General features: G+C 54.7%; 227 protein-coding genes, 4 tRNA genes and 1 other RNA gene (2 of these 232 cut by a window edge). 100 read left to right on the forward strand and 132 right to left on the reverse strand.

Annotation, left to right across the window (positions count from 1 at the left end):
* The 3 genes in view from AC0L7R_RS09200 to AC0L7R_RS09210 are tightly spaced (at most 51 nt apart) and all read right to left on the reverse strand, a layout consistent with a single transcriptional unit that may run on beyond the window.
* Nucleotides 1–639: the 5' portion of an MFS transporter gene (locus AC0L7R_RS09200; protein WP_473656560.1), read on the reverse strand. It extends 570 nt beyond the left edge of the window; 639 of the gene's 1,209 nt are visible here — the first part of the coding sequence; it begins with the start codon at nt 637–639; the stop codon falls past the left edge of the window.
* Between the two features lie 51 nt (nt 640–690).
* On the reverse strand, nt 691–1,335 hold the full coding sequence (locus AC0L7R_RS09205; RefSeq protein ID WP_473656562.1) for a DsbA family protein: 645 nt from the start codon (nt 1,333–1,335) through the stop codon (nt 691–693).
* A complete protein-coding gene (locus AC0L7R_RS09210) occupies nt 1,322–2,839 on the reverse strand; it encodes an AMP-binding protein (protein ID WP_473656563.1) in 1,518 nt (505 codons plus the stop codon). Before AC0L7R_RS09210 ends, AC0L7R_RS09205 begins: the two co-directional genes overlap by 14 nt.
* Before the next feature lie 64 nt (nt 2,840–2,903).
* On the opposite strand from AC0L7R_RS09210, the gene AC0L7R_RS09215 reads away from it, so the two are divergent.
* Nucleotides 2,904–3,527 (forward strand): helix-turn-helix domain-containing protein, encoded by a 624-nt coding sequence (locus AC0L7R_RS09215; RefSeq protein ID WP_473656564.1) that lies wholly within the window; start codon nt 2,904–2,906, stop codon nt 3,525–3,527.
* Here AC0L7R_RS09215 and AC0L7R_RS09220 read toward each other — a convergent pair.
* The 3 genes from AC0L7R_RS09220 to AC0L7R_RS09230 form a co-directional block, all read right to left on the reverse strand.
* Entirely contained in the window at nt 3,524–3,868 is a 345-nt protein-coding gene (locus AC0L7R_RS09220) for a hypothetical protein (protein WP_473656565.1), read from the reverse strand. The two genes, AC0L7R_RS09215 and AC0L7R_RS09220, sit on opposite strands and share 4 nt — an antisense overlap.
* Nucleotides 3,869–3,935: 67 nt before the next feature.
* Nucleotides 3,936–4,064, reverse strand: a complete 129-nt coding sequence (locus AC0L7R_RS09225; protein WP_281502263.1) for a hypothetical protein — start codon at nt 4,062–4,064, stop codon at nt 3,936–3,938.
* Between the two features lie 74 nt (nt 4,065–4,138).
* Nucleotides 4,139–5,956 carry an ABC transporter substrate-binding protein gene (locus AC0L7R_RS09230; protein ID WP_473656567.1) on the reverse strand — a complete coding sequence of 606 codons (1,818 nt, stop codon included), beginning with the start codon at nt 5,954–5,956 and terminating at the stop codon, nt 4,139–4,141.
* Between the two features lie 331 nt (nt 5,957–6,287).
* On the opposite strand from AC0L7R_RS09230, the gene AC0L7R_RS09235 reads away from it, so the two are divergent.
* Entirely contained in the window at nt 6,288–7,061 is a 774-nt protein-coding gene (locus AC0L7R_RS09235; protein WP_247130023.1) for a 3-hydroxybutyrate dehydrogenase, read from the forward strand.
* On the forward strand, nt 7,061–8,098 hold the full coding sequence (locus AC0L7R_RS09240; RefSeq protein WP_473656568.1) for a patatin-like phospholipase family protein: 1,038 nt from the start codon (nt 7,061–7,063) through the stop codon (nt 8,096–8,098). Before AC0L7R_RS09235 ends, AC0L7R_RS09240 begins: the two co-directional genes overlap by 1 nt.
* On the opposite strand, the gene AC0L7R_RS09245 is transcribed toward AC0L7R_RS09240, so the two are convergent.
* The 5 genes from AC0L7R_RS09245 to AC0L7R_RS09265 form a co-directional block, all read right to left on the reverse strand.
* Nucleotides 8,091–8,693, reverse strand: a complete 603-nt coding sequence (locus AC0L7R_RS09245; protein ID WP_473656570.1) for a LysE family transporter — start codon at nt 8,691–8,693, stop codon at nt 8,091–8,093. The genes AC0L7R_RS09240 and AC0L7R_RS09245 overlap by 8 nt on opposite strands.
* Entirely contained in the window at nt 8,690–9,412 is a 723-nt protein-coding gene (locus AC0L7R_RS09250; RefSeq protein ID WP_247130020.1) for a DUF502 domain-containing protein, read from the reverse strand. The genes AC0L7R_RS09245 and AC0L7R_RS09250 overlap by 4 nt, the downstream gene beginning before the upstream one ends.
* 81 nt (nt 9,413–9,493) lie before the next feature.
* Nucleotides 9,494–10,402, reverse strand: coding sequence for a pseudouridine-5'-phosphate glycosidase (locus tag AC0L7R_RS09255; protein WP_473656571.1), 909 nt, complete (start codon nt 10,400–10,402; stop codon nt 9,494–9,496).
* Nucleotides 10,399–11,292 carry a PfkB family carbohydrate kinase gene (locus tag AC0L7R_RS09260; RefSeq protein ID WP_473656573.1) on the reverse strand — a complete coding sequence of 298 codons (894 nt, stop codon included), beginning with the start codon at nt 11,290–11,292 and terminating at the stop codon, nt 10,399–10,401. The genes AC0L7R_RS09255 and AC0L7R_RS09260 overlap by 4 nt, the downstream gene beginning before the upstream one ends.
* 42 nt (nt 11,293–11,334) lie before the next feature.
* The gene (locus tag AC0L7R_RS09265; protein WP_473656574.1) at nt 11,335–12,144 is read right to left on the reverse strand and encodes a DUF4198 domain-containing protein; all 810 of its coding nucleotides are present in this window, start codon (nt 12,142–12,144) and stop codon (nt 11,335–11,337) included.
* Here AC0L7R_RS09265 and AC0L7R_RS09270 point away from each other — a divergent pair.
* From AC0L7R_RS09270 to AC0L7R_RS09295, 6 genes are all read left to right on the forward strand, one after another.
* Nucleotides 12,137–13,489, forward strand: a complete 1,353-nt coding sequence (locus AC0L7R_RS09270) for a HupE/UreJ family protein (RefSeq protein ID WP_473656575.1) — start codon at nt 12,137–12,139, stop codon at nt 13,487–13,489. The two genes, AC0L7R_RS09265 and AC0L7R_RS09270, sit on opposite strands and share 8 nt — an antisense overlap.
* A gap of 43 nt (nt 13,490–13,532) precedes the next feature.
* On the forward strand, nt 13,533–13,937 hold the full coding sequence (locus AC0L7R_RS09275; RefSeq protein WP_473656576.1) for a hypothetical protein: 405 nt from the start codon (nt 13,533–13,535) through the stop codon (nt 13,935–13,937).
* A gap of 8 nt (nt 13,938–13,945) precedes the next feature.
* Nucleotides 13,946–14,632, forward strand: coding sequence for an HTTM domain-containing protein (locus AC0L7R_RS09280; protein WP_473656578.1), 687 nt, complete (start codon nt 13,946–13,948; stop codon nt 14,630–14,632).
* Between the two features lie 202 nt (nt 14,633–14,834).
* Nucleotides 14,835–15,602, forward strand: a complete 768-nt coding sequence (gene rpsB, locus AC0L7R_RS09285) for a 30S ribosomal protein S2 (RefSeq protein ID WP_247130013.1) — start codon at nt 14,835–14,837, stop codon at nt 15,600–15,602.
* 77 nt (nt 15,603–15,679) lie between these two features.
* Nucleotides 15,680–16,552 (forward strand): translation elongation factor Ts, encoded by an 873-nt coding sequence (gene tsf, locus AC0L7R_RS09290; protein ID WP_247130012.1) that lies wholly within the window; start codon nt 15,680–15,682, stop codon nt 16,550–16,552.
* 143 nt (nt 16,553–16,695) lie between these two features.
* Nucleotides 16,696–18,750, forward strand: coding sequence for a hypothetical protein (locus AC0L7R_RS09295; RefSeq protein WP_473656580.1), 2,055 nt, complete (start codon nt 16,696–16,698; stop codon nt 18,748–18,750).
* 359 nt (nt 18,751–19,109) lie between these two features.
* Here AC0L7R_RS09295 and AC0L7R_RS09300 read toward each other — a convergent pair whose 3' ends face one another.
* The 9 genes from AC0L7R_RS09300 to AC0L7R_RS09340 form a co-directional block, all read right to left on the reverse strand.
* The gene (locus tag AC0L7R_RS09300; RefSeq protein WP_348106828.1) at nt 19,110–19,874 is read right to left on the reverse strand and encodes an autoinducer binding domain-containing protein; all 765 of its coding nucleotides are present in this window, start codon (nt 19,872–19,874) and stop codon (nt 19,110–19,112) included.
* Entirely contained in the window at nt 19,871–20,320 is a 450-nt protein-coding gene (gene aroQ, locus AC0L7R_RS09305; RefSeq protein WP_473656581.1) for a type II 3-dehydroquinate dehydratase, read from the reverse strand. Before aroQ ends, AC0L7R_RS09300 begins: the two co-directional genes overlap by 4 nt.
* Before the next feature lie 197 nt (nt 20,321–20,517).
* Nucleotides 20,518–21,204, reverse strand: a complete 687-nt coding sequence (phoB, locus tag AC0L7R_RS09310; protein ID WP_247127182.1) for a phosphate regulon transcriptional regulator PhoB — start codon at nt 21,202–21,204, stop codon at nt 20,518–20,520.
* Nucleotides 21,205–21,209: 5 nt separating this feature from the next.
* Nucleotides 21,210–21,917, reverse strand: a complete 708-nt coding sequence (gene phoU, locus AC0L7R_RS09315; RefSeq protein WP_348106826.1) for a phosphate signaling complex protein PhoU — start codon at nt 21,915–21,917, stop codon at nt 21,210–21,212.
* 12 nt (nt 21,918–21,929) lie between these two features.
* The gene (gene pstB / locus AC0L7R_RS09320; protein ID WP_281501940.1) at nt 21,930–22,730 is read right to left on the reverse strand and encodes a phosphate ABC transporter ATP-binding protein PstB; all 801 of its coding nucleotides are present in this window, start codon (nt 22,728–22,730) and stop codon (nt 21,930–21,932) included.
* A gap of 17 nt (nt 22,731–22,747) precedes the next feature.
* Nucleotides 22,748–24,097: a phosphate ABC transporter permease PstA gene (pstA, locus tag AC0L7R_RS09325; RefSeq protein WP_473656582.1), complete on the reverse strand. Its 1,350-nt coding sequence runs from the start codon at nt 24,095–24,097 to the stop codon at nt 22,748–22,750.
* Nucleotides 24,097–25,578: a phosphate ABC transporter permease subunit PstC gene (pstC, locus tag AC0L7R_RS09330; protein WP_473656584.1), complete on the reverse strand. Its 1,482-nt coding sequence runs from the start codon at nt 25,576–25,578 to the stop codon at nt 24,097–24,099. Before pstC ends, pstA begins: the two co-directional genes overlap by 1 nt.
* A 103-nt stretch (nt 25,579–25,681) precedes the next feature.
* Nucleotides 25,682–26,710, reverse strand: a complete 1,029-nt coding sequence (locus tag AC0L7R_RS09335) for a substrate-binding domain-containing protein (protein WP_348106823.1) — start codon at nt 26,708–26,710, stop codon at nt 25,682–25,684.
* 151 nt (nt 26,711–26,861) lie between these two features.
* Nucleotides 26,862–27,923, reverse strand: coding sequence for an ATP-binding protein (locus AC0L7R_RS09340; protein WP_473656586.1), 1,062 nt, complete (start codon nt 27,921–27,923; stop codon nt 26,862–26,864).
* Nucleotides 27,924–28,060: 137 nt separating this feature from the next.
* On the opposite strand from AC0L7R_RS09340, the gene AC0L7R_RS09345 reads away from it, so the two are divergent.
* Nucleotides 28,061–28,471 carry a hypothetical protein gene (locus tag AC0L7R_RS09345; RefSeq protein ID WP_473656587.1) on the forward strand — a complete coding sequence of 137 codons (411 nt, stop codon included), beginning with the start codon at nt 28,061–28,063 and terminating at the stop codon, nt 28,469–28,471.
* Here the strand turns inward: AC0L7R_RS09345 and AC0L7R_RS09350 are convergent.
* Genes AC0L7R_RS09350 through AC0L7R_RS09360 form a run of 3 tightly spaced genes read right to left on the reverse strand, consistent with a single transcriptional unit; the run spans nt 28,468 to nt 30,530 of the window.
* Nucleotides 28,468–28,992, reverse strand: coding sequence for a DapH/DapD/GlmU-related protein (locus AC0L7R_RS09350; RefSeq protein ID WP_473656589.1), 525 nt, complete (start codon nt 28,990–28,992; stop codon nt 28,468–28,470). The genes AC0L7R_RS09345 and AC0L7R_RS09350 overlap by 4 nt on opposite strands.
* On the reverse strand, nt 28,992–29,627 hold the full coding sequence (gmk, locus tag AC0L7R_RS09355) for a guanylate kinase (protein ID WP_473656591.1): 636 nt from the start codon (nt 29,625–29,627) through the stop codon (nt 28,992–28,994). Before gmk ends, AC0L7R_RS09350 begins: the two co-directional genes overlap by 1 nt.
* A 3-nt stretch (nt 29,628–29,630) precedes the next feature.
* Nucleotides 29,631–30,530, reverse strand: a complete 900-nt coding sequence (locus AC0L7R_RS09360) for a YicC/YloC family endoribonuclease (protein ID WP_473656592.1) — start codon at nt 30,528–30,530, stop codon at nt 29,631–29,633.
* A gap of 190 nt (nt 30,531–30,720) precedes the next feature.
* Here AC0L7R_RS09360 and AC0L7R_RS09365 point away from each other — a divergent pair, with 190 nt between their 5' ends.
* Nucleotides 30,721–31,422: a PAS domain-containing protein gene (locus tag AC0L7R_RS09365; RefSeq protein WP_473656593.1), complete on the forward strand. Its 702-nt coding sequence runs from the start codon at nt 30,721–30,723 to the stop codon at nt 31,420–31,422.
* Nucleotides 31,423–31,481: 59 nt separating this feature from the next.
* Here AC0L7R_RS09365 and AC0L7R_RS09370 read toward each other — a convergent pair whose 3' ends face one another.
* Nucleotides 31,482–32,852 (reverse strand): class II 3-deoxy-7-phosphoheptulonate synthase, encoded by a 1,371-nt coding sequence (locus AC0L7R_RS09370; RefSeq protein ID WP_473656595.1) that lies wholly within the window; start codon nt 32,850–32,852, stop codon nt 31,482–31,484.
* A gap of 198 nt (nt 32,853–33,050) precedes the next feature.
* On the opposite strand from AC0L7R_RS09370, the gene AC0L7R_RS09375 reads away from it, so the two are divergent.
* From AC0L7R_RS09375 to AC0L7R_RS09420, 10 genes are all read left to right on the forward strand, one after another.
* Nucleotides 33,051–34,049: a GlxA family transcriptional regulator gene (locus AC0L7R_RS09375; protein ID WP_247127168.1), complete on the forward strand. Its 999-nt coding sequence runs from the start codon at nt 33,051–33,053 to the stop codon at nt 34,047–34,049.
* Between the two features lie 91 nt (nt 34,050–34,140).
* Entirely contained in the window at nt 34,141–35,055 is a 915-nt protein-coding gene (locus tag AC0L7R_RS09380) for a peptidoglycan-binding protein (RefSeq protein ID WP_473656596.1), read from the forward strand.
* Between the two features lie 173 nt (nt 35,056–35,228).
* Nucleotides 35,229–36,413 carry an ABC transporter substrate-binding protein gene (locus tag AC0L7R_RS09385; protein ID WP_348106814.1) on the forward strand — a complete coding sequence of 395 codons (1,185 nt, stop codon included), beginning with the start codon at nt 35,229–35,231 and terminating at the stop codon, nt 36,411–36,413.
* A gap of 87 nt (nt 36,414–36,500) precedes the next feature.
* A complete protein-coding gene (locus AC0L7R_RS09390) occupies nt 36,501–37,286 on the forward strand; it encodes an ATP-binding cassette domain-containing protein (protein ID WP_473656597.1) in 786 nt (261 codons plus the stop codon).
* A 48-nt stretch (nt 37,287–37,334) separates the two neighbouring features.
* Nucleotides 37,335–38,048 carry an ATP-binding cassette domain-containing protein gene (locus AC0L7R_RS09395; RefSeq protein ID WP_473656599.1) on the forward strand — a complete coding sequence of 238 codons (714 nt, stop codon included), beginning with the start codon at nt 37,335–37,337 and terminating at the stop codon, nt 38,046–38,048.
* Between the two features lie 20 nt (nt 38,049–38,068).
* Nucleotides 38,069–38,401 (forward strand): hypothetical protein, encoded by a 333-nt coding sequence (locus AC0L7R_RS09400; RefSeq protein WP_473656600.1) that lies wholly within the window; start codon nt 38,069–38,071, stop codon nt 38,399–38,401.
* A gap of 19 nt (nt 38,402–38,420) precedes the next feature.
* Nucleotides 38,421–39,431 (forward strand): branched-chain amino acid ABC transporter permease, encoded by a 1,011-nt coding sequence (locus AC0L7R_RS09405; RefSeq protein WP_247127162.1) that lies wholly within the window; start codon nt 38,421–38,423, stop codon nt 39,429–39,431.
* Nucleotides 39,428–40,780 (forward strand): ABC transporter permease subunit, encoded by a 1,353-nt coding sequence (locus AC0L7R_RS09410; RefSeq protein ID WP_473656601.1) that lies wholly within the window; start codon nt 39,428–39,430, stop codon nt 40,778–40,780. The genes AC0L7R_RS09405 and AC0L7R_RS09410 overlap by 4 nt, the downstream gene beginning before the upstream one ends.
* Nucleotides 40,781–40,853: 73 nt before the next feature.
* Nucleotides 40,854–43,319 (forward strand): penicillin acylase family protein, encoded by a 2,466-nt coding sequence (locus AC0L7R_RS09415; protein ID WP_473656602.1) that lies wholly within the window; start codon nt 40,854–40,856, stop codon nt 43,317–43,319.
* Between the two features lie 40 nt (nt 43,320–43,359).
* The gene (locus AC0L7R_RS09420; protein WP_473656603.1) at nt 43,360–44,142 is read left to right on the forward strand and encodes a diguanylate cyclase domain-containing protein; all 783 of its coding nucleotides are present in this window, start codon (nt 43,360–43,362) and stop codon (nt 44,140–44,142) included.
* Here AC0L7R_RS09420 and hflX read toward each other — a convergent pair whose 3' ends face one another.
* The 9 genes from hflX to dusB all read right to left on the reverse strand — a co-directional run bounded on the left by hflX (nt 44,143) and on the right by dusB (nt 55,872).
* Nucleotides 44,143–45,417, reverse strand: a complete 1,275-nt coding sequence (gene hflX, locus AC0L7R_RS09425; protein WP_473656604.1) for a GTPase HflX — start codon at nt 45,415–45,417, stop codon at nt 44,143–44,145. It lies immediately after the preceding gene.
* A 2-nt stretch (nt 45,418–45,419) separates the two neighbouring features.
* Nucleotides 45,420–45,653, reverse strand: coding sequence for an RNA chaperone Hfq (hfq, locus tag AC0L7R_RS09430; protein ID WP_183527674.1), 234 nt, complete (start codon nt 45,651–45,653; stop codon nt 45,420–45,422).
* A 114-nt stretch (nt 45,654–45,767) separates the two neighbouring features.
* Nucleotides 45,768–47,288: a potassium transporter TrkG gene (locus tag AC0L7R_RS09435; RefSeq protein WP_473660388.1), complete on the reverse strand. Its 1,521-nt coding sequence runs from the start codon at nt 47,286–47,288 to the stop codon at nt 45,768–45,770.
* 2 nt (nt 47,289–47,290) lie between these two features.
* Nucleotides 47,291–48,667 carry a Trk system potassium transporter TrkA gene (gene trkA / locus AC0L7R_RS09440; RefSeq protein ID WP_473656605.1) on the reverse strand — a complete coding sequence of 459 codons (1,377 nt, stop codon included), beginning with the start codon at nt 48,665–48,667 and terminating at the stop codon, nt 47,291–47,293.
* Nucleotides 48,664–50,067: a nitrogen assimilation response regulator NtrX gene (gene ntrX, locus AC0L7R_RS09445; RefSeq protein WP_247127224.1), complete on the reverse strand. Its 1,404-nt coding sequence runs from the start codon at nt 50,065–50,067 to the stop codon at nt 48,664–48,666. Before ntrX ends, trkA begins: the two co-directional genes overlap by 4 nt.
* 8 nt (nt 50,068–50,075) lie before the next feature.
* The gene (locus AC0L7R_RS09450) at nt 50,076–52,325 is read right to left on the reverse strand and encodes an ATP-binding protein (RefSeq protein ID WP_473656607.1); all 2,250 of its coding nucleotides are present in this window, start codon (nt 52,323–52,325) and stop codon (nt 50,076–50,078) included.
* A 105-nt stretch (nt 52,326–52,430) separates the two neighbouring features.
* Nucleotides 52,431–53,798, reverse strand: coding sequence for a response regulator (locus AC0L7R_RS09455; RefSeq protein ID WP_473656608.1), 1,368 nt, complete (start codon nt 53,796–53,798; stop codon nt 52,431–52,433).
* Entirely contained in the window at nt 53,798–54,880 is a 1,083-nt protein-coding gene (locus AC0L7R_RS09460) for a two-component system sensor histidine kinase NtrB (protein ID WP_348106998.1), read from the reverse strand. The genes AC0L7R_RS09455 and AC0L7R_RS09460 overlap by 1 nt, the downstream gene beginning before the upstream one ends.
* Complete coding sequence (dusB, locus tag AC0L7R_RS09465; protein ID WP_473656610.1) at nt 54,877–55,872, reverse strand: tRNA dihydrouridine synthase DusB; 996 nt, start codon at nt 55,870–55,872, stop codon at nt 54,877–54,879. Before dusB ends, AC0L7R_RS09460 begins: the two co-directional genes overlap by 4 nt.
* A 190-nt stretch (nt 55,873–56,062) precedes the next feature.
* Between dusB and AC0L7R_RS09470 the strand changes: the two genes are divergently transcribed.
* The 4 genes from AC0L7R_RS09470 to AC0L7R_RS09485 all read left to right on the forward strand — a co-directional run bounded on the left by AC0L7R_RS09470 (nt 56,063) and on the right by AC0L7R_RS09485 (nt 59,491).
* A complete protein-coding gene (locus AC0L7R_RS09470) occupies nt 56,063–57,193 on the forward strand; it encodes a bifunctional 2-C-methyl-D-erythritol 4-phosphate cytidylyltransferase/2-C-methyl-D-erythritol 2,4-cyclodiphosphate synthase (protein WP_473656611.1) in 1,131 nt (376 codons plus the stop codon).
* A complete protein-coding gene (locus tag AC0L7R_RS09475; protein ID WP_473656613.1) occupies nt 57,190–57,678 on the forward strand; it encodes a phosphatidylglycerophosphatase A in 489 nt (162 codons plus the stop codon). Before AC0L7R_RS09470 ends, AC0L7R_RS09475 begins: the two co-directional genes overlap by 4 nt.
* A complete protein-coding gene (locus tag AC0L7R_RS09480; protein WP_473656614.1) occupies nt 57,675–58,151 on the forward strand; it encodes a nicotinamide-nucleotide amidohydrolase family protein in 477 nt (158 codons plus the stop codon). The genes AC0L7R_RS09475 and AC0L7R_RS09480 overlap by 4 nt, the downstream gene beginning before the upstream one ends.
* A gap of 161 nt (nt 58,152–58,312) precedes the next feature.
* Complete coding sequence (locus tag AC0L7R_RS09485; RefSeq protein ID WP_348107003.1) at nt 58,313–59,491, forward strand: ammonium transporter; 1,179 nt, start codon at nt 58,313–58,315, stop codon at nt 59,489–59,491.
* A 71-nt stretch (nt 59,492–59,562) separates the two neighbouring features.
* On the opposite strand, the gene AC0L7R_RS09490 is transcribed toward AC0L7R_RS09485, so the two are convergent.
* Both AC0L7R_RS09490 and AC0L7R_RS09495 read right to left on the reverse strand, forming a co-directional pair.
* Nucleotides 59,563–60,813, reverse strand: a complete 1,251-nt coding sequence (locus tag AC0L7R_RS09490) for an MmgE/PrpD family protein (protein ID WP_473656615.1) — start codon at nt 60,811–60,813, stop codon at nt 59,563–59,565.
* The gene (locus tag AC0L7R_RS09495) at nt 60,810–61,253 is read right to left on the reverse strand and encodes a type II toxin-antitoxin system RatA family toxin (protein WP_348107005.1); all 444 of its coding nucleotides are present in this window, start codon (nt 61,251–61,253) and stop codon (nt 60,810–60,812) included. Before AC0L7R_RS09495 ends, AC0L7R_RS09490 begins: the two co-directional genes overlap by 4 nt.
* A gap of 74 nt (nt 61,254–61,327) precedes the next feature.
* Between AC0L7R_RS09495 and hpt the strand changes: the two genes are divergently transcribed.
* Together hpt and AC0L7R_RS09505 are read left to right on the forward strand one after the other, a co-directional pair.
* Complete coding sequence (gene hpt / locus AC0L7R_RS09500) at nt 61,328–61,876, forward strand: hypoxanthine phosphoribosyltransferase (RefSeq protein ID WP_247127145.1); 549 nt, start codon at nt 61,328–61,330, stop codon at nt 61,874–61,876.
* Between the two features lie 248 nt (nt 61,877–62,124).
* On the forward strand, nt 62,125–63,360 hold the full coding sequence (locus AC0L7R_RS09505) for an EAL domain-containing protein (protein WP_473656616.1): 1,236 nt from the start codon (nt 62,125–62,127) through the stop codon (nt 63,358–63,360).
* On the opposite strand, the gene lipA is transcribed toward AC0L7R_RS09505, so the two are convergent.
* Together lipA and AC0L7R_RS09515 are read right to left on the reverse strand one after the other, a co-directional pair.
* Nucleotides 63,338–64,297 (reverse strand): lipoyl synthase, encoded by a 960-nt coding sequence (lipA, locus tag AC0L7R_RS09510; RefSeq protein ID WP_473656617.1) that lies wholly within the window; start codon nt 64,295–64,297, stop codon nt 63,338–63,340. The two genes, AC0L7R_RS09505 and lipA, sit on opposite strands and share 23 nt — an antisense overlap.
* A gap of 100 nt (nt 64,298–64,397) precedes the next feature.
* Complete coding sequence (locus tag AC0L7R_RS09515) at nt 64,398–65,501, reverse strand: DUF6456 domain-containing protein (RefSeq protein WP_473656619.1); 1,104 nt, start codon at nt 65,499–65,501, stop codon at nt 64,398–64,400.
* A gap of 242 nt (nt 65,502–65,743) precedes the next feature.
* Here AC0L7R_RS09515 and AC0L7R_RS09520 point away from each other — a divergent pair, with 242 nt between their 5' ends.
* Complete coding sequence (locus tag AC0L7R_RS09520) at nt 65,744–66,049, forward strand: DUF6477 family protein (RefSeq protein WP_473656620.1); 306 nt, start codon at nt 65,744–65,746, stop codon at nt 66,047–66,049.
* 8 nt (nt 66,050–66,057) lie between these two features.
* Here AC0L7R_RS09520 and AC0L7R_RS09525 read toward each other — a convergent pair whose 3' ends face one another.
* Together AC0L7R_RS09525 and AC0L7R_RS09530 are read right to left on the reverse strand one after the other, a co-directional pair.
* Nucleotides 66,058–67,614 (reverse strand): trimethylamine methyltransferase family protein, encoded by a 1,557-nt coding sequence (locus AC0L7R_RS09525; protein ID WP_473656621.1) that lies wholly within the window; start codon nt 67,612–67,614, stop codon nt 66,058–66,060.
* A gap of 101 nt (nt 67,615–67,715) precedes the next feature.
* The gene (locus AC0L7R_RS09530) at nt 67,716–68,516 is read right to left on the reverse strand and encodes a GMP synthase (RefSeq protein ID WP_473656622.1); all 801 of its coding nucleotides are present in this window, start codon (nt 68,514–68,516) and stop codon (nt 67,716–67,718) included.
* A 107-nt stretch (nt 68,517–68,623) separates the two neighbouring features.
* Here AC0L7R_RS09530 and guaA point away from each other — a divergent pair, with 107 nt between their 5' ends.
* A complete protein-coding gene (gene guaA, locus AC0L7R_RS09535; RefSeq protein WP_348106893.1) occupies nt 68,624–70,183 on the forward strand; it encodes a glutamine-hydrolyzing GMP synthase in 1,560 nt (519 codons plus the stop codon).
* A 22-nt stretch (nt 70,184–70,205) separates the two neighbouring features.
* Here the strand turns inward: guaA and AC0L7R_RS09540 are convergent, their stop codons facing one another.
* Nucleotides 70,206–70,820, reverse strand: coding sequence for a neutral zinc metallopeptidase (locus AC0L7R_RS09540; protein WP_473656623.1), 615 nt, complete (start codon nt 70,818–70,820; stop codon nt 70,206–70,208).
* Nucleotides 70,821–70,905: 85 nt separating this feature from the next.
* On the opposite strand from AC0L7R_RS09540, the gene AC0L7R_RS09545 reads away from it, so the two are divergent.
* The 3 genes from AC0L7R_RS09545 (at nt 70,906) to AC0L7R_RS09555 (ending at nt 74,090) form a co-directional block, all read left to right on the forward strand.
* Nucleotides 70,906–71,778, forward strand: coding sequence for an EamA family transporter (locus AC0L7R_RS09545; protein WP_473656625.1), 873 nt, complete (start codon nt 70,906–70,908; stop codon nt 71,776–71,778).
* A gap of 111 nt (nt 71,779–71,889) precedes the next feature.
* On the forward strand, nt 71,890–73,056 hold the full coding sequence (locus AC0L7R_RS09550) for an OmpP1/FadL family transporter (protein ID WP_247127135.1): 1,167 nt from the start codon (nt 71,890–71,892) through the stop codon (nt 73,054–73,056).
* 113 nt (nt 73,057–73,169) lie between these two features.
* Nucleotides 73,170–74,090: an EamA family transporter gene (locus tag AC0L7R_RS09555; RefSeq protein WP_473656626.1), complete on the forward strand. Its 921-nt coding sequence runs from the start codon at nt 73,170–73,172 to the stop codon at nt 74,088–74,090.
* Here the strand turns inward: AC0L7R_RS09555 and lpxB are convergent.
* The 13 genes from lpxB to pyrH all read right to left on the reverse strand — a co-directional run bounded on the left by lpxB (nt 74,052) and on the right by pyrH (nt 86,214).
* Nucleotides 74,052–75,182, reverse strand: a complete 1,131-nt coding sequence (gene lpxB, locus AC0L7R_RS09560) for a lipid-A-disaccharide synthase (protein WP_473656628.1) — start codon at nt 75,180–75,182, stop codon at nt 74,052–74,054. The genes AC0L7R_RS09555 and lpxB overlap by 39 nt on opposite strands.
* Entirely contained in the window at nt 75,179–76,081 is a 903-nt protein-coding gene (locus AC0L7R_RS09565) for a UDP-2,3-diacylglucosamine diphosphatase LpxI domain-containing protein (RefSeq protein ID WP_473656630.1), read from the reverse strand. The genes lpxB and AC0L7R_RS09565 overlap by 4 nt, the downstream gene beginning before the upstream one ends.
* The gene (lpxA, locus tag AC0L7R_RS09570) at nt 76,081–76,863 is read right to left on the reverse strand and encodes an acyl-ACP--UDP-N-acetylglucosamine O-acyltransferase (RefSeq protein WP_473656632.1); all 783 of its coding nucleotides are present in this window, start codon (nt 76,861–76,863) and stop codon (nt 76,081–76,083) included. The genes AC0L7R_RS09565 and lpxA overlap by 1 nt, the downstream gene beginning before the upstream one ends.
* Nucleotides 76,863–77,324 (reverse strand): 3-hydroxyacyl-ACP dehydratase FabZ, encoded by a 462-nt coding sequence (gene fabZ, locus AC0L7R_RS09575; RefSeq protein ID WP_247127130.1) that lies wholly within the window; start codon nt 77,322–77,324, stop codon nt 76,863–76,865. The genes lpxA and fabZ overlap by 1 nt, the downstream gene beginning before the upstream one ends.
* A 70-nt stretch (nt 77,325–77,394) precedes the next feature.
* The gene (locus AC0L7R_RS09580; RefSeq protein ID WP_473656633.1) at nt 77,395–78,063 is read right to left on the reverse strand and encodes an OmpH family outer membrane protein; all 669 of its coding nucleotides are present in this window, start codon (nt 78,061–78,063) and stop codon (nt 77,395–77,397) included.
* On the reverse strand, nt 78,063–80,375 hold the full coding sequence (gene bamA, locus AC0L7R_RS09585; protein WP_473656634.1) for an outer membrane protein assembly factor BamA: 2,313 nt from the start codon (nt 80,373–80,375) through the stop codon (nt 78,063–78,065). The genes AC0L7R_RS09580 and bamA overlap by 1 nt, the downstream gene beginning before the upstream one ends.
* Before the next feature lie 125 nt (nt 80,376–80,500).
* On the reverse strand, nt 80,501–80,626 hold the full coding sequence (locus AC0L7R_RS09590) for a hypothetical protein (RefSeq protein ID WP_281501939.1): 126 nt from the start codon (nt 80,624–80,626) through the stop codon (nt 80,501–80,503).
* Between the two features lie 73 nt (nt 80,627–80,699).
* Nucleotides 80,700–82,034 (reverse strand): RIP metalloprotease RseP, encoded by a 1,335-nt coding sequence (gene rseP / locus AC0L7R_RS09595; protein ID WP_473656636.1) that lies wholly within the window; start codon nt 82,032–82,034, stop codon nt 80,700–80,702.
* Between the two features lie 4 nt (nt 82,035–82,038).
* On the reverse strand, nt 82,039–83,208 hold the full coding sequence (gene dxr / locus AC0L7R_RS09600; protein WP_473656638.1) for a 1-deoxy-D-xylulose-5-phosphate reductoisomerase: 1,170 nt from the start codon (nt 83,206–83,208) through the stop codon (nt 82,039–82,041).
* Entirely contained in the window at nt 83,205–84,032 is an 828-nt protein-coding gene (locus tag AC0L7R_RS09605) for a phosphatidate cytidylyltransferase (protein ID WP_473656639.1), read from the reverse strand. Before AC0L7R_RS09605 ends, dxr begins: the two co-directional genes overlap by 4 nt.
* A complete protein-coding gene (gene uppS / locus AC0L7R_RS09610) occupies nt 84,013–84,741 on the reverse strand; it encodes a polyprenyl diphosphate synthase (protein WP_473656641.1) in 729 nt (242 codons plus the stop codon). The genes AC0L7R_RS09605 and uppS overlap by 20 nt, the downstream gene beginning before the upstream one ends.
* Nucleotides 84,742–84,791: 50 nt before the next feature.
* Nucleotides 84,792–85,355 carry a ribosome recycling factor gene (gene frr / locus AC0L7R_RS09615; RefSeq protein ID WP_247127125.1) on the reverse strand — a complete coding sequence of 188 codons (564 nt, stop codon included), beginning with the start codon at nt 85,353–85,355 and terminating at the stop codon, nt 84,792–84,794.
* 133 nt (nt 85,356–85,488) lie between these two features.
* Complete coding sequence (gene pyrH, locus AC0L7R_RS09620; RefSeq protein ID WP_247127124.1) at nt 85,489–86,214, reverse strand: UMP kinase; 726 nt, start codon at nt 86,212–86,214, stop codon at nt 85,489–85,491.
* 158 nt (nt 86,215–86,372) lie between these two features.
* Between pyrH and miaA the strand changes: the two genes are divergently transcribed.
* Together miaA and AC0L7R_RS09630 are read left to right on the forward strand one after the other, a co-directional pair.
* Entirely contained in the window at nt 86,373–87,260 is an 888-nt protein-coding gene (gene miaA / locus AC0L7R_RS09625) for a tRNA (adenosine(37)-N6)-dimethylallyltransferase MiaA (RefSeq protein WP_473656643.1), read from the forward strand.
* Nucleotides 87,261–87,324: 64 nt separating this feature from the next.
* Nucleotides 87,325–88,179 carry a helix-turn-helix domain-containing protein gene (locus AC0L7R_RS09630; protein WP_473656644.1) on the forward strand — a complete coding sequence of 285 codons (855 nt, stop codon included), beginning with the start codon at nt 87,325–87,327 and terminating at the stop codon, nt 88,177–88,179.
* On the opposite strand, the gene AC0L7R_RS09635 is transcribed toward AC0L7R_RS09630, so the two are convergent.
* Nucleotides 88,180–88,767, reverse strand: a complete 588-nt coding sequence (locus AC0L7R_RS09635) for a lytic transglycosylase domain-containing protein (RefSeq protein WP_348106909.1) — start codon at nt 88,765–88,767, stop codon at nt 88,180–88,182.
* Nucleotides 88,768–88,916: 149 nt separating this feature from the next.
* Between AC0L7R_RS09635 and AC0L7R_RS09640 the strand changes: the two genes are divergently transcribed.
* Nucleotides 88,917–89,432 (forward strand): single-stranded DNA-binding protein, encoded by a 516-nt coding sequence (locus AC0L7R_RS09640; RefSeq protein ID WP_247127120.1) that lies wholly within the window; start codon nt 88,917–88,919, stop codon nt 89,430–89,432.
* Between the two features lie 173 nt (nt 89,433–89,605).
* Here the strand turns inward: AC0L7R_RS09640 and AC0L7R_RS09645 are convergent, their stop codons facing one another.
* Nucleotides 89,606–90,580 carry a hypothetical protein gene (locus AC0L7R_RS09645; RefSeq protein WP_473656645.1) on the reverse strand — a complete coding sequence of 325 codons (975 nt, stop codon included), beginning with the start codon at nt 90,578–90,580 and terminating at the stop codon, nt 89,606–89,608.
* Nucleotides 90,581–90,744: 164 nt separating this feature from the next.
* Nucleotides 90,745–90,834: transfer RNA gene (locus AC0L7R_RS09650), tRNA-Ser, on the reverse strand.
* Between the two features lie 140 nt (nt 90,835–90,974).
* On the opposite strand from AC0L7R_RS09650, the gene AC0L7R_RS09655 reads away from it, so the two are divergent.
* On the forward strand, nt 90,975–92,117 hold the full coding sequence (locus tag AC0L7R_RS09655; protein ID WP_473656647.1) for an AI-2E family transporter: 1,143 nt from the start codon (nt 90,975–90,977) through the stop codon (nt 92,115–92,117).
* On the opposite strand, the gene AC0L7R_RS09660 is transcribed toward AC0L7R_RS09655, so the two are convergent.
* The 15 genes from AC0L7R_RS09660 to AC0L7R_RS09730 all read right to left on the reverse strand — a co-directional run bounded on the left by AC0L7R_RS09660 (nt 92,114) and on the right by AC0L7R_RS09730 (nt 108,099).
* Nucleotides 92,114–92,482, reverse strand: a complete 369-nt coding sequence (locus tag AC0L7R_RS09660; protein ID WP_473656649.1) for a hypothetical protein — start codon at nt 92,480–92,482, stop codon at nt 92,114–92,116. The genes AC0L7R_RS09655 and AC0L7R_RS09660 overlap by 4 nt on opposite strands.
* On the reverse strand, nt 92,479–93,099 hold the full coding sequence (locus tag AC0L7R_RS09665) for a M35 family metallo-endopeptidase (protein WP_473656651.1): 621 nt from the start codon (nt 93,097–93,099) through the stop codon (nt 92,479–92,481). Before AC0L7R_RS09665 ends, AC0L7R_RS09660 begins: the two co-directional genes overlap by 4 nt.
* Complete coding sequence (locus AC0L7R_RS09670; RefSeq protein WP_473656652.1) at nt 93,096–93,830, reverse strand: alanyl-tRNA editing protein; 735 nt, start codon at nt 93,828–93,830, stop codon at nt 93,096–93,098. The genes AC0L7R_RS09665 and AC0L7R_RS09670 overlap by 4 nt, the downstream gene beginning before the upstream one ends.
* Nucleotides 93,827–96,301, reverse strand: a complete 2,475-nt coding sequence (locus tag AC0L7R_RS09675; protein ID WP_473656653.1) for a DUF3772 domain-containing protein — start codon at nt 96,299–96,301, stop codon at nt 93,827–93,829. The genes AC0L7R_RS09670 and AC0L7R_RS09675 overlap by 4 nt, the downstream gene beginning before the upstream one ends.
* Complete coding sequence (locus AC0L7R_RS09680; protein WP_473656654.1) at nt 96,298–97,347, reverse strand: cysteine synthase A; 1,050 nt, start codon at nt 97,345–97,347, stop codon at nt 96,298–96,300. Before AC0L7R_RS09680 ends, AC0L7R_RS09675 begins: the two co-directional genes overlap by 4 nt.
* A 52-nt stretch (nt 97,348–97,399) precedes the next feature.
* Complete coding sequence (locus AC0L7R_RS09685; RefSeq protein WP_473656655.1) at nt 97,400–98,518, reverse strand: NUDIX domain-containing protein; 1,119 nt, start codon at nt 98,516–98,518, stop codon at nt 97,400–97,402.
* A gap of 1 nt (nt 98,519) precedes the next feature.
* Complete coding sequence (locus AC0L7R_RS09690; RefSeq protein WP_473656656.1) at nt 98,520–98,960, reverse strand: TrgA family protein; 441 nt, start codon at nt 98,958–98,960, stop codon at nt 98,520–98,522.
* A gap of 42 nt (nt 98,961–99,002) precedes the next feature.
* Nucleotides 99,003–100,214 (reverse strand): class I SAM-dependent methyltransferase, encoded by a 1,212-nt coding sequence (locus tag AC0L7R_RS09695; RefSeq protein ID WP_473656657.1) that lies wholly within the window; start codon nt 100,212–100,214, stop codon nt 99,003–99,005.
* 190 nt (nt 100,215–100,404) lie between these two features.
* A complete protein-coding gene (locus AC0L7R_RS09700) occupies nt 100,405–101,826 on the reverse strand; it encodes an FAD-binding domain-containing protein (RefSeq protein WP_473656658.1) in 1,422 nt (473 codons plus the stop codon).
* A gap of 166 nt (nt 101,827–101,992) precedes the next feature.
* Nucleotides 101,993–103,672 (reverse strand): BCCT family transporter, encoded by a 1,680-nt coding sequence (locus AC0L7R_RS09705; RefSeq protein ID WP_473656659.1) that lies wholly within the window; start codon nt 103,670–103,672, stop codon nt 101,993–101,995.
* 280 nt (nt 103,673–103,952) lie between these two features.
* Entirely contained in the window at nt 103,953–104,936 is a 984-nt protein-coding gene (gene acuI / locus AC0L7R_RS09710; RefSeq protein WP_473656661.1) for an acryloyl-CoA reductase, read from the reverse strand.
* A gap of 87 nt (nt 104,937–105,023) precedes the next feature.
* Nucleotides 105,024–106,124 carry a dimethylsulfoniopropionate demethylase gene (locus AC0L7R_RS09715; RefSeq protein ID WP_473656662.1) on the reverse strand — a complete coding sequence of 367 codons (1,101 nt, stop codon included), beginning with the start codon at nt 106,122–106,124 and terminating at the stop codon, nt 105,024–105,026.
* A gap of 4 nt (nt 106,125–106,128) precedes the next feature.
* Nucleotides 106,129–106,632 carry a DinB family protein gene (locus AC0L7R_RS09720; RefSeq protein ID WP_473656664.1) on the reverse strand — a complete coding sequence of 168 codons (504 nt, stop codon included), beginning with the start codon at nt 106,630–106,632 and terminating at the stop codon, nt 106,129–106,131.
* Entirely contained in the window at nt 106,629–107,336 is a 708-nt protein-coding gene (locus AC0L7R_RS09725; RefSeq protein WP_247127103.1) for a DUF1326 domain-containing protein, read from the reverse strand. The genes AC0L7R_RS09720 and AC0L7R_RS09725 overlap by 4 nt, the downstream gene beginning before the upstream one ends.
* Before the next feature lie 13 nt (nt 107,337–107,349).
* Entirely contained in the window at nt 107,350–108,099 is a 750-nt protein-coding gene (locus tag AC0L7R_RS09730) for a copper chaperone (protein ID WP_473656666.1), read from the reverse strand.
* Between the two features lie 63 nt (nt 108,100–108,162).
* On the opposite strand from AC0L7R_RS09730, the gene AC0L7R_RS09735 reads away from it, so the two are divergent.
* Both AC0L7R_RS09735 and AC0L7R_RS09740 read left to right on the forward strand, forming a co-directional pair.
* Entirely contained in the window at nt 108,163–108,915 is a 753-nt protein-coding gene (locus AC0L7R_RS09735) for an FCD domain-containing protein (RefSeq protein WP_473656667.1), read from the forward strand.
* A gap of 51 nt (nt 108,916–108,966) precedes the next feature.
* The gene (locus AC0L7R_RS09740) at nt 108,967–109,311 is read left to right on the forward strand and encodes a DUF4345 family protein (protein ID WP_473656668.1); all 345 of its coding nucleotides are present in this window, start codon (nt 108,967–108,969) and stop codon (nt 109,309–109,311) included.
* A gap of 6 nt (nt 109,312–109,317) precedes the next feature.
* Here AC0L7R_RS09740 and ssrA read toward each other — a convergent pair.
* Nucleotides 109,318–109,671, reverse strand: a transfer-messenger RNA (tmRNA) gene (gene ssrA / locus AC0L7R_RS09745).
* 279 nt (nt 109,672–109,950) lie between these two features.
* On the opposite strand from ssrA, the gene AC0L7R_RS09750 reads away from it, so the two are divergent.
* Nucleotides 109,951–110,634 carry a cyclic nucleotide-binding domain-containing protein gene (locus tag AC0L7R_RS09750; protein ID WP_473656670.1) on the forward strand — a complete coding sequence of 228 codons (684 nt, stop codon included), beginning with the start codon at nt 109,951–109,953 and terminating at the stop codon, nt 110,632–110,634.
* A 14-nt stretch (nt 110,635–110,648) separates the two neighbouring features.
* Here AC0L7R_RS09750 and AC0L7R_RS09755 read toward each other — a convergent pair.
* From AC0L7R_RS09755 to iscR, 10 genes are all read right to left on the reverse strand, one after another.
* Nucleotides 110,649–110,725: transfer RNA gene (locus AC0L7R_RS09755), tRNA-Arg, on the reverse strand.
* 82 nt (nt 110,726–110,807) lie between these two features.
* Nucleotides 110,808–112,031 (reverse strand): SufS family cysteine desulfurase, encoded by a 1,224-nt coding sequence (locus AC0L7R_RS09760; RefSeq protein ID WP_473656671.1) that lies wholly within the window; start codon nt 112,029–112,031, stop codon nt 110,808–110,810.
* A complete protein-coding gene (locus AC0L7R_RS09765) occupies nt 112,028–112,621 on the reverse strand; it encodes a YIP1 family protein (RefSeq protein WP_473656673.1) in 594 nt (197 codons plus the stop codon). The genes AC0L7R_RS09760 and AC0L7R_RS09765 overlap by 4 nt, the downstream gene beginning before the upstream one ends.
* Nucleotides 112,611–113,120, reverse strand: coding sequence for a YIP1 family protein (locus AC0L7R_RS09770; protein ID WP_473656675.1), 510 nt, complete (start codon nt 113,118–113,120; stop codon nt 112,611–112,613). The genes AC0L7R_RS09765 and AC0L7R_RS09770 overlap by 11 nt, the downstream gene beginning before the upstream one ends.
* The gene (locus tag AC0L7R_RS09775; RefSeq protein WP_473656676.1) at nt 113,120–114,409 is read right to left on the reverse strand and encodes a SufD family Fe-S cluster assembly protein; all 1,290 of its coding nucleotides are present in this window, start codon (nt 114,407–114,409) and stop codon (nt 113,120–113,122) included. The genes AC0L7R_RS09770 and AC0L7R_RS09775 overlap by 1 nt, the downstream gene beginning before the upstream one ends.
* The gene (sufC, locus tag AC0L7R_RS09780) at nt 114,409–115,164 is read right to left on the reverse strand and encodes a Fe-S cluster assembly ATPase SufC (RefSeq protein WP_348106933.1); all 756 of its coding nucleotides are present in this window, start codon (nt 115,162–115,164) and stop codon (nt 114,409–114,411) included. The genes AC0L7R_RS09775 and sufC overlap by 1 nt, the downstream gene beginning before the upstream one ends.
* 90 nt (nt 115,165–115,254) lie before the next feature.
* On the reverse strand, nt 115,255–115,767 hold the full coding sequence (locus AC0L7R_RS09785; RefSeq protein ID WP_473656677.1) for a hypothetical protein: 513 nt from the start codon (nt 115,765–115,767) through the stop codon (nt 115,255–115,257).
* 118 nt (nt 115,768–115,885) lie between these two features.
* Nucleotides 115,886–117,409 (reverse strand): Fe-S cluster assembly protein SufB, encoded by a 1,524-nt coding sequence (gene sufB / locus AC0L7R_RS09790; RefSeq protein WP_473656679.1) that lies wholly within the window; start codon nt 117,407–117,409, stop codon nt 115,886–115,888.
* A gap of 14 nt (nt 117,410–117,423) precedes the next feature.
* Nucleotides 117,424–118,464, reverse strand: a complete 1,041-nt coding sequence (locus AC0L7R_RS09795) for an aminotransferase class V-fold PLP-dependent enzyme (RefSeq protein ID WP_473656680.1) — start codon at nt 118,462–118,464, stop codon at nt 117,424–117,426.
* Nucleotides 118,465–118,558: 94 nt separating this feature from the next.
* Nucleotides 118,559–119,017, reverse strand: coding sequence for a Fe-S cluster assembly transcriptional regulator IscR (iscR, locus tag AC0L7R_RS09800; RefSeq protein ID WP_348106937.1), 459 nt, complete (start codon nt 119,015–119,017; stop codon nt 118,559–118,561).
* Between the two features lie 176 nt (nt 119,018–119,193).
* On the opposite strand from iscR, the gene AC0L7R_RS09805 reads away from it, so the two are divergent.
* From AC0L7R_RS09805 to AC0L7R_RS09840, 8 genes are all read left to right on the forward strand, one after another.
* The gene (locus AC0L7R_RS09805) at nt 119,194–119,847 is read left to right on the forward strand and encodes an alpha/beta hydrolase (protein ID WP_247127089.1); all 654 of its coding nucleotides are present in this window, start codon (nt 119,194–119,196) and stop codon (nt 119,845–119,847) included.
* A gap of 3 nt (nt 119,848–119,850) precedes the next feature.
* Entirely contained in the window at nt 119,851–120,126 is a 276-nt protein-coding gene (locus tag AC0L7R_RS09810; protein ID WP_473656681.1) for a hypothetical protein, read from the forward strand.
* Nucleotides 120,123–120,557: a hypothetical protein gene (locus AC0L7R_RS09815; protein WP_473656682.1), complete on the forward strand. Its 435-nt coding sequence runs from the start codon at nt 120,123–120,125 to the stop codon at nt 120,555–120,557. The genes AC0L7R_RS09810 and AC0L7R_RS09815 overlap by 4 nt, the downstream gene beginning before the upstream one ends.
* A gap of 9 nt (nt 120,558–120,566) precedes the next feature.
* Nucleotides 120,567–121,163, forward strand: a complete 597-nt coding sequence (locus AC0L7R_RS09820) for an HD domain-containing protein (RefSeq protein ID WP_473656684.1) — start codon at nt 120,567–120,569, stop codon at nt 121,161–121,163.
* Nucleotides 121,160–121,969, forward strand: coding sequence for a hypothetical protein (locus tag AC0L7R_RS09825; RefSeq protein WP_473656685.1), 810 nt, complete (start codon nt 121,160–121,162; stop codon nt 121,967–121,969). The genes AC0L7R_RS09820 and AC0L7R_RS09825 overlap by 4 nt, the downstream gene beginning before the upstream one ends.
* Nucleotides 121,970–121,999: 30 nt before the next feature.
* Nucleotides 122,000–122,860: a CPBP family glutamic-type intramembrane protease gene (locus AC0L7R_RS09830; protein ID WP_473656686.1), complete on the forward strand. Its 861-nt coding sequence runs from the start codon at nt 122,000–122,002 to the stop codon at nt 122,858–122,860.
* Nucleotides 122,861–122,945: 85 nt separating this feature from the next.
* Entirely contained in the window at nt 122,946–125,120 is a 2,175-nt protein-coding gene (locus tag AC0L7R_RS09835) for a DEAD/DEAH box helicase (protein ID WP_473656687.1), read from the forward strand.
* A gap of 426 nt (nt 125,121–125,546) precedes the next feature.
* Nucleotides 125,547–125,870, forward strand: a complete 324-nt coding sequence (locus tag AC0L7R_RS09840; protein WP_473656688.1) for a TfoX/Sxy family DNA transformation protein — start codon at nt 125,547–125,549, stop codon at nt 125,868–125,870.
* Here the strand turns inward: AC0L7R_RS09840 and AC0L7R_RS09845 are convergent.
* Nucleotides 125,846–126,433 (reverse strand): hypothetical protein, encoded by a 588-nt coding sequence (locus tag AC0L7R_RS09845; RefSeq protein WP_473656689.1) that lies wholly within the window; start codon nt 126,431–126,433, stop codon nt 125,846–125,848. The genes AC0L7R_RS09840 and AC0L7R_RS09845 overlap by 25 nt on opposite strands.
* 89 nt (nt 126,434–126,522) lie before the next feature.
* On the opposite strand from AC0L7R_RS09845, the gene AC0L7R_RS09850 reads away from it, so the two are divergent.
* Together AC0L7R_RS09850 and AC0L7R_RS09855 are read left to right on the forward strand one after the other, a co-directional pair.
* Nucleotides 126,523–126,930: a DUF4112 domain-containing protein gene (locus tag AC0L7R_RS09850; protein ID WP_281501937.1), complete on the forward strand. Its 408-nt coding sequence runs from the start codon at nt 126,523–126,525 to the stop codon at nt 126,928–126,930.
* Nucleotides 126,931–127,107: a YqaE/Pmp3 family membrane protein gene (locus AC0L7R_RS09855; protein ID WP_473656690.1), complete on the forward strand. Its 177-nt coding sequence runs from the start codon at nt 126,931–126,933 to the stop codon at nt 127,105–127,107. It abuts the gene before it with no gap.
* Nucleotides 127,108–127,157: 50 nt separating this feature from the next.
* On the opposite strand, the gene ndk is transcribed toward AC0L7R_RS09855, so the two are convergent.
* Nucleotides 127,158–127,580 (reverse strand): nucleoside-diphosphate kinase, encoded by a 423-nt coding sequence (ndk, locus tag AC0L7R_RS09860; RefSeq protein WP_073141126.1) that lies wholly within the window; start codon nt 127,578–127,580, stop codon nt 127,158–127,160.
* Nucleotides 127,581–127,706: 126 nt separating this feature from the next.
* Here ndk and abc-f point away from each other — a divergent pair, with 126 nt between their 5' ends.
* The 3 genes from abc-f to AC0L7R_RS09875 all read left to right on the forward strand — a co-directional run bounded on the left by abc-f (nt 127,707) and on the right by AC0L7R_RS09875 (nt 130,853).
* The gene (gene abc-f, locus AC0L7R_RS09865) at nt 127,707–129,554 is read left to right on the forward strand and encodes a ribosomal protection-like ABC-F family protein (RefSeq protein ID WP_473656691.1); all 1,848 of its coding nucleotides are present in this window, start codon (nt 127,707–127,709) and stop codon (nt 129,552–129,554) included.
* 74 nt (nt 129,555–129,628) lie between these two features.
* The gene (locus AC0L7R_RS09870) at nt 129,629–130,261 is read left to right on the forward strand and encodes a MarC family protein (RefSeq protein ID WP_473656692.1); all 633 of its coding nucleotides are present in this window, start codon (nt 129,629–129,631) and stop codon (nt 130,259–130,261) included.
* A 16-nt stretch (nt 130,262–130,277) separates the two neighbouring features.
* On the forward strand, nt 130,278–130,853 hold the full coding sequence (locus AC0L7R_RS09875; RefSeq protein ID WP_473656693.1) for a TIGR02281 family clan AA aspartic protease: 576 nt from the start codon (nt 130,278–130,280) through the stop codon (nt 130,851–130,853).
* Between the two features lie 104 nt (nt 130,854–130,957).
* Here the strand turns inward: AC0L7R_RS09875 and AC0L7R_RS09880 are convergent, their stop codons facing one another.
* Nucleotides 130,958–131,722 (reverse strand): aldolase/citrate lyase family protein, encoded by a 765-nt coding sequence (locus AC0L7R_RS09880; RefSeq protein WP_473656694.1) that lies wholly within the window; start codon nt 131,720–131,722, stop codon nt 130,958–130,960.
* Nucleotides 131,723–131,895: 173 nt separating this feature from the next.
* Here AC0L7R_RS09880 and AC0L7R_RS09885 point away from each other — a divergent pair, with 173 nt between their 5' ends.
* Both AC0L7R_RS09885 and AC0L7R_RS09890 read left to right on the forward strand, forming a co-directional pair.
* Nucleotides 131,896–133,227 (forward strand): GH1 family beta-glucosidase, encoded by a 1,332-nt coding sequence (locus tag AC0L7R_RS09885; RefSeq protein ID WP_473656695.1) that lies wholly within the window; start codon nt 131,896–131,898, stop codon nt 133,225–133,227.
* 8 nt (nt 133,228–133,235) lie between these two features.
* Nucleotides 133,236–134,207: a glucokinase gene (locus tag AC0L7R_RS09890; protein ID WP_473656696.1), complete on the forward strand. Its 972-nt coding sequence runs from the start codon at nt 133,236–133,238 to the stop codon at nt 134,205–134,207.
* Here the strand turns inward: AC0L7R_RS09890 and AC0L7R_RS09895 are convergent.
* From AC0L7R_RS09895 to guaB, 4 genes are all read right to left on the reverse strand, one after another.
* A complete protein-coding gene (locus AC0L7R_RS09895; RefSeq protein ID WP_473656697.1) occupies nt 134,204–136,531 on the reverse strand; it encodes an ATP-binding protein in 2,328 nt (775 codons plus the stop codon). The two genes, AC0L7R_RS09890 and AC0L7R_RS09895, sit on opposite strands and share 4 nt — an antisense overlap.
* A gap of 83 nt (nt 136,532–136,614) precedes the next feature.
* Entirely contained in the window at nt 136,615–137,790 is a 1,176-nt protein-coding gene (locus AC0L7R_RS09900) for an RsmB/NOP family class I SAM-dependent RNA methyltransferase (protein ID WP_473656698.1), read from the reverse strand.
* The gene (locus tag AC0L7R_RS09905; protein ID WP_473656699.1) at nt 137,787–138,578 is read right to left on the reverse strand and encodes an MBL fold metallo-hydrolase; all 792 of its coding nucleotides are present in this window, start codon (nt 138,576–138,578) and stop codon (nt 137,787–137,789) included. The genes AC0L7R_RS09900 and AC0L7R_RS09905 overlap by 4 nt, the downstream gene beginning before the upstream one ends.
* Nucleotides 138,578–140,026: an IMP dehydrogenase gene (gene guaB / locus AC0L7R_RS09910; RefSeq protein ID WP_473656700.1), complete on the reverse strand. Its 1,449-nt coding sequence runs from the start codon at nt 140,024–140,026 to the stop codon at nt 138,578–138,580. Before guaB ends, AC0L7R_RS09905 begins: the two co-directional genes overlap by 1 nt.
* A gap of 80 nt (nt 140,027–140,106) precedes the next feature.
* Here guaB and AC0L7R_RS09915 point away from each other — a divergent pair, with 80 nt between their 5' ends.
* The 5 genes from AC0L7R_RS09915 to AC0L7R_RS09935 all read left to right on the forward strand — a co-directional run bounded on the left by AC0L7R_RS09915 (nt 140,107) and on the right by AC0L7R_RS09935 (nt 144,067).
* The gene (locus tag AC0L7R_RS09915; RefSeq protein WP_473656701.1) at nt 140,107–140,844 is read left to right on the forward strand and encodes a hypothetical protein; all 738 of its coding nucleotides are present in this window, start codon (nt 140,107–140,109) and stop codon (nt 140,842–140,844) included.
* A gap of 104 nt (nt 140,845–140,948) precedes the next feature.
* The gene (locus AC0L7R_RS09920) at nt 140,949–142,988 is read left to right on the forward strand and encodes an ASKHA domain-containing protein (RefSeq protein WP_473656702.1); all 2,040 of its coding nucleotides are present in this window, start codon (nt 140,949–140,951) and stop codon (nt 142,986–142,988) included.
* Between the two features lie 141 nt (nt 142,989–143,129).
* A tRNA-Gly gene (locus AC0L7R_RS09925) sits at nt 143,130–143,203 on the forward strand.
* Nucleotides 143,204–143,241: 38 nt separating this feature from the next.
* On the forward strand, nt 143,242–143,595 hold the full coding sequence (locus tag AC0L7R_RS09930) for a Rid family hydrolase (protein WP_473656703.1): 354 nt from the start codon (nt 143,242–143,244) through the stop codon (nt 143,593–143,595).
* Nucleotide 143,596: 1 nt separating this feature from the next.
* Nucleotides 143,597–144,067 carry a thioesterase family protein gene (locus tag AC0L7R_RS09935; RefSeq protein ID WP_473656704.1) on the forward strand — a complete coding sequence of 157 codons (471 nt, stop codon included), beginning with the start codon at nt 143,597–143,599 and terminating at the stop codon, nt 144,065–144,067.
* On the opposite strand, the gene pgi is transcribed toward AC0L7R_RS09935, so the two are convergent.
* The 9 genes from pgi to AC0L7R_RS09980 all read right to left on the reverse strand — a co-directional run bounded on the left by pgi (nt 144,068) and on the right by AC0L7R_RS09980 (nt 152,510).
* Nucleotides 144,068–145,666: a glucose-6-phosphate isomerase gene (gene pgi, locus AC0L7R_RS09940; RefSeq protein ID WP_473656705.1), complete on the reverse strand. Its 1,599-nt coding sequence runs from the start codon at nt 145,664–145,666 to the stop codon at nt 144,068–144,070.
* A gap of 4 nt (nt 145,667–145,670) precedes the next feature.
* On the reverse strand, nt 145,671–146,342 hold the full coding sequence (gene pgl, locus AC0L7R_RS09945; protein ID WP_473656706.1) for a 6-phosphogluconolactonase: 672 nt from the start codon (nt 146,340–146,342) through the stop codon (nt 145,671–145,673).
* 4 nt (nt 146,343–146,346) lie between these two features.
* Nucleotides 146,347–147,798 carry a glucose-6-phosphate dehydrogenase gene (zwf, locus tag AC0L7R_RS09950; RefSeq protein ID WP_473656707.1) on the reverse strand — a complete coding sequence of 484 codons (1,452 nt, stop codon included), beginning with the start codon at nt 147,796–147,798 and terminating at the stop codon, nt 146,347–146,349.
* A gap of 91 nt (nt 147,799–147,889) precedes the next feature.
* Nucleotides 147,890–148,474 carry an HNH endonuclease gene (locus AC0L7R_RS09955; protein ID WP_348108278.1) on the reverse strand — a complete coding sequence of 195 codons (585 nt, stop codon included), beginning with the start codon at nt 148,472–148,474 and terminating at the stop codon, nt 147,890–147,892.
* 162 nt (nt 148,475–148,636) lie between these two features.
* Nucleotides 148,637–149,356 carry a diguanylate cyclase domain-containing protein gene (locus AC0L7R_RS09960; RefSeq protein ID WP_473656708.1) on the reverse strand — a complete coding sequence of 240 codons (720 nt, stop codon included), beginning with the start codon at nt 149,354–149,356 and terminating at the stop codon, nt 148,637–148,639.
* Between the two features lie 98 nt (nt 149,357–149,454).
* Nucleotides 149,455–150,123: an alpha/beta fold hydrolase gene (locus AC0L7R_RS09965; RefSeq protein ID WP_473656710.1), complete on the reverse strand. Its 669-nt coding sequence runs from the start codon at nt 150,121–150,123 to the stop codon at nt 149,455–149,457.
* A complete protein-coding gene (locus AC0L7R_RS09970; RefSeq protein ID WP_473656711.1) occupies nt 150,120–150,746 on the reverse strand; it encodes a DNA-3-methyladenine glycosylase family protein in 627 nt (208 codons plus the stop codon). The genes AC0L7R_RS09965 and AC0L7R_RS09970 overlap by 4 nt, the downstream gene beginning before the upstream one ends.
* A complete protein-coding gene (locus tag AC0L7R_RS09975; RefSeq protein WP_473656712.1) occupies nt 150,739–151,470 on the reverse strand; it encodes a cobalt-precorrin-6A reductase in 732 nt (243 codons plus the stop codon). The genes AC0L7R_RS09970 and AC0L7R_RS09975 overlap by 8 nt, the downstream gene beginning before the upstream one ends.
* Nucleotides 151,467–152,510 carry a cobalt-precorrin-5B (C(1))-methyltransferase gene (locus AC0L7R_RS09980; protein ID WP_473656713.1) on the reverse strand — a complete coding sequence of 348 codons (1,044 nt, stop codon included), beginning with the start codon at nt 152,508–152,510 and terminating at the stop codon, nt 151,467–151,469. Before AC0L7R_RS09980 ends, AC0L7R_RS09975 begins: the two co-directional genes overlap by 4 nt.
* A 97-nt stretch (nt 152,511–152,607) precedes the next feature.
* Between AC0L7R_RS09980 and cobA the strand changes: the two genes are divergently transcribed.
* The 3 genes from cobA to AC0L7R_RS09995 are packed head-to-tail and all read left to right on the forward strand — an operon-like array spanning nt 152,608 to nt 156,041.
* Nucleotides 152,608–153,459 (forward strand): uroporphyrinogen-III C-methyltransferase, encoded by an 852-nt coding sequence (cobA, locus tag AC0L7R_RS09985; RefSeq protein ID WP_473656714.1) that lies wholly within the window; start codon nt 152,608–152,610, stop codon nt 153,457–153,459.
* Between the two features lie 42 nt (nt 153,460–153,501).
* On the forward strand, nt 153,502–154,758 hold the full coding sequence (locus AC0L7R_RS09990; protein ID WP_473656715.1) for a cobyrinate a,c-diamide synthase: 1,257 nt from the start codon (nt 153,502–153,504) through the stop codon (nt 154,756–154,758).
* Nucleotides 154,759–154,802: 44 nt separating this feature from the next.
* Entirely contained in the window at nt 154,803–156,041 is a 1,239-nt protein-coding gene (locus AC0L7R_RS09995; RefSeq protein WP_473656716.1) for an MFS transporter, read from the forward strand.
* Here AC0L7R_RS09995 and AC0L7R_RS10000 read toward each other — a convergent pair whose 3' ends face one another.
* The 3 genes from AC0L7R_RS10000 to cysS are packed head-to-tail and all read right to left on the reverse strand — an operon-like array spanning nt 156,042 to nt 159,886.
* Complete coding sequence (locus tag AC0L7R_RS10000) at nt 156,042–156,812, reverse strand: squalene/phytoene synthase family protein (protein ID WP_473656718.1); 771 nt, start codon at nt 156,810–156,812, stop codon at nt 156,042–156,044.
* Nucleotides 156,813–156,847: 35 nt separating this feature from the next.
* Entirely contained in the window at nt 156,848–158,464 is a 1,617-nt protein-coding gene (gene cimA / locus AC0L7R_RS10005; protein WP_473656719.1) for a citramalate synthase, read from the reverse strand.
* 39 nt (nt 158,465–158,503) lie between these two features.
* Entirely contained in the window at nt 158,504–159,886 is a 1,383-nt protein-coding gene (gene cysS / locus AC0L7R_RS10010; RefSeq protein WP_473656720.1) for a cysteine--tRNA ligase, read from the reverse strand.
* A gap of 228 nt (nt 159,887–160,114) precedes the next feature.
* On the opposite strand from cysS, the gene AC0L7R_RS10015 reads away from it, so the two are divergent.
* On the forward strand, nt 160,115–160,444 hold the full coding sequence (locus AC0L7R_RS10015; protein WP_473656721.1) for an MmcQ/YjbR family DNA-binding protein: 330 nt from the start codon (nt 160,115–160,117) through the stop codon (nt 160,442–160,444).
* 46 nt (nt 160,445–160,490) lie between these two features.
* Here AC0L7R_RS10015 and AC0L7R_RS10020 read toward each other — a convergent pair whose 3' ends face one another.
* The 4 genes from AC0L7R_RS10020 to AC0L7R_RS10035 form a co-directional block, all read right to left on the reverse strand.
* Complete coding sequence (locus AC0L7R_RS10020) at nt 160,491–161,732, reverse strand: saccharopine dehydrogenase NADP-binding domain-containing protein (protein WP_473656723.1); 1,242 nt, start codon at nt 161,730–161,732, stop codon at nt 160,491–160,493.
* Between the two features lie 29 nt (nt 161,733–161,761).
* The gene (locus AC0L7R_RS10025; RefSeq protein WP_473660390.1) at nt 161,762–162,856 is read right to left on the reverse strand and encodes a carboxynorspermidine decarboxylase; all 1,095 of its coding nucleotides are present in this window, start codon (nt 162,854–162,856) and stop codon (nt 161,762–161,764) included.
* Between the two features lie 202 nt (nt 162,857–163,058).
* Entirely contained in the window at nt 163,059–163,448 is a 390-nt protein-coding gene (locus AC0L7R_RS10030) for a VOC family protein (protein ID WP_473656724.1), read from the reverse strand.
* Nucleotides 163,445–163,600, reverse strand: a complete 156-nt coding sequence (locus AC0L7R_RS10035) for a hypothetical protein (protein WP_247127048.1) — start codon at nt 163,598–163,600, stop codon at nt 163,445–163,447. The genes AC0L7R_RS10030 and AC0L7R_RS10035 overlap by 4 nt, the downstream gene beginning before the upstream one ends.
* A gap of 74 nt (nt 163,601–163,674) precedes the next feature.
* Here AC0L7R_RS10035 and soxR point away from each other — a divergent pair, with 74 nt between their 5' ends.
* Genes soxR through AC0L7R_RS10055 form a run of 4 tightly spaced genes read left to right on the forward strand, consistent with a single transcriptional unit; the run spans nt 163,675 to nt 166,382 of the window.
* A complete protein-coding gene (gene soxR, locus AC0L7R_RS10040; protein ID WP_473656726.1) occupies nt 163,675–164,130 on the forward strand; it encodes a redox-sensitive transcriptional activator SoxR in 456 nt (151 codons plus the stop codon).
* A gap of 32 nt (nt 164,131–164,162) precedes the next feature.
* Nucleotides 164,163–165,341 carry an aminotransferase class I/II-fold pyridoxal phosphate-dependent enzyme gene (locus AC0L7R_RS10045; RefSeq protein ID WP_473656727.1) on the forward strand — a complete coding sequence of 393 codons (1,179 nt, stop codon included), beginning with the start codon at nt 164,163–164,165 and terminating at the stop codon, nt 165,339–165,341.
* A gap of 57 nt (nt 165,342–165,398) precedes the next feature.
* Nucleotides 165,399–166,214, forward strand: coding sequence for an isocitrate lyase/phosphoenolpyruvate mutase family protein (locus AC0L7R_RS10050; RefSeq protein ID WP_473656729.1), 816 nt, complete (start codon nt 165,399–165,401; stop codon nt 166,212–166,214).
* Between the two features lie 3 nt (nt 166,215–166,217).
* The gene (locus tag AC0L7R_RS10055; RefSeq protein WP_473656730.1) at nt 166,218–166,382 is read left to right on the forward strand and encodes a hypothetical protein; all 165 of its coding nucleotides are present in this window, start codon (nt 166,218–166,220) and stop codon (nt 166,380–166,382) included.
* Here AC0L7R_RS10055 and AC0L7R_RS10060 read toward each other — a convergent pair.
* The gene (locus AC0L7R_RS10060) at nt 166,368–166,967 is read right to left on the reverse strand and encodes an outer membrane beta-barrel protein (protein ID WP_473656732.1); all 600 of its coding nucleotides are present in this window, start codon (nt 166,965–166,967) and stop codon (nt 166,368–166,370) included. The two genes, AC0L7R_RS10055 and AC0L7R_RS10060, sit on opposite strands and share 15 nt — an antisense overlap.
* Nucleotides 166,968–167,332: 365 nt before the next feature.
* Between AC0L7R_RS10060 and AC0L7R_RS10065 the strand changes: the two genes are divergently transcribed.
* Entirely contained in the window at nt 167,333–168,898 is a 1,566-nt protein-coding gene (locus tag AC0L7R_RS10065; protein WP_473656734.1) for a trimethylamine methyltransferase family protein, read from the forward strand.
* A 48-nt stretch (nt 168,899–168,946) separates the two neighbouring features.
* Here AC0L7R_RS10065 and AC0L7R_RS10070 read toward each other — a convergent pair whose 3' ends face one another.
* Nucleotides 168,947–170,050 carry an anhydro-N-acetylmuramic acid kinase gene (locus AC0L7R_RS10070; protein WP_473656736.1) on the reverse strand — a complete coding sequence of 368 codons (1,104 nt, stop codon included), beginning with the start codon at nt 170,048–170,050 and terminating at the stop codon, nt 168,947–168,949.
* 62 nt (nt 170,051–170,112) lie between these two features.
* Here AC0L7R_RS10070 and tyrS point away from each other — a divergent pair, with 62 nt between their 5' ends.
* On the forward strand, nt 170,113–171,363 hold the full coding sequence (gene tyrS, locus AC0L7R_RS10075) for a tyrosine--tRNA ligase (RefSeq protein WP_473656738.1): 1,251 nt from the start codon (nt 170,113–170,115) through the stop codon (nt 171,361–171,363).
* On the opposite strand, the gene AC0L7R_RS10080 is transcribed toward tyrS, so the two are convergent.
* On the reverse strand, nt 171,360–171,515 hold the full coding sequence (locus AC0L7R_RS10080; protein ID WP_348108257.1) for a hypothetical protein: 156 nt from the start codon (nt 171,513–171,515) through the stop codon (nt 171,360–171,362). The two genes, tyrS and AC0L7R_RS10080, sit on opposite strands and share 4 nt — an antisense overlap.
* A 48-nt stretch (nt 171,516–171,563) precedes the next feature.
* On the opposite strand from AC0L7R_RS10080, the gene AC0L7R_RS10085 reads away from it, so the two are divergent.
* The 7 genes from AC0L7R_RS10085 to AC0L7R_RS10115 all read left to right on the forward strand — a co-directional run bounded on the left by AC0L7R_RS10085 (nt 171,564) and on the right by AC0L7R_RS10115 (nt 177,672).
* A complete protein-coding gene (locus tag AC0L7R_RS10085) occupies nt 171,564–172,457 on the forward strand; it encodes a GNAT family N-acetyltransferase (RefSeq protein ID WP_473656740.1) in 894 nt (297 codons plus the stop codon).
* Between the two features lie 71 nt (nt 172,458–172,528).
* Nucleotides 172,529–173,380, forward strand: a complete 852-nt coding sequence (locus tag AC0L7R_RS10090; protein WP_473656742.1) for a PhzF family phenazine biosynthesis isomerase — start codon at nt 172,529–172,531, stop codon at nt 173,378–173,380.
* Entirely contained in the window at nt 173,370–174,332 is a 963-nt protein-coding gene (locus tag AC0L7R_RS10095) for a CorA family divalent cation transporter (protein ID WP_473656743.1), read from the forward strand. Before AC0L7R_RS10090 ends, AC0L7R_RS10095 begins: the two co-directional genes overlap by 11 nt.
* A gap of 58 nt (nt 174,333–174,390) precedes the next feature.
* The gene (locus AC0L7R_RS10100) at nt 174,391–174,804 is read left to right on the forward strand and encodes a Fur family transcriptional regulator (protein WP_348108261.1); all 414 of its coding nucleotides are present in this window, start codon (nt 174,391–174,393) and stop codon (nt 174,802–174,804) included.
* Between the two features lie 230 nt (nt 174,805–175,034).
* Nucleotides 175,035–175,931: an EamA family transporter gene (locus AC0L7R_RS10105; protein ID WP_473656745.1), complete on the forward strand. Its 897-nt coding sequence runs from the start codon at nt 175,035–175,037 to the stop codon at nt 175,929–175,931.
* 39 nt (nt 175,932–175,970) lie between these two features.
* Nucleotides 175,971–177,248, forward strand: a complete 1,278-nt coding sequence (gene eno, locus AC0L7R_RS10110; RefSeq protein WP_473656747.1) for a phosphopyruvate hydratase — start codon at nt 175,971–175,973, stop codon at nt 177,246–177,248.
* Nucleotide 177,249: 1 nt separating this feature from the next.
* Nucleotides 177,250–177,672 (forward strand): cupin domain-containing protein, encoded by a 423-nt coding sequence (locus tag AC0L7R_RS10115; protein WP_473656748.1) that lies wholly within the window; start codon nt 177,250–177,252, stop codon nt 177,670–177,672.
* 56 nt (nt 177,673–177,728) lie between these two features.
* Here AC0L7R_RS10115 and AC0L7R_RS10120 read toward each other — a convergent pair whose 3' ends face one another.
* From AC0L7R_RS10120 to AC0L7R_RS10160, 9 genes are all read right to left on the reverse strand, one after another.
* Entirely contained in the window at nt 177,729–178,514 is a 786-nt protein-coding gene (locus AC0L7R_RS10120) for a TIGR00266 family protein (RefSeq protein WP_247127032.1), read from the reverse strand.
* 83 nt (nt 178,515–178,597) lie between these two features.
* Nucleotides 178,598–179,989: an exonuclease domain-containing protein gene (locus AC0L7R_RS10125; protein WP_473656749.1), complete on the reverse strand. Its 1,392-nt coding sequence runs from the start codon at nt 179,987–179,989 to the stop codon at nt 178,598–178,600.
* A 1-nt stretch (nt 179,990) separates the two neighbouring features.
* Nucleotides 179,991–180,512 carry a hypothetical protein gene (locus tag AC0L7R_RS10130; protein WP_473656750.1) on the reverse strand — a complete coding sequence of 174 codons (522 nt, stop codon included), beginning with the start codon at nt 180,510–180,512 and terminating at the stop codon, nt 179,991–179,993.
* A 17-nt stretch (nt 180,513–180,529) separates the two neighbouring features.
* Entirely contained in the window at nt 180,530–182,356 is a 1,827-nt protein-coding gene (locus AC0L7R_RS10135) for a DUF294 nucleotidyltransferase-like domain-containing protein (RefSeq protein ID WP_473660391.1), read from the reverse strand.
* 58 nt (nt 182,357–182,414) lie between these two features.
* Complete coding sequence (locus AC0L7R_RS10140) at nt 182,415–184,211, reverse strand: sodium:solute symporter family protein (protein WP_348108268.1); 1,797 nt, start codon at nt 184,209–184,211, stop codon at nt 182,415–182,417.
* A gap of 3 nt (nt 184,212–184,214) precedes the next feature.
* Nucleotides 184,215–184,475, reverse strand: coding sequence for a DUF4212 domain-containing protein (locus AC0L7R_RS10145; RefSeq protein ID WP_247127027.1), 261 nt, complete (start codon nt 184,473–184,475; stop codon nt 184,215–184,217).
* Nucleotides 184,472–185,230: an adenylate kinase gene (locus tag AC0L7R_RS10150; protein WP_473656751.1), complete on the reverse strand. Its 759-nt coding sequence runs from the start codon at nt 185,228–185,230 to the stop codon at nt 184,472–184,474. The genes AC0L7R_RS10145 and AC0L7R_RS10150 overlap by 4 nt, the downstream gene beginning before the upstream one ends.
* 3 nt (nt 185,231–185,233) lie before the next feature.
* Complete coding sequence (gene acs / locus AC0L7R_RS10155) at nt 185,234–187,195, reverse strand: acetate--CoA ligase (RefSeq protein ID WP_473656752.1); 1,962 nt, start codon at nt 187,193–187,195, stop codon at nt 185,234–185,236.
* Nucleotides 187,196–187,242: 47 nt separating this feature from the next.
* Nucleotides 187,243–189,138, reverse strand: a complete 1,896-nt coding sequence (locus tag AC0L7R_RS10160) for an AMP-binding protein (protein WP_473656753.1) — start codon at nt 189,136–189,138, stop codon at nt 187,243–187,245.
* Nucleotides 189,139–189,422: 284 nt separating this feature from the next.
* Here AC0L7R_RS10160 and AC0L7R_RS10165 point away from each other — a divergent pair, with 284 nt between their 5' ends.
* On the forward strand, nt 189,423–190,844 hold the full coding sequence (locus AC0L7R_RS10165; protein ID WP_473656754.1) for a short-chain fatty acyl-CoA regulator family protein: 1,422 nt from the start codon (nt 189,423–189,425) through the stop codon (nt 190,842–190,844).
* Here AC0L7R_RS10165 and AC0L7R_RS10170 read toward each other — a convergent pair.
* The 3 genes from AC0L7R_RS10170 to AC0L7R_RS10180 form a co-directional block, all read right to left on the reverse strand.
* A complete protein-coding gene (locus AC0L7R_RS10170; RefSeq protein ID WP_348108274.1) occupies nt 190,841–192,121 on the reverse strand; it encodes a TRAP transporter large permease in 1,281 nt (426 codons plus the stop codon). The two genes, AC0L7R_RS10165 and AC0L7R_RS10170, sit on opposite strands and share 4 nt — an antisense overlap.
* A gap of 3 nt (nt 192,122–192,124) precedes the next feature.
* Nucleotides 192,125–192,655 carry a TRAP transporter small permease gene (locus AC0L7R_RS10175; RefSeq protein WP_247127021.1) on the reverse strand — a complete coding sequence of 177 codons (531 nt, stop codon included), beginning with the start codon at nt 192,653–192,655 and terminating at the stop codon, nt 192,125–192,127.
* A 102-nt stretch (nt 192,656–192,757) separates the two neighbouring features.
* Nucleotides 192,758–193,750, reverse strand: coding sequence for a TRAP transporter substrate-binding protein DctP (locus AC0L7R_RS10180; protein ID WP_473656755.1), 993 nt, complete (start codon nt 193,748–193,750; stop codon nt 192,758–192,760).
* 505 nt (nt 193,751–194,255) lie between these two features.
* Here AC0L7R_RS10180 and AC0L7R_RS10185 point away from each other — a divergent pair.
* On the forward strand, nt 194,256–195,389 hold the full coding sequence (locus tag AC0L7R_RS10185) for a lytic murein transglycosylase (RefSeq protein ID WP_473656756.1): 1,134 nt from the start codon (nt 194,256–194,258) through the stop codon (nt 195,387–195,389).
* 64 nt (nt 195,390–195,453) lie between these two features.
* Here the strand turns inward: AC0L7R_RS10185 and AC0L7R_RS10190 are convergent, their stop codons facing one another.
* A complete protein-coding gene (locus tag AC0L7R_RS10190; RefSeq protein ID WP_473656757.1) occupies nt 195,454–197,643 on the reverse strand; it encodes an NADP-dependent isocitrate dehydrogenase in 2,190 nt (729 codons plus the stop codon).
* A 137-nt stretch (nt 197,644–197,780) separates the two neighbouring features.
* Nucleotides 197,781–198,215, reverse strand: a complete 435-nt coding sequence (locus tag AC0L7R_RS10195; protein ID WP_473656759.1) for a hypothetical protein — start codon at nt 198,213–198,215, stop codon at nt 197,781–197,783.
* Between the two features lie 178 nt (nt 198,216–198,393).
* On the opposite strand from AC0L7R_RS10195, the gene AC0L7R_RS10200 reads away from it, so the two are divergent.
* A complete protein-coding gene (locus tag AC0L7R_RS10200) occupies nt 198,394–199,332 on the forward strand; it encodes an aldo/keto reductase (RefSeq protein WP_473656761.1) in 939 nt (312 codons plus the stop codon).
* Here the strand turns inward: AC0L7R_RS10200 and AC0L7R_RS10205 are convergent.
* A complete protein-coding gene (locus AC0L7R_RS10205) occupies nt 199,329–199,622 on the reverse strand; it encodes a hypothetical protein (protein WP_473656762.1) in 294 nt (97 codons plus the stop codon). The two genes, AC0L7R_RS10200 and AC0L7R_RS10205, sit on opposite strands and share 4 nt — an antisense overlap.
* A gap of 238 nt (nt 199,623–199,860) precedes the next feature.
* Here AC0L7R_RS10205 and phnC point away from each other — a divergent pair, with 238 nt between their 5' ends.
* The 6 genes from phnC to AC0L7R_RS10235 all read left to right on the forward strand — a co-directional run bounded on the left by phnC (nt 199,861) and on the right by AC0L7R_RS10235 (nt 205,159).
* Nucleotides 199,861–200,676, forward strand: coding sequence for a phosphonate ABC transporter ATP-binding protein (gene phnC / locus AC0L7R_RS10210; RefSeq protein ID WP_247127014.1), 816 nt, complete (start codon nt 199,861–199,863; stop codon nt 200,674–200,676).
* A 57-nt stretch (nt 200,677–200,733) separates the two neighbouring features.
* The gene (gene phnD / locus AC0L7R_RS10215) at nt 200,734–201,645 is read left to right on the forward strand and encodes a phosphonate ABC transporter substrate-binding protein (protein ID WP_473656764.1); all 912 of its coding nucleotides are present in this window, start codon (nt 200,734–200,736) and stop codon (nt 201,643–201,645) included.
* A 61-nt stretch (nt 201,646–201,706) separates the two neighbouring features.
* On the forward strand, nt 201,707–202,582 hold the full coding sequence (gene phnE / locus AC0L7R_RS10220) for a phosphonate ABC transporter, permease protein PhnE (protein ID WP_473656765.1): 876 nt from the start codon (nt 201,707–201,709) through the stop codon (nt 202,580–202,582).
* Entirely contained in the window at nt 202,579–203,892 is a 1,314-nt protein-coding gene (gene phnE, locus AC0L7R_RS10225; RefSeq protein ID WP_473656766.1) for a phosphonate ABC transporter, permease protein PhnE, read from the forward strand. The genes phnE (AC0L7R_RS10220) and phnE (AC0L7R_RS10225) overlap by 4 nt, the downstream gene beginning before the upstream one ends.
* Nucleotides 203,892–204,539, forward strand: coding sequence for an SDR family NAD(P)-dependent oxidoreductase (locus AC0L7R_RS10230; RefSeq protein WP_473656767.1), 648 nt, complete (start codon nt 203,892–203,894; stop codon nt 204,537–204,539). The genes phnE (AC0L7R_RS10225) and AC0L7R_RS10230 overlap by 1 nt, the downstream gene beginning before the upstream one ends.
* Nucleotides 204,539–205,159 carry a DapH/DapD/GlmU-related protein gene (locus AC0L7R_RS10235; RefSeq protein WP_348108533.1) on the forward strand — a complete coding sequence of 207 codons (621 nt, stop codon included), beginning with the start codon at nt 204,539–204,541 and terminating at the stop codon, nt 205,157–205,159. The genes AC0L7R_RS10230 and AC0L7R_RS10235 overlap by 1 nt, the downstream gene beginning before the upstream one ends.
* Before the next feature lie 27 nt (nt 205,160–205,186).
* Here the strand turns inward: AC0L7R_RS10235 and phnF are convergent, their stop codons facing one another.
* Nucleotides 205,187–205,906 (reverse strand): phosphonate metabolism transcriptional regulator PhnF, encoded by a 720-nt coding sequence (gene phnF, locus AC0L7R_RS10240; protein ID WP_473656769.1) that lies wholly within the window; start codon nt 205,904–205,906, stop codon nt 205,187–205,189.
* Between the two features lie 81 nt (nt 205,907–205,987).
* Here phnF and phnG point away from each other — a divergent pair, with 81 nt between their 5' ends.
* Genes phnG through AC0L7R_RS10255 form a run of 3 tightly spaced genes read left to right on the forward strand, consistent with a single transcriptional unit; the run spans nt 205,988 to nt 208,091 of the window.
* Entirely contained in the window at nt 205,988–206,443 is a 456-nt protein-coding gene (gene phnG, locus AC0L7R_RS10245; RefSeq protein ID WP_473656770.1) for a phosphonate C-P lyase system protein PhnG, read from the forward strand.
* Nucleotides 206,443–207,012, forward strand: a complete 570-nt coding sequence (gene phnH / locus AC0L7R_RS10250; protein ID WP_473656771.1) for a phosphonate C-P lyase system protein PhnH — start codon at nt 206,443–206,445, stop codon at nt 207,010–207,012. Before phnG ends, phnH begins: the two co-directional genes overlap by 1 nt.
* Entirely contained in the window at nt 207,003–208,091 is a 1,089-nt protein-coding gene (locus AC0L7R_RS10255) for a carbon-phosphorus lyase complex subunit PhnI (protein ID WP_473656772.1), read from the forward strand. The genes phnH and AC0L7R_RS10255 overlap by 10 nt, the downstream gene beginning before the upstream one ends.
* A 2-nt stretch (nt 208,092–208,093) precedes the next feature.
* Here the strand turns inward: AC0L7R_RS10255 and AC0L7R_RS10260 are convergent, their stop codons facing one another.
* Nucleotides 208,094–208,357, reverse strand: coding sequence for a hypothetical protein (locus AC0L7R_RS10260; protein WP_473656773.1), 264 nt, complete (start codon nt 208,355–208,357; stop codon nt 208,094–208,096).
* A 22-nt stretch (nt 208,358–208,379) separates the two neighbouring features.
* Between AC0L7R_RS10260 and AC0L7R_RS10265 the strand changes: the two genes are divergently transcribed.
* Genes AC0L7R_RS10265 through phnN form a run of 4 tightly spaced genes read left to right on the forward strand, consistent with a single transcriptional unit; the run spans nt 208,380 to nt 211,245 of the window.
* A complete protein-coding gene (locus AC0L7R_RS10265) occupies nt 208,380–209,249 on the forward strand; it encodes an alpha-D-ribose 1-methylphosphonate 5-phosphate C-P-lyase PhnJ (RefSeq protein WP_473656774.1) in 870 nt (289 codons plus the stop codon).
* Nucleotides 209,246–210,016, forward strand: coding sequence for a phosphonate C-P lyase system protein PhnK (gene phnK / locus AC0L7R_RS10270; RefSeq protein WP_473656775.1), 771 nt, complete (start codon nt 209,246–209,248; stop codon nt 210,014–210,016). Before AC0L7R_RS10265 ends, phnK begins: the two co-directional genes overlap by 4 nt.
* A gap of 3 nt (nt 210,017–210,019) precedes the next feature.
* Entirely contained in the window at nt 210,020–210,703 is a 684-nt protein-coding gene (gene phnL / locus AC0L7R_RS10275) for a phosphonate C-P lyase system protein PhnL (protein WP_473656776.1), read from the forward strand.
* The gene (gene phnN, locus AC0L7R_RS10280; protein WP_473656778.1) at nt 210,700–211,245 is read left to right on the forward strand and encodes a phosphonate metabolism protein/1,5-bisphosphokinase (PRPP-forming) PhnN; all 546 of its coding nucleotides are present in this window, start codon (nt 210,700–210,702) and stop codon (nt 211,243–211,245) included. Before phnL ends, phnN begins: the two co-directional genes overlap by 4 nt.
* On the opposite strand, the gene AC0L7R_RS10285 is transcribed toward phnN, so the two are convergent.
* On the reverse strand, nt 211,227–211,898 hold the full coding sequence (locus tag AC0L7R_RS10285; protein ID WP_473656779.1) for a DUF1045 domain-containing protein: 672 nt from the start codon (nt 211,896–211,898) through the stop codon (nt 211,227–211,229). The two genes, phnN and AC0L7R_RS10285, sit on opposite strands and share 19 nt — an antisense overlap.
* Between AC0L7R_RS10285 and AC0L7R_RS10290 the strand changes: the two genes are divergently transcribed.
* Nucleotides 211,897–213,093 carry an alpha-D-ribose 1-methylphosphonate 5-triphosphate diphosphatase gene (locus tag AC0L7R_RS10290; protein ID WP_473656781.1) on the forward strand — a complete coding sequence of 399 codons (1,197 nt, stop codon included), beginning with the start codon at nt 211,897–211,899 and terminating at the stop codon, nt 213,091–213,093. The two genes, AC0L7R_RS10285 and AC0L7R_RS10290, sit on opposite strands and share 2 nt — an antisense overlap.
* A 265-nt stretch (nt 213,094–213,358) precedes the next feature.
* Here the strand turns inward: AC0L7R_RS10290 and AC0L7R_RS10295 are convergent, their stop codons facing one another.
* The 5 genes from AC0L7R_RS10295 to pdxH form a co-directional block, all read right to left on the reverse strand.
* A complete protein-coding gene (locus AC0L7R_RS10295; protein ID WP_473660393.1) occupies nt 213,359–216,997 on the reverse strand; it encodes a vitamin B12-dependent ribonucleotide reductase in 3,639 nt (1,212 codons plus the stop codon).
* A gap of 576 nt (nt 216,998–217,573) precedes the next feature.
* Nucleotides 217,574–217,650 (reverse strand) — tRNA-Pro (locus AC0L7R_RS10300).
* Between the two features lie 67 nt (nt 217,651–217,717).
* On the reverse strand, nt 217,718–218,107 hold the full coding sequence (locus AC0L7R_RS10305; protein ID WP_473656782.1) for a DUF192 domain-containing protein: 390 nt from the start codon (nt 218,105–218,107) through the stop codon (nt 217,718–217,720).
* A gap of 77 nt (nt 218,108–218,184) precedes the next feature.
* Nucleotides 218,185–218,700 (reverse strand): cold shock domain-containing protein, encoded by a 516-nt coding sequence (locus AC0L7R_RS10310; protein WP_473656783.1) that lies wholly within the window; start codon nt 218,698–218,700, stop codon nt 218,185–218,187.
* 113 nt (nt 218,701–218,813) lie between these two features.
* Nucleotides 218,814–219,419 (reverse strand): pyridoxamine 5'-phosphate oxidase, encoded by a 606-nt coding sequence (gene pdxH / locus AC0L7R_RS10315; protein ID WP_473656785.1) that lies wholly within the window; start codon nt 219,417–219,419, stop codon nt 218,814–218,816.
* A gap of 139 nt (nt 219,420–219,558) precedes the next feature.
* Here pdxH and fabI point away from each other — a divergent pair, with 139 nt between their 5' ends.
* The 5 genes from fabI to trpE all read left to right on the forward strand — a co-directional run bounded on the left by fabI (nt 219,559) and on the right by trpE (nt 225,710).
* On the forward strand, nt 219,559–220,365 hold the full coding sequence (gene fabI / locus AC0L7R_RS10320; RefSeq protein ID WP_473656786.1) for an enoyl-ACP reductase FabI: 807 nt from the start codon (nt 219,559–219,561) through the stop codon (nt 220,363–220,365).
* Between the two features lie 58 nt (nt 220,366–220,423).
* Nucleotides 220,424–220,942 (forward strand): xanthine phosphoribosyltransferase, encoded by a 519-nt coding sequence (gene gpt, locus AC0L7R_RS10325; RefSeq protein ID WP_473656787.1) that lies wholly within the window; start codon nt 220,424–220,426, stop codon nt 220,940–220,942.
* Nucleotides 220,943–221,081: 139 nt separating this feature from the next.
* Nucleotides 221,082–222,257, forward strand: a complete 1,176-nt coding sequence (locus AC0L7R_RS10330; RefSeq protein WP_473656789.1) for an aminotransferase — start codon at nt 221,082–221,084, stop codon at nt 222,255–222,257.
* A gap of 60 nt (nt 222,258–222,317) precedes the next feature.
* A complete protein-coding gene (locus AC0L7R_RS10335) occupies nt 222,318–224,159 on the forward strand; it encodes a SurA N-terminal domain-containing protein (RefSeq protein ID WP_473656790.1) in 1,842 nt (613 codons plus the stop codon).
* A gap of 39 nt (nt 224,160–224,198) precedes the next feature.
* Nucleotides 224,199–225,710 (forward strand): anthranilate synthase component I, encoded by a 1,512-nt coding sequence (gene trpE, locus AC0L7R_RS10340; RefSeq protein ID WP_473656791.1) that lies wholly within the window; start codon nt 224,199–224,201, stop codon nt 225,708–225,710.
* Nucleotides 225,711–225,814: 104 nt separating this feature from the next.
* On the opposite strand, the gene AC0L7R_RS10345 is transcribed toward trpE, so the two are convergent.
* Complete coding sequence (locus AC0L7R_RS10345; protein ID WP_473656792.1) at nt 225,815–227,365, reverse strand: divergent polysaccharide deacetylase family protein; 1,551 nt, start codon at nt 227,363–227,365, stop codon at nt 225,815–225,817.
* 138 nt (nt 227,366–227,503) lie between these two features.
* On the opposite strand from AC0L7R_RS10345, the gene AC0L7R_RS10350 reads away from it, so the two are divergent.
* Nucleotides 227,504–228,085 carry an anthranilate synthase component II gene (locus AC0L7R_RS10350; RefSeq protein WP_473656793.1) on the forward strand — a complete coding sequence of 194 codons (582 nt, stop codon included), beginning with the start codon at nt 227,504–227,506 and terminating at the stop codon, nt 228,083–228,085.
* A protein-coding gene (trpD, locus tag AC0L7R_RS10355) for an anthranilate phosphoribosyltransferase (protein ID WP_473656794.1) crosses the window boundary here: on the forward strand, nt 228,082–228,378 show its beginning. 723 nt of this gene lie beyond the right edge of the window; only the first 297 of its 1,020 coding nucleotides appear in the window; the start codon lies at nt 228,082–228,084; the stop codon falls past the right edge of the window. The genes AC0L7R_RS10350 and trpD overlap by 4 nt, the downstream gene beginning before the upstream one ends.

The following is a 228,378-nucleotide window of genomic DNA, read 5'->3' on the forward strand; positions in this document are numbered from 1 at the left end:
GAACATCTGTTTTGTAGCGGCAAGCATCGATTCCAACCGGACAGGGCGACGGTTCTTGGGATCAAGCGACTCGGGCTGTCTAAGATAGAGCCAGAGCGCTGGCACGGCCGCAAAGATGCCGAAAGCGATAAAGATGCTGCGCCAGCCTGCACCAAGAATGATGTAATGCCCAATCGTTGGTGCCAATGCAGGGGCGAGCGAAAACACCACCATGATGAACGACATGATCCGTGCCATGTCGCGGCCGTCATATAGATCGCGGGTCATTGCCACAGCGGCGACCCGTGGACCTGCGGCCCCAAGTCCCATGATGACACGGCCTAACAGAACGAATTCTAACGTGTTGGAAAGCCACGCAATTGTGGTGCCAATGATGAACAGAAAAACGCCACCGATGACGACTTTGCGGCGGCCGATTGAATCCGACAAGGGACCCGTAAAGAACGTGCCAAGACCTAATCCAAGAACAAAGCTCGTGATGATCAGCTGTACCTGATTGGGGTTTTCGGGCGACAGGTCTTCTGCGATTTCGGGCAATGCAGGCAACATCGCATCAATCGAAAACGCGGTCGTGGCCAAGGTCATTGCCATCAGCCCGATAAATTCGGGCTGCGACAATCTAATTTTAGGAGCAACCATTTAGCGGACTTTCTTCATGTAATTTGCCGTGTCTTTGCAGCGATCCGTGAGCTATTCGGCCACGTCGAGTTGGCTTTGAATGTCTTTGATGACTTGGACCCAGGTTTCAGGCGGCTGTGCGCCGGGGACTGCATGTTGATTGGCCACAATAAACGTAGGCACCGAATTCACGCCCATCTCACGTGAATGCGCATCGCGTTTGCGGATATCGTCGATGTCGTTGTCTGTTTTCAGCAGTTTGGTGACAAGTGCGGCGTCCATTTCTGCGGTGTCCGCGATGTCTGCGAGAACTTCATGATCGCCGATGTCGCGGCCTTCGATGAAGTAGGCTTTGAACAACAGATCCACCACAAAGCTTTGACGTTGCTCGATGCCCGCCCAATGGATCAGACGATGTGCGTCGATAGTATTGGGCGTCTTTTTCATCGCCTCAAAATTGATCCCCAAGCCGATCTTTTCCGACATTTCCACGATTGGGGCGTAGGCGCGCACGGCACCTTCTTTGCCGCCGAACTTGCGTTCAAGATATTCACGCCGGTCCATTCCGCCTGCGGGCATGTCGGGGTTCAGCTGGAACGGGTGCCATTCGATCACAAAGGGGTGGTCGGGGAAATCCAATAGGGCTTTGTCCAGATTGGCCTTACCGATGTAGCACCACGGGCAGATCGGATCGGAAATGATATCAAGCTTGACCATGTGCGGTCTCCCAGTTTTGCCGCAGCTGGCGGCGGAGTATCTTGTTGTTTGCCCCAAGCGGCAAAGCATCAATTCGGATGAATTGACGTGGCACCTTGTAACGCGCGAGGTGTTTGGCCGCGAAACCGGCCAGTTGTGCATCATCTATCACGTCTGCGCTGACATAAAAGGCCGTGATGATACTTGTGTCCGTTGACACACGAATTTCGCAGGCCGCGATGTCTTCGATATCGGGATGGGTGGCCAGCGCGTTTTCGACTTCGATCGGGCTGACACGGTAGCCACCGGCATTCATCATGTCATCGTCACGTCCGGCGTAGTGGATCGCGCCGTCAGGGCCTTTGCAGCCGATGTCGCCAGTCAGGAACCAGTCGCCGTCAAATCGCGCGGCGGTTTCAGTTTTTGCGTTGTAATATCCCAGCATAAGGCCGGGGTCGTCTTTGTGGACGGCAATGGTTCCGTTTTGGCCTTCAGCCACTGGCCTTCCATCTTTGAGCAACGCGATGGATCGGCCTTTTTGCGGCCAGCCAAGTGCATTTGTCTGCGCACCGGGATGGGCTGAAATGAAGGTTGAACATTCAGACATGCCGTAGGCTTCGAAAATCGGTGTTCCGGTTGCGGTCTGCCATGCCTTTGCGGTGGTGTTGGGTAACTTTTCACCTGCTGATAGTCCGTGGCGCAGGGACGGTAGTTTCGGGATGTCTGACCTGAGAAGCCTGCGGTAAACCCCCGGTGCAGCTGCAAAAATCGTCGCATTGTGCTTGGCTAAAAGTGCGGGCAATTGATCCGCTGGTGTCCCGTCCTTTGGGATCAATGCGGTCGCCCCAATTGCCCATGGATCCATCAGGCCGGTGCCCAGTGTATAGGTCCAATTGAACGCGCCTGCGTGCAGCATCACGTCATCGGATCGCAAACCATACCAGCCGTCCCACATCATACGCCGCGCCCAAATCGCGCGGTGTGCATGAACCACGGGGCGTGGTTTACCAGACGTGCCAGAGGTGTAAATGATATAGGCCGGACGGTTCGGATCACCCATGTGTGGATCGGCAGGCGCAAGGCTGCTAAACCCCACTAGCGCGCTTTGTTCCAGCGTTTTCCATGCGCCGTCTGGTCGGCTGATACTTTCATCGGCTACCACAAGGACCGGCTGGGTTTCATGCGCTATGGCCGTGATTTCGGGCGTAGTCAGCTGAGTTGAAGTAGGAATAGGAACCGCACCAAGCAAGATCGTGGCGAGGTAGACAATCGGAAAATATGGCGTATTGCCCAATCGCATCAAAACATGATCACCTGTCTGCACGCCGTGTGCGGCCAACCCCGTTGCCGTTGTGCGTACCGCCGTGGCGATGTCGTGAAAAGTCCACGCGTCAGCGGATGCCGCATCAATCACTTTCAATGCAATCTTTGTCGGCGTTTCACCCGCTTTCCCAAGAACATAGCTTGCCATGTTAAAGTGATCGGGAACGGTGCCAATTGCTGCGTGATAAGGGTGTTGATCCATAGGAATTTGCTATCCACTGCGGTGCTGCATTGCAAGCCTATGCGCGTTTCGGATACAAGGACGTATGACTGACCTTGATCCCAAAAGCCTTATCCAAATTGCCCGTGAAAACGGAGCGAACGACGAAGGGCAGCCGCTTGATCTAGGGGCGCGGGTGCGTGAACTGCGCAAGGCTCGCGACTGGACGTTGGAACAAGCGGCGAACCAAGCAGGATTGGCACGATCTACATTGTCGAAGATCGAGAACGGTCAGATGTCGCCGACCTACGAGGCTTTGAAAAAACTGGCCGTGGGTCTTGAGATTTCCGTGCCGCAATTGTTCACGCCGCCGTCTAAGGGGCAAGTGAACGGACGCATGGCGCTGACCAAATCTGGCGAAGGAACGCATCAGATCACTACGACCTATGAGCATGATCTGCTGGCTGAAACCTTAACCCAAAAGGCAATGCTGCCGTATCGCGCCCAAATCCGCGCGCGCAGTATGGATGAATTTGACGGATGGGTGCGTCACGACGGGGAAGAATTCCTGTATGTTCTGACGGGTGCGATCAAGCTCTACACCGAATTCTACGAACCGGTAGAGATGAAACGTGGTGACAGCGCCTATTATGACGCTGCCATGGGACACAACGTGGTGTCCGTAAGTGTAGAGGATGCCACCATCCTCTGGGTGACATCGCTGTCTTAATTGCGGCCCATTGGTGTATCCGCCACATTGTCATCACCGAATTTCGCATCGTCTGAATAGACGTCTTCACCATCAGACACGTCGGCATTGGTGCTGAGAATACGTGCGTTATCACGGGTTTCGTCCATGACCGCGTCTGCCGGTTCAGCACCCATCATCCATTCTTTCAGCATGTCGCGCGCAACAACTGTGTCGGCCTGTTCTACCGCGCCGATGTGCTTCACCACTTCGGGCATACGTCCGTCTGTGGCCAGCAGCGTGTTTTCGTTCAGATCAGGCCAGCGCGTCAGCAGGCGGGGTACATAGGCGGTCCAGTTGGTTTCAATCGTTGTCCACTGCATGGGAAACTCCTTTTGCGTTTGGAAGCGTAACCACCGGACGCAGAATTCGTTCCGCCATGGCGTGGACTTACAGGACGAGGTCGGCTGCGCCCAATGCGACTTGGCCTGCGCCGACAGCAACGTTGCCGACGGTGCGGACTGGGGTACAGGCGGCCAGTGCGGCGCCGATAACTGCAATCAAAACGAGCTTTTTCATGTTCTATCCTTCGTAAACAAAGCCCGGCAACAAACGCTGCCGGGCCCTAAAATCGTGATCAAAACGTTGATCGTTTATTCGTCATACCACCAAACGTCAGGCTGCCAACCGGGCCAATCGCCGAAGATCGGCAAGTTTTCAGGGTAATGCAGTTCTTTGGCATGAGCGATACGGCTGATATTCCACTGATAGATCGGGATTACATAGCGGCCAGCGGTCAGAACGCGGTCCAGTGCCTTCACAGCCGCGACAAAGTCGTCTTGGCTTTCCGATGTCAGCAAACGCCCAATCATCGCATCCACCGCTTCGGAACTCACTCCCATCAGGTTGCGACCACCGACAGTGTCCACGGAATCCATTCCGTAGTAGCTGTACTGTTCGTTGCCCGGCGACAAGGACACTCCGCGACGGTAGTACGTCATGTCGAAATCAAAGGCGTCAGTGCGTTCTTTGAACTGGGCACTGTCAGCCGTGGCCAATGTTGGCGTGATACCAACCCGCGATAGGGCTTCGACATACATGTCGATGATCGCTTGCGGTTCAGTAGCACCCACCTGCAAAAGGATTTCAAACGTGAAGTCGTTCCCGTCCGCATCCTTCAAGGCACCGTCTTGCACGGTCCAGCCAGCAGCTTCGAACTGTGCGAGTGCGGCACCAATGTTTGCGCGGTTCCGTTCGGATCCGTCAGAGGCGGGCAGGGTGTAGCCTTCCAATGTGCCAGGTGTCAGATCATCCGCGAATGGTGCGAGGAATTCAGCGACGCGCCCCGTTGCCGGACCTTCGTCCATCGCGAGTGGCGAATTGGACCAGTAGGACGTGATCCGTGGCTGTGCTGAGCCGGTCATTGATTCATTGATGAATTCAAAGTTGAACGCATGGATCAACGCATCACGCACCCGCCAGTCTTTGAACTGATCGCGGCGTGTGTTCATCACAAAGCCGGTCATGCCTGACGGGCGTTCATGTGGCAGGACCGATTTCACAACGTCACCGGATTCGATGGACGGGAAGTTGTATGTCGTATCCCAACGCGCAACGTTGAATTCGCGGTTTGTGTTCACTTCGCCGACTTTGAAGGCCTCGAAAGCGGCTGTTTCATCGCCAAAGAATTCAAGACGGACTTCGTCGATATTGTGGACACCGTTCATAAACGGAACGACGTCGCGGCCCCAGTAATCGGGATTCCGCTTCAACGAGATAAAACGACCCGCATCAAAATCGTCGATCACGTAAGGACCGGATGTGATCGGCAGGATGTCGACACCGGATTCGGCGAAATCAACGCCTTCCCACTGGGCTTTTTGCAGAATCGGGCGCAGGCCTGCGAGCAGTGCCAATTCACGGTCTTCGGTGTTGAACGTGAACTTCACGGACCGTTCGCCCGTTTGTTCAAGCGTGTCGATCTTGCCGTAGAACCCGTGATAGCGCGGGTGGCCAACGGTCCCGAGAGTTTCAAAAGACCAGATCACATCTTCGACGGTCACGGGGCTGCCGTCAGAGAATTTGGCTTCCGGACGCAGCACAAATTCAACCCATTCGCGATTCGGTCCGGTTTCGATCGTTTCGGCCAGAACGCCGTAAAGGGAGAATGGTTCGTCCAAAGAACGGCCCATCAGGCTTTCACCGATCAAGTAACGCATCTGCCAATGAACAGAGCCTTTCAGGATGTACGGGTTAAGGCTGTCGAAGCTACCGACGTTGGCCGTGACGATTTTGCCGCCAGTCGGCGCGTCAGGGTTTGCGTAGGGCAGAGACACGAAATCTGGTGGAAGTGCAGGTTCACCATACATAGCGATGCCATGCTGCGGTTCGGCATGGCCGATTCCCGCAGTCAGAATCAGTGCCGTTGCGGCGCCGATCTTGGAAAGTGGCTTGAAAAACTCTGTTATCATTTTGGTGACAATCCCCCTGGTCCCAATGTGTGTTGATCCTCAGCGTAAACAGGGTTGTCAGGGTTTTCAAACTTTTAGCTTGGACTCGTGCAAGTCATTGCTTATAAAGAAGTCACTGCTCGATAGGTTTCTTGCCTGTATGAAACCTGCCTCAATGACTTACGCCCGCCTTGTGCGGGCGTTTTTTTTGGCTGGGTGGTATTTGAATTTTCACATTCCCGTCATGCGCCCATTGATTGACCGATGGGTACGGAACGTTTGGTGTCTTTCGCAGTTGCAGCATGTATAAGCAACACCAAAGATACCCATTGTTTCGTATTCAGGAGCTCCCATGTCCCTTCAAGGTAAGACAGCCGTCATCACAGGTTCAAATTCAGGCATCGGCCTTGGCGTCGCGCGCGAATTGGCAAAGCAGGGGGCGAATGTTGTTTTGAATTCATTTACTGACCGTGACGAAGATCATGCGCTTGCCGCCGAGATCGCCACGAATTTTGGCGTTGAGGCGAAATACGTTGCCGCCGATATGTCCAAAGGCGATGACTGCCGCAGGTTGATCGTCGAATCAGGTGGCTGCGATATCCTGATCAACAATGCTGGTATTCAGCACGTGGCTCCGATTGAAGAATTTCCCGCAGCTAAGTGGGACGCGATCATTGCGATCAACATGTCCTCTGCGTTTCATACCACTGCCGCTGCTCTGACAGGTATGCGCGAAAAAGGCTGGGGGCGGGTGATCAACATTGCGTCCGCGCACGGTTTGACAGCGTCCCCTTATAAATCCGCTTATGTCGCAGCGAAGCACGGGATCGTTGGCATGACCAAAGTGGTGGCCCTTGAGACCGCACAGGAACCGATTACCGCCAATGCCATCTGTCCTGGCTACGTGCTGACGCCGCTGGTGGATGCGCAAATTCCTGAGACGATGAAGGAATACGGCATGGACCGCGAAACCGTCATCAAAGAGGTTCTGTTGGAACGTCAGCCGTCCAAGGAATTTGCAACCACTGAACAGCTGGGCGGCACTGCCGCGTTTTTGTGTTCGGATGCAGCGGCGCAGATCACCGGCACAACGATTAGCGTCGATGGCGGCTGGACGGCGCTGTAATGGCACCGAAGAAAATCAATCTGGCCCTGCAAGGTGGCGGGGCCCATGGGGCGTTCACGTGGGGTGTGCTTGATGTCATCCTACAAGACGAAGACATCGAAATTGCAGGCATTTCTGGTACGTCTGCGGGGGCGTTGAATGCTGCCGCCCTTAAGGCCGGTATGGTCGCGGGGGGACGCCAAGGTGCCCGCGACAACCTTCGTTGGTTCTGGGAACAGGTCGGTGCGGTCACGGACGACCGCTGGACCGGTTGGATCAGCGGATTGACACCGAATGCTGCGGCTATGGCCAAGGTGCTGGAGATGTCACCTGCGTATCAAGCCTTTGATCTGACGACAAAACTGATGTCTCCGTACCTGTATGGGCCTGCACTGCAGAACCCGTTGGAAAAGATCGTCCGCGATTTCCATTTCGACGAGGTGTGCAATCCCGAAGGGCCGGAAATCAACATCTGCGCCACCAACGTGCGTACAGGGAAGATCCGCGTGTTCACGGGGGAAGATGTGTCGCCCGAGGCGCTTATGGCATCGGCTTGTCTGCCAAGTCTGTTCCAAGCTGTCGAATTTGTTGACCCCGCTACGGGCAAAATGGAAGCCTATTGGGACGGTGGTTATACCGGAAACCCTGCGCTTTTTCCTTTGTTTGAACCGCATTTGCCCGACGACGTCTTGGTCATCAATATCAACCCGCTGTGTCGTCATGAGCTGCCGATGAATTCCCAGGCCATTCATAACCGGATCAACGAAATCAGCTTTAACACGTCATTGTTGCGCGAACTGCGGGCGATTGCGTTTGTAAAGCGACTGTTGGTTGATCACAAACTGCCTGAAGGCAGCATGAAAAACGTGCTCGTTCACATGATCGCGGACGATGAATTGATGAACGAATTGAACGTGGCGACGAAGACGATTCCGACTCCGGTTATTCTAGCACGCTTGTTTGAAGCCGGGGAGGCGGCGGCGACGGTCTTCTTGGAAAATCACAAGGCTGATCTGAACAAACGCAGCACCGTCGATCTGGAAGAAATGTTCAGCTAAACAATAGCTTGAACGCCAAAGCCCACATGACGATGCCGATAAGGACGTCCAAGACCCGCCATGCTTTCGCGGATCGCATGAGCGGTGCCAGCAGGCGCGCGCCGTAGGCGAGGCTGAAGAAGAACACGAAGGACGATGTGACCGCACCGATACCGAAGCCAAGCTTTTCGGTGCCTTGGAACTGCGTTGAAATCGCGCCGATAAGCCCGAGCGTGTCGAGGTAGACATGCGGGTTCAACCATGTGAAGGCAGCCGCCGTTGCGATGGTCGCGGCCAACGTCCCTGACTGACCCGCAAGCTGCATGTCATAATCACCAATGTAAGCGGCCCAAAACCGCATCAAACCATAACAGAACAAGAACGCAGCACCCGCGTAGGCCATGATCGTCGGAAGCGCTGGCCAAAGGGCTACGATGGCCCCAAACCCCCAGACACCAGCGATAATCAGCGCGGCGTCGGACAGCGCGCAAAACAACGCGAGTGGAAACACATGCGTTTTCAGCAATCCTTGCCGCAGGACAAAGGCGTTTTGTGCGCCGATGGCGAGGATTAATGCAAAACTTGTGGCAAACCCTGTAATGGAGGCTGTGATCATGGTGCTGGCGGCTTTGTTGGATCGGTTGTGTTCGGATAAACGAGACCCGCGGAAATCACCAGCTTCGCTGCGTCTTCGACGGTCATGTCGAGTTCTTTGACATCTCTGCGCGGTAGGAACAGCAAAAAGCCGGATGTCGGGTTCGGCGTCGTTGGCAAGAATACGGTCGCGATGTCGTCGCCATCCGATAGTTTGGTGTGGATTTCACCTTTCGCGTTGGTCGAAATGAACGCAATCGCCCAAATGCCACGGCGCGGGTATTCGATCAGGCAGGCTTTATCAAACGACGTATCTCGTTGGGAAAAAACGGTTTCTGCGATCTGTTTCACACCGTTGTAGATCGAACGCACGACGGGCATCCGTTCGACAAAGCGTTCGCCAAACCGGATCAGCGACCGCCCCATCAACCCTTTGCCGATCCAACCAACAAGGATTGTGAACAGCAGGAAGATAACAACGCCGATCCCGCGCACGTTCACGCTAATCGGGTTTTCCGGATTGCCAAAAAAGCGGTTGATCAGCGCTTCGGGGTGGTAGGCGGTTGGCACAAACGGCCAGACCCAGCCATCGACCCAGCCAACGATGGTCCATATGAAATAGAACGTCAGCCCGATGGGGGCGACGATGATCAAACCGGCCAGAAAATTACCCCGTACACCGGCAAAAAAACCGTGCTTGCGCGGGGGCGGAGGCGTTTGTGGAATTTGATCGTTTTTCATAAGAGGTCCAGTTGCTTATCCATCGATGTAGGGATTTGCAGTGAAAGCCACAAGGCCAGACCGAAGTGATGGACGGGCGGGTTAGGTTTTGCTGAGTGCGACCGCGATTTCTGCGGCGACCCGCGCGTTGTTGCGTACCAGTGCGATGTTTGCAGTTAGCGATCGGCCCTCTGTCAGTTCGAAAATGCGCCCCAACAAGAACGGCGTGACCGCTTTCGCGTTGATGTTTTGCGCGTCAGCTTCGGCGAGCGCCTGTGCGATGACGGGTGCCAAAACCTCTGCTGGGATTTGGGCGTCTTGGGGAATTGGGTTGCAGACAAGCTGTCCTCCAGACAGGCCCATTTCACCGCGCATCGCGTGTGATTTCGCGATATCGCTTGCATTGTCCATGCGCAGTGGTGACGCCAAATCGGATGTGGCGGACCAGAATGCAGGCAGCATGTCTTGCCCAAGCGTGATCACGGGAACACCAAGGGTTTCAAGGACTTCGTAGGTTTTGTTTAAGTCGAGGATCGCTTTCGCACCTGCTGCAACCACAGTGACGGGTGTCAGCGCCAATTCCTGCAAATCGGCAGAGATATCAAAGGTTTCTTCCGCCCCCTTATGGACCCCGCCGATTCCGCCTGTCGCAAAGACCGAAATGCCCGCTTGGGCCGCGCCGATCATCGTGGCGGCAACGGTTGTTGCACCTGTGCCACCTGTTGCGATACAGGCGGCGATATCCGCGCGCGATAGTTTTGCGACGTTTTCGGATTTGCCAAGTGCTTCCAGTTCGTCGTCGGACAGTCCGATGTGCAGAACGCCGTTCATGACTGCAATTGTGGCCGGTACTGCGTTGTTATCGCGCACATCTTGTTCGACTAGCCGTGCTGTTTCCACGTTCTGCGGATACGGCATGCCGTGGGTGATAATCGTGCTTTCAAGCGCCACGATAGGTGTGCCGTTTTCGCGGGCTGTGGCGACTTCGGCGCTATAGCTGATAGGGATCATAGGGGTGTTTCTCCGGATACGTAGGTCGCGGCGGCGTTCAGCGCGCGCGTCAGGGCTGCGGTGCGGTCCATGCCTTGCACTTCGGATGCAATATGGGCCGCCATAAATGTGTCGCCGGCACCGGTCACGCGTGTGACCATGACCGCGGGTGGGGTGGCTTCGATCACGTCGCCAGCGGTGCCTTCGGCTGCAGTTTTACCGCCATCAGTGACCAGCACACGGTGTGCACCACGCGTGCACAAGGCGTGCACTGCGTCGTTTGCGTTTTCAAAGGTCGTTTGGCACAAAAGACCCGCTTCTTCGAGGTTCACGTAAAGCGTCGCTGATGGATGACCGAGCAGGGCAAGAAGGCGGTTGGCTTTGCCCGGTGATGCGGGTGCCACACGTAGATCAGCCTTCGCGAACAGAGGGGATGTCGCGATCTGTTGCAGCAGTTCTTCCGTCAGATTGCCGTCCAGTGCCACGGGTCCGTCGAATGGCGCATTTGGCGTGCCGAGCTGGCCGTCCTCCATGGCGCGCAGGATCTTCGCGCCTGCCGCTTCGAGCGAATGTGCATCGGCGATTGCTGCGATCAGCCCGTTCGCACCCTCAATGGCCATATATACGTCAGTTGGTAAATCGTCGGACCGATACACATAGTCGGTGATCATGCCCATTCGAATGGCTTCGGCGATGAGTTCGTCACCTTCGGCGTCTTTACCGATTGCGGTCAGAAGGGCAGGTGTCAGCCCGAACCGCGACAACGTCATTGCGATGTTCATCGCCACACCGCCGGGTAAACGTGTAATCCGCCCCGGCACATCGCTGCCGACCCGCATATGGCTGGCTGCGCGTCCGATCACGTCCCACAGGACCGATCCAATACAAAGGATATCTGTTTGTTGTGTCATGTCCCGACTTCTGACCTAGGGCAGACGAAAGGACAAGCGCCATCAGGGGGCCATAAACGTCATATTTGCCCACAACGTTTCGTAAGCCGAACCGCTGGCTTCGGCCTGACCAGTTGCAGCGCGTAAAACGACTGCGTCCAGTTGGTAAGCTGTGCCGGACGTCACTGGAACGGTGGCAATACCATCTGCATCGGTCCGCACGAGGCTGACAGTCACCGTGTCATCTGGTGCTTTGGCAAAGACTTCAATTTGTTCATTTGCACGGACGTCTGCGCCGTAAAACAACTGAACTTTGAAACCTTCGGACAAGTCATCGGTGTATGGATTGGTCAGTGCGACCATTTCAGTTTCCAACCCAACCCGTTGATCCGCACCCGTGCTGTCGCCAACGCCGATGAGTGATTTGGAATAGCGCACGTATGTTTCTGTAAAATCTGATTCCGGCAGGCCGCGCGCGTCATGCTCGGGCCGCACATCGCCGAAATCTTTGTGATCGACGAACTTCTGAAACTTTTCCCAGCTTTCGTAGGTGATCGTGGCTGGCGTTGACTGGTAGGCCAACACGTTAAGCCCGTTGCGGCTGGCAGCCATGTTCAGCGCAGGAATATCGCCATTGCGCCCTGTCACTTTGATACCGCTGCCATCGTTGAAGGTGATGAAGTGGCGGAAACGGCGGTCGAGATAGGGCAGGGTTGTCCCTGCAAAGTCTTCGCCGTTTTTGATCTGCGCTTGCAATTGACCATCGCGCTCTACCTGATAGGCAAGTGGCTCTAACCAAAGCTCATGCGCCGATGAAACGGCTGGAGCAACGGTGAGAGACGACAGTGCAAAAACGAGGGCAGAGATGCGCATTTTAAAATCCTTTAACTTGGTCAACAACCTGTGGCATCTGGCCGCCGTGTCAACCATGATTGCGATCTGGCTCGCGTCAGCGTTACCGGCGCGGGCGCATGAAGTTCTGCCTGCCATCGCGGATATGGAGCAGGTTGATGATAGTCTAGAGTTCAATGTTCGCTTGAACGTTGAAAGCTTTATCGCCGGAATCGATCTGACGGAAACCGCAGACACAAATGATGCGCCACAAGCCGCCGACTACGACGCATTGCGGGCGTTGTCCGCCGAAGAATTGGGCGCACGGTTTGAAGCGTTCTGGCCTGAAATGGCGGATCGTGTCACGATTTTGATGGACGGCACAGCGGTTACGCCGGAGTTGTCCGGTTTCACAATCGCCGAAACGGGCGATGTTGAAACGATCCGTGAAACTTACGTTTCTTTCATCGCGCCATTCCCGGATGGGACTGCGCCTGAGACTGTACAGGTCGGTTGGGCCAAAGAGTTTGGCGCGCTTGTGCTGCGTCAGCAAGGCGTGGATGCGCCCTATGACGGTTTCCTCGAAGCTGGTGCTTTGACGGATCCGATTGCATTGGCCGGTGGCAATCAGGCCGGCGGATGGGAAACCTTTGTGAACTACATTCCGGTTGGTTTTGATCACATTGTGCCAAAGGGCTTGGACCACATCCTGTTTGTCCTCGGGTTGTTCTTCTTGTCGACACGGATGCGTCCACTGCTGACACAGGTGACATTGTTCACATTGGCCCACACGATCACACTGGCTGCTGCGGCACTTGGGTACGTTAGGATTTCGGGCGCAATTGTTGAGCCGTTGATTGCAGCGTCCATCGCGTATGTCGCGATTGAAAACATCTTTATGCGTAATCTTAGCCCATGGCGGCCAATCGTAATCTTTGGATTTGGTCTGCTGCACGGTCTGGGCTTTGCGTCTGTTCTGGCCGAATTCGGTTTGCCGGATGGAACGTTTGTCCCCGCATTGATTGGTTTCAACGTCGGCGTCGAAGTCGGCCAGTTGGCTGTGATCGCGATGATGTTCTTGGCTGTTTGGCAGGCGATCCGTATCGACCGTGGTGCCAATGAGGCAAATCAGGGTATGGCTGTCTACGCCGTCCTGATTGCAGCGACGATTGCGTTGTTGGTCTGGTCGCCTTCCGGCATGGCCGAGGTGCTCGAGAACCCGCCATATGTGTTCCTGGCCCCAATGCTGATGATCTTCGTCCTGTGCTTCGGTTCAGTGGTCATGCGTGATCATGTGGATGCGTATCGCCGGATCGTGACGATCCCTGCGTCCGTGTTTATTGCGGTCATCGGTATCTACTGGGTCATCGAACGGGTGTTCCTCTAAGCGCTTAACGGCTTGGTAAATGCGTGGGGTGTAGGCCTATGTCATGGCCCACGTATTGTCCTTGCTGCTTCCCGCGTTGATCCCGTCTTGGCGGTTCTTCAAGACGGTTGAACCGTCACCGCGACTGGAATGGATGATAAATAAGGGGACGTGGCGGGAATACCGGCCGCGTCCTTTTTCCGTTTCGGGGTGGCAGTTTGCCCGACGGTTGATCTGGAACCCGCAGTGGAATGATACGCTTTATATGGTCAGTTTGGCGGAGAGGCTGACGGTTGCGCCGGATGATCAGACACTGAACGAGATTTGGAACCGGTTGGGACGTGATCTGGCGGGGCAGGGTGTGAAGCCTGCGCATCAGGTCCAGTTTCGGCTGGTCTTTGTTAGTCGGGCAGCGCCGGAGGTGACTTATCTCTCCGAAATGATGTTGTTCTCCGAGATAGCGTCATGACGTTTGATGTGGCGTTGCGCCTGACTGAGATCATGATGGCATTGGCTTTCGTCCAGCAGTGCGCCGAACATCTGGCCGTCGGTACGCGCAGTGATCGGTTGTGGTTTGGGGGCCGTGCTGTCGCCTGTGTCGGGTTGCTTTTTAGTATAGCTACGCTGTTTTGTCTGGTGGTGCTTTGTGCTATCAGCCTGCGCAATTTGTCACGTTTTGGCGGGCCATATAATGGCGGCAGCGATAAGATGAGTCTGCTGATTCTGTGGTGTGTCACGGCCGCACATATTTTGCCCGTGCGATTATGGCAGGAAATGGCATTGGCTTATCTCGCGGTGCAGATGGTTCTGTCTTACTTCATTTCCGGACAGATCAAGATCGTTAATCCGGCGTGGCGTCGTGGTCAGGCGCTGGTCGATGTCTTTGCTTTTTCGGCCTATCCGGTCAGTGAACAACTACGCCGTCTTGCGCAGCATAGATCGCTGCTGTTCGTGATGTCTTGGGCGGTGATGTTGTTCGAGGTTCTGTTCCCATTGACCTTGTTAGACAGTACGGCGCTGATCATAGGACTGGGAATTGGTGCCAGTTTTCACCTCGCAAACGCCTGCCTGTTCGGGCTGAACCGATTCTTCTGGATATGGCTCGCCGCATACCCATCCTTGATCTGGTTTCAGGGTCGATTATCAACAATTTTGACGTTCTAGCGCGACGCGGGCTTCTTTTGGCCCTAAATATCCCCGCTGGAGGCATCCGACGCTTGCAATACCCACCAACCACCGCTAATTGACCGCTACGAAATCCCCAGACGGGGCGGGTTGAATGGGGAGAAATCCCAGGCAATCCACCGGTTGATGCACCCGCATTGATACCCCCGTCCTAGGTTAGAAACCGGAAAAGGAATAAGACATGGCTCTTCCTGAGTTCACCATGCGTCAGCTGCTCGAAGCAGGCGTTCACTTTGGCCACCAGACAGCGCGCTGGAACCCAAAGATGGGCCCATACATTTATGGTTCCCGTAACGGCATTCACATCATGGACCTGACACAGACAGTTCCAATGCTTGACCAAGCGTTGAACGTGATCCGTGATACAGTCGCTAAAGGCGGCCGCGTTCTTTTCGTTGGTACAAAGCGTCAGGCTGCTAAGCCAATCGCTGATGCTGCTGAAAAGTCTGCTCAGTTCTACATGAACCACCGTTGGTTGGGCGGCACACTGACAAACTGGCAGACTGTTTCCCAGTCGATCAACCGTCTGAAGTCCATCGACGAAGCATCCGAGAACGGCTTTGCTGGTCTGACCAAGAAAGAACGTCTTGGCATGGAACGTGAGCAGGGCAAACTGCAGGCGTCTTTGGGCGGCATCCGCGAAATGGGCGGTGTTCCTGATCTTCTGTTCGTCATCGACGTGAACAAAGAAGACCTGGCCATCGCAGAAGCACAGAAACTGGGCATCCCTGTTGTAGCTGTTGTTGATACCAACTGTTCCCCAGCTGGCGTTGACTACGTGATCCCAGGCAACGATGACGCGGCACGCGCAATCGCATTGTACACAGACCTCGCAGCACGTGCAGCACTTGACGGTATGTCCGCTCAATTGGGCGCGGCTGGCGTTGATCTTGGCGCAATGGAAGAGTTCGCTGAAGAAGTTGTTGCTGAAGAAGCTGCTGCTGAATAAGCACTGCGTTTCGCAAAATTGTAACCGGGCAGGGGTATCTCCTGTCCGGACCCGAAATTCCATTTAGGAGACACCAGATGGCAATCACTGCTGCAATGGTAAAAGAACTGCGCGACAGCACTGGCGCAGGCATGATGGACGCCAAAAAGGCGCTGACAGAAAACGACGGTGACATGGAAGCGGCTGTTGACTGGCTGCGCACCAAAGGCCTTGCAAAAGCTGCGAAGAAATCCGGCCGTACGGCTGCTGAAGGTCTCGTTGCTGTTGCTGTTTCCGGCAACAAAGGTGTTGCTGTTGAAGTGAACTCTGAAACAGACTTCGTTGGTAAGAACGCTGATTTCCAGAAAATGGTTGGCGGTATCGCGGCTGTTGCACTGGGCGTGAACACAACAGAAGAACTGAAAGCAGCTGACATGAACGGCAAGTCCGTTGAGCAGACTGTGACGGATGCTGTTGCTGTGATCGGCGAAAACATGGGCGTTCGCCGCATGGAAGCGCTGGAAGGCGACAACGTGGTTTCCTACGTCCACAACGCTGCTGCTACAGACATGGGCAACATCGGCGTTCTGGTTGCTATGAAAGGCGACAACGCTGCATTCGGTCGTCAGGTTGCGATGCACATTGCTGCGACGAACCCTGCTGCGCTGGACGAAGCATCCCTCGACACAGCTGTTGTTGAGAAAGAAAAGCAAGTTCAGATGGACATCGCTCGCGAGTCCGGCAAGCCAGAAGCTGTGATCGAAAAAATGATCGTTGGCCGTATGAAGAAATACATGGCTGAAGTGACACTGCTGAACCAACAGTTCGTTGTGAATCCAGATCACACAGTTGCAGAAGCTGCCAAAGAAGCTGGTGTTGAAATCACTGGTTACGTCCGTCTTGAAAAAGGCGAAGGCATCGAAGTTGTTGCTGAAGACTTTGCCGCTGAAGTTGCAAAAATGAACAGCTAAGCTGTCATTTTCCAAGCTTTTGAAACGGCGCGTATGTTTGACATACGCGCCGTTTTTTATGGTGTTTCATAAGTTTAGTTTGCCACATTCGTACCGCATTTCGGTTCTACCTCTGGAAGAGTTAACCTTTTGGAGACTAACGAATGCCAACGACTGAGACCCGCACCGACCCGGACGATATTTATGGTTGGACCACAATTGAAAGCACGTTTGATGACGGTGGTTTGCTGACATCAAAATTGACCACTTATGATAATGGAACGACCCGACAGGATGACTTTCATCCCGATGGCTATGTCGATCCGCTGAACATCGTATCCGAGACAATTGGCCAAGTGACGTTGATGTCGGATCTGCCGATCGGGGCAGGGAGCCTGCATAGCTGGGACAGCATTCTTACCTACTATTCAGAAACCAACCCTGGCCAACGTCTATTCCAACAGACAATCGACGACACCGGACTTGAAAAGAACACGACCTATGGTGAAGACGGCGCAATCACGGGTGTCGCGCAATATGATTTGGGGGAGGTGAAGTCATGGGACAGCTATGTCCGGACGTATGACCAAGACCCTCGAATTTCATCGACACGGATCGTTTATGATGATGGAGATGTATACGAAAAGACGTCTCAGATTTCTTCACTATTTGACGATCCGACGTGGCGTGATGAAACTGTTACTCGGGAAGACGTTAGCGGCAGCCAAGACTATGTTTATCAAACCGAGGTCCACCTAATTGTTGACCTGAGCCTCACTGATCCACTGGCAGAAGACGTCACCCATCTGATTGAAGCCGAAACGCTTTATGATGACGGTGTTCTCGTCGAATATTCGTCTGATGATCTGGGAGGGTATGGCTATTATCAAGTCAGCACGGACCAAAATGATGCCCATGATTGGGAAACGATAACAGCGGACTTCGCCACGGATTACTCTGGGTCAATCAAAACGATCTATGATGACGGAAGCATGAAACATGAAAATTTCGTGTCGGGTTCTTCGGCCATATGGATCACGAATGCCGCCGGCATAAACATCTACAGCGAAGGCCGTTTCTATGATGACAACGGCAATCTTACTGAAATTTCGGCTTCTGGGTTAGGTACCACTTGGAAGGTCGAGCGTTTTGAGGATGGAATCCGTACATTAACAATGGAATTTGATAGTAGCTACGATGTTGAGTCGTTTTCAGAGCGACACACAAACTACGATGAAAACGGCGTTATCAGCACCCGCGAAACGTATTTCGACAACGGGCAAGAACAGACAGAGCTCTTCTACAGTTCGGGCGTACGGCAAAATACAATTGTCGTTGATGCGCCGGACATCGCTAACTATGCGCTAAAGGCTGATGCATTCGACGAAACTGGCGCGTTAACTGAACGCCGTACGCACTATGATGACGGCCGTGAAGTCGTGGACAGTTATACCAACGGCACACGTGACAGCCGTGTCACGACCGATCAACAGGACGCGTATGACTTTGTGCTGAAGGCAGATGTGTTTGATGCGAATGGCGGTTTGGTTAATCGATACGTTCAGTACGATAACGGACGCTACGATACCGAGTACTTTGAAGATAATGTGCGGACCGCCAGGGTGACAGAGGATCAGGCAGACGCCTACAATTACATCCAGAAGGCAGCCGTTTACGGCGCTGATGGCGTGCTAACTGAGCGGAACGTCTCATATGATGATGGAAGGACGCTGAACAGTTATTACGACGAGGGCCGTTTGGCGCACACAGTCATCGAAGATACGGCGGACACCTTCAATTACGAAGCGATGCATGTTTTCTATAATCAGGCAGCTGGAATCGAAATCCGTGAAACGACCTACGATGATGGACGCGTTCGGACACAGGCAAAAGAAGACGGCGTCGTCTTGTTTGTGACGGACGAAGACAAATCCGCGGATGGTCTTGCCTACAATTATTCGGAACGGGCCACTGTGTATGATGCCGATGGCACACGACTGCAGACGCGGACTGAACTCGATTCCGGCGATCAATTCGTTTTTAACTATGCCGACGGCGCTAAAGAGCAGCGTCTGGATTATGATGGGAACGACTCTGAAACCTGGTTGTTTAAGGTCACAGATTATGCGCCCGATGAAACACCGGTTGTAACGTACTACGATACCTTCGCAGAAACACCGACGGACATCATAGACGATTTTAACTTCTTAATGGTCTAACAAACGCCGATGGTCGCCCGGGGGCGACCATCGTTCTACTCGTTAAGAAACCAAAACTACACAGCGTCGGGAGAACGCAGTGTTTACCGATGATACCTTGCGCGTCCATTGGGACGGGGACATTGCGCAAAAGATCGGGTTGCCGGCGTCCGAAGGCAAACCCCCAAACCACCGACGCGTAAATCACCCTATCCCCGAAATAACGGGGGGTATGACCCACAGTTCCCAGGCCTTAGGCCACCACTCACGGAACTCCTTCACAATGGACGTTAACCTTGCGTAAGGAAAGTAAGGGAAACCTGACCTTTTTGCCGAAAATTGGAAAAATTTCCCCGCAAGGTCAGGCTTTTATCTGGAAATCAATTATCGAGGACGAACATCTGGTTGTAAAAGGCGGCCTTTAGTACCGCTTGAGCTGTGGTCTCTACATCAAGAGACTCACGTGCAAGACGCAGATGTTTCTCTACGGTTGCCGCGGTGAGGCCAAGAAGGATCGCAATATCTTGCGTCGTTTTGCCATCACCAACCCATTGCAACACCTCGCGCTGGCGTGTCGTCAGCTTGCGAGATCCGGAATGGGGCAGGGCGAGGATTTTAAGGTGCATGACGTTGTTCAGCACCATCAATTCATCGCCATGTTGCGCCCAGATTTGATCAACCTTATCTTGCGACATGCCTTCATCACCGATCAGCGCAATGGCACCTTTGCTGCGCTGCGAAACAGACCGGAAACTGAGTGTGTAGCCCGTTGCGATCCCATAAGATTTATTGAATTCAATGACTTCGTGTTCTTTCTGGCTTTCCAGATCGGTTCCGATCATTTCCTTCATCCAGCGCCAGCTACACGCGCCATCGTTGCGCAAGGCCCATTGAATCATGGGGCCGTGGAAGTAGTGACCATCTTCGACGAACTTATCGACGTAACTGGAGGATAAATTAGTCAGCAAAACCCAGTCCTGAGGGTCTCCGATCGCGACCTTGGCGGAAGATGAATAGTAACGCGTAAACGCGTATATCAGCCGTTTGAACCCATAGGCTGCCATGTGTTTTGTGTGGATTTCCCACAGTTCTTCAACAGTCTTTGCATTCGTTAGCTCGTACAATTTCGCAATTGTCTGGCTCATGTTTCAGTTGTCCCTAAGTATCCGGCAAGCGCGTCCATGGCCAACGGATAACCCGCTGCGCCAAAGCCGCAAATCTGGCCGACGGCCACTTTTGAAATATAGGACAGGTGTCGAAATTCTTCGCGTTGGTGGATGTTTGAGAGGTGAAGTTCAACCACCGGAAGGCTAACGGATTTAATCGCGTCCATGATCGCAATCGACGTGTGAGTGTAGGCGCCGGCGTTCAGAATGATCCCGTCATGAACGCCACGCGCCGCATGGATTGCATCGATCAGAATGCCTTCGTGATTGGATTGCAGGAAGCTGACGGCAACGTTCATTTGCGTGGCTTTGGCTGTGCAAGTGTCTTCGATATCAGCGAGTGTCGTTGACCCGTAAACCTCGGGTTGACGCGTCCCAAGCAAATTTAAGTTTGGTCCGTTAAGTACTAAGAAAGAGTGTCCCATAAATGGGTAGTAACAGTCTGTTAGCGTTTAGCAAAATGAAAATGCGATTTTTGAGCTGTGAGAGGTCATTATCAATCTCTGGTAGAAAACCCGGTAATGCATACGCTTTAGTTGACGTCGGGTCATGCTGGGAGGCCGCAATCAGCCAGCCTTCCAACCCAAATATATTACATAATACTGATTATACGATTACTGGATTAACCGAGCGCGTAGCCTGCTCCGCGTACTGTCCGTAGCGGATCTTGCCCACCAGAGACTGTCAGCGCTTTGCGTAATCGTCCGACGTGTACGTCGACTGTCCGGGTGTCCACGTAGACGTCACGCCCCCAGACACGGTCCAGCAATTGATCGCGCGACCAGACGCGTCCCGGTTTTTCCATGAACGTGCTGAGCAACCTGAATTCTGTCGGTCCAAGTTTTAGCGCATCGTCGCCACGTGTCACGCGGTGCGTTTCTGCGTCCAGTGTGATGTCGTCGTATGTCAGCGTCTGTCCGACTGTCGCTGGTCGCGCGCGCCGCAGCTGTGCGCGTACACGTGCCATCAGTTCGGTCACAGAATACGGTTTCTCGACGTAGTCGTCGGCGCCGGTTTCCAGACCCCGCACTTTGTCTGTTTCTTCAGTCCGCGCTGACAGCATGATCACTGGGATCGTGCGTGTGTCTGACCGTACCTTCAGTTGGCGGCACACTTCGATGCCGGACAGCTTTGGCATCATCCAGTCCAGAATGATTACGTCAGGCGGATCTTCTGCGACGCTGAGTAATGCGTCTTCGCCATTGCTGGCTTTGGTCGTGCGGTAGCCTTCGGCTTCGATATTGTAGATCAGCATTTCACGCTGAGACGCTTCATCATCTACCACAAGTACATGCGGAATCTGCGACATCTGATTTACTCCGGTGTCCGAACAAAGGATGTTTCATCGCCCTTGGGCCGTGCTTCTTCGGGCATTTCACCGGTGACCAGATAGATCACCTGTTCGGCCATATTGGTTGCCAAATCACCCATCCGTTCGACGTTTTTCGCCATGAAATGCAAGTGCATACAGGCTGTGATGTTGCGTGGGTCTTCCATCATGAAGGTCAGGAATTCACGGAACAGTGCGTTGTACATCTGGTCGACTTCATGGTCGCGCTGACGCACTTCTTCGGCCAAATCAGCATCACGACGCACGTAGGAATCCAGCACATCTTTCAGCATAAGCTGGACTTCGCGGGCCATACGACGGAGCGCTTTGTCTGATCCGTTAATCGCGGCCATATCGACCAATGTACCGGTCCGTTTCGCCATGTTTTTCGCGTAATCGCCGATCCGTTCAAGCGATGCTGCGATGCGAAGAACTGTAAGAATGCTACGTAAGTCCTTGGAAACAGGCGCACGTAAGGCAATGGTGCGTGCCGCTTCGTCGTTGATCTGGATTTCTAGGGCGTCGATGACCTTATCCCCTGCCCGCACGTTTTCGGCCAGTTCAAGGTCGCGGTTTGCCAAGGCTTCTGCAGCTGACAGAATGGCCTGTTCGACAAGCCCGCCCATACGCATAACCAGCGCTTGGATTTCTTCGAGATCGCGGTCGTAGGCGGATGAAATATGGTTGTCCATGATGCCTGCTCCTTACCCGATCCGGCCAGAGATGTAGCTCTCGGTCCGTGGGTCTTCTGGGTTCGTGAAAATCTTGTCGGTGTCGGAATATTCAACCAAGTTACCGAGGTGGAAAAACGCCGTCTTCTGCGACACACGTGCAGCCTGCTGCATAGAGTGTGTGACGATGACCACCGCGTAGTTCTGGCGCAATTCGTCGATCAGTTCTTCGACCTGAGCCGTAGCAATCGGGTCCAGCGCCGAACATGGTTCATCCATCAGCAGAACCTCAGGTTCGGTCGCTACAGCCCGTGCGATGCACAGACGTTGCTGCTGACCGCCTGACAGGCCGGTGCCTGGTGCGTGAAGTCTGTCTTTGACTTCGTCCCAGATCGCACCGCGGCGCAGTGCCTTTTCGACGATGTCGTCCAGATCAGCCTTGTTACGTGCAAGGCCGTGGATTTTGGGACCATATGCTACGTTGTCGTAGATCGATTTCGGGAACGGGTTCGGTTTTTGAAACACCATGCCGACTTTAGCCCGCAATTGGACCGGATCAACGCGGCTGTCATAGATGTCTTCACCGTCGATCAGGATGTCACCTTGAACGCGGCAGATATCAATTGTGTCGTTCATCCGGTTGATACAACGCAGAAAAGTAGACTTGCCGCAGCCAGATGGCCCGATAAAGGCCGTCACGGTTTTATCGCCGATCTCGACATTTACATCCTTGATCGCATGTGTGTCACCGTAGTGAACCTGAACGCCTTTGGCGCTGATTTTGACGTCCTGTTGCGTGCTCATAGCGCGATCCATTCGATACATATCTTCCATTGTTCTATCTCCTGCCCTTACCAGCGGCGCTCAAAGCGGCGGCGCAGGATGATTGCGATCAGGTTCATCGTCATCAAGAAGACTAGCAAGATGATGATGCCACCCCATGCGCGTTCATAATAAGCGGGGTCTGCCCGTTTTGCCCATTCGTAGATTTGGGCGGGCATAGCAGAGTTCGGGTCCAAGAAACCGGATGCCACGCCGTCGGGGTAGTTTGATGCGATGTAGCCGACCATACCGATCAGCAGCAGCGGTGCGGTTTCACCAAGCGCCTGTGCCAGACCGATGATTGTCCCTGTCAGGATACCCGGCATGGCCAGTGGTAGCACATGGTGGAACACCGACTGCATTTTGCTGGCCCCGACACCCAGTGCCGCGTCGCGGATGGATGGTGGGACTGATTTCAGTGATGCCCGTGTTGAGATCACGATGGTTGGCAGAGTCATCAGCGTCAGGGTCAGGCCACCAACCAGCGGGGCTGATTGCGGTAGATGTGCGACTTGAATAAACGCTGCCAAGCCAAGGATACCAAACACAATAGACGGCACAGCGGCGAGGTTTGAAATGTTCACCTCGATCAAGTCTGTGAACCAGTTTTGCGGGGCGAATTCTTCGAGGTAGATGGACGCGGCCACACCAATCGGCAATGCCAAGACCAGCACAACGATCATCATAAAGAACGATCCGAGCATCGACACACCGATCCCTGCTTGTTCTGGTCGGCTTTCGGATGCGTCGGCACCTGTGATGAAGGACCAGTTAAACACGCGTTCGACCGACCCTTGTTCCACCATCACGTCGATCAGATCGAGGTGTGCTGCATCAAGGTTTTTGTCCCGCGCAAGATCTTCGCGTTGCACGCGGCCTTTCATATAGCCATCGACCCGTGATGATGTCAGCACACGGAACGCGACGGTTTCACCGATCGTGGCAGGGTTAGCTAGGACGTGATCGCGAATAACGGCCGCTGCACCCGATGACAGGATTTTAGCAAGGTCGCCGTCGTCAACTTCTGTTTCGATATTACTGGTCGCATTGATCAGCGCCGTTTCGATCAACGGTTTGTAGCCAAAAGTTGACGTCTTTTTCAGTTCTTCAATGTCGCGATTGCCGTTCGGATCGAGCCGTTCTTCGAGCAGTTCAACTTCGAGCGTCACGTAGGTTTGCGTGAAGGCAGGTGTTCCGTTCTGAATAATCGCCCATAACAGGGCAACGAGGAACAAAACCCCAACCATGATGGCCGCGATGCCGTAGGCTTTGAACCGTTTTTCGGCCGCGTCCCGCTTTTTGGTGCGCGCATCTTTCACAAGAAGCGATTTGCCCTTTTTGTGCGGATCGGCGGATGGTGTCACAGTGGCGTCAGACATTAGTCGTACTGCTCCCGATATTTACGAACGATGATCAGGGCGACAACGTTCAGCCCCAGTGTGATAACGAAAAGAGTGATCCCAAGCGCGAAGGCCACCAGCGTTTCAGGGCTGTTGAATTCCCCGTCACCTGTCAGCTGTGCGACGATCTTGGCGGTCACGGTCGTCATGGCCTCGAATGGGTTCATGGACAGCGATGCCGCAGCCCCTGCCCCAAGGACCACGATCATGGTCTCACCAATCGCGCGTGATGCGGCCAACAGGATCGCGCCAACGATGCCCGGCAATGCGGCTGGCAAGACGACTTGGCGGACGGTTTCGGAATGGGTCGCACCAAGGCCAAAGGACCCGTCACGCAGGGATTGTGGCACTGCGTTGATGATGTCGTCGGACAATGAGCTGACAAAGGGGATCAACATGATGCCCATGACCAGACCCGCCGTCATGGCAGCCGTCCCGCCAGTCATCCAATCCACGCCGAACCAACCGCCATCGCCGAAGGCATCCAGCAACAATGGACCGACTGTCAGCAAGGCAAACAAACCGTAAACGATGGTCGGGATACCTGCGAGCAGTTCCAACATTGGCTTGGCCACAGATCGTACAGAGTTTGACGCATATTCGGACAGATAGATCGCCGCAAACAGCCCGATTGGCACGGCCACGATCAGCGCGATCAGTGAAATGAACAGCGTACCCCAGATCAGCGGCAAGAAACCCAGATCAGATTGACCGCCACGACCGGAAAAACTCGGTTCCCATTTGGTGCCAAACAAGAAGTCCAAGAACGGGTAGCGTCCGAGAAAGTCGATGGTGTTGGTGATCAGCGACAGGAAAATGCCGATCGTTGTCAGAACCGCGACGCTGGCCGCTGCAATCAGCACGACCATCACGGCGCGTTCGACATAGTTGCGCGCCCGAAAATCTTTGTTGGTCATCATGTAGGCGGCAAGCCCGCAGGCAAGCGCGATCAGTACGACAACAATGGTGCGTAACGTGTCGCCAGTGGCCGACAGGCTGCGATACTGTTGCGCCATATCCAGCGTGTTTTGTTCGACATCAGACCCGAGTGCGACGCCGACGCTGCCCAAGGTTCCTCGAATGTCGTCCGTTTCCACATTCAGCGATGCGGCTTGGTCGGCCGTTAATGCGCCCTGCTCTACCGCGAGGGATAGACCATCTGCGACGCGGCGCACATCAGCTAAGGCCAATGACCGTTCGCCCGCATCTGTTGCAACAGCGGGATCAAGATCACCACTGATCATCGAATTGATCGCCATGGGCTGCGTAATCAACCAGAGCATCAAGACAGCGATGGCTGGGACCGCAGCCGCGAGCGCCGTGTTCGCGCCGTAATAACTAGGAAGAGAGTGAAGATTGCGACGGTCACCGCCGCCCGAGGTCATAGCGCGTGATTTTGCGGCGTAATAGCCGAAAACCGCCAGCACCAGTAACACACCAAAAAGCCAAGTTGCAGGCATCAGGACCCCCCGTCCCTTTTAAGTATGATGCGCCACGCTGTCGTTTTGTCAGCGTGGCGCGGTCTTTTCAGCGACCTAATTCAAGGCCAAGTTCATGTACACCTTACAGTGTGTCTTCGTTCGCTACAGCGTCCTGTGTCGCGGACAGTTCTGGATCGGATACCAGACCGTAGTCGGACAATGGGCCTGATGGACCAGCGATGTCGTTAGAGATGAAGAATTCAGCGAATTCTTTCAGACCTGGGATCACGCCGATGTGGGCTTTCTTGATGAAGAAGAACAACGGACGGGATACTGGGTATTCGCCGGACGCGATGGTTTCTGTCTTTGGCTCAACGCCGCCGATTGTCGCCACTTTCAGTGAGTCTGTGTTGTTCTCGTAGAACGCCAGACCAAACACGCCGATGCCGTTCGGGTTGCTATCTACACGTGCGAGTGTCTCTGTGTAGTCGCCGTCGATGTCGACTGTGATGCCGTTGCCGCGTACGGAGATACATGCGTCTTCAGCGTCGTCTTCGGACATGCCGCCAGCCATCATAGCTTCCATTGCGCCTGTGTCTTCACAGCCTTGCAGCAGAACCTTGTCTTCGAACACTTCACGTGTGCCGTGCTTTGTGCCCGGGATGAACGCAAGGATGTCAGCCGCTGGCAATTCAGCGTTGAAGTCAGCCCATTGTGTGTGCGGGTTTTCTACGATTGCACCGTCTACCAAGACTTTTTCGCCAAGTGCGTTGAAGATGTCGGATGCTTCAAATGCAGTGAATGCAGGACCGTCGATTTGGGATGCAAATACGATGCCGTCATAACCGATGCGAACTTCGATGATGTCGTTCACGCCGTTTTCTGTGCAAAGCGCGATGTCGCTTTCGCGGATTGGGCGGGAAGAGTTTGCGATGTCGATGGTGTTTTCGCCAACACCTTCACAGAAACGCTTCAGGCCAGCAGATGATCCACCGGATTCAACAACTGGTGTTGGGAAGTCGAAGTTTTCGCCGAATGCTTCAGCAACGATGGATGCGTATGGCAAAACAGTAGAAGAACCAGCAACCTGAACGTTGTCACGTGCAACAGCAGCAGTTGCAGAAATGGCCGTGATGGCCAGAACGGAAGCAGAAATTTTCAAAGACGACATTTGTATCTCCAAGTCAGTCATTTGTTAGGTAGGCGCGTATCGCCTGACCCTTGGGCACCGTTTAGGACCCGTTTCAAAAGCTTTTGTGACACTAATGTAAAAGTTTTATGACAGTCGGGAAGTGCGACGCAACTTATTGACAAACAAGGATTTAATCGTCGTATATTTGCTGGGCGACCTGTTTGGCGTTCACTGGAAGGAGAATCGTGACAGTTGTTCCTTGGCCTTCGACGCTTTCAAACACCAACCGGCCGCGATGACGGTTAAGGATATGTTTCACAATCGCAAGGCCAAGTCCTGTCCCGCCCATTTCGCGGTCGCGGTGATCGTCAACACGGTAAAACCGTTCGGTTAGCCGAAAGAGATGCCGTGCTGGAATGCCGATGCCATGGTCCTGCACAGATATCCGAATGCAATCCTGTTGTAGTGATTTCTCAAACCGTTCGGGGTGGATTGCCACGGTGATTCCACTTTCCGAGGCGCCATATTTGATCGCGTTTTCGATAATGTTGTGAAGCACTTGCTGTAGCTGTGCCGCGTCGCCGGGAACAGTGACTGGGTCCACAGGCAATTCAACCGTGAGGTGCGTGCCCGCGGTTGTGGCGAGCGGGTCAAGTAGGTCGACGGATTGCCCCACGATGGTCGTCAGATCAACGGGATCAGTGGGCCTGCTACGCTCTGTTTCTTCGACACGGGACAGTGACAAAAGGTCATCGACCAAGCGGCGCAATCTGTCCGCTTCAGTCGCCATGATCCCAAGGAACCGTTCCTGCGCTTTGGGGTCGTTTTTCGCCGGTCCTTGCAAGGTTTCAATGAAGCCAAGAAGCGCTGTTAGCGGTGTACGTAGTTCGTGACTGACATTCGCAACAAAGTCGCGCCGGACTGAATTGACGTCTTGTTCTGCGGACTGATCTTCAAGAATTATGAGCGTTTGACCGGTTTCAGGCACGACGATTGCCTCGAACGTTTGATCAGCATTGCCAGAACGGACGATAAATCGCGCGGTCTTTTGCGTGCCATCACGTCGCGCTTGATCAATTGCATCCAATAGCGCCGGTTGTCGCAACGCGGTCACATAATTGCGGCCCGTAAAATCCAGATTGAGCAATTCGGTCGCAGCCGGATTTTGCATGCTGATCCGTTGGTCTGGACCGATAATCACGATGGGCGATTTAATCGCATTCAGCAAAACCGGTAGCGGGTAGTTCGACATGTTGGTGTCACTTTTCTATAGCGATCCATAAATTGTGTGAATCAACTCACACTTGAATGGAACAAACTTAACCACGGTTTCGTTTCAACAATGTAACGATCTACAGTGATCCCACGGATTGAAACGGATTAGATTCCATGTCGGCGCAGCAACTACCACGGAAGAAGTTCCTAGAAAACCTACGTGATCGCGTCATTGGCGAAGATCGGGCGGTGACGCTTGTCGTGGGTGATGTTGTCAGATGGACAACTGAAGGGCGAACAATGCCCTATGTCGAGGATCTGACCTATGTCGATTTCGATCAGTTATCCGTAGACACGATCGCGACAATCCGACCTGATGTGGTCCTGTCACCGCTCGTGACCGATGGGTTTGATGCGTATCAGGTTACACGGTTTTTAGCGTCCGTCGCATACAAGGGACGTTACCGCGCAATTTCCCAAGTGCTGCCAAATCTGCAGATGATACGTAATGAAATCAGGGCGGTGGGACCTGCAATTGATTTCGATATCGTCATCATGCCACCGACATTGGTGTCTGTGAATTAGTCAGCGACTGGTTTCAGCCCATCCCGAAAACGCGCTGCGTTTTGTTGGTAGTGGATTGCAGATAGCGTCAGCCCTTTGATTGCAGCCGCATCAAGGTCCCGCACGATTTTGCCTGGTGATCCCATGACAAGCGACCCATCCGGAATCACCTTGCCTTCGGTCACCAAAGCCCCCGCCCCGATGAGGCAGTTTTTACCGATCACAGCCCCGTTCAGGATGGTAGCGCCCATCCCGACAAGGCTGTTATCGCCAATGGTACAGCCGTGCAGCATCGCTTTGTGACCAATGGTGCAATTGGTCCCGATAGTCAGCGGGCAACCCGGATCGGTATGCAATACGCAGTTTTCCTGCACGTTGCTTCCTTCACCGACCACAATCGGTTCGTTGTCACCACGGATGGTTGTCCCGAACCAGACCGATGAATTGGCCAATAGTGTCGTATTACCAATGACATGCGTACCGGGTGCTATCCATGCGGTTGGATCGACTTGTGGTCTTACATCATCGATTTCATACAACATTAGCGCTCCTCGAATTGATCTTGCAGCGTGCGGACGTGATCCATCAGATCAGGTTGCTGGCTGGCCCTTAGGCGTTCAGCAGAGATGATCGTTTTCAGTCGTTCTTCGGTGGTGGCCAGATCATCGTTCACCAGAACATAGTCATACCCGTCCCAGTGACTGATTTCGTCCCAGCTTTTTTGCATCCGCTTTTCTATTGTCTCATCGTCGTCTTGCCCGCGCGACACAAGGCGGCGGTGCAGTTCTGTGATAGACGGCGGTAGGATGAAGATCGACAGCACGTGATCTTTCAATGCAGATGTGGAAATCTGCTGCGCGCCCTGCCAGTCGATATCGAACAAAACATCACGCCCCGCTTCGATTGCTTCTGACACGGGACCTTGTGGCGATCCGTAGTAATTGCCGAAAACGCGGGCGTGTTCGAGCATTTCTTTGTCTGAAACCTGCCGCTTAAAGGCTTCTTCTGTCACGAAGAAATAATCTTGGCCGTCGACTTCACCCTGACGCGGAGCACGTGTCGTCGCCGAGACGGAAAACCGCAGTGTGTCGTCCCATTTCCGCAATGCGCGCGCCAAAGTCGATTTGCCCGCACCGGATGGAGAAGACAAAATAATTAGTAGTCCACGACGCGCCATTAGTTACTCCACATTCTGAATCTGTTCGCGCATCTGATCGATAAGTGTTTTGAGTTCAAGCCCGATCCCGGTCAGTTTTGTGTGCTGCGCTTTGGAACATAGCGTATTGGCTTCGCGGTTAAATTCCTGTGACAGAAAATCCAGTTTTCGGCCCACGGGGTGATATTCTTTCTGCGCCACTTCCAGCAGTTCAGACGCGGCGGTGACATGTGCCTTCAGGCGGTCGATTTCCTCGGTCACATCGGTTTTGACGGCCAATGCGGCCATTTCCTGTGCCAGCTTGTCTGGATCGAGGTCGGTATTGCCGAGCACACGTTCCATCGCCGCTCGCAGCGCTTTTTCCGCCTCAGGGCGTCGTTCGATGATGGCGGCTTCAGCGTTGGCGATGTTTCCTGCAATATCAGACAATTGTGTTGCGATAATCGCGTTCAGGCTTTGACCTTCGCGTTCCCGCATGTTCACCAGATCATGCAGAAGCGGTCCGATATCTGCTTTGATCGCCGCCACGATTTCAGCACTCGGCCCTTCGTTGCCCGCGTTTTGCACAACGCCCCGTTGGTTCAGGACATCCGCAGTTGTTGGTTGGCCAAGGGTCACACCCATCGTAAATGCGCGTTCCTGAATGACGTCCAGCGCGCCGAGCACGCGGTCCAATTGCGCTTCGTCCAAAGACAGGTTTTGCGCTGTATCATTCATTGTAAGACGTAGTGTCAGGCTGACATTCCCGCGCTTGATCGCCTTGGTGAATGCCGCGCGAATGTCGGCTTCCAGCCCATCAATGCCGTCCGGCAGACGTAGCCGTAGATCCAATCCGCGTGCGTTCACACTCCGCACCTCCCACGCCCAAGTTGCCCCATCCGCGTGGCCTGTCCGGCTGGCAAATGCTGTCATTGATTGGATCATGGTGGTCTCGCTTTGCTGTGTGGCTCAGTTATTCGTACTGCGAAATCAATGAGTCGGCAAACAAGACTCGCTTGCTTTTGCGCTGGGGCGTCGCAGTGGTCCGTTAACCCATTAATCCTTTGTTAAGTGATTTGTGGTAACTTTCTGTTAACTTGTACGCAATTGATGAAGGCCGACGAAGGACAGTCAGATGCCCAATGAGCGTGAGTATACAACCCAACACCGCACCCCGTTTCACGATCAGGCGGGCGAAGACGTTCTAACGCGTGTCGAAGCGCATTGGCACGATATGCGCAAAGGATCGGCCCTGCCAAACCGAGTTGATATGACTCCCGGTCCGTTGTCGGATAGCCTTGCGCATTGTTTTACCTTGGAACGTGTCACCCCGTCCGTCGCGCGTTTTCGCGTTGCTGGTCGCGCTGTTCACCAAATACTGAATCTCGAGCCACGCGGCATGCCGATCAGCGCGCTCTTCACACCAATGGGGCGTGAAATGGTTGCGCCGATTATTTACGACGTTTGTGAAGGGCCGGAAATTGGCGAAATCCCATTGGTCGCGCCGCGTGGTCTTGGCCGCAGCCCATTGCGTGGTCGGATGTTGCTACTGCCCTTGAAGCACGATGGTGAGGCGGTGAACCGTATTTTCGGTGCGATCGTGATTGATGGACGTGCGGGACGGCGTCCGCTTCGGTTTGAATTTGATAGCGAACAGTCGTTGCGCAGCGAACCTGTGCAGCTTGTCATCCGCACGGTCCACGAAATCCTGAAGTATCCGGATGTCGCACCGGTCGCCACGCCGCCGCTCCCTACCCCGCAGATATGGGAACCGCCTGCGTTACAGCCTACCTCGACACCTACGCCAGCTTTGCGTTTGGTCGTCGATAACACCTGAAACGAAAAAGGGCGGACCCATTTGGATCCGCCCTCTTTTATATCGTGTGCGCAGCGCGCTTAGCCTGCTGCAGCTGCTTTCAGCTGTGTGCGACGGTTGGACAGTTCTTCAGACACGAGGAACGCAAGTTCCAAAGACTGAGACGCGTTCAAACGTGGATCGCAAGCAGTGTGATACCGATCGGCTAGGTTTTCGTCCGTCACCGCACGGACACCGCCTGTGCATTCTGTGACGTCGGCGCCGGTCATTTCGAAATGCACACCGCCCGGAATTGTACCTTCTGCGTTATGTACGCCAAAGAATTCCTTCACTTCACGCAACACGCTATCGAACGGACGAGTTTTGTAGCCCGTTGACGATTTGATCGTGTTGCCGTGCATCGCATCACACGTCCAAGTCACGTTCGCGCCTTCTTCCTGCACGGCTTTGATCAAGCGTGGCAGGTGTTCACCAACAGAGCCAGCACCGAAACGCGCGATAAGGGTCAAGCGACCTTCTTCGTTGTGCGGGTTCAGCTTTGCCATCAGTGCCTTCAGGTGCCCTGTTGTCATGGTTGGACCGCATTTCAAACCGATTGGGTTTTGCACGCCAGAACAGAATTCAACATGCGCACCGTCAGGCTGACGTGTCCGGTCACCGATCCAGATCATGTGGCCGGAACCAGCCAGCATTTTGCCAGATGTTGAATCAACACGTGTCAGGGCTTCTTCATATTCCAGAAGCAGGGCTTCGTGGGATGTGTAGAATTCGACAGTGCTCAGCTCGTGGTTTGTTTCTGTTGAGATACCAGCCGCTTCCATGAAGGCCAGCGTATCTGAAATGCGCTCTGCCATATCGCGGTATTTTGCAGCGCCAGCCGCGTCTGTGAAGCCCAATGTCCATTGGTGGACTTTGTGCACGTCAGCGTAGCCGCCAGTTGAGAAAGCGCGCAGAAGGTTCAACGTTGCAGCAGCCTGCATGTAGGCCTGTGTCATGCGTTCTGGATCAGGCACCCGTGCGGCTTCTGTGAAATCAAAACCGTTGATGATGTCGCCACGGTAGCTAGGCAGTTCCACGCCATCGACTGTCTCTGTGTCAGCAGACCGCGGTTTTGCCATTTGGCCGGCCATACGGCCCACTTTTACGACAGGTACTTTTGCGCCGTAGGTCAGAACCATCGCCATTTGCAGCATCACTTTGAAGGTGTCGCGGATGCCGTCGGCTGAGAATTCAGCAAAGCTTTCCGCGCAATCCCCACCTTGCAGCAAAAACGCGTCGCCGCGTCCGCAAGCTGCCAGATGATCGCGCAGACGGCGTGCTTCACCCGCAAATACCAATGGTGGATAAGACGACAACCGCGCTTCGACAGCATTCAAAGCCGCCGCGTCGGTATAGGTTGGCATTTGGATCCGGGGCTTGCTGCGCCAGTCCGTTTTTTGCCATGTCGTCATTGTCTCGCTCCAAATTCTATCAGTTTTTGCTACACGACCAAGATGATCGGTCTCTGCTTATACTGTGTAACGCCAAGGCTTCCAATGCCAAAGTCCCGCAATTGAGGGTGCCAAATGTCATCATCATGACGAAATGACTTGTCAGATGCGCATTTTGTCGCAAAGGATGCCAGAACAACGACGATACAGGCGTGAAATATGAGCGTTTCTGACACCCCCACTTTGACGAATGACTTGGGCAAACCGAAACGGTTTGTGTTTGTTCTGCTCGATCAATTCACGATGCTTTGCTTTGCAAGCGCTGTTGAGAGTTTGCGCATCGCAAACCGGACAGCTGGCCAGCCGCTTTATGACTGGCGGTTTATCGGTGAAGACAGCGGCATGGCGACGTGTTCCAACGGGTGTTCGTTTCAGCTTGATGCTGATCTGGATGAGCTGAACCGCGACGATATCGTCATGATTTGCGGTGGCGTGAACATCCAAGCGGCCACAACGAAAAAGGTTTTGAACTGGGTGCGCCGCGAAGCGCGACGCGGTGTGACGATGGCCGGGTTGTGTACGGCTGGTTATACGTTGGCCAAAGCCGGATTGTTGGATGGTAAGAAAGCGACGATCCATTGGGAAAACCAAGACAGCTTTATCGAAGAATTCGAAGATATTGAACTGACGAAGTCGGTCTACGTGATTGATGGCAACCGGATCACCACGGCAGGTGGCACCGCATCTATTGACCTGATGCTCAAGATCATTGCCCAAGACCACGGCGAAGATTTGGCGAACGCTGTCGCCGATCAGTTGATTTATTCGTCCATCCGCACTGACCAAGACACCCAGCGTCTATCCGTTCCGACACGTATTGGTGTCCGGCATCCCAAGCTAAGCCGTGTTATTCAGATGATGGAAAAGAATATCGAAGAACCGATCAGCCCTGCTGTGCTGGCGAAAGAAGTTGGCATGTCGACGCGTCAGCTTGAACGGTTGTTCCGTCGGTATCTGTCCCGCAGCCCCAAACGGTACTACATGGAGCTACGATTGGGCCGTGCCCGTAACCTGTTGATGCAAACCGATATGACGGTAATTAACGTGGCCTTGGCCTGTGGTTTCGCGTCACCTTCGCATTTCTCGAAATGTTATCGGTCGCATTACAATACGACACCTTACCGCGAACGCGGAACGCAGGCGTCATCGCCCGTCTGATCGTCCGCGGGTCAGTATTTCCTGACCTTTACAGGTGCCCCATAGCGTTGAATGATCTTGGCATACACACTGCCACAGATTGGATTGCTCAATGCTGCGAAGCCGTTTGTTTATCAATAATCAAAGATTGAATGCCGCCGCCAACAATAATCCGGTGATCAGGCGTGGTGAGCCGGATCGCGATGCAGTTCGGTTGCTGCAACAGGCGTTGCGCGACCTGCAAGTCGCGACCATGCGGCGTTCCATCGGGGCCAACGGGATGTTCGACGGGGATTTTGGCGGGGAAACATTCCGCGCACTCAAAAGATTCCAGCACGATAATTCAGCCGGTGGTGCGACGGGCAATGGCACAGGCATTGCGGATCGCGAAACGTTGTTGTTGATGGACAGCCTGCTTGTTCCATTAAACATTGCCCCCTTAACGCCCACAACCGCCGCCGCCGCAGCCCCACCGGTCGAGACACCAGCCACATTGGCCCGCAGCACACCGAGATTGCCGACCGGCACGCAGCTGCGCCAGCAATACGGCGCTTTCACAGCAGTTGGCGGCAAACCCTGCCGACGCGGAATCACCCATCAATGTGCCATCCGCCTGACGATTGCATTGGCACGGTGCAACATCGGCTTTCACCTGTCGCCAAGCCGCGTCGGGGAGCTGTATGTTCATTCCCCTAATTCTACGCTGTGCGGCGGAGGTTTGGAGGCACATGATGCAAGTGCGCGCCGCGTTTTCAATTACATCTCGGGTTTTTGGAATTTCACGGCCTATAGCATTCACCGCAGCATGTCGGGCCGCGATATTTACGCACGTATTCGCGACACACCCGCTATCATCTACTTTCATAGACTTAGTGGCGGCACCAATCACATCGACTTCTTCGATGGGGCGCGGATCATGAATGACGAACTGAATTATGCAGCCCCAGGAGAGCCGCGACGCGGACGTCCCGACGCGACATTTCAAGCAACACGGCGCGCCATCCACGTTTTACCGCTGCTGCGCTAAAGTGTTTTCCGTCCAAAGCATGCGTCGCTTTTAGGAAAATCGGGCAATCTTGGGTGAACCTAACGTCAATCTGCCTTTCTACGGCATATCAGACGCGCTCCCCTTCCCTTTTTGAAATGCTCTGCGTAAACTTTTTGGCAGGATGACAAATACATCCACTAGGGAGACAAAAAATGAAAAATCTTTTGATGGCTTCAACAGCCATTGCAATGACTGCTGGTGCGGCTTTTGCTGAAGACGTAAAAATTGGTGTGATCCTCGGTTTTACCGGTCCACTTGAATCCATCACACCTGCGATGGGTGCTGGTGCTGAACTCGCCATGGCTGAAGTCAGCGAATCCGGCGCATTGCTAGACGGTTCAACCGTCACATCTGTACGCGGCGATTCCACATGCATCGATGCGGGTGCTGCGACAACTGCTGCTGAGCGTTTGATCACAGCCGAAGGCGTGAACGCCATCATGGGCGCTGATTGTTCCGGTGTTACAGGTGCTATCCTGTCCAACGTGGCACTGCCAAACGGCACAGTGATGATTTCGCCATCCGCGACATCACCGGGCCTCTCCACAGCAGAAGACAACGGTCTGTTCTTCCGCACAGCCCCGTCTGACGCACGTCAGGGCGTGATCATCACAGAAATTCTGCAAGATCGCGGCATTTCCGAAGTGGCGCTGACATACACAAACAACGACTACGGCAAGGGTCTTGCTGATGCGTTCCAAGGTGCGTTCGAAGCAGCTGGCGGCACAGTCACAATCTCTGCGGCACACGAAGACGGCAAAGCTGACTACGCGGCTGAAGTCGGTGCATTGGCATCCGCTGGCGGCGAAGTTCTGGTTGTTGCGGGCTACGTTGACCAAGGCGGTTCCGGCGTTGTGCGCGGTGCGCTTGATTCTGGTGCATTCGACACGTTCTACTTCCCAGACGGCATGGTTGGCGCAAAGCTGAACGAAAACTTTGGTGAAGAACTGAACGGTTCTTACGGCGCCTACCCTGGCACAGACAACGCAGGTGCAGGCAAGTTCGTTGAACTGGCTGAAGCTGCTGGCTTTGACGGCACAGGCGCATTCGCACCTGAATCGTACGACGCTGCAGCGCTAATCATGTTGGCGATGCAAGCGGCTGGGTCTTCTGATTCTGCTGACTTCAAAGATCACGTGATGGACGTCGCAAACGCACCGGGCGTTGAGATCATGCCGGGTGAGCTTGCCAAAGGTCTTGAACTGATCGCAGCTGGCGAAGACATCGACTACGTTGGTGCATCCGCTGTTGAACTGATCGGTCCAGGTGAATCTGCTGGTAACTACCAAGAGATCGAATTCGCTGACGGCGAATATTCCACCATCGGTTACCGTTAATCGGACTTGAAACACTGGGACGGTGCGGGTTTATCCCGCGCCGTCCCATACGATAAGACACGCTGATTGCGTGGGTAGGTGGGGATCATGATCGTCGTAGAGAATTTGGTGAAAACCTTTGGTGGTTTTCGCGCTGTTGATGGTGCGTCGTTGGAAATCGGCGAAGGTACAATCACAGGATTGATCGGCCCGAACGGTGCCGGAAAAACCACGCTTTTCAATGTGATCGCAGGCGTACATGAACCAACAGCGGGTCGTGTGACGATGGCGGGTGAAGATATCACAGGCCTGCCACCACATGAATTATTTCACAAAGGGTTGCTGCGGACCTTTCAAATCGCACATGAATTTTCATCCATGACTGTTCGCGAAAACCTGATGATGGTGCCCGGTGCCCAATCAGGTGAAACGCTGTGGAACGCATGGTTTGGTCGCCGCGGAATCGCCGAAGAAGAACGAGCGTTAGGCGCGAAAGCCGATGAAGTTCTGGAATTCCTAACGATTGATCACCTGACCCATGAAAAAGCTGGCAACTTGTCCGGTGGTCAGAAGAAGCTGCTGGAACTTGGCCGCACGATGATGGTCGATGCCAAAATTGTATTCCTCGACGAAGTCGGGGCGGGCGTGAACCGTACCCTACTGAACACCATTGGCGACGCGATCATCCGGTTGAACAAAGAACGCGGCTACACCTTCGTCGTCATCGAACACGACATGGATTTCATCGAACGGCTTTGCGATCCGGTTATTTGTATGGCCGAAGGCAAGGTGCTCGCTGAAGGCACGCTGGCAGAGATCAAAGCAAATGAACAAGTGATCGAGGCCTATTTGGGCACTGGATTGAAGAACAAAGACAAGTTGGCTGCAACGTGATCGGGTGCGCAGTGGATTGTTTTGGACAGATGAAATTGGAAGCACGACATGTCTGAGCCGTTTTTGATTGGCGATACAATGACCGGCGGCTACGGCAAAGGTCCCGATATTCTACACGGCTGCACGATTGCCGTTGAAAAGGGCGAAATTGCCGTGATCGTGGGTCCGAATGGCGCGGGTAAATCCACGGCGATGAAGGCCGTGTTCGGGATGCTGAACGTGCATTCCGGATCTGTGCGTCTGGATGGCGAGGATATCACCGGACTGTCCCCGCAAGACCGTGTGATCAAGGGCATGGGGTTTGTGCCGCAGGTCCGCAATATTTTCCCGTCGATGACTGTCGAAGAAAACCTTGAAATGGGTGGGTTCATTCGCACGGACGATATCAAGCCGACGATGGAACAGATTTATGATCTGTTCCCGATCCTGCGCGATAAACGCGATCAAGCCGCGGGCGAATTGTCTGGTGGTCAGCGTCAGCAGGTTGCTGTTGGTCGGGCGTTGATGACCCAGCCCAAGGTTTTGATGCTGGATGAGCCGACTGCGGGTGTATCACCTATCGTCATGGACGAATTGTTCGACCGGATTATCGAAGTCGCCCGCACAGGTATCCCCATTCTGATGGTGGAGCAGAACGCGCGGCAAGCACTTGAAATCGCGGATAAAGCCTATGTTCTGGTACAGGGCCGTAATGCTCATACCGGCACCGGAAAAGAACTATTGGCCAACCCCGAAGTCCGCGCGAGTTTCTTGGGCGGATGATGATGAAAGCGGTATCAGCAATGGCGATGGCAGCGGGTCCGGTATCGGCCGAGGCTGTGCTGTGTGATATGCAAGGTGCGGCTTTGGAATTCTTCATAGATCGCAACCACTTTGCCGCCCCCGTTGATGCTAATGAACCACCGCGCCGTGCGGCGACTGTGGTGTCATATGGTACGCAGCAATTCCCAGCGACCCCGTTTCTAATCGGGGACACACGCGGGTTTGAGGCCGAGGGACTGGGCGGAACAACCACACTTTTTGTGATGCAACCGAATGGCGATGCTGTTTTCAACGACAGTCTTGCGGGCACGCGGATCACAGGAAAATGCACCATCCGAAAGGATGAGAAATGACGACGAAGGGTCTGATTTAATGGACTATTTAAACGCGCTAGTCGCATTGGCGAATTTTGTGATCGTACCTGGTCTTGCCTATGGTGCCCAGCTTGCGATCGGCGCTTTGGGCGTCACGATGATCTACGGTATTTTGCGGTTTTCGAACTTTGCCCATGGCGACACGATGGCATTTGGGACCGCGATCACCATCCTTTTCACATGGCTGTTTCAGTCTTGGGGCATCTCATTGGGGCCACTGCCGACCGCCCTTCTCGCTTTACCCTTCGGGATCGCGGGTTGCGCGTTGTTGCTGCTTGGCACGGACAAAGTGGTCTACAAGTTCTACCGCGCTCAGAAAGCCAAGCCTGTGATCCTTGTGATCGTGTCGCTTGGTGTCATGTTTGTGATGAACGGCATCGTACGCTTTGTGATCGGCGTCCGCGATATTCGATTTGCAGATGGTGAACGTTTCATCATTTCCGCCCGTGATTTCAAAGAGATGACAGGTCTGCGTGAAGGTTTGGCGATTAAGTCCACGCAAGCCATCACGCTTGTTGTTGCGATCATCGTCATGGCGCTGTTGTTCTACTTCCTCAACAAAACGCGTACAGGCAAATCCATGCGTGCGTTTTCTGATAACGAAGACCTCGCGCTGCTGTCCGGCATCAATCCAGAACGGGTTGTAATGGTCACATGGTTGATCGTTGCCGCCTTGGCCACGACTGCGGGTGTGTTGTACGGTTTGGATAAGTCTTTCAAAGCGTTCACCTATTTCCAACTGCTTCTTCCCATCTTCGCCTCGGCGATTGTCGGCGGGATCGGGAACCCAGTGGGCGCGATCGCGGGTGGTTTCACAATCGCCTTTGCAGAGGTGACGATCACTTACGCTTGGAAAAAGATCCTCGTGTACATCATGCCAGAGAACTTGGAACCCGATGGGCTGGTCCAGCTGATGTCCACCGACTACAAATTTGCCGTCAGCTTTGCGATCCTGATCATCGTGCTGCTGTTCAAACCGACCGGCCTGTTTAAGGGGCAATCGATATGAGCCTTTCATTGCGTAACACATTCCTCGTTCTGTTTGTCGCGGGCCTATACCTGCTGGAAGGCACAACCGAGTTCTGGATTTTCAGTGGATCACCGGACTCCGCGCTCAAGATGCTGAACTTCGCCCTCATCGCTGCGATCATGGCGCTTGGCGTCAACCTGCAGTGGGGTTTTGCTGGTTTGTTCAACGTCGGGATTATGGGCTTTGTGGCCTTGGGTGGCTTGGCGGCCGTTCTGATTTCGATGCCACCAACCGAAGGCGCGATGGCCGCAGGTGGCTGGCGTGTGTTGCTGGGTCTGCTTATGGGCGCTGCGACGATTGTTCTGACCGTTCTTGCCCGCGCAAAAATGGCGCCGGGCCACGTGCGGACACTGACCACACTTGGCATTCTCGTCGTCGGGTTCTTCCTGTTTCGTTGGGTGTTTGACGGCGGTGTTGCGGGTGTTGAGGCGATCAATCCTGCATCGACAGGCAACATCGGTGGTCTGAATTTTGGTGGTGAAAACTACAAAGACTACGGCTGGATGGCGATTGTTGCTTGGCCTGTTGGTGGTCTGTTCGCCGCAGGTGCCGCTTGGGTCATTGGCAAAACAGCGCTTGGGCTACGGTCAGACTATTTGGCGATTGCGACTTTGGGCATTGCCGAGATCATCCTTGCCGTTATCAAGAACGAAGACTGGTTGTCGCGCGGCGTGAAGAACGTCACCGGCCTGCCCCGTCCCGTCCCGTATGAAATTGATCTGCAAAGCGATCCGACCTTTATTGAACGCGCTGCAAGCTGGGGGCTCGATCCAGTCACAGCGTCCACCTTGTGGGTCAAGATAGGATATTCACTGATCTTTACTGTGTTCTTGGTTGTGCTGTTGGTGTTGGCCCAATTGGCGCTGAGTTCACCGTGGGGCCGCATGATGCGCGCTATCCGCGATAATGAAACTGCAGCTGAAGCGATGGGCAAAAACGTCACCGCGCGACATTTGCAGATCTTCATCCTCGGGTCTGCAATTTGCGGCATTGCCGGCGCGATGATGGTCACGATTGATGGTCAGCTGACGCCGACGTCATATCAACCCCTGCGTTTTACGTTCCTGATCTGGGTGATGGTGATCGTTGGTGGTTCCGGTAACAACTTTGGTGCCGTGCTTGGCGGTTTCCTGATCTGGTGGCTTTGGGTCATGGTTGAACCTTTGGGGCTTTGGGTTGCGGAAGTTACCACCGCAGGTCTTGATCCGACAAACTGGTTCGCTGTGCGTATGTCCGAATTCGGGGCGCATATGCGGCTGTTAACGATGGGTGTTGTGATGCTGTTGGTCTTGCGGTTTAGCCCGCGTGGATTGATGCCGGAAAAGTAGTCGAAACCAAGGAGTGGTCCTTGGTTTCACGAGGCGTTACAAGGCCCGAAGCAAATAACGTTAAGGGTTACACATGGCGCTCGTTTTTCGGTGGCTGATGCGGTTCATTACTGGGCTGATTGCGTTGTGCGTGGTCGTTTTTGTCCTCGCCTATTACTTCGCGTCTCGGTCATTGCCGGAATACACAGCTGACGAAGCCGTCTCCGGCATCATCGCGCCGATTGAAATCGTGCGCGATAACGCGAATGTGCCGCATATCTTTGGCGAAAACGACGCGGATGTGTATTTCGCGCTCGGCTATGCCCATGCCCAAGATCGTATGTGGCAGATGACGATGCTGCGCCGCACGGCACAGGGTCGGTTATCCGAATTGTTCGGGGAACGGACGCTGCCGATTGATAAGTTACTGCGTCACCTCGATCTTTACCGGACTGCGATTGATTCCGTTGAAGATCAGGACGACCAGACCCGAGTCGCGCTTGATGCCTATGCTGATGGCGTGAACGCTTGGCTAGGTAAGGTGAGCGAAGGCGCACGTGGTCGCGGTGCCCCCGAGATGTGGATGTTCAACCACGCGATTGCGCCGTGGCAGCCAGCAGACAGCATTGCGGTGATCAAATTGATGGCTTTGCAGCTGTCGTCACATCTTGAGAACGAAGTTTTGCGGGCCCGTACATCGTTGATGTTGCCGCCTGATCGGGTCGTCGACATCTTGCCCGATGATCCCGGGATGGGCATTGCGATGTTGCCAGAGTATGCCTCCCTTGTTCCAAATGTCCCGCGCTATGCCGCGAACACGCGTGCGCCGTTTGATCCATTGTCCCCCGTCAAACCGGCCCCATTGGCTGGGGCGTCGAACGCTTGGGCTGCCGGACCAACACGATCGGCGACGGGCGGTACTTTGCTTGCCAATGACCCGCATCTAGGACTAACCGCACCGACTGTCTGGTATCTGGCGCGGCTTGAGCTCGCGTCGGGCGGTGTGATCGGCGGCACGATCCCGGGGGTTCCTGCTGTGATGACTGGCCGGAGTGATCAAATTGGTTGGGGGATCACGTCCAGCTACCTCGATGATCAGGATTTGTTCATCGAAGAGGTTAACCCCGATGATCGCAGCGAATACCGCACGCCGGGTGGCTGGGCACCATTCACGACACGCGACAGCATCATCAACGTCCGTGAAGGATCGGCTGTCACTGTGCGCTTGCGGGCGACAGAGAACGGGCCGGTTATTCCGGCTGATCAATTCGACCTGTCAACGATCACGCCGCCGGGGCATGTTGTGTCATTGGCGTGGACGGCATTGTCCCGCGATGACACCACGATGTCCGCCGCGATCAGAATGATGCAGGCTAAGAACATAGCGGACGCTTTTGAAGCTGCAGAAGAATACATCGCGCCGTCGCAGAACCTAACGGTCGCAGATCGCACACGGATTGGGCTAAAGACCATTGGCGCGATCCCTGCCCGTACACCCAACCATCAAAGCGAAGGCCGCCTGCCAAGCTTCGGTTATATCGATGCAAACCGCTGGTATGGCCGACTGCCCTATGCCGATAATCCTGAATTCACCGATCCGTCAGGCGATATTTTGGGCAATACAAACAACAAAACTTCGGATGCCCGGTTTCCGAACCATGTGTCCTACGTTTGGGGTGACACACAACGGATCAAACGGTGGCAGCGTCTGATGCAAGCGCGCGAAGTGCATACCCGTGAAAGCTTCATCGAGGCGCAGTTGGATACCGTCAGCTATACCGCGCGATCACTGCTTCCTTTAATGGGCGCTGATCTGTGGTTCACAGGTGAAGCAGCCCCTGATGGCACCCCTGAACGTCGTAGGCAGCAGGCGCTGGAGCTGTTGGCCGCATGGAACGGGGAAATGAACGAACACCTGCCCGAACCATTGATTTACGCCGCTTGGTTGCGGGAATTGCACAAGCGTCTCACGCGCGATGAATTGGGGCCTCTTGCATCTGAGTTCACACATGCAGACCCTGTCTTTATCGAACGCGTTTTCCGCGACATCGACGGCGCATCCGTGTGGTGTGACGTGGTGCAATCTGCACCTGTTGAGACCTGTACGGATATTTCACGCTTAGCCCTTGATGACGCCCTGATCTGGATTGATGAAAACCACGGAACAACGGTTGCCGCGCTACGTTGGGGGGATGCCCACCAAGCCACACACGATCATCCGGTTTTGGGAAATGTGCCGTTGCTCAGCTGGTTCGTGAATATCCGGCAGTCCACCTCTGGAGGTGATAACACGCTGCAACGGGGCAAAACGTCAGGCTCTGGGCCGAACCCGTTCCAGAACATGCATGCGGCTGGATATCGCGGTGTCTATGACTTTGCCGATCCCGATAGTTCGGTCTTTGTCAGCGCCACAGGACAATCAGGGCACCCGCTGTCGCGCTATTACGACAACATGGGTGAACTGTGGCGGCGTGGTGAATACGTGCCAATGTCACTTGATCCGGCACTTGCACGGGCGGCGGCGGTCGGTGTGACGTCTCTGACACCAACGGGGCAGTAGTCTTATCAAGTTGTTAAGAACGCCAAGTTATCTGGAAAGGATGATTTGGTTTGACAAATTGATGCCGCGGCTCGTGGCGGGTTTTGTGATAAAATCCTGGCGGGATCTTGTGCTGAAGGTGATCCTGTTCTTCGTACTTGTGACTGCGGTATCTTATCTGTCCAGTGTCGACCTGTTTTCAAGTGTTGGCGCGTTGAGCTGGGCGTCTGAATTTTGGGTTATCATTCTGGCAGCAGCACCTGTGCTGGTCTTCCAAATGAGCGTCGTGACCTATCTAAGCCATCTGCAACGCCGCCTCGAAGGAGCGGAATTGCGCGACCCGCTGACTGGATTGCCAAACCGTCTTGCGTTCATCAACCGGACCAAAACGATGCGATTGCTACATCCGCAAGGTGCTATCGCGTTGTTTGACGCGGATAATTTCAAACGTATCAACGATGCCTATGGCCATGCATTCGGTGATCGATGTTTGCATCAAATCGCCGAAGTCTTGCGTGAGAATACAACAGATCAAGATGTGATCAGCAGGCTGAGCGGCACAGAGTTCGCGACTTTCATTCCAGTCCAGTCAAAGACCGATGTCAAGGCGCTGTGCGATACGATGTCTGATGAGATATCGCAAAAGGCCCAACAAACGCATGCGATGGGAGGCCGCAGCGTGCGGTTAACGATGTCAGTCGGCGTGGTCCAAGCGGGTCCGCATCATCCCATCGATCTGTTGCTTAGTCGTGCGGATACGGCACTTTATAGCGCAAAAGATGCGGGTCACGGACGTATTGTGCATTGGAAAGACGTGCCGTCCACCATGCGGCAGGCATCATGATCAAAGACGAGAAAACCGTTCTTTTTGCAGCGATGTCCAGAAGACCGTCAGTTTGTACCCATCGTCTGTCTGGATATCATCGGTGACAATCCCCTGATCGAACAACCAAGCCCTTTCGCGTCCCTGTGCAAAGCTGAGTTCAAGCACGGCTTCACTGCGCGGGTCTTTCAGTTTGCTTGCAAGGTCATCCAGCAGCCCCGCCATCCCTTCACCAGTAATCGCGGACACCGCATAGAGATCATCGGTGCGGTCTGCCGTTTTGATCATCGCTTCGCGGGCTTCGTCGTCGACGCGATCAATCTTGTTCCACACTTCGATCAGCGGTGACCCTTCGGCGACGCCAAGTGATTCAAGAATCTGCATGACATCGTGGGATTGTTCTTCGCTTTGCGCATGCGAAATATCACGAACGTGGACAATCAGGTCGGCGTCCAACACTTCTTCCAAGGTGGCGCGGAATGCGGCGACAAGTTCGGTCGGCAAGTCACTGATAAAACCCACGGTATCCGACATGATGACATCGTCACCGGACGGCAAAGTAATTTTGCGCATCGTGGGGTCGAGCGTCGCAAACAACATGTCTTTGGCAAAGACTTCCGCACCGGTCAGTTTGTTGAACAGCGTCGATTTGCCTGCGTTGGTGTAGCCGACAAGCGCTACAATCGGGAATGGCACCTTCGCGCGCCCTGCCCTGTGCAACGTGCGGGTTTTCACAACCTTTTCAAGGTTTTGCCGCAAGGCCTTCAACTGCATATCAATGGCGCGACGGTCGGCTTCGATCTGGGTTTCCCCCGGACCACCGACGAACCCAAGCCCACCACGTTGGCGTTCAAGGTGAGTCCATGCACGGACAAGTCGTGTCCGTTGATACGACAACGCGGCCATTTCGACCTGCAATACACCTTCAGCGGTGCGCGCACGATCGCTAAAGATTTCGAGGATCAGACCTGTGCGGTCCAAGAGTTTTACGTCCCACGCCTTTTCAAGGTTGCGTTGCTGCACGGGGCTAACTGGGCCATCGACAAGAACGAGCTCGACTTCCGCCGCTTTGATCCGCTGCTTCAGTTCTTCGATCTTGCCTTTGCCAAACAGCATACCCGCATGCATTTTTGGCAGGCGCACAACTTCTGATCCGACCACTTGAAGGTCAGGCAAAGCTGCGGCCAAAGACACCGCTTCTTCCAAAGCGGGTTCAGCCAATCGGCGTGACTGGTTTGACTTTACGTCTGGGTGCAGCACCCAAGCCCGCGTAATGGGCCGGTCGTGTTCAAGCAAAGTTACTCTTCGCCTTCATAAAGTGAAATTGGCTGCGCTGGCATAATCGTTGAGATCGCGCTTTTGTAGACCAGTTGTGACTGACCATCACGGCGCAGAAGTACGCAGAAGCTATCGAACCAAGTAATCACGCCCTGAAGCTTGACCCCGTTCACCAGAAATATGGTGACAGGTACTTTCGCCTTACGCACGTTGTTCAGGAAAGCGTCTTGCAGGTTGGCTTTATCTGAGGCCATAGGTGAACCCTTTATTGTTATTATGGCCACGCGTGGCCGTCCTCATCTTCGTTAATGGCAGTATGTCCTGCGCTACGAAATTGTTAAACCCCCGAAATTGAGGGCCGTCTTTGATTAGTTCCGCCAGATTTCTGGATTAAACAATGCAATAATCGCTAACGTTTCCAGCCGACCCAATACCATTGCCATGGCAAGAATGACTTTGGCGAGGTCTGGGATGCCGGAATACGCAATTGGTGTCTCTGCGGCCACAATCGCTAAGGGGCCTGTCGTGGAAAGCGCCGAAACGGCAAGAACCATAGCGGTTTCGAACTGCACGCCGGTCAAGGACAACAAGACCATCACCGCTGCGATGCTGACGCAGAACAGCATGAAGAAGATCCACGAAATATATGCGCCCTTCCGTCTGATACGGCGGGCTTCGCGGCCGCCACCGCCTACGGAAGATGGATGGACCAAACGTTCGAGTTCGCGGCCACTGTGACGATACAACGCATACACACGCAGCAGTTTGATGCCGCCAGCCGTTGTTGCCACGCCGCCGCCGATCAGGGCCAAACCTGCCAGCAGAAGTCCCGGTGTAGGCAAACCCGTCCAGTTGGTTGTTTCGACCCAATCCGCTGATTCAAAGCCAGTGGTCGTCAGAAACGATGCAACGGTAAACAACGCGCCCCAGATCGCCTGAAAGCTATCGCCAAGTTCGGTCTGGGTGGTTTCATCGATGGCCGCAACAAAATGGCGTAGAAACAGGAACGCCGATGCCAGAACAATTAGGGTGATACCGATGCGAAATTCGGGATCATGGAACCAGCCTTCATCGTTTTCACCAGCAAGTCCCTTGCTAAAGACAAGGCGGCTAATTGCGATCACGAAGAAACAAAACACCAGCACTTCGCCCCAGAACCCTGAAGCGGCATAATAGAAACCGCCAATTGGCGTGATTCCTGACGTGGATAGTACCGCCATTGCATGGCAAAGGGCTACGTAGGAATATTCCCCAAGCAGCGTCAGACCGCCCCAAAGTGCCACGGTTAGCAGCACGTAAAGCGGCGTGAGTTGCAACGCATAGCGTGTCAAACGTTCGCCGGCATCAACGGCACGGGCTTCTTGTGCGGCACCATAAGCGGTTCCCCTGCCCGCGACCGACGTCGCACGCACTTCGAAACCGCCAAGGTTCATCGGTGCAAAGATCGAAATCGCCGCGATCCAAACCAGAAGCCCGCCAAGCCAGCCGACCAACGACCGCCAAAGGTGCAGCGCTGGCGTCAGTCGACCCGCGTTATCGTAAAGTGTCGCCCCAGTGGTTGTCAGGCTCGACACCATTTCGAACCACGCATTGAGGATCGTTGTGTTTCCAACAGCCTCGTAGAACGGAATAGCCAACATAAACGGAAGGACCGTGAATGCCGCAAGCAGCGACAAAAGCTGGCTGCGCGCCACGTTCTTTGGTTCATAGCCCGCGGTTGCCAGCCCCATGACAAGCGTCAGGGTGCCGAACAGAATGAAGCCGTAAAAGAAGACCCGCATGGCGACGTAATCCCCCAACGACAGGCCAAAGCCCGCCGGAACGATCATGGCCAGCGACCCGATCCCCATCAGGATGACGAAAAATGGAACGCGGGACAGGCTTTTCATCATTAGAAGAAGTCGATCGTCACTTGCAGCAGGCGTTCGACCTCTGGAACGTCCGCCGACATCGCGAAAATGGAGATCACGTCGGCTTCTTCGATGCGCGTTTCACCGGTTGGTTTCACAAACTTGTCGCCCTTTAGAACGGCGCCGACCAAGACACCTTCCGGGAATGCAACGTCCTTGATCTTTTTACCGGCGATCGACGACGTGCTAAGCACTTGGGCTTCGATGACTTCGGCTTCCGCGTCACCAATCGAATAGACGCCGCGCACGCGTCCATGACGCACGTGGCGCAAGATTGACGATACGGTCGTCGCACGTGGGTTAATGTAAGCATCAACGTCTAGCGGGCCCATCAATGGAATCAGCGTCGGGTCATTGATCAGACAAATCGCCATTTTGCAGCCCATTTCCTTGGCGCGTACGGACGTCAAAAGGTTGGTTTTATCATCATCCGTGACGGCAAGAATTGCGTCAGCATTTGTGATGTTCGCTTCTTCCAGAAGGCTGGAATCGAGCCCGTCGCCGTGCAGCACGATTGTCCGATCCAGCGCATCGGCTGCGTTTTCGGCAATCCTGCGATCCTTTTCGATCACTTTGACCCGAACACGTTCGGTCCGTTCTTCCAGAACTTTGGCGACGCCTAGCCCAACGTTGCCGCCGCCGACGACGACAATGCGTTCTTGCTTGGCATGTGTTTTCCCGAAGATCTCGAGCGTCCGTGTGAGGTCTTTGGTATCTGTGAAAATGTAGCAATCATCTTCTGGAAAGATTTGATCGCCGGGGGCTGGCACGAACAAAACCCCGTCACGTCTGATGCCAACGACAATGGCGCGCAAGGTTGAAAAGAGGTCCGTAAGTTGCCGTAAAGGCGTATTAATTACCGGACAGTCTTCATCGATTGTGATGCCGATCAGCTGAGCGCGGCCTTCCAAGAAGCTTTCCGTGTCGAAGGCTGCTGGTGACGCCAGCCGTTGCAATGCAGCCTCTGCCACTTCCTTTTCCGGCGAAATGACCACGTCGATGGGCAGATGGTCGCGGCGATAGAGATCGGAATAGATGGATTCGAGGTAATTCTGTGCCCGTAGCCGCGCGATCTTACGCTGCACTTTAAACACCGAATGCGCGACCTGACAGGTGACCATGTTCACCTCGTCCGAATAGGTCGCGGCGATGATCATATCCGCATCGCGCGCGCCTGCGCGGTCGAGCACGTCGGGGTAACTGGCAAAGCCCGCAACCCCTTGCACATCAAGCGTATCTGTGGCGCGGCGCACCAGTTCGGGGTTATTATCAACGACGGTTACATCGTTGTTTTCCCCGGACAAATGGCGGGCAATTTGCCAGCCGACCTGTCCCGCGCCGCAGATAATGACCTTCACGCTTCTTCACCTTCCACGTAAGCGACGCGTGCGCCTGCTTTGGATGTTGTTGCCACACCGAGTGACTTCAGCTTGCGGTGCAACGCAGAGCGTTCCATGCCCACAAACGATGCCGTGCGGCTGATGTTGCCGCCAAAACGGTTGATCTGGGTCAGTAAGTATTCACGTTCAAACAATTCGCGGGCTTCGCGCAATGGCAATGTCGCCAAACCACCTGACAACACGATCCGACCTTCGTCAACGGGGCCTTCTTCTGCGGATGGCAGTTCTTTGGCGCTAATGTCGCTGCTGCCTTCGCCAAGGATCAACACGCGTTCGACAACGTTTTTCAACTGACGCACGTTGCCCGGCCATTGCATCGTTTGCAGCAATGCACGGGCGTCATCGGCCAGCGCGCGCAACGGCAGGCCCTGCGCCTTGTTCAGCATGTCGATGAAATATTCGGCCAGCAGCGGAATATCTTCGCGGCGTTCTTCAAGGCTCGGCACTGCAATCGGCACGACGTTGAGACGGTGGTAAAGCTCTTCACGGAACACACCCGCATCAATTTCAGTCGGTAGGTCTTTGTTCGTGCTAGAAATAACCCGCAGATCAACCTGGATCTTTTCAGTCCCACCGACGCGCTGGAACGTTTGATCAACTAAGACCCGCAGGATTTTAGATTGTGTCCCCAGTGGCATATCGGCGATTTCGTCGAAGTAGATGACGCCGCCATTGGCTTGTTCAAGCAGACCTTTTTCGACACCATTTGTTGGCGTCTCGCGTCCAAACAACACTTCTTCCATGCGCTCTGGTTCAACAGAGGCCGAACTAACAGTCACAAACGGTGCATCCGCACGGTTCGAATTTGTGTGGATATAGCGGGCTGCGATTTCCTTGCCTGCGCCAGCCGGACCGGTCAGCATCACGCGGCCATTGGATTTGGTGACTTTATCCAGGTTGGCTTTCAACGTCCGGAACGCCGCACTGTCACCCAGCATATCGGTCGCACCGGAATCGCCGCGCTTGAGCGCCACGTTTTCACGGCGCAGCCGGGATGTTTCCATTGCACGCCGGATGACGACAAGCAGCTGATCGATGTTGAACGGTTTCTCGATGAAATCGTATGCGCCCTGTTTGATCGCAGCGACCGCAATTTCGATATTCCCGTGACCAGAGATGATCACAACAGGCACGCCCGGATGGTCGCGCTTGACGGTCTTGAGGATATCAATCCCGTCCATGTTGCTGTCTTTGAGCCAGATATCGAGGATCATCAGCGCAGGTGTTTCCGCTTCGATCTGCGCCATGCATTCGTCCGACGTGCCCGCAAGCCGCGTTGTAAAGCCTTCGTCGATCAGGATTTCCGAGATCAGTTCCCGAATATCGCGTTCATCATCAGTGATCAGAATATCGCCCATTTTGTCCCTCATGCTGTCATTTTATTGGCCCGCACACCAATTGGTGTCACAGGCAGTGTGATGATGGCGCAGGCACCCGCGTGGGTGTGGCCGTCAAATATTGTGGCGTCCGTCAACGTGAGCGTACCGCCATGTTCTTCGATAATTTTCTTCACGATAGGCAGGCCAAGACCCGTACCCTTGTCGCGTGTCGTCACGTATGGCTCGAACAGCCGCGCCCGATCTTCGGGCAGCCCGATGCCGTTATCTTGGATGGTGATCTGGCACATGTCTTCGGCCACCATCATCATTACGCGGATTTCAGGATGCAGGATCGTAACGTTTCCTTTTTCTTGAGCGCTTTCAATCGCTTCACCCGCGTTCTTGATTAAGTTGGTCAGCGCTTGGCTGATCATTGTGCTATCAATGTCCGCCTTTACAATCTCGTCCGGTAGGTCAGAGATAATCTTAACGTCGGGCTGTCCTGCTTCCTGCAAGGTCACCGCATCGCGGACCAGTGATACAAGATCGTTTTCACGCAGTTCAGGTTCCGGCATCCGTGCGAATTTCGAAAACTCATCAACAATGCGCCGTAAGTCATTGGTTTGCCGCACAATCACGTCGGTCATCTGGTCGAGTTTGTCTTGATCTTCACCGACCTGATTCCGGAATTTACGTTTGATCCGTTCGGCAGACAGTTGGATCGGGGTCAGTGGGTTCTTGATTTCATGCGCAATACGGCGCGCCACATCGCCCCATGCCGCCAAACGCTGTGCGCTGACGAGATCTGTCACATCGTCAAAGGCCACAACGTAGCCTTCCAGATCCCCCTCTTCATTCCGGCGCGGTGCCATGCGCACAAGCAGGCTTTCCTGTTTGCCGTCGCGGATCAAATTGACTTGTTCCTGCACCACCGCGCGTTCGCCAGACACCAATTGACTGAACAGCGGATCGAATTCCGGAACAGTGACGGCGAGCGCGCCGTGTCTTTGGTCAGGGCCAACATTTAGCAGACGCTCGGCTGATTTGTTCACGAATGTAACGTCACCATCGGGACCGAGCCCGACAACGCCGGATGTAACAGAACTAAGTACGGAATCGAACAAACGACGCCGCCGTTCAGTCGCATCATTGGTTTCCAGCAATTCGTCACGCTGGCCCTTCAGCTGCGTCGTCATCTGGTTAAAGTAATGCCCCAACTGCGCAATCTCGTCGTCACCATCATCTTCGATCACGCGCACATCAAGATCACCGGCGCCGACGCGTTGTGACGCCGTGACAAGCCGCCCGACAGGACGTGACAAACGTTCGGCAAACCAAAGACCCAACCAAATGGCCGCAAGGATCAGAATGACCGCAAAGCCAAGGTACAAGAGGCCAAATTGAAACAGCCACCGACCACGTTCGTTTTCTAGCTGATCGTAAAGCGCATAGGTTTCTTTGGTTTCATCCAGCAAGGACAGAACCGATCCGTCGACTTCGCGGGTGATGTAGAGGAACCGATCAACAAAGGCCGCCAATGGGATCAGCGCACGGAATTCGTTGTTTGCCGCGTCCTCGATGATGACAATGCCTGTGTCTAAGGCTTCTTGGTATTGTTCCGCTTCCGGAGCCTCAAAATCGAAAGCGTAAGAATTTTCGTCGCGGGCAACAATTTCGCCGCCGCTGTCGATCACAAATGCCTCGGTCAGACTGCGGTCGATTTGCGATTGTACGGCCCGCAAGGCTTGGATGGTTTCGGCTTTGCTCATAAAGAACGTCGCTGCGCGTTCAGCGTTAAGGTACCGTGCCAGCCCGATGCCATCACGCGTCAATTCACTACGGTGTTCATTTTCGTAAGCCTGCGCAGTTGAAAGCGACGTGCTGACAACATTTCGCACACGGTCCGAGAACCAGCTTTCAAGGCCAAGGTTAATTGAAAGCATCGCAAAAATCGCGACCAGAACCGTCGGGATCAGCGCAAGCAGTCCAAACACACCTGTCAGCCGCAAATGCAGACGCGAACCGGCTGATTTTGCCCGTCGTGCCGCGATCATCTGTGCTACCCGCCGCAGCACCAAAACAGCGACAACAAGAATGTAGACAAGGTCGGCAAGCAGCACCAAGCGCAATGTCGGTGATGATCCGCCCTGTTCTAGCGGCCCCAACACATAAAACGTCAACGCAGCCAAAATCGGGCCAAGCAAAACCAGCCCAAGCGTGAACGCGTTTTGGACCCGCCGTCGACGAGACCAGCGACTGAGTCGCGAGAAATCAATGCCCAAAAGGGTACGCTGCACGCGCATTGCCCTGTCTTCCTACGGGGTTTCCCCCGCATTACCGCCGTTTTTATGTGGTCCTTTCCAAAAGCACTGCGCTTTTGGGGCCACGGTTATGTTGCGGTTTTACATCAACTTGCGGCGGCGTGTCACGCGAATATCGAGGTCTGTGATCTTCTTGCGCAGGGTATTTCGGTTAATTCCCAATAAATCTGCGCATTTCGCTTGGTTTCCTGCCGTGGCGTCAAGCGCGATCTCAATCAACGGACCTTCGACTTCGCGTAAGATTCGGTTGTAAAGGCCGGGTGCTGGCAACTCTCCACCGTGCAAATCGAAGTAGCGGCGGAGATGTTTGGCTACCGATCCGGACAGTTTGTCCGTGTTGTTTGCGGAAATGTGCGGCTCCATGGCAGGTTGATTCCCGAGGACCATTTCGACTTCGGTTCGCGAAATTTCTTCTTCGCTGGCAGTGAACACCAAACGTTTCACGGCATTTTCGAGCTGACGGACGTTGCCCGGCCAGCTGTAGGCACGGATCAATGTCGACGCCCCGTCGCTCAGGCGGCGCAAAGGTGCCCCTTCGCGTTCCGCGCGGTTTAAGAAATGTTCGGCGAGCAGTGGAATATCGTCCACACGTTCACGCATCGGTGGCACTGCGATGGTCACACCGCCTAACCGGTAAAACAAATCTTCGCGGAAGGAACCGCTTTCCATCAAACCGGACAGGTCGGACCGCGATGTTGCCATGATCCGTGGCGCGGTATCGCCGAGGCTGTCCAGCATTCTGACGATCTTTGCCTGTGCGACATTGTCCAGATCACTGACCTCATCGAAAAGGATCGACCCTGCCCGTGCGCGCGCAAGCACAGCACTTGGTCCGTCCATGCCTTCGAGGTCTTCGGCTGAAACCGTGACAAAAGGCAGATTCCGACGATCCGAAAAATCATGGATGGCTTTCGCGATCAGTGACTTCCCTGTCCCGCTCTCGCCTGTGATCAAGACGGGCATCGCCGTGTTCATCACGCGAGCAACAAGGCGGTAAAGCCCCTGCATCGCGGGTGTCCGTCCGACCAACGGTAGATCAGACGCTTCATCTGCGGGCGCTTCAACGCGTTGTTGTGGGACACGCCGTTTGATTTCAAGCGCACGCGCGGCCCGTTTCATCAGGTCCGGCAGATCGAAAGGTTTCGGCAGATAATCGTAGGCTTCGGCTTCGGCGGCTTGGATCGCCGTCATGATCGTGTTCTGGGCCGAAATAACGATGACCGGCAATCCGGGCCGTGCGGCTGCAATCAACGGAAGTTGTTCCAGACCATTTCCATCCGGCATGACAACATCAGAAATCACCAGATCGCCTTTGCCTTCTTCAACCCAGCGCATCAGCGTCACAAGTGACGAAGTCGCGTGCACTTTACAGCCCGCGCGGGTCAATGCCTGGGTCAGGACTGTCCGGATGGTCCGGTCATCATCAGCGACAAGTACGGTTCCGTCCATCAGCTGTCTCCCTCGTTCTCGTTTATGTTATGTTTTGATACTGGCAGCGACACGCGGAACACGGTTCGTCCGGGTACGCTGTCCACTGAAATCCAGCCGCCCTGTTCACCGACGAGCTTCGAAACCAACGCCAGACCCAGTCCGGTTCCGTTTTCACGCCCCGATACAAAGGGTTCGAAGATGTCGTTTGCGATGTCGGCAGGCAGGCCGGGTCCGTCGTCAATAATCTCAATCTGCAATGGCAGCCGCGCAGATGTTCCATCCAGTCGCGACACGCGCAGCGAAGGATCATAGAAGGTGTGCAAAGTGATCTTGCCACCTGGACCACCGGCTTGTGCGGCATTCTTGATCAGATTCAAGAGAACTTGGAGCAGCTGATCACCGTCAGCATAGGTTGACGGCAAAGAAGGGTCGTAGTCCTCGACAAACATCATGTGCGCGGCGACGCCAACTGACGCGGATTGCCGCGCCCGATCTAACACATCGTGAATATTCACCGATGCAAATTTTGGCGGCTGAAGGTTGCCGAACTGTTCGACTTGTTCCAGCAGTTTCACGATCCGACGGCTTTCTTCGACGATCAAATCGGTCATTTCCTGATCTTCGGACGATAACCCCATCGACAAAAGCTGGGCAGCCCCCGTGATACCCGCGAGCGGGTTCTTGATTTCGTGGGCCAACATTTCGGCCATGCCAATGGCTGACTTCGCGGCCTTGGACGAGTTTTCGTTCTGGACCAGACGGCTCGCGATTTCGCGTGGACTGATCATCATGATCATTGCGTCTTCTGTGCCTTGCAGCGGTGCGATCTGCACGTTGCAATGCATTGGTGCCCGCATTCCGGACCCTACATCAACGTCATTCACAAACAGCGAGGTGCGGTTGCGGCGCGCGCGGGCAAAGGCCTGCTCTAACGGCGCATTGATCATGACCTTGTCCCAAAGATTCGCGCCATTCAGCGCTTTTGCTGATAGGTTCAGAAACGTCTCAGCAGCGCCATTGCTGGCGGTGATGACGTCATCACCGTCCAACAGGATTGCCGGTACGGGCAAGGAAGCCCAAAGCGAAGTGTCGGTAATCATGCCGCTTCCTGTCCTTCTCTATCCAACGCGTCGGGCAAAAGCCGCAGTACCGCAGTTGGATCTTTTTCGGTCAGCACCGCCTTGCGCAATCCCGTCGGGGTCGCGGCATCATCCATGTACCAACCCAAATGCTTGCGGGACACTTTGCGCCCCAGCTCTGCCCCGTAGAACGTCAACATCGCCTCGTAATGCTTTGCAACGAGATCAATTAGATCGAAACCAGTCGGTGCGATCGGGCCGCTTCCACCTGCAAGTTCTGCTGAAACCTGCGCCAATTTCCACGGACGCCCCTGTGCACCGCGTCCGATCATAATGCCGTCGGCGGTCGATAGCTTCATCGCCTGCGCCCCAGTTTCCGCATCAACAATATCGCCGTTCGCGATAACTGGGATCGAAACGGCGTCTTTAATGTCTTTAATCGCAGCCCAATCCGCTGCCCCTTTGTAGAATTGGCAGCGGGTCCGACCGTGGATCGTCACTAGCTTGATCCCTGCGTCTTCCGCGCGTTTCGCGACAGATGCTGCGTTCAGATAGTCATGATCCCATCCCAGTCGCGTTTTCAACGTGACCGGCACGTCTACTGCGTTCACGACGGCCTCGATCAGCGTTAGCGCGTGATCTGGGTCTTTCAGCAAGGCTGAGCCGGAATAGCCTGTCGTGACTTTCTTCGCGGGGCACCCCATGTTGATATCGATGATTGCAGCACCGTTGTCTGCGACCATCTTGGCCGCCTCAGCCATCCATTGTGCGTCGCGCCCGGCAAGCTGAACGGCAGTGCCGTCTTGATCAAAGCCCAATTCGGCCCGTTCGCGCACGCCGGGCTTGGCTTGCACCATTTCCTGCGACGCGACCATTTCACTGACGACCCAAGACGCACCAAAGGACGCGACTAACTGCCGAAATGGCAGGTCCGTGATACCAGCGAGCGGCGCAAGAACGACAGGCGTTGATGCGGCCTGACCGTTCAGGATATTAAGGAAATCGTTACTCACAGTGTGGGTGGCCTTCGTTTTAGTCGTGATCAAAAATTAGCCGCGCGGTTCGGGGGCGACAATGCGATGCGCCCAAAAATAGTGCGCCATACACAGGTTGCACAATTTTTAATCGCAAGTAAGGCCCAATTGTTGGAATTGCGCCTTCGGCGTGCAGGTCGTACACCTTGATCTGCGAAAAGGAGACGACATGACCACCACTGCCATACTTGTAGCGGCCGGCCGCGGAACCCGTGCGGGGGGCGATATTCCTAAGCAATGGCAAAGGCTTGGCGACCGCAGTGTGGCCGATCATGCGATCACGACCTTTGCCGATCACCCTGATGTCGCCCATGTCGTGCTGGTTGTGCATCCTGATGACGCGGAAAGTGATCACTGGAATGACTTTGAAGGCCTTGTCGTGGTGCACGGCGGGGCCACGAGAAGCGAATCCGTGCAAAATGGACTGAATGCGGCACCCAGCGGAACAAAGTCCGTGTTGATCCATGATGCCGCACGCCCACATATTCGTCACGGTGTGATTGATGATGTGCTTTCAGCACTGAAAACGCATCCCGCGGCCGCGCCCGCCCTTGCCGTTACGGATACGCTTTGGCGTGGTGATGGCGGTAAAGTTGCCGGGACCGTGCCGCGCGATGATCTGTATCGTGCGCAGACCCCGCAAGGGTTTCATCTTGATGCGCTTTTGGACGCCTATGCCAAACACCCCGAAGCAACGGACGACGTGACAATCGCGCGCCTTGCAGGGCTGGACGTTGCCATCGTGAACGGCGATGAGGATAACATGAAAATCACCGGCCCGGACGATCACGCCCGCGCCGCCCGCATATTGGGGACCCAGATGGACGTCAGGCTTGGCAACGGATACGATGTGCACCGCTTTGGTGACGGAGATCATGTGTGGCTTTGCGGGGTGAAAGTCCCGCACACGCGCAGCCTACAGGGGCATTCTGACGCCGATGTTGGCATGCATGCCGTCACCGACGCGATCTATGGCGCGTTGGGGCAAGGCGATATCGGTCAGCACTTTCCACCCAGCGACCCACAATGGAAAGGTGCGGACAGCCGGATTTTCCTAGAGCACGCCGTAGCCCTTGCGCGATCGCAGGGGTTTGAGATTTCCAATATCGACTGCACATTGGTGTGCGAATACCCGAAGATCGGCCCGCACCAATCTGTAATGAAAGACAAAATGGCGGAAATCATGGGGCTTGATCCATCAAGGATCAGCGTCAAAGCCACAACATCCGAACGCCTTGGCTTTACGGGACGTTCAGAAGGGATCGCGAGCCTGGCAACAGCCGCGTTAATCAAACAATGACCAATTTGATCGCAACGTTCTTTTATATCGGGCACCTACGGCCTGCGCCCGGCACGTGGGGATCATTCGCCGCCCTGCCCGCCGCCATGGTTCTTTATGCGCTTGGCGGGCCTTGGTTGGTCGTCACTGGTGTTTTTGCATCCTACGGCTTGGGGCTTTGGGCGACGATCGAAGAAACGCGAGGCAAAGCAAATCACGACCCGTCCGAGATCGTCATTGATGAAGTTTGCGGCCAATGGATCGCACTTCTGCCTGTTCTATTTGGTGCCGCGAACAATGGCGTCGCGGTATTGGACCTTTGGCCCGGTTGGATCGCGGCATTTGTTTTGTTTCGCCTTTTTGACATCACAAAGATCGGACCAATTGGGTGGGCAGACCGCAAGGACAATGCAACCGGCGTGATGTTGGATGACGTGATAGCAGGGGTTTTCGCGGCGATTGGCGTGATGTTCCTTGCGGCACTTTATCATGTGGTCTTGGTGTGACCGTCTCTGCGACGGACGTTCTGGACCTTGCCAAGCAGCGGGGCGTGATGATCGCGACGGCTGAAAGCTGTACGGGCGGGCTGATCGCTGGCGCGTTGACGGATATTCCCGGTAGTTCCGCTGTCTTTGATCGGGGCTTTGTGACCTATAGCAATGAAGCCAAAGCGGAAATGCTGGGCGTTGATATGGCGCTGATTGAGACACACGGCGCCGTTTCACGATCTGTCGCAGAGGCGATGGCTGCCGGCGCGCTTGATAAGTCAAACGCAGCGATCACCGTGTCTGTGACAGGTGTCGCGGGACCGGGCGGGGCTGCCGCAAAGCCCGAAGGTATGGTGTGTTTCGGAATTGCGACGGCCAATGGCGTCCGGTCAGAAACCCAGCGGTTTGGGGCTATCGGGCGGCATCAAGTCCGTGCTGAAACGGTGAACCATGCGCTGAAACTTCTGCTGAACGGCATGGCCAACTTGTGATCAATGTTTAATCACCAGTGCAATATATTGCCCAATTATTAATCATTCCGCCAACTGCACAACAATTGCGCAGCACAAAACCCAGACGCTTCTTTTCCTGGCGCTCCGAATCCAGCACTGCCCCGCGTTAACGGGGAAACCCCATTACCGGAGGGATGGATATGAACGGAGCGGATACCGCTTGGATGATCGTGGCAACAGCACTGGTGCTGTTTATGACTTTGCCCGGTCTTGCCTTATTTTATGGTGGCCTTGTGCGGTCACGCAACGTGCTAAGCGTGTTTATGCATTGCTACGCCATCGCCTGTTTGATGAGCATCCTGTGGTTCGCTTTTGGCTATTCAATTGCGTTCGGCAGCGGAACCAGCGGGTATTGGGGCGGTCTGGACAAGATGTTCTTGAATGGCGTCGATCTGGAAAGCCTTTCTGGCACGTTGCCTGAGATCCTTTTCTTCGCCTTCCAGATGACATTTGCGATCATCACACCTGCGCTGATCGTTGGTGCCTATGTGGAACGGATCGGCTTTGGCTTTGTGTTGCTGTTCTCATCTTTGTGGATGCTTTTGTGCTACGCACCGGTTGTTCACTGGGTCTGGGGCGGCGGCATGCTGGCCAACGGAATGTTCTTTGAAACAGCCGTAATGGACTTCGCAGGCGGTATCGTGGTGCACGAAACAGCTGGTCTCGCAGCCTTGATTTTGGCCGTGTTCCTTGGCGCACGTAAGGTGGACAACAAACCACCCCACAATCCGGGCATGGTAATGATCGGTGCTGCGATGCTTTGGGTTGGTTGGTTCGGCTTTAACGGCGGATCACAACTGGCTGCTGATGCAGGTGCTGCTATGGCACTGACCGTGACGCATTTGTCCGCTGCTGCTGCGTCCCTGACTTGGGCGCTGTGGGAAAAGATCAAGTTCGGCAAAGCGTCATTGGTTGGTATCGTGACAGGTACAATCGCAGGTCTCGCGTCTGTGACTCCAGCATCCGGTTTCATTAACCCGATCCAAGCGCTGATCATCGGTGCCGTTGCTGGTATCCTGTGTCAGGAAGCTGTGAACCTGATCCGCAACAAGGTGAAAATCGACGATACGCTGGACGTTTTCGCGGTGCACGGTGTCGGCGGTATCTTCGGAACAATCATGATCGCGGTCTTCGGGATCGGATCATGGGCATCCCAATTGGGTGCCTTGGCGATCGTTGGCATCTTCACGACTGTTGTCACGGTTGCGCTGATCTACATCTGTAAAGCCATCACGCCGCTGCGCGTCGACGAAGAAACTGAAGTCGGTGGTCTGGATCTGGCAGTGCATGGTGAACGTGCCTACGACATCACAAGCTAATCGACCCAACAGGTCAGACGATTGGGGCGCCTTCGGGCGCCCTTTTCTGTTTTTAGGTATGGTTTTTGGCTTTAAACGACGTCAAAGATCGCGTTGGTGTCATGCGTGGCAAGCGCGTCCCACAGTGCAGATGCTTTCGTGGACCCAAGTAATGCCCCCGCTTTATCGCGCAGACGTACCTCGCGGGCTTCCAGCGTCATCGGCGTGTTGAGGTCATGGCTTTCGGTCAGGCCGCTGCCATCTTTCAGCGTCACTTGCACGCGTGCTTGCATTTCGCTCAGACTTTCATCCGCTACGACGGTCACTTTATCGCGGAATGCGACGAGCAGTGGATCGTGCGCTGTCGCATCGCTGTAGCTCGCAATGTTTGCTGTAGAAATCCCGTGGACCGCCATTGCTGCCGTATGCCGATACGAAAACTTCACCCCGAGCCCGGTGTCTGGTGACGGCTGATTGCAGACGCTCATCCAGCGTGGATGGGTGGTAATCGTCATGTCCGCGATATCATCGCCGTCGACGCGCATATCGCCTATAGCTTCTAGTGCTGCATGTAGACCATGACAGCAGGCGTGGAATTTGTGGCTAATCCGGCTGATCATCCATGGGTCTTCGTCGGTCCATGCGGCTTCATCGCGCATACCGTGGTGTGTGGCTGCAAAACTTTCCAACCCTTCAGGGTCAGACGTCATGCCCGCCTTTGCCCATGTGACCGCTTCGATTGCGGTACGCGCTGCGAGTCCTGCGTTGAGTGGTTTACCCATGGTCCCGAACTGCCCCTTCAGGCCGGATGCCATCGTCGCCGTCAATCCAAGTGCATCGTGGATTTGGGGGCGTTTGAGTTGCATCAACCGAGACAGCGCAACAGTCGCGCCAAAAGCACCCGCGGTCGCTGTTTGGTGATACCCAATTTGGTAATGATCGCGACCCAGCCATTTTCCGACGCGCACTGCGGCCTCGGACCCGACCAAAGCTGCATCCAACACACGACTTGTGCCATCCAACATTTGATCCTGCGCCATAGCCAAGACAGCGGGCATGATCACAGCTGATGTGTGACCAATGTGGTCGAAGTGCGTGTCGTCGTAGTCAAGCGCATGTCCCATTGTCCCGTTAATCAACGCGGCATTCGGGGCGGACATCGGAAAACGTCCAAAGACTTGCGCAGCCCCTTCGCCTTCGGGCTGCAACAGCTTCGCGGCAGGTTCATCCATGCCAGCTATGGCACAGGCAATCCAATCATACAGACACAAATACATCAGGCGCGACGGACCATTGCCAAGCCAGCCTTGGGCCAGCCGGATAAGTTGGTCCTGCGCGCTCATCCGTAAAGCTCTGCGGCGCGGCGTTCAAATGATCTGACAACCATGTTCATGGCTTCATTAAAGAACATTCCAGCGGCACCTTGCAACAACCGGTTCTTGAATTCGAAATCGACCTCAAATGCGACTTCGCAACCGTCGTCCAAGTCTTTGAAAGTCCAAGTGCTTTCCAGATGCTTGAAGGGCCCGTCAATATAAGCCGTGTCGATCTGTTTGCGGTCAGGCCATAGCGTGACGCGGCTGCCAAACTTTTCGCGGAACACTTTGAACGAAATGACGAGGTCCGCCAGCATGACCTGATGATCCCCTTCATCGGTGGTCGATCTGATCCGCGCCGCGGCCGTCCAAGGCAAAAACTTAGGATAATTTGCGACATCAGCGACAAGGTCATACATTTGATCTGCAGTGTACGGCAGAACTTTTGTTTCGGAATGAGCGGGCATTAGCGGCTTTCGGTCGTGTACTTCACCTGATGATGTCGTAGAGTTGGGCCGAAATTGCAAGACTTGGGGACCTCATGTCACATCGCCCTTACGTGATTGATCAGATGATCAGTGCGAAATCTATCGCGGCTCGGATTGAAGAGCTATCAACCGAAATCGAAACCGACTTCAAAGACACCGACAAGCTGGTAGTTGTCGGCCTGCTGCGTGGATCGTTTGTATTCATCGCCGATCTGGTGCGTGAATTAGACCTGCCAGTCGAGGTCGATTTCATCGAAGCATCGTCTTACGGCGACGCGATGGAAAGTAGCCGCGAGGTGCGTATTTTCAAAGATCTGCGTGGCCGGATTGAAGGGCGCGATGTACTTGTCGTTGAGGACATCATTGATACGGGTCACACCCTTCATCACGTGATGGAGTTCTTGGAGGCCAAGCACCCTGCCCGTCTGAAATCTATCGCTTTGCTCGACAAACCCGCGCGTCGCGAAGTGGATTACAAACCCAATTGGATTGGCTTTGAGATTCCGGATGAATTTGTCGTGGGCTACGGGATCGATTTTGCGCAACGCAACCGCAACTTACCCTACATCGGCAAGGTCCGCTTCACGGATGACGCTTCGTGAACCCGATGTGGCTATTGCGGGCAAAGCGGTGGGCGCAAAACCCGCCGCCTTTGTCGCGAGTCCTGTTGGTATTTGGGATCATTGCCGTCTGCGGTGTGCTTTATGCCATTGAAGCGATCTGGGGATGGCCCGACGCGCTGACGGTAACGCCGCTTCGGCGATAATCACGCCAGACACATTTTAGATTTTACGCGTTGTTAATTTCTGTTCCGGTACACCTGCTGAGGTAATTGTTCTGCCGGTGAAACATGTTTCTTCACGATCCTGCTCAAGAACTGCCCGACGACGTTATCGATGATGCGCTTGAAGCGGTGCGGCTACATCTAGGGATGGATGTAGCTTACGTGTCAGAGGCCTATCCCGACAGCGTCGTTTTCCGGCACGTGTCGGGTATCGACACAAACAATTACGTGCAGGTCGGTCGAAAAATCCCTGCAAATCATATCTTTTGCAACAAGATCGCTGTGGGTGACGTGCCTTGCGTCATCAACGATACCGCCGATATCCCACAGATTAGTGATCTCCCTTTTGTCCGCGAAGCTGATGTTGGGTCTTTTGTTGCTGTTCCGATTGGACAAAGCCGAAGCGGTTATTTCGGGATGTTCTGTTGTTACGCACATGCGCCCCGCGATGACATCAGCGAACGTGACATCGCCACGGTATCGATGTTCGCCAAACTGACAACGCGGTCGCTAAAACAACACTTTGACGCGCAACATGAGATTAATGCGCTCAAGAAACAATTGTCCCGCGTCATCCAAGATGATTCCTTATCCATCCATCTGCAGCCCATCGTGTCGCTTAGCGATGGTCGTCCAATGGCTGCTGAGGCCTTGTCCCGTTTTTCTGTTCATCCGGGACTTGGGCCGGAATGGTGGTTCGCACAGGCCCAACGCAGCGATATGCAAATCGAGCTGGAGGTGAAAGCGATCCAACTGGCGCTGACACATCTGCAAGAAATGCCAGCGAAGGCCTACCTGAGCGTGAATGCGTCACCGCTGACGGTTGCGTCCCCGCTGTTCATGGATGCGATGCAAGGCGTGCCGACCGACCGGTTATTGGTTGAACTAACCGAGCGGGAAATCATTGTCGAAACCCCGCAATTGATGCAAGCGCTGACCGTTTTGCGCGACAAACGGATCGGTATTGCGATTGATGACGTGGGCGCGGGATACGCTGGGTTGAATACAATCGTCAGCCTTAAGCCCGACGTGATCAAGCTTGACCGATCACTCGTTTCCGCGATTCACGGCTGTACTGTCAAACAATCCTTAACGAAAGCGATGGTGCATTTTGCCAATGAAATGAACGCATTTCTTGTCGCGGAGGGCGTCGAGACCGAAGCTGAACACGTTTCGCTCAAAGCGCTCGGTGTGCGCCTTGGCCAAGGTTTCCATTATGCCCGCCCCGCAGAAGCCGTGATCATCGCACGGCAAATGCGGGACTATAGTAAATCGAACCCTACTTTGCGCTCAGTTTCTTGAGCCGCGCAGCCCGCAATTGCGCAAAATCGTCACCGGCATGGTAGCTCGACCGTGTCAAAGGTGTCGCTGAAACCATCAAGAACCCTTTGCCATAGGCCGCTTTTTCGTAAGCTGCGAATTCTTCTGGTGTTACGAAACGATCAACAGCGTGGTGTTTCGGCGTAGGCTGTAGATACTGACCAATCGTCAAGAAATCGATGTCAGCGGCACGCATGTCTTCCATGACCTGCACAACAGCTTGGCGGTCTTCGCCCAAGCCGACCATGATGCCGGACTTCGTAAACATTGACGGATCAATTTCTTTGACCCGCTGCAACAAACGCAAAGAATGGAAGTAACGCGCGCCGGGCCGGACTTCTGGATACAGGCCAGGCACTGTTTCAAGGTTGTGATTGAACACATCAGGCTTCGCATCAACAACGATTTTCAAGACACTTTCGTCACAACGAATAAAGTCGGGCGTCAGGATTTCGATGGTTGTGCCGGGCGATTGACGACGCACTGCGCGGATTGTCTGTGCGAAATGTTCTGCGCCGCCGTCTTCCACATCGTCGCGGTCAACTGATGTGATGACGACGTGGTTCAACCCTAGCTTTTTCACGGCATCAGCGACCCGACCCGGTTCAAAAACATCTAGCGCCTCTGGCGGTTTGCCCGTTGCGATGTTGCAGAATGTGCAAGACCGAGTGCAAACCTCGCCCATGATCATCATGGTTGCGTGTCCTTGGCTCCAGCATTCGCCAACGTTGGGACAGCCTGCTTCTTCGCAGACTGTCACAAGTTTGTTTTCACGCATGATATCGCGGGTTTGTTTATAGCCTTCAGACGTAGGTGCCTTGACCCTGATCCAATCCGGCTTCTTCGGCTGAGGCGCATCTGCGCGCCGCTGTTTTTCCGGATGCCGTTGGGCAGGTATTTTGAGGTCACGCGTAGCCATAGGATATCCCCTTTTGTCACATGTTACCTAGTGTCATGCGGTGACAATGTCCAACAGTCCGATGCGGTTGCATGTCAGAACTGCGCGGCACGCATAGTGGCTAGCCAATCATCGGACCAAACTTGCCTTGCGTGGTTTCGTAATGCACCTTGAGACGTTGCAAGGCGATGCGCAAAACGATCTTGCCGGACCGTGCCGACCAACCGAGATTGCGTTCTGTCACTTCAAGACCTTCAAGCAGGCAGCAACACCGCAGTACCACATCGCCAAGCCCCAGACCCAAGTCCTGCATGGCAGCCTGTACGCGTTCACGCGCTTTTATCGCACCTTCCGGGATCATGCTGTCTTTTGGCACCTCAAACGTTTCCATGAAACCATCATAGGTCCGCACACCCGGACCACCAATCTGCGACAATTCAAAGTCTTCGCGTAGACGTTCGCCGGCTTTCACAAGATCGTTTGTCAAAAATGGTGATCCATCGCGGTCCTTGCGTCGCGCCAGTCCCAGAAGCGGACTTTCTGTCGCGTAGTATCGAGACCGACTGCGCATGCCGTCGGTTTCTTTCGGGAACGTCCAGCCGTCCAGATCAGGATCAAAAGTACCGCGCTGTTCTGCAAACCCATGCGCTTTGTTTTCGTCTGCTGCCGTCAGGCGTCGCAATGCAGCGCGCCCGGAATTGGTGATGAAGTACCGTCGAATGCGGCTGCCATCATCTGGACAATTGATCCATCCCTTCAATGCCATTGCCTGCGCAATTTCGCGGTCCACAATGGCGGTGCGTAAGCTTTCGCCTTCGTCATTCTCGCGGGCGACAACGGCCGTTTCCATTTCGCGAGCGACCGCCAAAACAGCGCGAGGTTCACACATACGCCGCAGGATACGTTTTGCTTCGCTGTCGATACGTTCTTGCGTCAGCGCTTGATCAAATCCACCGGACATTTTCATCTGTTTGGTCTCTTGTTTTACATTTTTTCCGTCTGTTTGTTCTGCAAGCGATTTAAGCGCCGCGTCGATCAACGGGTCGTCCCGTCGCCCTTCGAAACGGCGGACTTGTCGCAGAATTGTGGATGGATGGCAGTCAGTGGCCCGAGCAAGGGCGCGTATGGAAAGCCCGTCTTCTGTATGTGCTAGGTAATGTCGGGCGGCTGTTGGCACCCACTTTGGTAAGTTGCGACACGATTCAACATTCGTCATGTTACGCATTCGTTTCCCTTCCCACACTTCGCTTGCTTCGCCAAAAGAACAGGCGGAATCCCCAAGCGTACAACTTAAACGTGTATTGTTACTCAATGGTTAATAGTTTGTTCACACCACAACCATTGTTTCGAAAAGGTAAAACTTTCTGAGACCATCGTTCTACAAAAACCACGATTGCGCAACACCCTATGATGTCATGCGAAGACAATCTGGACCTGTTGAAATTAATATCAAGTAAGGACCAGAAAATGAAAGACATTAATAGCTACATCAATGACTTAAGGCGCCCCAAACTATTGGTCCACGCAGCGCGTCACGGTCTGGCCGGATACGATAGACCGACACATCTGGCCCGATACATGCCGATCGATCCGGTACCGGGGCCCGGTGTTGCATTAATGAAATTGTTCGATTTGGAACGAGAAATGAATGATACGCGCTTGGCAAAGACGGGCACATACATGCCGTCTCGCCATATCGATATCCTTGTCGCGATCATGTCTGAATCGCAACTGTTGCGTGCGACAAGCCAGCCGCGGCTGGTGTTTGGCTAGGCCGCAGGTCAGGAAAATGCGTCTGGCATCGACGCCTTTTTAGCCGCGACGTAGGCGCGCAAATTCGCTTCGATTTCGGGATCAAGTGCCGGCTGTTGGTAAGTATCCAGCATCTTTTTGACACGCGCAGTTGCGAGCGTTTGGGTGTCTCGTGCGCCTTCTTCGTCCCACGTCTCAAACGGTTTGTAGTCCAATAGATCGGACCGCCAGAACGCGTCTTTGAAGTTGGCTTGCGTATGTTCACAACCAAGGTAGTGACCACCCGGCCCAACCTCTGCGATGGCCCCCATGGCTTGACCGTTGTCTGACATATCCACGCCCTTCGCAAAGTGATGCAATGTGCCCAGTTGATCCGCGTCCATCACGAATTTTTCGAATGACGCGACAAGTCCGCCTTCAAGCCAACCGCAAGAATGCAGCATGAAGTTTACACCGGACAACAAGCCCATTTGTAGGCTGTTTGCAGTCTCGTATGCCGCCTGCGCATCCGGCAGTTTCGATCCGCAGAACGATCCCGCTGACCGGTATGGTAAGCCTAAGCGCCGTGCCAATTGCCCTGCCCCATATGTGATATGTGACGCCTCTGGTGTTCCGAATGTCGGTGCGCCAGAGTTCATATCAATAGACGTCACAAATGTCCCCATGATCACGGGCGCGCCCGGCCGTATGATTTGGGAATATGCGACGCCGGCCAGTACCTCGGCCAAGACTTGCGTTAATGTCCCAGCAATCGAAACCGGTGCCATTGCCCCGCCGACAATGAACGGGCTGATGATGCTGGCTTGGTTGTTCTTGGCAAAAACCTCTAGCGCGCCCATCATGATGCTGTCGAATGTCAGGGGCGAGTTGATATTAATCAGCGACGTCATCACTGTGTTGTTCTGAACAAAATCTTCGCCGAACAGAATGTTACACATGTCCACCGAATCTTGCGCCCGCGATGGTTCGGTGACGGACCCCATAAATGGCTTATCGCTATAGACCATATGGGCCAGCAACATATCGAGGTGGCGCTTGTTCACGGCGACATCTGTCGGTTCGCAAACCGTCCCGCCGGAATGGTGCAGCCATTTGGACATGTAGCCCAACTTCACGAACTTTTCGAAATCATCCATAGTGGCGTAGCGACGCCCGCCTTCGGCGTCCCGTACAAACGGAGGTCCATAAACAGGTGCCAGAACAAGGTTCTTGCCACCGATCTCGACATTGCGTTCAGGATTGCGAGCGCATTGCGTAAATTGGCTTGGGGCTGTTGCGCATAGTTTACGGGCCAGACCACGTGGAATCCGCACGCGTTCGCCTTCAACTGTAGCCCCGACGGATTTCCACCGCTCAAGCGCTTCGGGGTTATCGACAAAGTTCACGCCAATTTCGGCCAGTACCGTTTCAGCGTTGGCTTCGATCACATCCAGCGCTTCTTCGGTCAGTACTTCGTAGTTGGGTACATTGCGTTCAATATATTTGGCAGTCTCGACGCTCACCGCAGTCCGTGCGGCGCGACGGGCGGCACCCCCGCCTCCTCTGGCGCGGCGTGTTGGGGCTGCTGGGGCTGTGGTGTCAGACATAACGGCATCCTTAAGACTTTTGTGTTGGCCCCGTGATACCGATCTGACCGTTCAATCCCTGACGTTTTTGCGTCCTATAAAGGGCAAAACCGACATTTTGGTCAGAAGACTTTAAAGCTTGCGACAAATGGCAGGTGATCCGACACCTCATCTTTGAACCGCTCTCGGCCCATGTCCATTGTCCAATGCATCGGAAACAGGCGTAAAGAACCGCGCACGTAGTCTTTGGAATACGCCCGAGAAACAGCGAACCCGTCCAACAGATTCGCGCGTCCTTTGTCCAGAATGTGACTAAAGCGGTCCTGAAGGTCCCAGCACGAAACAAAATCCATCACGTCATCACCACCGAGATGATGGAAATTGCTGACGTCTTGACCGGGAATCATGTTGAAATCGCCCATCAAGAGGATGGTGTCGCGCTTGTATCCGGGAGTGTCGCGCAGATCATCAATCCACTTCCCGATGACCTTGCACTGACTATCACGCAATCTTTGATCCGCTTTGTCGCGTCCGGCTTTCAGGTGAACACCGATGAGGGTGGCGGCGAATTTGCCGATTTTGACATCAATCGCAACAGCACGCCGTCCGCGGGCGTAATCCCCTTGGGACCCGTCAATCATACGCAAATGGCTGACGTCTACGCCTTTCTTGAAAAGAAATCCGGTGTGCAGATTGCCCGGTTGTTCGATGATCGCGACGTCGTATTCGATACCATATTGCGCGATTTCGGCGGCGAGTGCGTAGATATGACTGACCGGATTGACCTCGACCAATGTCACCAGTTCCGCATCCAGTAACGCCAAGCCTAAGGCTTGTTGTTTCATTCGTGGTTCTTTGATCCCGCCAAACCCCGCGAGGTTCCAGACTGCGACGCGTGCCAAAGCATGTTGAAAGACTTGCATGGGTTCATCCTCCGATGGGGCAATCATACCCGAAAATACTTTGGTCGTTAGTCAGGGTTTCCACACTGCCCCTTGCGCAAAGGCCCGCGTGGTTTTACGAGACGATCATGGAAAATATGCATCATGAACGCCTGCTGATCATTGATTTCGGTAGCCAAGTCACCCAGCTGATTGCCCGCCGCCTCCGCGAGCTGAATGTCTACTGCGAAATCCACCCTTACCAGAACGTCGATGATGCGTTTTTGGCCGCATTCGAACCAAAGGCCGTGATCTTGTCCGGCGGACCGGATTCAGTGACCCGCGAAGGATCGCCGCGCGCACCGGAAAGCCTTTGGGGTATGGGCCTGCCCGTTCTTGGGATTTGCTACGGTCAGCAGACGATGATGACGCAATTGGGCGGCAAAGTCGAAAGCGGTCACGGCACCGCAGAGTTTGGACGCGCCTTTGTGACGCCCGAAGGTAAGTTATCGTTGTTGGACGGTTGGTTTGCAGCTGACAAAGAACAAGTTTGGATGAGCCACGGCGATCATGTCTCTGAAATTGCACCCGGATTTGCGGTTTATGGCACGTCGCCAAATGCACCGTTCGCGGTGACCGCAGATGTGGCCCGCAATTTCTATGCGGTCCAGTTCCATCCAGAAGTTCACCACACGCCGAATGGTGCCAAGTTGTACGAAAACTTCGTCCGCATCGCAGGTTTCACGGGCGATTGGACGATGGGCGCATACCGCGAACAGGCCATCGCTGCGATCCGCGAACAGGTTGGCGACAAGCAGGTAATCTGTGGTTTGTCCGGTGGCGTCGATTCGTCGGTGGCTGCCGTATTGATCCACGAAGCGATTGGCGATCAGCTGACCTGTGTGTTCGTTGACCACGGGTTGCTGCGCCAAGGTGAAGCTGAAGAAGTCGTCACCATGTTCCGTGACCACTACAATATGCCGTTGATCCATGCCGACGAGCAGGAATTGTTCTTGGGCGAGCTTGACGGTCAATCCGACCCCGAAACCAAGCGCAAGATCATTGGTAAGCTGTTCATTGACGTATTCCAGAAGTACGCAAATGGTATCGAAGGCGCAGAGTTCCTCGCGCAGGGTACATTGTACCCAGACGTGATTGAATCCGTTTCGTTTTCTGGTGGCCCGTCAGTGACGATCAAAAGCCACCACAACGTTGGCGGCCTGCCCGAAAAGATGGGTCTGAAACTGGTCGAACCACTGCGCGAATTGTTCAAAGACGAAGTGCGTGCGCTAGGTCGCGAGCTTGGTTTGCCTGCGTCGTTCATCGGTCGCCACCCGTTCCCCGGACCGGGTCTTGCGATCCGCTGTCCCGGTGAGATTACCCGCGAAAAGCTGGAAATCCTCCGCAAAGCCGATGCGGTCTATATCGACCAAATCCGTAAACACGGTTTGTACGACGATATCTGGCAGGCGTTTGTCGCCATTCTTCCTGTTCGTACCGTAGGTGTGATGGGTGATGGCCGGACTTATGATTTCGCCTGCGCGCTTCGTGCTGTGACATCGGTGGACGGTATGACAGCCGATTACTATCCGTTCAGCCACGAATTCTTGGGTGAAACTGCGACGCGGATCATCAACGAAGTCCAAGGCATCAACCGTGTGACTTACGACATCACATCGAAACCTCCGGGAACGATTGAGTGGGAGTAATCAGGCGCTTACGGCCTGATATTCATCCTTTATAGGCGCGGAGCAACAGCTCTGCGCCGAATTCACCGGCCGCACAATCCTGCAAAGTTTTGGCCGCTTGGCCCCGCAGGAACCACGCGTTGCGACCGTCCAATCCAATCGCCACCTGCGGCCCGACACGAAGCGGATCACGCCCCCAATGGGTGCCGGTGAAAGGTTCCGCGTTAAACCAATCGGTCAAAGAGGCACCTTGTTGCCCTGCCCGCGTCATCAAAAAACCAGCGATACATTCGACCTGACTGGCAACATACCCACGTAGGGTCGGCTCTTCGGCGCGGCGTGCTCTGATCTCGCGAAGCGCTATGTCTGCAATCCCGTGCTGAACCTGTACCGCGTGCCCTATTACGTGGGCGACCAAATAAGGTGCTTCCGGCCGCGACGCTGCGGTTTCGCTCAGCAAAACAACGTTGCGGGTCGTACAATATGCGACGTCTTGGTTCACGTGACTATCTGCGCCACATGCGCCTTCGATCCGCGCGACACGTTCTAGCCGCGGCATTCTGTCAAAGCTATTCGCCGCAGCCTGCATCACGTCGTCCACGGCATCCGCCGATGCGGCAGTTCCGAACATCAAAATTGGTAGCAACCATCGCAACATCTGACGTTTCCTTTTGCTTTACTTGAGATACCGTAGCGGTGTTCGGGGACAAAGGTCCACGCAGTCGTGTGAAGGATTATCAGACATGTCAGCCACGCTTCGCGCCGCATTTTGGATGATCGGGTCCATCGTGTCGTTCACTTTGATGGCCGTCGCTGGCCGTGAAGTCAGCAATAGCTTGGATACGTTTGAGATCATGTTCTTCCGCAGCCTGACCGGACTTTGCATTATGGTCGTCGTGATCACGGCAACGGGCGCTTGGTCAAACATCACCACTAAACACTGGAAGCTGCACGGCGTCCGAAACCTCGCCCATTTTACCGGACAAAACCTGTGGTTCTATGCCATCACAGTCCTACCGCTGGCCCAAGTCTTCGCGTTTGAATTCACCACACCGATCTGGGTGATTCTCTTGTCGCCGCTCCTTCTCGGCGAACGAATCACACGCGTTGGGATCGCTGCAGCGGTATTAGGCTTTTTTGGCGTTTTGATCGTCGCCCGTCCCGACCCAACGGAAATAAGTCCAGGTTTGGTGGCCGCCGCAAGTTGCGCGATTGCATTTGCGCTGACGGCGATCCTCACGCGAAAGCTGACCCAAACCGAAACCATTGTGACAATTCTGTTTTACCTGACGGTCACACAATTGGTGTTTGGCCTGATCAGCGCGGGCTTCGATGGAGACATCGCAATCCCGAAAGGAATCGCTGTCTTTTGGGTCGTTGGGATAGGCTGCGCAGGGCTTTTGGCGCACTTCTGCCTAACAACGGCCCTATCGCTCGCGCCCGCAAACATCGTTATGCCGATCGATTTCGCGCGGCTGCCCACGATCGCGATTGTGGGCATGGTTCTGTATCGTGAAACCATCGACATCTGGGTGTTTGTCGGGGCGATCATCATTTTTGGGGCGAACTATATGAACATCACGCTACAAAACCGAAATCGGACAGCTAGTGCTTAATTGCACCGATTTCACGGCTGGAAATCTCTGACGCGGCGTCATTAATTGACGCATGCGGCATTACGTCCCTAGGCTGACTTAGGGAGACACTTTCATGACAGGGACGGAGACATGAAGAATACACTTAAATTGACAGCGGCTTTGATGCTGACAACCACAGCAGCAACTGCCGGTGGTATCGAGCGCGGCGGCAACAACTATTCAGTATTGTTTGAGGAAGGCAACTACGTTGCTTTGTCATTCTCATCAGTACGTCCAGACGTATCTGGCGATTACCCTGCCACTTTGGGCGGCGGTTCCACGGACAACATGTCTGAAGACTACACCAACCTTGGTGTGGCGCTGAAATATGAACTCAATGAGCAGTTCGATGTGGGCCTGTTCTTGAACCAGCCATATGGTGCAAACGCAGACTACACAGCTGGCGCATATACTGGTCTGGGTGCTGATTGGGATAGTAACCAAGTTGCCTTGGTTCTGAAGTATCAGGCAACGCCAAATATCTCCGTCTACGGGGGTGTTCGCAGCGTCGAATCCGAAGCTAACATCGCAATTCCAGATGCATTGGTCCGTGGTGGTCTTGCCGCTGCAGCTGCTGCCGGAAACGCGCAAGCGGGCGCTTTGGCTGCTGGGGCCCCTGCTGGAACACTTGGTTATACTGCTGAAACAGATGCGAACCGTGAAACAAGCTATATTGTTGGTGCTGCATATGAGCGTCCAGAAATCGCACTGCGCGTCGCACTGACATATGAAACAGGTTACACGCACACATTCGCTGGAACAGAATCCGTTCCAGCCGTGCCAACTGTCAGCGGTACATCTGATTTCGAAATCGAGATGCCGCAATCTGTGACACTTGATTTCCAATCCGGCGTTGCTGCCGACACATTGGTCTTCGGTTCGATCCGTTGGGCTGAATGGTCTGTTTGGGAAGTACGCCCGAATGGTTACGAAGCATTGACTGGTGGCGGTCGCGTTACTGGTATCGACGACGACGTGACAACTCTGCGTTTGGGTGTTGGTCGTAAGATCAATGATGATCTGTCAGTATTTGCACGCGTCACATACGAAGACGGCAACGGCGGTGAAGCCTCCCGTTTGTCACCAACAGACGGTTCAACCGCATTTGGTTTCGGTGGGTCGTACACGTACAACAACGTCAAATTCACTGGCGGTCTTGAGTATGTCAAATTGGGTGACGCAACGGACGCATCCGGTGTTGAATTCGCTGACAACTCTGCAATCGCAGTGGGTCTGACAGTCGGCTATCAGTTCTAAGAACACCGACGATTAGAAACAATGGCCCCGTCGCATCACGCGGCGGGGCTTTTTCGTGGGCGTTCCGCATCTTTCGGGTTGCGTAGAAAGACCCACGCTTCCCATATGTTGGCATGATCAAACAACAAACCATGTCCGCGCGTGCCTGGATTGAACTTTGTCTGCTGTCGCTTATCTGGGGCGCATCATTTCTTTCCATCCGCATCGCGCTTGATGAAATAGGCCCTTTGACTGCTGTGGCGCACCGCACAGTTTGGGCAATGCTGGTCTTATGGATTGTTGTCTATTTCAAAGGATTTACAGTTCCTCGGGATCCACGCGTTTGGTTTGCATTCCTGGTTATGGGGCTGTTCAACAATGTGATTCCGTTTTCATTGATGGCGTGGGGCCAGTTGCATATCGAAACTGGACTGACGTCGATCCTGAATGCCGCGACTGCCGTTTTTGGAGTGCTAGCGGCGTCTATGTTCTTTTCAGATGAAAAACTAACTCTCAGACGAGGGATCGGCGTGACTGTTGGCTTCTTTGGCGTCGCAACTGCGATTGGCTTCGACGCCTTTTTGTCGTTTGACCTTAGGTCGCTTGGCCAGCTTGCGGTTATCGGCGGCACGATCAGTTATGCCCTAGCCGGTGTTTGGGCCAAGAAACGGTTGGTTGGGCTATCACCCCATGTAGCGGCCGCAGGCATGTTAACCGGATCGAGCGTCATCATATTGCCAATTGCGTTGATCTACGAAGGGCCGATACGCTTTGATCTGCAACCTGTCACTTGGGCTGCAATCGGGTATTACGCGTTGATCGCCACGGCATTGGCGTATCTGTTGTATTACAGGGTCCTGAAGATGGCCGGCGCCGGCAACCTGATGCTTTGTACGTTATTGGTAGCCCCGGTTGCCATCATTTTAGGAGCGATCGTTCTAGGTGAAGAACTGCCGATAAGGTCATATTTTGGCTTTGTAATTCTGGCTGCAGGCCTGATCATTCTAGATGGTCGTCTATTGCAACACGGCAAGGACCGAACGGGCTGCCCGTAGTCCGGGAGCTTCGCCGCCTTGTCCTAGCCGTTCCATGGTCAACTGCATGGCATCTAGCTGTGCGGACGGATCATCAAGAACTTTTAGAAGCGCCGCCGCCATCTGATTTGGCTGACAGGCTTTGCCAACAAACTCCGGTACGACCCGCGTGTCGGACACTAGGTTGACCAATGTGACCGTGTCGACCTTCAGCATCCGCCCGATAATGATCCGCGATAACCACGCCATGTCGTAACCGATGACCATAGGCGTCTGATTGGCCGCCAGTTCTAACGATACGGTGCCTGATGCCGCCAATGCAACGTCTGCCGCACGGAATGCAGCGCGTTTCGTCGCTGTCGCTTGGGCTGGGATCAAAAGCGGGGTCACTGGCCAGCTCTGCGTCAGTTCGCGCACCAATGTCGTTACAGGCGCCGCACAAGGAACCACCACCGTCGCGTCGGGATGCACTTGCGCCACCTGCCCCAATGTTTCGCCGAAGCGTTCGGCGAGGCGTGTCACTTCACCCTTCCGCGACCCCGGCAATGCAAGGATCAACGGTCCGGTGACATCGTGTTTGTCGCGAAATGCGCGCGCTTCGGCATCAGTGGCAATTTGCTCCGCCACAACCGGATGCCCAACAAAATCGCAAGTCATGCCAGCGGCTTGCATCAGCGGCGGTTCAAACGGAAATAAAGCGAGAACATGGTCAATGTGATGGGCCATCTTGGCCGCACGGCCTGACCGCCATGCCCACACGGTCGGTGCCACGTAGTGGATCGTTGGGATGTTCGTCGCGGCCTTCACTAGCTTTGCCACGCGCAGGCAAAAATCAGGACTGTCGATCGTGATCAGAACATCGGGTTTCGTGTCGATCACGGCCTGTGCCATTTGATGAACACGTGCTTTCAAAACTTTGTATTTCGGCAGTATTTCGGCCAAGCCCATGACGCTGAGTTCTTCCATCCCGAAACGGCTTTGCAAGCCCTGCGCCTGCATCAAGTCACCACCAACCCCGTCGAAACTGACATCCGTCAAGCTGTCCAAGCCCGCCATCAACGCGCCACCTAACTTATCGCCTGATACCTCGCCCGCGATGATAAAGACCTTCATGCCGCCCCCTTAGGACGCACCCAAAGAAACATGCCATGTAGATCGAGCGTTTCCACAACACTTGGCAAATCGACCACCATCACACCGCCCGCTTCAATCACGATCCCTGCAAGTCCTGCTTCTGCCGCACCTTTGACGGTTTCGAAACCAATGACTGGCAAATCTGCACGCCGATCTTGGTCTGGTTTCGGGGCTTTGAAAAGGATGCCATCGTCGGCCGTCACGGCTTCGGGCGGCGTGCCTTTTATCTTGTCCAGTATGAGCTTAACAGCCTCCCCGACATAATCTGTGAGATCGTCAAAGAGGCCAGCGGGTTCATCATCGTCGCGGTATTCCTCATGAAATTTCGCCAGCATCGCATCTGTGCCATCGGCGTCTTCTTTTGCCGCGACTTGCCCCATCCGAATGATGCAGGCTTGTCCGATGTCCCCTTGGCCCATGGTCGCGACAGTCGCCTGACCGACCATTGCGTCGGCTTTGTGCCAGTCAGACGGCTGAACCTGCGTGGGAACGCCTTCAGACGGCAACAGATCAGGTGCAATGTCATGTGCGGCGACAATCGTGAACCCATGTTCTTCGAAGATCGCAATGACTTCGCGCAATGCTCCGTCATCGCCTTTTGCGATTGCCGCTTGAATACGTGGCACCAATGGCATGGTCGCGGCATCGACGGCAGACGGATCAACAGGTGGCCTTTTGATCGCGCCTGCCATGCAAATCTTTGTGATGCCACGCTCATGCAAAGCCTGAAGAAAACTCCCTAAGTGTTCGATGCGAAACGATATATCGGTGTCGATAGATGAGGTGAATCCATCCAATGCACAGACCAAAACAGGTTCCTGTACACGATGCAAAATCGCAGCCGGCAAATCACCCGTTCCTGCAATCAGCGCGATCATTACTTCGGCGTCAGAAAGCCGCGGTCGCTGGTGCCAAGGATAAAGCGGACCATATCCTGCACAAAAGCGCTGTCGCTTTCCTCTTTCAGCTTTTCGGCGCGATCGTGGAACGTGCCTTCGCCGTCTTTGAGCATCTGGAACGCCGCGCGGAGTGCCGTGATGTCGCCGCGGGCCACGCCTTTGCGTTTCAGGCCAACAAGGTTCAACCCATCCAATTCGCCGCGCTGCCCCATCACAAGCCCATGCGGAATAACGTCAGACGTGACCATCGACAAAGCCCCGATAATCGCACCTCTGCCGATCCGGACAAACTGGTGAACGCCGCAAAGCCCGCCGACAATCACATCGTCTTCGAGCACGCAGTGGCCTGCAATCGCGCTGTTATTCACCACGATGACACGGTTTCCGATCTGCGCGTCATGCGCGACGTGGCAGCCTGCCATGAACAGGTTGTCATCTCCCACTTGCGTCATGCCACCGCCACCCGTGGTGCCAGTATTCATGGTGACATGTTCGCGAATACGGTTCCGTGCCCCAATGCGCAGTTTCGTTTTTTCGCCGTCGAACTTCAAATCCTGTGGGATCTCGCCAAGTACCGCAAACGAAAACACAGTTGTTTCATCGCCAATATGCGTATCGCCATCGACAACAACATGGCTTTTCAGCGTAACACCGCGCCCGAGCACAACGTCGGGTCCAACAACGCAAAACGGTCCAATCTCGCAATCAGGCCCAATGCTGGCACCTTCGGCGATCACAGCACTGGGATGAATACCGGCCATTAGCCTTGCATGTCCATCATCGCGGTAAATTCAGCCTCAGCTGCCATTTCACCATCAACAGTTGCCACGCCTTTGAATTTCCAGACTTTCCCGCCCGCCTTGCCGCGTGTTGTTTCGATCTTCATTTCAAGAATATCGCCGGGAATGACTTTGCGGCGGAACTTACAACCATCGATGCCCATGAAGTACACCAGCAAATTGCCTTCGGTCAGGCCCATGGTCGTGCCGACCATCACTGCGGCTGTCTGCGCCATCGCCTCAACAATCGTCACACCAGGCATAATCGGTGTGCCCGGGAAATGGCCCTGAAAATGCGGCTCGTTCATCGTGACGTTCTTGATGCCAACAGCAGAAGACGTCCCGTCGATGTCACGCACCTTATCAACCAACAAGAACGGATACCGGTGCGGTAGAATAGCCTGAATCAGGTGAATATCGGCAAATGTTGGTGTCTCGGACATCGGGAACTCTTTCTTGGTCTTTTGGGCCGCACGACTTGCACCACCCACTGCTTTAGACTTGTTTACCTAGTCACTCAGATTGCGGCAAGTCGTCTTGCGGCAATGGCAGCTCTAGAGCGTCATCAGCAATAATCGGCGCCACCTCTGGCAGGCTGTCTGTTTCGTCGATCGGTCGCAAGGCTGGTCGTTCGCTTGGATCACGTGAACCGTCGCCGAGGGTTGTATCAATCAAGCTTACCGCATCTTCCGTCGCGTTTGCGCTGCCGATCGCCTGAATGACAGCGCGGCGATCCATAGACACCACCGCCCCACGTTCCAACATCAACGCCAAAATGATCGGGCGAATCCGTTCGAGAAATTGCGACCGTTCCGTATCACGCAATTGGACCAACTTGGCCTGTTCAGCCTCACGGTCCAATCGGACCGCCTGTGCGCGTTCGTTGAACGCCCGCGCTTCATCACGAAATGCGGCAGGGTCCATCGTGGCCCGCGCTTCAGTCAGCGCTGTTTCTTCGGCCAAAAGTTCAGCGGCGATACGGTCATTGTCCGCCTGTACACGTGCCCGTTCTTCAGACACCATCTCAGCAATGCGCTGACCATACAGCGTTTCAACAAAAATCCGTTCAAAGTCGACGACCATGATGGGCGACGGCAATACGACCGTCTGATCTTGAGCCATCGCAGGCGAACCAAGGAACGCCGCGATGGTGAAAGAACAGATGCGCACAAATCGCAGCATTAGAAGTTTGTCGAAATAGTCACGTCGAACGATTTCGTCTCGTCTTCAGTTTGTGCATCAAGTGCTTCTGTAAAGTTGAAGCGCAGCGGGCCGATTGGCGTTGTCCAGAAGATCGTCGCACCAACAACTGTCCGCGCCGTGTAGTCGTTGTACAGAACATCAGCGTCAAAGGTATTGCCAACGTCCCAGACTGACCCGTGATCGACGAACAAACCGCCTGAGATCCCGTATTCTTCTGGCAAACCAAGCGGGAATTCCGCCTCCAGACGCGCGACCGCGAATTTGTTACCGCCCAATGCGTCACCGGTATCCGCGTCACGTGGGCCGATACCGCCGGCATCAAAACCACGCATCAATCGCGAACCAAGGAAGAAACGGTCTGTGACACGGCTGTTGTTGTTCGCGTAGTCCAAGCTACCGCCTTCGATCGTGGCCCGCAGTGTCAGTTCTTCGCTCAGAACCTTTGTCTCCACAGCAGCCAGTGCAGTCGTCTGGATATAATCCGCGTCGCCAATCCCAAATTCCTGACCAAAGCGGAACACGAAACTTGTCAGCGGATCGATCCCGCCGCGACGGCTGTCGTAGCTGTATGTGTAACCCAAGGAATTCGTGGAGATGGCGCCAGAAGCCGCCTCTTCTTGGATGACCTGACTGACGGTATCGGATACGTCCGTCAAATCTTCGTAGCTGAACGCATAGAATGTTGTCAGACGACCATTGTCGCTGACCGGGAAGTTCAACGATGGTCTTAGCGTGAACCGTTCCGTATCAAAGTTTGCGTTTTCGTTGTCGGTCGTCTGGTAATCGATCCCGATCCCGGCACGCAAATCACGCCCCAAGAAGTTTGGTTCGGAGAAGTCAAAGTTGAAGACACGGTTTGTCTCAGCTGTTGAAATTTGGAAATCCAAACGCTGACCGCGACCGAGGAAGTTTTGCTGTTTGTAGCTGGCCAAAAGCCCGAGACCGACGTCCGTGTTAAAATTGGCACCAAAGGACAACGAACCTGTCGGCCCTTCTTCAACGTCCACGTCTACGATCACCTGACTTGCAGACGACCCTTCGCGCGCATTCACGGCAGCATTCTGGAAGAAACCCAAGGCGCGGATACGTTCTGCGGCTTCGCGGACTTCACGCGGGTTAAATGGATCGCCTTCGACCACGCGGAACTGGTTGCGTATCACGCGATCCAACGTCGTGGAATTCCCTTCGATGTCGATGCGTTCGACAAAGATGCGTTCCCCACGCACAAGCGCGAATTCGACGTTCAGGCGCAGATTGCGGTCGTCGCGGGTAATACGCGGTTCGACCTGCAAGAAGTTGATACCCATGCGCGTCGCCAAAAGCTCTAACCGCGAAATATCGCTGTCGAGCATTTCTGGGGAATAAGTGGCACCAGACCGCGTTTTCAGTGCATTGCGGAAGACGGCGGCATCGGCCTCAGGGATTGCGCTACTGACGGACACGTCACCAAATTTGAACTGCTGCCCTTCTTGTACGTTAAACGTCACAAGATATGCGTCGCGTTCACGTGTCAGCGCCACATCAACATTCTGGACGCGGAAATCTGCGTAGCCGCGCGATTGGTAGAAATCAGTCAGGACACGGCGGTCAACCGCAATCCGGTCAGCCGCAAAAGTATCGCGTGAAATAACGCTGCGCAGGATACCCGCCTGTTTCGTTTCAAGCACACGGCGCAAACGGCCTTCCGAGTAAGTACGGTTCCCAACGAACGAAATGCGTTCGACTTCGGTCAGGCCTGCTTCGACAACTTCGAACACCAAATCAACGCGGTTATCGGACAGCGGAATGATGCGCGGTGTCACCACGGCATTGATCCGACCAAGACTTGCGTACACTTCGGTAATTGCTGCGGTATCGGCTTCTGCTTGCGTTGGCGTGTAGACGCGACGCGGTTCGGACCGCACCACCTCAAGCAGCTGCGCATCGCGGACTTGGCTGTTGCCTTCAATGTTGATGCGGTTGACTGTCGGGAATTCAACGACGTCAATGACAAGTGTGTTGCCCTGCGTGCGCACATTCACTTCTGAAAACAGGCCAGATCCGCGAATACGTTGGCTGGCATCGTTCACTGTCGCCGCAGTCACCTGTTCGCCCCGCGCGATTCCCGCAAAAGTCAGAATGGTTCCGTCGGCGACTCGTTGGTTGCCGCTGATTGTCACAGCATTGAATGCAAAGTTTTGCGCAAGAGCCGGATCAGCTACGCCACTGAACGCCCCAACTAAACCAACAATCGCGACAGTCCGCATAAAAGAGTTAAAACGCCCAGAGGCATACCGCGATTTGAGGTGCATTCGATCGTCCGCTTTGACTGTGTTTATTGCCCGAAGGCGTACCCTGTCCGAACAGGGTTGTCAAAAGCACAAAACGCACCCGTTGGGGTGCGTTCGATCATCGTCCACATCATTTGGTGAATGAATTAGCCAAGCATAATGTAGGCGCCAGCATACAGCGACCCAATCACTGTCGCGGTCGTCAAAATACGATCCCAGTTGAGTTCAACAAGAAGGGAAACGCTTTTGTAGCCTTGTGCAATCGTCTGCATTGGTCACTCCTGTGCATTGCTGAGCACACTGTGACCGCGAATTAAGGCAACATCTGGGCAGCCCTGTGACCGATCAAGGGCAAAGGATCAGATCATTCAGCAATGCAAAGATCATCAGTGTCGCAATGATAGCCAGCCCACCGGACATCAGAACGCGCAATGCAAATTCGGACGGTTTCCGGCGTGTGACGGCCTCGTAGGCATGGAAAACAAGGTGCCCGCCGTCCAATACGGGAATCGGGAACAGGTTCAAAAGACCCACGGCGGCGGACAGAATGCCGATAAAGAGCACAAAGCTCCCTGCCCCTTGCTGTGCCATAGAACCGGACGTTTGCGCGATCCCTACGGGTCCCGACAAGTTACAGCTGGAAATTGCGCCCGTCATAAGATGCCATAATCCTGACAACGACGTTGTAATCCGCCACCACAACTGCTGGGTTCCGGATTTCAAAGCGGTCCACAGCCCGACAGAATCGCGTTCTGCTTCGAAGAAGATGCCACCGTTGATGCCGATCAAGAACCGTTGTTCGAACCCGCCTTCGGGCAATGGCAGATCGACCGCGCGTGCAGCCATGGACAGCGTCAGCGTTTCGTCGCCACGCAGGACCGTCAATTCCAGCGGTTTTTCGCCTGCTGCATCCTTCGCCGCAACTAGGTCACGGAACGCAATGATGGGTTCACCGTCTGCGGCAAGAATAAAATCGCCGATCCGCACACCTGCATCATCAGCGGCAGACCGTGGCGCAATGCCACTAACCAATGGTAAAATCGGGAACGGCCCCTGAACAGTCATGTCCACGCCATCGCGACGGATGTCGTAATCAACTGTCGGCGAAACTGGAATGTCATCCAACGTGCCCGTTGAGGCATCGTTGTCGTTCATTGGTATGCCACCGATTGCGATGATCTCGTCGCCGCGTTGCAGCTCTGATTGGTAGATCGCCGGCAATTCGGGGGCTGACCCGTACGTCAGCGGCGTTTTGTCCGCTCCTTGCCACATCAAATAGCCAGCAAAGATGGCAATCGCGAGAATGAAGTTAAAGATTGGACCCGCGGCAACCGTCGCAGCCCTTGCCCACAAGGGTGCACCGGTCATTGTCCGGCGCATATCAGCTTCCGAGACTGTGCCGTCCGATCCGACACTCGCGGCATTCGCATCACCAAGAAATTTCACATATCCGCCGAATGGTAAGGCAGCGATTTGCCAAACGGTTCCGTGTTTATCCGTACGCGCAAAGATAACCGGCCCAAACCCGAGGCTGAATACCTCTGCGTGGATTCCAGACCAACGACCAACGATGTAATGACCGTATTCATGGATCGCGACGATCACCGAAAGGGCGATCACAAAGAAGATCAATGTCCACGCCGTGCCACCAAGGGCAGGCAAGATTTGTGTCAGGTCCAAAGGTCTACCTCAGCGTTTTTGTGATCTCGGTTGCACGCACGCGCGCAAGTTGGTCTATTTCATTGACCGTATCTAATGTCATTTTGACATTTTTCAGCCCGTCGCGCGACGTCATGGTGTCCAAAGTTTTCGCCACAACCGGCGCCATGTCCATGAAACCGATATCGCCGGCGATGAAACTATCAAGTGCTTGTTCCTTAGCGGCCGTAAACGCAGCGCCCATAAGACCGCCTTCGTCCATCACGTCACGCGCGATTTGCAAGGCGGGATAGCGCGCATCTTCGGGCGCTTTGAAATTTAGCGATCCTATTGCGGCAAGGTCCAAACGTTGGACGGGCAAATCTTTACGCACCGGCCAGTTCAGCGCGAACCCAATCGCGTGCCGCATATCGTGCGGACCGACGTGCGCCATCAGCGCCCCGTCGTTGAAACCCACAAGTGCATGGATCAAGCTTTCGGGGTGGATAATCGTTTCTATCTGATCAGGACGGACACCGAAAAACTCTTTAGTTTCTATCAGTTCCATCGCTTTGTTAAACATCGACGCGCTGTCAATCGTGATGCGCTGGCCCATGTCCCAATTCGGGTGGCTTGATGCTTCGGCTAAGGACGCGTTCGGTAAATCCTCGAGCGGCCAATCACGGAACGCACCGCCTGACGCCGTGATGATGATCCGCTCGACTGCTGCGATGTCTTCGCCGATCAACGCCTGAAAGACGGCAGAATGTTCACTATCGACGGGAAGCACCGTGGCCCCGTGCTGGTTCGCGTGATCCATGAGTATGGGGCCAGCCGTCACAAGCGATTCCTTGTTCGCAAGCGCCAGCGTTTTACCTTGCTCTAGTGCCGCCCAACCTGGTGCCAAACCTGCAGCACCGACAATCGCCGACATTGTCCAATCGCATGGCCGCGTCGCCGCTTCCACGATTGAAGCGCTGCCAGACGCAGCTTCGACATCGCTCCCCCACAGAAGGTTCTTCAGGTCAGTGTAACAATCTGGATCGTCGATGACTGCAATGTCGGCCTTCAACGCAATCGCATCTGCAGCCAGTTGCGCCACATTGCGACCACCGGTTAAGGCAACAACATCATAGGCTTGTGGATCACGCTTAATCAGGTCGAGCGTATTTTGACCAATTGATCCTGTCGCTCCAAAAACGCTGACAGTCTTCAAAAGGCCACTCCGGGAACATTGAAGACGTAAGCGACGAGCAGCATGAACAGCGCCGCGCCAAGCAATGCATCAAACCGGTCAAACAGGCCACCGTGACCGGGGACCAGGGTCGAACTGTCCTTAACCCGCATCCGCCGCTTCAGCGCGCTTTCCGCGATATCACCCATTTGGCTGGCAAAGCTGAGCACCATTGAAATCCAAACGATTGACCAGCCCGCATTGGTAAACAGCGTGAAAATGAACCCGACAAGACCAGCAGCAATCCAGCCTGCGGATGTCCCGCTCCATGTTTTCTTGGGGCTAATTGATGGCCAAAACTTCGGTCCACCAAGCGTACGGCCTGCGAAGTAGCCAAAAACGTCCGTCGCGATCACGACAGTCATTAACCATAAAATCCAAGTGAACCCGTAATCGCTGCGAAAACTGACCAGTCCCCAACCTGCAACTTGGATGCCAAGCGCGAAGAAGAAAAACGTGACCTTTTCCTTGCGCAAATAAAATGCGCCGACGCTTGGCACCACGAGAAATAATGCAAGACCAAGCCATGTTTCGTCCAGTAATTGCCCAGACATCACCGATGCAACCAATGCAGCTAACAACATACCCGACGTTGCAGATTCGGGGCGGATCATCATCCACAGTTCCCAGACCATCACTGCCGTCACAAAGACGACCATCATCTGGAACCAATGCCCGCCGAGGATCACGCCGACCGCGCCGACAAATGTCATTATGACAGCGGATGTAATCCGAACGGTCAGATCATCCCATTTTGCCGCTTGGGCAGGCGTTTCTTCCGACATCTTAGGCAGAAACCGCGCCATAACGGCGTTCACGGCTGCCAAAATTGCCTACAACTTTACCAAATTCCTCTGCGGAGAAGTCCGGCCAAAGCGTGTCGACAAATTCGTATTCAGCGTAAGCAGATTGCCACAGCAAGAAATTCGAAATCCGTGCTTCACCGCTTGTACGGATCACAAGATCTGGATCAGGCAGGAACTGCGTATCGAGGAATTTCGCAAGGGTTTCCGCATCGACATCTTTATGTGTCAAACGGCCCTGTTCGATCTCAAAGGCCATCTTCTTGGCAGCGCGCGTCACTTCATCACGACCACCGTAGTTCAGTGCAATCGTCAAATGGACGCGGTCATTGTTTGACGTGAGCAATTCGAGATTATCCATCAAAGTCACAAGCTTCGCATCCAACTTCATACGATCCCCGATGAAACGGACGCGCACACCCTCTTCCAGCAAATCACGTGCTTCGCGTTCAATATAACGACGGAACAAACGCATCAGGCCCGAAACTTCGGTCTGGGTCCGTTTCCAGTTCTCAGTCGAAAAAGCAAAGATCGTCAGGTATTTGACGCCGATGTCTGGGCAAGCATTCACGATTTCACGAACGCGTTTTGCGCCAGCGTGGTGACCGAACAAACGCGGTCGATTCCGCTGTTGCGCCCAACGTCCGTTGCCATCCATGATGATCGCAACGTGGCCGGGGCCGGCTTGTTCGGGGTTCAGGTCTTTGGCCATCTTGTGGCCTCCTTCCAGTGAATGCTCGGTTCGGATCAGCTAAAGTCGACTTAAACCTGCATGATCTCTTCTTGTTTACTTTCAACCGTTTGATCAACGATCTTGATGTATTTATCAGTCAGATCTTGGACTTCTTGTTCCCAGAACTTCTGATCGTCCTCGGACATCCCGTCGGCCTTGGCTTTTTTGATCTGGTCCATACCGTCACGGCGCAGGTTCCGCACGGAAACACGCGCGTTTTCCGCATAACCACCAGCAACTTTGCCCAGCTCGCGACGACGTTCTTCGTTCAACTCGGGAATTGGCAACATAATGATCGTGCCGTTCAGCTGTGGATTAATACCCAAACCGCTTTCGCGGATCGCTTTTTCGACTTTGCCTACAAGGCCTTTGTCCCAAACGTTGATCGTCACCATCCGTGGTTCAGGCACGTTCACTGTTCCGACTTGGTTGATTGGGGTCATTGACCCGTATGCGTCAACCATAACAGGTTCCAACATAGAGCCGGACGCGCGGCCTGTCCGCAAGGACGCAAGTTCGACGCGCAGGTTTGCAATTGCACCATCCATACGGCGGCCAAGGTCGTCGGTATCAAGTTCAAAATCGTCTGACATGTGTTCTGCTCTTACTTCTGGGGCTTCTGCCCCGCATGATTTCCGTCGCTATACGTTAAAAAACGTCATCTGTATAGGATGCAACAATCGGCACCCTATAAGAGTTACGCAAGATTTGGCCTAAAGTTGCACGTTAGTCGTGCACAACCGTCGAAGTACCCGTTCCCGCAAGGATACCGCGGAAGCCACCCGGTTCATCCAAGCTGAAAACAACAATCGGAAGGTGGTTGTCGCGGGCAAGCGCGATTGCGGATGCGTCCATCACGCCAAGGTGCTTTTGCAGGACTTCGTCATAGCTGACTTTGTCATAGCGTTCTGCATCATCGTGCTTGGCTGGATCTTTGTCGTAGACGCCATCGACCTTCGTCCCCTTAAAGATCGCTTCGCAGTTCATTTCATTGGCACGCAGGGTCGCCGCAGTGTCTGTCGTGAAGTACGGGTTGCCCGTCCCGGCCGCAAAGATGCAAACACGTTTCTTTTCGAGGTGGCGCACGGCACGGCGGCGGATGTAGGGCTCCGCCACTTCGTTCATTGTAATCGCCGAAATGACGCGTGTGTGGATGTTGAGTTCTTCCAAGGCGGATTGCATCGCAAGCGCGTTCATCACAGTGGCGAGCATCCCCATGTAGTCAGCAGTGGTGCGTTCCATCCCTTGGGCAGACCCTTGAAGTCCGCGGAAGATATTGCCGCCACCGATCACCATGCAAATTTCAACGCCCATGTCGTGGACAGTTTTCACTTCTTTGGCGATCCGCTGGACTGTTGGCGGATGCAGACCAAAGGCGGTGTCGCCCATCAAAGCCTCGCCCGAGATCTTCAACATCACCCGTTTGTATGTTGCTTTTTCGGTGTCCGCCATGATGTGTGCCCCTATAATCAATGCGTGTCTTCCAACTTCGCGCAAAATGTCGCAAAAACGGCTTGGGTACAATGGCAGAGTGACGGAAATCCCTATTGATCGCGATTGATACGACGACGCCACACGACGAACCGCCACAGAAGGCCTAATCCACTGACATGATTACAATTTCGAAAGACAGGCCAGTTGTGATCGCAGGGCCGACGGCGTCAGGTAAGTCCGCCCTTGCGCTACATATCGCCGAGACTCAAGGCGGGGTGATCGTAAATGCTGATGCATTACAGGTATTTGACGGCTGGCGCATTGTGACAGCACGACCAGACGATGCGGATCTCGCGCGTGCCCCACATGCGTTGTATGGACATGTCCCGTTCGATGGCAGCTATTCGGTCGGACATTGGCTGCGTGACGTGGCCAAGCTGTTAGACGGTGAACGCCCAATCATTGTGGGCGGCACGGGTCTGTACCTGACGGCATTGACCGAAGGTCTGGCAGATATTCCGCCGACACCAGCCGACGTACGCGTACAAGCAGATGCCAAAGACTACCGAGACATGTTGGCTCAACTTGACCCCGAAACAACAGCGCGGATCGACACAAAGAACCCGGTCCGTGTGCAGCGTGCTTGGGAAGTTCTGACGACCACCGGACGGTCATTGGCAGACTGGCAAGACAATACCCCTGCCCCTTTACTGCCATTGGTTGACGTTACAGCCATTGTTCTGGAGGCACCGAAAGAATGGCTAACACCAAGGATCGAACAGCGCTTTGATTTGATGCTGGATGCGGGTGCTCTTGCCGAAGCAGAGGCGATGTTACCCACTTGGCATCCCGATCATTTGTCGTCGAAAGCAATCGGTGCCCCGGAGCTGATAGCGCACCTGAAAGGTAAGATGTCGCTCGCCCAAGCACGTGAAGCCGCTATCATTGCCTCGCGCCGATACGCAAAACGTCAAAGAACGTGGTTCCGGGCGCGAATGAAGGATTGGGCAACAATACCGATTTCATCCACAGATTTGTCCACAGATTTCACATTTCAAACATGAATTCCCCATTGTTTTAAGGGTTTTTGCTTGGCAGACTTGTACATAGCTGCTGTGGGGACATGCAATGACACTGCCAAGATCACAACCGTCGGTTAAGACGATGCAATCGACTTCGCTTTCCATGACGCCTATTGCGTACAACCAATTGGCTGGCAACTGGCGCACCGAAGCCATGCGGAGTCACGCGTCACCCCGTCTTTTGTTCATCACCAAAGGACAGGGCCGCATCACGGTCGCCGGCATGACGCACGGCTATGGGCCAAACAACCTGATCTATCTGCCCGCAAATGTGATGTATGGATATGAGGCAGGTCCAACCGTTTTTGGCACCATGCTCACCATTCCAAACGCAATGGCGGGCGAATGGCCTGATGAACCGGTTCATCTGCGGCTCCGCGACGTTCAAGGTCAAAAACAGGCCGCAACGATGTTCGAAGCAATCGAACAAGAACTCACCGCTACGCAACAGACGCATTCCCGCGCCGCACATTACCACTTGGGACTGCTGTCTGTTTTCTTCGAACGTCAAATGGCGCTCACCCAAGTGCGGGCCGTTGATGATCGTACTGAAGGCACAGCTGCGCGACTGGTTGCGGCTTATACGGACCTGATCGAACGAGATTACAAAACGGCACAGGGTGTCGCGGATTTTGCAGCTGCACTGGGCGTAACACCAACCCACCTGACCCGCTGCTGCAATCAAACATGCGGCAGATCGGCACTGGCACTGCTGCGCGACCGGATCACCTATGAGGCTTGCCTGCTTCTGCGCGAAACGGAGACGCCTGTCGCTGACATTGCCAAAGACCTTGGTTTTCGATCCGCTGCTTACTTTACCCGCAGCTTCCAGGCCAAAATGGGCCACACACCATCGCATTTCCGTAAGAACGGCGCTGGTAAAGGGTTGCGGCCTGTTTAATCAGCTACCGAAAATGACGCGCACATAGTTCTGGGTTTCATTGTACGGCGGAATGCCGTTGTAACGCTCAACGGCACCCGGCCCAGCATTGTAGGCTGCAAGTGCGAGACGCCAGTCACCAAATTTGTCGTATTGCGCCTTCAGGTAGCGTGCGCCGCCTTCAAGATTTTGCGCGGCATCACGTGGGTCAACGCCTAATCCTCGCGCCGTATCTGGCATTAATTGGGCTAGGCCGAGCGCGCCTTTGACCGAGACCGCATTGGCATTCCAGCCGCTTTCCTGCTGAACAAGGCGCAGGAACAAATCTTCAGGAATTTGGTGCCGCTGTGCGGCAGACCGCGCGACATTCAGAAACGGGCCTTTGTAACGGCCGGTGTATGCGGGCGTCTGCGGCTGCGCCGATGGCACAACGGCCCGTGGCGGTTGAAGCCGGATCGAACTGGAATATTGTGACGTTGCGCGACCATCCAAAACGGACAACTGGCTTTGCAACAACCCTGACCGAGTACGGGTCGACACGGTATCAGCCCAAACGACGGATCCCGCAAACATCCCGAAGGTCGTCAAAAACACGGTTACTTTTTTCATAAACAGGCGCCTTACAATGTGTCGCTTGCCGCGAACCTAATAACTTTTCCAGAAATTGCCAATCTCTCGTGTCAACGGACTATTAACTCTGAGCGGAGAAACGTAGATTGCGCGAAATCGAATATGCAGAATCGCTGGGGAGTTTAGACATGGCTGGATCGGTCAACAAAGTTATCTTGATTGGGAATCTGGGCCGCGACCCTGAAGTCCGTTCGTTTCAGAATGGCGGAAAGGTGTGCAACTTGCGCATCGCGACCTCTGAGACTTGGAAAGACAAGAACACCGGCGAACGCCGCGAAAAGACTGAATGGCATTCAGTCGCTATCTTCAATGACGGACTGGTCCGTATCGCGGAGCAATACTTGCGTAAGGGATCCAAAGTGTACATCGAAGGCGCTTTGCAAACACGTAAATGGCAGGACCAGTCCGGTCAGGACAAATATTCAACAGAAGTTGTCCTGCAAGGTTTTGGCGGCGTACTGACGATGCTTGACGGCCGTGGTGACAACCAAGGCGGTGGCGGTGGCGGCGGCTACGGTGGTGACAGCGGCGGCTACGGCGGTGGTAGTGGCGGCGGATATGACAGCGGCCCAAGCGGTGGCGGTCGCGATTCAGGTGGCGGCGGCAGTAGCCGGTCCGACCTGGACGATGAAATCCCGTTCTAAAAAATATCAGGGGCCGGCTTCGCCGGCCCCTTTTTTGATGCGGGCAGAATTTTCACCAGGTCAAATCAGACCCGCCAAGGTAGCAAACGACGCGACTAGCGCATCGCACTCCCAAGCTTGACCCATTGCGTGTCGTTGGCACAAAGCCGACACGCGACAAGGTCACGGATTATTCAGAGCTGCTTATTAAAATCAAACCGGTCAGGCCCATACAAGATTGATGCAACGTTTTGCGCAATCGTCTGAGCGGTCGCGCTGATTGGCACCGGGTACTTTTGAAGCCAATAGTGACGCACGCGAGCCGGAATGCGTGTCGGACCATGCAGCCCAACTTTCCCTGCGGCAGCCCCTTGAGACGCATTATAGATCTGCGCCTTGCCCCCAATATTCTTGATCAAGTTGATACTACAAATCTGTAGGTTCGTGAACGTACGGCAAGTTTCGGGATATCCAATTGGATTGATGACGACGATGGACAGGTTCGTAATTTTGGGCTGTTTGTTGTTCGCGAGATCATCGTCCATGGACTTGAGAAGCGCTGGCAGTTCGACATTGGTAAATATTTTATCGGGCGATGATTGCAAACCGTACATTTGTACGCTGGTCACGTGGCCGGTCGCACCGCGCCCCAAAGCCGCGGACGCAGCGTCAAAATAGGTCTTGCCGCCCCCCGTATTCCAGTCGCCTCCTAAAACGCCATCCATAAAACGCGTATCTGTTGTCGCTTCAAGCTGGCCAAACATCTTCGTCGGATGTTGTTTGTTCCACGTCGAGATCAGGTACCGGAGCTTGTTGCGGTCCACGCCTGTCCAAAAGACACTGCCATCCTCTGGCGTAGAATGGTCAAAGTTTTTGACAATCATTCGGATTGTCCGAGCCATTGCAGCAGGATCGGCGGTCACAACATCAACACCTGCCTGCTGCTGCGCCAGCGTTTGGGTTCCTTCGATTGTTCCGCCTGCAAGCCGGTATGCAGAGCGCATTGCAAGCAGTTTGATCTGATCATTACGAGGTATCTGATCCAACATCGATTTAATCTGCTTGTCGGACTGAACGCTCACTTCCTGGCCCTGCTCTTCCAACAGGCGCCGTGCAAACTGGATCAAGTCCGCTTGCATGTTGTTGCTGCCTCTAATCGTATCGTTCATCTCTAATCCCCCAAACTAAATACAAAATGGCTGACAGGTTTCGGAGGACAGGTCACGTAATTTCTGTAAACGTGCACGATACCTTGAACTAAAGACTCGAAAATGAGCTCGTTCAGTCCAACTGTAGAAACAATCGAACTATGGAAATTATCGTTGATGGGGAATGGCGGACAGACAGGGATTCGAACCCTGGAGACGGTCTCCCGCCTACACACTTTCCAGGCGTGCGCCTTCGACCACTCGGCCACCTGTCCGTTGCGCGGGGTTTATCGCCAAGCGGGGGCGGTTTGCAATACCCTAAGTTCCAAGTTTTTGCACCTTTTTCGAAAGTCTTACGGATGACACGGTTAGTGCCTATATTGCGCATGTCGTCGCCACCATCTAAGCCTGACATATGCAGCCCAAACTTGATCCTCAATCTCACAAGCAAGACACCGTCGATCTCGCACGGGTCCAATCTGCTGCGTTGATCATTATCGCCTTTGCCGTGGTTCTGTTCTTGTTGGTTCAGGCCCGGTTTATGCTTGTGTCGCTGGCGACTGCGATTGTGTTGTTTAGCCTGACTAGCGCCGTGATCGATTTTATTGCACGTCAACGCCTCGGGCCGTTCCGCGTGCCGGACGTTGTCGCGAGTATCGCAGCCCTTGTTTTGATTGCATCCGCGTTGATGGCCGCATCAGGCTTTATGCTCACCCAGATCAACAACGTCCTGATCACAACGGTCAGTTTTGCGGAACAAGCACCGACGGCCGTCGCGTCTTTGTTTGGTTTCATGGGCGAAGGCACCGAAGCTGCGATCCTCAGCGCCCTACAGTCCTTCGACGTCGGCACTTACGCACGGACCTTGGCCGGACGCGCCAGTGACGTGACCCAAGCGGCCGTCCTCGTCATCCTGTTTGTCGGATTTCTTTTTGCTGAGCGGATTTGGTTTGACATCAAGTTAGTGAACCTCATCGGTGATCCACAAAGAGCGGCACGTGTCAGTAAGATCATCTCGTCGATCATTTGGCGTGTGAACTACTATCTTTGGGTCAAAACGGTTGTCAGTGCTTTGACAGGCCTTATGACATACGCCTTGGCGGTGACCTTCGACATCGAATTGGCTGTTGCGATTGGTTTGATCACTTTCATGCTGAATTTTCTGCCCAATGTCGGGTCGATCATTGCGACTGCGCTCATAGCGCTCATAGCGCATGTTCAGTTTCATGATCCAGCGACGACAATTGTGATTGTCAGCATCGCGGGCGTCATTCAGTTCATCAACGGCAATATCATTGACCCGATGATGATGGGACGCGCATTGCGCCTGTCATCCTTTGGCATCATCTTATCACTTGCGTTCTGGGGCGCTGTTTGGGGTATCCCGGGGATGTTCTTGTCTGTCCCGATCATGGTGATGCTCTTAGTGGTCTGCAGCCATGTGCCTGCTCTGCGCCCTATTGCGATCTTGCTATCACGTGAGGGATTGCCGGAGGAAGAAACAGCGTTGTACCGCACCCCAGACCGGCAAAGACAGCCGCATGGGGCTGCCCGCTAGGCCCTCGGCCTGACGTACCAAAACGCAACTGCAATCAACAGTTCACCAACCGCCGCTAATAAGACGACCGACGATGCGATTCCACCAAGGAACGCAGAGATACCCGTCAAGGAAACCCCCGCAAACGTTATAATCATACAAATACAAACCACGCGCTGCACATCGCGGTCTTGGTTCTGGCTGAGCCCCCATAGTAGTACCGCCAGTCCTAAGAACAGCGGACTGGCCCTTCGGCCCATGAAACTGCCACCCACATCAGCGGCGACGCCATAGGTTGCGGTGTAACTGCCAGGCACTGCAACCAGAATGAGGAACAAGATTACGCCAACCAAGGCCGTAATCCGACAGGCCATCTGAAACGTCATTCGCCTTCGACCCCGTAAAACGTCACATCCTCAACGAAATATTGATAGCTATCAGCGTTGATCAACGCATCTTGGGGGGCATCGATGGCCATTTCGGTACAGACTTCGCGCGAATAGCAGATATCATCGGTTCCGGCGACGACTGTGAAGTGCGTGATTTCGTGGATAAGGGTCCCTGCCCGCGTTCCATTCCCCGCAGCCGCGCTTTCGTCGTCGAGTTCTTTCATCGTTTGCATCTGGAAAAACCTCGGGCACAGCTTCACTTCGTAGTGTTCGTCAGGATCGACGAAGGCATACGTGTCCGGATCACAAAGGCCGACCCCGTGATTGACACAGGTCGCACTGACTTGACCGGTCCGGATCGCTGACACGACCGCTTTGAGGTTCCGGCGTACTAAATCGCCATTGCGCGGGCTGAACTTGCCAAACCACCTTATGTAAACGGGCGTTGGACCAACCGCGGTCGCTGCCGTAAGGACCAGCCGTTTAGACCGATCCATTGCTGCAATGATAATACCACGTTCCGCCTTTGTGCAGCCCTCGAATGTTTGGGCTGAAGCCGGATCTCCAGCAAATGCAGACAAGGCCGCACCAAGAAAGATCGCTGACCGGTTCACGTGTCGAGGTGCAAATAAACCCGGCGGTTCTGTTTGCCCTTCTTTTCGATTTTGCCAAGCCGCACGCGTCCAATTTCTGACGTCCGCGATACATGCGTGCCGCCGCAAGGTTGCAGATCAGCCGTATCATCACCGACGCCAATGCGCACCAACCGCACACGTCCAGTCCCGCGCGGTGGTTTCACGCGGAGCGTTTTCACGAGCCCGGGGTTGGCATCCATTTCGGCGTCCGTGATCCATTCTTCGTTCACGGCGAAATCACAGTCGATCAACATGTTGAGCGTCTTTTCGATCTTTTCGCGATCTTCTGGCGCTTCTGGCATATCAAAGTCCAAACGCCCTTTGTCCGGCGAAATCGACCCGCCTGTCACGGGCAAGGGAATGACAACCGACAGTAGATGAAGCGCCGTGTGCACCCGCATATGTTTGTAACGGCGATCCCACGCGATTTCCTGTCTGACCAACGTGCCCTCTGGCGGCAAAGCGGACGGTTCAGCTGGCACAAGTACGATTTGACCATCGGACCCTTTGACGGTCGTTGCAATTTCAATCGCGTTTTCGTCTTCGGCAAGACCCCATCGCACAACACCGCTATCTCCGGGTTGGCCACCTGAAGTCGGGTAAAACAAGGACGCATCCAGGACAATGCCGCCTTCATCCGTGATTTGGGTCACACGCGTTGCGGCTTCACGGCGATAGGCGTCTTCAAGGTACAACGGCGTTGTCGTCATGTGATATCCCCAGCATCCGGATCAGACATATCAACGTCTGGATGCGGTTCTTGCGCGAATTTCGGTGTTTCGGTCATATCTTTACGGTCATCGGCTTGTTTCCCGCTTTCAGCTTGGCGCAAAACTTCCGGATTGCGCAACCAAATGTCACGTTGGGCAAACGGAATTTCGATGTTTTCAGCGGCAAAACGGCGCGAAATTTCAAAATTCAATTCGGATCGTACGGAAACCACGAAATTGACGTCCCGCAAAATCGCTCTGATTTCGAACTCCAACGCATCAGCACCAAAGTTAACAAACATGATAGCCGGTGGCGGCGTCATAATCACCATCGGGTGTGCTTCGGCGATGTCTTTCAAGATAGATGCGACCTTATCAACATCCGTTCCGTAGGCCACACCGATAGGTAGGATCAGACGTCCCGCAAGGTTTCCACGTGTCCAATTGATAACCTGATTGCTGATCAGGTCGGCGTTCGGAACGATCACGTCGGATCGGTCAAAAGTCTCAATGCGGGTGGATCGTACCGAAATATTACGCACATATCCCATGCGGTCGCCGACCTCGATCCAGTCTCCTTGGCTTACGGGACGTTCGATCAATAGGATGATCCCCGATACAAAGTTCGACACGATCGTTTGCAAACCAAAACCGATACCAACGGACAAAGCACCCGCCACAATCGCAAGGTTTGACAAATCAATCCCCGCACTGGTGATTGCGATAACCGCAGCAAGGAAAATCCCGACGTATCCGAAACCCGCGACAATCGCATCTTGCGCCCCAAGATCCAGCGACGTGCGCGGCAAAACCGATGACCGCAATGACGTTTTGATGAAGCCCGTCAAAAGGTACCCGACGCTGAAGATCAGCACGAACGTCAGGAAATCAGATGGGGAAATACTGGTTTCGCCGATGGAAAAACCGGCCGTGAACCGAGACCAGAACGATAGCAAATCAGACCGTTCAGCACCCCAAATCAATGCAAAGATCGGCAGTGAAACGATGAACAGCACAAATCCAACAACCACGGGAACAAGCGCCTTTTTGCGTCCTTCCTCGATGCCGTACAAAAGGTCGTAGACCCTGTAGCACAGTGACTGCAAATAAATGATCACCCCGATAAGCCCCAACGAAATACAGGTCGGGAACAACACAGCCCTTGCTGCGGCATCGTAACCGAATAGGCCCAGAACGGGCGCTGCGATGGCTACCAATTGCACCACACGCCCCACAACAGACCGCGTCCGCCCGACGCTGATGTCTTCGCCAGCAGCCTCGTCAGGCGCATGGCGCAGCAACGTCGAAAACCGGAACAGGACAATGGCCACGACCAGAATGAATGGGAAATATAGCACCGATATCGCATCCGGGCTATCTGATCCGGATGACACAAACGCAGAGTACGGCCACCAGAGCCCAACGAGCCACGCCAGAATGATAGCCGTGCGGCGGGTCTTGATCCGAACCTCTGTTGGTTGGTTCAAGGGGCCGTATTTGTCCCCCATTGGAAAGAATTGCTTGCCCAGCCAAGACGCCAAAATAATGGTGCTACCTGTTAGCGGCAGTTCACGCAGGACGGTTTCCCCCCGCACACCAAACACATCTAAAGTCGTTAACCCGTACGTCAGTAGAACAAGTCCAAACAGCGGGATCAATGCCTGCAACACCGTACCAAAGAAATCCGAAACCAGATGCCCCGCCCCGTCCTCAGCGGACGCCGTACGACTATCCATGATTTTTTGTGTTCGACGGAACAGCACAAATGAACCGCAAATTGCAATCAACGCCAGAAGCGAACGCCCTAAGTTCGTGCTATTCCATTGGCGGTTGATCACACCTGCAGTAATTTCGTTGCCGATGGCTTTGACGCCATCAAACAGATGCAACGCTGCATCAGGCCAATAGACTGGGTTCAAAGGTGATACACTGCGCACCATCAACGCAGCCGTTTGACGTGCACGCAGTTGGGATTCGACTTCGCTCATCATCCCGTCTGCGCGTGCATGTGCTTCAGCGGCAAGCAATCCGGGTGCTGCGAGTTCATCACGAAAAGCAATCAACTCCGACCGGCGTGCCGTCACAGCCGGTGCTTCGGTTTCATCCTCGGCAGGTGCCGGGCCTAATGCCGCGATCTGACTTTCGACGGTCGCGAGACGCGCTGCGTTTTCTTCCTTGGCGTCAGCGAACACGTCGCGCCAAGTGGTCAGTTCCGTGCGGACACGATCCAAACCAAACGCAGAAGTGTTGTTCCGCAACAAGATACCTTCAGTACGCGTAGCGACCTTTGACCAAGATTCAATGTCGATCCCTAATAAGTCACCAATCGCTTGGTGTCCGGCGTCTGCGATCGGTGTCTCGGTATCATCTACCGTTTGACCAAACGAAACAGACCCAATCCAAACGCAAAGGACAAAGACAATGATTGCCCAAATCAGCCGTCTGTCTGACTGTTTTGGTGGTGTGCTCATACGTCTTCAAACACCGACGGGATATCTGCGGGAGCGCGTTCAAGCCAAGATGGTACAGGCAGGCCTTTTTCTTTTAAAAATGCCGGGTTGTAGAGCTTGGATTGATACCGCGTTCCATAGTCACACAGGATCGTCACGATCGTGTGTCCCGGCCCCATGTCCCGCGCCATGCGCATTGCGCCAGCGACGTTCACACCAGATGACCCGCCGAGACACAGGCCTTCGTTTTCCATGATGTCAAAGACAACCGGCAGTGCTTCAGCGTCGTGAATGTTGTACTTGAAATCGGGTGTCAGGCCTTCAAGGTTCTTGGTGATCCTGATTTGACCGATGCCTTCATTGATCGACGATCCCTCGGACATCACCAATTCGCCCTTGGTGTAATAGTTGTACAGCGATGCACCATCAGGATCGGCCAAACCGATCTTTACGCCCTTTGGCTGCAATGCCGCGGCAACACCAGCCAGCGTCCCACCGGAACCTACCGCACAGATAAAACCATCTACCTTGCCGTCCGTTTGATCCCAAATCTCGGGACCTGTGGTTTCGATGTGGGCTTGGCGATTGGCCACGTTATCAAATTGGTTTGCCCAAATGACGCCTTCGTTCGTCGTCCGCTCTAACGCTTTGGCCAGACGTTCGGAATAACGCACAAAATTGTTCGGATTGCGGTACGGCGCTGCTGGCACCTGAACAAGTTCCGCGCCGGCCAGCCGCAACATGTCTTTCTTTTCCTCGGATTGGGTCTCCGGGATCACGATAACCGTTTTGAACCCCATCGACGCACCAACCAAAGCCAGCCCAATTCCGGTATTGCCAGCCGTGCCTTCAACAATCGTCCCGCCTGGCTTTAAAAGCCCTTTTGCGACGGCGTCTTGGATGATGAACAAAGCTGCGCGATCCTTGACGGATTGACCAGGGTTCATGAACTCTGCCTTGCCAAGAATTGTGCAACCAGTTGCATCTGAGGCGCCGCGCAATTTGATCAGTGGCGTGTTGCCTACAGCAGCGGCAAGATCGGACTTAATGGGCGCGAATGTGGACATGAAAAGAGCTTTCGTTTGTGTTGTCCCTAAGTAGGCCTGTCGGGGCGCAAACTCAAGCGGTGCCGCGCAATCGACTGCGATTCTGCGCAAGCCATAAAAGCATGGAAACAATGGCGGCGTTTTCGGCCTCTCCGGTTTCGATTAACGCAAACGCTGCGTCGAATGGGATCACATGCAACCGCAGATCTTCAGCCTCAGTTGCCAAGCCGCCGGTATAGGTCGTGGGTTCCGGCAAATCGCACAGACCCAGATAGCAATAAAAGTAATCCGTGGAGCTGCCGGTCGACGGATAATAGGAGAACATTTTCTGCAGTGCGACGCCCTGCAGACCCGCCTCTTCTTCGCTTTCGCGTTGCGCGGCTTCTTCCGGTGTCTCGCCTGCGTCGATCATCCCCGCGATGGGTTCAAGCGCCCATGGGTTTGTAGACCCGCGCAGCATCGGTCCCATCCGGATTTGTTCGACCAGCAGGACGTGATCGGTCACCGGATCATAGGGCAAGACAAGGGCAGCATCCGTCCCAATGAAAACTTCGCGTGGCAATGGACCAGCGGTGTCGTCCTGAAATGTGCGATGGGTCACTTGCAACTGCGCCAGTCGGAAGAATTCACCAGAGAGCGGACCGCTGTGTTCCGCCGCAAAATCAGAAGGTTGTGCCGCAGACCTCACCCTTGCCGGAATGTCTTGATCTTGCGCCCGCAAGCGTACTGATGCCCGCAATGCGATCATGTTCCACTGCCTACGCAACGCATCACCAGCCAAAGGTGGATCGTAGCTGCCAATCTCGACTGCCATTTCGCGGCTTAACGCACCTGATTGATCCTGCCAGCGTTCCAACGACCATTCACGATCCGAGATATCGACCGACGGTCCGGGAAGATAGACCTGCGCCTCAACGCCAAGACCAGCTACATTAATCGTCGCCGGTATGGGGTTGTAATCAAATGGCAATTCGTAGGCGTCAAGTTTCGCAATTTCCGGCGCCGTGAGATCGTCCAACAATAGACCGGAAAGGATAGCGCCTGATTGAGCAACGATCGCAGGCAGCGGCGCCGACTTTTGCTCGCGCAAAACGTAACCGGACAGCGTCGCCGCTTTTGCCGATACATCGCGCCCCAGCAAACGACATCGCAGTGTAGCGTCTAGCAGCGTTCCGTAGATAAAAACGCTCACGTTAGGACCAACGCGCCGCGACGAATTCGACGATCAAACCAGAGACGACCGAGCCAACAAGCATCAATACCCCAAGATCCATTTGTGCGAACTGAACGGCATAATCCCCAATCAATTCAAAAATCCCAACGACCGCTTCGACTGGCCCATCATACGCATTGCGCATCGATTTTTGGATCATGTCGGCGAATGACACAAAGAAGAAAACCCAAAATAGCAATGCGACACCGGCCGTGATGCCGTTTCCGATCCCTGCCCCTGTTCCATTGCCAGCGCGCGTTCCCGCAACAACCCAGCCAACAATCAGCCCGATGCCGCCGTTCAATGGGAACCAGTAACTGGGTTGTCGGGCCTCCGCGAAGTACGCAGTGGCTGCGTAAGCGAATGCAAGTCCAAGCGCGCCAAAGCAAATGGCGGCAATTAGGCGGGCGGCGGTTGGCATATCATAGCTCCCTCTGCGCACCCTGCCATGTTTGTCGCGGTCTTAGGCCGCCTTGGTCAGGGTAATCTGCGTCACGTCACAGTTTCCGCTATCAAAGGTCGCAGCACAAGAGGTCAGATAAAAGTTCCACATCCGCCGGAACCGATCATCAAAGCCCATTGCAGCGACCTGATCCCACTTTGCGTTAAAATCATCGTACCAACGGCGTAGCGTGATCGAATAGCTGTCACCAAATTCAATCGACTGTTTCACGCCTAATCCGTGTTTTGTGGCGACGTCGCGCAAGATCTTCGGACTTGGCAGCATGCCGCCCGGAAAGATGTATTTCTGGATAAAGTCTGGACGGCTGCGATATATTTCCCAACGCCTGTCAGCGACTGTGATGATTTGCAACGTCGCGTTTTTACCAGGCTTCAACCGTTCACGCACAGTGTCAAAGTACACGGGCCAATATTGTTCACCGACGGCTTCGAACATCTCGATACTCGCAATCCCGTCGTAGGTGCCTTTTTCATCGCGATAGTCCTGCAGCTTGAACGTCACTAAATCCGAAAGACCTGCTTTTTCAATACGATCCACAGCGTACTTAAACTGTTCCTCACTGATCGTCAGGCAGGTCACCTTCAATCCGCGTTCCTTGGCAGCGTATTCGGCGAAACCGCCCCAACCGCAGCCAATTTCAAGAACATGATCGCCAGGTTGGACACCCATTTCGTCAACCATGGATTTGTATTTTTCGGTCTGCGCCGCTTCCATGCTTTCCTGACCCGTCAGAAATTTCGCTGACGAATAAGTCATGGTGTCGTCCAACCATAGCCCGTAAAAATCGTTTCCGAGATCATAATGGTAGGAGATGTTTTTGCGGGCCTGGGATTTTGAGTTCCGCTGCATCCAGAAGCGCATGCGTTCGTATGCCCGCACAAAGAATTGGCCCGGAAAACCGTCGTAGATATCTTCCGCGTCGTCATCGTGGATCAGATCCATGAAAGCCATCAGATCAGGTGTGGACCACCACCCATCCATGTAAGCTTCACAGAATCCCATATCACCTTCGCGGATCGTCCGCGCAAAGGTATCGGGATTATGTATGGTGACCTCGGCAATGTGCCCCGGTTCTTGGCCTTCAATCCGAAACACCCGACCATCAGGCAAAGTAATATCCACACGACCCCGTTTCATTTTTCCCATCACATCAAAGATGGACGCAAAGTAGCGCGGTAAGTCTTTTTGGCCTTGGGTCGTCGTCAGGATCATCGTGCAGGGTCCGTTTCTTGTCATTATGCGCAAGGCTGTCCCCGACGCTGTTGAAAAGATTAGTGTTTTGTTAACAAGAGTCACGCACGCCGAGCGAGAAAGTTTCAAGTCGGACCAATGTAGACGCAGAACAAAGCGAACGAGCCCTAATTATACACGCCAAACGCCGATCACGTTTTTTTACAGGCCCCTAAAAATCCCGCGACTGATAGGCATCTAATGCACGCTTGCGTCCCACATCTGGGGCAACGATGGCGTCGGGATATGGATCATCTGCGGACATGTTCCAGTGCTTAGGGATCGCGTCGAAGTAGGACAAAGCGGTGTCAGACGGATCAGATTGTCCCTCCGCAATCCAGCGGTTCGGGTAACGGTGATCCTTGTCGAACTTGTCCAGTTGGGACACCGGATTAAACACGCGGAAATAGGGAGTGGCGTCCGGACCCGAGCCTGCTGACCACTGCCAGCCCATTGCATTTGACGCAGGATCCCAATCAATCAAACAATCGGCGAACCAATCACGTCCGATTTTCCAATGACACATCAGATGTTTCGTCAGGTAAGACGCCACGATCATGCGACCACGGTTATGCATCGTCCCGGTCACATACATTTCCCGCATCGCCGCATCGACAAACGGTATACCTGTGCGCCCCTGCTTCCATGCCTTCACTTCCGCCCGCCGTTCATCCGTATTCCATGGGAATGCGTCCCAATCCTCTTTCCAATTATCCGTCTCGATACGGGGAGTGTGATGGGACAGGTGGTAAGCAAATTCGCGCCAGACGAGTTCTTTCAAGAAAATCTCTGCATCGGATTTACCATCGTGTAGCGCCTGCCATCCTGCATGCCAGCAAACAAGCGGGGAAATCTCGCCATAGGTCAGATTTTCAGACAGCCCTGATGTTCCTTTGACTGCGGGCAGATCGCGGTTCTTTTGATAAGTCTCGACACGCTCCGCAATAAAGGTGTCCAAACGGTCCCGCGCGGCTGTTTCACCAACAGTGCAATGTGGAAGCAACACGTCGTATGCACGTTTCATGTCGCCCCCCATGTTCCAGTCATCAAGCGCATCAGACTTTGGCCAATTGTCAGGCTGGGCGAGCTTCGATGGTCGGGCCAACGGAGTATCAAGTTCACGTCCCCGCACGGTTTTCCACATGGGCGTGAAAACCTTGTAGAAGCCGCCGGTCTTGGTTTCCACGGTCCATGGTTCGAACAGCAAATGCCCCGGAAAGCTTTGTACGGTGTGTCCATCGGCTTTCAGCGCGGCTTTCACATCCGTGTCGCGCGCTTTGGCTGCAACATCATATTGACGTGACCAAAAGATCGTGTTCGCGCCAGTTTCTTCAATGATGTTCTGCAAAACAGTCAGAGCATCCCCGCGCCGCAGGATCAATTTGCTTCCGATCCCTTCAAGGTCATCAGCCAAAGCTTTGACCGAAAGCCCAAGCCGCATGCGTGGGGCCGCACCTTGTTTTTCGGTCACCTGATCGTAAATGAAAAGCGGAATGACCGGCCGTCCCGCTTTGCAGGCTTCCATCAATGCGGGATGATCGCCGAGGCGTAAATCGCGGCGGAACCAAACAATAATCGGGCAAGTATCGGTCACAGCAGTTGTCCTTCTTTTAGTCAGACATAGCCCTACGTCATAGACGTCAACAACCGTTCGTAGGCAATTCGCCCAATTCTGCAAGATCAGCCAACATCACAACGGGCCAAAACGAAAAAGGGCCCCGACGTTACCGCCGAGGCCCTCTTCATTCAATCGAATTTGCTTATTCAGCAGGCATCGCATCCGGAATGTCGTCAGACAATGTCGGAATGCCTGCAGCTTCGCGACGGCCATCGTTGTAGATCGCCTTGATCAGCGCGATACACATCAACACCATCACGATCGAGAACGGTAAGGCCCCGATCACCATCGCTGTTTGGATGGCTCCTGTCCCGCCAGAGATCAGCAAGCCCCCCACAACAAGCGCAAGCGCTGCCCCCCAGAACAGGATGTGTGGGCGTGCCTTTGGACCCTCGTCACCAGCTGCGTTGATCGTATTTACGATCAACACTGCGGAGTCAGCGGACGTCACCAAGAATGTCATCAACAAGACCACAATCATAACGGCCATGGCCCAGGACAGAACCTGACTGATTGGTTCAAGCATATACGCAGTCATCGCGAAGATTTTGTCGCCATTCGCCGCGCCCAAGATCACGCCATCCGCGCCGCCATTTAGTTCTAGGTCAATGGCAGTACCACCGGCCCAAGCAAACCAAACAAAGCACATCAAAGATGGAACGATCATCGCGCCCAAGACGAATTCGCGGATCGTCCGGCCACGCGAAATACGCGCGAGGAACAAACCTACGAAAGGCGCAAAAGCGATCCACCACGCCCAGTAGAACACAGGCCACCAGCCCTGCCACTGCGCCAGTTTGAATGCTTCGGATCCTTCAACGCCGTCAGATGCGTAAACATTGATGCTAAGCCATGGCAACGCAACGAGATAGTCAAAGATTCCGACAAAGAATGCGGTCGCACCAAAGAACGTCGCACCAAACAGGATGAAGAAGCCGAGCAGAACGATCGATAAAACCATGTTGATGTTCGACAGCCATTTGATCCCTTTACCAACACCAGACAATGCAGACAGCGTCGACGCGCCCATGATCACCAGCAAAGCAACGACGATGCCCAGTGATGTCGCAGAACCATCTTCTAGCGCTAGTCCGCTGATTCCAATGCGCGACAGACCCGCCACGAATTGCTCCACGCCGAACCCAAGTGTCTGCGCCACGCCCAAAATGGTGGCAACAACAGCGACGATATCAATGATATGCCCCAACACTCCGGACAAGGATTTCCCAAACAATGGTGTTAATGACGACCGGATCGTCAGCGGCAAGCCGCGTCTGTAGCTAAAGAAGGCAAGTGCGAGACCAGCAATTGCGTAGCACGCCCATGCGCCCAGTCCCCAGTGCAGGAATGACCAAACATATGCGGTCCGCACGTTGTCTGCTTCAAGTGCAGTTGTGACGCCTTGGATAACAGACGGGTTGTTTTGGAAATGCGCGACAGGCTCTGCTACCGCCCACGTCAACATCCCCACCCCGATACCGGCACCAAACATCATCGAGAACCACGAGAAATTCGAGAACTCCGGTTTTTCACCGTCTTGGCCCAAATTCAGCCGGCCAGCGGTCGGCCACAGCGCAAGTCCAAGACAGACGACGACAAACAACGTCACTGTCCAAATGTACCACGCAGCGAAATTGCGCAGGATCACTTGGTTCCACGCCCCAAGCACTTCGCCAGCCCATTCAGGCCAGACGATCGCCCAAACGACGAGCACGCTGATGATGATCTTCGAAATAATCGTGACGTTTACGCTAAAGCCCCGATAAAAACCGCTGTCTGCGGTATTAATCGGGAGATCCGATAATGGTGGTTTAAGCGCCATAGTAGTTCCCCTGTTCCCTGTTCTTTTGTGTCGATCAGTATGTGGGTAAAACGCAGGCCAGATAACCCCAATTTGCGTCATTCTGTCGCATATGAGAGACCGAAACGGCAGTTTGCTAAGCAAATTTAGCCCGAACGGCGTCGTAAGTCCTTTCAACTGCGAATTGAGCCGAAATTCACATCAAAGGTGTAATGCTTCGACTCGGTACAATCATCGCAATAAAAACGGGCTCACGCGTGCAAACGCGTAAGCCCGGATTTTTAGTTGTGACTGGTCGCGTTTAGCCGTTCACGTCAACGACGACACGCCCTTTGACCTGACCTTTCAAAATGTCGCGCCCCAACGCGGGCAGGTCAGACAAAGTGGCTGGCTGAACCATGGCTTCTAGCTTATCCATCGGCAGGTCTTTTGCGATCCGCTCCCAAGCCCGTACGCGGTTGTCATAGGGTTGCATCACACTGTCGATCCCCAAGAGGTTTACGCCGCGCAACAGAAATGGAATGACAGTTGCTGGAAGACCCGCCCCACCCGCAAGACCGACAGCACTGACCGACGCGCCGTATTTCATTTGGCCAAGAACACGCGCGAGCATTTCACCGCCAACTGCATCGACGCAACCTGCCCATGTTTCAGCTTCAAGTGGGCGTTTAGTCGTTTCGTTCAGGTCTTCACGTGGGACAATCTGGGTGGCGCCCAGTGATGTTAGATAATCAGCCGTTTCGGGGCGCCCGGTTACTGCTGCAACGTCATGGCCGAGCTTTGCCAGAATTGCGGTCGCAACTGATCCAACACCACCGGCAGCACCGGTCACCAGTACAGGTCCATCCTTGATGCCATGATCTTCAAGCGCCATGACAGCCAACATCGCTGTGAAACCAGCAGTCCCCACGGCCATTGCCTGACGTGTGTCCAATCCCGCAGGCAGCGGGACCAACCAGTCCGCCTTCACACGCGCCTTTTGGGAATAGCCACCCCAGTGCGCTTCACCCACGCGCCAGCCGGTCAGGACAACTTTGTCGCCTGCTTTGTAGCGTGGATCATCGGATGCCTCGACCGTGCCTGCAAAATCGATCCCCGGAATATGTGGATAGTTCCGCACAAGACCGCCACCCGGCCCAATGCAAAGCCCGTCTTTATAATTCACAGTCGAATATTCAACGGCGACAGTCACTTCACCTGCAGGCAAATCATCCAAACCCAACTGCTTGACCGCAGCGGATGTTTTTCCTTCATCGTTTTTGTCGACTACTAATGCGTTAAACATCTTCTCTTCCTTTCAAGCTGGGCGAACCGCCCACATTCTTTTGGTTATAAATATCTCCGCCGGAGGCTCCCCCGACAGCCCAACGCGCTAAATCCAGAAATTTTCGCGTACTATTGCATCAAGCTTCCCATCCGGTGTCTGAACTTGCAGCACCGTCTCAGGGTCCCAATGCGTCATCTTCACCATCCCGATGCCGACACCAGTACCAAAATCAGGGCTGTTGGCCGCAGACGTCATGCGCCCGACCTGCTTTCCATTGGCCAAGATCGGCCAGACGCGGTCACATGCAGGGACTTTACCCGCGATCTCAATCGGGCGGAGCTGCTGTGTCGGGCCTTCCTTCGCCACCCGCAGCAGGGCATCACGCCCAACGCACCCGATGGCTGTTTGCGTCGAACAAAACCGCCCCAGCCCGCATTCATGTGGTGTATTTTCGCGGTTCATGTCGTTCCCGTAGGACAACAGACCACCTTCAATCCGTTCGATCAGATTGGGGCACCCTGCCCGCACGTCCAGATCGGCACCCGCTTCCATCAGCGTATTCCACAACGGCATCCCTAGCGTTGATCCTTCGACGTAGATCTCATAACCGCCTTGTTTAGAATAACCAGATCGTGCCACGACAAGGCTTTGCCCTTGGAAATCGAACCACCCGAAACGGAAGAATTTGACGTTCCTGACCGCTTCGCCAAAGACACGCGCCATCAAATCTTCGGCTTGCGGACCTTGAACGGCTAAGGGCGACACATCCGGTTCATCTACCAGAACGTCCAAGCGGTAACCGTATGCGAGCCCCTTCACCCAGAATAGCAAATCGCTGTCAGCGATCGATATCCACCAGCGATCTTCGGATAACTTCAAAGCCACGGGATCGTTCAACATACCGCCCGTTTCATCAACGATTGGCACGTAGTAACATTGTCCCGCCGTCATCCCCCGCAGATCACGGGGCGTCAGCATCTGCATCAAGCGTGCTGCATCCGGACCGCGTAATTCAACTTGGCGTTCGACAGAGACATCCCAAATCTGCACCTGGTTTTTCAGATGGTGGTAGTCATCTTCCACACTCTCAAACACCGTCGGCAGCAACATATGATTGTAAATCGTATAGGCTTTGACGCCTGCCGCTTCGACACCATCGCTAAAAGGTGTGCGGCGCAGGCGCCGAGATTGAGAGATCATCGCCATTTCGTCAGGTCTCCGGCATGAAAACAAGATCAGTTGGCTGTGGATTTGCGCCCGCAGCGGTGAGCATCGCATGAATTTGACCGCGATGGTGGGTTTGATGGTTAAAGAAATGCGTGATGCACATCGCCCGCGGGCGGCTGACCTCGGCATGTATCGACCCCGAAAACCACGTCACATCGCCAGTCAGGTCCACGCTTTTCAGACTTTCGGCCCATAACTGAATGCGCCCGTCCATGCGAAAACGCTGTGTGGCCCATTCGGCTGGCGTTGGCGTCAGGTTTTCGCTGCCTTCAATCAGGTTCTCAGGACTTTCACCGCCATCGAAACGAGACATCCAGATCATGTCGCCCCAGAGCAAATGGTTCAACGTACCAAAAATTGAGCCGAAGAAAGCACCGCGATCCTGTCGCAGTATATCTTCGTCCATCTCCGCGACAACCTTGCGCAATCCGTCGTTTTGCCACGCGTTGTAGCGCGCCATTGTACGGCAGAACTCTGGCGTGATCACGGACGCGGACCTTTCCAGTCGATCGGACAAATCTCAGCGGATTTTCCTCCAAAGTCCCAAACACGACCGTAGTCACGGACACGCGATTTGGTGCCTTGAGCAGCAATAATTTCGGAACCCATCCAGTATTTCGAATTGGTGACCATCACCGGCTCTTCTTTGTTCTTGCCGGTGATCATTTCGATTTCGCCTTGGATTTTACGTCCAATGTAGATGCCGCGTTTGGTCCCGTCACGCACGATTTCGACCTTTTCACGTTCGGCCCCGATGATGTCAGACACCAACATCGTGAACAGGCCTGTCGTGCCGCCAGCTTGGCCGGAGAAAATCTTGAGCAAGCCGTTGTAGGCCTTTTGCGTTGCACGTTCGTCAACATAGGCCGCAACGCGCCAACCGCCTTCGGCCATGCGTCCCGGAATATCAACAAGCAGACCAATATTCAGACCCGCAAGATCTTCGCCCTCGAAATGCCCTTCATCAATCGCAATCGCCATCCATGCATGGCAATGCCCTTCAGTCGGCGGATGCGCACCAAGCGACACAACGCAAGGACAGAAGGTCGTGCAGGAGCAGTTCAAGAACAATTCGCCTTTGATTGCCCAGTCCGTCGGGGACATTTTGCGTCTGCCGGGATTTGGCATTCGCTGGTCAATCCGTTGGGAAATCGCAATCTGATCCGCTGGAAGTCTCGTCTTTTCCGCCATGTCCGTCCCTTTCCTAAAGTACCGCGAGCAGAAGACCCGCACCAATCAAGACCACACCCGCCGGTTTCGTCAGCCGGTGCCCGATCTGCGGTAGTTTTTCAAAAATCATAAAGAGCGTCGCCAGCCCCATCCAAAGCAGGCTCATCACGCCACCCACAAACCCCAACGCCATAAAGCCCCAGCAGCAGCCAACGCAGAACGCGCCCAAGCCAAGGCCCATCCGCAGCCCGCCACCAAATCCGGTTTTCCAATGACCAAGGAAGTAGGTCATCGGGCTATGGCACACACCGTGGCAAATCTCTTTCGCGCGGGTGAATTGGAACGCCCCGACAACGATCAACAAACCGGCCGCGAACCAACCGGTTGTCGAAATGCCAAGGCTGTCAACGGCATTCCACTGGATCAAAAGGACCTGCACGATGCTGATGAGCGCCGCAAAACCGACCCAAGTGATGAAATAACCGATTAGAACACCGATCCACCCTGCCCGTGTGCCATCCGCGCTTTTCATCAAGGCTTCGTAGTTGCGCAATGTCGGCACCATCGTAGGCAACATCATCGCTGCCATCATGATCGCCCACATCGGGAACAAGGCACCGAAGCTGGTCATCGGCATCATATTCATGCCCACAGGCCGCCCGATCACATCCACGCCAGACATCCGCGCCATCATGAACATGAATGCCCACGCGCCTAGAATGGCCGCAAAGAACAGCACCCACAGGATCGACCGCAATGGAAATTGAACGGGTGAAGTTGTCACGTCTTACGCCTCCCAACGCAAACACTTGCCAAATCATATGTCAGACGTTTAATTGTCTGACAAATGAAAATTGATCCAGATAGCAAAATTGATCTCTCTGCCCAGATTGCAAAAGCAATCCGCGACGGGATTATCGCAGGTAGCTTACCTGTCGACGAACGCCTGCCGTCCGAAGCGGAACTAGCTGATCAGTTTGATGTGTCGCGACCAACGGTCCGTGAAGCATTAAAACGATTGGCCGCGCAAAGCCTAATCCGAACGCAACGCGGCGCCACGGGTGGCGCTTTTGTTAACCGGCTGCGGTTCGAAGACGCCTACGGACAGCACGTGACCACGTCGACGCTACTATTGTCGATGAACTCGGTCAGTTTTCAGACCGCCTGCGAAGCCCGCTATGCGCTTGAACGGGCCTGTGCGCCCCTATCGGCGCAGCGCAGGACCGCAGATCATTTGGCTACCATGCGCGCAGAGGCACACCGCCAAGCCCAGCCGGGTCTCAGCGATGAAGCATTCTGCGCATCTGACGTCGCCTTCCATCGTGCGTTGGTTGATGCTGCCGGTAATCCGGTTCTATCGTACCAGCTGGCCGGTGCCGTTGAAGCCATGCAGCCGCTAATGAACATGATCACATTCACGGCTCGCAACCGCGAAACAATTGTACAAATTCATACCGACATCGCAGATGCCGTCGCTGCGAACGACGCAACGGCCGCAGATGCACTGCTTTGTAAACTGGCCGAATATACGGAAACCCTTGCGCAAAGCGTGTTCGCGAAACGTGATGCGCAGAAAGCTGGTACCGCGACGCAGAGTTGACTTTGCCCTGAACGCGGCCATGTCTTGTGGCACGCAATAAGGACAGACCACATGGACATTCTTAATATTATCTTCTGCATTGCCAGCATCGGCCTCGGTGCATTTGGCTGGCTTGCACCCCGCTACACCATGGATGTGCTGAACCTGTCCGGCCACACCGATACGATGGGCATGTCTGAAGTCCGCGCGAGTGCTGGCTGTTTGTTCATCGGGATGGGGCTTGGTGCGCTGCTGATTGGGAGTCCTGCCGCATATCTTATGCTGGGCTGCTGTTGGACAGGTGCTGCAGTTGGCCGCCTGACATCGCTATTACGCGATGGGCGAACATCCAAGAAATGGGGATACTTCGCCGTTGAAGCCGCCGTCGGCGTTCCAGCCATTCTGATCAATCTGTAGGGTGTAAGTGCAGGTTTCTGTTGCCAGGTACCTGCGAACCCCGCCCTAAGACGCTAATCCTAGGGAGTTAAGTTTCGATAGTTAGGGCTGCTTACGCAGCCATCGCCATCGGAGCACGATTGTCATTTGCAATTGTACAGTTTGTACCGATATCGGTGGTAACTCACCGAGATAAAGACACGCCCGTTCACAGTCCGTCGATCCTAATTCAGCCCCATAGTCCTTCAAATGAAAGGATTTTTGGTGGAGCTGCGGGGAGTCGCACCCCGGTCCGGCCCAGCTAATAACACGCTCGTTTATATCCATAGTCCCCGAAGAGACATCTTAGATATGGGGCTTTGATCCACCAAGCGCAAGATCAACAGGCGGAATTACTGTATCATTTTGTGACCGTGAGATTGGAAAATGTTGCCCAAACACCCGACAACGCACGCAAAACATGACAAAACTGACCAACTGTCAGTTAAGCGACAGTTCATAGGGGAATCGGTGACTATGGATAATGCACGTGAGTGAGAAAGACTTTATACCATTGGTAGTATCGTCGGGTGCCCACCTGTATTTTTTAGTTTGAAAACATTTTAAATTCCGTCCCCAATGGCGCAGGTACGGCCCCGACACCCTCACACGGATCATTTGATGAAAAACACCATTCGGTTCCCGCATTTGTTAGACTGTGAAATCGTCAACGACATGTCTGACGACCAAAAGGCCGATTTCGTGAACCAGTTTGCGGTGCGAAACTTTTCGTCCCGCACCCCCATCCTGCACCAAGGTGAACGGCCAGACGGGATGTTCATCGTATCTCATGGATCGGTTGAAGTCAGCTACATGAGCGAAGAAGGCTTCCAGACGATCATTTTTCACGCTGGCCCGCAGGCAACTCTTGGCGTGATCGAAGCCTTGGCGGCAAAGCCCTGTGCGGCGACTTGTATCGCCATGCCGAATACCTGTGTTCTTTTCTGCCCGACACCGCTGCTTTATCAGCAGCTACAATCGCCGGTCCTTATCCGTAACATTGCAACGCTCGCGTTCAATACGTTGGAACGGGATAACAGCGGCAAATCGATTGATCAGCACTACACGGTCGAACAACGTATCTGCAGTCATCTGTGGCAGTTATCGGCGCAAGGTGCTGAAATCAGGCAAAGCCAAAGCTATCTGGCGACAATGGTTGGCTGTTCGCGGCAGACGGTGAACAAGGAACTTGGCATCCTACGTGACCACGAAATCATCATGCTCAGCAAAGGCAAAATAACGGTTCTGAGCCGAGACGCACTTGCCAAACGCATTGCCGATATGACGCAAGACCCAAACACGTAATTCATTTAGAAGAATGGCGCACCCGAGAGGATTCGAACCTCTGGCCTCTGCCTTCGGAGGGCAGCGCTCTATCCAGCTGAGCTACGGGTGCGTCTAGCGGTGCTATAACTGTCCGTCGAACGGCTCGCAACCAACAAAGATCAGGTCCCCAGATTTTCGTAAGAAAAAACAGATCAGGCGAACAAATCGTGGCACAATTCCAGTGCGTCAACCAAGGCATCCACATCTTGCGTGGTGTTGTACATGCCCATAGACGCCCGACATGTGGCTGACACGCCCATGTGATCCATCAATGGCATTGCACAATGGCTACCAGCCCGTACTGCAACGCCTTTCTTATCAAGCACTGTCGAGATGTCATGCGCATGCGCAGCCCCATCAAGCGTGAACGAAAAGATCGCCCCTTTGGTCGCTGATGTGCCCTGCACCTGAAGCCAGTTCAATCCGCCAAGCTTTGCGTTCGTGTAATCCCGCAACGCCATTTCATGTGCTGCGATCTGCGCCATGCCTACGTCCATCATGTAATCAAGCGCGACACCTAGACCAATCGTCTGGACGATCCCCGGCGTACCTGCCTCGAACTTCATTGGTGCGTCGTTGTAATCAACCCCATCACGGCGCACGTCTTTGATCATGTCGCCGCCACCCATGAACGGACGCATCTCAGCCATTCGTTCCTTGGTCACGTAGATTCCACCGGACCCAGATGGTCCGTACAGTTTGTGCCCTGTGATCGCATAGAAATCGCAACCAATATCTTGCACATCAACCACGCTGTGGCAGGCCGCCTGCGATCCGTCGATCAGTACTGGGACGCCTTTCGCTTTTGCGCCCGCGCAAATCGCTTTGACATCAACCATAGTCCCGAGAACGTTGGACATATGCGTGACGGCAACTAGTTTTGTCTTCGGTCCGATCGCGTCGATCACCGCTTGTGGATCAAGATCACCTTTGGCGTCCACATCGACCCATTTGATCACAACGCCCTGACGTTCACGCAGGAAATGCCACGGTACGATATTCGCGTGGTGTTCCATAATTGACAGGACGATCTCATCGCCTGCTTCCAAACGCGGCGCGGCCCACCCATAGGCCACCATATTGATGCCTTCGGTTGTGCCCGAATTGAAGATGATCTCATCCTCGGACCCAGCATTCAGAAACGTCGCGATCTTACCGCGGACACCTTCATATTTGTCAGTGGCAAGGTTGCTGAGGTAATGCAAACCACGGTGCACGTTTGCGTATTCTTCGGAATACCCTTTGGTGATTGCATCAATGACAACCTGCGGCTTTTGCGCGGATGCACCATTATCAAGATAGACCAGCGGCTTGCCGTTTACTTCCCGCGACAGGATTGGGAAATCGGCACGGATGGCATTTACGTCGTAGGTCATACTGGACCTCCCACAAGGGCGGCACCGCCGACCATTAGAAGAATAAAGCTTAGCCCGAAAACAAAGCCAATGATAGAAAGTGCAAATAAACCAAACGCTTTGCCCAAGCTGTTAAAGTCATGCAGCACGTTCAGGAAATGCATCAAGCACCACAGTTGCAGACCAAAACCAGCCAAACTAACCAGCGTTGCGATACTCGGGACCAGAAGCACGGCAAGCATTTGCACGATCACAAGTACAAGAACGATGGTTTGAAACCACGTCATGATTAAGAGGGTCGCGCCAAAGGTCCCCTTACCGCCCATCGCAAGGCCTGCATAATAAAGGACGAAGATGAAAACGACCGTCATAGCCCCGAGAAACAGCGCATCGAAAAACGGGTTTCCGCCCAAGTCCGATATCATTTCAGGGCGACCGGGGATCAGGCGTTCGATTGAGATGATGATCACTGTCGCAATGGTCACGACGCCAAGCGCCATCCAACCCACCGCGTGAGGAAGGCGCAGTTTTACGATTTCGGATGCAACCACTGCGGGCTGACGGAATGTCTGCCCGATGAGACCAGTCAGCGTCGCGACATCAAAGTGCATGGGTTTCCCCTTCGGCAACACGGATGCACTGCGACCAAATCCAAGCGAAGGCGGCCGCCCAGACGAAGCCCACGAGGTTCGCTGCAGGCCCTGCCCCGATTAGCCCCATAGTCAGGCCAAACAAGAGACCGACGGGTGTTGTCGCCAAAAACGCCCAGAACAACGCTAGGCGCGCCGAGTAATGCGTGCCTATTGCGCCAAACATCTTCGCAATCAGATGCGCGATTGCTGCCACGATATACAGCATCAAGGGCCATACAATCATCATCGAAAAGAACGCGATGCCTGCGTTCATCTGGAAATCTGACGCGCCGTCGGGGCCGAACAATTCAAACTGTTCAGCCCGTTTCAAGCGCGGCCATTGTGCGACGTATAAGATCAGACAGGCGGCCATCACATAAGCGATGGCCCTGTCTTCCCGTTGGCCGTGCGACAGCAGTTCACGCATCACAACGCGCGGACTACGCCATGTGCGCGCAATGTCGGTCGTGACTGCCATCAGCCGTGCCGTGCCAACCAGCTTTCCAGCCGGTCCCGCAGGTCATCTGCCAAATCGTCGTTGTCAATCTCGTCCAAGGCTTCTGCCAAGAACGCAAGCGTCAACAAATCAGTTGCCTGCCTACGCGGCACACCGCGTGATTGAAGATAGAACAACGCCGTTTCGTCAATCGCGCCAGACGTGGACCCGTGCGAACAGGCTACGTCATCTGCGTAGATTTCAAGTTCAGGTTTGGCCAAAAACTGGCTGTCGTCGTCCAACAAAAGCGATTGGCTGATCTGATAACCATCGGTTTTCTGCGCACCTGCTTTCACGAGAATTTTCCCTTGGAAAACCCCTGTTGCACCGTTGCGCAGTACTTTTTTGAAGACCTGACGGCTTTCGCAATTTACCGCGTCGTGAGTAATAAAGATCGTGTCGTCGTGATGGAAGTCTTTGCCATCGCCAACGCAAGCACCCGCGACATGTGCGATCGCGTCATCACCGTTGATTTCGATGATGCATTCATTGCGTGTCAGTGCGCCATTCACTGTCAACGTAAAGGACTTGAACGTGCTTTCTGTTGAAATCCTTGCGAAGCAATGCGTTACAGCACGACGTTCATGGTCGCGGCCTTGCGAACGGACATGATGGAATGCGCCGGTTGCGGCCACATCGACTTCAAGTACGGATGACAAACGGGCCGCCGCTGGTCCGGTTTCCAGAACCGTCACTGTCGCGCCTTCTTCGACCTTTACGACGTGATGCACCATGGCGTCAGACTCTGTTGTGTCGCCACGCTTGTAAATCAGATTAACCGGTTTCGCGGCTTTGGCAGTCGCACGAATAACAACACCGTTTTCGGCAATCGCTGTGTTCAAGGCCGCCAAAGGACGTTCGACTGGTGACTGACCGTTGGTTTCCAAAGCACCGTACAGGTCTTTGGCCCAGTGGATATCCGTAGACATCGCATCTGACAGCATCTCAATCTCGATACCTTCAGCGGACAAGTCGTCCGATGCGGCAGCGTCATAAACACCGTCCACGAAGACGACCTTCACGCGGTCGATCGCATCGAACAACGGCGCTTCGTCGTTATCGAACGTGGCTGCTTCAACCAAGTCCGCAGTGACAAAGTTTACCGGATCAGTATAGCGCCAGTATTCGTCACGTTTGTGCGGCAGGCCCATCTGGGTCACCCGCGACAGCGCGTCTTTGCGTGCAGCCGTGGCCCAGGCAGCACCTTCCGCCAATATCAGACCATCTAGCCGGGCGACAGTTGCGTCATTTTTCAGTTGCGGCAAAGCCATTAGGCCACCTCCGCCAAAATATCAGCGTAACCGTTGTTTTCAACTTCCAGAGCCAGCTCTGGACCGCCTGTTTTCACGATCCGTCCGTTGGCCATGATGTGCACAACGTCCGGCTTGATGTGATCCAGAAGACGCTGGTAGTGCGTGATCACGAGGAACGACCGACCTTCGGACCGCAGCGCATTCACGCCTTCGGACACCAGTTTCATCGCATCGACGTCCAGACCGGAATCTGTTTCGTCCAGTACGCACATCTTTGGTTCCAGCATCGCCATTTGCAGGATTTCGTTGCGCTTTTTCTCACCACCAGAGAAGCCTACGTTGACCGGACGCTTCAACATATCCGCATCAATTTTCAGGTCTTTGGCTTTCGCGCGGACCTCTTTGAGGAAATCACCAGCAGACAGTTCTTCTTCACCGCGTGCTTTGCGCTGTGCGTTCACAGCTGTGCGCAGGAACGTCATGTTACCGACGCCCGGAATTTCCACTGGGTATTGGAATGCGAGGAACAGACCAGCAGCTGCGCGGTCTTCCGGTTCCATATCCAGCAAGTCTTCGCCTTCCAGTGCGGCTTCGCCGTCTGTGACTTCGTAACCGTCTTTACCGGACAGCACGTAGGACAAAGTTGATTTGCCAGAGCCGTTTGGCCCCATGATCGCGTGAACTTCGCCTGCACCAATCTTCAGATCGACACCTTTGAGGATTTGCTTGTCCTCTTCTTCGAGCTGGACGTGCAGGTTTTTGATCTCAAGCATAGTATTCTCCTTGGAAAACGTGGAAAGGCCGCGTCAGGACGGTATCCTGCGCGGCGTATATTGATGAGGACGACGGTAGGTCGTCAGATGTTAGATTGTGATGCTGTTGCCCGCGATGTTCAGAGACATCGGATCGGTTGCAGCCAAGATTTCGTTGACGAAGCCCTGCGAAAAGACCATCGCAAATTGATCCGGCGCGATCCAAACGGCGTTGTGCATCGTTACTGCGGCGAACGCGGCGCCCGCCACATGACAAACCATGTGTTTGAACGTCTTCTGACGAATGAACCCGCCCAACGTGAAGGCCATCGCCGCTGCCATGCCCAATTCGTAGGCAAGCGCGTGCGGTACGCTTGGTTGGATATCCAAGAACGTGATTTGGAAATAGCGTGCCACGATCAGACACATCGCACCCACAATCATCGACATGATCATGCCGGTCGTCGTTGCGGGCGGTGTTTTGCCGTTGGCCAAGATCTGATCGCGACCGACCCGCTTTGGTACCTTCATGCCCGTTTCCGGATCGTGATAATACGTATTGCGCGGGTTGTTGATGCTCTTCACACGAGCCTGAAAAATAGCAGCTTGATCTTGAGTCGCCATGATAATGCGCACCTGTCCCGTTACGTCCCCACGACTGACTAGCAGACGAAGTGGGGCGAAAACGGGGCAGCGCGGTGACCCTGTTGCGGCTATATGTCGGGCAGACGACAGTCATTTGTTAGCCAACAGACCCTTCGAGACTGATTGCAACAAGCGCTTGAGCTTCCATCGCGAATTCCATCGGAAGCGCCTGAAGCACTTCCTTACAGAACCCGTTAACCACCAAAGCGACGGCTTCTTCTTCGTCCATCCCGCGTGAGCGGCAGTAGAACAACTGGTCGTCATCCACTTTGGATGTGGTCGCTTCGTGCTCAACCCGAGACGAATTATTCTTCACCTCGATATACGGAACGGTATGCGCGCCGCACTTGTCGCCGATCAGAAGCGAGTCACACTGGGTGTAGTTCCGGCTTTCTTTCGCTTTCGCGTGCATCGATACCAGTCCACGGTAGGTGTTCTGGGCCACGCCCGCGGAAATCCCTTTCGACACAATCCGCGACTTAGTGTTCTTGCCCAAGTGCACCATCTTTGTGCCTGTGTCCGCTTGCTGGTGGTTGTTGGCGATGGCGATGGAATAGAATTCACCTTGGCTGTCATCACCGCGCAGGATGCAGGACGGGTATTTCCACGTCACGGCAGAGCCGGTTTCAACTTGTGTCCACATCACTTTGGACCGGTCGCCACGGCAATCCGCGCGTTTGGTCACGAAGTTGTAGATGCCGCCCTTCCCGTCTTCATCACCAGGATACCAGTTCTGAACCGTGGAATATTTCACTTCGGCGTCTTCTTCGACGATGATCTCAACCACGGCTGCGTGCAGCTGGGCGGTGTCGCGTTTCGGCGCAGTACAGCCTTCAAGGTAGGATACGTAAGACCCCTTGTCGGCGATGATCAGCGTGCGTTCAAACTGGCCTGTGTTTTCCGCGTTGATGCGGAAGTAGGTGGACAGTTCCATCGGACAACGTGTGTTCGGCGGGATGTAGACAAACGACCCGTCAGAAAACACGGCAGAGTTCAGCGTAGCGTAGAAGTTGTCGGATGGTGGAACCACCGTACCGAGGTATTTCTTGACCAGCTCAGGGTGCTTTTCAATTGCCTCAGAGATCGAGCAGAAGATTACGCCAGCTTTTTCCAGTTCTTTCTGGAACGTCGTGCCAACGGACACGGAATCAAAAACCGCATCCACAGCGACCTTGCGGCCTTCCGCTGGAATATCTTCGGCCCCTTCGACGCCCGCAAGGATCATCTGTTCTTTCAGCGGGATACCAAGCTTTTCATATGTCGCGAGCAGCTTAGGATCGACTTCGTCCAAAGACTTCGGTTTTTCTTCCATGCTCTTCGGGCGGGCATAGTAGTAGATGTCTTGGAAATCGATGTCAGGGTAGTTGACCATCGCCCATGTGGGTTCTTCAAGGTTCTCCCAGCGCGCAAACGCCTCAAGACGCCATTCGGTCATCCATTCGGGTTCGTTGTTTTTACCGGAAATCAGCTTCACGATATCGGTGTTCACGCCCTTTGGCGCATACTCCATCTCGATCTCTGTTTCCCAGCCGTATTTGTAGTTGCCTGACAGCGCCGAAACCGCATCCACGGTTTCCTGATCTACACCATCTTTGACTTGAACTTCGTCCAAAGCTGTCATCGCATTTTCCTCTCTTACGCAGCGGCTGCTGCGCTGATCTTCTTTCGTTTCCGCGCCCATGCATCCGCAAAGCGCAGTACATCATCTTCCGTCGTATCCAACCCGAGCGACACCCGGAGCGCACACGACGCCAATTCATCTGAATAGCCAAGCGCCGGCAGCACGCCGCCAATCTTGACCTTGCCGCTCGAACAGGCTGACCCCGCCGAAACCGCAAATCCCGCGAGGTCCATCGCCATCACCTGCGTTTCACCTTTCCAGCCGGGGCTGAGGAAACAACTGGTATTGGGCAACCGCGCGCCATCCTGTCCTACAAAAATAGTGTCGGGGATCGCGTCCTCAATGGCCTTTTCTAGAATATTTCTAAATTGCGCAACCTGCTCCCAGCGGCCTTCGGTCAAATCTTTTTGTGCAGCCTTCGCAGCCGCCGCAAAACCAGCAATCAGGATCAGGTTTTCGGTCCCTGATCGACGCCCCATTTCTTGCCCACCGCCCTTGATCTGCGCTGCTACATCAGCGCCTGCGGGTACAATCAATGCACCAACACCTTTTGGGCCACCAAACTTATGCGCCGACAAGATCGCAGCCCCGACACCAGACCAATCAAAAGCAAACGGCACACGGCCGAAGCCTTGCGTGATGTCAGTTACAGCCAAGCCATCAACTTTCTGGATCAAACCCGTCTCGGAATTCGCGAGCTGAACCACAGCCCGTGTCAGATCATCAACCTGAACTACGCCATCGACGACTGGCAGAACCGGATCGATCCACGCAGCAACGGCGGCGTGTTCTAAGCCGGAACCCTGCAAATCTCGACCTGCAAGTATTAGGGCCGCAGATTCTGTCGCACCCGACGTAAATACAATGTCAGCACCAGCGGCACCCAAAGCGTCCGAGATATCTGCGCGTGATTGCTCAAGCAGCTTCTTCGCCGCACGCCCTTCTGCATGGACGGACGACGGATTACCGACAACGTCCATCGCCGCAATCATTGCCGCCTTCGCTTCGGCACGCACAGGCGCTGTCGCGTTATGGTCCAGATAAACACGCGCCATCAGACACGCGCCTTCGTTTCATCACATGTATCGTGCCGGACGACCCCGATTTTTCTGGAAAAATCGATCGAATTCTCTGTAAAATCCGCCATCCCTATTCATCCACGACTTCAAACAGGGCCGGAACAGCCGGACACGGCGCAAGACCGTTTCCGACAACATCTGACAAACGTGCTTGATGCAAGAAGACGTAAACGTGCGCGCTGAGCCCTTCCCACAAACGGTTTGTCAACGATTGCGCCCGCGACCCTGACGCGGCCCCTGACGCACCGGCACCTTTGTGCATGGCACTCACGGTCTCATCAACCGCGCTGAGAATATCAACCACTCGGATTTCAGAAGCGGGCTGCGCCAAACGATACCCGCCGCCCGGTCCACGCACGGACACAACAAGATCAGCACGACGCAATTTCACAAACAACTGCTCGAGATAGGCCAATGAGATATCTTGCCGTTTGGAAATCTCGGTCAAATTGACCAACGCCCCGTCAGGCTGCAGCGCCAAGTCGGCCAAAGCGACTACCGCATAACGTCCCTTTGTGCTTAGCTTCATCTTAAATCCCATCAGGTTAATGACATTGACCTTTGCGTGCAGCGCGATTAGGTCAAATCACCAGTCATTGGACCAATCGGCCCAAGTTTAGAATCTTTCTAAGGTGCCTGAGCGTTTTCGTCAAGAATACACCTGATGAAATGCGCCATCACCGAGAACAAAAAAAACGGACGCTCATGCCCGAAGTTATTTTCCCCGGACCAGAAGGTCGCCTTGAAGGCCGCTACCACCCGCAAAAAGACCGTGATGCACCGATTGCGATCGTCCTGCATCCACATCCACAGTTTGGTGGGACTATGAACAACCGCGTTGTTTATAACCTGCACTACGCTTTCTATAAGATGGGCTTCACTGTTTTGCGGTTCAACTTCCGCGGCGTAGGTCGGTCCCAAGGTGAATACGACCAAGGTGTGGGCGAATTGTCTGACGCGGCTTCCGCACTCGATTATCTGCAGTCGATGAACAACAACTCCAAGCATTGCTGGGTTGCTGGTTTTTCATTCGGTGCATGGATCGGCATGCAACTGCTGATGCGCCGTCCTGAAATCACTGGTTTCATTTCGATTTCCCCACCTGCGAACATGTATGACTTTAGCTTTCTGGCGCCCTGCCCGTCCTCTGGTCTGATCATGAACGGGTCAAACGACCGCGTGGCGCCGCCACAGGATACCGTGAACCTCGTGAACAAACTGCACGAGCAAAAAGGTATCACCATTACGCACAACACGATGGAAGGTGCCGGTCACTTCTTTGAAGATCCGCATATGGATCCGATGATCGATACGGTGACGGATTACGTCCGCCAACGTCTGACCGAAAACACACGGTAAATTATGTCAGAATATACAGATAACACCGCGAACGAACTGGCTGACCAAGCTTTGGCTGAAGCCGAAGCAAGTGGTGATGAAAAGATCGTTGATCGCATCGGGGAAATCCTTGGCGCGTCATCGCAATCGCTTGAAGAGGCATATCTGACGGCGATCCGAGTACGTCGCGCAGAAAAACGTGCGCGGACAATGCTGGCGGAAAGTGTTGCAAGACGTACGGCGGCGGCTGCCGCCCCAGCAGACCAACCGCAACAGGACGGTCCAACCGAGATCGCATGATCTACGATCAAGCAGATTATTTTCGCATTCCCTTGCTCGACGGCACATTTGGCGTCGGGCAAGTGTTTGAAACATCTGCTGGTTCCGACAACGTTGCGTTCTGCGGAATCTCTTTTCAAAAAACAAATCATATGGCGTCAGTTGCGCCTTTGGTTCTGTCCGATGTAATTGCATTGGTACGCTGCGACGATGCAGGTTTGCGGTCCGAACAATGGCCACTGGCAGGTTTCAATCAAATCCCGCGTTTTCGATCCGTCTTTGACTATGACGCAGCCGTAACCGCCGGTTTTCCGAACACGCCTGTGCATGATCCAGCCGTCATCGAAGCCTTCACAAACGCCATCCACGGCCTGTACCCATGGAAAGGATTTGGCGATTTGTTCGACCAGATCAAACGCCCCGACATGGACAAGCCTGCCAACGCCACATAGGTTCCGCTTATGCAAGACTTGGCCCAAACGCGTATCGACGCGCAATTCGCATTTCTCACAGAAGCAGACCGTCTCAAATCGGTATTACGCGCCACAAAACTGTGCGACAGTTCCCGCTTTGAAAACACAGGTGAACATTCGTGGCATGTCGCCCTTTATGCCTTAGTCATGGCTGAACACGCAGCAAAACCCGTCGATATCACACGCGTTTTGAAAATGATGTTGATCCATGATCTTGTCGAAATTGATGCGGGCGACACGCCGATCCATAGCGCTGCTGCCCGCGATCCCGCGGCCCAAGCCGCGGAAGAGAAAATCGCGGCGGATCGTATTTTTGGCCTGCTACCAGATGATCAACGCGACGAATTCCGTTCACTTTGGGACGAATTTGAAGCCGCTGAAACAGACGATGCCATCTTCGCAAAATCCATAGACCGTGTGCAGCCAGTGATCTCGAACCTCGAAACCGGCGGGCAATCATGGACAGAATACAATGTGAGCCGCGTGGAGGTCGAAGACCGCGTCGGCGCAAAGGTCAGCCGTGGTGCGCCGGCACTGTGGATCGCACTTCGCACGCGGCTCGATGATTGGTTCGGGACCGGATGACAAAGCCACCAAGCCCGCTTTCCATCAATACCCAAGAACATGTTCTTGAACTGCTAAGCGGTGACCCGACGCCCCAAAAGCTAGACGCGGCTTTGCGACATCTCGCCAAATGGCGGGCAAAATTGCTGGAAAACACTGTGATCGGGCAAAACGGGACCGCCATTCCCGCAGGTCCATTCAAGGACATGATCTACAACGTACCTGCGTCGGAAGGCGGCCGCGTGCCACGACTTCTGGGTATTTACGAGAAAACGCTCGGACCAGTGATCGAGGAGATTATAAAAGCCGCGCCACCGCTCATCATCGATGTGGGGTGCGCGGAAGGGTATTACGCCATCGGTCTCGCCCGCCGATTGCCGAATAGTATTGTCTGGGCCCGCGATGCAAACGAAACGGCTCAGGAACTCGCTGTGGAACTGGCAAAAGCTAACTATGTATCGAACCGTGTGAAAGTCGGCGGAAAGCTCACGCATGCTGATTTCGATATTTGCCGCGCCCAAGACACAACGATCATCTGCGATATCGAAGGGGCCGAAGACGCCCTTCTCGATCCAGATCGCGCCAAAGGCCTACGACGCGCCAACATTCTTGTCGAAGTGCACGAAAATATGATCCCTGGTCTTACAGAACGGATCGCAGGTCGATTTGCCGAAACACATCATATCAGGGAACTTGGCCGCGCGTTCAGCAGCGACGACTTGCCTGACTGGATGGCGGGGCTCGGTGACCTTGACCGCCTGCTTGCGCTATGGGAATGGCGTGATGGCCCGACCCCTTGGTTGTGGATGCAAAGCAAAGCTGCGTAATCTCATGCGTACACTCATTGGACATCAAAAATGATCCGTCTTTTTGCCCGCAAGCACCCCCGCACGATTGCGGCGGGACTGCTTTTTGCGCTGACCCTGATCCTTGCGCTTCCCTATGCGATATGGGGCGCTGTGGATGTAACGGACGGCACTGGCGTTATGACATTTGACGCGTTGACCAATGGTGTGGCATGGCAAGCTATCATGGCGATCACTCTTGTATTGATCGTCTGGGGCTTGAAATGGTCGGACATCACAGGGTTTCAGGGCCCATATGATCGTTCGGGCATACGGTCGTTCCTTTGGGTCGGCGCATTTCCGGCCCTTGGCGCGCTCGGGTTTTCCATTGCGCTAATAACAGGCGAAAACGTCGCCGGACCAATTGCGATCATCACAATCGTTTTGGTGTTAAACTTTTTTGTGGGCCTGTCCGAAGAAGTCATGTTCCGCGGTATCGTCTTTGGTGCTCTACGTGAAAAGCACCAGTTGATCACAGCGGTGGCCTTATCGTCCGTTGCATTTGGCCTGCTGCACCTCGTCAACCTCGGCCTGGGGCAAGCGGTTTCGCTGACAGCCTTTCAAGTTCTCAATGCGACCGCACTTGGCGCGTTGTTCTGCGCAATTCGCCTGCAAACCAATAGCATTTGGCCACCAATCTTTCTGCATATGATTTGGAACAGCTATGTGATGCTCGGGCAAGCGTTGTCGGAAACCGAAGCCACGGATACCGAAAATCTTGTCTCGACCGGTTTAGACGCCTCAAGCTTTCTTCTTCCCACCATCTTAATCGTTATCACCTACTGGGTATTGCGCAGCTACACGCGCCGGACAGGACAATCCCTGTTTCACAAAGCGCCTACACCGACTAATCTGCCGACCATCGGCGCATAGCTGCTGCCCGCACGCCGTTTCCCACTAGACACGCGGGGCCAAGAGGCATAGGCGGCAACACTTATCTATCAGCGGAACGCACCTTATGATCTCGACCCTCGCAGCAGCCCTTGAAAAACAAGGCTATGACACCCTCACACCTGTGCAGGAGTTTGTCACCAACCCTGAGTTGGAAGGCAAAGATCTGCTGGTATCCGCCCAGACCGGTTCTGGTAAGACAGTTGGCTTTGGTTTGGCGATTGGCCCAACTATCCTGTCCGAGGACGGCACGTTCGGTCCCGCAGGTCGCCCCTTAGCGCTTTGTATTGCCCCAACTCGTGAACTTGCCTTGCAGGTAAAACGCGAATTGCAGTGGCTGTATGCAGCAGCAGGTGCCACGATTGCGTCCACCGTTGGTGGCATGGATTTCCGCGACGAACGTCGTGCGTTGGACCGTGGCGCGCATATCGTAGTGTCCACGCCGGGTCGTTTGAAAGACCACATCATGCGCGGCACGTTGGATATGTCCGACATGCGTGCAATTGTCTTGGACGAAGCGGACGAGATGCTGGACCTTGGTTTCCGCGAAGACCTTGAATTCATCCTTGGTGAAGCACCAGAAGACCGCCGCACCTTGATGTTCTCGGCCACCGTGCCACCGATGATCGCGAAACTTGCGAAATCCTACTTGAAGGATTCTGTCCGCGTTTCCACCGTCACAAAAGAAACGCAGCATTCGGACATCGAATACCGCGCCCTCACCTGTACACAGTACGATGCAGACAACGCGATCATCAACGCGCTACGCTATTATGACGCGCCGAACGCAATCGTCTTTGCGAACACGCGCGCGATGGTCACACGCCTGACAACACGCCTGTCGAACCGTGGTTTTGCGACAGTCGCACTGTCGGGTGAGTTGTCACAGCAAGAACGAACACATGCGCTGCAAGCCATGCGCGACGGTCGTGCAAAGGTTTGCGTGGCGACAGACGTCGCTGCACGCGGGATCGATTTGCCGAACCTCGAATTGGTGATCCACGCTGAACTGCCAACAAACGCTGAAATCCTGCTGCACCGCTCAGGCCGGACGGGTCGTGCGGGCCGTAAAGGTATTTCCGCACTGATCGTCACGCCAAAGATGCGTCGCCGTGCGGAAAACCTGCTGAAGTGGGGCAAGTTGAAAGCGGAATGGGCGTCCCCGCCGTCTGCTGACGAAGTGAAAGCCAAAGACGAAGAACGTCTATTGAATGATGACGTGTGGTCATCCGATTTTAGCGAAGACGAGACCGCATTCGCCACGAAGCTACTGGCGCAACATGCACCCGAGAAAATCGCGGCTGCCTACCTGCGCCTTTTCCAAGGCAAACAGTCAGCGCCGGAAGAACTCACAATCGTTGATCCAAACGCCCCTGCGGGCGCTCGCGAACCACGTGAACGCAAAGAACGTGCGCCATTTGGTCCGTCGAAATGGTTCAGTGTTGATGTGGGCCGCGAAGGCAAAGCCGAAGCGCGTTGGTTGCTGCCGATGATCTGTAAGGCCGGCGACATCACCAAGAAAGAAATTGGTGCGATCCGCATTCAGCCACAAGAAACCTATGTCGAGATTTCAGCGGCAGCTGTCCCGAACTTCCTCAAGGCGGTTGGCGGTGACATGACCTTGGAAAACCAAGCCAAGCTGACACAGCTTGACGGTGTACCCCAGATTTCAGAGCGCGGCGCACGTCCGAGCAAGAAACAGTACCGTGATGACAAACCCCGCGGTGACTACAAAGGGCGCGACGACAAGCCACGCGGCGAATACAAGTCTCGCGATGACCGTCCGCGCGGCGACAAAAAGTTCGACAAACCTCGTGACCGTTCAGCCCCGCCACCATCCCGCCAGGACGATATGGCACCTGTTGCACGTCCGGGGTCCGACGACACGACGCGCAAATCACGACACAAGAAGACAGACTTTAGCAAACCAGCGCGCAAGGATCACGGCGATGCCGTTGTGGCACGTGGACCAAAACCACCATACAAACCGCGCGATGGCGAACGCCCTGCTTACAAGGGCAAGTCAGACGGCGGCAAACCAGGCGGTTTCAAAGGGAAACCGGGTGGTAAATCAGGCGGGTTCAAGAAATCCGATGATGGACGGCCAGCCAAACCACGCGCAAGTGCGGGTGACACGTCGAAACGGTTCACTCCTCCGGGTGGAAAACCGGGTGGTCGTAAAGGCCCGGGCGGCAAAGGTGGCGGTCAACCACCACGGCGCGGCGGTCCTAAATCGCGGTAATCCGACGACGATCTAACAAAAATTAACAAATTGTCCCCAATACGGGCAAATTTCACATTTCTGCCACATTCCCACCCCGGCGACGCCATGTTGCCGGGTTACCTCTACGTCAACGGCGGTCTTGTTTTCCCGTCGTGATGCTAAGCAAAACATCGCAACAGCAAGGTTAATCAGGAATGTGTTATGTTGAACTCAAAACCTAAGGATACGACACCGGCCCCACCAAAGGGTCAAAGTCATCCTAAGCCCCAAACCCCTGTTTTTCGCGACTACGCAAGTATCTGAGATTTTCGGAAACGCCAGCGCGTCTCCTCCCTATTCGAAGTGCTGGCATGCCGACTAAGACCGGTGGTGTGCGGGGTTCGTTTTCCCCTTCTTTACTCTGTACCCACTGGTCCTTTTTTCCGTTCCATGTAAATTGAAACCATGGCGGCAATCTCAACCATTAAGAATCTCGGTCCGGCGAAGGAAACGATGCTCAACGATGTTGGCATCATGACCGCCGAAAATCTGCGTGCGCTCGGCGCCCATGCCGCCTATCAAAAATTGTTAGAGAACGGGACACGCCCCCATTTTATTGGGTATTACGTTCTACACATGGCCCTACAAGGCAGACCGTGGAACGATTGCAAGGGTGACGAAAAGAAAGCGCTGCGTGTGAAATTCGATAGCCTGAAAAACGACAGTTTCGATGCGGACCGATCCGAACTGGAGACTTTTCTGGATCAGATTGGCGTCGTATCCCGCTGAGCCGGTGGCGCAAGCAGACGTTTTGCTGGGATGGTCGGCAATGGACGCCACGGCCAAAACATCCTCATCCCTAGGCCACCGAAGACGATCAAGACTGCCAGTGGTGCCGCAACTGCGAACACGTCATCGAACCCCATATTGCTGAGAAACATCGCAAACAGGATGCCCGCGGCTACAACAACTGCAAAAGCGAATGCTGTGAACAGTGCGAACCTTTGGAACTTGGTTTGACCTAAAGACACACGAAACCCAGGCTGCGCGTCTTCTAACCCCGATCCAATTGCACGGATCAAGGCAACGAATCCATCCGCTTCATCGTCTTTCGGGTTCCTGTCTGAATAGCCAATCGTCACGTTTTTGTGGTCGGTCTTGAGGGTTAAAGTGCGTGCCAGCAGTCCACCTACGTTGGTTGTGCTGTAAGTCGCTGCTTCAACGTCAGCCAAAGCAATTTCCCAAATCGCGACGCGATCCGCGTCCCGTTCCGTCAAGCGGCCATCTGATAACGCGTATCGAACGGTGCCCCCTAATGGCGCTTTTAGAAATGTAAATTGTATGTCTTCCATGATGGTATCTTAGGTAGTTCGTATCCCGTCGCAAAAGGAAAAATGTAAACACCCTTCACATACGTAATCAAACCTGCTATGTTAACGACATGAACATACAACATGATATTGATGAAGAACTGCGTCGCTTGCGTATTGTAGCAATGCGCATGGACGCTCTATTTTACATTCCCGGCACCAAGATTTCGATTGGTCTGGATAACATCCTTGGTCTTATTCCGGTCATCGGCGATTTGGCATCCGTGGTCCCTGCGGTCTGGATGATCCACCGCGCGCACAAAATTGGAGCGACACCAGGCGCTGTTGCGTACATGTCTTTCAACACGTTGCTCGACCTGATTGTCGGGTCGGTGCCTGTCGTTGGCGACATCTTTGACGTTCTTTATAACGCAAACCTGCGCAATTATCGCGCGCTTGAGGTGAACCTGAATAGACGCGCAGCCCGCGCACGACAGGTCGATACCGGCCGGATCGGTGCAGAAAGTTGGGTGGCCTAAATGTATTGGTTGAAACTTCTCGCCGTGATCATCATCCCGCCGCTTGGTGTTTTTCTGACGGTTGGCTTTCGTGGGGCATTCTGGCTGAACATACTACTCACTTGTCTGTTCTATGTCCCCGGGTTCATCCACGCAGCCTACATCCTGGCACGATCCCTACCCGCACGTCAGGCATAAAAAAGGGCGCCACATCAGGCGCCCTTTTCGAATTCTAAGCCGCTAAAGACTTAGCCAACCAGTTCAAGACCTGAGAAGAAGAATGCGATTTCTTCTGCGGCTGTTTCTGGGGCGTCGGAACCGTGAACAGAGTTCTCGCCGATGGACAGTGCGAATTCTTTACGGATTGTGCCGTCAGCGGCGTCTGCTGGGTTTGTTGCGCCCATAACTTCGCGGTTTTTCGCGATTGCGTCTTCACCTTCGAGAACCTGAACAACGATCGGCTCGGAGATCATGAATTCGCACAGTTCTCCGAAGAACGGACGCTCAGAGTGCACACCGTAGAACTGCTGTGCCTGTGCCAGTGTCAGCTGGATACGCTTGGATGCAACGATGCGCAGGCCGGCTTCTTCGAATTTAGCCGCAATTTTGCCTGTCAGGTTGCGCTTTGTCGCGTCTGGCTTGATGATAGAGAATGTACGTTGAATTGCCATGTCGGGCCTCTTTCGGTCTGGGCAGGGCCAAACCCTGCGTTGAATTTCTGGGCGGGCAGTAGCATGCACCGGACCCCTTGAAAAGCGGCGATTGACCCTGCCCCTGTGATCAGGCAAAGCAGCCCCATGCTTAAGATTTCAGACATCACCTATTCAGTCTCCGGCCGCACGCTGGTTGAAAACGCAACAGTGACGATTCCGACTGGTCACAAGGTCGGCTTGGTGGGGCGTAACGGCTCTGGCAAAACGACCTTGTTCAAGATCATCCGTGGCGAAATGGTGCTAGACACCGGATCTGTTGATATTCCCAAAGGCTGGAAAATTGGTGGCGTGAGCCAGGAAGTCCCCGGCAACGAAGTCTCACTGATCAACACAGTGCTGCGTGCGGATGTGGAACGTGAAGCGTTATTGGCCGAATCTGAAACGGCCACTGACCCTGCTCGCATTGCCGACATTCAAACACGGCTGGCTGATATTGATGCGTGGTCTGCCGAAGGACGCGCCTCTGCAATCCTCAAGGGTCTTGGGTTTACCGACGAAGAACAACGCCAGCCCTGTTCTGCTTTTTCCGGCGGCTGGCGGATGCGTGTCGCTTTGGCGGCCGTACTGTTTTCCGAGCCTGATTTGTTGCTGCTCGACGAGCCGACAAACTATCTCGACCTTGAAGGCGCGTTGTGGCTTGAGGCCTATCTGGTCAAATATCCCCACACTGTTCTGATCGTGTCCCACGACCGCGAACTGCTGAACCGATCCGTTGGCGGCATCCTGCATCTCGAAGACAAGGGGCTGATCTACTACACCGGCACCTACGACATGTTCGCCAAGCAACGCGCTGAAAAGCGTGCACTTTTGACGGCGGCGGCGAAAAAACAGGACGCGAAGCGCGAACATCTGCAGGCTTTCGTGGATAGGTTTAAAGCGAAGGCATCCAAAGCGAAACAGGCGCAATCCCGTGTGAAAGCGCTTGAGAAGATGGAAACGATCCGTGCGCCCGAAGACGTGGCGCGGACCGTGTTCACTTTCCCGAAACCCGAAGAACTTTCACCACCGATTATCGCGACGGAATCAGCGGCGGTTGGATACGGCAACACAATCATTCTGCACGAATTGAACCTGCGCATCGACCAAGACGACAGGATCGCTCTACTCGGCCGTAACGGCGAGGGTAAATCCACACTTTCCAAGATGTTATCCGGCAGACTTGATGTGGCGCGCGGGAATATGGTGACGTCAAACAAGCTGCGGATTGGATTCTTTGCGCAGCACCAAGTTGACGAACTTTACGTCGATGAAACGCCCCTGCAGCACCTGCTGCGTGAACGTGCTGAAGAAGGCCAAGCCAAATTGCGGGCACGCCTCGCAGGCTTTGGATTGGGTGCTGATCAAGCGGATACAGAGGTTGGTCGCCTGTCCGGTGGTCAAAAGGCGCGTCTGTCGCTGCTGCTGGCAACCCTGCCCGCGCCGCATCTGCTCATCCTCGATGAGCCGACAAACCACCTTGATATCGAATCGCGTGAAGCGCTAGTTGACGCTCTGACCGCCTATACGGGCGCCGTCATCCTCGTCAGCCACGACATGCACCTGTTGTCGATGGTCGCGGATCGCCTGTGGCTCGTGAAAAACGGGCATGTAAAACCTTACGAGGAAGACCTCGAAACCTACCGCAAGATGCTGATCACCCCTGAAAAGCCCAAGGTTGCGGAAAAACCGAAGCCAAAACCAAAGGCAATCAGCCGCGACGAACTGCTCGCCCTAAAAGCTGAGGTCCGCAAATCAGAAGAGCGTGTCAAAAAAATCAACGACATGCGCGATAAACTCGCGAAAAAGCTTGCCGATCCTGTTCTTTACGAAGACGGTCGTAAAGGCGAGTTGGAAACATGGAACAAGAAATACGCGGAGGTCATGAATGGGCTCGAACGGGCTGAAACCATGTGGATGCAAGCTCTCGAAAATCTCGAGAAAGCCCAGAAATAAGCACTAACACCTCATTTCTTTTGGCTCGTAAATATCCCCGCCAGAGGCTCCCGCACTATCCGTAAGGCACTGACATGACAGAATTACCCGCTTTGATAGCCGCATTTACAACGTTGTTTGTGATCATCGACCCACCGGGCCTCACGCCGTTATTCCTGGCGTTGACCCAAGGGATGACTCCGTCCCAACGGCGCGTCATCGCGATCCGGTCGGTTGTCATCGCTTTCTGTTTAATGGTGGCATTCATTTTGTTGGGCGAGGCTTTGTTGGGCTTTATCGGCATTTCAATGCCTGCATTCCGCATCGCGGGGGGCGTTTTGCTGTTCCTAACGGCCCTTGAAATGCTGTTCCAAAAGCGACAAGCGCGCCGCGAAGACAACGCAACCGAAGGCGGCGAAGAACATACCGAAGACCCATCTGTCTTCCCACTTGCGTTGCCACTGATCGTCGGCCCCGGTGCGATTACAACCCTGATCCTGTTGGCCGGCCAATCCGACGGCGTCGTAGATGTACTGGCGATCATCGGCGTTGTCGTCGCTGTATTGCTGATTCTGCTAGCCTTTTTGTTCGCCTCGAACCCTGTCGAACGCGTGCTTGGCAAGACTGGTTTGAACATTGTCACACGGGTTCTGGGCATGCTTTTGGCCGCACTTGCAATCCAGTTTGTGCTTGATGGGATTTCCCAGACCTTTGGAATTGGTGCGTAGCACCTATATTAAGCGCATGAACACAGATCAGATGATGCAACTGACCTATCTTGTGCTGCTTGGTGCGGCCATTGCTGGGTCTTATATTTTCGCTAACAAAAACAACCTTGGTAAGGTCGCACAGCAAGCTGCCATCTGGGGAATGATATTCGTGGGCACGATCGCTGCCATCGGTCTATGGAATGACATTAGTCGCGACATCGCACCCCGCCAAGCGGTCAGCGGGACAGACATCGTTTTGCCGCGCGCATCGGACGGGCATTACTATATTACGTTGGATATCAATGGTGTACCCGTCGACTTTGTCGTCGACACTGGTGCGACGCAGGTCGTTTTGACACAGCAAGATGCGCAAAACGTGGGTCTTAATCCGGATGACCTGCGCTATCTGGGTATTGCACGAACTGCCAACGGCGAAGTCCGCACCGCGTCTGTTGTACTCGATCAGGTCAGCGTTGGCCCATACACCGACGCACGTCTGCGCGCGACGGTGAACGGCGGCGAGATGGATCAGTCTCTGCTTGGGATGACCTATCTCGGCCTTTACGACAGTATCTCAATCACCGATGGTGAACTAATCTTGTCGCGTTAAGGAAAGCCCATGTTGCGCCTACTAATCATTTGTACCCTGCTCGGCCTCACCGCCTGCGCCAGCCCGAATGCGCTACCAGAGGATTTCAACGCGGACTTCGAATTCTAGCGTACAGCCGCCAAGACCGCCTTTAACGCGCGCCCGAAAATCGCAACATCTGCGCCGATGCCAACAAACCCGACACCACGTTCAGCGTAATATTTGCTGCGCTCCGGAGCAAAGGTCAGAATACCGGAAATCTTACCAGCCGCGTGAATGCGGTCGATCATATGATCAATGGCGGCCAACACATCGGGGTGATCCGGATCACCCGGAAATCCCATGTCAGCGGATAGATCAGCCGGACCGATGAACACTCCATCTACCCCTTCGGCCGCCGCAATAGCATCGATATTCTCCAGGGCGGTTGCGCTTTCAGCCTGCACAAACAGACAAACTTGGTCACCGGCGTCCCGCACATATCCCGTCATATTGCCAAAAGCAGAAGCCCGCGCGATCGCCGCGCCCATACCACGGTTACCATGCGGTGGATAAAGCATCGCACGCCCCATTTCCGCCGCCTGATCACCAGTGTCGACCATCGGCACCAATACCGTTTGCGCACCGATATCCAGAACTTGCTTGATCATCCAGGCCTGTGGATCTGCAATCCGCACGACAGCGTGCGTTGGGGTCGTGGCCAGCGCTTGCAACTGCGGGACCATCTCGCTCAATGTCAGGGGCCCATGTTCACCGTCGATCAAACACCAGTCAAAACCGCAGTGACCCGCCATTTCAGCCACAACGTGCGATCCAGTGTTCAGCCAAACACCATATTGCGGCTTGCCTGAAAGCATCGCCGTCTTGAGACCATTAATTGGAACGTCCATCGGGTACCTCATATTCAATTTTGCCATCTGGTCACACAGTCGGACCCGAGGCAAGAGGTCAGGAGATTCAGTTGGAAAACTCTCTATGCAGGACATACGCAATGGCTTATGTAATCGTTTACGTATTACGAATCTGACATCTAAATCGTCGTAGAGCATCAAGGACCACCATTATGAACTTCACCCGCGCTGACTTCCCTGATGGTTTCGTCTTTGGTGCCGCAACAGCCGCCTACCAGATCGAAGGCCATTCCTTCGGCGGCGCCGGTTCAACACATTGGGACACCTTCGCCGCGACCCAAGGCAACGTTTTCAAGGCACAGGACGGCGCAATTGCATGCGACCATTATCATAAGTTCGAGGACGATCTCGATCTCTTGAAAGATGCCAATATGGACGCATACCGCTTTTCGACAAGTTGGGCGCGTGTATTGCCGGAAGGCCGCGGTCAAGTGAACCAAGAAGGTCTGGATTTCTATGACCGGTTGGTGGACGCAATACTGGCGCGCGGCCTAAAACCTTTCCAGACGTTGTATCACTGGGAAATGCCATCCGCGCTTGCGGATCTTGGCGGTTGGACAAACCCTGATGTCGGTAAATGGTTCGGTGATTTTACTGACGTCATCATGGGCCGCATTGGTGATCGTGTCGAAGCAGTGGCGACACTGAACGAACCGTGGTGCGTCGCATTTCTGTCCCACTACCTCGGTCATCATGCCCCTGGTCAGCGCGATATCCGTGCTACCGCGCGTGCCATGCACCACGTCAATCTCGCGCATGGCGTCGCCATGGAACGCCTTCGCGCGCGTGGCCAGAAAAATTGCGGCATTGTTCTCAACTTTGACTATGCCCAACCGGCAAATGATAGCGACAGCGCCCTCGCCGCAGCCGATCTGCAAGACGGAATCTTTAATCGTTGGTTTATCGAAGCGATTACCAAAGGCACCTACCCCGAAGTTGTTCTTAAGGGTTTCGAAGGACACATGCCGAAAGGCTGGGAAGATGACATGGCCGTCATCAATCAACCCATCGATTGGCTTGGCGTGAACTATTACACGCGACACTTGATGTCCGAAGACGTCAGCGCGGTTTGGCCTGCGGTAAAATCAGAAGACGACCCATTGCCAAAAACAGGCATGGATTGGGCGATTTATCCTGATGGTCTGAAACATTTTTTGACGCGTTTATCGAAAGACTACGTTGGGGATATGCCGCTGTATGTCACCGAAAACGGCATGGCATGGGACGATGATGTCGTTGATGGCGAGGTCGCTGATCCTGTGCGCGAGAACTTTGTTAACGATCATATTCTCGCAGCCAAAGACGCAATTTCCGATGGCGCAAACGTCAAAGGATTTTTCTACTGGTCACTGCTCGATAATTACGAATGGGCCTTTGGTTATGACAAACGATTTGGTATTGTTCATGTAGATTATGAAACACAGGTGCGGACGCCAAAAGCATCGTACCACGCGCTCGCTACGGCATTGCGTAGCAACCGCTGAGACAAGATATGACACATCCCAAGAACACTTACGCGCTTGTCGCTGATATTGGCGGCACAAATACGCGCGTCGCTCTCGCAAATGGCAGTCGGGTTCTTGAAAACACGATCCGTCGGTACGAAAACCGGAATTACAGCGGTCTTGAACCCGTGCTCCAGCGATATCTGGAAGATGAAGGCGGGGTCGACCCGATCGCGACCTGCGTTGCAGTCGCGGGCCCCGTTCAAGACGGTCAGGCGCGAATGACGAACCTTGATTGGGCGATGACCGAAGCGTCACTTGGCGCCGCGACAAAAGCGGAAACGGTTGCGATTTTGAACGACTTGCAGGCGCAAGGGTATGCGATTGGGCACGTGTCTGAGGCAAATCTTGATTCCGTGCTGTCAGGAACGTCCGCGAAAGCATCGGCGGCGAAGCTGGTAGTTGGGGTGGGAACCGGTTTCAACACTGCACCCGTTATCGAAAGTCCCGGAGGCCGTGTCGTGCCCGCGTCTGAAAGTGGGCATGCGACGTTGCCAACCCTGACCGCCGAAGATCACGCACTTGCGGATTTCGTCAGCCAAGCGCATGGATTTCCATCCATCGAAGATGTGCTGTCAGGTCGTGGCATTGAAAACGTTTATCGTTTCGTTGCCCAAAAGAACGGTGTCGCAGAGAGCCTGCAAGCCTATGAAATCATGGCGGCTTGTGACGATGATGCGCCATTGGCAGTCGAAACAGTTGCTATTTGTGTCCGCCTGCTTGGGGCCGTTTGCGGGAACCTAGCGCTGACATTGTTACCCTTTGGAGGCATTTTCCTTGTTGGAGGGGTATCTCGCGCTTTTGCACCACATCTGGAAAAAGCTGGTTTTGCCGATGCCTTTTGCGACAAAGGGCGTTTTGGGCCCTTCATGAAGAAATTTCCAATTTCAGTTGTCAAGGATGACTACGCGGCCCTAACCGGCTGTGCTGCATATCTCGCGCAGGTCAAAACAAACTAGTGCAATTGTCCTTGAACGGTGTTTGTTAAGTCGTTCAATGAGAACGGTTTTGGCAAGAAAACCGAATTTGGTATCTTCGATTTGTCATCGCTAAATGCGTCTTCGGCATAACCAGAGACGAACACGACCTTGGTGTCTGGACGATCGCACAATGCCTCGCGCACCCACGTCGGACCATCCATGCCCGGCATAATGACATCGGTCACAAAAATATCCACGTTTAGTTCAGGGTCCGACAACAACTGCAGCGCCGCTTCGGCGCAATCGGCTTCTAGCACCGTGTACCCCCGCAGTCGCAACGCCCGCGACGCAAATGCACGTACAGGCGCTTCGTCTTCGACCAGCAAAATTACGCCATCAGTGGCCATGCTGAGTGGCGCAGGAGCGGGAGTTTCGGGCTGCACCACTTCTGCAACAGGAACATCATGATGTGGGAACAGTAGTGAAAACTGCGTGCCACGCCCGACTTCGCTGTCTGCAAAAATATAGCCTCCGGTTTGCTTGACGATGCCGTAGGCGGTTGAAAGGCCAAGTCCCGTGCCTTCGCCCAGACGTTTTGTCGTGTAAAACGGCACAAATATTTTGGACATAATTTCCGGCGGAATCCCCTGCCCTTCGTCAATGACTTTTACCACGACATATTCACCAGCAGGAACAAACGCACGATCGCGTTCAATCTCTTTCTCCAAAACGAGATTTTCGGTCACAACTTGAATTGTCCCCCCATCCGGCATCGCATCACGCGCATTGACGACAAGATTCATGAGCACTTGTTCAAGCTGCCGTTTGTCCGCTTTGATTGGCGACAAATTGGGGTCGTGATTCAGCGTGAGCGTTACCTTTTCACCGACCAAGCGGTTCAACAAATGAGTCAGATCCGACAGCGTATCGCGTAGATCAACTATTTCAGGCTGAAGGTTCTGTTTCCGTGAAAAAGCGAGCAACTGCCCAACAAGACTGGCCGCGCGATTGGCGTTTTGATGGATCTGGACCAAGTCACCATAATCTTGATCGCCCTGATCATGTCGCAATAACAACAGGTCGCAATGACCTGATATTGCGGTCAAAAGGTTGTTGAAATCGTGGGCCACACCGCCTGCGAGTTGTCCGATTGCGTGCATTTTTTGGCTTTGCACAAACTGCGCTTCCAGCGATTTTAGCTCAGTGACATCGTTCATGACGGCGATTAGATGAGCCTCTGCGCCGACACCTGCTACATTCAGCGTGACCTGCACGACCATGTCTTGACGTTCGCCCTTTCCTTCCAAAAACTGCGAAGCTTGCCCCACGCGTTTTTCGAAGGTTTCTTTGATCCAGTCACTGACCGGACGGCCCAAACCATCCAGCACTTCGGTGATCCGTCGATTATCCGTTGATTTAACACCCAGCAACAAACGCGCTTCGCGATTTGAATCCAAAATATCGCCAGAACCCGAAATTTTCATGAGCGGGACGGGTAAGTCCTCAATCGCGCTCCAATTCGATATCGTCTCTTCGTCAGAAAGGGTGCCCGTCGCACCTGCCGGTGCCGGCAACGCATACACTTCACGTCGCCCCGGCCCGCCAGACACTTCTGCAACAATGCAGTCCACGGTACCATCAACGGTCTTAATGCGGTGCAAGTCACCGGATTTGATCGGCTCAGGTCCAAACACTTCTGCTATCGATCGTGGTCTCTGTTCCAGCAACCGCCGAAATGCATCATTTAAGAACAAGATTGCGCCGCTTTTTCCCACGGTCATCATTGGCAAGGACAGCGACGCCGACGCCCGTTCGTTCTTTTGGCTGGCCTCGACCAAATCATCAAAGCGCCATAGGAACATCATCGGCCCGACGCGCGCCACCGAAAGTCTGTACTGCCCTGCCCGGGTCACAATATCTTCGCGCGCGGATGCCATTGTGATGGCCCGCGATTGCAACCGATACAACACGGCGTCCGGGTTCGCGATCACAGTCGCAAGTCTTGCGCCCAACGAATTGTCCGTCGTTTCGGCAAACCGATCATCTGCCGCTTCATTTGCGTACGCAATCACCCCATCCCCGTCGGTCAGAAATGCGGGGTTCAGGTCGTTGCTAACCAACAATGGCACAGCCTCGCTTAATAGGCGCTGTTTGGCATGGACTTGGCGTCGTGCCATGGTCCCCATCGCAGCAAGAATCCCGAGAGTTACCGCCGAGATCACAAGACCGAGCGATATCGTCAACGGCGTCACAATAATTGCTGCGACAAGTAAGAGTGGGATTGGCAAGGCCAAAAGGCCCGGATGCACTGAACGCGCCCAAAACCCTTCCGTCCCCGGTGGCCGTTTCGCGATAGCCCGCACGCGTTTCCCTTCCTGATCTAGTCCAATTGCGGATACTAAAATCCGCTTAACCAAAGGTTAACAGAACAAGATCAGAGCCGCGCCTACCCAGATTTAGTGAGTTTACAGAGATAGAAGCCGTCGGATTGGTCATTTGGGTAAAGCTGTAAAATCGGTTCAGCGGTCCAGCCTTCGTGATCACGTAAGAAACGGTCAACGACGCGCTGGTTTTCCTCCATGAGTACCGAACAGGTCATGTAATATAGCGTACCGCTGGTCCGCACATGTTGAGACGCGGCCAAGATAACTTCAGACTGCAACCCGCTGAAATCAGACAGTTTCGCTGGTGAAAAAGTCCACTTCGCTTCTGGATTTCGCCGCCATGTTCCGCTGCCGCTGCAGGGTGCGTCTGCGACAACCACGTCGTAGCCGCCTTGGCGATCAAGTTCATCGGTATTTCGGACGTCTATCTGCACGCCGGCCCGATCTGCACGCGGCGCAATGTCTACCGTTCTTTGAATGGCAACATCGTGAGCCGTCACTGCACAGTCGAACATGTCGGCAATCGCCAGCGCCTTACCACCGCCACCTGCACAATAATCCAAAACCGTCGCGCCGTCCGCGATGTCCAAAGCAGATACAGCTATTTGCGATGCGGCATCTTGAATTTCGATCAATCCAGTCGTGTAGGCCGTCGACAGTTTTACACGACGCGGATTACTCACTACCCGCAAGCAACCCGCTTGAGTATCATGTTCAACGACGTCCACGCCATCATCCGACAGCGACTGAATAGCTGCCTTTGTCGAACCACGTCGGGTGTTGACGCGCAAAAACAATGGCGCACGTTCTCTCAGGGTTAATGCGGTCTTTTCAGCGATTTCCCCAAGATCCGTTTGACACTGATCCCAAAGCCATTCCGGCAGATCAACGGCATCGTGCTTTGGCATCGACTGTGCTGCGTCCAAATGATCGTTTTCTTCTGCGGTAAGCGGAGACGGCGCATGTCCTTCGCCGGAAAACATTGCGGCCAGATCAACACCATCTTGATGTAGCGCCCCGATCATTAAGCCACGGCCCGTTAATGCACCACCAATCGCAGCGCTGGACGCGCGTTTGCGTAATGCATCAAAAACCAGATCGCGCAGTGCAGCACGGTCTTTCGATCCGGCAAAACGGCTTCCCCTTGCCCAGTCAGACAAGGCTTTTTCCGCCGTACGTCCGGCAAGAATGTCATCAAGTACTGTGATTGCGGCGGCCACACGTGCTGCAGGAGTCATATCTTGATTGCCTCAAATCCATTGCCAGCGCGTCTTAAACGACGAAATTTGTCCATATGGGATCCATGACAACCCGAAAAGACCAAATTGCGAGTGGCGATTTCATCAAGCGCCTTCAGCCGCGTGACGCGAGCTTGGGCGGGGTCGTCGTCATAGACGCTCGAAACCATCGGATCAGGCAATTGGAGCGCATCTGAGTGCAGAACGTCAGCGCAGAGAACAAGCATATCTCCGATCCTTAACCCCATGTGACCCGCAGTATGACCCGGCAACGCCCAAGCCGTTATACCCGGCGCAATGTTGTCCCCATCCTGAACCGTTTCGAGGCGTCCTGCGTATTTTTCAAGAACCGTATTCGCGGTAAAATCGCCACCGCCCCAAACCTCGGGTTCTTGCGCATGCAAATAGACGCGTGCAGAATTGAACATAAGCGTCCCATCAATCACGGCACCTCCACAGTGGTCACTGTGCAAGTGGCTGAAAACAAGCGTTTCAATCTGATCAGGCGAAACGCCAAGTGCGGCCAGTCGTGTTGGCAATTGACCTGCGATCGCGCCAAAATTTTGCCCGCATCCCGTGTCAAACAGAATGTAGCAACCTACAGTTGGCTTGATCAAATAGGCCTGAAAAACAGTGTCGATTTGCGATTGTCCTGCCGCAGCCAATCGCTGATCTTTGATCTGCGCGTCAACGGATGGAAAAACTTCCGCACCAAACACATAATGGCCGTCGTTCAGACACCAAACGTCGAATCCCGGCACGGACAGATGCGCAATGCCTACTATCATCACCCTACCCGATAGTTGGGGCTTTCGCGCGTGATTTGCACGTCATGCACGTGGCTTTCCTTCAGCCCCGCGCCCGTGATCTTCACAAAGTTACAGCCTTTGCGCATTTCAGCCACGGTCGCATTGCCTGTGTAGCCCATAGCCGCCCGCAAGCCGCCCACCAACTGGTGAACAACAGCATTGGCAGACCCCTTATACGGAACCTGACCTTCGATACCTTCCGGCACCAGCTTGTCGCTCGCCGCGTCTTTCTGGAAATACCGATCAGCTGAACCGCGCGCCATCGCACCAAGCGATCCCATCCCACGATAGGATTTGAATGAACGCCCTTGGTAAAGGATAACCTCGCCCGGGCTTTCGTCCGTGCCTGCGATCATTGATCCGACCATCGCACAGGACGCACCGGCCGCAATTGCCTTCGCGAAATCGCCAGAAAACTTGATGCCGCCGTCGGCAATCACTGGCGTGTCGCCTGCCGCCTTCGCGCAATCCATAATCGCTGTCAGCTGAGGAACGCCGACGCCAGCGACCATACGTGTGGTACAGATAGACCCCGGTCCAATCCCGACCTTAACAGCATCTGCACCTGATCCGATGAGCGCTTTGGCCGCTTCGCCAGTTGCGATGTTACCCGCGACGATTTGCACGCCGCTGTTCAGGGCTTTAACCCGCTCAACCGCTTGTGCAACGCCTTCAGAATGGCCATGGGCCGTATCCACGACAATCATATCAACGCCCGCGTCAATAAGCGCTTGCGACCGCTCAAACCCGCTATCACCCACACCGGTTGCAGCAGCAACGCGCAAACGGCCAAGGTCGTCCTTACAGGCAATCGGGTTCAAGACAGCTTGTTCGCTGTCTTTCAGCGTCAACAGACCTGTCAGTTTGCCAGCACCATCCGTGATCAGAAGTTTTTCGATCCGGCGGGCCTGCATCAGTGACCGCGCTTCGTCCAGATCGGCAGGTTCTTGCAACACAGCCAAATCGTTGGACGTCATCATGACTGAAACAGGTGTGTTTTCGTCTTGTGCAAAGCGCATGTCGCGATTGGTCACAATACCAACGACACGGCCTTCGGGGCCAACAACAGGGAAACCTGTGATCCGGTAGCGTTCCATCAATGCCCGTGCATCAGCAAGCGTCTGATCAGGTGTCAGCGTCACCGGGTTATAAACGGTGCCGGACACAAACCGCTTCACACGACGGATTTCCTTGGCCTGTTCATCAACCGTTAGATTTTTGTGAACAACGCCCATACCGCCGGCCTGCGCCATGGCAATCGCCATCTTGGCTTCGGTCACCGTGTCCATCGCAGAGGACAACAGCGGAATGTTCATCGAAATGGATTTGGTAACCTGTGTGCGGGTGTCCGCAGTTGACGGCATCACGCTAGATGCCCCCGGCACAAGCAACACGTCATCAAAGGTCAGCGCCTCGCGAATCTCCATCGTCATCTCCTTGGACAGTGGCATCGTTTGACACGGCCCTATCGCATGGTTGTGATCCAATCAAAAGGGCAAAACAGGCAATGTCGCTTGTAGTGGGATCATTTCCCGCCCATCGTCGCGAAATGCAGTCCGACTTACCCCCGAAAACACCTTCATTGACTAAACCCGCGTGGTTCAGGGCTTTGATCTGGTTTGCCATATTCACGGGCATTGTCATCGGTTTGCATACATTCCTGAGCTGGGCGCAAAATTTCATCGGCGAAATGAATTCGATTTCGGGCACGATGACGATGGCGGGTGTCATCGCCATCAGCCTGCTCATCTACGCCATCCTGATTGCGACCCCTTTCATGCCGGGTATCGAAGTCGGCATCGCTTTGCTGCTGCTTCAAGGGGCTGCGGTCGCACCATTCGTCTACATTGCGACTGTGACCGGACTAATGGTCGCTTACCTCATTGGGCGCACCATTCCGTTGCCTTGGCTGCGTAAAATTTTCTGCGACCTTGGGCTGCAAAAAATCTGCACGTACCTTGATCGCATTGCAGACTCCAACCCTGCTGAACGTTTGGCCGCCCAACGCAAACTATTGCCACGCTGGCTGTCACGGCTGACCGTTGATTATCGATACGCAACGCTCGGCCTGCTTCTAAACGTGCCGGGGACGTTTGCCATTGGTGGTGGTGGCGGCATTATGATGGTTGCAGGTCTGTCGCGTCTATTTCGAGGTTGGGTCGTTTTGATCACCGTGATGATTGCAACGCTGCCGATCCCATTGATCGTTTGGATCGTCGGTGTTTCCGTCTTTGAAGGGCGCTAAAACCGACCGCGATGCCGTTCTGCATAATCATTATGACGGTAATGGCCATTCCAGAAATGATCGCGGCGGGATAGCCTATGGCTAACAACGAACAGGCCACACTTATGACGACTGATCCCCTCGTAATTTTTACGCCTTCCGGCAAACGCGGCAACTTTCCAGTTGGAACCCCGATCCTAACGGCTGCACGCCAGTTGGGCGTCGATCTCGATTCCGTTTGTGGCGGACGCGGAATCTGCTCGAAATGCCAGATTACACCGTCTTATGGTGAATTTTCCAAACATGGCGTGACGGTGCACGACAACGCGCTGTCAGAGTGGAACGCGGTCGAACAACGTTATGACGATATTCGCGGACTGGTCAAAGGTCGCCGTCTTGGGTGCCAAGCTACTGTGCAAAACGATGTCGTCATCGACGTACCAGAGACCAGCCAAGTCCATAAACAAGTCGTGCGCAAACGCGCAGAGGCACGCGACATTACGTTGAACCCAACCACACGGCTTTACTACATCGAAGTGGCAGAGCCAGACATGCACGACCCGTCCGGAGATCTGGAACGGTTGATTGCAGCTTTGCGTCGGGATTGGGACCTACCCGCGCTCGAAGCCGATTTGACAGTGCTCAAGGCTCTGCAACCGGCGCTCCGCAAAGGCGAATGGAAAGTCACATGTGCGGTGCATTTGGGCGATGATACATTCGCACCACGCATCATGCAGGTCTGGCCCGGATATTTCGACGGCGCGATCTACGGGCTTGCCGTCGATTTGGGATCAACGACAATCGCAGCTCACCTCTGCGATTTGCATACAGGCGACGTTGTCGCGTCATCGGGTATCATGAATCCGCAAATTCGTTTCGGTGAAGACCTAATGAGCCGCGTTAGTTATTCCATGATGAACGCCTCTGGCGCGGATGAAATGACCACTGCCGTCCAAGAAGGTATGAACGCGCTGTTCACCCAAATCGCAGCCGAAGCAGAAATCGACCGCAACCAGATCATGGATGCGGTATTTGTATGTAATCCAGTCATGCACCACTTGTTCCTCGGCATTGATCCGTTTGAACTGGGACAAGCGCCGTTCGCGCTGGCAACGTCTGAATCGCTGTCGCTACGAGCGATTGAATTGAACTTGAACATCCACCCCGCTGCCCGAATTTACATCCTACCTTGCATCGCGGGCCACGTGGGCGCTGACGCGGCGGCTGTGGCTTTGTCTGAAGCACCGGACAAATCCGACGATCTCGTGCTTGTTGTCGACGTCGGCACCAACGCCGAAATCCTGCTGGGTAACAAAGACAAAGTGCTTGCATGTTCATCCCCCACGGGACCCGCCTTTGAAGGGGCGCAGATCAGCAGCGGACAACGTGCGGCACCAGGTGCCATTGAACGGGTCGAGATTGATCCCGTCACAAAAATCCCTCGTTTTAAGGTCATTGGATCTGATCTATGGTCTGATGACCCCAAATTCGCGGAAGAAACTGCCCAAACAGGTGTCACAGGCATCTGCGGGTCCGGTATCATCGAAATGGTCGCAGAAATGCGGATGGCAGGCATCGTGGATGCACCCGGCCTCATCGGATCAGCAGAACAAACCGGATCGCCCAATTGCTTTGAGGACGGACGGACGCAGTCATATCTGGTGCATGACGGCACGGCCACAGGTGGTCCGAAAATCACGGTGACAAACCGCGACATCCGCGAAATCCAAATGGCGAAGGCAGCGCTATATTCGGGCGCGCGGCTGTTGATGGATAAGTTCGACGTCGATCAGGTCGATCGTGTCGTTCTTGCAGGGGCATTCGGGGCGCATATCTCACCGAAACACGCGATGGTTCTGGGGATGATCCCTGATGCACCCTTGGACAAAGTGACTTCAGCCGGAAACGCCGCTGGAACCGGTGCGCGGATAGCGCTGCTTAATCGCAACGCGCGTGCCGAAATTGAAGAAACGGTTCATAATATCCATAAGATTGAAACCGCGATTGAGCCGCGTTTCCAAGAGCATTTCGTGAATGCGTCTGCCATTCCCAACGCGGTTGAACCATTCCCGATCCTGAATTCAATCGTCACCCTTCCGACCGTTACGCATAATACAGGCGGGGCGGATACTGGCGGTGGACGTCGACGCAGACGACGCGGCTGAGATCGCTGATGCTTGGGGGCCAGCCCCCAAACCCCCGGGATATTTTGGCCAAAAGAAGGGAATGTCGCGCGTCATTTCGCGGGTGTTGCTCCGATTATGCGTTGACGGCCCTGAGACGCTTGGCTATCCCGACGACAGCGCGCGGGTATGGTGAAAAGGTATCACGAAAGCTTCCCAAGCTTCAGTTACGAGTTCGATTCTCGTTACCCGCTCCACTCTCTTCCCGCATCATTTTTGATTAAAGGAAGACCCTATGTCCGACACCATCACCCGTATCGATTCCGGCCCACGTATGAGCCAAGCAGTGGTCCACGGCGGCGTTGCCTATCTTGCTGGCCAAGTGGGTGCTGAAGGCGGGACTGTAACCGAGCAAACCCAAGCGGTGCTTGAAAAAGTCGACGCACTGCTGGCCAAAGTCGGATCAGACAAAACCAAGTTGCTGACCGCGCAAATTTGGGTTGCCAACATTGCGACGGACTTTGCCGATATGAACGCGGTTTGGGACGCGTGGGTTGCCCCAGGACATGCACCAGCGCGTTGGACTGGCGAAGCAAAGCTGGCGACAACTGGCTACAAAGTTGAGATCATCGTCACGGCCGCGGTCTAAAATGACCGCGCCATTTTTGACGCCTCTGTTGTCCGATGATCTTCGGACGCTAGGGATCCCGGAGCCATGGTCATATGGCATGGCGGATCGGGTACGATTTGGTGAGATAGACGCATTAGGCCACGTGAACAACGTGGTCTATTTGCGGTGGTATGAAACGCTGCGCGTGAATTACCTGAAGGACCATGGGGTCTATGACCTTGCGGGCCCCAATCCAAAAATCGTTGTGAAAACAGTTGGCTTAGACTTCAAAGCTGAAGTTAAACCTGACGATAGCTACATCAATTTGGCGCGTACTGTCGAAATGCGGAACACCAGCTTTACGATGCAATACGCAACGCTTGTGAACGGTCAGATCACGACAACAGGCCATGCCGTCGTCGTGTTGCTCAATGCTGATAACACAAAACGTGCGTTACCAGATGCGCTGCGGGCCACTTTCGCAGCCCGCGACGGAGCGCTTCAAATCTAATCAGACGCCATGTGTCTGTAGAAAACCAACAAGGGCGGCTGTCGAGCCGTCCTTCGCGTCTGTGCCTTGAGACCCTTCAACAACGGGTTGCAAAGCCGTAGCGAGTTCTTTGCCAAGCTCAACGCCCCACTGGTCGTAGGAATTGATGCCAAGCACAACGCCTTCGACAAAAACCCGATGTTCGTACAGCGCGACGATCTGGCCCAACACAAACGGGGTCAGTTGCGGATAAGCCAGCGTGACTGACGGGCGGTTGCCTGGGAACACACGATGTTTCGCTTGTCGTTCGAGTTCTTCGCCTTCGAACTTGTCGGCGACTTTTTCCCGCGCTTCTTCGAGAGTACGCCCCTTCATCAAGGCCTCGGATTGGGCAAGGCAATTGGCGACCAAGAGCTGGTGCTGATGATGCAAATCGTCCTCGTGACCACGCGCAGCAACAAGGAATTCACAAGGAACAACCCGTGTGCCTTGGTGGATCAATTGATAGAACGCATGCTGTCCGTTGGTGCCGGGCTCCCCCCAGACAACGGGACCGGATGGAACATCCAAATCAGCGCCTGCCATGTCGACGCCCTTGCCATTGCTTTCCATCTCCAATTGTTGAAGATAGGCTGGTAACCGCATGAGATTGTTATCATAAGGCAGCACAGCGCGCGTTGTGTAACCGCAAATCTGGTTGTGCCAAATCCCTACAGCCGCGAGCATGGCGGGTACATTTTCTGACCAATCGGCGGATTTGAAATGCACATCCATCGCCTGACCGCCACGCAGAAACGCTTTAAACGCATCTGGACCAATTGCGATCATCAGAGACAGCCCAATCGGTCCCCACAATGAATAGCGACCGCCGACCCAATCTTCAAAACCAAAGACCCGTTCAGACGCGATGCCAAAGGCCGCTGTCTTGTCTTCCGCTGTCGAAAGCGCTGCGAATTGCGCCCCCGTGTCCGACACCGTTTCGGCCATCCAAGCCTGCGCAGTGCGTGCATTCGTCATCGTCTCGATCGTCGTAAACGTCTTAGACGCAACGATTACCAACGTCGTCGCCGGATCGCATGTCCGCAAGACAGACGCGATATCCGCCGGATCGACGTTCGATACAAAATGGCAGCGGGGCCCATCATGATACGGGGCCAAGGCCTTCACCGCCATCGCAGGACCAAGGTCGGACCCCCCAATACCGATATTCACCACATCAGTGATCTGGCCACCCTGCCCTTTGAACGTGCCGTCGCGGACAGAAGTCGCGAAGTCAGACATCGCATCTAGTGTCCCGAGAACGCCGGGCATAACGTCTTGCCCGTCAACCATCACGGGTCCACCATCAAGGTTCCGCAAGGCCGTATGCAGAACGGCACGCCCCTCGGTTTCGTTGATCGCTGTCCCTGCAAACATCGCGTCGCGCTTTGCAGCGACACCCGCGTCGTTTAGCAAATCAATCAGTAATGCGCGGCCAGTCGCGTCGATATTCGTCTTCGCATAGTCAAAGCGCATATCACCAGCGGCTGCGCTAAAATCAGCAGCACGGTCCGCGTCGACTAAATCAATGAAACGACGCTCTGCGACCTCAGCGTAGTGTTTTTTCAGTGCGTTCCACATCGTCTTATGCCTTTGCCCAGTGAACTGTTGAGCCCTGCAAGATCGCCGCTACAGGCGCATCCTCCGGCAACATTGTCGCCGCTTTTTCCAAGGCTGCGCGCTTTTCATCGCCGATGATGACAATGTGGCGGCTCATCGCCCCATTCAACACGGATGCAGACAAAGTGACCCGTGGTTCCGGCGCACCTGGTGCCCGCATGGGGACCAATGTTGCGTCGGTGGTCAACGCTTCTTGTAGTTTGTCCGCGCCAGGGAAAATGCTGGCGGTGTGCATATCCGCGCCCATGCCCAGCAACATCACGGAAATCGGCAGGTTTGGTGCGATGGCATCTGTTAAACTCGGGATACCTTCTTCGGGCGTTTCAACAGGCGCATAGAGCGGTAGATACGTCGCTTCACCCGCCTTTTCGATCAAAAGCCGTTCGCGCAGCAGTCGTGTGTTCGACCGTTCAGACGTTTCAGGCACCCAGCGTTCATCTGTCAGCATGACACTAACCCGCGACCAATCAAGATCAACGGCACAAAGAGCGTCAAAAATCGGACCCGGCGTCGTACCACCCGGTACAGCAAATGACGCACGGTCGTGTGTCAGCAGCGCGTTCTTCAATTCGCCCGCCAGAACGTTGGCAAGGTCAATCATCATCATTTCAGCGTCAGGGTATTCCGTGAACTTCATCGTCTTATCCTTTGATATCACGCCATTTACGGCCATCGCGATGGAGCAGCATCAGCGCATCATCAGGACCGCTAGACCCAGCGTCGTATGTCTTTGGCACATCGTTGCGCGCTTCCCAACCCGCTATAATGGGATCGGTCCATGACCATGCGGCCTCTACTTCGTCACCGCGCATAAACAATGTTTGGTTGCCGCGGATGACGTCCATGATCAGACGCTCGTAGGCATCTGTGACCTCAACATCGGTATCACCCAAAGCTTCGGCAAATGTCATATCCAAAGGCACGTTCACCAGACGCATCCCGCCCGGACCCGGTTCTTTGATCGTGACCTGCAGGTCCATACCTTCGTTTGGCTGCAACCGAATGGACAGAATGTTCTGTTGTTCATCCTGACCCTCAAAGATGGAGTGCCCCAGCGGTTTGAAAACCACAGCAATTTCGGACGCACGTGCCTTCATGCGCTTGCCTGTACGCAGATAAAACGGCACACCAGACCACCGCCAGTTCGAGATATGGCACTTCATCGCGATGAAGCTTTCAGTAAAGCTGCGCGGGTTTTCCGCGTCTTCACGGTAGCTTGGGCCGTCAGCGTTTGCATCATATTGCCCACGGACAAGATGATGCGGCTCAATTGGTTCTAACGCTCGGATAACTTTCAGTTTTTCGTCACGCACTTCATCGGCACCAAACTGCGAAGGAGGTTCCATCGCGATCAGGCACAGCAACTGCATCAAGTGGTTTTGAACCATATCACGCATTGCGCCAGATTTATCGTAGTACGCACCGCGCCCGCCAACGCTGACCGTTTCAGCCACGGTGATCTGAATGTGGTCGACGTAGTGATTGTTCCAAAGCGGTTCGAACAAGACATTACCAAAACGGACAGCCATGAGGTTTTGAACCGTTTCTTTACCAAGGTAGTGATCGATCCGGTAAATCTGGCTTTCATCAAAATGCAGCGCCAGAACGGCATTCAGTTTGCGTGCGGATTCAAGATCACGACCAAATGGCTTTTCAACGACAATACGGCTGTTGCTTTTCGCAATCTCATGGCGATGCAGGCGTTCGGCAAGGTCACCGAACAAAGACGGCGCCACGGAAAAGTAAAACGCCTGAACCACGTCACTACGAACAAGTTTAGCAAGCTCGGCCCAGCCGCCTTCGCCTTTTGCATCAATCGGCACATATTCAAGCTGCGCCAAAAACGCCTCTAGGCCCTTCGAATCTTTTGACTCTTCGCCACCGAATTCTTTGATGGCATCACGGATCATGTCCCGGAATCCCTGAGAATCGATATCGGAACGCGCAGCCCCAATAATCCGAGATTGCGAAGGCATCTGTGAAGATAAGAAACGCCGGAACAATCCAGGCAAAATTTTGCGGCGGGCAAGGTCCCCAGTGCCACCAAAAATAACGAGATCAAAATCCTCGACCGGAATCACGCGCGCGACCATAGTATGCCCTCTTCAATTTCCGTTAGCGCTAACGCGTTCCGTTTAGCGGGCGCATCTTGTGAAGTCTAGCAAACAGTTGAAGCCAGACACATTATGCTTCCAGTTCAGCATCCCAATATAGAAAATCGACCCAACTTTTATGCAGATGGTTCGGTGGGAATTTGCGCCCGTTGTTTTGCAGTTGTGATGCATCCGGCTGGCGTGGAGGTTTGCGCAGGTGCATACCACTTTGACGCAGGCTTTTCGATCCCTTTCGTAGATTGCACGGGCTACATGCCGCAACGACGTTGATCCACGAAGTAATCCCGCCACTTGCCCGTGGGACAACGTGATCGAACGTCAGATCACCCTTGCTCCCGCAATACTGACACCGAAATTCGTCCCGAAGAAAAAGGTTAAACCGCGTAAATGCGACTGTCCGCTGCGGTTTAACGTAATCGCGCAAAACCACCACCGACGGAATTTTGATTTCTGTGGACGGGCTATGCACGACTTCATCATATTCAGCGATAATGTCGACGCGATCCAGCCACGCGGCTTTCACAGCATCCTGCCAAGGCCATAAGGATAATGGGTAGTAAGACAAAGGCCGATAATCTGCATTCAGCACCAATGCTGGAAAATGCTTCAAATCCGCCGCGTCGCGTACAAAGTTAGTTCGAAAGTCACCGTTCATGGTCAAAAACATCCCTGCTCTGTCGCCCGGAGGTGCAGAGCGGGAGCCCCGCTCCGGCCGCTTAACAAAACTATATCTTGTGTATTTCAAAGGGCAACGGCCAATTGAGATCACACATATGGAACAGATGACCGCATCACATGACAAAGGTGTGACGGTTCGTTAGGCGATTGCATCACGCACGCCCGCATGGCGCGCACGCGATACGTTCGCGTCACTGATATGGGCCATAGCGAACCGGCTGCGCCCCGCTGCTTTTGCATCATACATCGCAGCGTCGGCCAACTGGAACGCACGGCGCATTGTGACCTCACCATCGACCGCCAAAATACCGGCTGATACCGTTACGGCAACTTTTTCGTCAGCTCCGACCGAGACCTCAATTCCCTGACAAATCTTGCCAATCCAATCCTGCACCTGCGGAAGAGATGTCTGCTTAAACAAAAGGCCAAATTCTTCGCCACCCAGACGCGCGCACTGGGCGTTTTCGGGCAGAACCGCCCGAAAATGATCAGAAATCGCGACTAGGCATGCATCACCAGTATCGTGGCCATGGGTATCATTGATCGCTTTAAAGTGATCCAAATCCAGAAGAACCATGATCATGCCTTGCCGCAGCACTGGCGGGCATTGCTCGAGGAACCACCTGCGATTGGGCAATTGCGTAAGCTGGTCAGTGGTGGCCTGCGTATAGAGTTTTTCCTGCAATGCGTTAAGGTGCTGGATGAGCAGCAGTGCCAATGTGCTCATCGGCAGGGCCGTAAAGGCCGCCGCCTGTAAGTTGTAAGCGAACGTATTCGCGTCCGCCCAGCCATGTGACAGCACGGCACGGGTATGGTTCAACATCCCCGAAAGAAGGACAAAAAGAACTAGCTTGAACAAAAAGTCCAACCTATTTGTTGGCGCAATTAATCTTACAAATCGTTCCATGACGCACCCCGATACCGCGCGAACCATGGCGAACAATTCTTACGATTGTTTTAACTTACGCCCAAACGTTCTTGCATAAAGGCCAATGCGACTTGCAGCCCGTCCGGTGCGATCCCATGCCCTGTCCCTTTCATCACGTGCGCATACACTTCTTTCCACCCAGCTTCTTGCAATGCTTCGGCCGCAAGCGGCAGCGATTGAGGTGGCACAACGTCGTCCTGATCACCGTGAATCAACAGCACGGGCGGTTTGCATTGCACTTCGTCAGCCAGCAATTCCGGTTCGAGCAATCGACCAGAGAACGCCGTGAGACCTGCAACTGCATCTTCGCGCCGTGGCAGCACATGCAACGCCATCATCGTGCCTTGGCTAAACCCAAGCACCATGACCTGTTCCGGCAGCAGGTCTTCGTCAACCATCATACCGTCCAGAAAAGCATTCAGATCATCCGCAGCGCGCTCTAACCCTGCTTTTGATTCTTCTTCAGAAGATCCATCAATCCACGGAATCGGAAACCATTGGAAACCCATCGGCGATCCGGCACAATCCTCTGGCGCGTCGGGCGACAAAAACAACGTGTCCGGCAGGTGTTCAGCCAACGGGTCAGCCAAGCCCAACAAATCTGCCCCGTTGGCACCGTAACCGTGCAGGAAAACCACCGCAGATCTGATCTCGCCTGATACCGGCTCACGCCGTCCTGCTGTAAGTGCCCGTGTCATCTGATACCGTCCCTTTGTTTCATTTCAGCGTAGTACGCCCATAAAAGCCGTGCCGCAACCGACCGCCAAGGCGACCATACGACTGCCATCTGACGTAGTTCTTTTTCTTTGGGCCGTTCTGGCAAATCGAACAGGTCTTGGGCTGCAATCTGAATCGCAAGATCACCGGCAGCCAACACATCGGGTCGCCCAAGCGAGAATTTCGTGTAAATTTCGGCAGTCCAAAGCCCGATCCCTTTGACGGCAGTCAGTGTATTGATCACCTCTTGATCCGGTAAGTTCCGCAAAGCGTCGTAGTCAATCTGCGCGTTCGCAAGCGCGTGGGCATAAAGCGCCTTTTGGCGGCTCAACCCCAACGCCCGCAAATCCTCTGGTGTTGCGGCGAGAACCGCATCCGCCTGATCCATGCCCGCAGCGACCATCTGCGCCCATGTCGCTTCAGCAGAAGCCACACTGACCTGTTGCCCCAAGATCACCGACATCACCTGCCCAAACCCTTCGGGCTGCAACCGTAGCGGCAAAGGCGACAATCGCGGCGCAACGGCAGCAAACTTTGGTTCGATTTTGCAAAGCGCATCTAGTCCCAGCGCAACGTCAGCATCTGATCGAATGATGTCAGACATGGGCTTTGGCCCAAACAAGCGCGTCTTCCAATTTGTCCAGTTTTACGCCGTCTGGCATCAGCGGTCGCTTTATCATTAATACGGGAATCCCGAGTTGCCGTGCGGCCGTCAGCTTTGTCTCACTTCGCGCCCCACCTGCGTTCTTCACGATAAGCCAATCAACACCAAGCCGTTCAAACAATGCGACTTCATCGGTTACCGGAAATGGCGGACGTCCAATCAAAAATTCGCCACCTGCAAAAGGAAACGGTCCTGTTGGCGGGTCAATCTGCCGACAAATCACACGACAGCCCTGTAGGTTCGCAAATCGGTCCAGCGTCTGACGGCCTGTTCCTAGGAAGACCGTTTGGCCTTCAGTTACAAATTCCGCAGCTTCAGCCTCCGATGTGATTTGGGTCCAGTTATCGCCGTCCTGCGGCTCCCACGGAGCCCGCAAGAACTGTGCATAGTCCAGTCCTATTTCCGTACAAATCGCCGCCGTTCTATCCGTGATCCGATGCGCAAATGGATGCGTCGCATCCAGAACCGCTGTGATCCCAGACTCTGCAAGATATGACCGAAACCCACCCGCGCCGCCAAAGCCGCCTACACGCGTCGGGATCGCCAGCGCCTTTGGCTGGCGCGTCGCCCCCGCCAAAGACGCAACCGCATGGACGCCCGCCTTGGCCAAGCCTTTAGCGATATCCCTCGCTTCTCCGGTGCCTGCTAACAGCAACAACGTCACACGCCTGCCCGCCCGATAATTGCACCCGCCCGATCAATCATCACAACATCAAAGATCATGCCCGCATAGGTCTGCGTGATGCGGTTTAAAGCACGCTGGGCAATCGCATTGGCAAAGGGTGCCCCAGCGATTGTATAGGCTTCTAACGCAGTATTAGCGCTCGCCAACCGCGGATCATCCATCATCTGCGCTAGATCGTCGAAGTCCACCTGCGATCGCGACGAATGAAGGTCAACGGCCCCCTGCGCGAGCTTTGTAAGCTTGCCAATACCGCCTCCAATCGTGACACGCTCAATTGGGTTTTTGGCCAGATATTTTAGCATCCCCCCCGCGAAATCACCCATATCCAACATAGCGTGATCCGGAAGGTCGTACAGGTGTTGGACGGTAGTTTCAGAGGTTGCCCCCGTACACCCCGCCACATGCGTCAGCCCATCAGCACGGGCGACGTCGACACCACGATGGATCGACGCAATCCAAGCGGCACAGGAAAACGGACGGACAATTCCGGTCGTGCCAAGGATTGACAGGCCCCCTTTGATACCCAACCGGGGGTTCCACGTTTTTTCAGCAATGGCAGCGCCACCCGGAACGGAAATCTCAATCTCGACGTCAGGGGATTGGACACAATCAGCCGCCATTTCGGCGACGACATCATCCATCATCGCACGCGGGACCGGATTGATCGCGGGTTCGCCGACGGCAATCGGTAGCCCTGCTTTTGTGACAGTCCCGACACCTTCGCCCGCACGAAACTGGACGCCACCGTCAGACGCCGAAACCGTCGCAATGATCATCGCTTGATGCGTTACATCAGGATCGTCACCAGCATCTTTGACGATACCAACCGAAACCCAGCCGTCACCCCGTTCGGATTGCGCAATCTTGGGCCCGAACGTTTCGCCTTTCGGCAAAACAATCGTAACGCTGTCAGGCACTTGCCCACGCCACAGGCCAATCAACGCAGCCTTTGTGGCGGCGGTGGCACAAGCCCCTGTGGTCCAGCCACGGCGCAACTCTCCCACGGGTTTGCGTGTCATAGGCTAGACTATAATGTCGCAATGACGTGCCGCCAACGTGTATTAACTAGTCGCTTGAACTCTTTTCAACGGGGGCCAAGCGCGGCATAAGCAAAGCATGACTACTGACGTCCCCCTTCCCGCCCACGCATGGCCGCAACTGGAACCCGGTTGGGTCTGGCTTTGTGGCGCAGGTCCCGGTGATCCGGGGCTGTTGACATTGCATGCCGTGAACGCACTGCGGCAAGCGGACGTGGTGATTTATGACGCACTGGTTCAGGAAGCGATCCTTGAATGGGCTCCGCAAGCCGAACACATTTACGCGGGCAAACGCGGCGGCAAACCATCTGCAAAGCAACGCGATATTTCACTGCGCTTGGTCGATCTGGCGCGCGAAGGCAAACGCGTACTGCGTCTTAAAGGCGGCGACCCCTTTGTTTTCGGACGTGGCGGCGAAGAAGCGCAAACGCTCGTCCAACATGACGTGCCCGTTCGGATCATTCCCGGCATTTCAGCCGGCATCGGGGGATTGGCCTACGCAGGCATTCCCGTCACGCACCGCGATGTGAACCAATCCGTCACCTTTATCACCGGCCACGACCAATCAGGCAACGCGACGGGATCCTTAAATTGGCAAGCGATCAGTGACGGATCGCAGGTACTCGTCATCTATATGGGCATGAAACACATCGCCCAGATTAGCAGCAAACTGATCGCAGCAGGCCGCCCATTATCCGAACCAGTCGCGGTTGTCACAACTGCAACGACTGACGAACAACGGGTGCTCGAAACCACGCTGGGCACAATTGTCGATGACATCGCAGATGCTGGGATGGAACCGCCAGCGATCATCTGCGTCGGGTCATCAGTTCTGATGCGTCAGGTTCTTGATTGGCAAGGCATGGCGGCAGGTGAACCGCCACGCAACCTCGACCCTTTGGGACGCGGGCGGCCAGCCGAGTCGGCATGATCAGGTGACGACAAGTTTTCGCGAAGAATCGGAGCGGGCGACGTGAGTTTTCTGATAGCAGCGCCAGCATCCGGATCGGGTAAGACGACTGTCACCTTAGGCCTACTCCGAGCATTGGCTCAAGACAGCGTAGCGTTGCGCGGTGCGAAATCTGGCCCCGACTATATCGACCCGCGCTTTCACGAAGCGGCCTGCGGTCAACCTTGTCTAAACCTAGACGCATGGGCAATGTCGCCAGACCGGATCAAATCGCTCGCCGCAGGATCGCCTTTGATTGTCGAAGGTGCAATGGGGCTGTTTGACGGCGCGCCGCCGGATGGCAAAGGCGCTTGTGCGGACCTCGCCCGCCTGTTGTCATTGCCAGTGGTTCTGGTTGTAGACGCATCGCGTATGGCCCAGTCCATCGCGCCGATCGTAAAGGGTTTCGCGTCGCACGATCCTGCCGTCAACATCGCTGGCGTCATCCTGAACAAAGTTGGATCAGACCGTCATGCACTGATGCTTTGCGACGCATTGGCCCCGACCAATATCCCGGTTATTGGCTGCATTCCACGTGATCCAAGCCTCATACAACCTTCCCGACATCTTGGTCTGGTACAAGCACAAGAACGACCCGATCTAGAAGCCTTCCTATCCCGCGCCGCTGACACAATGCGGGCCAATCTCGATTTACAGCTCTTGCCGGACCTGATCACTATTGGCTCACCCCAAACGCGTCCGGCCATCGCCCCGCCGGCCCAATCCATTGCTATCGCCCAAGATGCAGCATTTGCTTTTGCTTACCCACATTTGCTTGCCGACTGGCAGGCAGCGGGTGCAACGATCAGCACCTTCTCACCCCTTGCGGATGAAGCAGTTCCACAAGCTGATCTGATCTATCTGCCGGGTGGTTATCCGGAACTCCATGCAGGTCAAATCGCAGCTAATACGACGTTCATTCAAAGCCTGAGAAACGCCGCGCAAACATCTGATGTTTATGGTGAATGCGGTGGATACATGACGCTTGGCGAAACACTAACTGATGCCCAAGGGACGTCCCATCGCATGGCTGGACTGCTTCCACTAGAGACGTCTTTTGCCACCAGAAAACTGCACCTCGGCTACCGTTCAATCCAATCGAAGACAGGACCATTTCAGGGACGTTGGAAAGCGCATGAATTCCACTATGCGACCACCATCGCAGCCAAGGGCGATCCTCTTTTCACCGCCCAAGACGCGACCGGTGCAGACCTTCCAGACATGGGGCTTGTTCGGGGCCGTGTGTCTGGTTCTTTTGCGCATATCATTGACCAAGGCTGATTTCGCGATGGACACGCCCTAGCCCGAGGTCTACCGATTGGCACATGACCGATATTTCCGATAGCCGCGCCAAACGTAACGTTGCTGTGCTTGTGATCGCGCAGGCGATTCTGGGCGCACAGATGCCAATGATCTTTGTGGTTGGGGGGCTTGCGGGCAGCATGCTCACGACAAACCCGTGTCTGGCCACGTTACCGATTTCATTTATCGTTTTCGGATCAATGACCACAGCGCCGTGGATTTCGCCGCTGATGCAGTCGCGCGGCCGTCGGTTCGGATTTATGGTCGGGGCAATCGGTGGGGCTGCTGGGGCAGCGATTGCGGCCTATGGGCTCTATAGCCAGTCCTTCCTGATCTTGTTAATCGGATCCTATCTGACCGGCATCTACATGTCTGCGCAGGGTTTTTATCGGTTTGCGGCAGCGGATTCCGCCTCTGACAGCTTCCGACCCAAAGCGATTTCTTACGTGATGGCAGGTGGTTTGATGTCAGCGATCTTCGGGCCGCAGTTGAACAAACTTGTTGGGGAACTGTTCGTCATTCCGTTCCTTGGCACATACATCGCCATCATTTTCTTGAACCTCTTCGGGATGGTTCTGTTCTTCGGGCTCGACCTACCTAAAGGTACGAAAAACGCACCGCAACAAGCTGGTCCAACAGGCCGTACGCGTCGCGAATTGCTGCGTGATCCGCGTATCGTTGTCGCGATCATCTGCGCCATGGTCAGCTACGCATTGATGAACCTTGTGATGACGTCCACGCCGCTGGCCGTCGTTGGTTGTGGGTTCACGGCGGCAGACGCCAACGACATCGTATCGGCGCATGTCTTGGCGATGTTCGCACCATCCTTCTTCACAGGCCACTTGATTGCCCGCTTCGGTGTCGAAAAGATCATCGGGCTTGGTTTAATCATTCTTGCAGGCGCGGGTGCCGCGTCCTTGTTCGGGATCGAAGTTGGCGGCGGCGACCCCGCACTGTGGAGCTTTTACGCGGGTCTTATCCTTCTTGGCCTTGGATGGAACTTTGGGTTCATTGGGGCCACGACAATGCTGACAGCGACCCATCGGCCAGAAGAACGCGGTGTCGTGCAAGGGATGAACGACATGCTCGTCTTCGGCTTTGTGACCATCGCATCACTGGCATCCGGTGGCCTGATGAACTGTTCGGGCGGGACAGCCGTCGAAGGGTGGACTGCCGTTAACTATGCGATGGTGCCCTTCCTGATCTTGGCAGGCGGATCGCTTGTTTGGTTGGCACTGCGCGGCGGCAGAGCCGAGACCTAATTACCAGCGGTTCAACACAGCCCGACGCAACAACCCGCCCCGTTTACGGAACTCGGAAACCGCGAGCGTGCCATCCACGACACGCCGCGGATCTGCCACAACCTGCCGTAAAATCGGGGCCGTCAGCCAAGCGGCACGCAACGCGGGCACGGCTGAGCCAAAGGCAACATTGCGATGTTGTGCCAAGGCATCCAAGCCACGCTTGGCCCGCGCGACCAACACATCACTATCCAAATCGTCTGCAGCGGCACGTTTATGACCTATCAAGTCAGGGACCGCACGCATCCACAACGCGATGCCCATTGCTTCACCGACATCTGTGGCCACATCCGACACCACGGCATCCCCACCACAAGCCCGAGCGGTTAAGGCCATCAGATGTCCTGACGTGCGTCGCAAATAGGTGTCCAGATCAAAGCCCACCTGATCAGTGTCGTTCGGATAAATGTCAAACCTGCGGGCCGCGATCATTTCATCCAAAACGGCGGCATCCAATCCCGCCGCGTCAATCAGTGCGGCCAACGGTGCCGCAACTTCATGTGCCCGGACAGCTTTCCCAGCAACGGCATCCCCAACCGTATCGCGCCAGAACTGCAACCGCATTTCCGCGATCATCGGTTCTTGGGTTACAAACGGTGCCTTCGCGATTTCCAAGTTCAGCGCATACAACACAAATAATCCGCCGCGCACATCCGCAGGCGCCGCCATCGCAGCCAAAAACCGTTCGGGATCACCTGCTTCAACAAGTGCCGCACATGCGTTTATCGACATGTCATCGCTTTCATCTGTCCACAGAAAATCAAAACCTAAACTTTCGCGTCACGCACAAGTTTCCAGTTGATCGCATCCAACAGGGCCTCAAATGATGCGTCCACGATGTTGGCAGACACACCAACAGTGGACCAGCGTTTCCCCTGCCCGTCTTCACTGTCAATGATGACGCGGGTCACCGCTTCAGTACCGCCGTTGGTGATCCGGACCTTGAAATCGACCAGACGCATATCATCAATGATATCCTGATAGCGCCCCAGATCTTTGCTCAACGCACGGTTCAAAGCGTTCACAGGGCCCTGATCAGATCCATCGGCACCCAAACTGTCCGAAACATTCAGAACCTTCTGTCCGTCAATCTTCACGACAACAACAGCCTCGGACAACGACACCATGTCGCCGCGCTTGTTCATCCGGCGTTCAACCGTGACGCGGTAGCGTTTGACCTCGAAGAACGATGGCAATTGACCGAGTTCATCACGTGCCAACAATTCAAAGCTGGCCTGCGCGGTATCATAAGAATATCCACGCGCCTCTTGCTCTTTGATCCGGTCAAGAATGCGCGACAGAGCAGGATCACCCTTTTCCACCGTCAGCCCAGCATCCGACAGCCGTTTGCGCAGGTTTGACTGTCCGGCTTGGTTCGACATCGGTACGATGCGGCTATTGCCCACAGTTGCAGGATCGACGTGTTCGTAGGTGGTCGGGTTCTTGAGGATCGCGCTGGCATGTAGTCCAGCCTTATGCGCAAAGGCCGAGGCACCGACAAATGCGGCCTGCTTAGCAGGCACACGGTTCAAGATATCATCCAAGGTGCGCGATACTTTGCGAAGACCCTTCAATGCATCCAACGTCACGCCAGTTTCAAACCGGCTCGCGAATGGTTCCTTCAGCAACAGCGTCGGGATGATCGTCGTCAGGTTCGCATTCCCACAGCGTTCGCCCAAACCGTTCAACGTCCCTTGCACTTGACGGACGCCTGCGAGAACGGCCGCAAGCGATCCTGCGACGGCCTGTTCGGTATCATTATGGGTATGAATGCCGAGCCGATCACCGGGAATACCGCTGGCGATCACATCGGTGACAATTTCAGCGATTTCAGCGGGTTGCGTGCCACCGTTCGTGTCACACAGCACAATCCAGCGGCAGCCCGCGTCATGGGCGGCATGCACGGCACGCAGCGCATAGTCGCGGTCAGCTTTGTAGCCGTCGAAGAAATGCTCAGCGTCAAATAACGCCTCGCGACCTTCCGCCACGAGATGAACAAAACTACCCGTCAGGTTTTCGGTATTTTCGTCCAGCGTAATCCCAAGCGCATCCGTCACATGGAATGCGCTCGACTTACCCACCAGACAAACGGCGGGCGTGCCCGCATTCATCACAGCCGCCAACACATCGTCATTCGCAGCAGAGCGTCCCGCCCGCTTTGTCATCCCGAACGCCGTCATCGTAGCGCGCGTTTTGGGGGCCGCATCGAAAAAGTCGCTGTCAGTCGGGTTTGCGCCGGGCCAACCACCTTCAATATAATCGACACCAAGCCCGTCCAACATTTCAGCAATCTGCTGCTTTTCAGCGGTCGAGAATTGGACGCCTTGGGTCTGCTGACCATCGCGCAGCGTTGTATCGTAAAGGTACAGGCGTTCTTTAGTCATCACGCTTGGCCCCAAAACCTGAATTTCCGCAAAAATTCATCATAGCAACCCCTGAAGTTTCTCTGCGTCAAACCCAACAGCAGGCGTGAGCGAAACGCCTTCCTTTGACATTTTCACCTCAACACCGGCATCGGTCAGTTGCCTCTTCAACGCATCTAATGGTCCGAAGTCTTTGGTTTCCATCGCCTCGGCTCGAATAGCATCGAAGTGTTCAACATAAGCCGATAGATCGACATCATCGCCTGCAGCATCGAGGCGCGTTTGCATGTCCAGAAAACCTAAGAACCCCATGCCAGCTTTCAGCCCTGCAACATCTCCTGCACTAGACAGTTTATGAAGCTCTGCGATTGCGCCAGACGTATTTAGGTCGTCGCTCACCGCCGCAATGACGGCTGATGGGACGCCGCCGATATTGACGTCCCCAATCTGTCCGTACCACTTCCGCAGCGTCTTCTCAGCCTCAACCCGCTTCGCTTCAGTCCAATCCATCGGCTTGCGGTAATGTGTTCCCAACATCACAAAGCGGATCACTTCACCCGGTACACCTTGGTCAAGCAGATCGCGGACCGTAAAGAAGTTGCCCAAAGACTTGGACATTTTCTTGCCTTCAACCTGCAGCATCTCATTATGCAGCCAGTAGTTCGCAAACCCGTGACCCGCGCATTTGGACTGCGCGATCTCATTTTCGTGGTGCGGGAATTGCAGGTCGTTGCCGCCGCCGTGGATGTCAAACTGCGCGCCTAGCAACTCGTACGCCATGGCAGAGCATTCAATGTGCCAGCCCGGACGTCCGCGTCCCCACGGGCTGTCCCAACCGGGTTGATCTTCAATTGAGGGCTTCCAAAGCACAAAATCCATCGGATTGCGTTTATACGGTGCGACCTCAACCCGTGCGCCCGCGATCATGTCATCGACGGAACGGCCCGACAAAGCACCATAGTTTTTGTAGCTCTCAACAGCGAACAGCGCATGGCCTTCAGCCTCGTAAGCGTGGCCCTTCGCAATCAAATCCTCGATCATCGCAATCATCGGCGCAATCCATTGCGTCGCCCGCGGCATGGCGCGTTCGTGGTCAGTCCCCTTGATCGACGGCTGCAATGCTCCGACTGCCGCCATATCATCCAGATACCACTGCGTCGTCTCTGCTGTGATCTCACCAATCGACCGCCCGCTTTCCGCTGCCCGCGCATTGATCTTATCATCGACGTCAGTGAAATTCCGCACGTAGGTCACGTGATCCGCGCCAAATTCATGCCGCAGCAACCGATAAAGCGTATCAAACACAATAGCAGGCCGCGCGTTCCCGAGATGCGCGCGATCATAGACCGTCGGCCCGCAGACATACATCCGCACGTCGTCCTTATCCAAAGGCACAAAGTCCTCTTTGCGGCGGGTCGCGGTGTTGTGCAGTTTGATCGTCATGGTCTTACCTAATCTTGGCCCGAGGGCAGCCCAACGCGGGGCAAACGGTTTTCGCCTGCGGGCTTAACGACTTCAAGGATCAGATGAAACGTGAAAGAGCAGCCCGCGACGGTGTCAGCAGGAAATAATAATACAGCAAATGATGCAGCGTTCGCTCTTCATGTGGTATGGGTAGCAGCGCAGGTGCGTTGCGTCTAGTCTTTCGTCACGCAGCCAAAGGACACGGCCATGACCAGAGACGAGATTGACGCACTTTGCGGAACTCATGCAGGCGCCACGGCATCGGACCCCAGCACCGAATTGGATAGCTGGAAAGTCGGAGGCAAAATGTTCGTGTGTTTCGGGGACCGGATCGACGGGTTCTGCACGAAAACCGACAGCATTGAGACTTCGCAAATGCTGATCGACGCCGGAGCCGCGACAAAGGCCCCCTATTTTCATAAATCTTGGGTGTTGGTGGGGTTTGACGTAGACGCCGAAGAAGCGGCACACCGGATTGCTGTCTCTTACGACATTATCCGCAAGGCACTCCCTAAGAAAGTTCGCGACACCCTTTAGTTTTTGGTGGCGGCCCCAAGATTAGGAACCGCCGCCAAGCTATTGATTAAGTGCCGTTCCACGCCCGATCACCCTGCGCGTCTTTCACGCGTGTTGGCAATCCGATGTCGTCGAGCAACGTGAACAATGGCTTCGGGTCCAATTCTTCAACGTTGACCATCGTACCACTATCGTAGGTCCCGTCTGCAATCAGCATAGCCATCGCAACTGGCGGTACACCTGCGGTGTAGGAAATGCCTTGGCTACCGACTTCGTTATAGGCGTCCTTGTGATCGGCGACGTTATAAACGAACACCTCGACCTCTTTGCCGTCTTTGGTTCCTTTCACCAGATCACCGATGCAGGTTTTGCCGGTGTAATTTGGCGCGAGGCTGGACGGGTCGGGCAGAACGGCCTTCACAACCTTCAACGGCACAACTTCTAGGCCCTCTGCCGTCGTGACGGGCTGTTCGGACAACAGGCCAAGGTTCTGTAGAACGCTGAACACGTTGATGTAGTGATCGCCAAAGCCCATCCAGAACCGGATATCAGCCTGCGGGTAATTCGCAGCCAGCGAATGAACTTCATCGTGGCCGGACATGTAGGCCTTTTGTTTGCCGACGACAGGCAGATCCCATTCGCGGCCCACTTCGAACATCTTGTTTTCCTGCCAGGCGCCTTCCTGCCAGCTGTAAACAGTGCCGGTAAATTCACGGAAATTGATTTCAGGATCGAAGTTGGTCGAGAAATATTTGCCGTGGTTGCCCGCATTAATGTCGACGATATCGATGGATTTCACATCGTCCATGAATTCGTCCACGGCAAAACGGGCAAACGCATTCACCATCCCCGGATCAAAGCCAGCACCCAAGATCGCGGTCACGCCAGCGGCGGCACAATCTTCACGACGTTTCCATTCGTAATTTCCATACCAGGGCGGCGTTTCGCAGATTTTAGTCGGGTCTTCGTGGATCGCTGTGTCGATGTAATCAGCACCCGTCTGGATGCAGGCCTCAAGCACCGTCATGTTCACAAAAGGCGAGCCGACATTAATCACAATCTGCGCGCCCGTGTCTTTGATCAAGGCCACAACAGCAGCGGTATCCATGCCGTTAACTGTGTGGGATTTGAAAACACCGTCCTGTTTCATCGCGGATTTTTCATGCACGCTGGCAATGATCGCGTCACACTTTTCAATGGTCCGACTGGCGATATGCAGATCGCCCAGAACATCGTTATTTTGGGCGCATTTATGCGCGACGACTTGTGCGACGCCACCGGCGCCAATGATCAGGACATTGCGTTTCATGTATCCAAGAGACCTCTTATGATTATGCGTTAGGAAAGGGCTGCAGCGAAATCGCTGTAATCAAAATCACGCACCATTCGTATGGTGCCATCTAGTTCACGGATCGCAATGCTGGGCATTTTGACCCCGTTGAACCAATTCTTCTTGACCATCGTGTAGCCTGCGGCGTCCTGAAACGAAAGCCGATCGCCGGCTTTCAGTGGTGCATCAAAACGGAACTCTCCGAAGATATCGCCCGCTAAACAGGATTTCCCGCAGATCATCCATTCCTCTGGCCCCGTGTCAGGGCTGATCTTGGCCGGCTCGCGGTAGATCAAGAGGTCCAGCATATGCGCCTCGATTGAACTATCAACGATGGCAAGGTTCTTGCCGTTGTGCATCGTATCGAGAACCGTGACCTCAAGTGTAGCCGCCCCCGTGATCGCCGCTTCACCTGGTTCGAGGTAGACTAGGATGCCGAAAGTTTCCGAAAATTGTTTCAGTCGCGCGGCCAGCTTTTCAAGCGGATAGCCTTCACCCGTAAAGTGGATTCCACCGCCCAAGCTGACCCAATCCATCTTATGGATCACATCGCCGAAACGATCCTCGATAAGGGTGAGCATCTCGTCAAAACGATCATAGCTGTCGTTTTCGCAATTGTTGTGAAACATCAGACCGCTGATCTGATCCGCCACCGCGTCAATCGCGGCAGGGTCATGTTCGCCCAGACGGCTGAAAGGCCGTGCGGGGTCGGCCAAGTCAAAATCAGACGTAGATACCCCCGGGTTCACACGCAGACCTCGGATATGTCCTTGTGACGCGTCCGCGAATTTGTTCAATTGCCCGATAGAGTTGAAGATAATCTTGTCAGAACACTCCAAAACCTGTCCGATTTCGTGATCCGCATAGGCCACAGAATAGGCATGGGTTTCACCCGCAAACTTTTCGCGCCCCAAACGGACTTCATACAAGGACGATGACGTCGATCCATCCATATATTCGGACATGAAATCGAACACCGACCACGTGGCGAAACACTTTAGTGCCAACAGACACTTTACGCCCGACGCTTCGCGCAACCACGCGATTTTTTCCATGTTCGGCAAAAGCCGTGATTTGTCGATCAAGTAATAAGGTGTTTGCACAGCGTGATCTTTCAGATGCGCCGCACATGCGGCTTGGGCCATGAACAATTGAAGCCGTTGATCCGCGCAAACATGGTGCACAATCCAGCGGTTTCAAGTCTTCAAGCTCCGTCGCAAATTTGGTGCGACGATGCAATCCAAAACACCACGATAGACGGGCGGGGACTATAGCGCATCCTTCCCGTCTACCGTTTGGTGCTGATCAAGCGTAGCAGATCACTTCGATTTCAATGTTGTTTTCATCCGTGAAATAGAACCTGCGGCCCGGCTCATAATCGGCGTGACTTGTTGGGGTATAACCAAGGTCTTTGACACGCGTCTCGACCGCATCCAGATCATCCACGACCACACCAATGTGGTTCAAACCCGATAGCCGGTTATAGCTGCGCCCTTCCAAGGGCGTAGGGCTGTTCGTACTGCCCGTATACAGCGCCAGATATGTGCGTTCCGTCCCGACATGCACAGTGTAACCTTCGCCCGCCATTGCTTCACCTTCCCAACGGATTTCCCATCCGAAAAGCGTATTCAGAACTCCGGCCATCTTCGTAGGGTCCGCCACAGTCACGTTGATATGTTCAAGTTCAGCCATCATTTTTCTCCGGATTTTTTGGATGTGTTTGGGGTTGGCATCGTGATCATGACAGTTCCTGATTGGGCATCGTGATCCCAGCCGAATTGATCGCGCGACAGTGCCGATACGCCTGCGCCTAAAACGACATGCCTACGTGCAAATGGGTTTCTCATGAATATTCCTCTTGGATTCGTTTGATAAATCCTTTTTCATTTCTCAAGTTAACTTGAGTTCAAGGATTATTTTCATGGCTACCAACTTCTCCCAAGGGCTAACGATAGGCGATCTTGCTGATCGTACGGGCCTTGCCGTGTCAGCGATCCGGTTCTACGAAACCCACGGCATCGTCCATCCCGTCCGTAACGCAGGAGGACACAGACGTTACGGCCGACACGATCTGCGCCGGCTATCATTCGCCATGGCGGCCCAAAGGCTTGGGTTCGCGCTGGGCAAGATTGCGGAGCTACTGGCCGACCTCCCCGATCACAAAGCCCCCACAAAGCGTGATTGGACCCGTATTTCAAACGGATTTCGCGCGGATATCGAAGCGCGGATCGCTGCCCTCGAAGACATGCGCGACAAGTTGGATGGGTGTATTGGTTGCGGCTGTTTGAGCCTCAAATCCTGCCAGCTTTACAACCCCGCCGATGTGAAAGGTGAAGATGGAACCGGGCCGCGGAATTTGATCGCTACAACGGATTGACTTTGGTCTGTTGCTTATGGCCCTGTGCGGACATGAAAGTATCAAACAGATTAAACACCATTAATGGTGATGGCGACGACGGTTGGGGGCTCTTCTACCGGTCGCGCAAAATGATTACGGACGGCGTCAAAGTCACGGAATTGACGATCGGCGAACACGACATTCGCACCGACAGAAGCATCCTTGATGCGATGCATGCCTCTGCGGTTGGAGGACATACAGGCTATGCGATGATTCCCGGCACGGATGCGTTGCGCGATGCCGTTGCCGATCGCATTCAGACGCGGACAAGTGTTCCTACAACGCGTGATAACGTCATGATCACACCAGGTGGTCAGTCGGCGCTTTATGCGACACATCTGGCCGCCCTCGATGCGGGCGACACGGCCCTTTTCATCGACCCACATTACGCCACTTATCCCGGCACGGTACGCGGTGTTGGCGGTGTACCAGTCGCCCTAAAGGCATCGCCGGATAACGATTTCCAGCCGCAAATCGATGAACTGGCCGCTGCCGCCACTGATCCACGTGCCAAGTCGTTGCTGATTAATACCCCAAACAATCCAACGGGCGTCGTCTATAGCCAGGAAACGCTCAACGGGATCGCGCAGGTGTGCAAAGATCACGACTTGTGGCTGATTTCAGACGAAGTCTACGACACCCAAGTTTGGGACGGCGAACATATCTCGCCACGGACCCTGCCTGATATGGCGGAACGGACGATGGTCGTGGGGTCTATGTCAAAAAGCCATGCTATGACGGGCAGTCGTGTGGGCTGGATCTGCGCACCTGCGGATATGATCACCCACCTCATCAATTTGGCGACCAACACCAACTATGGTGTCCCCGGATTCATCCAAGATGCTGCCCTGTTTGCGCTGAATGCAGGTGACGCGTTGGAGGCACAGGTCGCAGCCCCGTTTGAGCGCCGCCGCGCGTTGACGTTGCAGGCACTTGAAGGTCAGAATGTGGTGCGGGCCGTTCCCGCGCAAGGTGCGATGTACGTGATGCTGGATATTCGGGCCACGGGAAAAAGCAGCTGCGATTTCGCCAACGCGTTGCTGGACGAAGAACTTATCGCTGTAATGCCCGGGGAAAGTTTTGGATCAGCCGCCGCAGGCCATATCCGAGTCGCGATGACAATTGATGATGACGCCTATGTGGATGCGATCAATCGGCTTGTTGCATTTGCGAAGGCATGCATAACTTAAACGGCGCTGGGCTTTAAACATGTCGCGTGGCGCTGTCTCTCACCGAAAGGACAGACCATGACCGATATCGGAGCCCAGTTCCGCGCCCTCCACGTTCCCGGCCACCCCTTTATCCTCGCAAATGCATGGGACATTGGATCAGCCAGAATGCTTGCCGCGCTTGGCGCGCAGGCCTTGGCGACGTCATCTGCCGCACATGCCTTTACGCTGGGCAAACCGGATGGCGGCACACTGACACGGGACGTTGCATTGGCCCACGCGCAAGACATTGTGGCGGCTACACCATTGCCGGTGCAGGGCGATTTTGAAAATGGCTTTGGCGACGATCCAGAGACATGTGCCGAAACAGTTAGACTTGCTGCCGAAGTCGGACTGGCGGGCATCTGTATTGAAGACATCGCGCTTCCATCGGATGACGCCTACGATTTTGACCTATCCGTCGAACGGATCAAAGCCGCAACTGCAGCTGCACGGGCATTGCCTAACGATTTTGTTCTGACCGCGCGGGCCGACGGGATCTTGCGCGGTGTATACGACAACGACGAAGCAATCCGCAGGTTACAGGCCTACGAGGCTGCCGGCGCAGATTGTCTCTATGCACCGATGCCCAAAACAATCGATGATCTCGCGAAACTGACCCAAGCTGTGTCGGCACCCGTTAACGCATTGATCGCGGGACCATACACCCAATCTGACGTCGCGAGTTTCGCGAAGCTGAACGTGGCACGACTTTCTCTTGGCTCAACACTCGCGCGGATCACACATCGTGCGATCTATGATGCGGCCAAAGAGATGTTCGAAGATGGCGGGTTTACCTTGCTTGGCAAGGGGATCAGCAGCGATAAGGTAGATGCGTTGCTATCAAAGGCATAGGTGATGCGCCTGATGTATTCTGGGTGGGATCGGCGCAGGTACCGCGGCGATCCAATTCAAAGAAACGCTCTAGAGAAAACAAATTTCAAGGCGGCCAATCAAAAGGCGACGGCGCCACCGAAAAATGGTGACGCCGCCGAATTTTTGATGGTCTTAGAAGTTGTATGACACGCGCAGACCAACTGTGTCGGCAGTGATATCCGCGCCGCCGTTAAAGTCTTCGAACTCGTGACGCAGCACCTCACCACCAACTGTAAAGCTGTCTGACAAAGCGTAATCGACACCAAGACCATAGAAATAGCCGTTGTCTTCGTCACCATTTACTGTGGCTTGCGCTACACCTGCGGTGACGTACGGCAAATATGCACCGGCGTCGTAACCAGCGCGAACTTTGGCACGCAGAACCTGTTCAAGTTCAAGACCTGTCGCGTCATTCACGAAATCGTCTGTGCCTACGGCTTCCAATTCGGCACCCAAGACAACGTTGCCCATGTCATAGTTATAACCGATGTGACCACCAAAGGTCGTGCCTTCGAAATCGCCAGTCACGCCGTCTGCATCGACGTCACCGTAACCCAAAGACAGACCGCCGTAAGCGCCTGACCAGTCGTTTCCGTAGGACACAGGTGCCGCAACGGCGACTGGTGCTGGGGCTGCAGCAGCTACTGGTTCAGCAAGGCCACCGGCCGTCGCGAATGAACCCGCAACAGCCAATGGGGCAGCGATCAAAGCAGTTGTAAGTGTACGTTTCATAATCATTCTCCGTTCGTGAGTGTGTGTCGTTGTGGTCTGACAACTGGTCACTTCGGTATTGGTTCAGATTTTTTTAAGGGGTCTCACAACTGTGTGAAAAAGCGCGATCAAAACGCGCTGAAAATCGCTGATCTCACAAAAAGCCGCGCACCATGCGCCAAACACGACATGTCGTCGCATTTGGAATAGACCCTAACGTTTTTTGCGCAAAACTAACGCATAGGGAGGCGCAATGACGCAGCATCGGCCAAAATACGTGAGGGTAGCCCGTACAATCGGGGCACGCCGCGGTCGCGCAGCGCGAGGGCGTCCGAATTTGGACTGATCATCCAAATTCAATTTCCAAACTGCGAAAGATCAAACCCATGAACGATGAATCAACAGCACCACGCCGCGGTCGCCCTGCCCGCAGCGGTGGTCGTGCAGCACGTCACGCTATGCGGGCGGCCCCGCTCACACGCGACAAGCAGCCCATCAAAGCCGGCATGTCCGGTGGGACCTACAATCCTTTGTCGCAACAAGACATGGAACGCATTTACGAGGCGGCATTGGTCGCCTTGGAACAGATCGGGCTATGCGATGCCCCCGAGAGCGGCGTTGCTATCATGACTGCCGCGGGTGCGACCCTAGGCGAAGACGGGCGACTGCGGTTCCCACGGCCCTTGGTGAAGAAAATGCTTGGGTTGGCGCAAAAGGATATCACGCTACACGCCCGCGATCCGCAGTATGACCTGCACCTCAGCGGTACAAAGGTCCATTACGGGACTGCTGGGGCCGCCGTGCACATGGTCGATGTTCTAGGCCGGAACTATCGGGAAAGCACCCTGCAAGACCTGCACGACGCAGGCCGTATCGTTCAGGAATTGGACAATATCCACTTTCTGCAACGGCCGATGGTCGCCCGCGATGTTCCAGACAATCGCGAAATGGACCTAAACACGATCTATGCCTGTTGCAGTGGCACATCAAAACACGTCGGAACGTCATTTACGGAACCGGATTTCGTCGCGGATGCACTGGAAATGCTCGCGATGATGGCTGGCGGTGAGGACAAATGGCGGGAAAGACCCTTTGTCCTGAATTCCAACTGCTTCGTTGTCCCACCTATGAAATTCGCCACAGAATCCTGCCAAGTGATGGAACATTGCATCGCGGGCGGGATGCCTGTGTTGCTGCTTTCGGCAGGCCAAGCTGGTGCCACGGCCCCTGCCCCGATTGCGGGTGCTATTGTCCAAGCAGTCGCCGAATGTCTTGCTGGAGTGGTCTATGTCAATGCAATCAAACCGGGCCATCCGGCGGTCTTCGGCACATGGCCGTTTGTGTCTGATCTGCGGACGGGTGCGATGTCTGGTGGGTCGGGCGAACAGGCTTTACTGACTGCGGGCTGTGCCCAAATGCACCGTTTTCTGGGTGTGCCGGGCGGCGCTGCCGCAGGGATCGCAGACGCGAAGTTACCAGATATGCAGGCGGGTTGGGAACAGATGTGCTCCAACGTCATGGCGGGTCTGTCCGGCCTCAACATGGTTTATGAGGCCGCAGGGATGCACGCTTCCCTGCTAGGGTTTTGCTTTGAATCGCTCATCCTTGGTGATGATCTACTGGGTCAAGCAATGCGCTGTGTCCGTGGGATCGAAGTCACCGACGAAACACTTGGCTTCGCGACGATGAATGATGTTTGCCTGAACGGCCCAGGTCATTACCTTGGCTCTGATCAAACGCTCGGTTTGATGGAGACCGAATATGTCTATCCCGTTGTCGCTGACCGCACCTCACCCAAAGAATGGGCTGAAAAAGATAAACCCGATTTGATCGCACAGGCCATCGCCCGCAAAGAAAGCATCCTGAGCAAACCGTCAGCAGTTGCGTTCCCTGCGGATGTTGATGCGGCAATTCGGGCGCGGTTTAACATCCATCTGTCGCCAGTCGGCTAAATGATGTTGGGGGGCGGTGCCCCCCGCTTCGCTCCCGCCGAGGTATTTCTAACCAAAAGAAGACGGGCATGACAGCGTGCCGCCTGATACGGCCGCTTTGACGCCTGTTGTGTTCTGGCACGACGTCGGCAATCCGCGCGCCACGCGCACGGCCAAATACGCAAAAGCCTGCGCTTCGAGCATATCGCCATCCAGCCCCACGTCTTCGACTGGGATCACCGCGCAGTCCAAGCTGGCAGCGAGCATCGCCATCAAGGTCGGATTGCGCCGACCGCCGCCCGTCACAAGAACGCGCTTCGGCGGCGCTGGGCAATGGCTGGTGCTATGCGCCACGCTCATCGCTGCGGCAGCGGTCAAAGTTGCCGCGGCATCCGCGTCAGACAAATCCGCGACCTTTGCTGTCAAATCAGCAAAGTCATCGCGATCGAGTGATTTTGGCGGTATTTTGTAAAAATACGGGTGGTTCAGGAACTGTTCGATGATGCTTTCGTCAACCACGCCGCTTTGTGCCAATTTGCCGTCTACATCACAGGTTTCGCCGCGTCGTGTTTGCATCAAATCATTCAGCGGGGCATTCGCCGGACCGGTATCGAAGGCCAACAAAGCCCCATCAGCATGTGGCTCCTTCACGGCAGGATCAATCCACGTCAGATTTCCAACGCCTCCGAGGTTCAGAAACACGAGTGGCTCGGTTGCTTTGATGTACTGGGCGAGTGCGAAATGAAAGAACGGGGCCAACGGTGCCCCTTCGCCGCCAAGTCGCACATCCGCACTACGGAAATCCCACACGACGGGTTTGTTCAAAACCTCAGCCAATACCGCACCATCCCCGCATTGATGGGTGCCGCGCCCGTGTGGATCATGGGCCAGTGTCTGACCATGAAATCCGACCAACTCTGCATCCTGAAAGTCGTGCAGCACTTGCGCATGCGTCGTCTCGATCAGTTCCGCCACAGCATCGACGTCATCGTCTTGCCACTTCCCTAACGCCGCTTTGAGCACGGACCGTTCAGCATCAGTGTACGCCCTATAAGCAACGGGTCCGAATGCAGCAATCGAAACCCCGTCGGTCACGATTTCCGCAGCATCCACCCCATCAAGTGATGTCCCAGACATCGCCCCAACCGACCTGATCGGCCCTGACTTCAACATGTGCTTTCCCTACCCGAACTTGCGCCTTATAGACTGCACTGCACACGAGATGGGAACAAGATATGACCTACCACCCCAAGTCCGAATTTATCGCAATCATGATGGAACGCGGCTTTTTGGCCGATTGTACCGATTATCAAGGTTTAGATGATGCGTTCTCGATGGGGGTCGTTCCTGCCTATATCGGCTATGATGCAACGGCAAAGTCACTGCATGTCGGCCATTTGATGAACATTATGGTGCTGCGCTGGCTGCAAAAATGCGGTCACAAGCCGATCACATTGATGGGTGGCGGCACAACAAAGGTCGGCGATCCATCGTTCCGGTCTGATGAGCGACCGTTGCTGGATGACGCGGCGATCCAGTCAAACATCGACGGCATGCAGCAGGTGTTTGCGAAATACCTCGACTACGGCGACGCGGACAACGACGCGATGATGCTGAACAACGCCGAATGGTTGGACGGGTTGAACTACCTGTCGTTCCTGCGTGACATCGGCCGTCATTTCAGCGTGAACCGGATGTTGTCGTTTGAAAGCGTGAAATCACGGTTGGACCGCGAGCAAAGCCTGTCATTCCTCGAATTCAATTATATGATTTTGCAGGCCTATGACTTCCTCGAATTAAACCGCCGCTACGGCTGCTTGCTACAAATGGGCGGGTCTGACCAATGGGGCAACATCGTCAACGGGATCGACCTGACGCGTCGGGTTCTGGATCACGAAATCTACGGGCTGACAACGCCGCTTTTGACCACATCCGATGGCCGCAAAATGGGTAAATCCCAAGGCGGCGCGATCTGGCTGAACGACGAAATGCTAAGCTCTTACGAGTTTTGGCAATTCTGGCGCAACACGACGGATGCGGACACGGGCAAGTTCCTGAAAATCTTCACGGAACTGCCAGTTGAAGAATGCGACCGTCTGGGCGCGCTCGAAGGGTCAAACATCAACGCGGCGAAGATCATCCTCGCCAATGAGGTCACAACCTTGCTCCACGGCGCGGATGCGGCGAAAGCGGCGGAAGCGACGGCGCGTGAGGTCTTTGAAAAAGGCGGCGTTGGGGATGATCTGCCAACGCTGACGTTGTCGGCGGATGATCTGGGCGACGGCATGTCCATCGTGCAGCTGATCGTCAAGGCGGGTCTGGCCGATTCCGGCAAAGCCGCTAAACGTCTGATCGGCGAAAACGGCGCGAAACTGAACGATGAGCCTTTGACCAACGCCGGTCTGATGATTGATGCTGCAGCACTTGCCAGCCCAATCAAGCTCAGCGCGGGGAAAAAGCGCCACGCTTTGGTCCAATTGGGCTAAGTCAGCAAGTCGATGACGCTGACTACAATGACGAACGGTATTGAAATGGCCGTCGCAACCAACGCGGCGGCCAATTTTGTGGGCCGTGGTCCATGGACGACGACGCCTGCAACACGGTGACGCTTAAGCCGGATGTCTTGTGATGATTTCATGGACAATCTTTACCAGTATTTAGGTTTCCATCTATTTAACTCGCGCACATGAAGATTGATCAATCGACGTTTCAGACGCCGCATCACCAGCCCTTGCAACAGCACCCTCATTTCGCAGCTGCGCTGTCCGGAATGGGCCAACCGATGACGTCCTACTTCCTGCCCGAAGTTGGATCCGCGCAGGTGTTTTCACGTCAGCTTTGGCCGCTTCGCAAACCATTCAAGATGATGTCGCGCGGGCCGTTCTGGCCCACTCCACCGTCCGAAAAAGCGCAATTCGACGCCGTCTGCATGCTACGCGATGAAAATGTGCGGGTCATAAACGCCGAAGATGTGGCACCTGCCATTCTGACGGCTGCCGGATACCGTCAGATCATGACGCCGGCCAGTGTGGCAGTCATGGATTTGCGGCACGGACCAGATGTCAGGCGCGCGCTCATGTCGATCAAATGGCGCAATGCACTACGCAAATCTGAATCCGCCGATCTGCGTATCTCAACACGCAGCTATCAAAACACGACCGACAAATGGCTGCTTGACGAAGATGAAAAACAACAGGCCGCGCGCGGGTATCGCGCCTTGCCTGCCGCTGTCACGCAGGCCTATTCCGTGATGAACAAAGGTCAGGCCATTATCGTCACCGCGTCACGCGTCGCCGTTCCGATTGCTGCAATGATCTTTTTGCGCCACGGATCAGCGGCAACATATCACATTGGCTGGACGTCGGATGAAGGACGAGCCTGCAATGCGCACAACCTATGTTTGGCGACGGCAATGGACAGCTTACAAGACCTTGGCACAGACGTGCTGGATCTTGGATCAATTGACACAGTCACGTCGCCCGGAATCGCGCGGTTCAAACTTGGTGCGGGGGCGCAGGTCAAAACGCTTGGCGGGACGTGGCTGCATTTAGGGTGCTTTCGAAAGTCAGCATCGTATTGAGGTGACTTGCAAAACATGTCGCGCCTGATCATGGTTTGGTTCGATACCAATCCAGATCATAAGGCCGCAGCATGCCATCATATCGCGTTTACGACGTCTTTACTGACACTGCTTTTGGCGGCAATCCGTTGGCGGTCTTCCCTGACGCAAAAGACATCCCCGAAGCGGCGTTGCAGAAAGTCGCCCGCGAATTCAATTTTTCAGAGACGACATTCGTCTTTCCACCAGATGATCCCGCCCATACCGCCAAAGTCCGCATTTTCACACCGACGCGCGAAATCGGTTTTGCAGGGCATCCAACGATTGGAACGGCCATTGCGCTTTCTGATCTCGGCTATGACGGACCCATGGTTCTGGAACTGGGCGTCGGCCCGATCCCTTGCAGGGTCACCAAAGACGGCGCGAGTTTCACAACAAGTGCGCCGCTCGATATTATCGCGCATCCATCGCTGGAATTGGTCGCCGCCGCAATCGACATCTCCCCAGAGCAAATCAAAACTGAAACGCATGCACCCACACAGGCCAGCTTGGGTCTTGAATTCGTGTTTGTGGAACTGAAATCACGTGCAGACCTTTCCGCCTGTACCCCTGTGACCGACGGGTTCAAAGCAGGAGCCGCGGTCCATCCGGCTGGATTAGATTTTGCAATTTTCGCCTATGTCCGCAATAGCAACCGTCTGGACGCGCGCATGTTCGCCCCGCTCGATAACATGCCCGAAGACCCTGCGACCGGCAGCGCCTGTGCCACCATCGCAGCCCTGCTAAGCGAACTTGCTGGCGAACCACTTTCGTTCGACATCCACCAAGGCGACGACATGGGACGCCCGTCGCGGATCAAAGCGACGGCCCTGCCCGGCCAACCCTATCCGATCAAGATTGCCGGAAATGCCGTATTGACGATGGAGGGGCAATTTGTCGGTTAATCCAACGCCGGTCACGGCGCTCGATATTTTTGCGGATGGCACGTCGAAACCGGTGACGGACCCGACCGCGTCGCCGGTCGACGGTGCTGCTTTTCGCTGGCTGCATTTTGATTTGCATACACTCGAGCTGGAGCAATGGTGCCGCGAATATCTCCCGCCGCTTGCCTTTCGCACGCTTCTGGCGCCCCGCACCAGACCACGCGTTGATATCCATGACGACGGTATCTTGCTGACCATGCGCGGGATAAACTTGAACGATGGCCAAGAAGTCGAAGACATGGTGTCACTGCGCCTTTGGGCCACGCAGAACCTTGTCGTGACGGTCAGAAAACAACGTATTTTTGCGCTTGATGACATCAAAAATCAAATCACAACGGGCGATGCCCCAGACACGCCTGCCCGCCTGATTGCGCGGATCACTGAACGGCTTGTTGATCGGATAGAGACCGTGTCACTCGACCTCGAAGACCGTGCTGAAGACATGGAAAACGCGGTTTATGACAGGCAGGCACCACCACCGTCCGAACTTGCCCCCTTGCGCCGATCAGTCATCACCTTGCGTCGCCATGTGGGGCCATTGTCCGAAGCGTTGGTTGATCTTGCCAAGATCGAAACACCACTCATTTCCAAGGCCTTTCGCAATAGGTTCCGACATACGGCCAACCGCGCAAAAAGATCTGTCGATGAAGTCCATGAAGTTGGTGATCGACTAACCGCGCTTGCCGATCATGTGGAACTGCAACAGGACGGTCGTTTGGCGCGCAATAGCTATGTCTTGTCCGTGATTGCCGCGATTTTCCTGCCGCTCGGTTTTTTGACGGGCCTGTTTGGCGTCAATGTCGGCGGGATGCCGGGCATGAACAACCCCGACGCCTTTTTGATCCTTTGTGGTGCTATGGTCGCAATTGGCGTGATTTTGTATATCGTTTTGCGGTGGATCAAGTGGTTCTAAGACTAGCCAGATCAGCCGGCACAGTCTAAAGGGGCGGCACCAACGGAAAGGGCCAGTGATGAGCAGCGGAATATTGCAAAAATGCGAAGCCAAGGGCCTGCGTATGACCGAACAACGCCGGACCATCGCGACTGTTCTCGAAGCCGCAGACGATCATCCTGATGTTGAAGAACTGTACAACCGCGCTGTTCTGGCCGATCCGAATATATCGTTGGCCACCGTGTACCGCACTGTCAAACTGCTTGAGGAATCCGGCATCCTTGAAAAGCACGAATTCGGTGACGGGCGTGCGCGGTATGAAACAGCCGACCGCGAACACCATGATCATTTGATCGACATGCATTCAGGTGAAGTGATTGAATTTGTCGATCCCGACATCGAAGCCTTACAGGAAAAAATTGCTGCAAAGCTCGGGTATCGCCTGATGGGTCACCGTCTGGAACTTTATGGTGTGCCTGTCAAAAAACCGTAATCAATACCGTGGCCACGGGCGCTGCCGCGACTTTACTCGCCAGTGCAGTCACCGACGCCCAACCCATCACAAATAGACAAAATCGCATTTCAAATCCCCAGATGATGCACAATTTTATCCTCCTAGAATTGGATGAAGACAGGCATTCATCAAGGCAGGGAATCCAGACCCTTTTGTTTCCGCCTCCCGCCATGTAACGCAGTGTCAGGACAACCTTGAGGATCACCCACATGGACAATGTTCGCGGTGCGATGCTGATGGTCTTGGCCATGTTCGGCTTCGCTGTCGAAGACATGTTGATCAAACAGATGGCAGCGGGCCTTGCTGTGGGTCAGGTGATCACGGTTTTGGGCATAGGCGGTGCGATCATCTTCGCATTTATCGCTAAATCTTACGGTGACAGACTGTGGTCCCCCGATATGTTGAACCCCACTTTGATGTTACGCAACGGGTTCGAAATGTTCGGCACCCTTGGTTTTGTTGCCGCGATCGCGCTGACCCCTATTTCAACGGCATCCGCGATCCTGCAAGCCACGCCTTTGGTTGTAACCCTCGGCGCCGCCTTGTTTCTGGGGGAAGCGGTTGGGTGGCGTCGGTGGCTTGCGATCGGCATTGGCCTGTTTGGCGTCTTATTGATTATCCGTCCTGGCATGGACGCGTTTGACCCAAAATCTTTGCTGGCCGTGATGGGCGTGATCGGCCTTGCCGGACGTGATCTTGCGACACGCCGGATCAAGGCGACGATTTCATCACGTGTCATCGCCTTTTATGCTTTTGTCGTGTCCATCTTTACGGGACTGTTGTTACTGGCATTCGGCGTCACCGGATCAAGCTGGTCGATGCCCGGAACAGTCGACACCTTCCGCCTGATCGCGGCCGTATTCATTGGTGTGGCAGCTTACTACGCCATCGTGGCCGCAACCCGTATCGGCGAAATGTCGATCATCGCCCCGTTCCGGTATTCACGCCTTGTCTTTGCGCTAGTCATTGGTGTTTTCGCATTCCAAGAAAGCCCTGACAGCCTGACCCTGCTGGGTGCATTCATCATCGTCGCATCCGGCATTTACACCCTGTGGCGCGAGTCGAAACTCCGCCACGCTTCACCTTCTGACGCAACCGCGCTATAGAACCGCTAACGCTAACACAGCCGACCTTAGGAGCCTCCCATGAGCACCATTATCGACATCCACGCCCGCGAAATTCTTGACAGCCGGGGCAACCCAACTGTCGAAGTCGACGTGACACTTGAAGACGGCACAATGGGCCGCGCCGCCGTGCCATCAGGCGCATCCACCGGCGCGCACGAAGCAGTTGAAAAACGCGATGGCGACAAAGGTCGTTACATGGGCAAAGGCGTGCTGGAAGCCGTCGCCGCCGTGAACGGTGAAATCGCCGAAGCGATCCTCGGCTTTGACGCGACTGAACAGGTCGGCATCGACATGGCGATGATCGAACTCGACGGGACACCAAACAAAGCCCGCCTTGGTGCAAACGCAATCCTTGGTGTATCCATGGCCGTTGCCAAAGCCGCTGCTGACTACACAGAACAGCCGTTGTTCCGCTACATCGGCGGCACATCCGCACGCACCCTGCCCGTTCCAATGATGAACATCATCAACGGTGGCGAACACGCGGACAACCCGATCGACATCCAAGAATTCATGATCATGCCGGTCTCTGCGACCAACATCAAAGAAGCTGTGCGCATGGGTTCCGAAATCTTCCATACACTGAAGAAAGAACTGACAGCGGCTGGACACAACACAGGTATCGGCGACGAAGGCGGGTTTGCGCCAAACATCGGATCAACCCGTGAAGCGCTTGATTTCATTATGACATCAATCGAAAAAGCAGGCTACAAAGCTGGCGAAGATGTCTATCTCGCACTCGATTGCGCAGCGACGGAATACTTCAAAGACGGCAAGTATGAACTGAAGGGCGAAGGCAAATCCCTGACCTCTGAAGAAAACGCCGAATACCTCGCGCAATTGGTCAATGATTACCCGATCATCTCGATCGAGGACGGCATGGACGAGGACGATTGGGACGGCTGGAAAGCCCTGACCGACAAAATCGGCGACAAAGTGCAGCTGGTTGGCGACGATCTGTTCGTGACAAACCCTGCACGTTTGGCTGATGGTATCGCGAAGGGGTCTGCGAACTCCATGCTGGTAAAAGTCAACCAAATCGGGACGTTGACCGAGACTCTTCAAGCTGTGGACATGGCGCACCGCGCACAATTCACCAACGTGATGTCGCACCGCTCCGGCGAAACAGAAGACGCAACCATCGCCGATCTGGCTGTTGCGACAAACTGTGGGCAAATCAAAACCGGTTCCCTGTCCCGTTCTGACCGTCTGGCAAAATACAACCAGCTGATCCGCATCGAGGAAATGCTGGGCGAAACTGCCATCTACGCAGGCCGTTCTATCCTGAAAGGCTGATATGACCGCCGATGCGATCATTCAAAAACTGAACCTCGCCCCCCATCCGGAGGGCGGGTTCTACCGCCAGACGTGGATTGCCGACAATGATGGCCGTCCTGTTGGCACTGCGATCTATTTCCTATTGAAAGACGGCGGCTCCAGCCATTGGCACACGGTCGATGCGACCGAAATCTGGTTTTACCATGCAGGCGCACCGCTGATCCTGTCGATCTCAGAAACTGATGCGGGGCCCGCCCGCGATATCCGTCTTGGCCCCGATGTTCTGTACGGTGAACACCCGCAAGGCATTGTCCCGAAAGGCTATTGGCAAGCCGCCCGCACCACGGGCGACTACACGTTGGTCAGTTGCACCGTGTCACCGGGTTTCAGTTTCGACGGTTTTCACCTCGCCGCGCCGGACTTCGACATCCCGCGCGGCTAGCCCCTTCTTTTGGTCTCAAATACCTCGGGGTTTGGGGCAGCGCCCCAAGACGCCAATTACCGATCGCCAAACATATCGCCTAAGCCGCCAAGGATGGATCCTTCACCTTTGCTTCCGCCCGGCCCAGCCGCGCGCATGATCCGATCAGCCAATCGCGAGAACGGCAAGCTTTGGAGATAAACCGTACCGGGGCCACGTAACGTGGCAAGGAAAATCCCTTCTCCACCAAACACCATCGACTTCAGGTTTCCCGCGCGTTCGATGTCGTAATCCACACCACCCGTCATCGCAGCAAGACAGCCCGTGTCCACGCGCATCACCTCGCCGGGTTTTAGATCCCGCTTAATGACCGTGCCGCCCACATGAATGAACGCCATGCCATCACCATTGAGGCGTTGGAGAATGAAGCCTTCACCACCAAAAAAACCCGCGCCAAGCTTTTTCTGAAATGCGATGTCTGTAGATGTCCCAAAAGCTGCGCACAGAAATGCATCCTTTTGACAGATCAGTTCCCCGCCCAATTCGGCCATGTTCACAGGGATGATCTTGCCCGGATAAGGTGCTGCAAACGCGACCCGCTTTTTGCCCTGCCCGTTGTTTGTGAAATGGGTCATGAAGATCGATTCACCGGTCAGCACACGTTTGCCAACGTTCAACAGTGAATCCATGATGCCGCCGGATGGCCGCGATCCGTCGCCCATGCGGGTTTCAAATCCGATTCCGTCTTCCATGTAATTCATCGCGCCAGCTTCGGCGATGACGACCTCTTGCGGGTCAAGTTCGACCTCTACAATCTGCATATCGTCGCCGAAAACTTCATAATCTACTTCATGGCACCGCATTTTAAATCTCCTGAATAAAACTATCGCCAGACTATGCCGCGACATGCCGTAACGACAACATCCGGTTTTCCCGACCTTCGGTTTTATCCTTTCAGAATCCGGCGGTGTTTCGCAGTTTCAGCCTGCAGTGCGCCAAACGTCGTCAAACCACGTCCTTCCAAAATCTTGAGCATTGCAAGAAACGCACGGCCCGTCGCCACGGCGTCACCCATTGCTGTGTGACGCAAATCAGCGGGGATCGTGATATCCAGACGGTCACAAAGTGTATCTAACGTATGGATCGCTGTCCCGCCAAAAGTGACCGCTGAAAGAAGTACGGTATCAAGGACCGGATTGTCGAATGTGATATCCCCACCCTTCGCGCCTCGGTCCAAAAATGCCATATCAAACGGTGCGTTATGCGCGACAAGAACTGCACCCTGCGAAAAGCGATGAAAGGCACTACACACCTGTGCAAAACCCGGTGCATCTGAAACCAGTGCATCTGTAATGCCATGCACGTCCGTAGATCGCGAAGGGATCAAACGCCCCGGATTAACCAAGGTTTCCAAGACTTCTCCGTCGACAATCTTCGCATTCACAATGCGCACGGCACCAAGTTGAACGACGTCGTCCTTTTGCGGATCGAGGCCAGTCGTTTCGGTATCAAGCACGACGTAAACGAGTTCAGACAGTGGCGTACTATCCAAATGGGTCGACTTTTCCGAACGCAGAAGATCAAAGTCATACGTTATCGGCCGCGCCGGTGCCAAGGCGTGCGGTTCTAACATCAAGGTGTACCCTCGGCCTTCTCTAAACATGCGGATGTAGCCGTGATAGGTTTCACCGCAATGTCCTTTAACCGCGATTTCACTGCGATCATTGGGACTGGTTTGCAGCTGAGCCAAGGCACCCGTGATCTGGTCCGCACCAAGGTAGTCAAACACCGACGTCTTAAGTTTCGCGGCTCCCACACGTTCCATCAAGTTGGCCGCTTGGCCGTCATACAGAACAATCTGATGGTCAGCACTGATCAACAGCGTGGCAATCGGAATGTCTGACAAGATTGTCACGAGCTGGTCACGCTGGGCCTTTAGCAGAGCCACTTCCGACTGTGCTATAGTTGCCTCGCCATTCAACGCTTCATCTAACACAGTTTGCGCAGCCACAACCGCTGGCCCAAGATCGCCCAGATACTGCGCCACCTCACCGTCGAAGGTCGCATTGCCACGGGTATGTGTTTTGACACGCAAACTTGCGGCGATCGCCTCAATCGGTTTGCTGACGTGATCGTCAAATAGCAGCCAAACGCCTGCGGACAGCCCTAGAATGCCAAACGCGGCGACCATTCCGCTCGTAACAAAACCTGAAATGGTGTCGCCATCTTCAACTTGCCGCCACCCCAACCAGAGCCCCACGGCTACCACACAGATGGCTGCGCATGCGTAGCCGCAGAACATCAAGAACACCCTGATCCGTAAACTCAAATGTGTCATGTTATGCGGATGCACAGGCCGCCAGTAAAACGGGCGCATCAGTTGCCATAGGTCGCCAATCTGCGTCGGAAACAGCGCCATCATCGTCGAATTCAACACCGTCAACCAGATCTGCCCGATTGCCTGCCGCGCAGTCGAACAGGACAGGAATTTTCGCCGTCCTTGTCCAGCGGCCATAAAACACCAAATCAACGATCCGCTGTTCCGGATGTGCGGGATGTGTTTTTGCACCCGCTTGATCCACTGCGACAAAGCGGCTGACAAATGGTTTTGCGTAAGTCCAAGGGCGATAGAACTGTTTGTCTTCAACAGTCTCCGCCACGATAAAACCAGCGGGCAAACTGGCTTGTGTCCTTGCAAACCAGCCATATTCGCTGGTGATCGTTGCCAACAGCATAGCCCCGCCTGCTGCGACCGGCATCAACCACGATGGCAAACGTCCCTTCAATGCGCGATTGATCGCCCAGACCAACAGGGCCGCAGCAACACCCGCCAAGATCGTACCGATCAGTTCAAAAAACATAGCGTCCTCCTATTGCATCAAGCCAGCGTACCGCGGCCTTGCATAAGCGCAGATTGCATCGTTTTGATCACCACAAACGCATCCCGCAAGTGACTGCGTTCAAACCCCGACAGGGTCGCAGGTAGTAAGAAATTGTCAGGCGCATTGCCCTGTTTGATCAGGCGTGCCTGATGGTCCAATCGTGTTTGGGCAATCAGATCGTAGGCATCAAGCAAATCATGCCCGCCGCTTTTACTAATGATACCACATTCAAGCGCGGCTTCGATCCGCGCGCGGGTATTGAGCGCCTTGACCTGTCCCTGCAACGCATACATCCGCCCAAGATCGACTACCGGAACGACCCCATTCAATTTCATATCAATGGTATCGCGATGTTCTCCTGCGCGGATCGTAGATAGCCCGCGTAACAGCCCCAACGGCGTCCCATGCGTCAGTGCATTGCTGGCCATATGCGCCGTGAAAATCGAATTTTCTGCTGCATGCCGCTGTGTTTCAGCGTGTAATTCGTCAAACAGCGCGTCGTCGCCGCCAACGACCCGCAAATCGAACATCACAGACGCCAGCATTTGCGCCTCTTTGCCCGGTGACGCGATCCAGCCATGAAAGTATGACGCCCAAACCGAAACTGGCTGACACCAACGCGGGTTCGTCACCATCATGTCGCCAGGGCAATATACGTATCCACAAGCATTCAAACCATCGGATACAAACCGCGCAAGTTGATCAAAATAAGCCGTGTCGTCCGTTACCAACCCGTCTTCGTAAATCAGACAATTGTCTTGGTCTGACACACCTGTTTGTTCTTGGCGTCCTTGTGACCCACAGGCAAGCCACGCATAACGTCCAGGTGCGGCACCAAGGGCGTCTTCCCCCATGCGGATCAACCGACGTGTCACCACATCTGCAATGTCGGTTATCATCCGTGTCACTGTGTCGTGGCGTTGGCCGCTTGCGACAAGCTGCACCAACAACTGCGGAATGCGCGCCGTTATGGCAGCAAGGTCAGGAACTGAAGTGGCACCTGCGACTTGCCCAACAAAACTGGCAGTGTGTGACGCTTGATAGCGGATCAAATCTGTCTGGGTTACGATCCCAACAAGCCGCTCTTCTGAAAGGACTGGCAAATGACCCAAGCGATGTTCCATCATCAAATGCAAAACGTCGGACCCGATTGCAGACGGTGATAAAACACGTGGCGTATCAGTCATAATCGATGCGACTGATGACGTCCGACTGATATCGTGGGCGACAACTTTCCCCACGACGTCCCGCAGGGTCACGATGCCTTTCAACGCGTCACCCTCTACGATGCAAAGGCAAGAAATCTTGGCATCGCTCATCAACCGGGCAGCATCTTGGATTGTTGTAGCAGGCGAGCAGCTGACGGGTTTTTTCACCATAAAGGCATCAACACGCGCAGCCGCTAATGTGCCACTATGACCAGTCGCCGTTCCCGCGGAACGCCCGGTACGCTGATAAAACCGCGCAAAGTCTGATTCACGTCTCAGAAGGTCATGAAAAACCGCAGACGGAATAACAAGCAGACGGCAATCAGTTTCGGCAACGGCCTGCGTGACTGCGGTTCCATCCTGCAGCAAACCACGCTCACCGAACGAATTTTCCCGACCAAGCAACGAAATGGGGACATCATTGTCATCGGTAACAGTCACTTGACCATCAGCGATGATATACAGGCCAGTCAGGGTATCACCAATCGTGTATATCGGGCGTCCTGCTGGGACATCCACCCAATCGCTTTGATCTAAAATCTGTGTACGCGTGTCCGCCGACAGCACGTCATAAGGGTGCAGATACGACAGAATAGATGTGTCAGTGTCGATCATCATGCGTTCCCTTGGTTAAGGTCAGGCTGGCACCTGATTAGGCGCCAGCCCAAATCGTTTAGTGGTCTACTGCACCGCCAGCACCTGCTGGAATACGCACGCTTTCGACCAAGTCTTTGATCTCTTGCGGCGTGTCTTTGGTTGCCATGGATACAGCGTATGCAACTGCAAAATTGATGATCGCACCAACCGCGCCAATCGCGGTGGATTGGATACCGAACAATGATCCGTCGACCGTATCAGGGAAAGAATTTGTCCCAGCGATGAACAACCAACCTTTGTGCAAGAAGATATACACAAGCGTGAAGCCAAGACCGGCCAACATCCCAGACACAGCGCCCACGTTGTTCACACGCTTAGAGAAGATACCCATCATCAACGCGGGGAAGATCGATGCCGCTGCCAGACCAAAGGCCAACGCAACCGTTTGCGCCGCAAAGCCCGGAGGATTAAGACCAAGGATCGTCGCCACCGCAATAGCCACAGCCATCGCGATACGTGCTGACATCAATTCTGCCTTCTCGGACATGTTTGGCGTCAACTGACCTTTGAGCAGATCGTGAGACACAGCAGACGAGATCGCCAACAGCAGACCCGCAGCTGTAGACAGCGCAGCTGCAAGACCACCTGCGGCCACAAGACCGATGACCCAACCCGGAAGGTTCGCAATTTCAGGGTTTGCCAGAACCAGAATATCGCGGTTGAACTTTGTCAGCTCGTTGCCTTCCCAACCGTTTGCCGCAGCCTTTTCGGCCATCGCATCAGACTGGTCGTTGTAGTACTGAATCTGGCCGTCGCCATTTTTGTCTTCCCAGTCCAATAGACCGGTTTTCTGCCACGTTTCCATCCAGTCATAACGCTCGTCTTCCGCGATCATTTGAACGGATACAGCATCGCCATCCGTGCCGTTTGGCCACATCAGGTTTGTGATGTTCAACCGCGCCATCGCACCAACAGCAGGCGCTGTAAGGTAAAGAAGTGCGATAAACACAAGCGCCCAACCAGCAGACCAACGCGCGTCGGACACCTTTGGTACTGTGAAAAAACGCATGATCACGTGCGGCAAACCAGCTGTACCGATCATCAAGGACAGTGTGAACAAGACCATGTTCAAGTTGTCTTTGTGGGCTTCGGTGTAGCTTGCAAAACCAAGGTCTGTGACGATCTGGTCAAGTTTTTGCAGCAGATAAACGCTGCTTTCGCCGCCAGTTGAGACCTCAGAGAACAGACCAATTGCCGGAATTGGCGTGCCAGTCAGCTGCAAGGAAATAAACACAGCGGGGATTGTGTAGGCGAGGATCAGCACGACGTATTGCGCCACTTGGGTGTATGTCACACCTTTCATGCCGCCAAACACCGCATATGCGAACACGATGCAGGCACCGATCAGCAAACCGGATGTGTTGGAAATTTCCAAGAACCGGCCAAAGGCCACGCCGACACCGGTCATCTGACCGATCACGTATGTGGTGGATGCAACGATCAGACAGATCACCGCAACCAAACGTGCTGTTGGCGAATAAAACCGGTCGCCGATAAATTCGGATACGGTAAATTTGCCGAACTTACGCAGGTAAGGTGCCAGCAGCAACGCCAACAGAACATAACCACCGGTCCAGCCCATTAAGAAGGATGAGTTGTCGTAGCCGGTAAAGGCGATCAAACCAGCCATCGAAATAAACGACGCCGCAGACATCCAGTCAGCCGCCGTCGCCATGCCGTTCGTGACAGGGTGAACACCCCGACCGGCTGCATAAAACTCAGAAGTGGAACCGGCACGGGCCCAAATCGCGATGCCGATGTAAAGCGCAAATGACGCGCCCACAAACAGCAGGTTCAGTGTAAACTGGTCCATGGGTTAATCCTCTTCCACGCCGAATTCACGGTCGAGCTTGTTCATGCGCCATGCGTAGAAAAAGATCAGACCAAGAAAGACGATGATCGACCCTTGCTGGGCAAACCAGAACCCAAGGTCGGTGCCGCCGACTTCGATACCTGACAGCATGGGGCGTAGCAAAATGCCAAACCCGAATGAGACAACAGCCCATATGATCAGGCTGACGATAATGATACGCAGATTGGCGGACCAATATGCGCTTGGTTCCGGTCGTTCACTCATTGTGTTTCCTCCAATTGAGATGATTTTGAGCAAGCCGAAATGCCTTTGACGCCGCGGACGTCGATGACGATCGGTCGGATAATTTTGCGTAACGCGTCGGTAATTGCGTCGATTTCGCCCATGGCGTCCAACGTCTGCAAGGACCCTTCGGCCTCGTAAAACGCGATCAAAGGGGCGGTTTCGGCGTGATACGCCACAAGACGGTTGCGGACTGTATCCGCATTGTCATCCGCACGGCGACTGAAGTCATGGCTGCCGCACTGGTCACATTGGCCTTCTGTCGCAGGCTGCTTGAAGGATTCGTGATAGCCCTCGCCGCAACCACCACAGGTATAGCGACCGGAAATGCGCGTGATCATGGCCTCGTCTTCCACTTCAAGGCTGATCGCAGCATCCACTCGCGCGCCTTTTGCTTTCAAAAGGGCTGACAAAGCTTCGGCTTGCGGGATTGTGCGCGGAAATCCGTCAAGGATCACACCGGCAGAACAATCAGGATCGCCCAAGCGGTCACGCAAGATGTTCAGCACGATGTCATCGCTGACCAAACCTCCTGCTTCCATGACGGATTTGGCAGCTTTGCCAGCGTCCGTGCCATTGGCGACAGCTTGGCGCAACAAATCGCCCGTCGATAATTGAACCAACCCGAACTTGTCTTCCAGACGTTTGGCTTGCGTCCCCTTGCCCGCACCCGGTGGTCCAAGAAGGATCAAGACCGGCATCTTACTGCGTTTCGGCATTTCGCTATTCTCAGGCATCTTTCACCCCTTGTTCATTCTGTTTTCAATGAGATCCTCGACCACGGATGGGTCGGCCAACGTTGACGTGTCGCCCAAGGCGCCAAAGTCGTCTTCAGCAATTTTGCGTAGAATCCGGCGCATGATTTTACCTGAGCGCGTCTTAGGAAGACCGGGCGCCCATTGGATCAAATCAGGCGCTGCAATGGGGCCGATTTCCGTACGGACCCACGTGCGCAATTCCTTGCGCAATTCTTCGGTTGGTTCCTCGCCATTCATCAAAGTGACGTAGCAATAGATGCCCTGCCCCTTAATTTCGTGCGGGTATCCGACAACAGCAGCTTCAGCGACTTTGCGATGGGCGACCAAGGCGCTTTCCACTTCCGCCGTCCCCATCCGGTGGCCCGATACGTTGATCACATCGTCAACGCGGCCCGTGATCCAATAGTCGCCATCTTCATCGCGACGACAGCCATCGCCCGTGAAGTAGTAGCCGTGGTAATCCGAGAAATACGTCTTTTCGAACCGATCGTGATCACCCCAAACGGTGCGCATCTGGCCGGGCCAGCTGCCTTTCAGGCACAAAACGCCTTCGCACGCCGTTTCGTGAATTTCTTCGCCAGTTGTGGGCTCAAGCACCACAGGCTCGATCCCGAAGAACGGTTTCATCGCAGAGCCGGGTTTGAGTGCATGGGCACCGGGCAATGGTGTTAGCAAATGACCACCGGTTTCCGTTTGCCACCACGTATCAACGATTGGCAATTTGCCACCACCAACCACGTCGTTGTACCAGTTCCATGCTTCTGGATTGATCGGCTCGCCGACTGTGCCAAGAACCTTTAGGCTGCTGAGATCGCATTTCTCAACAAACTCCGGTCCCTTTGCCATCAAGGCGCGGATCGCGGTTGGCGCGGTGTAGAATTGCGCCACCTTATGCTTTTCAACGACCTGCCAAAAGCGACTGGCGTCCGGATAGGTTGGCACACCCTCGAACATCACAGTAGTCGCGCCATTCGCCAGCGGACCATAGACAATATAGCTGTGGCCCGTGACCCAACCGACATCAGCCGTACACCAGTAAACGTCGCCTTCGTGGTAATCGAAGACCAGTTCCTGCGTCATCGCGGCATAAACAAGATAACCGCCGGAGCTGTGCACCACACCTTTCGGCTGACCGGTCGATCCAGATGTGTAGAGAATGAACAACGGATCTTCTGCGCTCACTTCAACTGGCTCGCACGTCGGTGCCGCAGCAGCCGCCAAGGCGCCATAGTCCAGGTCGCGTCCATCAACCCAAGTGGTCTGGCCACCTGTCCGCTTCACGACCAAACATTTCACTGTGTCTTCGCAATGCAGAAGCGCTTCATCAGCGTTGGACTTCAGCGGCGTTTGACGTCCACCGCGTGGCGCGTAATCTGCGGTAATCACAACCTTGGCATCAGACCCGTTCACACGGGCCGCCAAAGCATCGGGCGAAAAGCCTGCAAATACGATGGAATGGATCGCACCTAGACGGGCACAGGCAAGCATCGCGTAGGCAGCTTCTGGAATCATTGGCAGATAAATGACAACACGGTCGCCTTTGCCGACACCTTGATCAGCTAGAACATTGGCCATGCGGCATACGGACTCATGCAGCGCCTTGTAGCTAATATGCTGGGCCTCTTCGGCAGGGTCGTCCGGTTCAAAAATGATCGCTGTCTGATCACCACGTATTGCAAGGTGGCGATCAATACAGTTGGCAGAGACGTTGAGCGTCGCATCGGCATACCAATTGATATGTACATTCCCGAGATTAAAATCGACGTCTTTCACGGTCGTGTAGGGCTTGATCCAGTCGATCCGTTTGCCCTGCTCGCCCCAAAATGCATCTGGATCAGCAAGCGACGCGGCATATATTTCGCCATATTTTTCTTCGTTGATATGTGCACCTGCGATCATGTCCGCGCTTGGCGCATAGGTTTTGAGTTTCGCATCTACGGTCATCAGAAATTTCCTTTGATGGTGTCTAAGTATTGAAAGCGCTCAGCGGCCTAGGACAGGGTTTCCCCGATCCCGGCGATCCGTGCGGCAATGGCATCAAGTGTGGCAGGGTCATCAATTGTGGCCGGCAAGTTCCACGGTTTGCTGTCAGCGATGGAAACCATCGTGCCGCGTAGCACTTTGCCGGAACGAGTCTTAGGCAAAGCGTCGATTACGATGCAGCGTTTGAACGCGGCCACCGGTCCGATCTCTTGACGGACAAGGGCCACACATTCTTTTGCGATCTCTTCTTCGGACCGATCCGTGCCGTTGTTCAAACACACCAAACCCAGTGGGGCTTGCCCTTTCAGTGCATCGCCGATCCCGATGACCGCGCACTCAGCGACATCGGGGTGATTGGACAGCACTTCTTCCATCGCGCCCGTCGATAAACGGTGCCCAGCGACGTTGATCACGTCATCTGTGCGAGCCATGATATAGAGGTATCCGTCGTCGTCTTTGATCCCCGCATCGCCGGTTTCGTAGTAACCCGGAAAGGTTTGCAGATACGCCGACTTGTAGCGGTCTTCCGCGTTCCACAGTGTCGGTAACGCACCCGGTGGCAATGGCAGTTTGATAGCAATTGCACCCAACTCTCCTGCCGCGACCGGATTGCCACCTTCATCGAGAATATCGACCTGATAGCCTGGCATTGGCACAGCGGGCGATCCGGGCTTGATGGCCAGTTCTTCGATCCCAAGCGGATTTGCGGCGATAGCCCAGCCCGTTTCGGTTTGCCACCAATGGTCAATAATCGGTTTTTGAAGATGCTTTTGCGCCCAACCGATTGTGTCCGGATCAGCGCGTTCGCCAGCAAGGAATAGCGACTGCAAACCGCTTAGGTCATAATTGTGCAGATATTCCGCGTTCGGGTCTTCGCGCTTGATCGCACGTAAGGCAGTTGGTGCAGTGAACAGAACCTTAACGTCATGTTCTTCAATCACCCGCCAGAACGTACCTGCATCCGGTGTCCCGATTGGCTTGCCTTCGAAAACGACAGTCGTGCAACCTGCCAACAATGGACCATAGCAAATGTAGCTGTGGCCCACGACCCAGCCAACGTCAGACGCGGCCCAAAAGACGTCTCCCGCGTCCACATTGTAGATGTTCTTCATCGTCCAGTTCAGCGCGACCATGTGCCCTGCGTTGTGGCGCACAACGCCCTTGGGCTGACCTGTCGTCCCAGAGGTATAAAGGATGTAAAGCGGATCAGCGCCCCGGACGGGCGTACACGGTGCATGCGCTGCGATTGCCGCCTCGGCTGTCCAATCGAAATCAAACCCGCCGACCATTTCCGCCTCGGCCTGTGGACGCTGCAGGACCAAAGTGAAGTCGGGCTTGTGGTCAGCGCGTGCAATCGCACCATCCAGTAGCGGCTTGTAAGGAATAACCTTCTGCCCTTCGATGCCACAAGATGCCGCCAAAATTGCCTTGGGCGTTGCATCATCGATCCGGACCGCCAATTCGTGTGCGGCAAACCCACCAAACACGACCGAATGCACGGCACCGATCCGCGCGCATGCCAACATCGCGACCAACGCTTCTGGGATCATCGGCATATAGATGACCACGCGGTCACCCTTCACGATTCCTTTTGCCGCTAAGACACCTGCGATGCGGGACACGCGGTCCAATAGGTCGGCGTAAGTAATCTTACTCTGGCTATCCGTCACAGGGCTGTCATGGATGATCGCAATCTGATCACCACGGCCAGCAGCTACGTGCCGATCAACCGCGTTATAACACGTGTTGCAGACCGCGTCCGGAAACCACGTGGTCATCGGGGCATTGGCCGTATCCAAAATCACGTCCGGTGCTTTGATCCAGCTAATGTCGGTCGCTGCATTCGCCCAAAAAGCTTCAGGATCTGCCTGCCAGTTTGCATAAATGTCCGCGTAAGTCGCCATGGTGTATCCCCTCCCAAATTGGAAGCGTACGACCCCATGCTGCGATTGGCGGCACATGTCTGGCAACGCGCCAGTAGCCCCGCAAATGTAAGGATTTCAAACTGGTACCGAACCCTCCCAGGTTCCCAAATTGATGATTTCCTCCACGGTCCGCGCAGACTTTAGAATCGACGTTCCGTAAGGTCAGGTGATTATGGTAAATCGGCTTTTTCCAAAGGGCTGAACGTGTTAAGATGCAACAAATAGCAACTTGAAGACTGCAAAATGCGAAAAAGTGTAAAGCAATGACCGCGTCCCGAAAAATCTTCGCCGGTGCCCGCATTCGCCTTTTGCGACAGGGACTGAATTTGACGCAGGCTGAATTTGCCCAGCAGATCGGAATTTCGACAAGCTACTTGAATCAAATAGAAAATAACCAACGTGCCTTGTCAGGTTCTGTCATTCTTGCGCTTGTCGATACGTTCAACTTCGACCTTTCAGAACTCGCCCTTGATGGCGCTGGAAAGGTGTCGGTCGATTTGCAAGAGGTCCTGACCGACCCGATTTTCACTGACAACAAAGTGCTGACACAGGAAATAAAAGTTGCAGCAACGAACGCTCCAAATGTGACGAAGGCGTTTCTCGACCTTTACCGGATGTTCCAAAAGTCGCGCGAACAGCTGGGCGAAGTCGATAATGCGCTCAAAGACCGCGAAGCTTCGCTGGCGCCCCTGCCCTATGAAGAGGTCCGCGACTATTTTCATTACAACGACAACTACATCGATAGCTTGGATCGCGCCGCCGAAAGTTTTGCGACCTCGCTGCCGCATTCCGATGCAGGCCGCCACACCGATATCGCCGATTACCTACGTCAAAAGCACGATGTTCGCGTTGTGATGCGCAAAGACAAACCAAGCTCTGGCACGGTCCGCACCTATGATCCGGCGACCAAAACCATCTACCTCAATGCAGCGTCAACAATGGCCACAAATTTGTTTCAGATGGCCTACCAAGTGGGCCTGCTTGAACAAGGCAACCTGATCGAACAGCTTCTGGACGATGCGGGCTTCCACACCGATGTCGCCCGCGAAGTATGTCGGATGACCTTTGCCAACTACTTTGCTGGTGCGGTGGTGCTACCATATTCAGAATTCGCCCAAGCCGCTAAAGATCAACGGCACGACGTTGAAAAATTGGCCTTCCAATTTGACGCGAGTGTTGAACAGGTCTGCCATCGCCTCAGCATGCTGCAGCGCCCCGGTGAAAAAGGCATTCCGTTCTACTTTCTGCGGATCGATCAAGCGGGCAACATCACCAAGCGGCACAGCGCCACAACGCTTCAATTCACGAGATTTGGCGGTGGCTGCCCGCTCTGGAACGTTCATCACGCATTTCAGTCCCCCGGCGAAATTCTGCGGCAACTGGCCGTGACACCTGACGGTGTGCAGTATCTATCGCTTGCCTTCGTGCAAACAAAACGCGTTGCGGGCTTCAAATCGCCGGTGCGTAAATACGCGATTGGGTTGGGCTGCGAGATCAAACATGCGGGCCACGTGGTTTATGCGGACGACATGGGTACAACAGATGCGTCAAATTTCGACCCCATCGGGACAAGCTGCCGGATATGCGAAAGGACCGACTGTTTTCACAGGTCGGTCCCCCCAATTGGTAAAGACATCAAGGTCGATCACAACACGCGTGGCAGCGTGCCGTTCAAGATTGCCTAGCCCAGCAAAGACGGCAACCACAGTGACACGGCTGGCACATATGTGACCAAGATCAGCGCGGCCAGAATGGCGATATAGAATGGCCAGATCGACTTGAGTGCTTGTTCGATCTTGATCTTACCCACAGCGCAACCCACGAACAGACAGGTCCCGACAGGTGGCGTGCACAGGCCCAGACCAAGATTCACCAACATCATGATACCGAACTGCGTCGGGTCCATGCCCAAGCCCTTGGCGATCGGCAAGAAGATCGGCGTACAGATCAAGATCAACGCGGCCATGTCCATGATCATGCCCAAGATCAGCAGGATGATGTTGATCATCAGCAAGATGACGATCGGGTTGTCCGAGATCGACACAAGCAGGTCACTCAGCTTTGTTGGGACTTGGTACAGCGCCAACAGGTAGGCAAACGACGACGCAAAAGCGATCAAAATCATCACCATCGACGTGGTGCGTACGGCGCCGGTCACAGCAAGCACAAAGGCGTCCCAGCTCAGTGAACGGTAGTAGAACTTCGTCAGCAGCAAGGCGTATAGCGCACCAAACGCGCCGGATTCGGTCACTGTGAACACACCGGACAACGTACCACCAACGATGATCACAGCCGTGATGAAACCGGGAATTGCATCTGCAGCAGCGCGACCGACTTCCGCCCAACCTGGGAAAGGTTCTGCGGGGTACTTGTGTTTGACCGACAAGATGTAAGCGGCAACAGCAAGGCTGAGACACATCAAGATACCCGGCACTACGCCCGCGAGGAAGAGTTTGGAGATCGAAATGCCGCCCCCAGCAGCCACCGCGAAAATAATCATATTGTGGCTTGGGGGAATGACGATTCCGGCAATGGACGACGTGACAGTAACGTTCACGGCGAAATCAGGACGATAACCGCGCTCTTTCATCACGGGGATCAACAAAGATCCAAGCGCTGAAATATCGGCTACAGCAGACCCAGAAATTCCGCCAAACAGCATGGATGAGAAGATGTTCACCATCGCCAAACCACCCTTCAGGTGGCCGACCAAAGCCGCGGCAAGCTTGACCAATCGCTTGGCAATCCCACCGTGCAACATGATCTCGCCCGCAAATACGAAGAATGGAATGGCGAGCAGTGAAAAGACCGAAACACCAGCCGTCGCGCGCTGGAAGGTGATTAACATTGGGAAGCCTTCAAACCAAAAGGCCGAAGCTGCAGCAATCCCCATCGCAAAAGCGACAGGCATACCCACGACGACAAGAATGCCGAAGACCAGCAGAAGAATTAAGAGGCCCATAATTTAGATTTCCAGCTCTTCGACGACAGGTTGCCAGTCGGAAAATGTCAGTACGCGCAGCACACCACGTGCGCCCGCAAATAGAAGGATCAACGCACCGCAAGACGTAATCGCCAGCGTGCGGAAACTTTCGGGAATATCCAGCATCGGCAAAAGCGTATCCCAGCCGAACTGCATCAAGGTAACACCTGCGACCAGCATCACACCGCCAAAGATGGCGAGTGCGAAATCAATCGCAACAATCAGAACCTTTTGAACAACGCGCGGCATCAAATCACGAAACAGATTCACACCAAGATGAAAATTTTCGCGGATACCGGCAGCGGCACCTAGGAATGCGATGTAGCAGATCAACAGCAACGCTAGCTGTTCAACCCAAGTTGGCGTGACGTTCAGAACATAGCGGCCAAAAACCAACCAGCCGAATGTCGCAACGAGGATCACCAAAGCAATCGATGCGGCAAAGATACAAGCTGCGCGGATCGCTTCTAAGGCGGCCTCGAGCTTGACGAATTTGTGTGATTGGCTCGTCATTTCGGGCCCCCTGTTATCTTGTGTCAGGCTACCCAGTTAAGGGCCGCAGTGACAAGAAGGCCCGCCACACAAGAGGCGGACCTTCAATCTTAAGTGGCTTGCTTATTCCGCGTTGCGGATCAGGTTCACCAGATCAGACAGATCGGGGTTATCAGCCAAGAACTGTTCGTAGACTGGCGCCATTGCTTCTTGGAATGGTGCTTTGTCAGCGATTGTGTTCACGGTTGTACCACCAGCCTGCACGATTTCCATGGATGCCGCTTCACGGGCCTGCCACAGTTCACGCTGCAATTCAGCAGATGCTTGACCAGCTGCTTTCAGGATTTCCTGCTGCTCTGGTGTCATCTTTTCCCAAGTCTTCTGGCTCATGCACAAGCATTCTGGAATGATCAGGTGCTCAGTCAAAGAATAGTACTGCGCCACTTCGAAGTGGTTTGTGGATTCGTATGATGGCGGATTGTTTTCCGCACCGTCCACAACACCAGTTTTGATTGACTGGTACACTTCGCCAAATGCCATTGGTGTCGCGTTGCCAGACATTGATTCAACCATGCCTACGAACAAGTCGTTTGACATCACACGTACCTTAAGACCTTCAACGTCTGCTGGCGTGTTGATTGGACGGACAGAGTTGTAGAAAGACCGCGCACCGGCGTCGTACCAACCAAGTGGGACGATACCTTTTTCGATCATGCCAGCGCCGATAGCTTCGCCAACTTCGCCGTCCATCAGTTCATACATCTTAGGGATGGATGGGAAGATGAATGGCAAGGAAACAACGTTCGTCTCAGGAATAGACTGACCCATCGGCCCAAGGCTGAATTCACCAAAGTCGATCACGCCAAGACGGATCTGTTCAATCGCATCAGGCTGGCTGCCCAAAACACCGTTGTGGTAAATCTGACCAGTCACTTCGCCGCCAGTTTTTTCAGCGACTTCAGCCATGAATGATTCCATAGCGATAGACACAGGGTAATCTTCGACGTGAATGTTCCAGCCGCGCAGTTCAGCAGCAGTGGCGGCAGTACCAGCAACGGCAACAGCGCCTGCGAGTGCAACTGACGTTACAGTTGTCCGGAAATTAAAATGTAGCATAGTGCGATCCCTCCCGATCGTTTTATAGCGCGGCCTGACGACACTCCCATGTCCTAAAGCACACACACATTCTCGACCCGAGTTCACTGACACCGACAAGCGGCAGCATTCCCAGATCAATTGGTATACTAGTATTAACACGCCCCGCACCTGTCAACGAATTGGTAGCGCTAACAGTTGTGGTCGACCGCCACTTCTAGAGCAAAGTGAACAGCAAACCATTGCGAATAAGTACTTTTTTGCGTGAACCGCTATGGCGAATAAATGAGACCCAGTACCATCAACGTTACCATCTGGATCAAGCAACACAACTAAACGGTGATTACTGCAAACAACCTATCGCCCATAAGGCAAGATCGCAAAGCCAATTCACCGCCCGAGCCGCTCAAATTTCACATGCCCCACTTTCCGCCTGTTCACGGCAAACTTGCTTGATGCCTCCCAGTGATTGTTGCACGGTCAACGTGTAACAAGGTGATCCACGTACTGAGCTAGGCGGCGTTAAATGATTTTGAATAGACGGCTATTTTTATCGGTTTTGGGTAGTTTCAGTCTGGCAGGTTGCGCCAGCACTGCGCAGTCCCCAAGGACAGCATCGACCGCACCTGACCTGATCCCCGTGCAAACACCTGCCTTCTCTGCATGGGTCGCACGTTTCAAACCACGCGCCCTTGCTGCAGGCATCTCTACCACAACCTTTGACCGCGCATTTGCGAACGCAGGCTTCATCCCCGGCGTCGTGACGCGCGACGGCAACCAGATCCAAACGCGCCGGACTCTGGAGGATTACCTTTCCATTGCCACCTCAGATGAACGCATGTCCAAAGGACACGTCGCTATCGCCCGACATGCTACCACCCTCGCCGCAGTCGAGCAGCGTTATGGCGTGGACCGCAATATCGTCGCCGCAATCTGGGGCATGGAAAGCCTGTTTGGTGAACGTCGTGGTGATATTCCAGTGGTGTCCGCGACAGCGACGCTGGCCTTCGATGGTCGCCGTGGTGCATTCTACGAAAAGCAGCTGATTGCGGCGTTGCAAATCCTTGAACGCGGCGACACGACGCCCGATCAAATGATCGGCAGCTGGGCTGGCGCGATGGGCCACACGCAATTCATTCCGACGTCGTATCAGTCTTTCGCCGTGGACTTCACGGGCGATGGAAAGCGCGACATCTGGACGGATGACCCCACAGATTCGCTTGCCTCAACTGCCGCGTATCTGTCGCGCAACGGGTGGCGCAGCGGACTGAAATGGGGATCAGAGGCAGGCACCGGTGGTCCGGCCGGTCGCAATCTCCAGCCCCAAGCGGGTGGTGTGACATTCACTGTAACGCGCAACTTCAACGTTATGAAAACATATAATAATTCCGATTTCTACGCGATCGGCATCGGGCATCTGGCTGACCGCCTCGGCGGCGCTGGCCCTTTACGTGGCACTTTTCCACCCGATGAAAACGGATTAACCAAAGCAGACCGTCAAACCGTGCAACGCGCCCTCGCCCAACGTGGCTATGATGTCGGTCCTGCCGATGGCGTCATCGGTGGACAAACCCGCGCCGCCGTCAGCGATTTCCAACGGCGCGAAGGACTGCCCGTCACGGGCATCGCAGATCGAACCGTCCTCGCCGCCCTACGCTAGCCCATACAAAAAAGCCCCGCGCATCGTTTGATGCGCGGGGCTTTTTCTGTCTCTAGACCCGACCTTAGCCGATGATCGCGTTCAACGTCGCAGATGGGCGCATCACAGCCGCGGTTTTGGCCGCATCGCCGTGGTAGTAGCCCCCCAGATCAACGGCGCTGCCTTGTGCGGCTGCCAGTTCGGACACAATAGCTGCTTCGCCAGCAACCAGTGCTTCGGCGATTGGGGCGAAATGCGCAGCCAATTCTGCATCGTCTGACTGTGCGGCCAAGGCGTCGGCCCAGTAACGCGCGAACCAGTAGTGGCTGTCGCGGTTGTCCGGCTCGCCCACTTTACGCGATGGGGAACGGCTGTTGTCGAGGATGCCTTGCGTTGCAGTATCAACGGCTTGGCCTAGAACGCGGGCCTTTTCGTTGCCACGTGCGTCCGCGAGGAATTGCAGGCTTTCACCCAACGCGCAGAACTCGCCAAGGCTGTCCCAGCGCAAGTGGTTTTCTTCAACCAATTGCTGCACGTGCTTTGGCGCAGAACCACCAGCACCCGTTTCAAACAGACCGCCGCCCTGCATCAGTTTCACGATGGACAGCATCTTCGCAGATGTCGCCAGTTCCAAGATCGGGAACAAGTCAGTCAGATAGTCACGCAGCACGTTCCCAGTGATCGCAATCGTGTTTTCGCCCTTGGTGATCGTTTCCAATGACGCGCGTGTGGCTTCGCGTGGGGCCATGATTTCAAACTTGTCGGCCACGCCTTTGGCTTCCAAGATCGGCTTCACATAAGCGATCAGTTCCGCGTCATGCGCACGATCGGCATCGAGCCAGAAAATCGCGCGGCAGCCTTCGGCCTTTTGGCGATCAATCGCGAGGTTCACCCAATCTTCAATCGGGGCTTTACGCGCAGACGCAGACCGCCAGATGTCGTTGGCCTCAACGGTGTGCTGGTGCAGCACAGTGCCGTCGTCGAGGATCATCTTCACGGTGCCCGCTTCCGGCATTTCGAATGTCGTAGGGTGCGACCCGTATTCTTCCGCCTTTTGCGCCATCAGACCGATGTTCTGGACTGTGCCCGCAGTGGCTGGGTTCAATTTACCATTTTCTTTGAAGAACTTGATGCTCTCGTCGTAAACTGGCGCATAAGAATTGTCAGGGATGACGCAGTTGGAATCGCCTTCTTTGCCGTCCGGTCCCCAGCCTTTACCACCCGCGCGGATCAGCGCAGGCATGGATGCGTCGATGATCACATCAGATGACACATGCAGGTTGGTGATGCCTTTGTCGGAATCAACCATGTACATCGGCGGACGCGCCGCCATGCAGGCTTCGATATCAGCCATAATGTCGGCGTTGCCTTCAACACGCCCCAACAGATCACCCAAACCAGAGTTCGGGTTCACGCCCAGATCAGCCATCGCAGCACCGTGCTTTTCAAACACAGGTGCCAAGAATGCCTTCACAGCGTGACCGAAGATGATCGGGTCGGAAACCTTCATCATTGTCGCTTTCATGTGAAGCGAGAACAAAGTGCCTTCGGCCTTTGTCTGTTCGATTTGCTCAGCCAAGAAAGACTGCAATGCCGCCGCCGACATGAATGTCGCGTCAACCACTGTTCCCGCTGGGTAGGATACACCCTCTTTGAGAACAGTTTCGCCATTGGCGGTTTCCAGAACAATTTTGGCTGTCGCTTCTTTCGCCAAAGTCGCAGACACCTCGTTCGAGAAGAAATCGCCACCAGACATAGACGAAACCTTCGTCTTGCTGTCCGCAGTCCATTCACCCATCCGGTGCGGATTGTTCTGAGCGAATGATTTCACGGCCTTAGCCGCACGACGATCCGAATTCCCTTCGCGCAACACAGGGTTCACGGCAGAGCCTTTGATCCCGTCGTATTTTGCGCGGATCGCTTTTTCTTCGTCGGTCACAGGGGCCTCTGGATAATCCGGCAGCGCGTAGCCTTGGGATTGCAGTTCTTTCACAGCGGCAACCAACTGCGGCACGGATGCAGAGATGTTTGGCAGCTTGATCACGTTGGCTTCCGCCGTCTTCACCAAACGACCCAGTTCGGCCAGATCGTCAGACTGCTGCTGATCGGCTTTCAGGTGCTCTGGGAATGTCGCAAGGATACGACCAGCCAGTGAAATGTCCTTGGTGCCCACTGACACGCCAGCGGCTGCTGCGAATTTCTGGATGATCGGCAGGAAGGACGCAGAGGCCAGTTCCGGCGCTTCGTCAACTTTGGTGTAAATAATATCGGTCATGGTAACCCTCGCGATTGAATTTGCCTGTCCTTAGCGGATGCAACCTGCGACGTCCATTGTATACCATGGTATATCAAAACATTTCTGAGCCAAAATGCGCGTCTTTTGGCCACACGCAGGGCTTTAGCCCCGAAACATTAGCCCTCGAGGAAGGCCTGTGCCGCAAGCACCGCTTCCGCCATCCCGTCAAAGAAACCTGGAACGGTCACATCAACCAACGCGGGTTGGCCATCACCCGCCACGTAATCCTCAGGCGCCTTGCGGGTCGGAAACTTCGGATCAGACATCGCAAGCAATTCACGGTGGCTGGCCCCTTTCCCATGTTTGATCACGTTCACTGCCAGATAATACTGGTAAACCCGTTCTGCGAGCTCCGCCTCACCTGCCTCAATCAACGCAGACTTCAACTTCCGTGAAAACGGGCCACGACGGAAATGATGCTGCATCCGCGCCTCAAACGCACCGAACGTATCCACGGCAATCGCTTCAAGCGCCAATGCGTCGCCCGCTGCGTCTTTGGCCTTTTCCTGCGCCGTAGTAATCAGTTCAGGTAAGTTTTGTGTCGCGGACATGATGCATTCTCCGTTTGTGTTGCCTGTCCATACGCTATCAATTGCAGAAAGATAATGGGCGTTGTCATGAAAAAGACGCCTCTGTTTCGTTAATCGGGCGCGATTGCGAAACGTGTCACAAATCTCTTTCCATTCTCGGGTATCGCCGCCTAGTAGCGATTTAAAGAAGGCACCTCTGATGACCAAATTGCAGACAATCAACGGGAACGACGCATCTGGAATGTGTTTTGGTTGCATGCAGTTTGGCGGGACTGCCGACAAAACCGTCAGTCACGAAATGTTTGATCTATGCCGTGCGCGGCAGGTCAATTTTTTTGATACTGCACACACATACACAAACGGTGCATCTGAACGCATGCTGGGGGAATTCGTTGGTCGTGAACGCGATGAAATCATCGTAGCTACAAAGGCCGCATATACCGGCGGGAGCAGTTCAGAAAACATCCTGACACAGTTTGATGAAAGCCGTTCACGTCTGAAAATGGATGTCGTGGATATTCTATATTTGCACCGCTGGGATCCGCAGACAGCATTGGATGAGACGTTTGATGCGCTCGCCAAGCTGCAACAATCCGGCTTGATCCGTCATATCGGTGTGTCGAACTTTGCTGCTTGGCAGGTCATGAAGGCGCAAGTGGCAGCGGAGCGTTTTGGCGTAAGAATTGATATTATCCAGCCAATGTATTCGTTGGTGAAACGACAAGCAGAGGTCGAACTGTTTCCCATGGCGATGTCAGAGAAAATCGCTGTGGCATCCTACTCTCCACTAGGGGCAGGCCTGTTGACTGGGAAGTACAGCGCTGAAGCCACGGGACGGCTTTCAACGGATCAACGTTACGCGGCCCGCTATAGCCAATCGTGGATGCAACGCACTGCCGACGCGCTTGCTGACCTTGCTGCCGAGATAGATGTTGATCCAGCAACGCTTGCCGTCGCGTGGGCTGCTTATCATCCTGCGGTGACAGCCCCGATCATCAGTGCGCGGAACGCGACGCAGTTGAATGCATCCTTGGCGGCACAAAACGTGCCTATGACCCCGCAGCTTTATGCGCGAATAGAGGCGTTGTCGCTCCGCCCTGCCCCTGCGACAGACCGATTGGAAGAAGCATCGCCTTAAGCCGGGTTATGATCTGTGGCTTCCCAATGTTCGCCAAGTGCGACAATGCACGATGTGCCATTGGCGTAGGTTTGAACAACCATGAAGTCACCCGTTCCCGCAGTGACCCAGACCTCAAGAACCGTTTCCGGTCCCCGTAAACCTTGTCCCTGACGTTCGGCCCCCATCACGTCAGTCAAGGTTTCGTTCAAGCGCGCACTGTCATCGCAAGTCAGGTCGGAAAAGTTCGCCCGCGCGATGCCCGGCAATGTCGCGATCAAGCACAATAAATGGAAAAGGCGTTTGGACATACCGAAAGGATAACCAGACGTGCATCAAAATGTAACGGTTTTATGAATTTATTTGCTTAAAATCATCTGCAACGAGGAATATCCGCCGCCGCCATTTCCGTTTGGGCGCTTTGCAATCTGCCAGACGCGATCTGGTTTGCTGTCATAATTCTGTTTCGAAAGCTTCAAAAACTTGAATCAGAACCGTCACGTCGCTGTCGTCTACGATCCATATCCATCGCCCAAACATGGGGGCGATATGCTAACTATAGATGCACTAACAAAGCGGTTCGGCGACAAGACGGCTGTTCATGCGGCCAGCATAACCGTTGAAAAACCGGCAATGATCGGGATCATCGGGCGCTCTGGTGCTGGCAAATCGACGCTGTTGCGGATGGTCAATCGGTTGAATGACGCAACCGAAGGCACGATCACTTTCGAAGGTGAAGACATCACCGGATTGCGCGGGGCCGCCAAGCGGGATTGGCAGTCTCGGTGTGCCATGATTTTCCAACAGTTCAATTTGGTGCCGCGCATGGACGTAGTGTCAAACGTTTTGCACGGAACGTTGAATAAGCGATCCACCTTCGCGACCCTTTTCAATCTATATCCTCAGTCCGACATCCACCGTGCGATTGAAATTCTTGATCGTCTCGGGATTGCCGAACAGGCACCAAAACGTGCCGAAGCCCTATCTGGTGGTCAGCAACAACGCGTCGCGATTGCACGGGCATTGATGCAGGATCCCAAGATCATTCTGGCGGATGAACCTATTGCATCGCTTGATCCCATGAACGCGCAGATCGTCATGCAGTCCTTGCGCACGATCCATGAAGAAGACGGTCGCACTGTTATTGCGAATTTGCACACGTTGGACACCGCACGACGGTATTGTGACCGGGTGATTGGTATGCGGGATGGCCGGATCGTGTTCGATGGCACCCCCGAACAACTGACCTTTGGCGTTGCCCGCGACATCTACGGCGCAGGCGCGGATTTTTCCGAAGCCGCCACATCCACCGAAATTGAAACACTGGACAGCAAAAAGGCCCCCAAAACGGGTGCCTACGCCTAAGCCAGTCACGTCCCGCTTCTTTCGCGGGCCACCTTCATCAACCCTACGGAGATAACGATGAAAAAGACCCTCGCAATGGCGCTTGCCGCCACAACAGCACTGAGCACAGGCGCCATCGCGCAAGACATCACGGAATTCCGTATCGGTATTCTGGGCGGTGAAAACGCGCAGGACCGCATGAACAACTACGAATGCATGGTCAATTACACGACTGAAGCGCTTGGCGTTGAAACAAAGCTTTTCGCACCTGCGGATTACAACGGCGTCATCCAAGGCCTGCTCGGCGGCACAATCGACATGGCATGGCTTGGCGCATCGTCTTACGCTGCAACATACTTACAAGACTCTGAAGCAGTCGAGCCTGTCCTGATTAAAGTGAACCTAGACGGCTCCGTCGGCTACCATTCCATCGGCTTTGCGCGCGTGGACAGCGGCATCACATCGCTGGACGATATGGCAGGCAAGGCATTTGGTTTCGGTGATCCGAATTCCACATCCGGTTACCTGATCCCATCCATCGAAATTCCGCAATACAAAGACGGTATCACCATGGAATCCGGTGACTACTTCGGTGAAGTTAAATTCACTGGTGGTCATGAGCAGACAATCGTTGCTGTTAACAATGGCGACATCGACGGTGGCGTCACTTGGGCGGATGGTCAAGGTAACTGGGAAGACGGTTATAACTCTGGCGCCCTGCGCCGCGCCGTTGATGCAGGTCTCGTTGACATGAACGACCTCGTGCAGATTTGGCAGTCAAACGTGATCCCTGAAGGCCCAGTTGTGCTGCGCAGCGCACTGCCGGAAGACGTGAAGGTCAAAATGACAACGCTGGTCGACGAACTGTTCGAAAACGACCCTGATTGTGCTTACGGCGTCGCAGCCGGTGACACACTTGGCTTCCAGCCTGTCACCCACGAGATGTACGAAAGCATCGTCGCTGCACGTCAATCCGTGATTGGTAACTAATCCATTTTTATGACGCATCCGGCAGCCCTTTGGGGCTGCCGGTTTCTCGTTTGGGGGCCACATGGCAGAAACAGCATTCAGCGGCGCGCCGCAAAACGTCGGCAGCATTCAGTCGACCTATATGGCGCAAGTCCAGCGACGCAGGCTCTATGGCGGGCTAACATTGCTGATCTTTGTCGTCTTGATGGTGTCCGGATTTAACATTGCGGACGACCGGAACGCTGGAGGTTTCTGGGACGGCTTGCACCAGATCGGCGATTATCCGGCCGATGTTTTGTCAGAAGCATGGGAAAAACGAGCGGAATTGCCCGCCTTGGTGTTCAAGTATTTTCCGGCTCTTATTGAAACGATCAACATCGCGGCGGTTTCGACCTTACTTGGGGCGATTGGCGGTTTGTTCCTTTCTCTACATGGCACACGCGGATTGGCGAAATGGCCACGTTTGATCCCGTTGTTTCGCCGTATCTCCGATATAATGCGCGCCGTACCCGAAATCGTCGTCGCCCTTGTTTTGATCTTTGTACTTGGCGGCGGACCCGTGCCTGCGATGATCGCTATTTCCATCCACACGGCCGGCGCATTGGGAAAAATGTTCTCTGAAGTATCTGAGAATGCTGACCTGAAGCCGCTTGAAGGGTTGGCCTCAACTGGGGCTACGTGGTCACAACGGATGATACTTGGCGTGCTTCCACAGGTCGCACCAAACTACATCAGCTATGCGCTTTTGCGGTTCGAAATCAATATTCGCGCGTCCGCTATACTTGGGTTCGTGGGTGCTGGCGGCTTGGGCTACGAGCTGCGCAATGCGATGGCATGGGGGCCCGGTCGATTTGACGAAGCCGCAGCCATCTTCGTTCTTCTATTCGGCACAATCGTATTCTTTGACCAAGTGTCCAGCCGCTACCGCAATCGTTTGACCGAAGGACAAGCCCAATGACCGCGATCGATCTGGATACAACAAAGATTCAGGCTGAACAGATTTTCCAGCGCAAGCGACTGATTAGTTTTGGCCTGCCTGCCGTGATCTTCGCCTATCTCGTCTATATCTTCTTTGCCTTCGATCTGGCCGGTCTCGCGGGACGCGCCAATGTCGACAATGCAAAGACGCTGACGTCGGACATCTGGTCGTACAAGGTACACGTCACGCGCAACAACCGCTCTGGCGACGTCAGCTACGCCGTCGAAGGCGAACGCAAAGGCACTTATCCGGATGGCGAACGCCCCGCATGGGTCAGCGGCGATGACGTGATCGCAATCGATCTCGGCGCAGATCACATCGTGCGATATTTGCCCGACAATCGCACAGAGATTGATGTGCCGGGATTTCCGTTGATCGCGGTGCAAGCCGAAGGCCGCACGGTGACAAGCAACCTGCCTGACGATCTACCCGATTGGATTTCTGCGTCCGACCGCCGCATTGGCATCACGACAGGCGAAGGGCGCATCACGCTGACAGGCGCACGGACAGAGGTATTCAATTACTTTGCAGGGTGGGAACTGTTTTGGTTTACGCTCGACAGCCCGTACCATGGCGAAGGCACCGGCAAGATCCTGTTCGGGGAACGTCTCGATCCTGCGCGCAGCAACATCGCGGGTGCCATGTCTGACTGGTGGAACAACAAGATGTGGCGGCATAAGGATGTCGCGTGGGCCATCGGCGAAACGATTTTGATGGCATTTCTTGGTACGATGGGTGCGGCGATGGTCGCGTTGCCATTGGCCTTTCTGGCCGCCAAGAAATTTTCCCCAGTCATGGTCTTACGTGCCGCGACACGCCGCCTATTCGACTTCGTTCGCGGCGTCGATGCCCTGATCTGGACAGTCGTTCTTGCCCGCGCTTTTGGCCCCGGCCCACTGACTGGATCATTGGCGATCCTGATCACGGATACGGGCACATTCGGTAAAACCTTTTCCGAGGCCTTAGAAAACGTTGATCAAAAGCAGATCGAAGGGATTTCTTCCACTGGTGCGAAGCCCCTGCAACGCTACCGCTTTGGCGTGATCCCGCAAGTGGTTCCGGTTCTGCTGGCGCAGGTTCTGTATTTTCTTGAATCCAACACGCGGTCGGCTACCATCATTGGCGCGATCACTGGCGGCGGCATCGGCCTGATGCTGACCCAAGCGATCCAAACCCAAAAAGACTGGGAAGAAGTCGCCTATTACATCGTACTGATCATCCTGATGGTGATGTTCATGGATTGGCTCTCAGGCTGGTTACGCAGCAAATTGATCGGACGCAAAGACTAATGGCAAACATTCTCATCACCGGCGTTAACCGCGGCATAGGCGCGGCTTTGCATCAAGCGGCGTCTGCTAATGACCATCACGTCATTGGCACCACGCGCGATGGTCGAAACGGGACAATCGCCTTGGAGTTATCTGACCCTGCCGCGATTGCAGGTCAGCTGGGCGCACTGCCGCAGATTGACGTGCTCATCAATAACGCTGGTATTATTGGCCCAGAGTCCGATCGGCAGTCACCGCTTTCTATGGACTGGGACGGTATGCGCGAAACGTTCGCTATCAACAGTATCGCCCCGCTCGCAGTGGCGCAGGCAGCACTGCCGGCATTGCGAAAGACAGAGCAGCCCAAAATACTGACAATTTCGAGCCAGATGGCCAGCTTTGCCACCCCTAAATCCAACCAGATCGCCTATCGTGCCTCCAAGGCTGCGGTGAACAAAGTGATGCAAGGGCTGGCAGTTGAACTAGAACCAGAGGGCATCCCTGTTGTCGTAATTAACCCGGGTTGGGTGCGAACGGATATGGGCGGCACAGGTGCGGACGAAGACCCGAACGATGTGGCCCAAGGAATTTTGGCCATAATGGAACGGCTGACGATAGAAGATACCGGAAAGTTTCTTCGGTTCACCGGCGAAGAGTTCCCCTACTAATGGCACGTTTGACTGCGAATGCGACATTCTTTCACCCCGAATGCGAGATCACGGATAGCACCTTTGGTGCCTTTGTTGAGATCGGTAAGGGCAGCCGCGTGAACAACGCATCTTTCGGCGACTACAGCTATTGCGACCGTTATGCGGATATCGCTAATGCGCAGATCGGCAAGTTTGCGAATATCGCCGCTTTTTCGCGGATCGGCGCGACGGATCATCCGTTGGATACGGCGTCTTGCCACCATTTTCTGTACCGATCCGATGATTACTGGGACGATGCGGATCGTGATGTAGATTTCTTTACGCACCGCAGCTCTCGCATTGCACAAATTGGGCACGACACGTGGATTGGCGCAGGCGCTATGATCAAACCAGAGGTCACGTTAGGCCACGGGGCTGTTGTCGCAGCGGGCGCAGTCGTGACGAAGGACGTCGCGCCTTATACCATTGTCGCAGGGACACCCGCGACACCGCTTCGCCGCCGCCAACCTGAACCTATTGCGGAGAGGTTGATGGACCTAGCTTGGTGGGATTGGTCGCATGAAGATCTGCGCACCGCACTTCCAGATTTTCGGTCGATGTCGGCTGAGACTTTTCTTGAAAAATATGAGACAGCTTAGCGTTCGACACTGTCAACTTCGAGCGGTTCAGGTTTCAATCGTTAAAGTCACACGATCCCCAGCAAAGTAGGTCCGCCCGTATTCGATCGCAGTCTTAGTGTCATCGACGTTAACACTGCTGGACCGCAGTAGCGGATCGCCTTCATGAACCTGCAAATGCAGCGCTTGGGTGGCCTCGGCGCGCACGGCCGTCAGGCGCGTCGACGCACGCGCAAAATCTGCAACACCGCAAAGCGCCAACGCATCGGTCACGCTGCTTGTTTCTTTGAATGCATCAAAAATGCCATTGACCCGCGACAGCGGGAAAAGACTTTCGAACAGCGCAATCGGCTGCCCGTCTGACAGTGACAAACCTTGATATACGCATACCCGATCACCAGGGGCGATATTCAGCGCAAACGCCTCGCCGTCGGATGCCGCACGTTCTTCAAGATGGATCACCCGTTTCTCAGGCCGTCGTCCTGCTGCGATCAGGTTCTCGTGGAACCGGACCCGTTTGCCGATGGGGTAATCGGTGGGCGTGGCCGCAACAAACGCGCCAGCGCCCCGCCGCGTGCGCACCAACCCTTCGCCCACCAGCGCCGAAATGCCGTGACGCACCGTATGGCGATTAACGCCGAACCTTTCGGCCAGTGCAGCTTCGGTCGGCAGCTTGTCACCGGGGGCATAGCGGCCTTCAGCGAGGTCTACGCGAAGTGCAGACGCAATCGCTTTCCAAACGGGGGTCTTGGGGGCTGTGTCACTCAAACTTCACAAATCTTTTCTATCGGGAAACGCAAAATATGTTAGGATATGTATAGTTGTATAGATGAAAGACAAGTTGTCGAGATGAAAGATACATTCGATACAGAAAACCCCCGCAAAGTCTGGATGGGGCTTTTGGCGAAAGCGCCCGAGGGTCGTGTTTCGCAATTGTTGGATACGCATTTGTCGCGCCCCAGATTCACTTGGCTGCGCGCCCCCGAAATCGGCAGCACGATGGTGCAAGGCCGCGCTGGCGGAACGGGCGCGCCCTTCAATTTGGGTGAAGTGACCGTGACCCGTTGCGCCTTGACCCTTGCGACGGGCGAAGTCGGGCACGCCTATATTCAAGGGCGCAGCAAAGCAGATGCAGAAGCCGCGGCACTGATTGATGCGATGATGCAAACGACACATGCGGACGACGTGCGCGCTGCTGTGCTGAGCCCGCTCGAAACGGAAGCGATGGCGCGCAAGACGCACCGCGCAGCCAAAGCCGCCGCCACGAAGGTTGATTTTTTCACGATGGTGCGGGGGGACGATTGATGGACGCGCAAACGTTAGGCGGCGGTTTTTCCGACCCAGCCATTCAATCTGCACATGCCTTTCGAAGCGTCATGGAAGCCATGGCCCGCCCCGGCACCATACAAGACATCACCGGGGCCGAACCCCCTGCCCCCTTATCCAAAGCCGCTGGCGCTGTTCTACTGACCCTTTGCGACGCCGACACGCCGGTTTATCTGGCCGGAGATACCGATTGCGCGGACGTACGGTCTTGGTTGGCGTTTCACACCGGTGCACCGGTCACGGGGCCATCACAGGCGATGTTCGCAGTCGGCACGTGGGGCGCACTTGGACCATTGTCGGCTTATCCAGTGGGCACGTCGGAATACCCAGATCGGTCTGCGACGCTTATCGTCGAAAGCGACACACTATCGGGCAATTCGGTGTTGAACGGACCCGGCATTAAACAAACCGCACAACTGAACTTGCCCGAAACCGCTGCGTTTCAATTGAACCACACGCTTTTCCCGCTTGGTCTGGATTTCATTTTCACATGCGGCGATCAACTAGCAGCCCTGCCGCGTTCAACGGAGGTGTCGTCATGTACGTAGCCGTCAAGGGTGGCGAACGGGCCATCGAAAACGCACATGCGTGGTTAGCCGAAGAACGACGCGGCGATACCAGCGTTACAGAACTAAGCACTGCGCAAATTCGCGAACAGCTCAGCCTTGCAGTGAACCGCGTCATGGCCGAAGGGTCGCTCTATGATCCGGACCTCGCAGCTCTGGCGATCAAACAAGCACGGGGCGATTTGATCGAAGCGATCTTCCTGATCCGCGCCTACCGCACGACATTGCCGCGCTTTGGCTCTTCGCTTCCAGTGGACACAGGTGCGATGGCGTGTGACCGGCGCATCTCTGCGACCTTCAAAGACTTACCCGGCGGTCAAATTCTAGGCCCAACCTTTGACTACACGCACCGTTTGCTGAACTTCAAACTGGCAGCAGATGGTGAAGTTGCAGACGCCCCGACGCGCGACGTCGAAGCTGCGGCGGTGCCACATGTGACCGACTTCCTAAATCAGGAAGGGCTGATCGAAGACGCCCCACTCGACGATACCTCTCCGCCCGATCTGACCCGCGAACCTTTGGAAATGCCAGCGGAACGCGCGCTACGACTGCAAGCGCTCACACGATCGGACGAAGGATTCACGCTTGGCTTGGCCTATTCCACACAGCGGGGGTACGCCCGCAACCACGCTTTTGTGGGCGAGCTACGGATCGGAACGGTGCCTGTTGAAATGGATATCCCAGAGCTGGGGTTTTCTGTGGAAATTGGCGAAGTCACCCTGACCGAATGCGAAACCGTCAACCAATTCAAAGGCTCCAAAACAGAACCACCCCAGTTTACGCGCGGGTACGGATTGGTCTTCGGCCAGACCGAACGCAAAGCTATTTCAATGGCTTTGGTGGACCGCGCATTACGATGGGAAGAACTAGGCGAAGATAACGAAGGTGCACCCGCGCAGGACGCTGAATTTGTTTTGTATCACGCGGACAACATTCAGGCGACTGGATTCCTCGAACATATCAAACTGCCACACTACGTCGATTTTCAATCCGAGCTCGAACTGGTGCGCAAACTGCGCCGCGAAGCTGGCGCGGATCAAATGCAGGAGGCAGCAGAATGACGTTAGTCGCCACCACCACCGTCTCCTCCGCCGTCGCCACCAAAATCGCCCCAAGAACTACTGTTGCTATGCCATATACCGCCGGGTTCTTCGGGATGCTTGGACGATCTACGTTCGCTGCCATCAAAATCGGTCCAGACGTAGACACCGGCGCTATCATCGCGGCGCAACGACTGTTTGCGGCGCCTATGTCGCCGATCACTCCAGAACCCGTATGCCAAAACCGCGGCAACGAGAGCTGCGAAGAAAACCCATTCCATACTCATTATACCTTCCGAGGCACTCATCATGTCTGATTACAATTTCGCATATCTCGATGAACAAACCAAGCGGATGATCCGCCGCGCGATCCTGAAGGGCCTTGCTATCCCGGGGTATCAGGTGCCCTTTGCCTCACGCGAAATGCCAATGCCTTATGGTTGGGGCACGGGTGGTGTGCAGGTGTCTGCCGCCGTGTTGACCCCCGACGACACATTCAAGGTGATCGACCAAGGGGCCGACGATACGACCAACGCCGTCTCGATCCGCACGTTTTTTGAACGCACGGCGGCCGTGGAGACAACCACCGAGACCAGCGAGGCAAGCGTGATCCAAACACGCCACCGCATTCCCGAAGAACCGCTGACCGAAAATCAAATTCTAGTCTATCAGGTGCCCATCCCAGAACCGCTGCGGTTTCTTGAGCCACGCGAAAGCGAGACTCGTAAAATGCATAGCCTCGAAGAATACGGCCTGATGCATGTGAAACTTTACGAAGACATTAGCCGACACGGTCATATCGCGACGTCTTATGCCTATCCGGTGAAGGTTGAAGGCCGCTATGTCATGGACCCGTCGCCCATTCCAAAGTTCGACAACCCCAAGCTGGGCGATATGGCGGCGATCCAACTGTTCGGCGCGGGGCGTGAACAACGCATCTACGCATTGCCACCTTACACGCAGGTGGTGAGCCTCGATTTCGAAGATCATCCATTTGAGGCCACAAAAGCGGATCATGTGTGCGGACTTTGCGGGTCTGATGAAAGCTACCTCGATGAGGTGATCACCGATGATCAAGGCGGCCGTCTCTTTTGCTGCTCTGACACCGATTATTGCATGGGACGCCGCAACGCTGGCCACTTCGGGCCCGCAACAACCGAAAGTGAGGCCGCAGCATGACGCCGCTTTTATCCGTCCAAAACCTCACCAAACGCTACGGAGCGCATATCGGTTGCGCTGACGTGTCGTTTGACCTGTACCCGGGTGAAGTCATGGGCATTGTCGGGGAAAGCGGTTCTGGTAAATCCACGCTCCTCAACAGTATGGCAGGTCACTTGATCCCTGACGCTGGCGCGGTCGTTTTTGATACCCGCGCAGATGGCCCTAAAGATACCATCACGATGTCTGAACCCGAACGGCGGATGTTGGGCCGAACCGATTTGGCTTTTGTTCATCAACACGCCCGCGACGGGTTGCGCATGGGTGTCAGCGCTGGCGGCAACGTCGGTGAACGCCTGATGGCCGTAGGCGAACGCCATTACGGCGACATTCGTGGCAAGGCGGTTGATTGGCTCGGTCGGGTCGAAATCGACGCCAGCCGTGTAGATGACCGCCCCACAACGTTCTCGGGCGGGATGCAGCAGCGGCTTCAGATCGCGCGCAATCTGGTGACGGGCCCGCGGCTTGTGTTTATGGATGAACCTACGGGTGGTTTGGACGTGTCCGTTCAAGCACGCCTGCTTGATCTGTTGCGCGGGCTGGTACGCGACATGGGATTGTCTGCGATCATCGTGACCCATGACCTTGCCGTTGTGCGCCTATTGGCCGACCGGTTGATGGTGATGAAAGACGGGCATGTCGTCGAAGCGGGTCTTACCGATCAGGTGCTTGATGACCCACAACACGCTTACAGCCAACTTCTTGTTTCCTCAGTCTTACAGGTATGACCGATGATTGATCTCAAAGACGTTTCAAAAACCTTCACGCTGCACAACCAAGGCAGCGCTGTGATCGAAGTGATCAACGATGCCTCGCTGTCCGTCGCCAAAGGCGAATGCGTCGCCCTGACCGGAGCTTCGGGTGCAGGCAAATCAACGCTGATGCGCATGATCTACGGCAACTACCGAACGCAAGCAGGTGAAATTAGGATCGGCGATGTCGACATAGTGCAGGCCCAACCGCGCGAGGTCATCAACCTGCGTCGCGATGTGCTTGGCTACGTCAGTCAGTTCCTGCGGGTTGTGCCACGTGTGCCAACGCTAGATGTGGTGGCCGAACCATTGCGTGCGGTGGGTGTATCCGCCGATGATGCCGAAACACGCGCCAAGCGGTTGTTGTCACAGCTGAATATCCCAGAACGGCTGTGGTCCCTTTCGCCCACAACGTTTTCAGGCGGCGAACAACAGCGCGTAAATATCGCGCGTGGTTTCGCGCATGAATATCCTGCAATGCTGTTGGACGAGCCCACCGCGAGCCTTGATGCCGCCAATCGCGAAGTCGTGCTGTCACTGATCGAAGATGCAAAGGCACGCGGTGCTGCGATCATCGGGATCTTCCACGATGAAGCGGCACGCGACCGTCTGTGTAATCGGGAAATAGACGTGAGCCAATTCACGCCAAAGGTGGCGGCATGACGCAAGGACGCCTCATCGCAGTCGTTGGGCCGTCCGGCGTCGGCAAAGACAGCGTGATGGCAGGTCTGCATGATTTGATGCCAAGCATGCATATGGTGCGTCGGGTCATCACACGCGCACCGGGCCTTGGCGGCGAAGACTATGATGCAGCCACCCCTGCCGCGTTCGAAACCTTGGTGCAAAATGGGGCATTCGCGGTCCATTGGCGCGCGCATGGTTTGCGCTATGGCATTCCGATCAAAGTCCGTGACAGGCTGCACACTGGGACAGACTGCCTCGTAAATTTTTCACGCAACGCGCTATGTGATGCCGCCAAGATTTTTCCGAATTTTGTTGTTTTGAACATTACTGCAACTGAGGAAACATTGGCCAAACGCCTCATTGCGCGTGGTCGCGAAAGCCAAGAAGACATTGCAAAAAGGATATCAGTCGCAGACAAACCTTTGCCTGCAGGTCTCAAGGTCATCCATGTATCGAACGACGGCCCTTTACCGACGACGATCGCACATGCAGCCAAGCTGCTTCAGCCGGTCAGGGCATGACGATGGATCAGTTCAAACCGGCCATCTTCGCGTTCACCGCACAGGGCAATTTGGTCAATCACAAACGGCTTGGGCAAATCGGGCAAATGACTGCTTGCGACTCCCGTCCAACGCGCGATGTCGTGCGTAGGCAAACGCCCCGAAAGGGTCAGATGGAAACGGAACTCTTCCATCACATATGGATAGCCCCATCGGGTCAAAAGCGCGTCTTGGCGCGCGGTCAATCCAGCGGCACGTCGGCGGTCCAGTTCAGCCGCGCTAGCGGGCGCGCGAAACGGGTCGAGATCACACACACAGGCCTGCGCCACGCGCCGTACGCCAGACACATCACCGCTTGGCGTCAACGCAAGAAAACCGCCCAACGTGGTCAATTCCAAACCACCGCTGACTGCGGGTTTTACCGTCGCGGCAAGATCCGCCGCCGCGCGCTCAAGTTCCGCGAAAGATCGCCCTGCTGCCAGCCTGAATGGCGGCTTCAACGTCCCATGGAACCCGTACTTCATCGGTGTCATCGTGATGTCACGCAAACCGTGCACAGATGGCTGAACAACGTCGCGGCCAGTCACAACATCCCAACCCAGCCACGCGGCACCAAAATCTGCCAAAGCGCCTTCCGGCGGGATAAAGTAAATCGCAAATCGAGAATATGACATGAATTCCCCTTTTTCTGCGCCCTCATTTACAAAGTCTTGTGACACCAGCACGACAAACGACATTTGTTTGGCGAATGCACAGCTCGTTTTGGCAGATCAAGTCCTAACCGGATCGATTACAATCGAACAGGGCGTGATTACCAACATCGCCGAAGGTGACGTAGTGCCAAATGGTGCAATTGATTGCGCAGGTGATCTTGTTCTGCCGGGATTGGTCGAGCTGCACACCGACAACGTCGAACGTCACATGGAACCCCGCCCAAAAGTGGATTGGCCCCATCTGCCTGCCCTTCTGGCACATGACGCGGAACTTGCATCCACAGGAATCACGACCGTCTTTGACGCCATGCGCGTAGGGTCGATCTACAGCAGTCAAAAAGGGCAATATGTTGAATACGCCCGCACACTTGCAAATGAACTATTGGCGGCACGCGCCGAAGGTCTGTTTAAGATCAGCCACTTTCTGCATCTGCGGGCTGAGATTTGCTCAGAAACGCTCCTTGAAGAATTGGCCACCTTTAGTGTCGACGATCGGGTTGGCATTGTTAGCCTGATGGACCACACGCCCGGTCAACGGCAGTTCCGTGATCTTACAGCGCTTAAAACATACGTCGCCAAGAAACGCGGCATGAACGACGCCGAATTCGCGGAACACGTTGAAAATCAAATAAATCTTCAAAAACGATACGGTGCAAAGCACGAAGTCGGCGCGGTTCACGAAGCCAAACGCCTCGGCGCTGTGCTTGCCAGCCACGATGACACCACCGGTGAACATGTTGCAACATCAGCCAAGAACGGTGTCGGCTTTGCAGAATTTCCCACGACAGTTGAAGCGGCGGAAGCCTGTCGCGCGCACGGGATCGCAGTGATGATGGGGGCGCCCAACCTAATACGGGGTGGGTCGCATTCCGGAAACGTCGCGGCGGAAGATCTGGCAAACGCTGACCTTTTGGATATCGTGTCTTCCGATTATGTCCCGTCGGCCCTGCTATTATCCGCCTTCCATCTCGCCAAAATCTGGAACGACGTCCCCCGTGCAATCGCCACGGTTACCCGCAATCCGGCCAAAGCCGCCGGCCTCACCGACCGCGGCCAATTAGAAGTTGGGTTGCGTGGAGACGTCTTACGAGTCCATCAGAATCGCAAAGCGCCGATCTTGCGAAACGTTTGGAGCCAAGGCCGACAAGTCGGGTGACGGCTGCAACTACGAGGGAGGGTGAAACCTGCTAACGTTTGACCCGCCCCTATGAAATAACGCGTCATAAGGCAGAAAACGCCACCCCTGAACCGAATCAATAAAAAAGGGGCCCCCGCAGGGACCCCGTTAGTTTCGCTTATCGGGCTCGTGATTATACCGCTCAATGTTTTTTGCCTGCGGCCCGATCCGCGCCGGGGGTGAGCGCACCCACCCCGGGTCTCGAAAAGCGCCGACTCTTCGCGAAAATTCGGCGCTTATAGTTTTAGCTACACCCAGACGTTCCGCCGCAGGTGTTGCACTTCATACATGTCCCGTTGCGCACCAGCGTATAGTTGCCGCATTCGCCGCAGGCTTCGCCTTCGTACCCCTGCATTTTTGCCTTGCTACGGGCGTCCATGCTGGTGGCGACAGCCACGGTTGATGTTTCCGTCACAACAGTCTCGACCGCTAGATCACCTTCGCCAACCGGAGCTTTCGCAGTTTCACCACCGCCGCCGTTCAGCACGATCAGCTCTTGTGGCATCCGCTTGCGCAGGTAACCCGTGGAAGAGATTTGTTTCAGTACTTCCAATGACTTGGACGCTGCAGCATCGGATGGCGCTGTGACGTTGGACACACCTTCCTGTTCGCCGCGACCGATATCATCGAAAGACGCGCCTTCGGGTTTGACGTGGGCCAGATCGGTCCGGTCAAGGTAGGACACAGCCAGTTCGCGGAAGATGTAGTCAAGGATCGACGTCGCATTCTTGATGCTGTCGTTGCCCTGAACCATGCCAGCCGGTTCGAACTTGGTGAATGTGAACGCGTCGACGAATTCTTCCAGCGGCACGCCGTATTGCAGACCAACAGACACCGCGATGGCAAAGTTGTTCATCATGGCGCGGAAACCAGCACCTTCCTTGTGCATGTCGATGAAGATTTCACCAAGCTTGCCGCCCTCGTATTCGCCTGTCCGCAGGTACACCTTGTGGCCACCAACAATGGCTTTTTGAGTGTAGCCCTTGCGGCGCTCCGGCATCTTGGTGCGCTCTTGCTCTTTGTAGATTTCCTTGATGATCACCTTTTCGACGATCTTTTCGGCGAGAACAGCGGCCTTTTCGTGCATGGAACCGCTTTCCAACGTTTCCATCGCCTCATCATCGTCTTCCACCAAGGCAGCGGCCAATGGCTGGGACAACTTTGACCCGTCACGATACAATGCGTTCGCTTTCACACCCAAGGACCAAGATAGTTCGTAGGCTTTCTGACAGTCCTCGATTGTCGCGTCGTTTGGCATGTTGATCGTTTTGGAAATCGCACCAGAGATGAACGATTGCGCTGCGGCCATCATGTGGATGTGGCTGTCGACGGACAGGTAACGCTTGCCCTTCTTGCCGCATGGGTTCGCACAATCAAACACGTTCAGGTGCTTTTCCTCGAGGAACGGCGCGCCTTCCAGCGTCATTGTCCCACAGACGTGATCGTTTGCTGCGTCAATTTCGGCTTTTGTGTAGCCCAAGTGGCGCAGCAAATCGAACGTTGGATCGTTTAGCTTCTCGGCTGGGATACCAAGCGTTTTGGTGCAGAATTCTTCGCCCAAGGTCCACTGGTTGAACACAAAGCGGATGTCGAATGCGGCTTTCAGCGCACCTTCCACTTTGTCGATCTCTGCTTGGCCAAAACCGTGACCAATCAAGGATGTGTGATTGATTGCAGGCGCTTGGCCGATTGAACCGTGACCAACTGCGTACGCAATGATCTCTTCAATCTGGGCAGAACCATAGCCGAGTGTGTCCAACGCCGCAGGCACCGATTGGTTGATGATTTTGAAGTAGCCACCACCAGCCAGCTTTTTGAACTTCACCAGCGCAAAGTCAGGCTCGATACCTGTCGTGTCGCAATCCATCACCAGACCAATGGTGCCGGTTGGCGCAATCACAGAAACCTGCGCATTGCGGTAACCGTGCTTTTCGCCCAGCTTCAACGCTTCGTCCCATGCGCCTTCGGCCAGTTTGATCAAACGCTGATCAGGGCAGTTGGCTTGGTCCAGAGGCACAGGTTTCACGTCCAGCTTTTCGTAGCCGTCTGTATTGCCGTATGCCGCGTTGCGGTGGTTACGGATAACTTTGAGCATGTGGTCCGCGTTTTTCGCGTACCCAGGGAACGCGCCCTGCTCGCCTGCCATTTCAGCGGATGTCGCATAAGACACACCTGTCATGATCGCAGTCAGCGCGGCCCCCATGGAACGGCCTTCGTCACTGTCGTAACCGTAGCCCATGTTCATCAGCAAACCGCCGATGTTGGCGTAGCCCAGACCCAATGTGCGGAAATCATAGGACCGCTGCGCGATTTCCTTAGACGGGAACTGCGCCATCATCACGGAAATTTCCAGCGTCACAGTCCAGAGACGTGTTGCGTGCATGTAGTCTTCGACTTGGAACTCGCCGTTCTTGTAGAATGTCAGCAGGTTCATAGACGCGAGGTTACAGGCCGTGTCGTCAAGGAACATGTATTCGGAACACGGGTTAGACCCACGAATTGCACCGTCTTCTGGGCATGTGTGCCATGCGTTCACGGTGTCGTGGTACTGGATGCCCGGATCGGCACAGGCCCAAGCAGCGTGGCCAACTTGTTCCCACAGGTCACGTGCGCGGATGGTACGCTGCACTTCGCCGTCACGACGGTTGATCAGGTCCCAGTCGTCGTCATTTTCGACAGCTTTCAGGAACGCATCGGTTACGCGGATCGAGTTGTTCGAGTTTTGACCCGAGACGGAAGAATAAGCCTCAGAATCCCAGTCGGTGTCGTAGGTCGGGAATTCAATCGATGTGTGACCCTGCTTTGCATAATCCAAAACGCGTTTGATATACGTCTCAGGGATCGCGACCTTTTTCGCTTCACGAACAGCTGTTTGCAGGCTGGAGTTCACCTTAGGATCGTAAGCATCCGTTTCCTTGCCGTCCCAGTCCTTAATCGCTTTGAAGATCGCGTTCAGGAACTTTTCGTGCATCTTGGAACCAGCAACGATGGACGCTACTTTCTGCTCTTCGATGACCTTCCAGTTGATGAAATCTTCGATATCTGGGTGATCCGCATCGACGATGACCATCTTGGCGGCACGGCGCGTTGTGCCACCCGATTTGATCGCACCAGCAGCACGGTCACCGATTTTCAGGAAACCCATCAGGCCGGATGATTTACCACCACCGGACAGGGCCTCCCCTTCGCCGCGGAGCGAAGAAAAGTTGGTGCCTGTGCCGGAACCGTACTTAAACAGACGTGCTTCGCGTACCCACAGATCCATGATGCCGCCGTCGTTCACCAGATCATCAGCGACAGACTGAATGAAGCAAGCATGCGGCTGCGGGTGTTCGTAGGAAGATGTGGATTTTGTCAGTTTGCCAGTCTTGTAGTCAACATAGTGGTGACCTTGGGCCGGACCGTCGATCCCGTAGGCCCAGTGCAGGCCTGTGTTGAACCACTGCGGGCTGTTTGGCGCTGCACGCTGTGTCGCCAACATGTAGCGCATTTCGTCAAAATAAGCGCGGGCATCCTCTTCATTCGTGAAGTAGCCGCCTTTCCAGCCCCAATAGGCCCATGCGCCCGCGAGACGGTCAAAAACCTGCTTGGCTGATGTTTCGCCGCCGAATGTCGCGTCTTTGGTCGGAACAGAGCGCCACAGAAATTCTGGAACACCCTTTTCTTTGACCTTCTTCATCTCTGAAGGAACGCCGGCCTTGCGGAAGTATTTCTGGGCGATGACGTCTGACGCGACTTGGGACCAGCCGTCAGGAATCTCGCAATTGTCCAACTTGAATACGATTGTGCCGTCCGGATTCCGAATTTCGGACGTCGTCGTGTTAAATGCCAAAGCATCATATGCGTCTTGGCCGGCTTTGGTGAAATTGCGTTCGATTCTCATCGCGTCTGCCCCGTAAAATGCGCCGTCGTTGCGGCCTGTCCCTAGTCCCGAATCCAAAAAAAGGATCCGCATGTCTGCGTGCCTTGACGATGGGCCGAACGTTTCCAGTGACGAAAACCTAAGTTTTCAGCCTGTAAGTCCACAAATTGTATGAGCTTCTGCCCGGTCCCCATCCCCAACACCACATATTGTGTGGTCGTTAGCAACTCGCACAATCTGGCGCATCGCCCCCTTGGGGGTCAACGGATTTTTTACCACTATATGTAGATTAAAGCAGTTGACGACTGAGTTTGAAAAAGGGCGGGAAACACTTCCCCGATTCATCCTCAGAGTTCTCCACAGAAGGTTAACCGGACCTGTGGAAAAGACGAACCGAAGAAGTTTAATGAACTGGCTAACTTAGCCCCGAGGGCTCATCTTTTGCTTTAACGCCGCTGTCAGGCGATTCCGTGAGAATCGGTTCGGCACCCCACTCACACAACATTTGGTAGCTGTGCAGATTCGCCACGGCGCAACAAACAAAACAGCCGGCCCGCCATGAAGGCAACCGGCTCGTTTGTCACGATTTTTGTGAAGTGGTCGGGGCAGAGAGATTCGAACTCCCGACCCTCTGTTCCCAAAACAGATGCGCTACCAGGCTGCGCTATGCCCCGACTGAGGCTTGATTTAGAGGGTACGATCGGGATTGAAAACCCCTAAATTCTACAAAATGAAGATTTTTTATTTTGGGCAAGGTAACACGGAATCCGCGCCAAAAGACGGGTGCTGAATCATAGCCCCTTCTGTAATTCCCAACCGTGACGACAAGCCGCCATTGATCTCGAGCACGGCAAGAATCCCTTTACCGCCGTCGATCGTGGTTTCATCGCCGGGAATCGCATTCTCGTGGATATGGGACACCACGCCGGCAGAAGTGATAAACAACATATCCAACGGAATCAGTGTGTTTCGCATCCAGAAAGTCGCATGACCGGGCTGATCATAAACAAAAAGCATGCCCCCAAGCGTTGGCATGCTTTCAACAAACATCAATCCTTGGGCGCGTTCCTGATTATCATCGGCAACATCAACCTTGAAGTTTGCCTGACCAAAATCGCCAACGACCCGCACAACGTCTACAGAACAAGCCGCAGACGCGGCCCCTGCCCCAAAGCACACCAGCAGCAATGCCGCCGCACATCTTTTTATCAACTTACGTTGTCCCACGTTACCACATCAATCGCCATCCGCCCACGTTCACCATTGAACAGACGCACACCAATCGCTTCACCGGCCTGCAAATTGGCCAAACCAGAGCGACGCAGCACATCTATATGGACAAAGACATCTTCAGGGTCGCGGAAAACATTTGCAAACCCAAATCCTTTGGCTTTGTCGAACCATTTCACCCGTGCAGGTTCAATCGCGACTTTCGCGATATCTTCAGGCGATAGTTCTTCCATATCCCGTAGCGGGGGAATCGAATCTACGACGACGGCGATATCAACAACGCTGACGGCTTGCAGGCCACGATCTGTTTCCTGCACTTCGATTTCGATTTCGGCACCATCCGCGACAGAGCCTTGCCCAAAGTTGCGCAGCACATTTGCGTGCAACAGCACGTCCTTGCCGCCGTCTTCGGGCACGATAAAGCCAAAACCCTTGGTAGGGTCGAACCACTTCACATGGCCTTTGATAGTGTGGGTCGGAGTGGTCGATGACATTTGTATTACTCTTCGCGCCGAGCGACATTCGGCCGCTGATTAGATTAGGTATACATTAAACGATCAGAAAACAAACCGCCTGACAAGCGTTTACCGTTCACGCTTCGTGAAATTCATGGGTTCAAGCGCTGTATTTCCCACTGTTGGTCTCGCGCGGGACGTGTCCACTTAAAGCGATCATGCAATCTATAGGCCCCATCCGCCCAAAACTCTATCTCAAGCGGCGTTATCCGATAGCCCCCCCAATGCGGTGGCCGCGCTGGGTTTGTCCCTTTTTGGGCCGTGATTTTTGCAACCTCAGCCATCAATCGACCGCGCGATGCCAGAGGGCGGGATTGCGCAGACGCCCAAGCCCCCAAACGGCTCTGAAGCGATCTGGATGCGTAATATGCATCCGAAATAGCAGCATCTTCGCGTTCAACCAAGCCGCGAACGCGTACTTGGCGGCGTTGCGATTTTGAATGCAGGACAAAGGCTGCTTTGCCCGATGCTTCGATTTCTTGCCCCTTCTGCCCTTCATAATTCGTATAAAAAACAAAAGCGTCGGCGGTGATTTCTTTCAAAAGGACCATCCTGACGTTGGGTAACCCATCCGAATCAACCGTCGCCAAAGCAATTGCATTCGGATCGTTCACTTCGGTTTCAGCAGCATCATCGAGCCAGCGTTGCGCGATCACAAACGGATCGTCCCCCGCGAAAATTCCGTCCCTATCTGCCATACGTCCCGTCCTTCGTATCAGGTCCTATGTAATGAGTTAGGGCGTTCGCGCCCATCTGACAATGTGCTTTAACTTGCTGCGCTCCTCCGCATCGCCTAAACCACAGGAGACATGGCACAAATAAATAAGGGGCAGCCACATGAAGTCTGAATTGATGAAGGGCAAACGCGGCCTGATAATGGGCTTGGCAAACGACAAGTCGATTGCTTGGGGCATTGCGAAGGCCTGCGCCGACGCAGGCGCTGAACTGGCGTTCTCTTATCAAGGTGACGCGCTTCTGAAACGTGTTGGCCCACTTGCTGCACAAACAGGTTCCGACATCGTTCTGCCGTGTGACGTCAATGACGAAGCATCTATAGACGCTCTGTTCGCTGAACTCGAAAAGAAATGGGGCAAGCTGGACTTCGTCGTTCACGCCATCGGCTTTTCTGACAAAGGCGAACTGCGTGGCCGCTATGTGGACACTAGCCGTCAGAACTTCCTGAAATCCATGGACATCTCTGTTTACTCGTTCACCGCCGTTGTGCAGCGCGCGGAAAAGATGATGAACGAAGGCGGGTCCTGCCTGACATTGTCCTACTACGGCGCAGAACGTGTGATGCCGCACTACAATGTCATGGGCCTGTGTAAAGCAGCGCTCGAAGCATCCGTGCGTTATCTGGCTGAGGACCTCGGCAAAGACGGGATTCGCGTAAACGCGATTTCAGCAGGTCCGATCAAGACATTGGCTGCATCCGGCATCGGCGATTTCCGCTACATCCTGAAATGGAACGAATATAACTCACCGTTGCGCCGCACAGTAACAATCGAAGATGTGGGCAAATCCGCACTTTACCTGCTGTCCGATCTCGGCTCCGGCACCACGGGTGAAGTTCTGCACGTTGACGCAGGTTACCACGTTGTCGGTATGAAAGCCGTCGACGCGCCTGATATCACAAAAGAATAAACTGTTTCGGCGGCGCACGCTGCGCCGCCACCCCAAACGACCACCCAAAGGAAGACACATGACCGACCGCCTGCCCCACGAAAAAGGATTCCACATCAGCTGGGACCAAATCCACCGCGATAGCCGAGCACTTGCATGGCGGCTTGACGGCAAAGGGCCAGACGACGGGGCATGGAAAGCAGTTGTGGCTATCACACGCGGCGGCATGGCCCCTGCGATGATTGTCGCACGCGAACTGGATATTCGGACTGTCGATACCATCTCTGTGGTCTCGTATCATTCAGGTGGTGGCGCAGCTGACCAACGTCGCGAAGCAAAGGTGTTGAAATCACCGGACGACGACATGATGGGCGACGGCACCGGTATTCTGATTGTCGATGATCTGGTGGATAGCGGAAAAACGCTTGAACTCGTCCGCACGCTGTACCCCAAAGCGCATTTTGCCACCGTCTACGCCAAACCCGAAGGTGAACCGCAGGTCGACACTTTCATCACAGGTGTCAGCCAAGACACATGGATCTTCTTCCCATGGGATATGGCGCTGCAATACGTAGAACCATATCGCGGCCAGGATTAAGCGTTCGCCCTTTGCAAACCGAGAGTTGCTTGATCGACGGTTGAACGGCCACCAATCTGGCTTTCGTCTGACTTCGGCTCTCGGTTCTTCGGGCAATTTAAAAAAGTAACGCGGCGCAGCCGCACATTTGGATCACACCATGAGCATTTCGCGCACCAACGCCACGTTTTCACCACCCGTGATGGAAGCCCGCCGTTGGCTTGACGGCGTGATCCATCCCGCAGACCGCCCCCTTTTGAACGTAAGTCAAGCGGCCCCCGTCGATCCGCCACCTGCGCCTATGCGCGATGCGATGGCGGATATGATCAGAGACGACGCAGAAACCCACCTTTACGGACCTGTTTTGGGCCTGCCAGACCTCCGTGCCGAAATCGCAACGCGTTGGACGGACGCATATGGTAGCGAAGTCCGGCCAGATCAGGTCGCGATTACCTCTGGCTGTAACCAAGCCTTTGCAGCCACAATTTCCGCAATCTGTACTGAAGGCGACGAGGTCATTATACCTGTCCCGTATTACTTTAACCATCGCATGTGGCTGGACATGGCGGGCGTGAAAACCGTCCCGTTGATGGTTGGTGACGGGATGATCCCGGATGCAGATGCCGCCGACGCACTGATCACCGACAAAACCCGCGCAATTGCGCTGGTCAGCCCGAATAATCCCGCAGGCGTTGAATACCCCGCGGCGACCTTGTCTGCCTTCCGCGATCTCGCGCGCCGCCGTGGCATCAAGCTGATCGTTGACGAAACCTACCGCGATTTTGACAGCCGGACCGGTGCGCCACATGATCTGTTCGTTGATCCGCAGTGGGACGATCCGCTGATCCAACTGTATTCGTTTTCAAAGGCTTACCGCCTGACAGGCCACCGTGTTGGCGCGATGGTGGCGAGTCCCTCCCTGCTCGCCGAGGCTGAAAAATTTCTTGATACAGTCACGATCTGCCCGAACCAGCTGGGCCAACGTGCGGCCCTATGGGGGATGCACAATCTGGACGACTGGCTTGCAGGTGAACGGCTTGAAATCCTCGACCGGCGTGCCGCGATTGAAGAGAACTTCCCGCGAATTGCCGCCAAAGGATGGAAACTGCTCGGTTGTGGCGCCTATTTTGCCTACATGCAGCACCCGTTTGATATGGCGTCTGACGTCCTTGCCCAGAAACTGGTGCAAGACGCTGGCATCCTCACGCTGCCCGGCACGATGTTCATGCCCGATGATGTCGCGGGCGGCGCACAGCAATTGCGGATCGCTTTTGCCAATATCGACCGCGCAGGTATCGCAGTTTTGTTCGATCGGCTCGAAAACCTGACCCTGTGACCTTGCAGACCGGTGGGCTGCGTCTTATTCATCGTCAACCAAGTTTGAGGGACCGATCCAATGGCCAAAAGTAAAGCAAAACAATCCGCCGCATGGGTGATCGTTGTCCTCTTGCTGATAGGCCTTTTAGGCTTTGGCGCGGGCGGTCTGTCCGGCACAATCCGCAGCATCGGCACCGTTGGCGACAAGTCCATTCCAGTGGTTCAGTACCAACGCGCCCTGAACGAACAAATTCGGGCTTTCGAGGCACAAGTTGGCACCCCTGTCAGTTTTGTTCAAGCCCAAGCAATTGGTCTGGATCAACAGGTCCTGAACGGCGTGATTGCGGAACGGACGCTCGACAACGAAGCGGCTAAATTGGGCCTGTCCGTCGGTGACGAACGTGTTCGTGAAGAAGTCCTGCGCGTCCCCGGTTTTCGTGGCCTGGACGGTGGTTTTGATCGCGAAGCCTACCGCAGCAGCCTGCAACGCAATGGCATGACCGAAGCCGAATTCGAAACCAGCATCCGTGAAGAAGCCGCGCGCACATTGTTGCAAGGCGCAATCGTGGACGGTGTTGAGGCACCACAGGCTTATGCTGACACCCTCGCTCGTTACATTGGCGAACAGCGTTCAATCACATGGGCGACCCTGACGGCTGACGATCTGACACAGCCCGTTCCCGGCCCAACAGATGCTGACATTCAGTCGTTTTACGAAGAAAACCCTGATCAGTTTACGGCGCCCGAAACCCGCGCCATCACCTACGCATGGCTGACGCCGGATATGATCCAAGACGACGTGACTGTTGATGCGACTGCCGTGCGCCAGTTGTACGACGACCGGATCGCCCAATATGTGCGTCCAGAACGCCGTCTTGTTGAACGTCTGGTCTATCTTGACCAAACCGAAGCAGACGCCGCCATTGCTGCGATCACTGCAGAAGAAACTACTTTTGAAGACCTCGTTGCGGAACGTGGCTTGGCCCTGACCGATGTCGACATGGGCGACGTCGATGAAAACGATCTGGGTGCCGCAGGCGAAGCAGTATTTGCGACAAACGCTGGCGACATCGTGGGACCCTTTGAAACAGACTTTGGCCCTGCCCTGTTCCGGATGAATGCGGTGTTGGCCGCTGACGAAACAACCTTTGAAGAAGCAGAGCCAGAACTGCGCGCAGAACTGGCCGCATCCCGTGCCCGCCGTGTCATCGACGATTCCCGCGAAGGCATCAACGATCTGCTGGCGGGTGGCGCACGTCTCGAAGATCTCGCAGACCAAACCGACCTGCGCATTGCAACTATCGATTGGTCCACTGAAAATCGCGACGACATCGCAGCATACGATTCGTTCCGGAATGCTGCAGTGACAGTCGCAGAAGGCGACTTCCCCGACCTGTTCGAACTCGAAGACGGCGGTATCTTCACGCTGCGTCTAGACGGGATCACGCCGCCTGCCCTGCGCCCGCTTGCTGACGTCAAAGACGCGGCTGCAGAAGCATGGCAAGTCGCCCGTACCCAACAGGCTGTTGTCGAAGAAGCAGAAGCCGTCGCCGCTGAACTCACAGCCACAGCAGGTTTCGAAACCGTCGCATTGGTTGCTACAACCGAAGAAAACCTGACGCGCCGTAGTTTTGTCGAAGGCACACCACCCGGCTTTATCCAACGTGTGTTCGAAATGGAAACAGGTGAAGTGACAACAATCGACGCAGGCACATTTGTCGCCATCGTCCGGTTGGAAACGCAATCTGTGCCCGCCGCTGACGATGAAACGCTGACCGCTGATCGTGACGTGTTTGCCAATTCGGCATCTGCTGGCATCGCGCAGGACATCTTTGAAGTCTTCAACGCTGAAATCCAGCGTGACACAGATGTTGCGATCAATCCTGCTGCCGTCACGGCTGTTCACACATCATTCCAATAAGGCCTCAGGGCCACCCGTTTAAGACCCGATAGGACGATCATGGCCTTGCTTCCCGACTACACCGACTTTGCATCTGGCTACGAAGCCGGCAAAAATCAGGTCGTCTACACACGGCTCGCCGCCGATTTGGACACGCCTGTGTCGTTGATGCTGAAACTGAATGGCGCGGGCAAAAACGCGTTCATGTTGGAAAGCGTCACAGGCGGCGAAGTCCGTGGCCGTTATTCCATCATTGGCATGAATCCTGATCTGATCTGGGAATGTCGCGGCACATCAAGTCGCCTGAACCGCACCGCTCGTTTTGACGAAGCCGCATTCACTGATTGCGCCGACGATCCTTTGACAGCGCTGCGCGGCATCATTGCCGAAAGCCGAATTGATTTGCCCGCTGATTTGCCCGGTGCTGCGGCTGGCCTGTTTGGCTTCTTGGGCTACGACATGATCCGGCTGATCGAACATCTGCCTGACGTCAATCCCGATCCTATCGGCTTGCCTGATGCCGTTATGATCCGTCCGTCCGTTGTGGCCGTGCTGGATGGTGTGAAGGGCGACGTGATCCTCGTGGCTCCTGCTTGGACAGACACCGGGCTATCCGCCAAAGCCGCCTACGCGCAAGCAGCAGAACGCGTGATGGACGCAACCCGTGCTTTGGAACGGCCTGCGCCGGTTGATAGTCGCGCCTTAGCTAATCCTGATCCTATCGCGCCAGAACAATCCAATTTCAGCCACGACGCCTATCTCGACGCCGTTGAAAAGGCGAAAGAATACATCCGCGCAGGTGACATCTTTCAGGTCGTACCGTCCCAACGCTGGACACAAGATTTCCGCGAACCGCCGTTTTCGTTGTACCGGTCGCTACGCCGCACAAACCCGTCGCCGTACATGTTCTACTTCAACTTCGGCGGCTATCAGGTGATCGGGGCCTCGCCCGAAATCCTCGTGCAAGTGCTTGGCAAACAGGTCACAATCCGCCCGATCGCAGGCACGCGTCCGCGCGGCGCCACGGCCGAGCAGGACAAAGCAAACGAAGCTGATTTGATGGCCGACAAGAAAGAGCTGGCAGAGCATCTGATGCTGCTCGATCTCGGCCGGAACGACACAGGCAAAGTTTCCAAAATCGGCACGGTGCGACCGACCGAGAAATTCACCGTCGAATATTACAGCCATGTGATGCACATCGTGTCGAACGTGGTCGGTGAACTCGCCGATGACCGAGACGCGCTGTCGGCTTTCTTTGCGGGCATGCCTGCTGGCACAGTGTCCGGCGCGCCCAAGGTCCGTGCCATGGAAATCATCGATGAACTCGAACCTGAAAAGCGCGGCGTCTACGGTGGCGGTTGCGGGTATTTCAGCGTCAATGGCGACATGGACATGTGTATCGCGCTGCGCACTGCGGTCCTACAGGACGAAAAGCTTTATATCCAAGCCGGCGGCGGCGTGGTCTACGACAGCGACCCTGAAGCCGAATATATGGAAACCGTCCACAAATCGAACGCGATACGCAAAGCAGCTGCAGACGCGGCGATGTTCACAGGCTCAGGCAACACCTAACCAAAAGGCGCCGCGCAATGTCATGCGCAGCGCCCAATTTCTTTTGGTCCTAAATACCTCCGCCGGAGGCACCCCGCACGATCAACGGGCGAAGACGCTTGCGTCTATTCCTCGTCCAGCAAAACTTGCGAAATCGGCACCATGGCGACTTGGCTTGCACGGTTTGCAGCCCCCCACTGGATCAAAGCAGAAATCGTTTCACCACGGATCTGGCCAAGCAGAACCACACCGCTTTCTTGACGGGCACGGAACGCGGCCTGATCTAGGAAACGACGGATAACACGTGCGTCTTGGCCCTCAGCATCAAGGTTGCGGTAAATGATACCTGTTGGCACGCCTTGTTCTTCAGCCGCGCGCAAGGCTGAATTCAGACCGCGTGACACTGTGACCAAGCCCCTTCCATCTTCCGACAACGCCGAAATCGCCTGCGTGGTGACGTCCTGATCAGCCTGCAATCCAGCCTCGCCTGCATCAAGCACAGCGACCGTTTCAGGCAGCGTCGAAAACGCGGCTTCAAAGAAGATTGCGACGTCCGATGCCGTGGCGGACGCTGGCAATGCCGCCAAAATACCAACTTCGATGCCAGCAGCGCGGTAGGCTTGCATGCGGTCGGTCGCATTTGGAACCGATGGGTTCAGCATCACAGTGACTGGAAAAGACACGCCCGCAACAGCAGACACCGCGCCATCGAAGCTGCCGTCATCCATCAAGACAACGGACACCTCAGGGCGGCCCCCTGTATCAGCGTGATCCGCGGCAAAGCGAACCAAAGCGGGCGTTCCTTCGGGGAATTCTTCTTTAGTGACGGGTTCGTCTTCCGTGACTGCGGCCTCGTCTTCTGCACCACCCGTCAGGCGGTTCACACGTACGCCCGCAGTGCTTGTCGGCAGGCTTGACGCTGTTGAGTCGTCCACGATGGCCACAACGACCGGTTCCTCTTCCACGTTTTCAGTTGCGGGGTCAGTTTCGGCCACGGGACCGTCCGTCGGCACGACGTCATCTGGTGCTTCAGTCCCCGCAATAGCGGCTGTATCGCCTTGATCGGGTGCTTCCAAAGACGCTGGCTGATCAGGAACAGCAATCTCGGCATCATCAACGACGGCCACAGTCGGACTGTCGGAAATCACCGTCGGCGCATCTTCTGCAACGGGTGCAGCATCGGCAATTTCTGGCGCTTCGCCGGGCAATGGAGCCGCAGGGTTCGTGTCCACATCAATCGGTGCTTCGGTTGCAGGCACCAATGGAACGATAGATTGCGGGTTCGGCAACACTGGCGCTTCACCGGCGACAGTCACATCCGCCGATGATGTTTCAGCAGGTGCTGCAATCTGGTCTGTGACATCAATAGTTTCTGGCAATGCAGCAGGCGCAGTTTCAGACAGGTCTGTCAGATCATCACTGTCAGCGTCTGGCGATTCAGTCTCTGGTGCCACAAGCGGTGCAGGTGCGGTGGCTGCAGTCGCAGTCTCTGAATTGCTTTGCGTTTCAGGTGCGACCTGCGTTGCTGCCGTTTCATTTAACGCATCAGGTGCCGCGATCTGCGGTTCAGCAGGCGGATCGTTCCGTGCCGGTTGTTCGCCAACAAGTGACGCACCAGCCGCGGTGATACCACCAAATACAAGACCCCAAAGTCCACCACTTAAAAATCCGCGCACGACGCGTTCTCCCACCTGCCCTAGTCGTCCAACACGCTTCGCCTTGACGGCGCCCCACGTATCAGCCCATTTATATCGGGACTATACCGTCACCTCATGCTTGGACGGTAGCCCCAAATTCCTAGAAAGCCGCCGACAATGCTGCTCTTGATCGATAATTATGACAGTTTCACCTATAATCTGGTGCACTACCTTGGTGAACTTGGCGCGGACGTCGTCGTGAAACGAAACGACGCGATAGACGTCCAAGATGCCATGGCGATGAAACCAGAGGCAATTTTGCTGTCACCCGGGCCCTGTGATCCGGCCCAAGCCGGCATTTGCCTTGCTATGACAGCAGCAGCGGCCGAGACCAAGACGCCGCTTTTAGGCGTTTGCCTTGGACACCAAACGATCGGCGAAGCCTTTGGTGGCAAGGTTGTGCGCTGCCACGATATCGTCCACGGCAAAATGGGTACGATGCACCACACGGGCAAAGGCCTATTCGCGGGTCTCCCAACTCCGTTTGAAGCCACGCGGTATCATTCCCTGATCGTCGAACGAGAAACACTGCCAGATTGCCTAGAAATCACAGCAGAGCTGGAAGACGGCACAATCATGGGCATGCAGCACAAGACGCTGCCGATCCACGGCGTTCAATTTCACCCCGAATCGATTGCGTCTGAACACGGGCATGCAATGCTCAATAACTTTTTGAAAAACATGAAGGTTCCGGCATGAGCGATGCGATGAAGCCCCTGATCTTTGCAGCCAGCGAAGGTCCACTCTCACGCACCCAAGCGGACATGGCGTTCTCATTATTGTTCGATGGTGCAGCAACCGACGCCCAAATCGGCGGATTATTGATGGCGATGCGGGCACGCGGCGAATCCGTGTCAGAATACGCTGCAGCCGCTGCCGTCATGCGCGCGCGGTGCAATGCGGTTCAGGCGCCTGCGAACGCGATCGATATCGTCGGGACTGGCGGCGACGGGATGAAAACGCTGAACATCTCCACGGCGACCGCTTTTGTT

It is taken from the genome of Yoonia sp. D2-7, from assembly GCF_055809435.1.

Bases quoted from the DNA above. Each gene is read 5' to 3' on its own strand.
- AC0L7R_RS09205 (WP_473656562.1), bottom strand. From the start codon at position 1,335: ATGGTCAAGCTTGATATCATTTCCGATCCGATCTGCCCGTGGTGCTAC.
- phnG (WP_473656770.1), top strand. From the start codon at position 205,988: ATGAAAGATACATTCGATACAGAAAACCCCCGCAAAGTCTGGATGGGG.
- hfq (WP_183527674.1), bottom strand. From the start codon at position 45,653: ATGGCCTCAGATAAAGCCAACCTGCAAGACGCTTTCCTGAACAACGTG.
- AC0L7R_RS09475 (WP_473656613.1), top strand. From the start codon at position 57,190: ATGACCAATTTGATCGCAACGTTCTTTTATATCGGGCACCTACGGCCT.
- AC0L7R_RS09855 (WP_473656690.1), top strand. From the start codon at position 126,931: ATGTATTGGTTGAAACTTCTCGCCGTGATCATCATCCCGCCGCTTGGT.
- eno (WP_473656747.1), top strand. From the start codon at position 175,971: ATGAGCACCATTATCGACATCCACGCCCGCGAAATTCTTGACAGCCGG.
- AC0L7R_RS09545 (WP_473656625.1), top strand. From the start codon at position 70,906: ATGTCAGCCACGCTTCGCGCCGCATTTTGGATGATCGGGTCCATCGTG.
- AC0L7R_RS09820 (WP_473656684.1), top strand. From the start codon at position 120,567: ATGCAAGACTTGGCCCAAACGCGTATCGACGCGCAATTCGCATTTCTC.
- AC0L7R_RS09760 (WP_473656671.1), bottom strand. From the start codon at position 112,031: ATGACCTACGACGTAAATGCCATCCGTGCCGATTTCCCAATCCTGTCG.
- AC0L7R_RS09955 (WP_348108278.1), bottom strand. From the start codon at position 148,474: ATGAACGGTGACTTTCGAACTAACTTTGTACGCGACGCGGCGGATTTG.
- AC0L7R_RS09930 (WP_473656703.1), top strand. From the start codon at position 143,242: ATGTCCGACACCATCACCCGTATCGATTCCGGCCCACGTATGAGCCAA.
- hpt (WP_247127145.1), top strand. From the start codon at position 61,328: ATGTCACATCGCCCTTACGTGATTGATCAGATGATCAGTGCGAAATCT.
- AC0L7R_RS09830 (WP_473656686.1), top strand. From the start codon at position 122,000: ATGATCCGTCTTTTTGCCCGCAAGCACCCCCGCACGATTGCGGCGGGA.
- AC0L7R_RS09825 (WP_473656685.1), top strand. From the start codon at position 121,160: ATGACAAAGCCACCAAGCCCGCTTTCCATCAATACCCAAGAACATGTT.
- cobA (WP_473656714.1), top strand. From the start codon at position 152,608: ATGACTACTGACGTCCCCCTTCCCGCCCACGCATGGCCGCAACTGGAA.
- AC0L7R_RS10125 (WP_473656749.1), bottom strand. From the start codon at position 179,989: ATGACACATTTGAGTTTACGGATCAGGGTGTTCTTGATGTTCTGCGGC.
- AC0L7R_RS10170 (WP_348108274.1), bottom strand. From the start codon at position 192,121: ATGGGCCTCTTAATTCTTCTGCTGGTCTTCGGCATTCTTGTCGTCGTG.
- AC0L7R_RS09495 (WP_348107005.1), bottom strand. From the start codon at position 61,253: ATGCCCGCTCATTCCGAAACAAAAGTTCTGCCGTACACTGCAGATCAA.
- AC0L7R_RS10175 (WP_247127021.1), bottom strand. From the start codon at position 192,655: ATGACGAGCCAATCACACAAATTCGTCAAGCTCGAGGCCGCCTTAGAA.
- AC0L7R_RS09245 (WP_473656570.1), bottom strand. From the start codon at position 8,693: ATGATCACAGCCTCCATTACAGGGTTTGCCACAAGTTTTGCATTAATC.
- AC0L7R_RS09770 (WP_473656675.1), bottom strand. From the start codon at position 113,120: ATGGCAGTCACGACCGACATTGCGCGCACATGGCGTAGTCCGCGCGTT.
- cimA (WP_473656719.1), bottom strand. From the start codon at position 158,464: ATGACTAAAGAACGCCTGTACCTTTACGATACAACGCTGCGCGATGGT.
- sufB (WP_473656679.1), bottom strand. From the start codon at position 117,409: ATGACAGCTTTGGACGAAGTTCAAGTCAAAGATGGTGTAGATCAGGAA.
- phnN (WP_473656778.1), top strand. From the start codon at position 210,700: ATGACGCAAGGACGCCTCATCGCAGTCGTTGGGCCGTCCGGCGTCGGC.
- AC0L7R_RS09265 (WP_473656574.1), bottom strand. From the start codon at position 12,144: ATGCGCATCTCTGCCCTCGTTTTTGCACTGTCGTCTCTCACCGTTGCT.
- AC0L7R_RS09670 (WP_473656652.1), bottom strand. From the start codon at position 93,830: ATGACGACAACGCCGTTGTACCTTGAAGACGCCTATCGCCGTGAAGCC.
- AC0L7R_RS10230 (WP_473656767.1), top strand. From the start codon at position 203,892: ATGGCAAACATTCTCATCACCGGCGTTAACCGCGGCATAGGCGCGGCT.
- AC0L7R_RS09275 (WP_473656576.1), top strand. From the start codon at position 13,533: ATGGCCCACGTATTGTCCTTGCTGCTTCCCGCGTTGATCCCGTCTTGG.
- miaA (WP_473656643.1), top strand. From the start codon at position 86,373: ATGATTACAATTTCGAAAGACAGGCCAGTTGTGATCGCAGGGCCGACG.
- AC0L7R_RS09220 (WP_473656565.1), bottom strand. From the start codon at position 3,868: ATGCAGTGGACAACGATTGAAACCAACTGGACCGCCTATGTACCCCGC.
- AC0L7R_RS10115 (WP_473656748.1), top strand. From the start codon at position 177,250: ATGACCGCCGATGCGATCATTCAAAAACTGAACCTCGCCCCCCATCCG.
- AC0L7R_RS10205 (WP_473656762.1), bottom strand. From the start codon at position 199,622: ATGTCCAAACGCCTTTTCCATTTATTGTGCTTGATCGCGACATTGCCG.
- AC0L7R_RS09810 (WP_473656681.1), top strand. From the start codon at position 119,851: ATGTCAGAATATACAGATAACACCGCGAACGAACTGGCTGACCAAGCT.
- pstB (WP_281501940.1), bottom strand. From the start codon at position 22,730: ATGGAAGATATGTATCGAATGGATCGCGCTATGAGCACGCAACAGGAC.
- pdxH (WP_473656785.1), bottom strand. From the start codon at position 219,419: ATGGCAGATAGGGACGGAATTTTCGCGGGGGACGATCCGTTTGTGATC.
- AC0L7R_RS09420 (WP_473656603.1), top strand. From the start codon at position 43,360: ATGATTTGGTTTGACAAATTGATGCCGCGGCTCGTGGCGGGTTTTGTG.
- AC0L7R_RS09390 (WP_473656597.1), top strand. From the start codon at position 36,501: ATGATCGTCGTAGAGAATTTGGTGAAAACCTTTGGTGGTTTTCGCGCT.
- acuI (WP_473656661.1), bottom strand. From the start codon at position 104,936: ATGTTTAACGCATTAGTAGTCGACAAAAACGATGAAGGAAAAACATCC.
- AC0L7R_RS09435 (WP_473660388.1), bottom strand. From the start codon at position 47,288: ATGAAAAGCCTGTCCCGCGTTCCATTTTTCGTCATCCTGATGGGGATC.
- AC0L7R_RS09270 (WP_473656575.1), top strand. From the start codon at position 12,137: ATGCGCATTTTAAAATCCTTTAACTTGGTCAACAACCTGTGGCATCTG.
- AC0L7R_RS09240 (WP_473656568.1), top strand. From the start codon at position 7,061: ATGGCACCGAAGAAAATCAATCTGGCCCTGCAAGGTGGCGGGGCCCAT.
- AC0L7R_RS10145 (WP_247127027.1), bottom strand. From the start codon at position 184,475: ATGAGTGAACGACCGGAACCAAGCGCATATTGGTCCGCCAATCTGCGT.
- AC0L7R_RS09415 (WP_473656602.1), top strand. From the start codon at position 40,854: ATGGCGCTCGTTTTTCGGTGGCTGATGCGGTTCATTACTGGGCTGATT.
- AC0L7R_RS10060 (WP_473656732.1), bottom strand. From the start codon at position 166,967: ATGAAACGTACACTTACAACTGCTTTGATCGCTGCCCCATTGGCTGTT.
- phnE (WP_473656766.1), top strand. From the start codon at position 202,579: ATGACCGCGATCGATCTGGATACAACAAAGATTCAGGCTGAACAGATT.
- ntrX (WP_247127224.1), bottom strand. From the start codon at position 50,067: ATGGGCGATATTCTGATCACTGATGATGAACGCGATATTCGGGAACTG.
- AC0L7R_RS09635 (WP_348106909.1), bottom strand. From the start codon at position 88,767: ATGAAAAAAGTAACCGTGTTTTTGACGACCTTCGGGATGTTTGCGGGA.
- phnD (WP_473656764.1), top strand. From the start codon at position 200,734: ATGAAAAAGACCCTCGCAATGGCGCTTGCCGCCACAACAGCACTGAGC.
- AC0L7R_RS09715 (WP_473656662.1), bottom strand. From the start codon at position 106,124: ATGGCGATGATCTCTCAATCTCGGCGCCTGCGCCGCACACCTTTTAGC.
- lipA (WP_473656617.1), bottom strand. From the start codon at position 64,297: ATGGCTACGCGTGACCTCAAAATACCTGCCCAACGGCATCCGGAAAAA.
- AC0L7R_RS10310 (WP_473656783.1), bottom strand. From the start codon at position 218,700: ATGTCATCGACCACTCCGACCCACACTATCAAAGGCCATGTGAAGTGG.
- aroQ (WP_473656581.1), bottom strand. From the start codon at position 20,320: ATGGGACACTCTTTCTTAGTACTTAACGGACCAAACTTAAATTTGCTT.
- trpE (WP_473656791.1), top strand. From the start codon at position 224,199: ATGGCCTTGCTTCCCGACTACACCGACTTTGCATCTGGCTACGAAGCC.
- AC0L7R_RS10000 (WP_473656718.1), bottom strand. From the start codon at position 156,812: ATGTCGATAAACGCATGTGCGGCACTTGTTGAAGCAGGTGATCCCGAA.
- AC0L7R_RS09970 (WP_473656711.1), bottom strand. From the start codon at position 150,746: ATGTCTGACATCATTCGATCAGATGCTGACGTTGCGCTGGGACTAGAT.
- rpsB (WP_247130013.1), top strand. From the start codon at position 14,835: ATGGCTCTTCCTGAGTTCACCATGCGTCAGCTGCTCGAAGCAGGCGTT.
- AC0L7R_RS09550 (WP_247127135.1), top strand. From the start codon at position 71,890: ATGAAGAATACACTTAAATTGACAGCGGCTTTGATGCTGACAACCACA.
- AC0L7R_RS10050 (WP_473656729.1), top strand. From the start codon at position 165,399: ATGACCGATATCGGAGCCCAGTTCCGCGCCCTCCACGTTCCCGGCCAC.
- AC0L7R_RS09980 (WP_473656713.1), bottom strand. From the start codon at position 152,510: ATGACACGCAAACCCGTGGGAGAGTTGCGCCGTGGCTGGACCACAGGG.
- AC0L7R_RS10200 (WP_473656761.1), top strand. From the start codon at position 198,394: ATGACCAAATTGCAGACAATCAACGGGAACGACGCATCTGGAATGTGT.
- AC0L7R_RS09350 (WP_473656589.1), bottom strand. From the start codon at position 28,992: ATGTTGTATGAAATCGATGATGTAAGACCACAAGTCGATCCAACCGCA.
- AC0L7R_RS10185 (WP_473656756.1), top strand. From the start codon at position 194,256: ATGATTTTGAATAGACGGCTATTTTTATCGGTTTTGGGTAGTTTCAGT.
- AC0L7R_RS09695 (WP_473656657.1), bottom strand. From the start codon at position 100,214: ATGATCCTGACGACGACCCAAGGCCAAAAAGACTTACCGCGCTACTTT.
- tsf (WP_247130012.1), top strand. From the start codon at position 15,680: ATGGCAATCACTGCTGCAATGGTAAAAGAACTGCGCGACAGCACTGGC.
- AC0L7R_RS09890 (WP_473656696.1), top strand. From the start codon at position 133,236: ATGACACATCCCAAGAACACTTACGCGCTTGTCGCTGATATTGGCGGC.
- AC0L7R_RS09640 (WP_247127120.1), top strand. From the start codon at position 88,917: ATGGCTGGATCGGTCAACAAAGTTATCTTGATTGGGAATCTGGGCCGC.
- AC0L7R_RS09725 (WP_247127103.1), bottom strand. From the start codon at position 107,336: ATGGCGGAAAAGACGAGACTTCCAGCGGATCAGATTGCGATTTCCCAA.
- tyrS (WP_473656738.1), top strand. From the start codon at position 170,113: ATGACCTACCACCCCAAGTCCGAATTTATCGCAATCATGATGGAACGC.
- AC0L7R_RS10285 (WP_473656779.1), bottom strand. From the start codon at position 211,898: ATGTCATATTCTCGATTTGCGATTTACTTTATCCCGCCGGAAGGCGCT.
- AC0L7R_RS09740 (WP_473656668.1), top strand. From the start codon at position 108,967: ATGGACATTCTTAATATTATCTTCTGCATTGCCAGCATCGGCCTCGGT.
- AC0L7R_RS09490 (WP_473656615.1), bottom strand. From the start codon at position 60,813: ATGAGCGCGCAGGACCAACTTATCCGGCTGGCCCAAGGCTGGCTTGGC.
- AC0L7R_RS09565 (WP_473656630.1), bottom strand. From the start codon at position 76,081: ATGATCGCGCTGATTGCAGGAACGGGTGATTTGCCGGCTGCGATTTTG.
- AC0L7R_RS10105 (WP_473656745.1), top strand. From the start codon at position 175,035: ATGGACAATGTTCGCGGTGCGATGCTGATGGTCTTGGCCATGTTCGGC.
- frr (WP_247127125.1), bottom strand. From the start codon at position 85,355: ATGTCAGACGATTTTGAACTTGATACCGACGACCTTGGCCGCCGTATG.
- AC0L7R_RS10085 (WP_473656740.1), top strand. From the start codon at position 171,564: ATGAAGATTGATCAATCGACGTTTCAGACGCCGCATCACCAGCCCTTG.
- AC0L7R_RS09260 (WP_473656573.1), bottom strand. From the start codon at position 11,292: ATGACACAACAAACAGATATCCTTTGTATTGGATCGGTCCTGTGGGAC.
- AC0L7R_RS09675 (WP_473656653.1), bottom strand. From the start codon at position 96,301: ATGAGCACACCACCAAAACAGTCAGACAGACGGCTGATTTGGGCAATC.
- AC0L7R_RS10080 (WP_348108257.1), bottom strand. From the start codon at position 171,515: ATGAAATCATCACAAGACATCCGGCTTAAGCGTCACCGTGTTGCAGGC.
- AC0L7R_RS09965 (WP_473656710.1), bottom strand. From the start codon at position 150,123: ATGACACGGGCACTTACAGCAGGACGGCGTGAGCCGGTATCAGGCGAG.
- AC0L7R_RS10045 (WP_473656727.1), top strand. From the start codon at position 164,163: ATGAAAGTATCAAACAGATTAAACACCATTAATGGTGATGGCGACGAC.
- fabZ (WP_247127130.1), bottom strand. From the start codon at position 77,324: ATGTCCGAGACACCAACATTTGCCGATATTCACCTGATTCAGGCTATT.
- abc-f (WP_473656691.1), top strand. From the start codon at position 127,707: ATGCTTAAGATTTCAGACATCACCTATTCAGTCTCCGGCCGCACGCTG.
- AC0L7R_RS10165 (WP_473656754.1), top strand. From the start codon at position 189,423: ATGACCGCGTCCCGAAAAATCTTCGCCGGTGCCCGCATTCGCCTTTTG.
- AC0L7R_RS10135 (WP_473660391.1), bottom strand. From the start codon at position 182,356: ATGATCGACACTGACACATCTATTCTGTCGTATCTGCACCCTTATGAC.
- AC0L7R_RS09460 (WP_348106998.1), bottom strand. From the start codon at position 54,880: ATGATTACCGACACTTCGCTTTGGGCTTCCTTGCCCGTACCGGCAATC.
- AC0L7R_RS09875 (WP_473656693.1), top strand. From the start codon at position 130,278: ATGAACACAGATCAGATGATGCAACTGACCTATCTTGTGCTGCTTGGT.
- AC0L7R_RS09900 (WP_473656698.1), bottom strand. From the start codon at position 137,790: ATGACTCCTGCAGCACGTGTGGCCGCCGCAATCACAGTACTTGATGAC.
- AC0L7R_RS09750 (WP_473656670.1), top strand. From the start codon at position 109,951: ATGAAAAACACCATTCGGTTCCCGCATTTGTTAGACTGTGAAATCGTC.
- AC0L7R_RS10265 (WP_473656774.1), top strand. From the start codon at position 208,380: ATGTCTGATTACAATTTCGCATATCTCGATGAACAAACCAAGCGGATG.
- acs (WP_473656752.1), bottom strand. From the start codon at position 187,195: ATGACCGTAGATGCGAAACTCAAAACCTATGCGCCAAGCGCGGACATG.
- AC0L7R_RS10120 (WP_247127032.1), bottom strand. From the start codon at position 178,514: ATGCGGTGCCATGAAGTAGATTATGAAGTTTTCGGCGACGATATGCAG.
- AC0L7R_RS10090 (WP_473656742.1), top strand. From the start codon at position 172,529: ATGCCATCATATCGCGTTTACGACGTCTTTACTGACACTGCTTTTGGC.
- gpt (WP_473656787.1), top strand. From the start codon at position 220,424: ATGACCGACCGCCTGCCCCACGAAAAAGGATTCCACATCAGCTGGGAC.
- AC0L7R_RS09335 (WP_348106823.1), bottom strand. From the start codon at position 26,710: ATGTCGTCTTTGAAAATTTCTGCTTCCGTTCTGGCCATCACGGCCATT.
- AC0L7R_RS09400 (WP_473656600.1), top strand. From the start codon at position 38,069: ATGGCGATGGCAGCGGGTCCGGTATCGGCCGAGGCTGTGCTGTGTGAT.
- AC0L7R_RS09880 (WP_473656694.1), bottom strand. From the start codon at position 131,722: ATGGACGTTCCAATTAATGGTCTCAAGACGGCGATGCTTTCAGGCAAG.
- AC0L7R_RS09410 (WP_473656601.1), top strand. From the start codon at position 39,428: ATGAGCCTTTCATTGCGTAACACATTCCTCGTTCTGTTTGTCGCGGGC.
- AC0L7R_RS09705 (WP_473656659.1), bottom strand. From the start codon at position 103,672: ATGGCGCTTAAACCACCATTATCGGATCTCCCGATTAATACCGCAGAC.
- AC0L7R_RS09885 (WP_473656695.1), top strand. From the start codon at position 131,896: ATGAACTTCACCCGCGCTGACTTCCCTGATGGTTTCGTCTTTGGTGCC.
- bamA (WP_473656634.1), bottom strand. From the start codon at position 80,375: ATGCACCTCAAATCGCGGTATGCCTCTGGGCGTTTTAACTCTTTTATG.
- AC0L7R_RS09520 (WP_473656620.1), top strand. From the start codon at position 65,744: ATGAAAGACATTAATAGCTACATCAATGACTTAAGGCGCCCCAAACTA.
- AC0L7R_RS09555 (WP_473656626.1), top strand. From the start codon at position 73,170: ATGATCAAACAACAAACCATGTCCGCGCGTGCCTGGATTGAACTTTGT.
- AC0L7R_RS09470 (WP_473656611.1), top strand. From the start codon at position 56,063: ATGACCACCACTGCCATACTTGTAGCGGCCGGCCGCGGAACCCGTGCG.
- AC0L7R_RS10160 (WP_473656753.1), bottom strand. From the start codon at position 189,138: ATGGCGACTTACGCGGACATTTATGCAAACTGGCAGGCAGATCCTGAA.
- AC0L7R_RS09360 (WP_473656592.1), bottom strand. From the start codon at position 30,530: ATGATCCAATCAATGACAGCATTTGCCAGCCGGACAGGCCACGCGGAT.
- lpxA (WP_473656632.1), bottom strand. From the start codon at position 76,863: ATGGCCGGTATTCATCCCAGTGCTGTGATCGCCGAAGGTGCCAGCATT.
- AC0L7R_RS09775 (WP_473656676.1), bottom strand. From the start codon at position 114,409: ATGGCTTTGCCGCAACTGAAAAATGACGCAACTGTCGCCCGGCTAGAT.
- zwf (WP_473656707.1), bottom strand. From the start codon at position 147,798: ATGGTCGCGCGCGTGATTCCGGTCGAGGATTTTGATCTCGTTATTTTT.
- uppS (WP_473656641.1), bottom strand. From the start codon at position 84,741: ATGGCCAAAGACCTGAACCCCGAACAAGCCGGCCCCGGCCACGTTGCG.
- AC0L7R_RS09345 (WP_473656587.1), top strand. From the start codon at position 28,061: ATGTCGGCGCAGCAACTACCACGGAAGAAGTTCCTAGAAAACCTACGT.
- AC0L7R_RS09850 (WP_281501937.1), top strand. From the start codon at position 126,523: ATGAACATACAACATGATATTGATGAAGAACTGCGTCGCTTGCGTATT.
- pyrH (WP_247127124.1), bottom strand. From the start codon at position 86,214: ATGGCGGACACCGAAAAAGCAACATACAAACGGGTGATGTTGAAGATC.
- AC0L7R_RS09690 (WP_473656656.1), bottom strand. From the start codon at position 98,960: ATGCCAACCGCCGCCCGCCTAATTGCCGCCATTTGCTTTGGCGCGCTT.
- AC0L7R_RS09380 (WP_473656596.1), top strand. From the start codon at position 34,141: ATGCTGCGAAGCCGTTTGTTTATCAATAATCAAAGATTGAATGCCGCC.
- AC0L7R_RS09630 (WP_473656644.1), top strand. From the start codon at position 87,325: ATGACACTGCCAAGATCACAACCGTCGGTTAAGACGATGCAATCGACT.
- AC0L7R_RS09525 (WP_473656621.1), bottom strand. From the start codon at position 67,614: ATGTCTGACACCACAGCCCCAGCAGCCCCAACACGCCGCGCCAGAGGA.
- AC0L7R_RS09210 (WP_473656563.1), bottom strand. From the start codon at position 2,839: ATGGATCAACACCCTTATCACGCAGCAATTGGCACCGTTCCCGATCAC.
- cysS (WP_473656720.1), bottom strand. From the start codon at position 159,886: ATGACGATCAAACTGCACAACACCGCGACCCGCCGCAAAGAGGACTTT.
- phnL (WP_473656776.1), top strand. From the start codon at position 210,020: ATGATTGATCTCAAAGACGTTTCAAAAACCTTCACGCTGCACAACCAA.
- sufC (WP_348106933.1), bottom strand. From the start codon at position 115,164: ATGCTTGAGATCAAAAACCTGCACGTCCAGCTCGAAGAAGAGGACAAG.
- AC0L7R_RS10350 (WP_473656793.1), top strand. From the start codon at position 227,504: ATGCTGCTCTTGATCGATAATTATGACAGTTTCACCTATAATCTGGTG.
- AC0L7R_RS10295 (WP_473660393.1), bottom strand. From the start codon at position 216,997: ATGAGAATCGAACGCAATTTCACCAAAGCCGGCCAAGACGCATATGAT.
- pgi (WP_473656705.1), bottom strand. From the start codon at position 145,666: ATGTGGAACGCACTGAAAAAACACTACGCTGAGGTCGCAGAGCGTCGT.
- AC0L7R_RS09835 (WP_473656687.1), top strand. From the start codon at position 122,946: ATGATCTCGACCCTCGCAGCAGCCCTTGAAAAACAAGGCTATGACACC.
- AC0L7R_RS10035 (WP_247127048.1), bottom strand. From the start codon at position 163,600: ATGAGAAACCCATTTGCACGTAGGCATGTCGTTTTAGGCGCAGGCGTA.
- AC0L7R_RS09530 (WP_473656622.1), bottom strand. From the start codon at position 68,516: ATGCAAGTCTTTCAACATGCTTTGGCACGCGTCGCAGTCTGGAACCTC.
- AC0L7R_RS09295 (WP_473656580.1), top strand. From the start codon at position 16,696: ATGCCAACGACTGAGACCCGCACCGACCCGGACGATATTTATGGTTGG.
- AC0L7R_RS10235 (WP_348108533.1), top strand. From the start codon at position 204,539: ATGGCACGTTTGACTGCGAATGCGACATTCTTTCACCCCGAATGCGAG.
- AC0L7R_RS09230 (WP_473656567.1), bottom strand. From the start codon at position 5,956: ATGATAACAGAGTTTTTCAAGCCACTTTCCAAGATCGGCGCCGCAACG.
- AC0L7R_RS10255 (WP_473656772.1), top strand. From the start codon at position 207,003: ATGTACGTAGCCGTCAAGGGTGGCGAACGGGCCATCGAAAACGCACAT.
- AC0L7R_RS09735 (WP_473656667.1), top strand. From the start codon at position 108,163: ATGAAAATTGATCCAGATAGCAAAATTGATCTCTCTGCCCAGATTGCA.
- AC0L7R_RS10030 (WP_473656724.1), bottom strand. From the start codon at position 163,448: ATGATGGCTGAACTTGAACATATCAACGTGACTGTGGCGGACCCTACG.
- phoU (WP_348106826.1), bottom strand. From the start codon at position 21,917: ATGGACAACCATATTTCATCCGCCTACGACCGCGATCTCGAAGAAATC.
- AC0L7R_RS09795 (WP_473656680.1), bottom strand. From the start codon at position 118,464: ATGGCGCGTGTTTATCTGGACCATAACGCGACAGCGCCTGTGCGTGCC.
- AC0L7R_RS09645 (WP_473656645.1), bottom strand. From the start codon at position 90,580: ATGAACGATACGATTAGAGGCAGCAACAACATGCAAGCGGACTTGATC.
- AC0L7R_RS09605 (WP_473656639.1), bottom strand. From the start codon at position 84,032: ATGGCGCGGTTTCTGCCTAAGATGTCGGAAGAAACGCCTGCCCAAGCG.
- AC0L7R_RS09580 (WP_473656633.1), bottom strand. From the start codon at position 78,063: ATGCTGCGATTTGTGCGCATCTGTTCTTTCACCATCGCGGCGTTCCTT.
- gmk (WP_473656591.1), bottom strand. From the start codon at position 29,627: ATGGCGCGTCGTGGACTACTAATTATTTTGTCTTCTCCATCCGGTGCG.
- phnC (WP_247127014.1), top strand. From the start codon at position 199,861: ATGCTAACTATAGATGCACTAACAAAGCGGTTCGGCGACAAGACGGCT.
- AC0L7R_RS09375 (WP_247127168.1), top strand. From the start codon at position 33,051: ATGAGCGTTTCTGACACCCCCACTTTGACGAATGACTTGGGCAAACCG.
- AC0L7R_RS10140 (WP_348108268.1), bottom strand. From the start codon at position 184,211: ATGGACCAGTTTACACTGAACCTGCTGTTTGTGGGCGCGTCATTTGCG.
- phnE (WP_473656765.1), top strand. From the start codon at position 201,707: ATGGCAGAAACAGCATTCAGCGGCGCGCCGCAAAACGTCGGCAGCATT.
- AC0L7R_RS10190 (WP_473656757.1), bottom strand. From the start codon at position 197,643: ATGACCGATATTATTTACACCAAAGTTGACGAAGCGCCGGAACTGGCC.
- AC0L7R_RS09455 (WP_473656608.1), bottom strand. From the start codon at position 53,798: ATGGACGGAACCGTACTTGTCGCTGATGATGACCGGACCATCCGGACA.
- AC0L7R_RS09920 (WP_473656702.1), top strand. From the start codon at position 140,949: ATGACGACTGATCCCCTCGTAATTTTTACGCCTTCCGGCAAACGCGGC.
- ndk (WP_073141126.1), bottom strand. From the start codon at position 127,580: ATGGCAATTCAACGTACATTCTCTATCATCAAGCCAGACGCGACAAAG.
- AC0L7R_RS09840 (WP_473656688.1), top strand. From the start codon at position 125,547: ATGGCGGCAATCTCAACCATTAAGAATCTCGGTCCGGCGAAGGAAACG.
- AC0L7R_RS09250 (WP_247130020.1), bottom strand. From the start codon at position 9,412: ATGAAAAACGATCAAATTCCACAAACGCCTCCGCCCCCGCGCAAGCAC.
- AC0L7R_RS09845 (WP_473656689.1), bottom strand. From the start codon at position 126,433: ATGGAAGACATACAATTTACATTTCTAAAAGCGCCATTAGGGGGCACC.
- pgl (WP_473656706.1), bottom strand. From the start codon at position 146,342: ATGAAGTTCACGGAATACCCTGACGCTGAAATGATGATGATTGACCTT.
- AC0L7R_RS09915 (WP_473656701.1), top strand. From the start codon at position 140,107: ATGTCGCTTGTAGTGGGATCATTTCCCGCCCATCGTCGCGAAATGCAG.
- AC0L7R_RS09485 (WP_348107003.1), top strand. From the start codon at position 58,313: ATGAACGGAGCGGATACCGCTTGGATGATCGTGGCAACAGCACTGGTG.
- AC0L7R_RS09385 (WP_348106814.1), top strand. From the start codon at position 35,229: ATGAAAAATCTTTTGATGGCTTCAACAGCCATTGCAATGACTGCTGGT.
- lpxB (WP_473656628.1), bottom strand. From the start codon at position 75,182: ATGAAGGTCTTTATCATCGCGGGCGAGGTATCAGGCGATAAGTTAGGT.
- AC0L7R_RS10020 (WP_473656723.1), bottom strand. From the start codon at position 161,732: ATGAAACGCAATGTCCTGATCATTGGCGCCGGTGGCGTCGCACAAGTC.
- AC0L7R_RS10330 (WP_473656789.1), top strand. From the start codon at position 221,082: ATGAGCATTTCGCGCACCAACGCCACGTTTTCACCACCCGTGATGGAA.
- guaA (WP_348106893.1), top strand. From the start codon at position 68,624: ATGGAAAATATGCATCATGAACGCCTGCTGATCATTGATTTCGGTAGC.
- phoB (WP_247127182.1), bottom strand. From the start codon at position 21,204: ATGTCGCAGATTCCGCATGTACTTGTGGTAGATGATGAAGCGTCTCAG.
- AC0L7R_RS10290 (WP_473656781.1), top strand. From the start codon at position 211,897: ATGAATTCCCCTTTTTCTGCGCCCTCATTTACAAAGTCTTGTGACACC.
- AC0L7R_RS09225 (WP_281502263.1), bottom strand. From the start codon at position 4,064: ATGAAAAAGCTCGTTTTGATTGCAGTTATCGGCGCCGCACTGGCCGCC.
- AC0L7R_RS09655 (WP_473656647.1), top strand. From the start codon at position 90,975: ATGCAGCCCAAACTTGATCCTCAATCTCACAAGCAAGACACCGTCGAT.
- phnK (WP_473656775.1), top strand. From the start codon at position 209,246: ATGACGCCGCTTTTATCCGTCCAAAACCTCACCAAACGCTACGGAGCG.
- AC0L7R_RS09255 (WP_473656571.1), bottom strand. From the start codon at position 10,402: ATGATCCCTATCAGCTATAGCGCCGAAGTCGCCACAGCCCGCGAAAAC.
- soxR (WP_473656726.1), top strand. From the start codon at position 163,675: ATGGCTACCAACTTCTCCCAAGGGCTAACGATAGGCGATCTTGCTGAT.
- AC0L7R_RS09785 (WP_473656677.1), bottom strand. From the start codon at position 115,767: ATGGCGACTCAAGATCAAGCTGCTATTTTTCAGGCTCGTGTGAAGAGC.
- pstC (WP_473656584.1), bottom strand. From the start codon at position 25,578: ATGCCTGCAACTTGGCTTTTTGGTGTGTTACTGGTGCTGGCGGTTTTC.
- fabI (WP_473656786.1), top strand. From the start codon at position 219,559: ATGAAGTCTGAATTGATGAAGGGCAAACGCGGCCTGATAATGGGCTTG.
- AC0L7R_RS09215 (WP_473656564.1), top strand. From the start codon at position 2,904: ATGACTGACCTTGATCCCAAAAGCCTTATCCAAATTGCCCGTGAAAAC.
- AC0L7R_RS09815 (WP_473656682.1), top strand. From the start codon at position 120,123: ATGATCTACGATCAAGCAGATTATTTTCGCATTCCCTTGCTCGACGGC.
- AC0L7R_RS09515 (WP_473656619.1), bottom strand. From the start codon at position 65,501: ATGCGTAACATGACGAATGTTGAATCGTGTCGCAACTTACCAAAGTGG.
- AC0L7R_RS09365 (WP_473656593.1), top strand. From the start codon at position 30,721: ATGCCCAATGAGCGTGAGTATACAACCCAACACCGCACCCCGTTTCAC.
- AC0L7R_RS09680 (WP_473656654.1), bottom strand. From the start codon at position 97,347: ATGTCCACATTCGCGCCCATTAAGTCCGATCTTGCCGCTGCTGTAGGC.
- AC0L7R_RS09870 (WP_473656692.1), top strand. From the start codon at position 129,629: ATGACAGAATTACCCGCTTTGATAGCCGCATTTACAACGTTGTTTGTG.
- AC0L7R_RS09505 (WP_473656616.1), top strand. From the start codon at position 62,125: ATGTTTCTTCACGATCCTGCTCAAGAACTGCCCGACGACGTTATCGAT.
- guaB (WP_473656700.1), bottom strand. From the start codon at position 140,026: ATGGAGATTCGCGAGGCGCTGACCTTTGATGACGTGTTGCTTGTGCCG.
- AC0L7R_RS09935 (WP_473656704.1), top strand. From the start codon at position 143,597: ATGACCGCGCCATTTTTGACGCCTCTGTTGTCCGATGATCTTCGGACG.
- AC0L7R_RS10055 (WP_473656730.1), top strand. From the start codon at position 166,218: ATGCGCCTGATGTATTCTGGGTGGGATCGGCGCAGGTACCGCGGCGAT.
- phnH (WP_473656771.1), top strand. From the start codon at position 206,443: ATGGACGCGCAAACGTTAGGCGGCGGTTTTTCCGACCCAGCCATTCAA.
- AC0L7R_RS09805 (WP_247127089.1), top strand. From the start codon at position 119,194: ATGCCCGAAGTTATTTTCCCCGGACCAGAAGGTCGCCTTGAAGGCCGC.
- AC0L7R_RS09995 (WP_473656716.1), top strand. From the start codon at position 154,803: ATGACCGATATTTCCGATAGCCGCGCCAAACGTAACGTTGCTGTGCTT.
- AC0L7R_RS10150 (WP_473656751.1), bottom strand. From the start codon at position 185,230: ATGCCTGAGAATAGCGAAATGCCGAAACGCAGTAAGATGCCGGTCTTG.
- AC0L7R_RS10195 (WP_473656759.1), bottom strand. From the start codon at position 198,215: ATGTCCGCGACACAAAACTTACCTGAACTGATTACTACGGCGCAGGAA.
- AC0L7R_RS09395 (WP_473656599.1), top strand. From the start codon at position 37,335: ATGTCTGAGCCGTTTTTGATTGGCGATACAATGACCGGCGGCTACGGC.
- AC0L7R_RS09235 (WP_247130023.1), top strand. From the start codon at position 6,288: ATGTCCCTTCAAGGTAAGACAGCCGTCATCACAGGTTCAAATTCAGGC.
- AC0L7R_RS09590 (WP_281501939.1), bottom strand. From the start codon at position 80,626: ATGCAGACGATTGCACAAGGCTACAAAAGCGTTTCCCTTCTTGTTGAA.
- AC0L7R_RS10335 (WP_473656790.1), top strand. From the start codon at position 222,318: ATGGCCAAAAGTAAAGCAAAACAATCCGCCGCATGGGTGATCGTTGTC.
- AC0L7R_RS09765 (WP_473656673.1), bottom strand. From the start codon at position 112,621: ATGCACTTTGATGTCGCGACGCTGACTGGTCTCATCGGGCAGACATTC.
- AC0L7R_RS09405 (WP_247127162.1), top strand. From the start codon at position 38,421: ATGGACTATTTAAACGCGCTAGTCGCATTGGCGAATTTTGTGATCGTA.
- iscR (WP_348106937.1), bottom strand. From the start codon at position 119,017: ATGAAGCTAAGCACAAAGGGACGTTATGCGGTAGTCGCTTTGGCCGAC.
- AC0L7R_RS10260 (WP_473656773.1), bottom strand. From the start codon at position 208,357: ATGAGTATGGAATGGGTTTTCTTCGCAGCTCTCGTTGCCGCGGTTTTG.
- AC0L7R_RS09340 (WP_473656586.1), bottom strand. From the start codon at position 27,923: ATGTCGAACTACCCGCTACCGGTTTTGCTGAATGCGATTAAATCGCCC.
- AC0L7R_RS09905 (WP_473656699.1), bottom strand. From the start codon at position 138,578: ATGATAGTAGGCATTGCGCATCTGTCCGTGCCGGGATTCGACGTTTGG.
- AC0L7R_RS09540 (WP_473656623.1), bottom strand. From the start codon at position 70,820: ATGTTGCGATGGTTGCTACCAATTTTGATGTTCGGAACTGCCGCATCG.
- AC0L7R_RS10180 (WP_473656755.1), bottom strand. From the start codon at position 193,750: ATGCTACATTTTAATTTCCGGACAACTGTAACGTCAGTTGCACTCGCA.
- AC0L7R_RS10130 (WP_473656750.1), bottom strand. From the start codon at position 180,512: ATGTTTTTTGAACTGATCGGTACGATCTTGGCGGGTGTTGCTGCGGCC.
- AC0L7R_RS10070 (WP_473656736.1), bottom strand. From the start codon at position 170,050: ATGTTGAAGTCAGGGCCGATCAGGTCGGTTGGGGCGATGTCTGGGACA.
- pstA (WP_473656582.1), bottom strand. From the start codon at position 24,097: ATGTCTGACGCCACTGTGACACCATCCGCCGATCCGCACAAAAAGGGC.
- AC0L7R_RS09370 (WP_473656595.1), bottom strand. From the start codon at position 32,852: ATGACGACATGGCAAAAAACGGACTGGCGCAGCAAGCCCCGGATCCAA.
- AC0L7R_RS10015 (WP_473656721.1), top strand. From the start codon at position 160,115: ATGACCAGAGACGAGATTGACGCACTTTGCGGAACTCATGCAGGCGCC.
- AC0L7R_RS10100 (WP_348108261.1), top strand. From the start codon at position 174,391: ATGAGCAGCGGAATATTGCAAAAATGCGAAGCCAAGGGCCTGCGTATG.
- AC0L7R_RS10065 (WP_473656734.1), top strand. From the start codon at position 167,333: ATGAACGATGAATCAACAGCACCACGCCGCGGTCGCCCTGCCCGCAGC.
- AC0L7R_RS09300 (WP_348106828.1), bottom strand. From the start codon at position 19,874: ATGAGCCAGACAATTGCGAAATTGTACGAGCTAACGAATGCAAAGACT.
- AC0L7R_RS09660 (WP_473656649.1), bottom strand. From the start codon at position 92,482: ATGACGTTTCAGATGGCCTGTCGGATTACGGCCTTGGTTGGCGTAATC.